Genomic DNA, 230,686 nt, shown 5'->3' with positions numbered 1-230,686 from the left:
ACCACTTTGGGAAAATCCAAAATTGAATGGAGTAGAGAAACATGGAGGATCCTATTGGTTGAAAATTGGAGAAAATTACTCATCAAAATAGTCTTCAAATTCGATATCCCAATCCTTAAAATCGTCAATATCTCGACGATCTTTCTTGGTAGGTCTTCCCAATCCTGAATCTCGAAATTCTCCTTTATGACGAATGACATATTGTTCCTTAAATTTGTCTTTTTCTTCTTGTGGAGTATGGTCTTCATAACAGGTTTGAGCCACGGGAAATCCTACTCTTTGATCAATTATTTTGAGAATTTTTAGTGTGTAATTTATTTTATTTTTTTCAAAGGTCACCATATCTCCCACAACAACATCTGAAGAAGGCTTGGTGCTTCTTTTATTAATTCTCACCTTTCCTCTTTCGCATGCTTTGGTGGCTTGTGTGCGGGATTTAAACATCCTAACACTCCATAACCATTTATCGAGTCTTACTTTTGTTTTCGCCATTCTGTTATCAATTTTGTACGGTGGATTCCAACCAAATTTATTAAATCCTTTTCTTTTGCTTGTATCACCGATTTTACCGAGCCAAAATGTTTGAGTAATTTTTCAATGGTTACTTTTCCCAAACCTTTTATTTCCTCAAGCTCACTTTTGAGAGCGTTATTAATCCGTCTTCCTCTATGATGAGTAATCCCAAAACGATGGGCTTCGTCACGCATTTTTTGAATTAATTTTAACGATTCCGACCTTTTATCCAGATACAAGGGGTAAGAATCTCCTGGGAAAAATATTTCTTCCAATCTTTTGGCAATTCCAATAATGGGTACTTTTCCTTTTAAACCTACATTTTCTAAGGCTTTTACTCCAGCACTCAACTGACCTTTTCCTCCATCAACCACAATGAGATGAGGAAGTGATTCTCCTTCTTTCAGCATCCTAGAATAACGCCTTGTGAGTACTTCGGTCATAGAAGCAAAATCATCGGGTCCTACCACCGTTTTGATTAAAAAATGGCGATAATCCTTTTTGCTTGGTCGTGCATTTTTAAACACCACACAGGCTGCAACTGGCTCGGCTCCTTGAAAATTTGAATTATCAAAACACTCAATATGTGTAGGAAGCTCCGTAAGTCTTAGATCTTTTTGAACTTGAGTAAGAATTCTTTTACTGTGTTTCTCTGGATCTGTCTGTTGGATATGTTTCCATTTTTCTAAGCGGTAATATTTCACATTTTTTTCGGATAAATCAATCAGTTTTTTCTTGTCTCCAATCTTTGGAGTAGAAAATCTGGCATCAAATCCTTCAATTTCAAATTCAGGAATATTAATCAGTACTTGTTTTGCCTTGGAGCTAAATTTATTTCTAATCTCCACCACCACACGCTTGAGTAATTCCTCATCAGAAATATCCACTTTCTTTTTGTATTCACTAGTAAAAGACTGTATAATAGAACCGTTCATTATCTTAAAATAATTCACATAAGCTTCTTGATCATCAGATAGAATTGTGAATACATCCACATTGTGAATACTCGCACTTACCACAGTAGATTTTGAGGAATAATCTTGAAGGGCATCCCATTTTTCTTTCCAAAATTGAGCTGTTTCAAATTCTAAATTTGAGGCAGCATTTTTCATTTGAATTTTAAGATAATCTAAAACATAAGCCGAGTTTCCTTTAAGAATTTGCCTTATTTGTTTAATATCTTCTTGGTAAGCCTCTTCTGATTGTAAGCCTTCGCAAGGTCCTAAGCATTTTTTTATATGGTAGTCCAAGCAAATTTTATATTTTCCCGCTTGAATTTTTTCTTCTGATAAATCAAATTTACAAGTCCTAAGTGGAAATAATTGACGGATCAAATCCAGCAGGACATAAACAAATTTCACATTGGTGTAGGGGCCAAAATATTCTGATCCATCTTTGATCACATTGCGGGTCATAAAGACCCTTGGGAATCGTTCTTTTTTAATACAAATCCATGGATAACTTTTCCCATCTTTAAGAAGAATATTATACCGTGGTTGGTATTTTTTTATCAGGGTGTTTTCTAATAAAAGTGCATCTGCCTCAGTTTCTACTTTTATAGTTTCGAAATCTTGAATTCTACTTACTAAAACCTTGGTTTTCCCCTCCTGATTATCTCTAAAATAGGACAGAAGCCTGTTTCTGAGTTTGATTGCCTTTCCCACATAAATCACTTTCTCGTTTTTATCCTTAAAAAGATAAACACCAGGCTCTTGTGGTACTACTTTTATTTTATTTTTAAGACGTTCTATTCTGTTCAAGGGAATGACTTATGATTATACCGATCCTTTGCTAAATTACTCACGTATTTTACCACACCCATGGTTTATTTTCAGCAATGAGTCAGCTTATTTACCTACGGGAAATTAACCCAGAATGTAGTATTACTTCTTTCTCTTTTTCTTAAACTTAGTTACTTTTCTACCTTTGTTCACCCCTGCAAGTCTTTTTCCTCTCTCTGCTTGCTGGGTATTTCCTTTAGAAAAAAGTTGTGCTTTTGCTTCTCTTTCGTCCTCAATGATAGACATTTTCTTTTCATCTACCAAAACACCTTCTGGAAGTTCTATTTGTTGAATAGAAAGTTCTACCTGAGAGAGCATTTCAGCCCATGCTTGGTTTTCTTCTTCTGTTCCATAGTAAGAGCTTTTACTTTCTGGATGACGGTCTTGAATATTATTAAAAGCTGTGAAGTGAGACCATTTCAAGAAAGACTCAAAACAAACTAACTGGTCTATTTTATTCATTGGAAGCTCAGAAAGCATCGACAAAGGAACAATTAATAAATTGAGTAAATTATGTTCAAATTGCTCAAGATCATGTTCATTTTTATTCACCTTATCATTGGGATGCAAGAATCCAAATGCCCCTACGGTGTTTCTTTCCAAATACTGATTCACCAATAGAACCGAAGAGTTAGATCGGCAAACAACCACCATTTTTTCTGAAGGATCTAGTTGCTCAATTTGGTTTTTGAGCATTCTCACTTTTGTTTGATTGTTTGGAGTTGTATAGAAATATTGACTTTCTATAATTGGGTGATTCAACTCTAAAGTTTCCTCAAAATGATAATAGTCTAAATAATAATAATTGTTTTCTAGCCATTCTTTTGTTTTATCAAAATAGAGCTCAGAAAAATATACCGAATGGCATTTTGAAGGCAATTCGTTCACCAAATGCTGTAGTTCTCCTTGTAAATTCAAGTCGAAAAGATAGTCTAAATCATCAACTACAAAAAGCTTTATATCATTGAATTTAAATAAATTTGATTGAAACAATGCAAATAATTTCCCCGGTGTTGCAATTGCAAAATCAAAACCTTCCTCCACTTTTTCTATCCATTCTATCTGGTCCATTTTTGGAGCAAAAAGCATGGTTCTAATATCGGTGTGGGCTGAGATTTCTTGAAACATTTGTCCGAGCTCAATTACGACCTCTCTATCTGGCACAACTAATAATGCACGAGGAACGTTTCCTTGAGCATGGCTCAATTGACGACAGATGGAAGTGAGATAAGCAATTTTTTTGTCCAAGTTTAGCTGTGTACGAACGGCAGAATTCTGACCGCTATTCACTCTTTTGTGAATCTTTGCTTGGCTTTTGCTAAATTCTTCAATTCCCATGTCTATCAAGGAAGTTTGAAGTCGTGAAGGTATTTTGAGTTTGTCGAATTGCATGATGACTATTTTGTGCAAAAGTACAGAAATAGAATTAGAAGTTTGTGCGTATCACTTTTTTACAATTTCTTTTCTCTTACTGATTTTCCTTTTAAATTTAGCTCAACTTACAAATCCCTCTAAACACATCAAAAACAAATATATAGACCCCTAAAAAAAGTATCTCTCTGTTTACAGTCAAGTAAATTTGAAATATTAATTATTTTTCATTTGTTGAGAATGCTGCCTAGATAATATTCACTTTACTATTATTTATTCCCCTTCAAAAGATTATTCCAAGCCAATCTATGGACATTTGAACCGTCTTTTCCGCTATTTTTTAGTTTGTACTTCTTTTAGAAGCTTCCTAGGATCTTCTTCAATAATACGGCCGTTTCTAGAGATTACGACTGGACTATTTTTATAAATTTTATACTTTAACATTTTTATATAAGACATGTCAAATCCTTTAACAATTTTTTTACTAAAATCTGATAATTCCTTTTCTTTATTCATCATACTCTTTTTTAAGTTTACACCATACTTCATGATCAACAACGCTCACTGAATCATCATTTTTTTCGGCAATTACGTCCATGCTCCCATGAGTGTTGTTGACTAGAACCCATTTATTAACAACATTATTAAACAATTGGAAAAAATTCTTTAATCCACTCTGATACCTACGGATAATAACATTCTCGGGTATCGAATGTCCTCCTTCTTTCACTCTTATCTCAACACGTTTTATAGCTAACTCACTTGAATCTAAATGTAAAAAGAGTAACGTGACAAGATATCCTTTACTTTGAGCTAATTTAATAAACTTAATATAACTCCTTGTGGACAATGTAGTTTCTAATGCAAAATTAATACCTTTTTCCAATAATTCGTGAATTCGGCGTAGCATTAGCCTTCCTGATTGTAGTTGAACACTTACTCCATTTTGATTTAAAGGAGATAAACCTTGAGCTATTTCATCTGCGTTAACGAACTCTTGGCAATTCAATATTTCTGGCAGTACTGTAAAAGATGCTGTTGTTTTTCCAGCACCATTTGGACCTGCTATTATGTATAAATTTTTCATTTATATTTGTTTTAACTATTTCCCCTTCAAAAGATTATTCCAAGCCAGTCTATGGACATTTGAACCGTCTTTTCCGCTATTTTTTAGTTTTGTTTTTATGATATTTTCGGGCATTTTTTCATAAAATGGATGGTTATACACCTCCTTAATAGTTTCTTTATGAAGTTTTTGTATTTGACGGAATTTTTGCAATTCTTCTACACAAATACAACTAATGGCGATACCTTTTCTCCCTAATCTTCCTGTTCTTCCTATGCGGTGTTCATAGTTTTCTTTATTATCCGGTACTTCGGCATTGATCACTAAAGTGGTATCAGGAATATCAATTCCTCTTCCGAGAACATCTGTGGTAATTAATATATTGAATTCATTATTCCTAAATCGATTAATGGAGTTCAAACGGGTATTATTTCCTTTTTTTCCATGAAGAAATTCCACTTGAAAATCTGCTTTTTTGAGTGCTTGATAAAAGTCTCTGGCAAAGAATCGGTCATTAAAAAATAGAATAGTTTTATGATGAAGATATTCATATAAGAGATGAAACAGAAGCTCTTCTTTATCATCTTTTTTTGAATAATAAACTTTTTCCTCAATATTCAGTTTGTTGGAAATATGTTTTTGAATTTCAATCCATTCAGTATCTTTTGCCTGTTCTTCAATAATCGCTTTCAGGTTTTTAGGGACTGTTGCCGAGAAAAAAGCTTTCTGACATTTGCTAGGTACTGATACAAGAATTTTTTCCACCGCACCTTTCATGCTTTTTTCCATCATTTGATCTACTTCATCCATTACCATAGTATAAATTCCAGCAAGGTTAAATCTACTTTTGGAGAGTAAAGTGGCAAGCATTCCGGGATTGGCAATAATTACCGATGGATTCTTTTTTCTCAAATTTTGAATAGAACGTTCTTTCATTCCTCCAGATACAATGGCATAACTCATGAGTTCATCTGGTCGCCATTTCTCCAATTCATCCCTTAGCTGGTAAGCAAGTTCTTTACTGGGACAAAGCAATAAAAACTGACGTGATTTGTCTTCCAACCATTGATCTATTATAGGTAAAAGAAAAGAAAGTGTTTTTCCTGTTCCTGTTCTGGCAACACCTATCATGTTTTTTCTTTCCAGCATGGCGGGAATAGCTCTTTTTTGGATGGCTGTAGCATCGGTAAAACCATGATCTCTAATGGTGGAAAGTACTTTTGCACGTAAACCTAAATGACTAAAGGCGTTTTTATTTTCTTCTTGCATCATCATATTTGAGGAAATAATTGGATACAAAGATAGGAAGACTGTTTCAATAAGAATCTAAATCCTTGCAAATGCTAATTATAGGATCCTTTCTATTTTTATGGTATAGGAAAGAATTTCTACAAAAAACTCATTACAATTATTCTTGATTTAAAATGGTTTTAATTCTATAACCAAAAAGGGGTAATAAGTGACCTGTAATAAACCTGAATAAAAAAATATCTTTAATATTGCTATGAATCGACTTTTAATTGGTTCAAATGATAGACGACTAAAAGTATATTTTCCTCTTCCATTTTTTATGACTTCATTTACACTCCAGCCTGAAAGTCCGCTCATTATTGTCAATTCCGAAAGTTGTTCGAATGTCAGGTTCTCTGAAGTAGCCGTTAGATATACTTGATTTCCGTTTTCAGTTCCAACATTTGTTATTTCATTATTTTCTTTAGAGAAATGAATACGCAAAAAAAATGGTTCATCTTTAATAGGTAAATAGACAACGTTTGTTTTATAGAATGACTCAAAATCAACTCGTTATATTTTAGGTATTCCATTTTCTAATTCAACATTATGAACTTCCATAAATTGTTCAGTAGTTACAAAAGTTGGATTATTGATTTCTGAAATAGCTTTTCTTATTAACTCTTTTTCCAATGTTTGTTCGGTTTTTTTTGGTTACAGGATTGAGCAATGACAGTTACAAATGAACAAGCATAATTTTCCCCAGAAATTCAGTGTAAACCTGTAAATTAAAATCGCTTACAGCGTGAAATTACCAAATTATTTTAAAATAAAAGCTTCCCTAATAAGAAATGAATTCTTTTGTGTTATACCAGCTATATTTATTCTTGATTCCAAAAAACTATGGCTTAGAAAAAACAAAAAACCCGATGAAAATTCATCGGGTTTTTGCTTCTGTGCGGCTGAAGGGAGTCGAACCCCCACGCCTTGCGGCACTAGATCCTAAGTCTAGCGTGTCTACCAATTCCACCACAGCCGCAGAATGTGGATGCAAATATATGGTATTTTTTTCCTTTGTTGTAATCTTTTTTTTCAAAAAAATTAAGAAAACTACCTTTTTGCATCAGCAGTTGGCCTACTAGGGCTCGAACCTAGACTCTTCTGAACCAAAATCAGATGTGTTGCCAGTTACACCATAGGCCATTGCAATTAGTTGGCCTACTAGGGCTCGAACCTAGACTCTTCTGAACCAAAATCAGATGTGTTGCCAGTTACACCATAGGCCAATTGCGAGTGCAAATCTAATAACAAATCCATAAATCAACAACATTTTTTAAGATAAATATTACCATTTTTTTGGATTTTATATACTCATTATTCATTCTTAGTGCTTACTTTTGAAATAATGAAAGCAATTGTTTCAATCATTTTCAGTTTATTACTGCTATTTATAACACCCGCTAGCTTGGTGTTAGACAATAGTTTGGCTCAGGATTTTTCTCAAAATTCTGAGATGAGCTGTGGAACAAATTGCGAAATGAGTTGCTGTAAAGTAAACAACACTCAAGAAGCTGGTACTCCTTCTTGTTGCACACCCACAACTTGTAACCAAGTGGTCGTAAATTCGTCGATTAACTTTCTACCAGTAGATTTTTTTAGATTAAGTCCTAAACATGAAAATCAAGAAAAGCCTTTGCTTTCTTGCTATATCAATCTTTATTCAAGCATTGCCACAACAGATGTTTGGAATCCTCCTAAAAGCGTTTAATTTTTCTTTTTCTAATCTTCTTTCATAATAAAGAAGACTAGTTTGTTCCATTATAGAAAGGAACGATTCTTAACCAAAGAATGATTTCTTTGGTCTGTACAATATTCATCTTCAAGAATAGGACTACCTATTTTTCTTGAGATGATTCACAAAAAAAAAATTAAACCATGAAAAAAATACTTTCATTCACACTTGTTTTCACCTTAAATATGGTGACATTTTCAACTTTTGCTACAGCACCTTCTACAGCTACTTCTGTTATTTCTGAAATAGAAAATGATCGAGTAATTATTTCCGTAAAAGGAATTAAATGTAAAAATGGTGTAGCCAAAATTATTAAAGCCCTTACAGAATCTGAGGGAGTTACCGAAGCTACAATTGAAGGAAAAATGGGTGCCAAGACAAAATTCCTTGTTGTTTTTAGTGCTGAAAAAACCAGCAAAGAAACGATTAAGAAAACGGTAGAAGCCATTCCTAGTTGTGAATCTGGAGAAGATTTTCCTTATAAAGTAAAATACTAAGACAAAACATTTAAGATCAAATGAAAAGTCTTTATTCACTTTTCCCTAAAGCGAGTCAGTTTGCCGTTTTGGGGAAAGGCTACTTGTTGGGGTTCTTTTTTCTGCTCATACAGTTTTCTTTTGCCCAAGAAAAAATAAGCGGAAATGTAGTTGACCAAAACAAAAATGCCTTATCAGAAGCCAATGTATTCTGGGATAATACCGTTATTGGAACCGTTACTGATAAACAAGGGAATTTCTCCCTAAATCTCCCGTCTAGTACCAACAGAACTTTGGTCATTAGTCATGTGGGATATCAAACTCAAAAACTAAAAATAACGAATCCAAACACTTATCAGCAAATAACTCTTGAAGAAAGCAATGAGTTAGAAGGAGTTGATCTTGTGGAAAAAAGGAAAGGAATAAAAATTTCTAACCTAAAAACTGTAAAAGTTGAGCAAGTATCGGAAACAGAACTAAACAAATTTGCTTGTTGTGATCTTGCAGGAAGTTTTGCTACCCAACAATCTGTAAAAACCAAAACGTCCAACGTGATTACCTACGCTCGTGAGCTTCAATTATTGGGTGTGTCAGGAGTTTATAATCAAGTAATGTTTGATGGTTTTCCGCTCCAGCAAGGACTCAATTATACCTATGGAACCAGTGGAATAGCAGGACCACTTATCAACGCCATCGATGTAGCAAAAGGAGCAAATAGCGTAATGCAAGATTATGATGTAATCTCGGGAGTAATTGATGTAAAACTCAAAAAACCAAATGACTCAGAAAAGCTTACCGCCAATATGTTTATCAATAATTTTGGTGAAAACCATTGGAATGTTCATTATAAATACAAAGGAAAAGGCTGGAGTAATTTACTCTCTTTAAACACCGTATTTCCTGCCCAAAAAACCGATAATAATGATGATGGTTTTATGGATTTACCTCAACTTAATCGATTCCATGTACTGAACACTGTCCAGTTTGGAAATAAAAAAGATTGGGGGTTTTTCTCTACCACAACCTTTAGGTATATTCAAGAGGATAGACTCGGTGGTCAAATGGACTTTGATAAAGAAAAACACTTGGGAGGAACAGAAGTTTATGGACAATCTGTATCATTTAAACAACCCGAATTTTGGTCTAAAAACATCTACAAATGGGATGACGATCGTTTTCTTAGCGTAAACCTCTCCGCATCTTATCATGATCAAAAAAGTTATTATGGAACCACTTTGTATGATGCACAACAGATTTTGGCTTACGCCAAAGCTTTTTATAGCGTGAGACTCAATGAGAAATCAAGTTATAAATTAGGTGCAGGATTTCGATTATTAGATATGGATCAAGACATTAGCTTTACAGAAAATCCTTTAAAAAGAGACTTTGATGGACTTTATACAGAAAATCACCAAGTGGCAAGTATTTTTGGAGAGTTTAAATCGGAAATAATCCCTAGTAGAATGACCATGATTTTAGGATTAAGACTAGATCATCACCAAGAGCATGGAGCATTTTTTGTTCCAAGATTACTCACTAAGTGGGATTTAAATGAAAACTCAAGCCTTAGAGCAAGTATAGGATCTGGGTGGCGAAATCCACTTTTGTTTCCTGAAAACATTAAAGTTTTATCCACAGGTAGAAACCTCGTTATTGATGAGTTAATGCCCGAAAAAGCCCTAAATTATGGTTTGAATTTTACGCAAAATTTCAGTACCGAAAATTGGGAAGGTTATCTTAGTGCAGATGTTTACCAGACACATTTTGACAACCAAGTTTTCTATGATTATAGCAAAAATAATGAGGAAATTATCATCAAAAATCTTCAAAAAAGTAGATCTCGTGGAGGACAAATAGAGATTTCATCTACGTATAAAGAAAAATTGGATCTGAAACTGTCTTATACTTTTACCCAAAACCAAATGGAAAAAAATGAGCAATATAATGAAACACCATTTTATGTTCCTCATCAGTTCGGAATAGCTACTTCATATAGACTTATGGAGGAAAAACTTCACCTAGATCTCAATGCGCATTTTAATAGTGCTGTTCCTGTTCCTACAGAAAATCCTTTAGTACAAGGCGAGAACTATTGGTTAATAAACGGACAAGTTTCTTATTATTACAAGAAGTTTAAATTCTACACAGGATTAGAAAATATCTTTAACTACAAGCAGAAAAAACCTATTTTGGATACAAAAAACCCTTTTTCTAGGGATTTTGAAACAGCTTATGCTTGGGGACCGATCCGCGGGAGAGAATGGTATTTAGGAATCACTTACCGTATTGATTAAAACCATGAAATGCTTATGCCACTTTATGGTATAACATACTAGCATTACAAAAAAGAGCTCAATATTTTGTTCAAATATTGAGCTCTTTTACTTTTATTATCTTTCAGAAAATCATCAATCACGTTGGTATATTCGCATGATCCGTTCACTAAGACCACAAAGGATTTCATAGCTGATACTGTCTGCTTTTTTAGCAAATTCTTCTAAAATCGGAAATCGTTCATCCCATAGAACTACCTCATCATTTTCTGAAATTTCTTTCAGATGACTGATATCTATCATAGACATATCCATGCAAATATCTCCCACAAAAGGACAGAAAATGCCACGAATAAATACCCCCCAAACACCATTTCCGAGCTTTCTTGGAATCCCATCGGCATATCCCATTCCTATAGTGGCTATTTTGGTTTGTTTTTGGGCAATAAATTTTCTATTGTATCCTACTGCTTCACCTTTTTCAAGGCATTTTATTTGACTAATAAAAGTGGTGAGGGAAAGAACAGTAAGTAGATTTTTCTGATGTTTTTCCGCTACTGAAAGTCCAAAAAGTCCAATACCCAAACGCACCATGTCAAAGCTGGCTTGAGGGTAATTAAGAATACCATTGGTATTGAGAATATGTTGGGGAATTTGTTGGTTTAATTTTTTTTCGAAAAGCTGTGCTCTTTCTTTAAATTGATTGATTTGTTGACAGGTAAAGCTTTTTCCGTCTTCAGAAAAACTATCTGCAAGATGAGAAAAAATAGAAGCCAATTGAATATTTGGGCATTCTTGAATTGTCTCAATGGCAAAGAGGTCGTCACCTAGTTTAAAACCCAAGCGATTCATTCCTGTATCCAACTTAATGTGAACAGGGTAGGAGTCTATTTTTTTTGAAGAAAGTGTATTTTGCCAAGAAACGAGCATAGAACTTTGAAAGATTTCGGGTTCCAGGTGATGTTTAATCATGAGATCAATAGAGGAATCTTGATGATTTAACACCATAATTTTCGCTTTTACCCCTGCATTTCTCAGTTCTATACCTTCATTTACATAAGCTACAGCAAAGCCCCAAATTGCCTGTTTTTCGAGCTCCAAAGCGAGCTCTACAGCCCCTACTCCATAGGAGAATGCCTTGAGCATCAAAATGATTTCTGTATCCTGCGGAATTTGGGTTTGAAAGTATTGAAAATTGTGCTTTAAATAATCCAAATTGACATTCAAAATGGTACTATGAGGCCGTTGTGAAAAATGCTCGACAATTTTTTCAAAAGCAAAACGTCGAGCTCCTTTTATGAGAATTCTTTTATTGTTTAAACGGGTTTTATCAAAAGATTTTAGAAAGTTTTGAGCATTTTCATGAGTCTCTATCAAATTCTGAAACAAATATCCAAAAGATTGCCAATCGTTTCCAATTCCGATAATTCGGTAATTTGGGTATTGTAATAAGTCTTTTGAAAGCTGTGTGAAGAATGTCTTTTTATCCTTAAAAACATCCACAAAATCTGAAAGAATCAACCACTTTTCTCCACCGCCTTCTTTCATCGTTTCTAAGGCTCTATAAAGAGATTGTGTATCGTTTGAATAAGCGTCGTTTATCAAAATTGACTGATAAAGTCCCTTTGTTTTTTCTAGTCTCATGGACATAGAGGGCAAGGTTTCAAAACGTTTTAAAACTTCGGGATGGAGCATTTTTATACACCAAAGAAAGGCAAAAGTATGCAAGGCGTTTTCCTCCCATATTTTTCCATGAAAGGGAATTTTGAAAGTGTATTTTTCCGCTTTTATTTGTACCGTTATTTCTGTGAAATTATTTTTTCTGATTATTTCTAAAATTCTTATTTCAGAAGTCGAAGTTTCCCCCCATTTTAGCAGTTTTATATTAGGTAAAGCGTTTTTAATTTCTTGATAAAATTGATTTGCTAAATCCTCATGGATAATCAGTGTTTTTGAGTCTCTAAAAAGTTGTAATTTTTCAGAAAATTTATGTGAAAATGATTCAAAATTCTTTTGGTGAGCATCGCCCAAATTTGTAAATATCCCCACCTCAGGCAAGATTATTTCTTGCAATTTGCGCATCTCATTTATTTCGGATATTCCTGCTTCAAACACTCCATAATCACTTCCTTCTTCTGCTTCTAGAACAGATAAAGGAACGCCTATCTGGGAATTGAAACTTTTAGGAGAACGGCTAATATGATATTCTTTACAAAGTAGATGATAGATAAATTCTTTCACTACTGTTTTCCCATTACTACCTGTGATCCCGAGAATGGGGAATCGCAATTTTTTGCGATATTTTTTTGCGATATCCTGTAAAGTACTTAAAGAATCTTCGCAAACAAAAAAATTAACTGATTCATCTTCTAAATCAGTAGGGATATATTCTACCAAAAAATTATAAAAGCCTTTTTTAATAAGTGCTTTTACGAAATCATGACCATCAAATTGAGTTCCTTTTAAGGCTACAAAAAGAACTTCTTGAGGATTAGAAACCGTTATTCTACTATCAATAATTACTTGATGAATTGATTGATTATAATCAAAAATTTTACTTTCTGAATCCTGAGAGATCGCTAATAGTTCTTTGGCGTTTAATTGCATTATTTTTGTGTATAACACACTCTACAAAGTGGTTCATATTCATTTTTTTCGCCCAACAAAACTTGTTGCTTATCTTTATGTATTCTATGGGAATATTGAGCGACATCTCCACAAGATACACATATTGCATGGACTTTTGTGACAAATTCGGCAGTTGCCATTAAGAGAGGCATGGGACCAAAGGGTTTTCCCTCGAAATCCATATCCAAACCAGCAACCAAAACCCTTATTCCTTGATTTGCAAGTGCATTACAAACCTCTACAATGTCTTCATCAAAAAACTGAACTTCATCTACACCGATCACATCAAAATTTTGAGCGAGTGTCAAAATTTCTTTAGAGCTTGCTACAGCCACAGAGGAAATACTGTTTGAATCATGAGAAACAACTTTATTTTCATGATAACGAGTATCTATTTGTGGCTTAAAAATTTGAACTTCCAATTTGGCTATTTTAGCTCGTTTGAGCCTGCGAATCAATTCTTCTGTTTTCCCCGAAAACATGGATCCACAAATAACTTCTAGCCATCCTTTTACTTTGGATTTACTTCTTCTATGCTCAATAAACATTGTATTTTTCCTCTCTTTTTTATCACAAACTAATTGATATAAAACAACTTATACAAACTAGTGAATTAACATAATAAATGGTATGGTTTTTCTTCTCAAAGAAATAGAAAAACTCTACGAAATCTTTTGAAGTGTAAAATTACAATTTACCCCTTGTTTCTAAAAAGATTGACTTAAAAATCTTTCCATAAAAATTTTCATATTTTTTCAGAAAATTAGTTATATTTGCCATCCTCAAAGGGTCGGTTGGCGGAGAGGCTACGCAGCGGTCTGCAAAACCGTGTACACCGGTTCGAATCCGGTATCGACCTCAAAACAAAAAGGATAGCAACATTGCTATCCTTTTTTTGTTTTTTTAGTTTTTATCCTTCGTATTTCTTAACGAACAGGTTCTTTCCAGTCACCATTTTCTCTTATAAGATTAATGAGTTCTTCTACTGCTACTTCAGAGGGAAGATTTCGTTTCATAACTTCTTGCCCTTTATACAAAGATATTTTTCCTACTCCTGTTCCTACATAGCCATAATCTGCATCAGCCATTTCTCCTGGTCCGTTCACAATACAGCCCATAACTCCTATTTTTAGACCTTTTAGATGTTCTGTTGCCTCTCTTACTTTTGCCGTGGTTTCTTGCAAGTCAAAAAGAGTTCTACCACAAGATGGGCAAGAAATATATTCTGTTTTAGAAGAACGCATTCGTGAAGATTGGAGCATTCCGAAAGCCAATTGATTATAGGTTTTGATCAGATTTTTTTGCGGAGGTTTCATCCATAAACCATCAACCATTCCATCCAACAATAAAGCTCCAAAACCACCTGCGGCTTGCATTTGTATGGTGAGTTTTTCTGTGTTTTCTGTATTGAAATAAAGAAGAATAGGATGTTTTAATTTGTTTTTCTTATTTGTTTCAAGGATCCATCTTCTCATTTCCCAAAGCGTGTTTTTATTCTCAGAATACAACACCCAAACAACAGTAGGATCGTCTTGAAACAAGGCTCCATCTTCAAGATTTTGAGCATTTACAAGAACGAAATTATGCAAGGAAGAGCGTTTTTCTGCTGCCGTATCTTGGTATTCTGAAACACTAAATAAGTTTAAATCCGAAAGTCCCTCTTTGGCTTTTTTTATCACCCCAGTTGCTTCGGGCATATTGATTTTATTTCCTTGATCAAAACACACAAAATCAGGGGCTTGATCACCTAAAGTCCATTTATCTGTTTCTAGAAAATATTGGAAAGTAATTTCTTCTAAATCATTCAAAGTAATTTCCTTAAAATCACTCAAATCTGAAACTACAACAGGGACTTTTCCACTTCCAATTTTTCCGAAACCAATACTTTTTCGCCTTTCAAAGTGGTAAGGATTATAATCGTTTTCTCCTTCAAAATTTTTGATATTAGGAGCGGGGGTTTTCTCTCCCAGTTGTTTCACCATTTCTTGGGCAACTGGAATTTCAAAAACTGGTGCTTCTGTTAAGGAAACACGTACCGTATCTCCTATTCCATCCATAAGTAAAGCGCCCATTCCAACAGCTGATTTTATTCTTCCATCGTCGCCATCTCCAGCCTCTGTTACTCCCAAGTGAAGCGGAAAGTTCATTCCTTCTTTTTCCATAGCTACAATGAGTAAACGATAAGCCTGCATCATGATAATGGTATTGGAAGCTTTCATTGAAAGAACGACATCTAGATAATCCATTTCTTTACAGATTCTTAAGAATTCCATTGCCGATTCCACCATTCCTTCAGGTGTATCTCCATATCTGCTTAATATTCTGTCTGAAAGTGAACCATGATTTGTTCCTATTCTCATGGCTGTGCCATGTTTTTTACAAATTTCTACTAATGGAGCAAAGCGTTTTCTTATCTTAGAAACATCTTTTTGATAAGTAATATCATCATATTCAATGATTTTGAATTTCTTTTTATCTACATAATTTCCAGGATTTACCCTCACCTTTTCTATAATGGTAGCGGCGACTTCTGCGGCCTTTGGCGTAAAATGTATATCTGCCACCAAAGGAGTATGATGCCCTAGTTTTGCCAATTCTTCTTTGATCTTCCTTAAATTCTCGGCTTCTTTTACTCCCGGAGCCGTAATTCTAACAATTTCACAACCTGCCTCTATTAATTCTACACACTCTTTTACCGTTGCCTCGGTATCCATCGTATCTGTGGTGGTCATTGATTGGATTCTAATTGGGTTATTCCCACCTATTCCAATATTTCCTACCATAACTTCTCTACTTTTATAGCGTTGGAATTCTGATAAAGATTTTAAATAGAATGCTTTCTGTTCCATTGGGTTTTTGAGATTGAATTGGTATTACAAAAAAACTAAAATTTGAGGGATTAATATCAAATATATTTCAAAACAAATGATAAAAGTCGATTTCTAATGCTTTAAACTCCTCTGAAATGCCATTAATGTTCAAGAGTTTTCAAAATTAAACGACCACTCCTTATCTTTGCCTAACCAAAAAGTCTAAAAATGCAAATTCAAATATTTACTTTTAATCCTTTTCAGGAAAACACCTATCTTTTGTTTGATGAAACCAAAGAGGCTGTATTAATTGACCCAGGATGCCACACAGAACACGAATATGAAGAACTGGTGGAATTCATTGAAAAAAACGACCTAAAACTTGTAAAAATCATCAATACCCACTGCCATATTGATCATATTATGGGCTGGTATTTTACAACCGAAAAATGGGGTTTAAAACCTTATTACCACAGTAAAGAAGAGGTTTGGGTACAAGGAATGCAAGAACATGCCAAAATGTTTGGGTTCGAAATGGAAGATTTTGGAGCTGATTATGGAATTCACCTAGATGAAATGAAAAGTATCGGTTTTGGGAATACCGAACTTGAAATCCACCTTTGCCCAGGACATGCGCCAGGACATGTGGTTTTTCATCACCCAGAGAGTAAGCAATGTATTGTGGGAGATGTGATCTTTAAAAACAGCATTGGTAGAACAGATTTACCACATTGTAACCAACAAGATCTTGTAGATGCTATTCGAAATACGATTTACTCTTTCCCCGATGATACTGTGCTTTTCCCAGGTCATGGACCAAGAACTACAGTAGGTGAAGAGAAAGTAGGAAATATGTTTGTGAGAGTGTAACCAACCTGCTTATAAAAACCCCCTCTGTTTCTTGTTCGTGAAACAGAGGGGGTATTTTTTTTATTATACTATGAGAAAATTGACACCATAAGTGGTGTTATAAGAAATATATTCTTATTGATTTAAGAATTTCAAATTCTTTGGTATTCAATGAAATATTTAGAATGCGAACCCGAAATTAAACCCAAATCTGATTCCCATTCCAGCTGCATCATCAACTTCGAAATCAATATATTTTTTGGCGAACAATTCGTCTCCAAGCGAGTCATAGCTTGTGGAATTAGATGCTGGTTCGTTTAATTCAGCTACATCATATTCTGTTGTCGATGTTCTAGATTTGTATTGCGGTCCAGCGAAAATTTCGAAGCTAAAACCTCCTTTACCAATCCATTGATAACCAAGAACAGCTCCACCACCTATAGATGTATTCGTTCGTTCTCTTGAAAGATCCTTATCTTGTCCTTCCTTTATTTCACTGACATCTGTAAGATCATTTGTAACGTTTCTATAACGACCAAATACAGCAAGATACATTCCTCTTGGTGCTTCATCTGAAAAGGGATAAAATCTACATTCAGGGATTACAATAAAGCCATTTCGAGCATTGTCGTATTTACTTTCTACCCCGTTAATTGTTGAGCTTCCTGAAGAACTTGAGTTAATGAAACCAGCAGAAAATTGGACAGAAAATTTATTATTTAATGCTTTTTCATAAGCGAATTGATATTGACCAACAAAAAGACCCACCACATTCATTTTAATGACATTTTCTTGTTGCTCTCTTTGAGAAAAATTTTGTGCATAGCTAGAAGTAGAAGAAGCTAAAAGAGCTCCACAAAGCAAAGTAATTTTAAGTGTTTTTTTGAGTAACATTTCTTGTAGTTTTTTGAATTAAACAAATCAGATTTGGAAGGAGAACTTTTTTCTTATCCAAATCTTTGGCAAGCTTATCCAAATCTTAAACCAAAAACAGAAAAATGGGGGTTACAGAAGGTTTACAAACGAGATATTTTCTCTTAAATGAGTTAACAACATAAAAATCAAAACAAAGAATATCAATACATTAACGAAAATAAATAGGTTTACAAAATGAGAATAGTTCAAAGTCTATATTTTCTTGAAAAAATCCGTCAGATTTACTTTAGAATCCATGTTTAATTTTTTTCTTAGTCGATGTCTTGACATTTTTACGGCTTGTTCACTCACATGATTTAGCACAGAAATCTCTTTGGTACTTAGGTCTAATCTCAACAAGGCTGCAAGGCGTTTTTCATTTTTGGTCATAGTTGGAAACTTCTTTTCTAGTAATTCAAAAAATTGATTATTTACAAGATCCAAGCGTGCCTGAAAATCCACAAGGTCTTTTCCTATTAGTTTATTGTGGTGAAGCTCTAAGGAAATATCTTTAAGTGCTTTTTTTGTTTCTTGACTCTTAGCAGAAACCTGTTTTATGATCTTCTCAATATGTGTCAAAAAATCATTTTTTTGAACCAAATGCAAAGCAAAAGTAGAAAGTTCTTTATCTCGAAATTCTAGTTCTTGCTGAATTTTTTCTCTTTCCAATGCAAGCTGTTTGTTTTGAGCGTCAAGAATCTGTTTTTTCTGTTGGGCTATTTTTCTTTCTTTGAGAAGTTTCGTTCGTTGCCAAAAAAACAAAAATATTCCTGAAAGAATAGAAACTGCTAGAATAATGATCAAATTCCATCTCTTTTTATTCTGAAGGCTTTGTTCTTTTTGTAGCTCAATGATTTTTTTTTCTTTTTGTTCATTTTCAAATCGAGCTTGCAATTCTTCAATCGTATTTTGCTGGGCAATGTCATAAAGACTATCATTGTGCATTATGAGCTCTTTTTGGTACTCGTAAGCCTCCTGAAAATTTCCTTGTTCAGTTGCGTATAAAATCCACCCTTCCAATAAGTTTTCTCTCCAGTTTTTAAACTTTAATGAATCGCAAATTTCTTGAGCTTCAAAAAGATATCGTTTCGCTTTGTCAAACTCTTTTTGTTTAACATAATTGAATCCTAAATTGGTACTGGCAATCATAATATCTTTTAAGTCCTGAATTTCATGAGATATTTTATAAGATTCGATAAAAAGGTTTTCTGCTTTCTTAAAATCTCCATTTTCCTCATACTGAATACCCAAGTTTACCTTTATAGCTGCCATTTGAAACAAATCTCCTTCTGCTTCATACAGTGCTAAAGACTTTTGATAATACTCCATGGTCTTTTCCGCTTCATTCAGATCTGCATAAATATTCCCTATATTATTATAATTACCAGCAAGTTCTATATTTCTCTGATAAATTGAATCTAAATGCACGGCCTTCAAATAGTATTCTATTGCCTGATCATAGTTTTTCCTTTTTCTAAAAAATATTCCTACTGTTGTGTAAACCGACGATGAACTTCTATAGTCATTAAGTTTATCAAATATGGTTAAGCTTTTTATATAATATTCTAAAGCTTTCTCATATTCTCCAAAATGATCATAAGCCAAGCCTAATCCAAAATATCCTTGAGCTTCTCCTTCTTCATATCCTATACTTTTGGATAGATCTAAGGTTTTTTCTGCAAAATCCTGACTCTTTACATAATCTATTTCTGTATAATAATAGAAAAGATCAATCATCAAATTCACTTTTTGGGTATCTACTTTTGCAAGCGATAATTGAGATAATAATTTATCTTCAATATTCTGCGCATAAACACTTTTTATACTGATTACTAATGCGATTGTAATAATTAATACCTTCTTCATATCACAGGATTATTTTTATCACTTGTCTTAAATTCATTTGTTGTTATTCTAATAGGTCTTTTTTATCTACCCATTCTATATTTTTCACACGGGCATCCAACATATTGAAATCAATAGCTGTTTTATCTCCCAATATGAGTGTGGAATAATCGAGATTGGCAATATTATTTTCATAAAATGCAACAAAATCATTAAAGGAATAGTTTTCCAATTTTTTTAGTGCTTTTTCGTATAAGTCACGTTCAAAACCTTTCTTTTGAAGCACATACCAACGCTCAAAAATATAGCGATCTTTGAGTCTTTGAGATTGAATCTGTTTGATTAAACTCGTTTTTGATTCCTCAAAAAGTTTTACATCATCAGGACTTCTTTTTATCAAAGTTTTTAATCCATTTAATGCCAAGGGTAATTTATCCGCTTGAGCACCTATATATCCCATTACATAATCATGCTTATTTTTTCTTGTGGCTTCTCTTATTGTTATATAAGTAGAATATGCTAAACCTCTTGATTCTCTTAATTCTCTATAAGCCAGATTTCCAAAATAACCTTTATAAACTAAATGGTCTACCCAGTTATTTTCGTGTACCACACCACTTTTAGCTACCATGAGTACTTCGGCTTGTACCATTTGATGATGCATAAAATAGGTTTTTTGTTCAATATTTTTTTCCAGAATATTTTTTTCTTCACGCTGATTATCAAAAGCTACAAATTCTAGATTTTTTTTAACTTTATTAAAAGGTTTTGGTCCAAAATAATGAACATAATCAAGCTCATGAAAGAAGTTATTTACTGCCAATAATAAATCCTTTTCATTTACGGAAGTAAGAAATTTCTTTGAATAAGTATCCATCATAGGATTCTCTTTTCCATGTTTAATATGACCCAAAAATACCTTCCAAAGCAAGTCTTCTTGCTTATAAAAGAGATCGGACCTTTGTTTAATTTTAGAAGCAATAAAGGATTTGAAAATTGTAGAATTTGGTTTTGGTTTTTGAATCAAGTTTTCAATTAAAGACAGTGTTTTGGGTAAGCTTTCTGCCAAGCCTTCCATTTGAATTCTTATTGTTTTTGATGCTATTTTAAGATCCCAGTTCACCCCATTTTTATAAAACTCATTGGTTAATTCTTCTTGACTCATTTCGGCACTTCCCAGCTGTTTTATATACTCTAAACCTAGAGCAAGTAGCGGATTATCATAAGAGCCTTTCTCCATAATAAACTCAAGCTGAAAAAGGTCATTTGCTTTGTTTTCAACAAAAAAGTAGTTTCCTTTTTTGTTCTTTTTCAAGATTGCATCAATATCTTTAAACTCCTGTTTTTCTACTTCTTCAGGCAGGTTTGATACCTCTTTATAAAAATCAGATTTACTATTTTTCCTTCTTTTTATAGGAGTTATTTTTGGAGCGGCAATTTTTGGAGCTTTAAAATTTCCTTGTTCCATAGAAATGGTACAATAGTTATTCTTAAAAAAATCATTTGCTTTCTTTACAATATCCTGTTTACTAATATTTTTATACTTCTCTAATCTTTGTATAAAATCCTCTGTAGAGTAATCATATAGCCCAGCAGAAAGCATTTCATTGGCTCTATGCTCGTTATTATCAATGCGTTTTAAGTACTCGTTTTTAAGATCATTATAAGCTGCTTTTGGTAGCCAATCTGGGAATGCTCCAAGCTTTAGTAACTCTATTTGCTCAAAAAGTAAAATCTGTGTTTCCACTAATTCTTGATTATCATGCCCGTTACCACCAAGAATAAAAGTAGAATAATCCTCATTTGACCACAAATAAGCATAGGCATCTTGTACTCTATTGGATTTAATCAAATTTTTGTCCATTAAACCTCCAAAACCATTAAAAAGCATTCTTTCTATAATAGAAAATACAAAATTATCATCGGCTCTATATCCTGGAAGACGATAACCAATGGCTACTTTCGCACTTTCATTTCCGATAGTTTTTATGTTCTCAACACCTTTTAGCTCTGTGGCAATTTGCTTTTCTTTTATTAATTCTTTTGAATTCCAAGATCCAAATTCTTTGGCTATTTTTTTGATGGTATTTTCATAATTTAAATCACCAGACAAAACCATAACCATATTATTAGGAATATAATATTTATTATAAAAATCTTTTATTCTTTTTATAGAAGGATTCTTTAAATGTTCAGGTTTTCCAATGGTAGTTTTTGTTCCATAACCATGCTGGGGATAGAGTTTTTTCATTAGTAAATCTGCTATTCTATCATCATCAGATTCACAACTAATATTATATTCTTCATAGACAGCTTCCAGTTCGGTATGAAATAACCTTATCACCATATTTTGAAATCTGTCGGCTTCTATTTTAACCCATTTTTCTAGACTTTTTGAAGGGATATTGGTAAGATAAACAGTTTGATCAAAAGAAGTATAAGCATTGGTTCCATTACTCCCCATTTCTGCCATTATTTTGTCGTACTCATTGGCAATAGAATATTGCGAAGCGATATAAGATAAACTGTCTATTTCTTGATAAATTTTCTCCCTTTTTTTTCCATCAGATGAAGATTGATATTGCTCATATTTCTCTTCAATTTTATCTAGAATTGGTCGTTCTTTTTCCCATTGATCAGTCCCTAATTTTTGAGTTCCTTTAAACAATAAATGTTCTAAATAATGTGCCAAACCCGTGTGGGTATTTGGGTCGTTTTTACTTCCCACTTTTACTCCTATATAGGTTTGAATTCTCGGTGCTACTTCGTTCTTACTTAAATATACTTTTAGACCGTTATCTAACTGATATACTTTATATTCAAATGGATTTTTCCCACTTTCTATTTCCTTAAAACCCTCTTTTTTATCACAAGAATGCAATAAACTCAACAGTGTTCCTAGAAAAACAAGTACAAAAAATTTTAATAAATTCCTTTTAATCATCACTTTAAGATTATAATTATTCAAATTTACTATGCAGAAATGGTTTTCGGGAATTCTTTTGGTAAAAATAGCCATCCTATATTTTTTATTATAATACATTTAAAAAACACGCTTAAATCGTTCTTCAATTAGCTATTTATCACCATGATTGATTTACAAACACTTAATCTTAGGGTAATGTTTTATTTAATTGTAAATTAGATTTTTACATTGTATAAAAAATATCTAATTCTACATTTATACTTATCAACAAGTCTGTTGATATCTGTTCTTAATAAACTGAAAATCATTAACGACTTTTCAACATTTTTTGTTAATTAAATTTAGTAGCACGTTTACAAGTTTTTAAAATTAGCTCTTGATATTTTCATTTAGATTTCTTAATGAAAAAAAATCCTCAAAAAACCTTCATCAACCTTTCAAAAATAATCCACAGGATTACCCACAGAAAATAGGGGTTATCCTCAGGTTTATACACTAGAAATTTATCCACAAAAGACTGTTGATAGTACTTATCCACAGTTGTGAATAAAAGCATTAAATTGATTATTATTAGCTAAATAATACGTTGATAAGTCTGTTAATTTTGTTCATAACAAATGATAAACTAAATAACAAAGAATTTAAATAATGACTTATCAACGGATATATTATATATAATAGTTTTTAGTATTTATAAAAAAGAAAAAGGTCTATAACTAATATATATTGATTCAATTGTTCAAGTTGAAAAACTGGGGCTTTTGTCTATCTTTGGAAAACAATTTTTTGAATATGGCATCCATTACTCAATATCAGTATATCGTGGCGGTAGATACTTATCGTCATTTTGCTACGGCGGCAGACAAATGTTTCGTGAGTCAGCCCACTTTAAGTATGCAAATAAAAAAGCTAGAGCAGGAGTTAGAAGTGGTCATTTTTGATAGAACAAAACAGCCTGTTTTACCCACTGATGTCGGTAAAAAAATTATTGAGCAAGCCCGCAAAATTTTGAGTGAGGACAAGAAGATAAAAGAGCTCATAAATTTTCATAATAATGAAATTTCTGGGAGCCTAAAAATAGGAATTATACCTACTTTGGCAAATACGGTTATCCCTCGTTTTTTAGGAACATTTAAGAGGAAGTATCCGCAAGTTTGCCTAGAGATTGAGGAATTGAAAACAGAACAAATTTTAGAGCGTTTAAATAAGGATTTGATCGATGTAGGGATTCTCGTAACTCCATTGCCAAACGAAGAGGCAATAACAACTATTCCCGTGTTCTATGAGGATATCAAAATCTACGTAAATAAAACACATGATCTATTCTCAAAAGAACAAATTAAGACTACTGATCTTGATACAGAAGATTTATGGTTACTGAATACTGGGAACTGTTTTCAATCTCAAGTAATCAATCTTTGTGCGCATAGAGGAACCGATAATAGCCATACAGGTTGTGAATACAAATATCAAAGTAGTTCTTTTGAAACGCTCATAAAAATGATTGATAGGGAAGGAGGGTTTACATTGTTACCAGAATTAACCGTTTTAGATTTGGAGGATTCTAAACTGAAACATATAAAAGAATTTTCTGATTTTACTCCTTTGCGGGAAGTGAGTATTGCGGTATCAAGAAATTTTTCGAAGGAAAGATTGGTATCTTTATTGGAAGAATGTTTAAAATCGGTTGTCTCACCCGTGATGCATTATCGAGAAAGAGGTCAAATTGTAGAATGGAAATAAAAGATATGAAAAAGTTTTTGCTGGTGGTCCTTAGTTTAGGATTTTTTACAAATTCGCTCAAGGCACAAAAAATAGAAGGAAAATTTCAAGCCAATTACCCAGGAGGTGATAAAATTGAACTTCACATTTACGAAGGAAACAAAACAAAAAAAGTTTCTGAAGTAAATATTACGAATGGACGGCAATTTATCTTTAAAAATGAAAAACGCCCTGTTGGGTTGTATAAAATAAAAGATCCAAAAACCAAACAAGGATTTGACATAATATTAAATAACCAAAAGGAAATAATGTTCTTTTTTAATTCTAATTCACTTAGAGAATCGAGTGTTTCTGAGTTAGAGAATTCACTATATACAACGTATCAAAATTCACTTAGAAGAAAAAATATCGTTCTTCAAGGCATCAAGAAAAATTTGTCGATTCCTAATCTTAGTCAAGAAAAGAGAAAAGCCTATATGGAAAGTATTCAGAAAACCGAAATGCAACATTTCAAGAAAGTTTCTGAATTGGTAGATAAGGGACCAAAAACATTTTTCACCGCCATGATTTTGGCACTCGACCCCGATAATAAAAAGGAGATGAGTAAATTTTGGGATGATTATGATTTTAAAGATACACGCTTGCTAAACACTCCAGTTTTATCAAAAAGATTGTCTCAATTCATCGTGAGATACGGGCAAGGACAGAAGTATAAAATGATGGACTGTGTAGATGAGTTTATGGGAAGAGCAAAAGTAACACAGGAGGTTTATGAGTTTGCTGCTTATCAAATGCTCGAAGGATTTCATAATAGCGGATTTAAAGATATTTCGAAATATATAATGGACGAATATATTTATGGAGAAGACTGTGGAGGAGATTTTAAGGTGAGTGACTTGCTAAAAAAGAAAGGAGAATCTTTCAAGAAACTCTCGGTAGGAGCGGTAACTTTTGATTTTAAAGCTCCTGATGACAAAGGAAAGAATATCAGATTCTCAGATATTGTATCAAAAAATAATTATACCATGCTTTTCTTTTGGTCTAGCTGGTGTAAGCACTGTGAAGAACAAATGCCAGAAATAGAAAGACTGTATGACGTTTTAAAAAAGCACAAAGTAGAATTTGTAGCATTCTCTATGGATAATTATAAGGCCGCTTGGCAAGATGCTTTGAAGAAGCAGAAAAAAGATTGGGTGAATGTTTCAGATCTTAAAAAATGGGATTCACCAATTGCAGATGATTTTAGAGTAATAAAAACCCCTTCATTTTTTATTGTCAATAATAAAAGACAACTCGTAGCTGCACCAAGACATATAGGTGAGGCAAAGAAAGTATTTGCCAAGATTGCTGAAATTGGCGGTTTATAGTGAATCTATATCAATTAGTTTTTAACCCTCTTTGAAACGTTTACAGACTTTTCGGGAGGGTTTTGTTTTGGAGAAAATGTCCATTAGGAGAGCTTTAATAATAGAAACTATTGGCTTCATAAAACTCTGTTTTTGATTATAATATAAGTTATAGCCTTTATGGTGTTAATTTGCTGAATATCATAATCCCCCTTTGAAGGGGGTAAGGGGGATGTTACACAAAGTAAACACCTATAGAAAGAAACTATTGGCTATATAAAACTCTGTTTTTGATTATAATATAAGTTATAGCTTTCGTGGTGTTAATTTACTGAATATCATAATCCCCCTTTGAAGGGGGGAAGGGGGATGTTACACAAAGTAAATACCACCTATAAAAAGAAACTAAAAAATGCTATTCGATAATGAAACAAGATGCAACATCCCCCTTACCCCCTTCAAATAGCTTGTCCCGACTATTCGGGAGGGATTTGAATTACAGAGCTTGTCCTAACTTTTCGGGAGGGTTTTGTTTTGGAGAGAATATCCAGTAGGAGAGTTTTAATAATAGAAACTATTGGCAATATAAAACTCTGTTTTTAATTATAACGAGAGTTATAACGTTAAGTAAATTCCAATTAACATCTTATAATTTAGTACCTTTGCAGGTCAAAATTATTATAAAGTGCTGATATTTAACTACGAAACGGACTTTCAATTAGAGCAAGAAGAAAATATCCAATTATGGATTTCTAAACTCATTGAAGAAGAATCTCTAACAGAAGGTGATATCTCTTATATTCTTTGTGATGATGAGTATCTTCTTAAAATAAATAGAGAATATTTGAATCATGACTATTACACGGATATTATCACATTTGATTATGTGGAAGATTCGGTAATTAGTGGTGATTTATTTATCAGCATAGAACGCATAAAGGATAACGCAGAATATTATCAAGTCAATTTCGGAGATGAATTACTTCGAGTACTTTGTCATGGAGTACTGCATCTTTGTGGTTACAAAGATAAATCTGACGAAGATGAAAAACTCATGCGTACAAAAGAAGATTTTTATATAACCCTTTATAAAAAAATGTTCCACGTGGAACAATAGGTGAAATTATGTTTGGAGAAAAACCATATAAGGTAATCGTTGTAGGAGGTGGACATGCGGGTTGTGAAGCAGCTCATGCTGCCGCAAAGATGGGTGAGCAAACACTTTTGATTACCATGAATATGCAAACTATCGGGCAGATGTCTTGTAATCCTGCCATGGGAGGTGTTGCAAAAGGTCAAATAGTTAGAGAAATAGACGCTCTTGGAGGAATGTCAGGAATTATCACTGACGAAACCATGATCCAGTTTAAAATACTCAATAGATCCAAGGGACCTGCTATGTGGAGTCCACGAGCTCAATCAGACCGAATGCGTTTTGCAGATCGATGGAGAATAGAGCTTGAAAAACAAGAAATGTTGGATTTCTGGCAAGATATGGTTACTGATCTTATTGTGGAAGATGGAATAATAAAAGGTGTGAAAACACAGTTAGGAATGACCATTTTTGCAGAAACAGTTATACTAACAAACGGTACTTTTCTGAATGGAAAAATCCATATAGGAAATAAACAATTTGGTGGAGGACGTTCTGGCGAACATGCTGCAAAAGGACTTACAGAAGCTTTACAAGAACTCGGTTTCGAATCGGGTAGAATGAAGACAGGAACCCCACCAAGAGTGGACGGAAGAAGTCTGGATTATTCTAAAATGGAAGAACAACCAGGAGATGAAAATCCCTTAAAATTTTCTTATACGCAAACCAAAGTATTGGAAAAGCAAAGAAGTTGTTATATCACTTATACCAATCCTGAAGTACATAAAATTTTGGAACAAGGATTTAGTGAATCACCCATGTTTCAGGGCAGAATAAAAGGACTTGGACCAAGATACTGCCCATCTATTGAAGATAAAATCACTCGTTTTTCTGAGCGAAATAGACATCAAATATTTGTAGAACCCGAAGGAGCGGAAACCTGTGAAATCTATGTTAATGGATTTTCTACTTCCTTGCCAGAAGAAATACAATATCAAGCACTGAAATTGATTCCAGGTTTTGAAAATGTGAAAATGTTTAAACCAGGTTATGCGATAGAATATGATTATTTTCCGCCAACACAATTGAGAAGAACACTTGAAACAAAAAAAGTAAACGGACTTTATTTCGCAGGGCAAATTAATGGAACTACAGGCTATGAAGAGGCAGGATGTCAAGGATTGATAGCTGCTATAAATGCCGTAAGAAAAATAAGAAAGGAAGAGGAATTTGTTTTATTGAGAAATGAAGCTTATATCGGCGTTCTGATAGATGATTTGGTAAACAAAGGAACAAATGAACCTTATAGAATGTTTACCTCAAGGGCAGAATATCGCTTATTATTAAGACAAGATAATGCAGATATTAGACTTACCGAAAAAGGTTATCATTTAGGTTTAGCTGATGAAAATCGTCTTGTTAGATTGAAGGAAAAACTTGAATATGCAGATCAATTAGATGCATTTATTCAGAAAGAATCAGCAGATCCAGTTCTTGTAAATCCTATTTTAGAAAGAATCGGTTCGCAAATTTTGAAACAAAAAAACAAAATAAAGAACGTACTTTCTAGACCCAATGTAAGCTTCAAAGACCTAGAAGTTTTGCCAACAATCAAGGAATATTATGAGCAAAACGGAAGAGATGAAGAAGCCATTGAGCAAGTAGAAATTCTTACAAAATATAGTGGATATATAAAGAGAGAAGAAGATAATGCCAAGAAACTAGAGAAGCTAGAACAAACAAAAATACCCGCTTGGGTAAACTTTGAAGAAATCCCTTCTTTAAGTTCTGAGGGAAAGAATAAACTCAAAGAAATTAAACCAGGAACTATCGGTCAGGCATCAAGAATTTCTGGAGTTTCTCCCTCAGATGTAAGTGTGCTTTTAGTCTATATGGGAAGATAAATAAAAGTTCCACGTGGAACAATTCATGTTTTTTAGCCAGAAAATTTTAAATAATTGTAAAAAATAAGCCTGTGAAAACTCAATTTCACAGGCTTATTTTATCGTAAAGCAGATGATTATTATTCATCAATTTCTATATCTTGGATAGGAATCATATCTACACGAGTAGCATGTCTTCCTCCTTCAAATTCTGCAGCTAAAAATGCTTCAACGATTTCCAAAGCTTCTTTTTCTGAAACAAAACGAGCAGGTAAAGAAAGAATATTAGCATCATTATGTTGGCGAGCCAAACTCGCTATTTCTGCATTCCAACAAAGTGCAGAACGAACAGCTTGATGCTTATTTACAGTCATATTAATTCCATTTCCACTTCCACAAAGAACAATCCCAAGTGATTCTTCATCCGTATGTAATAACTCAAAAGCTACGGCATGCGCATATTCAGGATAGTGAACACTATTTTCTGTAAAAGGTCCGATATCTTGAACGTTAATTCCTTTTGATTCTAATAAAGCAACAATCGCTTTTTTATAACTCACACCAGCGTGATCTGATCCAATGATAATTTTCATGACTTTTTTTTACAAAAGTAAACTATTATCTGAATTGAAATAAATAGAAGCGTTTAATAAAATGAATATCCATGATGCTTATTGAAAATATAAAGCAAATGAAATATTTAAAGTGAAAACAAAAATATTTGTTTAATATAGAAACTTAAAATTTCGAATAATGAACAATCAAATTTTGTCAAAATCTGATATTATGGCTTCCTTTTTAGGACATGCGATAGGTGATGCTTTGGGTGTACCTGTAGAATTTTCGACAAGAAAGTCTCTTATCAAAAATCCGGTTACTAATTATAGAGGATATGGGACTTGGAATCAACCACCAGGTACGTTTTCTGATGATTCTTCTATGATGTTTTGTACAGCAGAAAGTTTATGTAAAAGTTTTTGTTTAGATGATATGGCTCAGAATTTTGTTAAGTGGTATCGCGATGGATTTTGGGGAGCCCATAATAAGGTTTTTGATATTGGAAATACCACAAAAGAAAGTATAGAGAGAGTAATGAAGGGCGAAAATCCTTTATTTAGCGGGGCTTTTTTTGAAGAAAATAACGGTAATGGATCATTGATGAGAATTCTTCCAATGATATTTTTCTTAAAAAATGAAAATGATATCAATAAAAGATATTCTATGATTAAAAAAGTATCCTCGATAACACACGCTCATTTTAGATCAATTTTTTCATGTTTTTTGTTTGTAGAATTTGGTTTAGAATTATTAAAATTTGATACTGAAAAAGCTTATAAAATAGCCATTGACAATGTGAAGAATTATGCAGAAATTCAAGAATTTAATAGTAACGAGTTAATTTTGTTTGATAGAATATTATCAGGTAATCTAATGTCTATTGTTGAAAACGAAATACAATCTGGAGGATATGTTCTTAACACTTTGGAGAGTGTTATATGGTGTTTGTTGAACTCGAACTGACAAGAGTGATAAAATTTTTGACTCCACTGTATTCCATCAAAAACCACTCGAACTGACAAGAGTGATACTATTTTACTTCTCTGTCAGTTCGAGTGATTTCTTTGAAGAGAAACGGAAAAGAAATTGTATCGAGAACTTTTTTGACGATCGTATGTTGTTCTCGATACAATTTTTGACTCCATTGCATTCCATCAAAAACCACTCGAACTGACAAGAGTGATGCAATTTTGATTCCACTGTATTCCATCAAAAACCACTCGAACTGACAAGAGTGATGCAATTTTTGACTCCATTGCATTCCATCAAAAACCACTCGAATTGACATAGAGATGCAATTCAATACCATAAATGACATTAAATGTGAAAATTGGTTTAAAATTGAACATTTCATTAAAAAATGTGCTTTTTGAGAGAAAATCTATCAATTTTTGGGCAATTTTGTCTAAAGATTGTCACTTGTATTAAAAATGTAAAGATATGCGTATTGCAGTTGTAGGAGCCACAGGTTTAGTGGGTTCCAAAATCATAAAATTGTTAGAAGAACGTAATTTTCCTGTAAAAGAGCTTATTCCTATTGCTTCTTCATCTTCTGTGGGTAAGAAAATTAATTTTCAGAATAGAGAATTTAACATAATAACAGCGGATGAAGCATTAAAACTCGAAATGGATATCGCACTTTTTTCTGCGGGTTCTGAGACTTCAATAAAATATGCTCCATTGTTTGCTGAGAAAGGAACATTTGTAATTGATAATTCTTCGGCATGGAGAATGCACAAAAAGATTCCTTTGGTAGTTCCAGAAATAAACCCTGAAACAATTTCTGAAGAAACTAAAATAATAGCCAATCCAAATTGTAGTACCATTCAAATGGTTTTGGCTCTTTTTCCACTTCATAAAAACTATGGACTAGACAGAATTGTTGTTTCCACTTATCAATCGGTTAGTGGAACAGGAAAAGCGGCTTTAGATCAAATGAATCATGAAAGGCAAGGAGAAGACTCAGCAAAAGTTTACCCATACCCTATTGATCAAAACTGTATTCCTCACTGTGATGTTTTCCTAGAGAATGGTTACACAAAAGAAGAAATGAAACTGGTTCATGAAACACAAAAAATATTAGGTGATTCCTCTATTAGAGTTTCTTCTACAGCCGTAAGAGTACCCGTAACGGGAGGACACAGCGAAAGTGTTAATGCAAGATTCAAAAAGGATTATGAGCTTTCAGATGTACGCAAAATGCTTCATGAGCAAGAAGGAATAGTTCTAAAAGACAATATTGATACATTAACCTACCCTATGCCGCTTTATGCAAAGGAAAAAGACGAAGTTTTTGTGGGAAGATTAAGAAGAGATGAATCTGATGACAATACTTTAAACATGTGGATTGTGGCAGATAACCTTAGAAAAGGTGCTGCAACCAATGCCGTTCAAATTGCCGAATATTGTTTAAAATTCTTTTAGGAATCTCTAGTATAACAAAAGAGCTAAATTCATAGTGATTGAATTTAGCTCTTTTTTTCCTTAATACCTTATTGAACCTTCAAGTAAATTATAAGGCATAATTCACCTTAAAAATGAGCATTCTTGGTTGAACATAATAGTTCGTTGTAGAGCTTATTTGATCAGAAAAAGAGTTCGCATTTATTTGTTGAGTATTCAATAAATTGGTCATCCCCAAAGACCACTCCCATTGGCTATCCTCATTCTTTTCATAAGAAATTCTACTATTAAGGAAATCATAAGTATTCAATGCCTCACCTTCTTGTGCATATCTATAAAAGCTGTAGTCTGCTTGAAATGTCCAAGAATCTTTTATTCTCCATTCCACTTCCAAAAAAGGTCTGTTTGTGGTGTAGTTTTGTGTATTTCTATGGTTGTCAAATTGATCATAATTATGCTGATATCCAATTTCAAAATTAGGTCCTTTATCAAAATTGGTTCTTAGGCTTGCTTTATAAAGTTGTGTAAAAGAATTTGATTCTACTATTTTGTTTTCCAAAGTATTAAAGTTGTTTTTTAATCCAATTCTGGTATTAAAGTTTAGCTTTATTTTCCCAATAGATTGATCCACTTTACCTCTAAGTGTCCAAGACTCGTCCTCTACCGAAGAGTTTATTATTGAAGAAATGGCATTGATTCCCTCATACACAAAGTTATTTTTAATAGCATCTTGATTTCTGTTATAACTCAATTGTGCATTAACTGATGTTCCATTGTAAAAACTAAAACTGCTATATGCCAAGCTATAAGTATCATAAATACCATTTTGAATCCCGTTATTTCCTTGATAAATACTTCTGTAGTTATTTAAAACATAGGAATTTATATAGGAGTAAACATCTGCAAAATGTGCCGTACGGTTGTAGTTGAATCTAATATTTTCATTTTCTTTGAAGCGATATTCTAACATGAGTTTTGGAGATAAAAAACCTTTATTTTTGGAGTTTAATTGTCCTTTTTGTTCATCTTTAATATGATATTGATGGTAGGTGAAGCTAGGATTGATTAACCACTTCCCTATCAAGTGTCGATAATTAACTCCTGCAAACAAATCATTGAATGAAAACAGTATATCATTATTAAATTTATCATCCGAAAAACCAATTTTTGTTTGTTCTTGGAATTGAAAAATACCTGAGTTAAAGTTTTGATTACTATAAGTGTTACCTAAAGTGAAACTGATATTTTGTTTTTTATTAAACACCCAATAATAATCTATTAAACCATCTAGTTTATTTGTGTTTATTTTTTTATTTTGCCCGATACCAATAGGCATATTAATATCAAAATTTTGATAAGGAAACAGCGTTGAAAACGGTAGAGATGCATTGCTTTCTAAATTGTTAAATTCTGCTTCATAAAAGGGATTTTCTTTAGACCAAAGATGTTTAATATCTATACTGATAATATCTTGGTTATCGAGTGTTTTGTAGATATTTAAAGATTGGTTGACAGATGCGGGATCGGCATTCCTATATTCCTGGATATTATTTTCTATTTTAGAGGATTGCGAATGAATATCAACCGTTTCTTGTTCATCTGAAATTTTTCCAAAAAGGGTATAATTTATCTGTAGGTTTTCATCTTTTTTATACACTAAACTTACTTTTCCTAGTGCTAATGTATTTTCTTGATGAGTGATTCTATTAGAGCGTTCAAGCTCTTGATCTTTAAGAAAAAGACTGGTTTTAGCTTCTCTCATATCTGTTTGATTTCCACTATAAACAAAGAAAGTGTTTAAACGCAATTTTTCATTGAACTCATAATCCAAATTTAGCGCACCAAACTGCGTTCCTATTTCTTCGGCTCTGTTGTTTTTCATACTCGAAAAACCCAAATTATCTGAGCTTAGTGCTAATGAAGTTCCCTGATTACGACCTTGTATTCCTCCTGTGAATCTAAAAAAATCTCGTCTGGTGAATGGAATATCTCCATTATTATTAAAGTTTGTGAGTACGTTTACGCTCAATTTCGGGCTATAATAGAATAATTTTGGGTTCACAATATACCTATTTTCGTAACCTATTCCTGCCGAAATATCTCCAAACCAAAAGTTCTTTTTACCTTCTTTTAGTTTGATGTTTAATGCGATATTATCTTGGTTATTTCTTACATTTTGGAGTTGTTTAATATCAGAAAAATTCTTGAGAACCTCTATTTTAGAAACCGCATCTGAAGGAATATTTTCTACGGCAATTTTAGAATCACCGTCAAAGAATTTTTTTCCCTCAACAAGCACCGTTTGTACTGTTTTTCCTTCTACTTCCACTTCTCCATCCTCATTTACTTCTACTCCTGGTAAGTTTTCCAAAATATCTCCTAGTTTTTTTTCTGTTCCGTTTGTGAAGTCATCAGCATGATAAACTATGGAATCTCCTTTTACCATTATGGGAATATTTTCCACAAGTTCCACCTCACCCAGAGTGGCATTTTGTTCTTTCAGAATAAGATCTTTTTGAATGGGCTGTGTAGTAGTGTTTATTATTAAACTATCTGATATATAACCGATAAAACTCGTTTTGACAAGATAAGTTTCATGAGCGTTTAGGCGTAGTTTAAAACGGCCATTTAGATCAGTAATTCCAAAACTTTCCATTTTGCTTTCCCCTTTTTTAAAGCTCATTAAATTAGCTGAAGGAAGCGGTTTTCCATTTTCATCCAATACATGCCCTGTAAATGTAATGTGGTTTTGAGCGTAAGAATTGGCAAAAAATAGAAACATTACTATATAGACGAATTGATATTTCATATCGTTGTATTTTAGTGTAAATCTTCCTCTAAATTATTTTCTTCTTTGGTGTGATCTGCGTCTATTTTTCATCTGTTGTTCAATCTCTTTTGTTTTCTTTACAAAAAGTGCATCGTATTCTGATTTACTGATCTTTTTGCCTCCTTTGGGTTTTTCTATTTCTTTGGCTTCTTGACTATTTAATTGAACTTTAGAACAAAGAAAAGTAAGACTGTTCGTTTTTAATTCCAATATTAAACCTGGTAGTCCATTGAATTTGTCAGGTCCATAAGGAACAGGAATATCTAAGGTAAACCAAGCAATGATTTCACTCTCTATTTGCTCAATTTTTTGTTTTTCTGACCGTTTTTTGCCAAATTTTGGCTCAAATGGAGGATATTCTTTCGTTTTTGCCAATGCTTTGACACAAGTATATTTTCCTATTTTTTTTGTTTCACCCGTAATCTCCCATTCAAAATTGCCTAGTGCATTCTGTATAGAAAATGTTTTACCATACATCTCGCGTTTATCAATTGTTTGTTGAGCTTTCGTATCTACAAAGTATTGAGAACTTCCTTGGTTGAGTAAAGTGCTCATCATTGCCATTCTTTTTGCTCTATGGCTAGATGAGGCACTTTCAGCACTTTCATTATTGGGTTTTGTATAAAGTGATCTTCCTTTTGAATCAAATTGTAAAACATATTGTTTCATAGACGCTTCATTGAGCATCCCTTTTATGCGTTTTTGTCTTTCAGGTGGAGCCTTCATATTTGAAAAATCGATAATAACTTTTGATTTAACGGTGTAATAAGCAGTACCTTCAAGTGTACTTTGAGCATTGCTAGATAGTGTCCATCCAAAAATCAAACAGAGGGGTAATAAAAGTGTTTTCATGGCTTTGTTTTTTTAATTATGTTACCAAGGGTTGAAAACACGATATAATACCGTTTACGTTGTTAATTTGCCCATATATTTTGTTCCTTTTTCGGAGTTTTTCGTTGTAGAACATCTCTTAATCCTCCTCCTGAAAAGTAAGAACAACTCTGGAATTCAAATCCCCCTTTGAAGGGGGTAAGGGGGATGTTGCATCTTGTTTCATAATCGAAATAGCATTTCTTTAGTTTCTTTTTATAGGTGTTTACTTTGTGTAACATCCCCCTTCCCTTCAAATAGCTTGTCCCGACTTTTCGGGAGGGCTTATAACTGTGAGTAAATTAACACCATAAAATGATATAATTTCGAAATTTGTGATTATCAACCTTGGTGCATATTGCTAATTTCATTCTTTATTTGAATCATTTACAATACAATATATTTAGACTCGTTTTTCATAGACCAAATTCCAAAAACACTCGACAAGTCTTTTTATTACAATTTGTAATAGGGATTTTATGAATATTAACAAGATGTTTTTAAGCTTTTCCTCTAGCTTTGTTATATTTGGGGAAAACTTACAATATGAAAAGGTGGTATTTAGCTTTAGCATGGTTGCTATTAGCGCAATTTTCTTTTGCTCATGATTATTATTTTTCTATTACAGAAATAGATTATAATGAACAAAAAGGGACATTGGAGATGAGTATAAAAGTTCATACTCACGATTTAGAGGTGGCATTTAAGAAAATGGGAACCACTTGTGAGAAAAGTATTCAACAAAGTCGTTTTGTAGGTCAAGCAGATATATGTCTGTCAGATTATTTTGGATCTCATTTAAAAGTTTTTCAAAACGGAGTGAAACTCTCTCCTATTTTTGTTGGGAAAGAAGAACATTTAGATGGAAATTCTTTTATTTATTTTGAATTCAAAGGAGTCAAAAAAGCTGAAGCAATAGAAGTAGTAAATACTATTTTAATAGCTCATTATAGTGATCAAAGAAATATTGTTCATTTCAAAAAATCTCCTCAAAGTAAAAACAATACCTTTTATTTTAATGGGATCAATACCCATCATACTTTCGAACTTAAATAAGCTCACTTATGAAGAATCTTTTCTTTTTATCTCTTTTTGCAGTAAGTATTGCATTTGGTCAAAACCAGTTTTATAACAATAATAAGTTTAAACAGCTTAAACAAGAACTTGCAACACCCAATGTGTATAGAGCGGCAAGTGGAGCACCAGGACACCAGTATTACCAAAACAATGCTCACTACTGGATGAGTATTGAACTGGATGACGAAAACCAATCTATAAAAGGAGACGAAACCATAGAATATGTCAATAATTCACCTGACAATCTAGAATATCTTTGGCTACAGCTAGATCAAAATATCCGTAAAAAAGATTCGGATAGTAAAATGGCTGCTCGAATGAATTTTAGTTCCAAAACACATTCTTATTACCTTAAAAGGATGCATACGGAGTTTGATGGAGGTTTTAAAATAGAGCAAGTTACTAGTGCATCGGGTAAAAAATTGGATTATACCATCAACAAAACGATGATGCGTATAGACTTAGTAAAACCATTGAAGCCAGGACAAAAATATAAGTTCAAAATAAAGTGGAACTATAATATAAATGACAGAGATAAACTAGGTGGTCGGTCTGGTTTGGAATACTTCAAAAAAGAAGATAATTACCTTTATACCATTGCACAGTTTTTTCCAAGAATGTGTGTGTATTCTGATATTGAAGGATGGCAAAACAAACAATTTTTAGGTAATGGTGAATTTGCACTTCCTTTTGGAAATTATGATGTAAAAATAAAGGTTCCTTCTGATCATATTGTATCGGCTACGGGTGTGTTGCAAAACGCAAAATCTGTACTTACAAAAAAGCAACTCAACCGTTTTAATAAAGCCAAGAAAACCTATGACAAGCCTGTTTTTATTGTAACCGAAGAAGAAGCAATAGAAAACGAAAAGGAAAAAGCAACAAGAAATAAAACATGGCATTTTAAAGCGAAAAATGTAAGAGATTTTGCATTTGCTTCGTCCAGAAAATTTATTTGGGATGCCATGGCAGTAAAACAGCAAACAAAAGATGTATTAGCCATGTCTTTTTACCCAAAAGAGGGAAATCCGCTTTGGGAAAAATACTCTACTCATGCTGTAGCCCAAACCTTGGAAACCTACTCACGTCATACCTTTGACTACCCTTATCCTGTAGCCATTTCTGTTCACACAAAAAGTATCGGGATGGAATACCCAATGATCTGTTTTAATGGAGGAAGACCCGAAGCCGATGGAACGTATTCGGCGAGAACAAAATACGGAATGATCTCCGTAATTATCCATGAAGTAGGTCATAATTATTTCCCAATGATTATCAACTCCGATGAAAGACAATGGACTTGGATGGATGAAGGTTTAAACACTTTTTTACAGTTTCTTACAGAACAAGATTGGGATTTAGATTATCCTTCACGTCGTGGACCTGCACACAAAATTGTGGGCTATATGAAAGGAGAAAAAAGTAATATTATGCCTATTATGACCAATTCTGAGTCATTACTACAGTTTGGGAATAATGCTTATGGAAAACCTGCCACTGCACTCAATATCCTTAGAGAAACGATTATGGGAAGAGAACTGTTTGATCATGCTTTTAAGACCTATGCACAGCGTTGGATGTTTAAACACCCTTCACCTGCCGATTTTTTCAGAACCATGGAAGATGCTTCGGGAGTGGATTTAGACTGGTTCTGGAGAGGATGGTTTTTTACCAATGAACATGTGGATATTGCACTAAATGATGTAAGAGAGACCTCAGTAAAGAAGGAATCACCTAAAGAGGCTTATCAACACATAAAGGAAGACAAGGAAACATTAAGAAACAAAGAAATTACCTATTCTAGAAACAAAAAAAGAACCGAAAAAACACGTTTAGAACGCTATCCAGAACTTAGAGACTTCTATAATGATTATGATGCGGATAAACCATCTAAAAGCGATTTAGAAGCTCATGAGACGAATATGAACCACTTAGAAGCGTATCAAAAAACGATGCTAGAAAATGAGTTCTATTACTATGCAATGGACTTTGAAAATATTGGAGGTTTGGTCATGCCCATAATTTTGGAATTTACTTTTGAAGACGGAAGCAAAGAAACCAAATATGTTCCCGCAGAGTTTTGGGTAAAGGACAACGTAAAAGGAACAAAAACCTTTTGGTTTACCAAAAAAGTTACTCAAATAGAGCTAGATCCTTTCTTAGAAACAGCCGATGTAGATAGAAATAACAACCACTGGCCAAGTAAAAAGGAGGCTTCAAGATTCGAAATTTTCAAGAAGAAAAGAAAAAGCTATAATCCTATGCGTGATGCTCAATAATGCATGAATAAACTTTTAAAAAAACCACTAATTAGGAAACTAGACTCTCATTGGTGGTTTTTTTGTTTTTGGAAAAATCGTTAATTTAGTATCATTATCAAAGTGGTTATATTTTGATTACTATGAGTTTATATCATCTATGGTGTTGCTTTACTGGTAAAATGTTGCATTATAAAACTTATTATGAGTGAAATGAAGTAAGTGAGGGATTAACAAATAATAGGTATTGAATATGGATAAGGGATTTTTAAAGAAAAGTATAAATATTTTGATTATATCAATGTCCTTTTGCGTTTCTTGTGATAAGAAGGAAAGAATGATGGAATTTGTTTCAAGACAGCAATATGAAGGTGTTGTGGTAGATAAATTCATAGACAAGAGAAATCATGCTACACAGACTTTATTGGTGGGTTCAAGAAAGTATGATTTACCAACTCCTCTTTTCGACCAAATAGAGATAGGCGATTCTATTGTTAAAAAAAAAGGATTTTATACAATCGAACGTTATAGGATGTCAAAACTAAAACTTATTGCTTATAACAGTTTTAGTAGTTATTATCCAATTGATACGAACTACTCCCCCGCTAACGAAAACACTCAGTAAATCCCCAGCTCCCCCCAATAAAAACACGGAGCATTAAATTTTTCAATTTCAGAAAGTAGAACATGGATATGGAAATTCGATTAATCACATTATTACTAGGAATTAGCTTTATTTCCTGTAATAACCCGATAGGTACACAGATTAAAGATCACGGAGAAAAGTCATTTAATGGAGTTGTAAAACGTTTGTATTATGACAAAATGGATCATGGAGCGTTTAAAGCTATTCTTCAGGATGGTAATGAAGTAGTTTATGTAACTAAAGATATTTATGATGCCCTGAAAGTTTCAGACTCAATTGAAAAGCATAGTGGAGACTATCATGTATATCAATTTAGGAATGATAGCTTAATTAATGTCTTTTTTTACAATGAGATGAACTCATATATGCCATTGGACACCAATGCAAGAAATGCACATTTTTGGTTAGAAAGGTATAAGCAATCTAAACGGTAGTTTTTAATTGGAAGTCGGTACGTAAAATGATATAACTATATGTTTGTAATCATTACTATTTTTATCATTTTCCTTTTCAGCCAATCTTAATTTTGATAAAGTTAGGGGCTTCATTTTAAACTGCTAAAAATTTATATCCAAAAGTGGATTTATATTCTTGCTTTCGTAATTTTAGGACTTATTTTGATACAGGTTTTATTTTCGATTTATACTCCAATTAATTATAACTAATCATGTTTAAAAACTTTATAAAGCACTTTTTATTTATTGTTACTCTTACCTTGGTTTCCTGTAAAAATAACTTAGAAACAGAGAGTGGAAACATTTTAAAGATAATAAAAGAAAAAAATGATCGTTCTTTAGTTATTGAGGATTTCAGTATAATACGTAAAGAGAATTTTCCGAATAATATCAGTGAATTTAGTTATTTCAATAAAGATTATACTCAATATATCTTGTATATTGATAATGAAGCGGGATCTCAATATGAACGTATTTTTGAGAATAGAGTCGGTAACGAATTTTCTTATAGGGGTTTCAATGGGAAAGACACTGTTTTTCACTTTATCAGTCCACGAAAACTACCTTTGTTTTACTATCTTTTAACAAGAAAATATGAAGATGAAATAGTTGTCATATCTGGTAAATACTATTTAAATGCTAATTCTTGTTTTGATTGCGAAATAGCTCCTAGGTATAATATGAATACCTACCAAAAAAATTTTTACTATAAAAATGAAGATTCATTAATGAAAGTAAAGGGAGACATGGAATTGTCTATTCTCCCTGAGGATACAGTTTTAGATTCAAAAATGTTATTTACATCAGATTTTGAGATATAGCAACACCTCCGCTGTCTCAAAAAACAGTTTCTCATTCTTGAGTAAATTCTCTTTTTGGGAAACGTACAGATAGCATAAAAAATATACCATTTATGGTGTTAAGGTGCAGTTTGTCAGTGTTATTCATCAATTTTTAAATTATTATGGACTCAACTAAAGTTAAACTAACAATAGTTTTTTTATCGATATTTTCGATAGCGATTGCTCAACGTTCGAGATTAGATTCTTTTTTAGTGGCGAATAATGTCAGTCAGGCAGAGTTTATAGTGGATCACTCAAGTGAGTCAAATTATATCTATCTGCAAAACAAGCCAAAAGAACATATTTGCAAATATTTACCGTTCTATTTGAAAGAGAATAAAAGAATTGTCTCCAAGTATCAGATTCCTTCAAAAGAAACACAAATACTGTTGATTACATTTGAAGATCCTTTTTTTGATAAACTTAGAGAATTAAAGGAAAATGACTGTTTAGAAGAAATGATAAACGCTCAATATTTTGATTACGGATCAATAGGGGCAAATTTGGTAGGGCTTTATTATAACTATAATGACGCTGCAATTTATCATTACAGAAACGGTGATATTACTTGGGAAGAGTTTCTAGACTTCGTTTATTATAGGTCAATTACCCAAGTGGGTTTTCATGTGGAAGATTTTCAATGTCAATAAAGACTTTGTTTTTGCAAGTTCCAAATGGATTTAAATAAGAGATAAATTATGTGGAAAATTATTCGAAAAGTATATCAAATAATGTTTATAATATCCTCTTTAGTGTCTGTTTTTATTTTGATTAGTTCAGAAGCTAACTCTAAATATGAATTCAATAAATTTATATACTCGGAAATTGTATATTATTTGTATTCTATATGTTTTATAACAGTTTTATTCAATATTATGTATGAGTTTATGAGGCTTTTTGTAACAAAATTTAAGAATCAGAGCATTGTTCTGACTCAGCTATATTGGTTTAGTCTTTTGTTTTATCTACTAAGTAACACAGTGTATGAAGGGCTTTATTGGGTACTAGATTAAGCTTGGTTTCCTCCAAAAAACACCCATAAATAACTGTTGAGAATTAGAATGATTTAAAAAAACTCAACACCTTATCAAACATGAATAAAGAAATTACAAGTCGTTTATTTTTTATTGAATTTATCCCTTGGTATTTTACTGATATTATACTAGAAAATTCCATCTGGAGTTTTATAATCCCTTTATTTTGTTCGATTATGATAAGCTATATAGGCTGGTCGAGAAAAAATACCGTTTTTGATCGTATAATCATTATTTTTAATATTTCATTAATTATTCAGTTACTTCAAACGATAAAATATAGATTCGAAATGCCTGAATTAGTGTTGTGGTTAGTATTGCTTTCATTTTTAGCTTTAAGGATCGTGTCAACCTATGAAGCTCGTTTAAATATCATGCGACTTATAAAAAAGATTAAATAGAAAGAATAGAGTATCACAATATATAAAAACAAAGAAGGTTCGAAATTATATTTTAGTACGATTCTTCTCATTTTCTCATGCATTTTTGCATCGTTATTCTGTTGTAAATAAAACCTATTAATACCATTTACGGCTTTCGTAGAATCAGAAGAATAGGGATCACAACAGTATTGTTTGACACAAAGTTAAAATCCAAAAAATGAGAACAAGATATTACCTTCAGAATTCGAGAAAACAATTACTATTATTGTTCTTTCTATTTGCTTCACTTGGAGCACAAGCCCAAAAAGACCATCCATCAGATATTGAAAAAGGAGCAAAACTTAAAAATAGAGTGAGCCTACCCTTCATTATTGTACCACAGTTTTTTTCAAAATCATGGGAAGACAGAACAAATACCCAGCATATAGAGCTGCACTATAAGCGAGAAATTAGCAAAAAAGCTACTTTGGGAGTTAAGTTTGCAACTTGGCAATTATTTCAGCCTATGGGAATCACATGGTGGGATGGACTTTTAGACAAGATAGAAACAAAAAGTGAGTTTTACCCCGGTCATCTAAGAGAAAGAGGACTAGGAATAACTTATCAACGTACTATTTGGAAAGATTTATTTGTAACCGTTGAGGTACTACCTTTGTTTAAGACCTATTTAGACATGGATAGAAAGAAAATAGGAAACGGATTTAAACTTTATAATTCCTTCCATCTTGGATATCACTTTAGTTTCGGAAAAAACAAACAGTTCTTTATTGAGCCACAAGTGCATTCTCAGTTTTGGGTATTTGATACCAAAACCCCAGAAAGCTTTAAAGTTTTAGATGATAAATGGAGGAACTATTTCTTATTTGAGCCTAATATCTACATAGGGGTTAAGATTTAGATTAGAATGAGCATTTACAAACCACTTCCTGTTTCTTTGGGAAGTGGTTTTTGATGGAATGTAGTGGGTTCTCGATACAATTTCTTTTCCGTTTCTCTCCAAAGAAATCACTCGAACTGACAGAGATGTAAAATTGTATCGAGTATGTCAGTTCGAGTGATTTTTGATGAAATGCAGTGGGTTCTCGATAAAAATTTTCTTACGTTTCTCTCCAGAAAATTCACTCGAACTGACAGGAAAAAAATTATATTGAGTATGTCAGTTCGAGTGATTTTTGATGAAATGCAATGGAGTCAAAAATTTTATCGAGAACAAATCCTTTCCAGCAAAAAAAGGAATATCCAAAAAGCCTTCGTAATTTTACCCCACCAAACCAACCTAAATGAAAACCAAAACATTAAAGAAGAACAAAATCAATGTGGTAACACTTGGTTGTGCCAAAAACCTTTTTGATTCTGAGGTGATGATGAGCCAGTTAAAAGCAAATAACTACGAAGTAGAGCATGAATCTCAGGCTGAAGACTCGTCCATTGTAATTGTAAACACTTGTGGTTTTATAGAAAGTGCCAAGGAAGAATCTGTAAATACTATCCTACAATTTGTGGAAGCAAAGGAAGCAGGATTAATAGAGAGACTCTATGTTACAGGTTGTCTTTCTGAGCGGTATAAAGATGATTTGGAAAAAGAAATACCAGATGTAGATAAGTATTTCGGAACAAAAGACCTACCCAAACTCTTAAAAACACTGAGAGCAGATTATAAAAAAGAATTGATTGGAGAACGCTTATTAACCACTCCAGCACACTACGCCTATCTAAAAATAGCCGAAGGATGTGATAGACCTTGTTCCTTTTGTGCCATTCCTTTGATGCGTGGAAAACACCAATCTACCCCAATAGAAGAACTCTTAGATCAAGTAAGAAATTTAGTAAAAAACGGAACTAAAGAAGTCTTACTTATCGCCCAAGATCTTACATTTTATGGTTTGGATCTATACAAAGAACGAAAATTGGCAGATCTTTTAGATCAAATGGCTAAAATTGAAGGATTAGACTGGATTAGGTTACATTATGCTTATCCCGCAGGCTTCCCTATGGAAGTTATAGAGGTGATGAAAAAGCATAAAAATATATGTAATTACCTCGATATGCCTCTTCAACATGGCTCTACAAGTGTTTTAAAAGCTATGAGACGAGGAATTACTAGAGAAAAAACCACGAAACTTATTCATGACATTCGTGCAATAATACCAGATATAGCCATCCGTACCACACTTATTGTAGGATATCCAGGGGAAACCGAAGAAGATTTCCAAGAAATGATGGATTGGGTAGAAGAAATGCAATTTGAAAGATTGGGAGCATTTACTTATTCTCATGAAGAAAACACCCATGCTTTTAACTTTGAAGATGATGTTCCACAAGAAATAAAACAAAAACGAGCAAATGCCGTTATGGAACTGCAAGCTGGGATTTCTCATTCAAATAATATCAAAAAAGTAGGCAAAGTTTTTGAAGTATTGTTTGATCGTGTAGAAGATGGTTTCTTTATCGGAAGAACAGAATATGACTCACCAGAGGTGGATAATGAAGTTTTGGTTCCAGTAAGTGAAGAAAACCATATCCGAATTGGTGATTTTGCTCGTGTAGAAATCACCTCGGCAGAACCTTATGATTTATATGGAAAAATTGTTGATTAAATATCTGTTTTTATATTCTTTATTGTTCATTCCTTTTGGAATAAAGGCTCAAATTCCCGAATTTTTGGAAGGAATAAAAGCTGAGAATAAAGTCTATGATGAAGCTATAAAAACCGCTAGAATTACCGCAGAATATTCTGGACTACAAGCCCAGACGATAAAGAGTATTACCACCATTGCAGATCCAAATTTGAATTTGCTTCCTGTGGTTTCTTTAGGTTCAAAAAACAGAATTCGCTTAACTTTTGATGAGTTTGGCGAAGATCAACAATACCATTACCAAATCCTACATTGTACATATGATTGGAAATTGAGTGAAATAGATCCATTAGATTATATAGAAGGTTTTAGTCAAGCTGAAATAAGAGACTACGATTTCTCTCAAGGAGTTGCCCAAAACTATGTGCGGTATGAGCTCTTTTTTCCCAATGAAATGATGAAACCCAAAGTTTCTGGAAATTATCTGCTTGTAGTATTTGAAGAAGATGAAGAAAGAGTGCTTTTGACCAAGCGGTTTGCTGTGCAAGATGAACTGAGTATTGGAGCAAATGCGCAGGCAAATATTGCAAGAAGTCCTCAGTATAGAACCACCCACCACGAAGTAGTAGCAGAGATTTCTACAGAAGATATCCCACACTATATAATGCCCGAAGAAATACGAGTAGTGATTCAACAAAATGGACGATGGGATAATGCTATTTTTAATCCAAGAATAGGGCATATACGCAATGAAAGCTTGATTTTTGATGCATTAAACACCAATATTTTTGAAGCAGGAGCAGAATATAGAACTTTTGAAATGACTTCTCTCCTATCTTTTGGATTAGGGGTGGAGTCTATACGTAGAACTGGTACAGAAGACCAAGCACAGGTAAAAGTCAGACTTGGAGAGAACAATAACAAAGGTTATTTTAGAAATGCCGTAGATATTAATGGTGGTTATCTCATAAACCGTTTTAATAGTACGAACTCTGAACTGGAAGCAGAATATGCAAATGTCCATTTTACCTATGAATCTAAATATGGTAAACTAGAAGGAGATCTCTATGTTTTAGGAGCTTTAAATGATTGGAATTTAGACGAAAAATCGAAAATGATTTATCATCCCGACGAAAATGCCTATCGCTTGAAAATGCAATTAAAACAAGGGTATTATAACTATGCTTATATCTTTGTACCGCATATTGCCAATGCAAAAGCAACTTTTGACCTCGTGGAAGGGAATTTCTCTGAGGCAAGTAACCAGTATAGAATCTATTTTTATCATCGATCAAATAGTCAAGTACTCTCTTACGATCGTTTATTAAAAGTTCTGACTGTAAGAGCAAATTAGAATTGTATTGAGCATGTCAGTTCAAGTAGTTTTTGATGAAGTGCAGAGAGTTCTCGATACAATTTCTTTTCCGTTTCTCTCCAAAGAAATCACTCGAACTGACAGGAATATTAAATTGTATTGACTATGTCAGTTTGAGAGGTTTTTGATGAAATGCAGAGAGTTCTCGATACAATTTCTTTTCCGTTTCTCTCCAAAGAAATCACTCGAACTGACAGGAATATAAAATTGTATTGACTATATCGGTTCAAGTAGTTTTTGATGAAGTGCAGAGAGTTCTCGATACAATTTCTTTTCCGTTTCTCTCCAAAGAAATCACTCGAACTGACAGGAATATAAAATTGAATTGAGTATGTCGGTTCAAGTGGTTTTTTATGGAATGCAAAGAGTTCTCGATACAATTTCTTTTCCGTTTCTCTCCAAAGAAATCACTCGAACTGACAGGAATATAAAATTGTATTGAGTATGTCGGTTCAAGTGGTTTTTGATGGAATGCAGTGAGTTCTCGATACAATTTCTTTTCCGCTTCTCTCCAAAGAAATCACTCGAACTGACAGGAATATAAAACTGTATCGAGTATGTCAGTTCGAGTGGTTTTTGATGGAATGCAATGGAGTCAAAAATTGTATCGAGAACCCAATAAAACCTTAAAAATGAAAAGCTAAACCAACACCATTTCCAGTGATATGGAGTTTTAATTCACGCTGATTTTGAGGCGGAATATAAGCCGTTTGATTACTGTTGTAAAGATCAATGGCTTTTCGAGCCTTTCTATTTGCACCTCCTGCCAAAACTAAAGCTCCACCAATAAACCAAGCTCCAACTGCCGAAGCCTGCCAAGTAATTTGATGACCCTTAATAAGTTGTGCAATATTGATTCCAAAACAAGCACCACCCAGTCCAGATGAAAAAATTGCCGTAACAGCCTTGGTTCTAGATCTCCTGTAATTTTTTAATGCCTCAGGATAAACGGCTAATTTCTGTTTTATTTCTTTGTGAGACAGTTTTTGACCCGTTTCTGTATAAACTCCTCCATTTTTAATTTCTAGTTTTTGAGAGAATCCCATTTGAATAAATGTGAAAAAAGCACAGAAAATAATAATATTTTTCATAATAATTATTGATTGTAATGATATAGGTAAATATACAAAAAAATGAAAAAGGAAAGTGCTTTCTGTCTTGATTAGGAAGTGGTTATTTAAAATATCCTTAAAAGAACAAGCCCTTTTGGTACAAAAATTGTTTTAAATTACCTGAAACCATAATTTACCTTAATATGAAAAAATTTATCTCCCTACTGACATTTATTAGTTTTTTCAGCCTAAATGGATTCGCTATAGAAAAGGATTCTATTCCTTTTTCCAATGGTGAAACGATGCGTTTTAAGGTAAAATATGGTTTTATTAAAGCGGGTTATGGACAATTAGTAACCTACGAAAAAGAAAATAGCTACCATTTTAGAGCAAAGGGCTGGAGCACCAGTTTTTTTGATAATTTTTTTAAAGTAAGAGATTATTATGATTCTTATACTTCAAAGGATATCACCCCGCAAATATTTAAGCGGGATGTAAAAGAAGGAAGCTACGAAAGAGTGCAACAAACCACATTTGGAGGAGGAAAAGCAACTTCTAAAACAGATACTATTGACTGCCCAACGAATACCCAAGATTTAGTTTCGTTTTTCTACTATTTGCGAAAGCAAAACCTACAGAATTTAGAAATGGGAGCCAGTATAGAGGTTCCTATCTATTTAAATAACGAAGTTTTTGTAACCGAGTTTATTTATCGTGAGGACGAAGAAATGGATTCCATTCTTGGCGACGATACAAAATGCATGGTTTTCGATGTAAAAGTAGCCTCAGGACGTGTTTTTGGTGACGGAGAACCCCTAAAGGTTTGGATAACCAAAGACCATCAAAAAGTTCCTGTGAAACTCAAAACCGAATTAGCCGTGGGTTCTATCAAAATGGTTTTGGATACCTATAAATCAGGAGTTTAGAAATAACAAATATCTCATCATTTTTATTGGATAAATCATGTGGCGGGTGTTCTCGATACAACTTTTGATTCCATTGCATTTCATCAAAAACCACTCGAATTGACAAGAAATTGTATCGAGTATGTCAGTTCGAGTGATTTATTTGGAGAGAAACGGAAAAGAAATTGTATCGAGAACTCGGTAATATTCAATAATTTAAAAGTAATCATCATTTTTGTTAAAAAGAAAATTAAAAAACTAGACCGACAGGTTTTATTTGTGATTTAAGAAAAAAATAAACCAGTTTGATATTTTTTCTTATCATTGTTGAATAATTAATAATCAGCATGATAAGAAAAATTTTCTTTTACACATTTTTTTTAGGCATTCTTGTAGGGAGTGCTCAAACCACTGTAGGTCTTTCTTTTAGAGATGTCAATAGTTTTTCAGGTGAGTATTTATACAAAAATTCCAAAACAGGCATTAAAACGACAACTTCTAGTAGGAGTACTAATCTTGAATTAGGTGTGTTTGTTAATAAAATTCATAACAAAAAGCATTTAATACAAATAGAAATACAGGGGAATATAGGACATTGGAAGGAGAAGAGGTATATAGTTGCAGAAATTTTAAATTCCACAATAAATGGGGCTTCAAACTATACTCCTGCGGGATTTATAAGTGTTCAACTGTCTTATGGAAGAAGATATACTTTAGGAAAAGGTGTATCAATAGATTTTTTGGGAGGTTTACATAGTTATTTTGAGATGAATCGGGCAAGAAATTACACGACTTTAGTATCCCCTTTAGAAAATAGTGCAAATGAGTATTTGATACCTAAAGAAAGACGTGTAGGTTTCGTTCTTCAACCAAGGTTGATGAAAAAATGGGGAAAACTTCTACTCGGTCTGTCTTTCGATAATCTTCTTTATTATCAATGGCATGGTGAAAAACAGATGCAAATAAATACCTATCAGCTTGAGAAATTTCCAGATCAGTTTGAAACAAACTATATAGAAGTAAATACCCAAGAAATCAATTTAGATTTGTTGAATCCTGCTTTATTCTTTGCTTATGTTTTCTAAGAATAGATTATTAGCAGTATTAGCTTTTTCTTTTGTGTCTTTTGGCTGGGCTCAAAAGCGTGTGGAATTCTATTTTGATGGATATAAGTTTTCAGGAAATAAAGACTATAAGAATATCGTAGAAGAATCCAAAAATCCGCTCGAATTACATAAAGCACCAAATGCTTTTTCGTCTAAATGGGGAATAGAAACCAGATATTTTTACAGAGAAAAAAGCTTCATTCTTCTAGAGTATTTAAAACATCAGTATAGAAATGAATATGAAGTAATAGGTAATTATCCAGAGTTTTTGGTTCAGAAAATGAATGAAGGAGCATTCTTTGACGAAAACACTATTTCTCTTGGATTTGGAAAAGATGTGTTACCCAATAGATACTTAGATATTTCTGTTTCTGCCGCTTTATATTACCGTTGGTGGGGAAAACAAGGTGTGGCACATGAATCCTTGGAATACTTTAAATACAAAGAAAAATTTTACTATTATTTTGATAAACCAAATACATTTGCTTCTGGAATTAGAACAAAAATAAAGGTGACAAAAAGCTTTTATAAACTTCTGATTGCATTGAATTTCAATGTCAATTTGGAATATCAGAGATCATCAGGAAATATGTATTTTATAAGAACCTATTACCACCACGGTAATCATGCAAGCCATGGAATTTATTCGGGTAAGAATAACTATTTTGAGAGCACTATTTCTAGCTTTGGTATAAAATGGTTTATTCCATCTATTTCCCTTGGATATCGGTTGTGATAAAAAAAAGCATTTTATTCAGTGTAACAGAATATTATAGATATTTTTGGTAGTATAATAAAGAATTAAAATTCATGATTGAAATTTCGAAAAAATATAGTGGTAAATACTTATTTACCCTTCTATTTTTATTGAGTTATATTGCTCTAGCTCAAGAAAGCAAACCTTACTACACCAGTGCTTTATATCTTGCTGCCAAAGCAAAAACGCCCGCACAAATAACACACTCAGAGGGTTTCTATAAACCCAATATGTCTTGGGCACCAGAATTTGCTTTTGGTTATCATAGGGAAGTTTTTAAGTATAAAAAGTGGTCTCTGCATGCTAAGGTTTATATGGAGCTTTATAGCCCAATAGCCTACCGCTTTACATTAAAAGAAGAAGATATTGAGGATTATAGCTCTGTTACTTCAAAATATTTAAATGTTTTATGGTTTTATCCACTAAATGGAGAATATGAAATCCAATATCAATTACTGAAAAACAAAGCTGGAAATCATCTTTCTCTTTTGATAGGGCATAGAATGTTTAATCTGTTCCGCACCAAACAAAATTATTCTTCAAACCTAGGTACTATATATGATAAGGATATGAATCTAATTTATTCAGTTATATTCATTCCCGTAGAAGTAGAATCACCAAAAGAACAAATTCATCATTCTTTGATGATAGGTGGGGCTTATGATGTTTATACTAAATGGTCTAGGCTTCAGTTACAACTCAAATACAACCATGGAATAAATAAACTCTATAACGGAACTTATAAATATACCAATCTCAAGTATGATAAAGGTTCTAAAGGAAGGTTTGAAGACTATGGTCATGAAGTTACCCTTTCTCTAAGCATATTTCCTGCTTGGGGAAAAAGACGAAAAAAAATAGAACGCTACAAAAAATAATTTCTATTTTCTTTAGAAAAATTAGTTTTTTTTGACATTTCAGTTCCTTGCTAAGGTTTATTTTTGAAACCAATAACATAATCATTCAAATACAATGAAAAAAATATTATTAAGTAGCCTCATTCTTTTAGGTATTGGAATAACAAAAGCCCAAAATTATGAACCTTACAGAAAAGGAGGTTTGTTGCTCCATGGTAAATATTCTTTAGCCAATACTGTACAAGATGCCACAGGATACTATACCCCAAGCACCAGCGGAACACTCACTATGGGTATAGGGTATCATAGAGAAATAGTTTCTTATAAGAAATGGACGCTACATGGAGCTTTGATATACGAGAGTTGGGTGGAAAACAATAACAAAATCCAGATAGAAGGATCAGATTTAAAACTAGACAGCGACCGAGAACTTCATTTTAATTCTGAACAATCTACTTTGTGGAATCTTCAGTTTCAGTTAGCTTACGAATTGTACAACAAAAACCGATGGAGTGCAGATGTTTTTATTGGGTATCGCTGGTCTGACTTTTTTACAGATTATAAGAATACTTATCGAATCATACAATTTGAATTAAACAATCAAAACGAATTTGAAGCAGATCTTGCTATCGATAATCCAATTATAGAGTATAAGGTAAAGCATGAAGGAAACCACGGTTTTCACTTTCTGCAGATAGGAGGAGGCGTAAGTCTAAAAACCAAATGGGCAAAACTCCGATGGATGATGCAGTATAATTATAGACTGGGCAGTGATATAAAATATGATTATAAGATTCTCAATCTTGAAAACCCTTCTCATCATTCTTCAGGAAGCATTATAAGCAAAGGACATGAGCTGAGTCTTTCTCTTACTATTTTCCCTTCTTGGGGCGAAAAGAAAAGAGCGAAAGCAAGAATGAAAAGAGGTCATTATTAGTGAGCCTCTTTTCATCTTTTTAAATCTATAAAATCAATACCGATTATTTCTCAAAAGAAACTAAATAATAGTTCTTTTTTCCTTTTTGGACAATGAGGTAACGGTCTTGGATTAAATCTTCTTTAGAGACTTCAAAACTGTCGTTTATTTTTACTTTGTTTACCGAAATAGCATTTCCTTTTAGGCTTCTTCGGGCATCCCCTTTTGAGGAAGCAATTTGGGTATATGTTGCTAAAAGTTCGGTAATTTCTACTGGATTTTCTAGTTCCCCGTAGGCTACATCAAACTGTGGTACTCCTTCAAAAACATCTCTAATAGATTGTTCGTCCAAAGTTTTTAGCTGATCTTGGGTGTTTTTCCCGAACAAAATAGCCGCAGATTCTATAGCTTTTTCATAAGCTTCTTTACCATGAACACGGATAGTAATATTCTCTCCAATAGTTTTTTGGAGTAAGCGATTATGTGGGGCTTCATCGTGCTGAGCAATGAGTTTTTCTATTTCCTCCTGCCCTTTTAGGGTAAATATTTTGATATAACGCTTGGCATCATCATCATCGGCATTAAGCCAAAACTGGTAGAATTTATAAGGTGAAGTTCTTTTGGGGTCTAACCATACATTTCCACCTTCAGATTTTCCAAATTTTGTTCCATCAGACTTGGTAAGAAGTGGCGAAGTAATAGCAAAAGAAGGCGTACCACCCATTCTACGGATAAACTCTGTTCCTGTTACAATATTTCCCCATTGGTCAGATCCTCCTAGTTGAAAACGACAACCGTATTCTTTGTTGAGGTGAAAAAAATCATAACCTTGTATCAGTTGGTAAGAAAATTCTGTAAAAGAAAGCCCTGTTTCCACACGCTTTTTTACTGATTCTTTTGCCATCATATAATTGATTGTGAGGTGTTTTCCAACATCTCTTAGGAAATCCAAAATATTAAAGTCCTTAAACCAATCATAGTTATTGACCATCAAAGCAGGGTTTTCTACTCCTTCAAATTTTAGGAAAGATTCTAATTGATTTTTAATTCCTTCCACATTCTTCTGGATATCCGCTTCTGAGAGTAAATTTCGCTCTGCCGATTTACCACTTGGATCTCCAATCATTCCTGTAGCGCCCCCAACCAAAGCAATAGGTTGATGTCCTGCCTCTTGAAGATGCACCAATATCATGATCGGAACAAGAGATCCCACATGAAGAGAATCAGCAGTAGGATCAAAACCAATATAGGCTTTTTGTGCTTCTTTAAGCATTTCTTCCTCAGCTCCTGGAATCATATCGTGGATCAGTCCACGCCAGCGAAGTTCTTCTACAAAGTTTTTCATAAGTCAAATGATAAATAAAACCCAAAATTAATGGTTTGATGTCAATTTCTGATATCTTATATCGAATACTTGCTAAATTCCTCATTTATTTTACGTTTCGATCTTGATTCAATTTAGAGCAATCGTTTTATCTTTTCCCAATAGCTAATAGATCAGAGTAAACTCCTCGAGCGGTTACTTCGGCTCCTGCTCCTGCTCCTTGAACAATGATAGGGTTTTCTTCATAACTTTCGGTATAGATTTCAATCAAAACATTAGATTGTTCTAATTTTCCAAGAGGAGATTGCTTCTTCACTTTTTCAAGTTTTACTTCGTATTTTCCGATTTCTACATCTATTTCTCCAATAAAACGAAGCACTTCGTCTTCAGCTACCTCCTTTTGAACTTTCTCATAGTATTCATCTAGAGCTTTATATTTTGCTTTGAAATCTTCTTGGTTTTCGATATTTCTTAGGTTTTCGGGTATCAGATTTTGTGTTTTGATATCCGAAGCTTCTATTTGGAGTCCAATTTCTCTTGCCAAAATCAATAATTTCCTTTCCACATCTTTCCCACCAAGGTCATCCCTAGGATCGGGTTCTGTAAATCCCTTTTCACCTGCTTTTTCTACGATATCGGAGAATTTGGTTTCAGTACTGAATTCATTAAAAATATAAGATAAAGATCCGCTAAAAACTCCTCGAATTTTGCGAATATTATCGGAAGAATGATAGAGACTTTTTAGGGTTCCAATAATGGGTAACCCAGCGCCTACATTGGTTTCATAATAGTAGTTTTTCTCTTTTTTTCTAATAACTCGATGCAATGCTTTATAATAAGCTAAAGAACGAGTATTTGCTTGTTTGTTAGATGAAACAATATCGAAACCTGATTGAATAAATGAGGGATAATAATTAGTTAGTTCAAGTGAAGCGGTATTGTCTACCACTACCAAATTGATTATTCCAGAGTGATTTACTATTTCATGGATTATATCAGGATAAAATACCTTTTCCGACATCGTTAAATCTTTTCTCCAACTGCTTGAGACACCTTCAGGGTTAAAGATATATTTTTTGGAATCGGCAACACCAATAATCTTAATATCTAGATTTCTTTCTTGGGCAATTTTTTCAGAAGTCTGTAATACTTGATTCACGAAAGAGCCTCCAACATTCCCTTTTCCGATAGCAAAAACATGTAATCTTTTTCTTGCTCCAAAAACAATTTGATGCACTACCGCAACGGCTTTTTTAATAGATTTTGAGTCAATTACCAATGAGATGTGCTCCCCTTGAATACTATTGTTGATTAGGTGAATCCAAATTTGATTTCTTCTCAAAACACCAATGGCTTTTTCTAGAGCATAATTGTGCCTTCCAATGATGGATAGTATGCTTACATTATTTTGAATTTTTATGGCAGATATACTCTCCATATTTAGCTCCTGCTCAAATTCCTTTTTTAAAATAGACAAGGCATTTTTTCCTTGTTTTTGGTCAATGATAAAACCGATTCCTCTTTCTGAACTTGCTTGTGAAATAAGACGGATAGAAATATTTGCTTGGCTCAACGCTGAAAAAATTCGAGCATCGATACCTATTTCCCCCAAAAGTCCATTTCCTTCAATAGAAACCAAACAAACATTCTCAATAATTGTTAAGGCCTTGCAGGCTCTTCCTCCACCTGATTTAGTAATCAAAGTACCAGGAGCTGAAGGATTCATGGTGTTCTTTATTCTCAATGGGATATGGCTATCCATAAGTGGGTGTAGGGTTTTAGAATGGAGTATATTGAGTCCAAAGTTTGCCATTTCATTCGCTTGCTTATAACTCAAATTTTCTATCAAAACTGCTTTGTCATAGTAGGCAGGATGCGTAGAGTATATACCATCTACATCGGTATAATTCACAATTTCTTTTGCTTGAATAAATGAAGCAATCAAAGAAGCTGTGTAATTGCTTCCATTTCTTTGTAAAATTGACGTTTTTCCTTGATTATCAGAAGCAATAAATCCAGTTATAATCGGTAAATCATCCGTCTCTAGGTTCTCAAATTCTTCAATTGTCTGAATTTTACTTTTGGCAAAATCTACCCTTTCATCATCCTTGTTTCCGAAAAGGTGAATACATTTTCTGGCATCTACAAAACGAGCACTAACGCCTTTTTGTTGCAAGATCTGACTAAGGGTTTTGGCACTTAGAATTTCACCAAAAGCTAATATATCTGCATAAAGTACTTCATTTTGAATACGAAGTTTTGAAATGGCTAATAATTTTTCTCGCAAATCATCAATAGTCGATTCCAGATTGATAGAATATCCAATATCATATTGGTATTTGATAAATTTTTCAAACTTATCGAAGTAGATTTTCCCATTGGATGCCAAAGTATATAATTCCTCTAGCATATCGGTAGATTTTCCTCTAGCCGACACGACTAAAGCCATTTTCTTGAGATCATAGGTATAGATAATGTCTAAGACCTTTTCCAAATTTTCATTGGAAAGAGAAGAACCTCCAAATTTTATTAGGGTCTTCCCTCCAAGGTGAGAATCTCTCTTTTGTTTTGCTCGGAAATCAACTATAGCTTGACTTATTTTTTTTCCTTCTGTTAAAAACCCATCATGACCATAATCTGATTCAATTTCTTTATACGTTCCTTGCGGAAGGTGTTTTGCCAAGAATTTTTGATGTTTGGGTGGATTGAGTTGATCTGAGCTAATCCCAATGATTAAAGTGGGAATATTTATTTCTGTCAAGGCTTGTTCGTCTGAGCCTCTATTTCTACCGATAGCATGTGTATCCAGGCATTTAGTTAAATAATAATATGAAATTGCAGGAAAAATTCTGACAAATTTATCTGCTTGATGATGAAGGTAAGAAATCGCTTTATAATTGCTTAATTTATCCGTTTGATCTGTTTGCAGGTGATCTATTTTCTGACTATTTCTATAATTCAATAAAGCCATTGATCTTGCAGCTTTTAAACCAGTAGAACCTCCATTCTTTTGTCCGAAAGTTTGATCAGATAACAGTGCGAGTCGCTGAGATTCATGTAAGGCAATTCCCCAAGCACTTTCTCTTGCACTAGAAGCCAAAAGAATCATTTCTTTAATACTTCCAGAAAAGGAATAAGCAAACTCTAATGCTTGATTTCCACCAAATGAACCTCCAATTAATGTTTGAATTTTTTGAATATTTAACTCTTTGGCTAAGGATAAAAATGCTCTGGAAATGTCTCGAACTGAAAAATTGGGAAATTCAAAATTCTCTGGAGCTGAACTTCCAAAAGGCGATCCCAGTGTGTTTGCACATATGATATAATACTCTTTCGGATTGAATATCTTGGAGTCTCCAAACAATTCTTTCCACCAGGAAAGTACATTGGTGTCACCAGATATGGCGTGGAATACCCATAGAACGTTGTCTTTGTCTTTATTAAGTTTACCAAAAGTTTGGTAAGCAATTTCTAGTTTGTCTATTTCTTTTCCAGATTCTAGTGTAAAAGTAGCGGGTAGTTGATATATTTTTTTGTCCATTGTTTGCTTTTTTTAGTTCTTAGAAAGCGCTTGCTTCAAATCATTAATAAGGTCGTCAATGCCTTCTATTCCAACGGATAGTCGAATATAGTTAGGGTTGATTCCTTGTTTCAATTGTTCTTCCTTGCTCAATTTAGCATGTGTTGTAGAAGAAGGATGCGTTGCGATGCTTTTTATATCACCCAAATTAGCCGTTAGTGAGAAGCAATTCAATGAGTTCAATACTTTTGTGGCATCTGATAAATCGCCATGAATAGTAAAACCTATAAGTCCCCCACCCATTTTCATTTGCTTCTTAGCTAAATCATACTGTTTAGAGTCGGGGTCAAAAGGATAGAAAATATCTTTTACCCTCGGGTGTTTCTTTAGAAAATAGAATATTTTTTCGGTATTATAGCAGTGTTCTTTTATTCTCAACTCCAAAGTATCTATACTGTGTGAAAGAATCCAAGCATTGAACGGAGATATACAGACTCCTGTTCTTCTTTGATAGTCAAAACATAATTGAATCCATTTCTTTTCTCCAAGAATGGCACCACCAAGTACCCTGCCTTGTCCATCAAGATATTTCGTTCCAGAATGAAGTACAATATCTGCTCCTAGTTTTATTGGATTTTGTAAAATAGGCGTGGCAAAAGTGTTATCCACCACTAAGAGAATTTCTCTTGGTTTTGATAACTGAGATAATTGTTCTAAATCAGCTAAGCTCAATGTGGGATTCGAAGGAGTCTCTACAAAGAAAAGTTTGGTATTTGGCTGAATGGCCTTTTCCCATTGGCTGTATTGATCAATATCTACCCAAGTACAATGGATTCCAAATTTGGATAAAATATGTTCTAAAACGTATTTATTATTTCCGAAAACAGCTTTTGAAGCTACAATATGGTCTCCTTGTTCTAAAAGTGCAAATACGATAGTTTGTAAGGCTGCCATTCCAGATGGAGTGGCTAACCCAGTCTCTGCTTCTTCTAGAATACACAGTTTGTCAATCCATTCGGTCATATTAGGATTAGAAAAACGGGAATAAATATATGCATCTTTTTCTCCGCCAAAAACCTGAGCTGACTCTTCTGCACTATTAAAAGTAAAGCTCGAATTAAGAAACAAAGGAGAGCGATGTTCTTGATAAGAAGTTTGTTTAAAAACACCTCTGATGAGTTGGGTTTTCTTTTGCATTATTTGTCGATATTGATGCTTGTTGAAATAGCAATTTGTGGATGAAGAGAATGGATCACCGAGCAGTATTTTTCTTTACTTAATTTCAAAGCTTTTTCAGCTACTGATTGATTAATAGTGCCTTTAATGTTAAATGCTATTTGAATTTCAGTAAAAGCTTTGGGAAGTTCTTCTTCACGAACTCCTTTTACGACTACTTCCCACTGTTCTATTTGAAGTCTTTTTTTGTATAGAATATTAAGAAAGTCGATAGAAAGACAAGAAGCTATTCCTCCCAAAAGTAGTTGCATAGGACGAAAGCCTTTATTTCCTTCTTCTAGAAAATCTGAAGCTTTGATATTCAGATGATTTTCTCTATCGGTAAGAAGAAAGCCAAATTTTGAGTTTTTTTTGTTGAGAATGATTTCCATTTTTTCTTGTTCTTTTAGGTTGTATTATCAAGAAAAAAATGGAGGAGGCTAGATGATATCTGTAAAAAAATAGAATCTAAACAACACATCTTTATCTTTCTCATCTCTGAGTAGGATTTAGCACCTTCTTAAACTCTTTATTGAATTTAATGGGTTGCTAAGGTCTCATCGGGCCGGTCCCTCCACCTTTCTTGATAAATCTGTTAAGCTTTAAAAGCTATAAACGTAGTTTACTAATGTGATGATGCAAAGCTATTAATCTCATTGAATCAATGCACCTTGATTTGGCTTCTTTTCAAATATTTGACAACATTATAACATAAATTAACAAATTTAGTTAACAAATGTTACCCCCCCACATAAACCACTTTTTTGTTCACAAATTCTAGCAAGGCTTCTTCCCCAAGTTCTCTGCCGTAACCACTCTTTTTTATCCCTCCGAAGGGTAAATAAGCATTGGACTGAACAATGGTGTTTATGGCGATAGAACCTGCCTCTATTTTTTCGCTAAAAGAAATGGCGGCGGCTTCATTTGAAGACCAAATAGCACAACCTAGCCCAAAACTAGAATCATTTACAAGCTCAATAGCTTCTTTTTTGTCTTCGTAGGTACAAAAGAGTAATACAGGACCGAAAAGCTCTTCATCAAATTGTTGGTTGATTTTTGCGTCAATTTTCACTAATGTGGGCGGAAAATAATTTCCTTCGGTTTTTCCTTGCTGAAAAACAATATCCGCACCTAAACCTACTAGTCTATTTAATTGGTTTAGTAAATTTTCTTGAAGGTCTTTTCTTGCCAAAACTCCCATAGAGCAGCTTTTTTCTAAAGGATTTTGATAAGATATTTTGGATAAAAGTTCTTTTAGATACTCCAAAACAAGGGTTTCTTGAGTTGTAGGAATCAAGAGTCTTTTGGTAGAAATACAGGTTTGACCTGCAGTAAGTAGTCTCGAAAAAACCGCTTTTTCTATAGCTTCTTTCCAGTTTTTTGTATTTGGAAGTAAAACAAAAGCATCATTTCCGCCTAGCTCTAATAAAGTTTTCTTGATATGTTTTCCTGCTAAAGATGCCACAGCCGAGCCTGCTTTTTCAGAACCTGTTAAAGAAACACCACCGATAATGGAATCCTGAATAATAAGTTCAATATCTTCTACCTCAGCAAAGCAAGCAGTATAAATTGTGTGGGGAATTTCAGAAAATAAAGACTCGATAAGACGGTTGCATTTACTCACATTGGGAGCGTGTTTTAAGAGAATGGTATTTCCTGCGAGTAAGGCGGGAATAGCAAATCGGAATACTTGCCACAAAGGGAAATTCCAAGGCATAATTCCCAAAATACAACCCAAAGCCTCATGGCGTACCCAAGCTTTTTTAAAGTTCTTTTGGGGGAGTTCTTTAGTCATTAATACCGTTTCTGCAATTTCAAAATAATAATCAAAAAGACCAATGCATTTTTGAATTTCGGCTTGAGATTCGGTAATGGTTTTACCCATTTCTAAGGTAATCCACTGGGCAATTTCCTCTTGATTTGCTTGAAGTTTAAATTGCACGCTTTTGAGAAATTCAATTCTTTGCTGAATAGCAATATTTTTCCAATTTTTAAAAGCGGCGGGCGCTTGTTTTAAAAATTGTTGAATCTGTTCTTTTTCCCAGCTTTTTTCTGTGTAAATAAGCGCTTGGTTAAAAGGATTGATACTGCTAAAAGTATTCATAATAAAGAAAATTGAAATCTGATTTTGCAAGTTCAGAATTCCTTATTAAAATCAGAAATTTTGAAGAAATTCTTTCAAAAAATCCATAAAACACTTAAAAATATCACACTTCCGATAAGAAAAAGAAATAAAGTATATGGTAAAATATCTGATGCTTTCAGTTTACAAATTCCCAGTAGTGGCAATGCCCAAAAAGGTTGAAGCATATTAGTGATTTGGTCGCCATAAGCCAGTGCCATAATGGATTTTGCATAAGAAATATCTAAACTTTGTGCGGCTTGAATAATGATAGGCCCTTGTACGCCCCATTGGCCACCACCCGATGGCACAAAGATATTGACTAAACCGGCACTTATAAATGTGAAAATAGGAAAGGATTCGGTGCTAGAGATACTCACAAAAAAATCGGACATTAAATGAACTAAGCCCGAGTCTTTCATCATACCCATGATCCCGAAATAGAGTGGAAACTGAATAAGAATTCCCGTTCCTCCTTGAATAGCTGTTTGAGTGGTACGGATAAACTGATTAATGCTTTTATGCGAGAAAATAGCCAAACCAAACAAAAGTAGATTAATAGAATCGGGATGAATACTTGCCAAAAATTCTTCATTTTGCCAAAAACTATGATAGATCCAAGGGAGAATAAAGAGGAATCCTATGATTTTTGGAATCCAATAAAAATGATCCAATTTTTCGGCACCGTAGTGTTTTTGGCTTGATTCTATATCCGAAATATCCGCCCTAAGCTGAGGGATTTTTTTTGGGATTTTTTTGTGAAGTAGATAAACCGAAAGTGGAATTATAAGCAGTAGTAAAGCCATGGTGAGCAAATTCATTCCCGAAAAAATGGTTTGACCATAAGAAACTGTTTGTGGCAATTCCTGTAATTGGTCAGAACTCAAAATTCCAGTCATCAAACTTGATAGATGGCCGTTTTCTGCGGCTTTTGCAGGTGCAGATCCCGAGATTCCTCCGTGCCAAACCATCAAACTTACATAAGCCGTAGCGACCAATAAAGGGTAGTGTAGGGCAATTTTCTTTTGAGAGGCATATTCTCCCATTTTTCTCGCCAAAATAGCTGAAACAATAAGTCCTAATCCCCAATTAAATAAGCCTACTAAAATGGAAACAATAGCCATCCACACAATAGCTTGACCTCCTGTTTTTATCATGTTAAGTCCTTTGTCTATAAATTTAGAAACAGGAGGACTTAAAGCAATTACATGCCCAAGGACGAGCATGAGCATCATTTGTACCAAAAAACGCATAAAACCAGCTTGAAATAAACCATTCTTCCATGCTTTTACCACGAATATTGTAGCGGACTCATCGCTTGGAGTATTCCCAAAAAACACCGCCAATACAAACACCAAGAAAGTTAATATGACAGCGATAGAAAAGGGAGACGGTAAGAAGGTTCTAAAAGCTTTTTCTATTTTTTGGCTAAAAGGCATTATTGTTTAGGTTTAAAATATTTTTTGATACTTGCCTTGAGGTAATTAGGGTGGAAAACTCCATGCTTTTTTGCCTTCTTGCCATAGTATTTTGCCAAATCTTGATACGCCTTTAAACCACTCAAAAATAAATAAGCTTGACGATAAAAATCTCCAATAATTTCGGAATAAATAGGTAAGTCTTTGTATTTGTTGAGTACCTGTTCCTTTTGTGAAAAGCTATTATGATAATTTCCATGTGCATTCCCAGAATGAATTCTATAATAAGCAAAGAGTTCTTTTTGATAACCCAAAGGATAATGCTGAGCCATACGCAACCACATATCAAAATCTTCTACACGGAGACTTTCATCATAAGCACCTACATGATCTAGTGCCGTTTTTCTAATCATCACTGTGGGAGCTAATATATAGAGTTGAGAACGAAGTAGTTTTTCAAAAACCTTCCCAGATTCAAAATGCTGCTCCACCAATTTTCCTTCATTGCCTTTTTCGTCTATTTCTTTCATATACCCACAGGTGATGGCATAATCAGGGTTTTGTTCTAAGAAATGAACTTGTTTACTTATGCGTTTTGGAGTCAAGATATCATCAGGGGCAATTATGACAATATATTTCCCATGGGCTTTGGTTCTTAAATAGTTTAAGGCATTTGGAAAACCACCATTTTCTCTACATTCTGCAAAAAATCCATGCTTTTGAGAAAGTTCTATCAGTTTTTTTGGAGAATCATCAGTAGAGCCATCATCTAGCATGATGAGTTCTATATTGGGGTAGTCTTGACTGTAAACGCTTGTTATAAAATCTTCTAAAAAGGGCTTGTGATTGTATGACGAAGCTAAAATACTTACCAGTGGTTGTTCCATGAGTGTTAAATCTATGATTGGTATTACGGTGAGGTAAAAATAAAAAAAAACGACTCGATTGAGTCGTTTTTCTTCCTTTTTTAGTGTTGATTTTTTTGAAATGTTCTAAAAACACTTCAAAATATCAGCGTGATACAAATAATCTAAACAAATGATTCTTTTAGTAGTGGGCCATAAATATGACCAAATTTTTCATAACACCAAATTTGTAATTTTTTGGTATCTGACTCATTGAGCCAATTGAGAAATTTTCGCAATTCCTTTGCGAATAATTCTTTGTCAATACTGAGTTGAGACAGTACTGCTTTACTTAATTCTAACATATCAATTAACATTTTGATGCAATAAAAATACGATTTATTATTTCAAATATTGTTTCTAAAATGTTAAAATTTATAAAAATAGCATTCTCGTTGGGTTTATTTTGTATTTATATGTTGTTGTTTTATGGGTGTGATGAGTAAAATAAAAAAGCCTAACCAATTATAAAACGGTTAGGCATTTTGCTTTAATACTTATGCTATAATCAAAACTCGCAATTGATTATATGATGGTGTTAAAGCTTGATTTGTAGAGAATTTAAAAGTAACGCACATTCTTTTAATACCGATAACATGTTAAGTCCTCACTTGTTCTCTCCATTTACAATTAAGTTGAAACAACGTATCGGTATAATACCAATCAGTAATTTATACTTGAAACGGTATTAATTCATACAGGGCAAATATAAGCGAGCTTAATTGTGTAGAGTAGGATTATATTTTGAAATGCGTGTTTTGTTGTGTTTTTTGAGCTTTATAAGACTTTGTGGATGTTTAGTGATAATACTGTCTTGCATTTTTTTTGATTAGGTGGGGGTGTAGAATCTCCTTTAGAAGTATCATGTTCTTCATATATTAATTTATCGCCTATGAAAAATACACAGTAGTTCGCTCCTGTCAAGTTGTATTGGGTAGTCAATAAGTAAATCAAAGAACACGCAAAACATCTAATGAGAAGCTATTGAGTGTTTTGCTGTTCTTGTAGAAATGGTTAATTTGGTATAATAATCAGTGTTTCGTGCTTTTTTTAGATTAGTGTAAAATAGGCGAATGCAAGAAATTATATAAAATATCACCATGAAAATTCTGATTCTTTTATTTTTAATACTTTCCAGTTTTAGTAAAGCGTTAGCTCAAGATTACTTGGATACAAATGTTCTAGTTTTTAATGCAAAAATTAAACTACTTGAATTCGTTTCAGGTGGCGAAGTTTTTAATGAAGATTATTTTTTTTCATATCTAAAAACATTCAATCCAGAACTAAATTTAGATATTAATAATGGGGGATTTGAATACTCAAATCTGGTGTTTTTTAGCTTAAATACAAAACACATAACTGCTCCAACTGGAAAAACTACAGATAGCGGTAATATTCGTCACTCTTTTTTTCTGCTTTTTGAAAAAAAAGTATACTTTGCTTTTGAACGTAAAACTCAGGAGCTTTTCATTTTGGATCAGAACTATTTAAGAGATTTTTATTTGTTAAATCAAATAAAACCTACTTTGTGTGATAAAGAATCAAAAATAGAAGGTTTAGATTTAAAATGTATGTGTAAAGCCATTAGAAAGATAAAACTCCCCTATCGCAAACAAAACACACATGGTAAATCACTTCCTGTAAACTATACTTGGTAGTCAATATGCCGAGCTTTACGAAAAACTCTGGAAAACCAAGAAGGATTGAACAGAGCGGTTGAAAAACAAATCCAAGAGGAGTAAGATGTGACAGGTATCTTAACTCCATCAATGTCAAATAAACTATCTTTGTTCTATAATTAGAGACAAAAAAAAGATGAGACTAGTAGATATCCGCCCTAGGAGACTGAGAGCTAATAAAGCCATAAGAAGTATGGTTCAAGAAAATCACTTGAGAGTTACAGACTTCATTATGCCTGTTTTTGTAGTTGAAGGAACAGGAATTCAAGAAGAAATATCATCTATGCCAGGATATTTTCGTTATTCGTTGGATTTACTATTGCCACATATAGAAGAAGCCTTTGGTTATGGAATCCGTTCTGTTTTGGTTTTTGTAAAAGTATCCGATGCATTGAAAGACAACGAGGGGAAGGAAGCGCTAAATCCGGAAGGATTGATGCCTAGAACTATTTCTGCAATAAAAAAGGCTTGTCCAGAGATGTTCGTTATGTCTGATGTGGCATTAGATCCTTATTCTAGTTTTGGTCATGATGGAATTGTATCTGAAGGAGAAATTTTGAATGAAGAAACGGTAGAAGTTTTGGCAGAAATGTCTGTAGTTCATGCCGAAGCAGGAGTAGATATGGTGGCTCCATCAGATATGATGGATGGAAGAATAGAGGAAATTCGAGATGCTTTGGATGATGCCGAGTTTGACAATGTAGGAATTATGTCCTATACGGTAAAGTATGCCTCTTGTTTTTATGGTCCTTTTAGAGATGCTTTAGATTCTGCTCCAGGTTTTGGAGATAAAAAAACTTACCAAATGAACCCTGCTAATGCAGAAGTAGGGTTAAGAGAATTGAAACTAGACCTAGAAGAAGGAGCTGATATTGTGATGGTAAAGCCAGGTATGCCTTATTTAGATATGGTGTATAGAATAAAAGAACAATCCAATGTTCCTGTTTCTGTGTATCAAGTTTCAGGTGAATACTCTATGATAAAAGCAGCTTCAGAAAAAGGATGGTTGAATTATGAAGATACTGTTTTAGAAAGCTTAATAGCCTTTAAAAGAGCTGGAGCTGATTTAATTGCTACTTATTTTGCTTTTGAAATGGCTAAGAAAATGAGTGAGAAATAGACGTATTTCCTGATCAGTATAAAATACGAATAGACACAAAAAAAATCACCTCCTCAGGAGGTGATTTTCATGTAAAGATTAAAAAATAATCAGTACATACCCACAAAATTTTAATGTGTTATGAAAGCTCAGGAATTCTAAGAACTTGACCTGGGTAAATCAAATCTGGTGATTTTAACATAGGTTTGTTAGCTTCAAAAATTGCAGGATATTTCATAGCATTTCCATAATATGTTTTTGCAATTTTAGAGAGCGTATCTCCTCTTTCCACAGTGTGAAATTGAGCTTCAGGTTCTTGTATCTCTACTTCCATTTGGTCATCCACGGTAGCAATTCCTTCATTGTTTCCAGCCACAAGAATCACTTTTTCTTTTGTTTCTTGGTTTTTTGCCATTCCCGTTAGTGTTACTACGTCACCATCAATACAAGCATCAAATGCTTCTACTTCTAGTCCAAGAGCAACAACTGTTTCTTTTAGTTTATTTGCAGCGTCTTCGTTACAAGTATCTACAACCTCTACTGCTTTTTCTTCTTTTTTGTTTGATCCAAAAAGCTTGGCTCCAGCTTCCTTAATAAATGAAAATAATCCCATTGTTATGATTTGTTTTTGTTAATAATTTGATGTTAAAATTAGTTCAAATACGATTAGTTATCCGTTCAATTTCGTTGATTAAACAGAAATTTTAGATAAAAATACAAGATTATAACAAAAGATGCAAATAATTAGATTTTATCTTTCTACTTTGTTTTGTTTAAAGTGAATAAAAAACTAGTTCCTTTATCCACCTCGCTTTCTACTTTTATGCTTTGTTGGTGGGCATCTATTATATGTTTTACAATGGCTAAACCAAGTCCAGAACCTCCTCTAGTTCTTGTTCTAGCTTTATCTACTCTATAAAATCTTTCAAAAATTCTTTTAAGGTGTTCCTCGGGAATTCCGATTCCGTTATCCGATATTTTTATAAGAGCCTTATCGCCTTTTTCTGTGATATCAATAATAATTTCTCCGTCATCTTTTCCATATTTTATGGCGTTTACAACGAGATTTGTCAATACCTGTGCAATTCTTTCTTTGTCACAAGAAACCATTATTTTTTGTGGATAAGCATTCTTAAAATGGATTTTAATATTCTTTTTCTCTGCTTTTTGTTCTAATATTTCCACCACATCTTTTGCGATAGTGATAACATTATAACTTCCCATAGACATCTCGAGCTCTCCCGCTTCAAGGTTGGTTATTTGTTCAAGATCTCTAATGATATGGATCATTCGTTCCACACTTTTGTTGGCACGTTTTAGGTATTTTTGAGATAATTTTGGATCATCGTCAAGTGCACCATCTAGGATCGTTAGAATAAATCCTTGAATATTAAAAATAGGTGTTTTTAGTTCATGAGAAATATTTCCGATAAATTCTCTTCTATAATTTTCTCTTTCTTTAAGTTTATTAATCTCTATTTCTTGCTTTTTGTTGTATTCATCCACTTCAACTTCAATTGCATTGATTGATTTTGTGGCAATATTAGATTCATTTGCTTTTATTTTTCTATAAATCTGCTTGATTCTATTATAAATAGATCGATTGATTCCATAGATAAATAACAAATAATGGATAATGGTAATATAAAAAATACCACCCACTACTACCCAAGGATACCTAGAGATAACAGGGAAGGCAAAAATTAATAAAAATAGAAGACTAGCTGCAGCAATAGTTAAGCTACTGGTTATGGCTAGTCTTTGTGTGGTATCGCTACTCAATAGTTTTATGTTTAGATATCAAATTTATAACCAATTCCTTTAATAGTTTTGATGTATCCATCACCAATTTTTTCTCTTAGTTTTCTGATATGAACATCAATGGTTCTTCCTCCCACAACCACGTCATGTCCCCAGATATTTGAGAAAATTTCTTCTCTATTAAATACTTTTCCTGGTTTTGAAGCCATTAACAAAAGTAACTCAAATTCTTTTCTTGGTAATTCAATTTGTTTACTTCCTTTAAAAACAAGATATTGTTCTCTATCTATTTTGAGATCTTTGATATCAATAATAAGGCTATTATCTTCTTGTTGGATACTTCCTTTTCTCCTAAGTAGTGCTTTTATTCTTGATATAAGTACTTTAGGTTTAATGGGTTTTGTGATATAGTCATCTGCGCCCGCATCAAAACCAGCAATTTGTGAATAATCTTCACCACGTGCCGTCAAAAAAGCAATGATAATATTGTCATTTTTGGAGCTCGATCTTAGAGTTTCACAAGTCTCTACCCCGTCCATTCCTGGCATCATCACATCGAGGATGATTAAATGAGGCTTATCTTTTTTTACCATATCAATGGCACCTTTTCCATTATTTGCAGTGGCAACCTGAAAGCCCTCTTTCTCTAGGTTGTAGCTAATGATTTCAATGATATCTGGATCATCATCTACTACAAGAATCTTGTATTTTGAATTACTCATGTGACTATTTTTTTGGCTAATTTATTATCCTTTTTATTACGCATTGGATACTTAACAAAAGTATAACATTTCAATAACAAAGATAACATCGAATTAACATCCGAAATAGATGCTAAAAGTAAATTTGCCTCCGAATATCAAAACGTTTTCACGAAACTAAAACAAAGATTATGAACACGCTAAATATCCGTTTACTAGGATTGATTGCTATGATTTTGGGGCTTCAAGTAGCTTATGCTCAGGGAACTCTAAAAGGAAGAGTAACAGAGGCATCAGATGCAAGCACTGGTGTTGCTTTTGCCAATGTTATTCTACAAGGAACCACTGTGGGTGCTACTACAGATATTGATGGTTACTACGAGTTTACAGCTCCTGCAGGTACTTATACCGTAGTGGGTTCTTTTGTTGGATATGATAATTTTTCTAAGCCGAATATCATAATCAAAGATGGTGAAACAACTAGCCTAAACTTCAAAATGAAGGAAAGCTCAGGTCAACTGGCAACGGTAGATGTTGTAGAAAAAGTGGAAAGAGAAACAGAGACTGCCATCCAGATGGAACAAAAACAAGCTACAGAAATTGTTCAAGCAATTGGAGCTCAAGAACTCGAAAGAAAAGGTGTTTCTGATGTAGCAGCAGCCGTAACGAAAGTAACAGGGATCTCAAAACAAGAAGGATCTAGCGGTGTATTTGTAAGAGGATTGGGAGATCGTTATAATTCTTCTACTTTTAACGGATTGCCACTTCCATCAAATAACCCTTCGAGAAAGAATATTTCTTTGGATTTGTTTAACACAGATATTGTAAGTAAAATAGGGATTAATAAAATATTCTCTTCACATATTTTTGGAGATCTTGGTGGAGCAAACATCAATATTGAGTCTAAGCAGCATAACGGTGAGCCATTTTTGAATGTTTCACTCTCAGGAAAAGCGAATATGAATTCATTTACTCCTGATAACTTTTATAGAATGGATGGTCCTGGAGCTTTAGGTTTTTATAATCCAGAAGTTTCTAGAGATTTTATGACAAAAGCAGCATTTCCATCAAGTTGGGATGTTAACAAATCTGGACTTCCTGTTGGAGTGAGCTTTGGTATAAATGGAGGTAGATCATTTGAAATTGATGAGGAAAAGGCACTGAATGTTTTCTTTACAGCTTCTTATAACAATGAATTTAATTATCAGGAAGGAATTGAAAGAGGTTCTGTAAATGCAGCGACACCACCAATTATTATTAGTAATTATAATTTTCAAAAATATAATTATGCTACGAATCTAACGGGAATGCTCAATCTTTCTTTAGATCTAAATGATAATTCAACAATATATTTAGACAATTTATTCATTAACTCAACCAATGAAGAAGTAAAAGAATATCGAGGTCTTATCGATTTCTTTGATATTACAGAAGATGGTTTTATTAGAAGACAAAACTATGACCAAACGACACTTCTTGTGACACAGTTGAGAGGAAAGCATGGCTTAAATGACGATATTGCGATAAACTGGGGAATTGCCAACAATGTTTTGAATAATGTAGTGCCAGATAGAAAGATGAATATCTTTAAAAATATAGGAGAAACGGTAAATGAAAATGGAGTAGAAGTTAAAAAAGATCGTTGGATTTTTGAAACACTAAAGAAAAACCACCGTTATTACCAAACACTTTCAGAGAATGAATTAGCCTTTCATCTAGATGGTACTTATACCTTCTGGGAAGAAGCAGAAACTCCAGACGAAGATCCAATAGAAAAGGGAACTCTGACACTAGGAGGAGATTTTAGAACGAAAAAAGTAGATTTTGAAGCCACTCAGTTTGATATCAGACTTCAAGTGTCTGATAAAGATATGCCAAGCACAGATCTATACAATATTGATGCGGTAATTAATTCAGAAAACTTAGCAAAGAATTTATTTGATATTCCAACATTTAGAGGAACAGCAGACTATGATTCAGCATTGGATCCACAATTTTACTTGGGTCGTCAAAATATATTTGCAGGTTATGCAAAAGGAAAATGGAATGTGAACTCTTTGTTGACGGTTTCTGCTGGAGGTCGTTTTGAAAGAATTTATCAAGGAATTGAATGGAATACTGCCACAGACGGAAGTAATGATGGATTTGTAAGCCAAACGAGTTATAAGTTTTTACCAAATCTTTCTGCTAAATACGTACTGAATGAAACAGATAACTTGAAATTCGGATTTAGTAAATCTTACACATTACCACAATACAAGGAAAGAGCTTATTTCTTATTTGAAGACGTAACCTCTGTTTATATAGGAAACCCAGACTTGTACGAATCTGATAACTATAATGTGGATTTACATTATGAATCTTTCATGGAAAGTGGAGCGATGTATTCTGCAACAGTTTTCGGAAAAATGATTTTCAATCCAATAAATGAATTGATGATTCCTGCGGCGGCTAACACAAATAGTTTTGTAAACTCTGGAGAAAAAGCAGTAATTGCAGGGGTGGAAGCAGAATTTAAAGCACCCGTATTACAAGAGAAAGATGAAGAGGAAAATGTAACAAAAGAAGTATCGATAAATCTTAATGCTTCCTATATTTTCCATGCGGAGCAAGATTTGGATGATGAAAAAGTAGCAAAAGAGAATAGAAGTGTTATTTCAAACTTTACATTTGAAAAATCAGGGTTGACAGGTTTATCGAACCTATTAGCAAATGCAGATGTTTCTTATTTCCAAGAATTAGAGGGAGAAAAAAATATACAAGCAACTTTATCAGTCGGATATTTTTCGGATAGAATTGCCACTTTGGGAACACAGTTTAGAGGAAACCAGGTAGATAAAAGTTTTATTACAGTAAACTTTATTGCAAAAGCTCAGCTTACAGAAAAGCTAAAAGTAAGTTTTGGAGCAAGAAACCTCTTGAATCCAGAAATTATTAGAATACAAGAATCTCCTACAAATTCACAATATGATGTGGAGTTAATGAAATACCAAAAAGGTAGAACAATTACTTTAGGAGTAAGCTATAAGTTATAAAATACTAAGACCTATTTAAAAGCGTTTGGAATCCGTTCCAAACGCTTTTTTTTTGTGTAAAGTTTTTGTTTTCTAAAAACTCACCTTCTTAACGATTAATTAAATTGCCCCCAATGATAGATTAATCTAACGGGGTGATATTGCACTCAAATTGAAAAAGAAACTAACAAACGAAACAAATTATGAAAAAGACTGTATTTGCTCTTGCAGCACTAGCTACACTTTCTATTGTAAGCTGTGAAGAAGACAAAAAAGATGACGACAAGAAAGATGAAGTAACGGTTGATGCCAATAACTTCAAAGGTACTTTTACAAAAAAAGTAACACTTGACGCTTCTAAAACATATAAATTAACAGGAGCTGTAGTTGTTGAAAAAGGTGGAGAATTAGTAATTCCTGCTGGAACAGTAATTGAAGCTACTGGTGGAACAGCCTCTTATATTGCAGTTGCTGCAGGTGGTAAGATGGATGCTCAAGGAACAGCTTCTAACCCAATCGTAATGACTTCAGGAAAAGCCGTAGCTGATAGAAAAGCTGGTGACTGGGGAGGATTAGTAATCTGTGGTGAAGCACCAACAAATAAAGGAGCAACAGCATTATCAGAAGTAGGAAACCTAAAATATGGTGGAACAAAATCTAACGATAATTCAGGAACATATAAGTATATCCGTGTAGAATACACAGGTGCTACTTTTGGATCAGATAAAGAATTTAACGGAGTTTCTCTATTCGGTGTAGGTTCAGGAACTACTTTTGAATATATCCAATCTTACAACGGTGGTGATGACGGAATTGAATTCTTCGGAGGAACAGTTGATGGAAAGTACCTCGTATCTACAAACTCAGGTGACGATGCTATCGATTTCGCTGATGGATGGTCAGGAAAAGGAATGAACTGGTATATTATCGGTGGAAAAAAAGCAGGTATCGAAGGATCTAACAACGGAGACAACGGAGACGCTAATAACCCAATGACGAACGCTACTTTGGAGAATATCTCAATCGTAAAAGGAAACGGAGACGCTTCAGAAGGTGGAATCTACTTAAAAGAAGGTGCTGGAAAATGGTCTGCAAAGAATATCTATATCAAAGGTTACGAATTAGGAATCAAGAGCAAGAGCTCTGATGCTAATGCTATCGCAAGAATCGAAGGTGGAGATATCAACCTTAACCCAATCCAATTTGATGGTGTAGCTAAGAAGCAATCTTACACAGGAACTGCTACTTACTTCACAGAAGGAAACAACTCAGGTGCTGGAAACGGTGCTGACCTTCCATCTTGGGCTCAAGGGTGGACTAAGTAATCCAAAGGATTTCAGACAAAATATTTAGCATATTTTAATCAAAAAGCTACTCAGAAATGAGTAGCTTTTTTTGTGGGTGGGTGTTAGCATTCTAAATATTAATCAGTATAATTTCCATTTCATTTCAAATAACTCAAAAGGGTTTTTTACCTTTGTAAAAGTGTGATAATTTTGGAACAAATAAAAAATTCCCTTTGTTAGAACACATTAGAAAACAAAAACACCTCAATATTTATCTGTGAGCTTACCTTATCATATTCCCGTATTACTAGAAGAATCCGTTGATGCTTTAAATATCAAGCCCGATGGAGTGTATATAGACGTTACCTTTGGTGGTGGAGGTCATTCACGCCATATTCTCTCAAAACTTGGTGAAAAGGGCAAGCTCATCGCCTTTGATCAAGACCGAGATGTATTGGAAAACACACCCGAAGATGAACGCTTTAAGCTGATTCTTCAAAATTTCCGATATATCAAAAATGCGTTGTTACTTTATGGAATAAAAGAAGTGGATGGAATTTTGGCAGATTTAGGAGTTTCTTCTCATCAGTTTGATACTCCCGAAAGAGGATTTTCCTATCGTTTTGATGCCGATTTAGACATGAGAATGAATACGAACCTTCATTTGACTGCAAAAGAAGTAATAAATACTTATGAAGCAAAAGAGCTGATTAGAGTTTTTTCGGACTATGGAGAGGTAAGAAATACCAAATCATTAGTGCATAAATTGATTCAGTATAGAGAAGACAAAGAGATAGAAACTACCAATGAACTCTGTCAAATTCTTGAAAAAATGTGCAAACCCAATATGACCAATAAGTATTTTGCACAAATTTTTCAGGCCCTTAGAATTGAGGTTAATCAAGAGATGGAAGTTTTAAAAGATTTCTTAAAAAATACCACCGCACTTTTAAAACCCGAAGGAAGATTATCCGTTATAACCTATCATTCACTAGAAGATCGATTGGTAAAAAGATTTATGAATAGTGGGAATTTTGAAGGAAAAATAGAAAAGGATTTCTATGGAAATCCACTAACACCTTTTAAAAAAATAACAAAAAAACCCATTTTGGCACCTTCAAACGAAATTCAGGATAATTCCAGAGCCAGAAGTGCTAAATTGCGAGTTGCCGAAAAGAAAATTAATTAATGAAAAAAGTACTCAAACTCGTTCGTTCCTACTTTACAGGAACCATTTTTCAGCAAGCTGAGGTCAAAAAACAAGGACCTTTGATGCTGTTAATCTTTGTTTGGGTAATTGTGATTATTTATGTGGCAGGTTCGGCAGATTATAAAATTTACCGACTCAGAAAATTAGATGACGAAAGAAGAGCCCTAAAAAGTGAGCACGTAAAATACAGAACACAGCTCATGGAGCAAACAAAGCCTTCTACCGTTATTGAAGAAGTAGAAAAACTAGGTTTAGAACCCACTTTTGAAGCCCCACAAAAAATACAAGTTGACTAAATAAAAGCATGGAGCAAACAGGACGCGTTGTCAAAGAAACAAAAATATTTTTCGTTTTTATAGCGGTAGGAATTCTATTGCTCAGCATTCCTATTCGTATCATGCATCTAGAAATTACCGAAGGAACGGAGCTTAGAAAAAAATCTAGTAATTATGGTGCAGACCGTAAAGAAGTACGTCCCATCCGTGGGAGTATCTATGATCTGAATCAAAACCTCTTGGTGACTTCCTTACCCATTTACGATATCGGTTGTGATCCTAAAAACATCAAGGATGAACTTGTAGAAGACCATATAGACAGTCTTTCTATAAAAATATTTGAGAAATTTCCCAAAAGATTCCCTAGTCCAAAAGCATTTAAGAAAAAATACCTTAAAATCAGGCAAAGAAATGGACAGTATATGATGATCTCCAAAGGCGTAAGCTATACGGATGTTGTGGAAATAAAGAATTTTCCGATCTTTAATAAAGGAAGATTTAAAGGTGGTTTTGTAAGCACCAAAAAAGAAACCCGCGTAAAACCCTTTAATGCACTTGCGCAGCGATCATTAGGATATTTGGTAGAAGGAGAAAAACCTAATGTTGGACTTGAGGGATCTTATAATAGACAACTCACAGGTGAAACAGGTTTTATGATGATGCAACGCATCTCTGGGTCGATGTACAAACCCATTCCCTCAAGAAACAATCAAGAACCGATAGATGGAGCAGATATTGTGACCTATCTTGATATCAGAATGCAGGATCTTTGTCATAATGCCTTGCTCAAGCAAGTAGAAAAATACAAAGCACTCAATGGTTCTATGATTCTTATGGAAGTAAAAACAGGTGCGATAAAAGCCATGGTAAACTTGCGTAGAGGATCTGATGGAGTCTATCGTGAAACCAGAAATTACGCCGTGGGTGCAGCAAAAGAGCCTGGTTCTACTTTTAAACTATTTTCTTATATGGTTGCCATGGAAGATGGACATATAGATACCAATGACATGATAGAAACAGGAAATGGTGAACATGTATTCTACGGTCAAAAGATGCGAGATTCTCATAGAGGAGGGTTCGGAACTATTTCTGTTAAAGAAGCTTTTGAGAAATCCTCCAATATTGCAATTGCTAAAATTGTTGAAAAACACTATCGTTCAAACCCTCAGGACTTTGTAGATAAACTTGCAAGATTGGGCGTAAACCAAAAAATTGGCGTTGATATTCCAGGAGAACCCATTCCAACAATAAAAAACGAAGGAGACAAAGGTTGGTCGCTCGTTTCATTGCCTTGGATGGCTTATGGGTATGAAGTAGCTTTGAGTCCTATTCAAATCCTTTCATATTATAATGCTATTGCAAACCATGGAGAACTGGTAAAACCACAGCTCGTAAAAGAAGTGGTACGTGCAGGAAGAATTATTGAAACTTTTCCTAAAAAAGTCCTTAATAGCAGTATTTGTACAGAAGAAACCTTAGGAAAGCTAAAATCCATGATGAAAGGCGTAGTTGCCAAAGGAGGAACGGCTTCCAATATTGCCTCAGAGCAGTTTACTTCTGGAGGGAAAACAGGAACTTGTCAAACAGATTATTGGAATGGTCAAAGAGCTTATATCTCTTCTTTTGCAGGCTTTTTTCCTTATGATAATCCTAAATATTCTTGTATCGTAGTTGTAGAAAAACCTGATACCAAAATTGGATTTTATGGAAATGTAGTTGCTGCTCCTGCTTTTGCAGAAGTACGAAATTCTCTTTTCTCAGAAAAAAGTATAGACCTTGAACCTCAGGATGATATTGATTATCAAAAAATGCCTGAGCAAAATATCGTTTTTGCAGAAGATTTAGAACCAATTTTAGATGAATTGGATATCGATAATAACATCGTTGAACAACACCAAGGATGGCTGAATATGAAAGGATCTGAAGATCGATTAATGGTCGAAAATCATTTTATAGAAGAAAGTGCCGTGCCAAATGTGATAGGAATGAACCTCATGGATGCCTTATTTCTGTTAGAAAATATAGGTTTAAAAGTTTCTTATTCTGGAATAGGAAAAATAAAATCTCAATCCTTAGCAGAAGGGAAAATTCCTAAAAAGGGTGATTTGATAAAATTAGAACTGGAGTGAAAACACTAAAAGATATTCTCGCTTTTTCAAAAGTAGAGCAAACAATAGGAAACTTAGAACAATTTATTTCCAAAATAGAACTGGATTCCAGAAGTTGTGAACCAGATAGTTTATTTGTAGCAATAAAAGGGCATCAAGTAGATGGACACCTTTTTATTGAGAAAGCTATAGAAAATGGTGCTCAAGCAATCATTTGTGAAGAACTTCCAAAGAATTACCAAGAATCGGTGACTTATGTTCAGGTGGCAGATAGCCAAAAAGTATTGGCAGAAGCTGCTGCTGCTTTTTATGATTTTCCATCGAGAAAAATTAAAATGATTGGAATCACAGGAACTAATGGAAAAACCACGACTTCTACCCTGCTTTTTGATCTTTTTAATGGTTTAGGACTAAAATCTGGATTAATTTCTACTATTGAATATAAAATAGGAGAAAACAGCTACACTTCTACACACACCACGCCCAATGCCATTAGAGTACAAGAGCTTTTAGCAGAAATGGTAGCGGCAAATTGTTTGTATTGTTTTATGGAAGTCTCTAGTCATGCTTTAGACCAAAAAAGAGTGTGGAGGGTAGATTATGATCTAGCAATTTTTTCAAATATTAGCAGAGATCACTTAGATTATCACCCAGATTATAACCATTATATTGCTAGTAAAAAACTCCTTTTTGATCATCTTAAAGAAGATGCTTATGCCTTAGTCAATAAAGACGACAAACATGGGGAAACCATGCTTTTGCACACAAAAGCAAAGGCCTATACCTATAGTTTGAAAGGAATGGCTGATTTCAAAACAAAAATTATTGAAACAGACCTTCAAGGAAGTTTGATAAACCTCAATGATATAGAAGCTTATGTTCAGCTGATTGGACGACACAATATCTATAATACTACGGTGTGTTTTGCAGTTGCAAGTCTTATGGGCTTGGATATTATTGACACAGTTAGATTATTGACAACTTTAGCACCTGCTAAAGGACGTTTTCAGCAAATTTATGGACCAGAAAATAGAATCGGAATTGTGGACTATGCCCACACACCTGATGCTTTAGAAAATATCCTAAAATCGATCTCAGAAATAAAATATGAATCTTCACAAATTATTACCGTTGTAGGTTGTGGAGGTGATCGAGATAAAGGGAAAAGACCGCAGATGGCAAAAATTGCTTGTCAATATTCTCACCAAGTTATTCTCACATCAGATAATCCAAGAAGTGAAGATCCAGATACGATTATTACTGATATGGAAAAAGGAATTCCACCTCAAGATGTAGGGAAAGTACTTTCAATAACTCAAAGAGATCAAGCTATTAAAACTGCTCTGCGTTTATCGAAACCTAAAGATGTAATTCTTGTTGCAGGAAAAGGACATGAAACCTATCAAGAAATAAATGGAAAAAAACATCACTTTGATGATGCTGAAGAAATTCAAAAAAACTTTATCTTAATCCCACAAAACTAATTTGATCCCAAAAAATGCTTTATTATCTTTTTGATTACCTCCATGAGAGTTTAGATTTTCCAGGAGCAGGAGTGTTCCAATATATTAGTTTCCGAGCAGGAATGGCTTTTATTTTCTCTCTTTTAGTGACTATTTTTATTGGAAAAAAAATTATTAATATTCTTCAAAAGAAACAATTAGGAGAAGAAATAAGAAAGCTCGGACTAGAAGGGCAAGAGGAAAAAGCTGGGGTTCCTACCATGGGAGGAATTATCATAATTTTAGGAATTCTTATTCCAGTATTACTATTTAGTCAGCTAGATAATGTTTATATCATTCTCTTGATGATTACCACAGTTTGGTTAGGTTTTATTGGAGGACTAGATGATTATCTGAAGAAAAAACACAAGAATAAAGATGGACTTGCTGGGAAATATAAAATAGTGGGACAAGTAGTTTTAGGTCTCATTGTAGGTTTTACTCTGTATTTTCATCCCAATGTAACTGTAAAGGAAAAAAGATACCTTGCTGATTCTGAGTTGCAAGCGAAAGTTCAAGCAGAGCAGGTTTATTCTGAGGCGGACGTGAAAAATTATGAACTAGTAGAAACAAAAGATCTCAAAACTACCATACCTTTCTTTAAAAATAACGAGCTAGATTATGGTAAAATATTTGGAGATATTGGTTCAGATTATGGTTGGTTGATTTTCGTTCCTATTGTCATTTTTATTATCGTAGCGATGTCAAATGCGGCAAATTTAACCGATGGAATAGATGGTTTAGCCACAGGAACTTCGGCAATTATCGGTTTGGCATTAGGGATATTTGCCTACTTATCTGGGAATGTGGTGTTCTCAGATTATTTGAATATTCTCTATATTCCAAATTCTGGAGAAATGGTAATTTTTATTGCCGCATTTGTGGGTTCTACCCTAGGTTTCTTATGGTACAACACTTTTCCTGCCCAAGTATTTATGGGAGATACAGGAAGTTTGATGCTTGGAGGTGTGATTGCCGTATTTGCTATTGCAATCAGAAAAGAATTACTTCTTCCTATCTTAGCAGGAATTTTTGTTGCCGAAAATCTGTCGGTGGTTTTGCAAGTTTCTTATTTTAAATATACCAAAAAGAAATTTGGAGAAGGGAAAAGGATCTTTTTAATGTCTCCGCTTCATCATCATTTTCAAAAAGTGGGAATTAAAGAACCTAAAATTGTGATGCGCTTTTTCTTAGTTGGTTTGCTCCTTGCAGTACTTTCTATTGTGACCTTAAAGCTAAGATAATGAGTCAAAAAATAGTTGTTTTAGGTGCTGGAATTAGCGGTGTGGGAGCCTGTGTTTTAGCAAAAAAAAATAGAGCGGATATTTTCCTTTCAGATTACGCTAAAATATCAGAAGAAGATAAAAAAAAGCTTATTGAATTGGGAGTAGACTTTGAAGAAGACGGACATACCGAAAGTAAAATTCTCGAAGCCGATTTGATCATAAAAAGCCCTGGAATCCCTGAAAAAGCATCCATTATTCAGACAATTAGGAAAAAAAATATTCCCCTAATTTCTGAAATAGAATATGCTTTTAGGTATAAAGGAGACGCTAAGATAATTTCTATCACAGGAAGCAACGGAAAAACCACGACTGCCACCTTGATGTATGAAACCTTAAAGAACGCTCATAAAAATGTAGCTTTAGCTGGAAATATCGGTTTTAGTTTTGCAGAGAAAGTAGCCGAAGGAAAAACCGATTGGTTTGTTTTAGAAGTAAGTAGTTTTCAGTTAGATGATTGCAAGGATTTTAAACCCGAGTTTTCACTCATTCTAAATATCACACCAGATCATTTGGATCGGTACCCAAGCTTTGAGGACTATGCAGAATCCAAATGGAAATCTGCCGAAAATCAAGATGAAAGGGACTATTGTATCGCATGGGCAGAAGATGAATTTACCCATCAATTGAGCCCTAAAACACAAGCTCAAAGAATGTTTTTTTCCACAGAGAACAATCAATCTGAAGCTTATATAACCCCTAATGGTTTTAGAATAGAAAATTGGGATTTTCAAAAAGAACTGTGCAGTCTAAAAGGTTTGCATAATCTTAAAAATATGATGGCTGTAGGCTTAGTTGCCCATATTTTAGGACTCAATGAAGCACAAGTAAAAGAAAGCTTTGCTAATTTTGAATCCGTAGAGCACAGACTGGAAAAAGTAGCCGAAATAAACGAAGTTAGCTATATAAATGACTCAAAAGCTACCAATGTGGATGCCACACAATATGCACTGGGAGCAATAGATTCTGGAATTATTTGGCTGGCTGGCGGTGTAGATAAAGGAAACGATTATTCTTTATTGGAAAAATATTTACAAAGAATCAAGGCACTGATTGCTATTGGGCCTTATGCAGATAAATTAGAAAAAGCTTTTAAAAACAAAATAACCATTTTCCATACAGTAGAAGATATGGAACAGGCAGTTAGACTGGCTGGTCAATTGGCGGAAGAAAAAGATACCGTTTTATTGTCTCCTGCTTGTGCAAGTTTTGATTTGTTTAAAAATTATGAGCACCGTGGAAAAGTGTTTAAAGAAGAAGTATTAAAACAGAAAATCTCAAATGAATAAAAGGATATTTGCCTTAATTGTTGTTGCCGGAGGAAAAGGCTTGAGAATGGGAACCGAACTTCCAAAGCAATTTTTGGAAATAAACGGAAAACCTGTTTTGCATTATACTCTTGAGGCATTTTTGGGTTTTTCTCAAGAAAAATTTGATCTAATAACTTATTTGGTACTTCCTAAAGAACACGAAGACTACTGGAATAAAATCTCCACAAATTGGAAATACAAAAAACAAGTTCAAATTATCTTTGGAGGAAAGGAACGTTTTTTTTCTGTCCAAAATGCTATAAAACAAATAGAAAAAGCAGATATTGTAGCTGTTCATGATGGTGTAAGACCTGTACTGGAAGCAGATTTTTTGGAGCGAATTTTTAAGGTAAATTGCCAAAAAATAGGAAAAGTTCCCGTAGTTCCTTTAGTCGATTCTATTCGGGAATACCAAGAAGATGGGAGCACTATTTCGGTGGAGCGAAAAAACTATTGTGCCGTGCAAACACCACAGATTTTTCCTTTCAAAATTTTAAGAGAAGCCTATACACAAGAGTTCAGTAATCAGTTTACGGATGATGCCTCGGTTGTAGAAGCTATGGGACATCAGGTAGATACTTTTGAAGGATCTATTAATAACAAGAAAGTAACACATCCAAAAGATCTCAAAATTATTAAAGAATTATTGTAGTGGAGCTGATAGAAAAACAAATACCATCTTTTGATTGGATTTTTATTTATATCCTACTGATCCTTGTGGGTGCAGTATTTCTTAATAGAAATAGTGTACTACAAGTGGTACAAGGAAGAATATCAACGCTTTTTTTTCTTGAACCTATTGATAAGAAAAAACATTTCTCTATATCTACTTTTACACAAGTGCTTTTATATATCAATGTAATTTTTACATGGGTATTATTGTCAAATTATTTTTTAAAATTTAATTTTAACCAACTTCTTTGGCTTACTCTCGGAATGATAATATTAGTTTTTGGGAAACTGTTACTTATTCAGTTTGTTGGCTATATTTTTGAAGAAGAAAAGCAAAGTAAAAGAGCCATCTTTTATCACAAATATTTTGATATAGCTTCTTATTTTATTACATTTATATGTTTGTTATTCTTATGGGTGATGCCTTTGGAAATACAAAGCTCCAAAGTATTCTTATTTATCTTATTGTTTTTCTACATTTTTGTTAAAATTCGGTCCATAATTGAATTTTATATAAAAACCAAACTACAAGTAACTTACATTTTTTTGTATCTTTGTGCACTTGAAATTTTTCCACTCCTTTGGGTATGGTATATTTCAAGAGAATTAACCTAGGATGAACATTAAAAAAAGTAGCTAAAAGTGAGTAATAAGTTACCTGTAAAATCGATATTGGTTTCTCAACCACAACCAAAACAAGAGAATTCCCCTTTTTATGATTTAGCTTCAAAACAAGATGTTAAAATAGACTTTAGGTCATTTATTCATGTGGAGGGTGTAGATGCATCAGAAGTTCGCAAGAGTAAAATAAACTTAGAAAGTTTCTCTGCTATTATTTTGACTTCAAAAAACGCTGTTGATCATTTCTTTAGAATCTGTAAAGAAATGCGTTATGAAGTGCCAAGCTCTACAAAATACTTTTGTATTTCTGAAGCTGTTGCTTTATACCTTCAGAAATATGTTGTTTATAGAAAAAGAAAAATCTATTTCGGAAAGCATACCTTCAGAGATTTAATTGATGTTTTGGCAAAAAATAAAGAGGAGAAATACCTATTGCCATCATCAGATCTATTGAAGCCAGTTATCCCTCAATTGTTAGACAAGAATGGGATAGACTATACACGAGGAATTTTCTATCGTACTGTATGTAGTGACCTTTCAGATCTTGAAAATGTGTACTATGATATTTTAGTATTCTATTCACCATCAGGAATTAAATCACTTTTCCAAAATTTCCCAGATTTTAAGCAAAACAAAACAAGAATTGCCACCTTTGGGAAAACTACTGCAAACGCTGCAAAAGATTTTGATTTAGACATCAATATAGAAGTGCCTTCTCCAGAAACACCATCTATGACAATGGCATTGGAAAAGTATATTAAAGAAGCAAATAAATAAGATTTTTTTCTTATTTGATTTTAACATGTTTCAAAAAAGCATGTAACAGAACCATAAAAAAAACTACCTTTTTTAAATTTAAAAAAGGTAGTTTTTTGCTATTACACATTAAGAGATGATTTTTATATATCTACCTTTTTTTGCCTTTGTGGCATATTTGATTTATTATTTCTATCAAAATCGTTGGAAAACACCAAAGCATCCAATGAATCTTGATGATATTGCTATTTTGGAAGATAAAGTTCCTTTTTATCAAGAACTTAAAGAGGAGGATCAAATACATTTTGAATTTAAAGTATTGGAGTTTTTACTCAATACCCGAATAGAAGGAGTGAAAACTAAGGTAGAAAGAACTGATGAATTATTGATTGCAGCTTCGGCAATTATTCCCATATTTAATTTTAAAAAATGGCGTTATGACAACCTTACGGAAGTCTTGCTGTATCCTTCTGGTTTTGATGGTGATTTTAAGTTCAAAAACCAAGGAACACGCATTTTAGGAATGGTGGGTAGCGGTTTTATGGAAGGAAAAATGATTTTATCTAAAAAAGCCTTATACCACGGTTTTCAAAATGAAACAGACAAACACAATACTGCCATTCATGAGTTTGTTCACTTGCTTGACAAAGCAGACGGAAATATCGATGGAATTCCTGCTGTTTTTCTCGAAAAACAATATATTTTACCATGGATGACCATGGTTTTGACCAAGATATCTGAGATTCGTAAAAAGGAACATAAGGACATTAACCCTTATGGAGCGACGAACCAAGCAGAGTTTTTTGCAGTGATTTCTACTTATTTTTTTGAACAACCACAACTTTTGAAAAGAAAACACCCAGAATTATATAAAATTCTTTGTGAAATATTTGATCATTAAACATGCTCAAGAGCGTATTTAACAAGTAATCGGTATAAATAAGCTTTATTCAACTATTTTGCATGATATTTGTCTTGGTTAACCAATGAAGCCTCAAAATTTAGGAGAAGTATATTACCTTAATGTTTATATGTAATATTTGTTTTTCCAAAAAATCCCAATTTTTGAAAGTATCCTAATTGGTTTAACAAAAACGGATTTTATTGATTTCCGTTCAATTATTTATTCCTAATTTATTTTTAATATTAAAACCTTAGGAATTAGCAAAAAAAATTATGTCAAAAAAGAGAAATAATATACGAGGTAAACGCCTTGTTCAGAAGAAGAAAGTTCCACATTTGGATCGTAAAATAATTGCCTTTCTTCACGATAATCCAGAGCCACATACTCCCAAAGAAATTTTTAACGCCTTAAAACTTAAAACCAAAGACTTGAAACACCAAGTGGTTCAAATTTTGAGAAACTTTTTGGCGGAAGAAATCATTCAAGAAGTAGGGCACGGAAGCTATGCACTAAAAAATAGTAAGCAGACTCTTATTGGAAATATCCAGATAAATCCATCGGGTTCGGGGTATTTTTTAATGGAAGAAAACGATGATATTTTTGTTTCTAGAAAAAATACTGCTCATGCACTCAATAATGATTTGGTAGAGCTTCTTTTAATTCCTAATAAAAGAGGAAAAAAGCAAGAAGGTCAGGTTCTCAGAATTATTGAAAGAAATAAAACAAGCTATATTGGAGTTGTTCAAAAACAAGGAAAAAATGCTTTTATCCAGACAAAAAATGTAGGGAAAGATTTCTTTGTTCCTCAAAAAAATCTCCAAGATGCTAAAGAAGGTGACCGAGTGGAAGTAATAATGACCTCTTGGCCTTTGGATGCCAAAAACCCTTTTGGGAAAGTAGTTAAAAATTTCGGAAAAGTAGGTAGTATAGAATCAGAAGTACAAGGAACATTAGCAGAGTTTGGTTTGCCTTATGAGTTTCCTCCTGAAGTAGAAAAAGAAGCCAAAAGATTTAGTGATCAACTTACCAAAGAAGACCTAGCAGAGCGAAGGGATTTTAGAGGAACACCCACATTTACCATAGACCCTGTGGATGCCAAAGATTTTGATGATGCCCTTTCTGTAAAGAAAATTGCGGAAGATCTTTGGGAAATAGGTGTGCATATTGCCGATGTAAGTTACTACCTTGATCAATCTGAAATATTGGATAAAGAAGCGCAATCTAGAGCCACTTCTATCTATTTGGTAGATCGAGTAGTTCCTATGCTTCCAGAGGTGCTTTCAAACGGTTTGTGCTCTCTGAGACCCCATGAGGTAAAAAGAACTTATTCTGTGGTTTTTCACATTAATGAAAGAGCCACTATAAAAGATGTTTGGATAGGAAGAACGATCATAGAATCAAACCATCGTTTTACTTATGAAGAAGCTCAAGAAATAATAGAAACCCAGCAAGGACCTTACGGAGAAGAAATTTTATTGTTAGATAATTTGGCGAAAAAATTCCGAAAGAAAAGAACCAGTTCTGGAGCTATTGCTTTTGATAAAGAAGAAATTCGCTTTAAACTGGATGATGAGAAAAACCCCATCGGAGTCTATTTCAAGATTTCAAAAGATGCCAATAAATTGATTGAAGAATTCATGCTTTTGGCAAACAAAAAGGTGGGAGAAAGTATCGGAAAAGTGAGCTCCAAAAGACAAGCTCGAACTTTTGTTTACAGAATTCACGATCGACCAGACATCGAAAAACTAGAAAAATTTAAAAGTTTTGTTACCCAAATGGGATTTGAGTTTAATCTCGATAATCCAAATCTCAACGAAGAAATAAACAGAGTATTGGCAGAAGCTTACGAAACTCCTTTTGGAGAAATGGTAGAACTTTTGGCAATGCGAAGCATGAGTAAAGCCAAATACAGTACCAATAATATTGGACATTATGGACTCGGTTTTAAGCATTATAGTCATTTCACTTCACCCATTAGACGATACCCCGATGTAATGGCACATCGTTTATTAACACATTATGCAAAAGGAGGCGATAACGCAAATCCTGTAATGTATGAAGGACTTTGTAAACATAGTTCGGATATGGAAAAACTTGCCACAGATGCTGAGCGTAGCTCCATCAAGTTTATGCAGGTAAAACTGATGTCTGAACACGTAGGAGAAAGTTTTGAAGCAACAGTAAGTGGTGTAACAGAAAGAGGGATTTATGCAGAAATTATCGACAATCATTGTGAAGGAATGATTAGAATCTCTAGTATTGAATCAGACTTCTATATGGCATTTCCTAAACAGTATATGATTAAAGGAGTAAACTCGGGGCGTGTGATCAAATTTGGAGACAAAATAAAAGTAAAAATCACCCATACAGATCTTGTTAAAAAGCATATTGATATGGTGCTAGTGGAGTAGGAAATCGCAGACAGAAAAGCAAAGAATCATTTTGTAACGATCTCGATACACGCTTGTAGAAAACGTTGATAACTCAAAAATTAGAAATAGATTGATGGGATTTGATTATGATATTTTAAAAACTAGACAGTATTGGAAGCAAGAAGAATTGCTTTACGATATTTGGAAAGAGCACCCCGATATTCTTGCCGAAAGCATTGATTTTGCTATTAAGAATGAAGCGGAAAGTTTTATTCCTTTTTGGTATCTCGACCACTTTTTCTACAAGCACGAAGCCTTTTATAAACAATGGGAGGATGTATGGATATGGAGTTTGGAAAAACTCTCAAATTCTTCTTGCAAAAGAAGTGTTTTAAGGGTTTTAACTAAAAAGAAAAGAAATTTTAATGAGGAACAAGCAGGTTTTCTATTAGATTTTTGCATTCGTCATTTTTCCAATCCCTTTGAGGAAATAGCGGTGGTAGCCCACTGTATGAAAATCACTGAGTATTTACTTCCAAGATATCCAGAATTGGCAAGGGAAGTGCAGCTTATTTTAGAGGATTTACCGCCCAAGGATAGTGCAGGAGTTCGTTTGAGAACAAAGCAGTTATTGCAAGTGGTAAATAGATTATAACACCGTAAATGGTATAAAACTTGCGGCATTATATGAATCTCTTTAACACAAAAAAAGGCTATACAATTTCTTGTATAGCCTTTTGTATTTGTAAAACAGTGTCCTACTAAAGTCCTAACTGCTTCTTTACACTTGGTGTAACATCTTTCTTTTTGGCTGCAAATACAATGAATCCGTTAGAAACTGCCATGTCAATAATATAAGTATAACCTTCTCCTTTGGCTACTGCATTTATTGCCTTTTGAACCTTCTCAATAAGTGGTTTTAGAGCATCTGTTTCTGCTTTCATCAGTGTTTTTTGTGACTCTTCGTAGAACGCTTTAATTTTCTTCTCTAAAGTTAATATTTCAGATTTACGAGATGTTGCAACAGATTCAGTCATGGTTGCAGCTTCTGCGTTAAAAGCATCATATTTAGATTTCAATTCGTTCTCAAGCGATTTTAGCTGAGTTTGCTTTTTCTTAGTAACTGCTTCTACTTTTTTACGTGCAGATGCTGTTTCTGGAAGCATTTCCAAAATTTCTGATGAATTGATATATCCGATTTTTTCTTGTGCTTGAGCAACTAAAACTGTTGCGCAAACCATAAGTACTGTCAAAAGTCTTTTCATGTTGTTTTTTTTACTTTCTTTTTTTAATGTTTACAAAAATAACCAAATGCTATTAATAACCTAATTTATTCAAAATTTCATCGCTTACATCAAATTTAGGGTCTGAATAAAGCATCACTAATTCACCTGCTTTGTCAAATACTATTGCGTAGCGTTTCTTTTGAGCATATTCATTAATTGCAGCTTGAACTTTTTCTTGAATTGGTTGTAAGTAGCTCTTTTGTTTTTCAAAAAGCTTACCATTAGGACCAAAATATTTTCTTTTAAGGTCTTTTAACTTTCTTTCTTTTTTAATGATCTCATCTTCACGAGATAATTTTAAGTCTGGAGTAAGCAATGCTTGTTCTGCTTGATACATTTCAAACATTTTATCAATTGCGATTTGTTCTTCTTCTATTTCCTTTTGCCATTTGGCAGAGAGTTCATCTATTTTCTCTAAGGCAATATTATACTCAGGAATTTCACTAAGAATGTATTTAGAATCTACGTAGCAAAACTTTTGAGCATTTGCCATATTGAATCCTAAAAAAAGTGTCAGAATAAAAATAAGTTTTTTCATAGAATAATTTTTTTAAAAACGTTGTCCTAAAATAAAGTGTGTTTGCCATCCGCTAGGTGTTTTCTTCCCGTAAATTGGGTCGAATCCATAAGCAAAATCAACTCCTAGAATTCCCAGCATTGGCATAATTACACGGAATCCTACACCGGCAGATCTTTTGGTAACAAAAGAGTCAAACTGAGAGAAATCTGCGAATCCATTACCTGCTTCTGCAAATACTTGACCATAAATGGTGGTTTGAGCACTTTTCATAAATGGGTATCGTGCTTCTATAAAGTACTTCACATAAGCTCCAGAGGCTTCTTGTGAGGTAGCTTTAGGGTTTGCTTCAGAGTTTCCGTATCCTCTTAATGCAATTACTTCAGACCCATCAAAACGCCCTCCTGCTTGTAGTCCGTCTCCTCCAATATGGAAACGTTCAAAAGGTGTTAATCCTGTTTCAGAATTATAAGGTGCAAGAGATCCTGTTTCAAAGTGGGTTCTAAGAACAAGTTTTCCAACGATATTTGTGTACCAGTCTGCAGAGAATCTTAGTTTATAGTATTCTAACCACTTAAAACGCTCTTTTGGTTCTAGGTTTTTATAATCTTTACCATTTATAAGTGAATATGGAGGGGTAAATTCTCCAGAAATACTAAAAGTAGAACCCGATGTTGGGAAGAAAGGATCAAAGACCGAACTACGTGAAAGTCCAATTCTGTAATTGAAGTTATGAGAAACTCCATCTCTAAATCCATCTACAATTTCGTAAGACCAGTTATTGAGGCTATATCTTTGTAAAGTAAGGCTGTGGGTAAGTGTAAAAAAGTCATCTGGCCAACGCAATCTTTTTCCTAGGGATACAAAACCTCTATTGGTAATTAATTTACCATTCTCGCCTTGGGTAAATACAGTATGATTGAGCCCTACAGTAAGTGAGTTTGGTTTTTTACCTCCCAGCCATGGTTCTGTAAAAGAAATTCCATAACTCTGGTAGAAAGAACCGTTTGAAGTAGCATTCAAATTAAGTTTTTGTCCATCTCCACTAGGTGTAGGTTTCCATGCATCTTTATCAAAGAATTTTCTCAGCGAGAAATTATTTAAACTCAATGCCAAAGTTCCTAAGAATTGGTTTGAACCTCCCCAAGCTCCTTGAAGTTGTATTTGATCTGCCGACATTTCTTGAAGATCATATTCTATATCTACCATTCCTGTGGCAGGATCTGGGATAGGCTGAATTCCCATTTTCTGCGGATTAAAATACCTCAATCTAGAAAGTTCTTCTTGGGTTCTAATGATATCAGAGCGACGGAAAAGCTGTCCTGGCTTGGTTCTCAGTTCTCGGTAAACAACGGCATCTCTTGTTTTTGTATTTCCTTTTACAATGACGTTTCTAATAAAGGCTTGTTGACCTTCTACAATACGCATTTCAAGATCTATAGAGTCATTTTCTACCAATACTTCTACGGGTTGAATATTAAAGAAAAGGTATCCATCATTCATATAGAGTGACTTGATATCTGTTGAAGAAAAACTAAACTCTAATCGTTCATTGAGGAGTTTTTCGTCATAAATATCTCCTGCCTTGATCCCCAATACTTGTGTTAATTTTTCGGAAGTGTATTTTGTATTTCCAATCCATTTGATATTTCTAAAGTAGTATTTCTTCCCTTCATTAATATCCATATTGATTACAATTCTCCCTTTGTCGTTTCTGGTAATACTTTCTTTGGTTATTTTGGCATCTCGAAACCCTTTTGCATTGTATGCATCTATTATGGCTTTTTTATCTTCTTCGTAGTTTTTCTCAATAAATTTTGAAGCCTTAAACAGTCGGTAAAATTTCTTGGTTTTTGTTTCTTTCATTTTCCTACGGAGTTTACCATCAGAAAATGCTTCATTACCCTCAAAACTAATCGAGGCAACTTTTATTCTTTTGTTTTTATTGATATTAAAATCTAGGATTTTTCCGTTTCGCATATCTTCGTCATCACTTACTTCGATATTCGTTTCAACATCATAAAAACCTTTGGCAATATAGTATTTATTAATACTTATTTTGGCAGTTCTTAGCATATCCTTGGTAATGGTTTTACCTCGGTAAAGCTGTAGTTTTTCTTTCAGTTTCTTCACCTCATTATCGGTTCTACCAGGAAAAGAGAATTTCGAAACTTTTGGAAGTTCATCTAACGACAACTCCAAAAAGATAAAGTTTTCTTCAATTTTTGTAGCCAGTAGTCTGACATCGGAAAAGAGTCCTTGTTCCCAAAATTTTCTTACCAAATTTTTGGTTTCATCTCCAGGAACCTTAATTTTATCACCCACTTCTAGTCCTGCAAGTAGTAAAACCGAGTTTTTATCAAGGTTGTTTTCTCCTGTTACTTCAATGCTTCCTATGGTATATTCTTTTGGGGCTTCAAAATTGATATTGATTTGGTTATTTCCAAGGTCAATTTGTGCCCACATAGTGAATGGGTTTGCCAATAGGCAAACGAAAAGAATGCTTAGTATATTTTTAATCATGAAATTGATTTAATTTATCTGTTCACTGGTTTTTCCAAATCTTCTTTCTCTGTTTTGATACCTTTCGATACAGGCAATGAGGTCTTCGCCACGAAATTCTGGCCAGAGTTTTTCTACAAAAATAAATTCACTGTAAGCAAGTTGCCAAAGCAAGAAATTGCTCAGTCTTTGTTCTCCACTTGTGCGAATAAGTAACTCGGGATCTGGATAATTTTTGGTGTTTGAATACTTTCTAAAAGTTTCTTCGTTTATTTCATCTGGATGGATATTTTCTTCTTTGATATCCAAAGCCAGTTTTTTAAGTACTTGAGCGGTTTCCCATCGGGCACTATAACTTAGTGCTAGCACTACGGTAAGTTGCTCGTTGTCTTTTGTTTTTTCGATAACATCTTGTAGATTTTTTCTACAGTTTGTGGGTAAATCTTCTGTATTACCAATAGTTTCTAAACGAATATTGTTCTTTTGAAGCGTCGGTAATTCTTTTTGAAGTGTATTGACTAATAAATCCATTAATGCGTTTACCTCAAGCTTTGGACGATTCCAATTCTCTGTAGAAAAAGCGTACATAGTCAAATATCGGATTCCTAACTTGGCAGCCGTTTCAATGGTTTCTCTCACTGCTTTAACGCCGTTTTTGTGTCCAAAAATCCTTTTCATTCCTTGTTTTTTGGCCCATCGACCATTTCCGTCCATTATAACGGCAACGTGTTTAGGAACGTTCTTTTTATCTATATTGTTATCTAATTCTGTCATGCTTATTGTAATTCATCAGGACAATGAATTCTTTTTTGTTTGATATTATATGAGAACATAAAGCCTGTAAAAAAGTACCAATCATTATTGGTAGAAATTGCTCTTTGATGACCCGTTTTTCCCATTCCTGTAGGATCTGAAAAATAAGCAGCGTCTGTACCTTTTGAGGCGAGTATTTTAGTTTTATCTGCATAGTTTCCGCTTGCATCATCAAGATAATCGGTAAACAAAGCTCTCCAACCAAATTCAACCGAAAACTTCCATCTTTCGGTAAAGTTAAATTTATATCCTACTCCAAACGGGATGGCTAATTGTGTTAAACTATATGAGCTTGCTCCTTCGTTTAATAGTTGACCTTCGGTCCCTAGTTTTTGTAAATCGTATGTTTTACCATTGAGTTCTGCTTGAGGATTAAAAATATAACCCGCAACTCCTGCAAATATAAATGGGGTAGAAAAAAATCTATTTCTATGCTTGTAAGCAGAATACCTAAAGAAGTGATATTCTCCAATAACAGAAAACTCGGTGATTTTTGAAGAGAAATGTAAGCCTCTCTGCTTCTTAAAGAGATCTGATGAAAGACGATCATCGGCCTCAATGTCCCCTTGAGCAATCATTGTTCTTATAGCAATATAATAATCTGGATTATATCGATAAAAGATCCCTTTCACTGTCCCAAGCGTTTTTAAACTCTTTAGCCCGTCAGTTTCTCCGATATCTCCGATATATCCAGAAGCTCCTCCAAAAATTCCAAACTCATGTTTTTGTGCAAGCATATCTTGACTCAAAAACATTAGAATACAGAGGCTTCCTATTATTTTAGCAATCTTCTTTGTAATCTGCATAAGATCTATTTTCTACCACAGGATTGTTCCTTTCTAGAATACAACGACAAATCTATGGTTTAGTTGTGCAAATATAACTTATAAACTTGTAAATTAAGGTTAATACTTCTTTCTTAATTTGAGAGAAATTTCTGAGATAAGTACATATATTGGAACGCTATTTTGTTTCTAAATACTCCTATTGGAAGTAAATATTCGATAAAAAAATACATTTTTTGTTTGTCAAAATATATTTTTAGTCTAGTCTAAATATTATATTTGCATTATCAAAAAAAATATTTGGATGAAAAAAATTCTCCTATTGCTACTCATCATTCCTTTTTGGAGTTTCGGACAAGGAAAAATTTCAGGAAACGTCATAGAGCAAAATATTCCTCTAGAAGGTGTACATATTCAGTTAATTAATACGGACTATAAAGCGATTTCAGATCCTCAAGGGAAATTTATATTTAATGATCTGACATTTGGTAAATACCAATTAAAGGCGAGTTTTATAGGGTATAAAACAGTTATTAAAGAAGTCATTATAAACAAAAAACATCCATCAAAATACCTTAAAATTTCTTTGGAAGAAGAGAATAATTATCTGAACCAAATAGTGGTTACAGGAACACGTACTGCAAGACGAAAAACAGAATCTCCAGTAATTGTTCATGTAATGGATAAAAGCAAACTTGAACAAATTCAGGCTTGTTCTGTAGCCGATGGACTCAGTTTTCAGCCTGGTTTAAGAATGGAAACGGACTGTCAAACTTGTAGCTATTCTCAGCTTAGAATGAATGGTCTTTCGGGATCCTATTCGCAAATTTTGATTAATGGTAGAAATATTTTCTCTCCATTAACAGGACTTTATGGCTTAGAACAAATGCCCAGCAATATGCTTGACAGAATTGAGGTGGTAAGAGGAGCTGGTTCTGCCTTATATGGTTCATCTGCAATAGGTGGAACAGTAAATATCTTCACTAAAACTCCAGAGAAAAACTCCTATGAAATCAATTTTCTCCAACAATTTATTAATGGAGAAACGAGTGATATGCAATTATCTGGAAATGCCAGTGTGGTAAATGAGAAAAAAAATGCAGGTTTGTCTGCCTTTGTAAATAAAAGAAAAAGAGAAACTTGGGATGCCAATGATGATCGGTTTTCAGAATTGCCTTCCTTGAATATTAACTCTTTTGGTTTAAATGGTTTTTTTATTCCCAAAGTAAACCAGAAAATAGAATGGAGCTATAGTAATCTACAAGAGAAAAGATATGGAGGAGAAATGGTGGATAAAGCACCACATTTGGCTCTTCAAAGTGAAGATAGAACACATGATGTAGATTTATTAAGTGTGGATTATGAAATAGAGTGGAATGAAAAAAACGCTAGTTTAGTTAGCTACCTTGCTTATCAAAATACGGATAGAGATCACTATACAGGAATTTTTCCTGATGATTCTGTGAAAATTAAAAATCACCTCGAAAAACCGCCTTATGGAATTTCAAACAGTAGAACGTTTCAAGGGGGAATACAGTTTAATAAAAGACCCGAAAAGTTTTTTAAGCATCGAAATCAATTGACTTTAGGTCTTGAATTTCAAAACGATCAGGTGTTTGATGAAATTAGAACATACAATTACTTAATTGATCAAAATGTAGAAAATTTTGGTCTTTTTGCCCAGTCAGATTGGGATCTCACAGAAGATTTGAATCTTTTGACAGGAGTAAGACTGGATCATCATAACTTCTTAGACCAAGTGGTCTTAAGTCCAAGAATCTCCGCATTGTATAAAGTATTTGAAGGTGCTCAGTTTAGACTTAGCTGGGGACAAGGATTTAGAGCACCACAAGCATTTGATACCGATCTGCATTTGGCTTTTGCAGGTGGTGGTGTATCTAGAATTTCCTTGGCAAAAGGATTAAAAGAAGAACGATCTAATAGCTGGAGTACCTCTTTTAATTATGATTATGCCAGCGAACATTTTATCACAGGTTTTACCCTAGAAGGATTTTATACAAATTTAAAGAATGCCTTTTATCAGCATCATATTGGGGAAGATGCTTTCGGAGAGTTGTTTGAAAAAAGAAATGGAGCTGGAGCAGTTGTTCGTGGACTTTCTTTGGAATATCGATATAATTATGACGAAAAATTTCAGATAGAAAGTGGCTTTACTTTTCAAAAAAGCGAATATGATGAAGCAGTAACGGTTTTAGAAGGTTTGGAGGCAAAAAAAGCTTTTTTAAGAACGCCAAACACCTATGGATTTGCCACTCTGAGTTATTTTCCCACAAAAAAATGGGCGGTTTACTTAAACTATCTTTATACTGGAACAATGGATTTGGTCCACTTTGCAGGTGCCGAAGGCGTAACAAAAGACCAGTTTTTACAGTCTGATGCTTTTTCTGATTTTGGGTTAAAGTTTGCCTATAAAACAACTTGGAAAAAACTTCAAAATAATATCGAGTTTTATGGAGGTGTAAAAAATGTCTTTAATGCCTATCAAAAAGATTTCGACAAAGGAAAAAATAGAGATAGTAATTATATCTATGGTCCAAGCTTGCCCAGAACTTTTTATTTTGGCTTAAAGATAGGGGTGTAGTGCCGATTTTTTGAATGATTGTGTTTATGATTGATTTTTCACTAATATACCTATGGTGAATTTACCATTGAAATGGTGTTGTCATTTGAGAGAGAGTTTTTTGTTTGATTTTACAAGTTGGCTATTCAGTAGGATTTAGTAGAAGTAATTTATTAAGTGTTTTATTGATGAAATTTTTACAAAAAAGTCGAAATTTATATGCATTTATCGAAAAATCAACGGATTGATTTGTTGTATTTACTATATTTGATAAATTAAATATAGTATCCAGATGTCCAAATGCTATCTGGAGAATTAATTTGGTCTCCTATTGATACAAAAGACTGTTGTTATCCAAAGATGAAATTGCAGCAGAATATATTTAGGGTGAATACCAAATAAAAAGAGATAATAAACAAACTCGAAACCGCATTAAAATAATATCAGAACTTAATTCTAGGTAGTACATCATAATCATTTGATGGAATACGATCGTTCATCGTTGTAGGTAGTTGATAAAAATGATATAGAATGACAGAGCAAGAAATAGTAAAAAAAGTTGAGTGGAGAGATTTAAAAAGCTTGTCGATTAAAGAGCTTTTGATTGAAAATAATTTAACAATTCCATGGTTTGTGATATCAATAACTTTAGCATATAAAGGGATGTATTTGATAGCTTTACCATTTTCTGGATTTTTCTTTTTAGCTGGTCTAAGACAAGTGCATAATGGATTTCATAATTCGCTAGGAACAAATAGATTTTTAACTTGGTTTACACTGTTTAGCAATAGTATTTTAATGATGACTTCTATTCATGCAGTAAAGTTTAATCATCTAAGACACCATAAGTATTGCTTGTCAGAAGAAGATCAAGAAGGAAAAGCAGCACACATGAGTTGGTATGGTGCAATATTATACGGACCAATTCATATGTTTAAAATTCATAAAGTTACTTGGGAATTGGGTAATAAAAAATATAAACAAAATATGGTTTTAGAGCTTGCGTTAATTGCAGTAGCAATCGCGATAGCTTTCTATTTTGAAATAGAGTGGCTTCAGTATCATATTTTAGTAATGATAATTGGGGAGTTTTTAATGGCTTTTTTTGCTGTGTGGACTGTTCATAATGATACAGCTGATAATCCTGAATTGGCAAGGACACAAAGAGGGTGGCTGAAGAATAAAATAACATTCAGTATGTTTTATCATTTAGAACATCATTTATTTCCAGCTGTGCCTACAATTAAATTACCTGAATTAGCTAAAAGGATAGATGATCATGCTCCAGAAATAGAAAAAAAGAATACATTTTAAATTTAAAGAATGCGCTAGCTTGCTTCCAATTTTTTATCCGCGGGTAGAGAATATTTATGTTTTTATTCAATATCCATACGATCTAAACTATTCTGTTTTTCCTCGAAATTCTCTTTCCACGATGGAATATCGTTGAATATTATGGGTTTCTGTAATGTTAAATGATTCATTAATGGATAGCATTCATACTCTAACCATTTTAATTTTTCGAAATCGTAAATCATAATTGATTCATTTTCTTTAATTAAAAAAAACAATAGGAAACTTGGTTTATACTCTTCAAAGAATATCAATTTATCTGTAGAGCTAAGTTTTCTTACTACTGCTTGATTTGGTAAGACATACTTCATTATCTTAAAAATGTTCTCTTTAGAAACTTTTGTGAGTAGTTCTTTAACATTCTTTTTATTTATACAAAACTCCAACATTGATCCACTTCCTATTTTCTTAGCTTTCAGACTGGATCTATTAATCAAAACAGAAACAGAATATCCGTTGGGCGAAAGTTTATAATTAACAACTAAATTACTGTCGTTAAGCTTTTCGTAGCTGTCTAAACTGTATGACCTTTTGAACATTAGTTTATTAGCCATAACATTCGCTAAAGAGTCATTAGGGAAATAAAGGCAGTCACCATAATAAGACAAATCATCCCAATTAGTTAGTGTTTCATAAAAATCAATTTTACACACTTCAAATATCATTGTTGAATCCTTTTTTGATAAATGATGTTCAGATTGTCCAACTGCAACAGGTATGTTAAACATTAGACCAATTAGTAATAAAAAAATGTAGCGCATGAAAATCTATTTGAAATTTTGTAAAACTTCTTATCTGTCTGATTTTTTTTGGAACGAGTGTAGGTGTTTTAATCCAATGACAATTGATGCGTAACCCAGCTCCTATATTTTTCACTGATATAAAACCCAAAACAGTCATTATATTTTGGTTGAATAATAACATCGCAAAATGTTGTTTCGAATACCCATTTTTTTTGACCGAATATAGGATTTGGAAAAAGAAATAATAATAGAATCGGAAGAATATTTATTCTATCCATTTTATAAATTATCATTTTCTTTACCAGAAAAGCCCAGATCAGGCTGGTGTACTTTTTCATAGTCAATTTTTTTTTCATAGTCAATTTTAAACTTTCCTAGTGGCTTCTTTTTTTTTGTCATGTATATTGGCAACCAAATAAAACCTGTTTGGTACCACATTTACTTTAATTATTTGGTGATAGCTTAGGGTCTGTAAAAATCTTGTTCTTTTCAAAATAAATATTTAAGCTTCGATCAACATAAATTCGAATATTCTTTTCATTTGTCAGTTTTAGATTTCCATGAACATATATGCCACCATTTTGTGTACCCATTTGAGAGTCATCTTTTTTGAAAACAATTTCATAAGACCATAGATTCTTTTTAATAGAATACTTCCCCTTACCAAATTTAATACTCGTACATACACCATTAGCTTCTAGAATCAATGTGTCGACCATTGAATTAAATGTTGCTGGATGTCCATTTTTTATAAATTCCTGATTTCGTGCAGAGAAAATATAAGTCCCTTCCACATCCTTATCATTTATTGTGTTTTTACACGAAAAAAATAAAGGTAAACTTAGTAGGAAAATGGCGATATTTCTCATCGTGTTTATCATCAAAAAACATTAGAACCTCCTTATTCCTTTAAAGTTTTAAAACGCAAAACAACTTGTTTTTCATGTTGTTTTTCAAGGTTGAGTACGTTCGGTTCTTGTAATAAGGTTAGTTTAGTATCAGGGTCTTCTAAGGATATGTTCAGTGTATATGGACTCTGGATGGTGGCTTGAGAAAAATCATAGAGTTCTGAGAACACCTTAAATACTTGGGCAGTCTCTAGTAGTGAGAATTGACTGTTTTCGTTTTGTTCAATCTTTAGGGTGTCGATAATTCCAGATTTGAGCATCATTTCGGCTTGAGTATTGAGGTTTACTTCCATTTTTTTTACGGCAAAATTTACCTCAATTTGAGAACCACCATAAGCCTTAATTTTAAGAGAATCGAATGCACAAAGAAGTTTGTTTTGTAATTCTACTTGGCCCATCAGTTCTATTAAATCAATTTGTTTATATCTTAAAAAAACTTCCACAGGTGCTTGTTCAGCGGTGTTTTTATTGGAAATAATCATTTGTTTTCCATCAATATCCACCTGCATATTTTTGAGGGCTTCTTCTGTAGATGCCATTTCTAAACGAGACATGGAATCTTGACGTAAATAGACCGTAAAATCACCAACACAACGAAGATTTGTAAATTCAGAAATTTCAAATTCACGAGCAATTTTATGATTGTTTTCATAGCTATTTTGAGCCTGTAAAAGGCTGGAAATACACACAAAAGCAAAGAGTAGTAATTTATTAATCATATAAAACGAATTTCTAAAATAGGGAGGTCTTCCAAGTGTTTGTTAAGCTCGTTTAGGAGTTCTTTTGCCCGAAAACGCAACGTAAATTTCAAGGATGAATTATTGATGGAGACATAAAGGACATTATTTTCAAGGTGTATTCTTTCTGTGGATGCCAGGAGTTCTTTGTCAGCTATTTTTTCCCAAAGTACTTGAATATTCGCTTGGCGTGTTTGTGCATTCCAGCGATAGCGTTTTGCCATTTCTTCTATGATAGCAGAAATACTATTTGAATATCCAAATCTTCTTTTTTTCATGCATTATGAGCTTGTTGGGTAAATTTAATGAAAATAATATGGTTCTTAGAATTCTTTTAAATATTACAGAATTTCAAATAGTTGATGTTCTATTTTTAAATGCCCCAACAGGTGCTCCATACGATCTTTATGCGTATCTGTAATAAAAATTTGCCCAAAATAATCTTGATTCACCAAGTCTATTAGTGCTTGCACACGGTGATCATCGAGTTTATCAAATACATCGTCTAGTAGTAGAACAGGGTCAACTTTGTGTGTGTGTTTGAGGTAATCGTATTGAGCAAGTTTTAGTGCAATCAGTAGACTCTTCTGTTGACCTTGAGAGCCAAAACGCTTTACGAGTCCTCCATTGATGCTCAAGATGATATCGTCTCTATGAATTCCCATAGAAGTATGCTGGAGTAAACGATCTTTAAGAATGTTTTTTCGAAATTCTTTTTCAAAATCTTCTTTTACTTGGCTTTCATACCTGATATCTACTTGCTCTAAGGGATTCTGTGCCAATTGCTGGTATTTTTCTTGAAAAAAGACCCGAACTTGTTCAATATAGCTTTGTCTTTTCTCAGCAATTTCCATGGCAAAGGCAATCATTTGTGCATCATAAACCTCTAATTGATCGGGGTTGAAGACATGATTGCTGGCAAAATACTTGAGTAAACTATTGCGTTGTTGCAGGAGTTTATTATACTTTACTAAAGCGTTTAGGTAATTCTTATCTACTTGAGAAAGGATCATATCAATATACTTTCTTCGGCTAGAAGCTCCTTCACTTATCAAGTCTCTGTCATAAGGCGATATCAAAACTAAAGGTAAATAACCTATAAATTCCGTGATTTTTGGGAATTCATAATCATTTTTTTTCAGACGCTTTTTCTTACCCGTTTGCACCATTACAGAAAGGGTGTCAAAACTGTCTTCTTTTTGTATTTCAGCTTGTATCATAAAAAAAGACTGCTCAAACTGAATATTGTGTTTATCGAGCGTACCCGAAAAACTTTTGGCTAAAGCCAAATAATGAATTGCCTCTAAAATATTGGTTTTTCCAATACCATTTTTACCCACAAAACAATTGATATTGGGAGAGAAGCTCCAAGAACTCTGCTCGTGATTTTTAAATTGGGTAAGATCTAATTTTCTAATATGCATTACCAGCTATTTTGTGAATTCTAATAGATATTCGGCATAAACATTCTTGCAATCATTGGGGGAAAATGTAAGTGCAAATTCCCTATATTTTTGCTTAATTTTTAGCTCAATAGAATCGGTCATTTTCTCCTCAAGATTTGCTTTTGTATGGATCTCATCTCCCACTGCTACTAGGCGATTATCTAACCAAGAACCTTCTATCATTTTTAGAACAGAATAAGTTCCTTCCTCCTTTTTTTGAAGAATACATCCTAAACCGCCTTTTGCGTAGTCTTGATGATTTTGTATGCCTAGTTTCCACCCAAAATAATGGAAGGCATCTTTTAATCCTTCTGTGTAATCTTCTGTACCAAAAATGTATTTATCGATGATTTTTTGTGCTTTTTCTCCGCCTAATTCTATCATTAAATGAACAATATCTTCCTGAGAATATCCATTTTCTCTTATGGATTTATTCTCATAGAGTGTTCTCATGAAAGTATGCAGACTTTCTTTTCCTTGCGAGTGTTCTCTAATGGCAGCATCTATCATGAGCATACAAAGAGCTCCATCTTGATAAATAGATAATTTCCTGTTTGGAATTCCTAGCTGGTAACCGTCTAGCCAAGTATCCCAACTAGATTCAGCCACAGAATAATTGAGAAAACCATAGTTTTCAAAATGCACTTTTAGCCAATTATCAACACATTTTTTCCATCCAAGATCATCAAAAACACCACTTTCCCAAAGAATAAGATCGCCCATATAAGTGGTGAGTCCTTCGTAAATAAAACCAAGAGGAGAATAGTTTTCTTGGTCATAACGATAGGGTTTCATCACTGCTGGTCTTAGTGCTTTGATATTCCAACAATGATAAAGCTCATGAGAAGAAATATGAAGAAATTCTCGATAGAGTTTATCTTCAAATAACTCTCTATCAGGACCTAAGCATATTACGGTGTTTTCAGTATGTTCTACACCATGATAAGACTTAAAAGGTGTAATGAGAAACAAAAAATCATAACTTTCTACAGGAAGAGAACCAAAATATTGTAGTTGTTTCTCCGTAAATTTTCTAAAATCTGTGAGAATTCTTTCTTTTGGAATCTCTTGCACTCCTTGAAAATAAAGGTTGAACACTTTGTCCTTACAAGTGTAAGAAAAATGAGTAAGTGTTTCCGATGCCATAAAAGGTGTTTCTACCAATGAATGAAAGTTCTCAAAATGGTATTTTCCTTCCTTAAAGTATCTTTTTGGCAAGCTGTTTTTAAAACGCTCAGGATATACCAGTTTCAGACTCAGTTTTTCTCCTATTTTACCTTCTTGATACATGCAACACTGGATCGGATTTACATAGAATAAGTCTTGATCCACAAAACAAGAACCTGCATTGACTTCATTGGCATAGTATTCATATTGAATTTTAAAGGCAGATCCATTGGGGAATATTTTCCAGCGATCTTTACTTATTTTTTGAAAGGACAATGGTTTGTTTTCCGCATCAATAACCCGAAATCCACGAATATTTTTAGCAAAATTTCCTAACTCATATCTTCCCGGTCTCCAGGAAGGTAATTGGAATTCCACAAGGTCTTCATTGTTTTGAAGATGGGTAATTTCTATATGAAGAAAATGCCTATGAGCATCTTGATATCGGATGGTATATTGCATACTTTTCTGCCTAATGATTTACTTAGGCTAAGTTATGCCATTTTTAAAAAATTATCATATAAATATGTTCTAGTTACATTAAAATCCTACCCAAAAAACAAAGCCTTTTTGGTGCAGGTCGTTTTTTTCAATAAATTTGTGACCCAAAGTATTTTCCACAAGAAAATAACTTTTATAAAACTAAGAAAACACGACAAAACTCATCCGATGGATAAACCAGTAAGAGTACGATTTGCCCCAAGTCCTACAGGACCTTTACACATGGGAGGTGTAAGAACCGCTTTATATAACTATTTGTTTGCCAAAAAACATGGTGGAGCATTTATTATACGTATCGAAGATACCGATCAAACCCGTTTTGTACCAGGAGCCGAAGATTATATTCATGAATCTTTAGCTTGGTGTGGAATTCACCCAGATGAAGGTACACAAGTGGGTGGTGAATATGGACCTTACAAACAATCGGAGCGAAAGCACTTGTATAGACAATACGCTGATCAACTTTTGGAAAACGGAAAAGCTTATTTTGCTTTTGATACTCCCGAAGAACTTACAGAGGTAAGACAAAAGGCGAAAGAAAACGGTGTGCCCGCTTGGCAATACAATAATATCACTCGTAATTCCATGAAAAACAGTCTTACACTGAGCAAGGAAGAAACAGAGGAGCGAATTGCCAATGGAGAACCTTATGTGATCCGTATAAAAATGCCTAGAAATGAAGAGGTAAAACTAGAAGATGCCATCCGTGGTTGGGTAAGTGTAAACACCAATAACCTAGATGATAAAGTGCTTTTCAAAGCAGATGGAATGCCTACTTATCATTTGGCAAATATTGTGGATGATCACTTAATGAAAATTTCTCATGTAATCCGTGGAGAAGAATGGTTGCCTTCTGCACCACTACACGTATTTTTATATCGTGCTTTTGGGTGGGATGAGCCTCAGTTTGCTCATTTGCCACTTATCTTAAAGCCAGATGGAAACGGAAAACTCAGTAAAAGAGATGGTGATCGTCTAGGTTTCCCAGTATTCCCAATGAACTGGAAAAACCCAGAAACAGGAGAGCAATCTGAAGGATATAAAGAAAGAGGGTTTTTCCCTGATGCCTTTATCAATATGTTGGCTTTCTTAGGATGGAACCCAGGAACGGATCAAGAAATCTTTTCTATGGAAGAACTCATAGAAGCATTTACTTTACCAAGAGTAGGAAAAGCAGGAGCTAAATTTGATTTCGAAAAGACCAAGTGGTTTAATCAGCAATACCTTAGAATGAAAACAGGAGAAGAACTAGCAGACCTAGTAAAATCTTCTGTAACAACAGAGGTTGAAGATGCTTATTTGGCTCAGATCTGTGAACTGATGAAAGAAAGAGCTACGCTTTCTGAAGATATTTTGAAAGAAGCCAGCTTTTTCTTTGAGAAACCCACAGAGTATGATGCCAAGACCATCAAGAAAAAGTGGAAAGAAGATACCCCAGAACTCCTCAACGAATTGATTCAAAGACTGGAAACAATTGATGATTTCAATGCAGAAAATATCGGAACAACTTTTAAGCAATTCTTAGAAGATAAGGGAATAGGTTTTGGGAAAATAATGCCTAATTTCCGTGTGGCAGTTACTGGAAAAGGTGCTGGACCAAGTATGAATGATATATCGGCTATTCTAGGAAAAGAAGAAGTTATTGCACGTATCAAAACAGCGATAGATACTGTACAGAAATAATACCATTTAAGTTGCTAATATACTCACTGGTATAATGCCGATACATTGTGAAAACTCACTTACGAAATGAAGTGAAATAAGTGAATCATTTTAGCAAGCAATCGGTATAAGATAATATCTAAAATTGTCAAGGGAGTTTTTATAAGAGCTCCCTTTTTTCTTCTTAAAAATAAGTCAGCAGAATGATTCAAAAAATATTCATTAGAGATCTCAAAATAAGAGCCAATCATGGCGTATTACCAGAGGAAACACTTTCTGGAAATGATTTTGTGATTCAGTTAGAACTCCACACCGATTTTTCTCGAGCTTGCAGAACAGATCAACTAGAGTACACGGTTAATTATGCAGATGTATGTGGATATATTCAAGAAGAAATGAAAATAAATGCACAACTTCTTGAGCATATAGCTTATCGTATTTGTACAAGAATTTTTAGAGAAGAATTCACCGTTACGAAACTCATTCTTTCTATAGATAAGCTCAATCCACCTATTCATGCCGATCTTTCTTCTGTAGCAATTAGCATAGAAATGACCAAAAATGAGTTCGAAAACGAATAGAATAAGCAATGGTTACATCTAAAGTTCATTACGAATGTTAACAAGTGTTAATTCGGTAAATATCACTTAACTTTGGCTTAACATTTGAAATTAATCGACCACTAACTCACGAGACACATAATGACCAAATTTTTTCTAATGGCTTTTTCGGCCATTACCTTTTCCGTTTTTTCGCAACATCAGTGTGCCAGTGCCATTGAAACCAATAAACAATTGGACAAAAACCCAGAACTTAAAGCAGCGTATCTTGAATACGAAAATGCTTTACAAGTGTTAAATGCAAACACGAATTCTGAGGAACGAGCAAGCATGAATAATCAAAAAAAGATTATTCCTGTGGTAATTCACATTATGCACGATTATGATGCAAACAATATTACAGATGCACAAGTGCAATCTGCAATGGCTCAATTAAACGAAGATTTCCTATTTACTGCGAGTGATACAACACAAATAGTGTCTGCATTTAAGACAATAGCAGGAAATATGAATGTAGAATTCAAACTAGCAAGAAAAGACCCTAATGGAAACTGTACTACAGGAATCACAAGATGGGCAACTAAAGAAACTTTTACTGCTGGAGAATCTATAAAAGAGATTGTAAAGTGGGATCCTGCGAAGTATTTGAATGTTTGGGTCGTAAAAACGATTGCAAATGGTGCAGCAGGTTATTCATTTATTCCAGGAACAGCCCCAGGTATTTACCCTGATGGAAATGCTGGAATTATTATTAGAAATGACTATTTTGGAACAACAGGAACAGCCAATCCTGGTACTTATACAGCAAGATCATTCAGTCATGAAGTAGGACACTATTTAGGACTTCATCACCCATGGGGGCCTTCGAATCAACCAGGTGTTCAGTCTAACTGTAGCATAGATGATTATGTAAATGATACCCCAAAATGTTTAGGTTTATTATCAAACTGTAATACTTCTTTCCAGAGTTGTGGTTCATTAGATAATGTTCAAAACATCATGAGTTATGCAGGTTGTCCTATTATGTTTACCAAAGGACAAGTACAAAGAGTTCAAAATTATTTAAACACACATAACTATGGAGTGGCAAAAAGAAGTGGTTTATGGAAAACAGGAAACCTTATCGCCACAGGAACAAATGACGGTTATGTAGCAAATGAATGTGAGCCTGTTTCAGATTTCTACAGCAAAAGCAGAATTACCTGTGTAGGAAGTCCTATTGAGTTTAAGACTTATGCACACGGAGCAAGTGTTATAAACCACGAGTGGACCTTTACAGGAGCCAACACTAAAACTTCTACAGACGATAATCCATCAGTTTCCTTTAACCAAGCAGGAACTTATTCTGTTTCGCTAAAAGTAAGTAATGCACAAGGAAACGATGTAGAAACAAAAACAGCCTATTTCAAAGTTCTTGAAAACTCTCAAGCTTCTACTCCAGTAGAAGAAGGATTTGAAAACTTTGTTTACGACAATATTAATAATGCAAACTCGTGGCACAGAGAAGCGCCAAATGCGAGTTCTAGATGGACTATTAACTCTACTTCTTACTCTGGAGCGAAAAGCTTGAAAGCGCGCACCTCAAGCTTTCACTCCTCTCAAGAAACAAGTATCGTGTCACCCGTATTTGATTTTAGCAATGTAAGTAGCACGCCTTACCTTTATTTTAAGTACGCATACAAAGAAATTGATGATGCCTCAGATAAATTAAAAGTCTATGCATCTGATAATTGTGGGGACACTTGGTCTTCAAGAAAAACGCTTTCTGGTTCAAAACTAGAAACTGCAACTGGAAATAATAGTCCAAATTGGATTCCTACATCAGATCAGTGGAAGGAAATTAAAATATCTTTACTCCCGTTAAAAGGAGATCCAAATGCCATGATCAAGATTACGCTTCAAGGAATGGGTGGTGCTTTTGCATATATTGATGATATTTATGTATCTGAATATGCAATAGGTGTTGAAGAACAAGATATTTTAGGGCAAAATATCAGTATTTACCCAAATCCTGTTGGAAAAGGAATCTCTAAAATAGATTTTCATAGTAAAGAAGCTGGAATGTTGAATTTTAGCATAAAAGATGCTTTAGGGAGAACCATTCATCAAGAAATTTCAAAAATAGATGAAGGGGAACAAACTAGAGAAATTCCTCAAGGACTTGATGCAGGAATGTATTGGGTAGAAATGAGTATTGGAGCGCAAAGGTTAACAAAAAAGTTTGTGGTACAATAATAAAGGTCATCTTGATAGATATAACCATATTTACTAAAAATAAGTCCTCGAAAACCGAGGACTTATTTTTTTATTCGATTTTTAAGAGGCAATAAAATAAATGATCAATACAAAAACGTTTTTTATATAAAACACCTTTCGTTTTATATTTTGGATATAACGATTATCTTTACCCAAAATTCAATTGATAGACATGAATGCAAATTCATTAATTAATAATAAAAACATTTGGTTCTATTTTTTGGCAATTCTACTTATTGGAAATGCCCTAATATATTATTTCTTTGAACCATTGAATGTGGATGAAGTATGGCATCATGCACAAATAAAAAGATATTTTACAGGAGATTTTTCACACGAGCCTATGCTCACCAATATTCCTGGACTACATATATCAGTATACGCCATTGCTCAGACACTTGGTTTAGAAAACACTGTGGCTTGGAGGATTATTTCGGGGCTCATTGGCTTTGTTGGATTATTTTTTGGTTTCAAGTTTCTAAAATTTCTAAATACCAAAGAGCCTTTATATAGAATCGGGCAATATTTTTTTCTTCCTTGGTTGTTTAGCTTTATTTTTCTACTATATATTGAATGGTACGGAGTGGCTTTTATGGTTTCTGGGATCCATTTCACCTATAAAAAGCAAGCTTGGTTGGCAGGTTTATTCTTTCTTATTCTTCTGTTGGGAAAACAAAATTTTATCCCATGGGTGTTTATGGCTGCTATTATTTATTGGATAGAGTTTGTAAACAAAAAAGATTATAAAAGTTATTTCCAGCTCCTTCCTTATGCACTTATTGGTATTTTGTTTTTGGTTTTCGTAAAATGGAATGATGGAATTTCTATGGAGGCAAAACGTCTTCATACACTCTCTATTGAGCATGAGAATATCATCATGGCTTTGTTTTTATTAGGAAGTTTGTATGTTCCATTAATTAAGCGTCAAAAAATCAAAAAAATATTTCAAAATAATACCTCTAAATGGATCTATTTTATGGGAATATTTTTAATAATTTTTGGAATTCTTTTCTTTGATTCAAAACACTACTTTAACTCAAAAAAAATTGCTTGTTTGCATAATAATGTGGCAAATTATTTGGAAGATTTTTGGTGGTTTAAAGCTTTTGCCTTTGTAATAATTTCTATAGGTTGGACCGTTATCATGTCCACTTCATTCAAGAAAAAATCGATGTATTTACTGTATCCTATTTCGGCTCTTACCTTGATTCCAGTTACATTGATAGAGTTTAGATATTCAATTCCATTCTTAATTCTCTTCAATATTTTTAGGGAAGAAACGGATAAAAAATCAGAGCAAAGAATTTTTTGGCTTTTTGTTCTACAAGCCCTTGCTATTTTTGCCATTTTCTCTACTGGGAGATTTCCATAATACCGATTACTTGCTAAAATTACCCACTTATACCGATTATTTGTTAAATAATCACTTACTTCACTTCGTTCGTAATTGATTTTCACCAATATATCGGCATTAGACAAAAAGGTGAAGTCCAATTTCACTGCGTTCATAACTGGCTTTTAGCAATGTATCGGCATTATACCTATGAGTAAATTAACACCATAAATGGTATAATATGTCATAAAAAAAATCCTGCATACACAGGATTTTTTTTTTATTTATGGAAACAAGGTTATGGCTATATTATTCCATGATCAATCATTGTTTGAAAAGATTCTTCCATGGTTTCCTTGAATGGTCTAAAAGTGATTCCTAGCTCTTTTTTGATCTTTGAATTATCAGCTTTCCAAGCCACATTTACATTATTTCTGATAAATTTTCTGGTAAATAATTTGTTTGTCATGGGTCCAATAATCATGAGTAACCATTTAGGTAAAGCTTTTTTAGGTAATGCATATTGATCTCCAAATTTGTCTTGAAGACTCATCCCTATTTCTAGCAAATCTGTATTGTATCCCGAGGTAATATAGCGTCCTTTTGCTTGAGCATTAAAACCTGCTTCAAAGTGCGCATCTGCTACATCTCTTACATCTACCAAGCCGATTCCTATTTTGGGTGCGCCCATTTTAAAGTCTCCTTTTCCTATTTGTTTTAAAATAGACATACTTTCTGATGTCGTATAATTAGGGTTTAGTGGAGGTCCCATTACCAAACTTGGATTAATGGTAACCAGCTCCCAAACATTTTGTTTTTTAGCTATTTCCCAAGCTTTCTTTTCAGCCAATGTCTTTGAATAAAAATAAGGTTGGTAATCCAAAGATGCTGTATGATTCCACACTTCTTCGGTAAGGAAACCATTTGGAGTATTTTTTGTGTCTATCGAATCTGTGTACATTGCTGCACAACTACTCGTAAGTACAATTTTTTTAACAGTTCCGAGTTCATTGGCAGATTCCAAAACATTTGCCGTTCCTTTTTCTGCAGGATCAATTAAATCCTTTTTAGGATCTTTTACATCTGTAATAAAAGGGGATGCAGTATGAAAAACTAATTCGCAAGCCTCCATTGCTTTGGTATAAGAGCCTTTTTGTAATAAATCAGCCTTAAACAAATGAAGTGTTCCAGGATTATTTTTTGCCAAATCCTTTAAATGTCCCACTTTATTATCATCTTTTGGGTTTCTTACAGCAGCATGTACGGTTATTCCTTTTTCTAAAAGCTTTTTTACAAGCCAACTTGCTACATATCCATTAGCACCTGTTACCAATACGGGTTTTTGTTTATCAATCATCATTTTTTAGTTTTTTACCAATGAAATTCTTTTGCCTTTACCAAAGCTTCGCTTTAGGTACTGAATATTTCATCGAAGAATTCATTGCAAAGATAAATAATATGAATATCAATGATTTATACAAATCTTAGATTTACAAACACTTATTACAGATTGATCCCAAAATCATTAAAAAAAGAATAGAAGATAGTGCGTAAATCTTTCTTCCTCTCCCGAAATGTTGGGAGGACTTAGATCAGTTCGTAAACTGATGAATGAAATGAAGTAAATGAGCATTGAACAAGTAAACGGTATAAATCAACACAATATGAGGATACTTTCTATTTTTAAGCAGTAGAATATCAACACTTATAAATATTGAATTAAATTTGCCTTTATGACAAAAAAGAAGATCGCCATTTTAGGTTCTACGGGTTCTATAGGAACACAAACGTTGGATGTTGTTAGGGAATGTCCTGAGATGTTTGAGGTAGAACTTTTGACCGCAGGAAATAACGCTGATTTATTACTCAAGCAAGCATTGGAATTTAAACCCAATGCCGTAGTGATTGCCAATGAGCAATATTTTTCTAAACTCAATGATGTTCTTTTTGACGAGGGTATCAAAGTGTATGCAGGTGCACAAGCCATAGAAGATGCAGTGCAAATGGATGGAATAGATCTTGTGGTAACTGCCATGGTGGGAGCAGCAGGACTGAAGCCTACTATTGCAGCCATAAAAGCTAAAAAACATATTGCACTCGCAAACAAGGAAACACTTGTGGTAGCTGGAGAAATAATTTCAAAATTAGCTCTAGAAAACCAAGTAAGCATTAATCCGGTGGACTCTGAACATTCGGCAATTTTTCAATGCCTAACTGGGGAGCACATGAATCCTATAGAAAAAATAGTACTCACAGCAAGTGGAGGACCTTTTAGAGGATTTACAAGAGAACAATTAGAAAAAGTAACTAGAGAACAAGCCTTAAAACATCCTAACTGGTCTATGGGAGCAAAAATTACCATAGATTCTGCAAGCATGATGAACAAAGGACTGGAAGTAATAGAAGCAAAGTGGCTTTTTGGTTTACAAGATGATCAAATAGAAGTTATTGTACATCCTCAATCTATTGTGCATTCATTGGTTCAGTTTAATGATGGCTCTATGAAAGCTCAGCTAGGTCTGCCAGATATGAAGCTTCCCATACTCTATGCCATGTCTTACCCAATGAGACCAAAAACTTCTTGGGAGCGTTTTAATTTCTTGGATTATCCAAACCTTACTTTTGAGCAAGTAGATCTTAAAGTTTTTAAAAACCTTCAATTTGCATTCGATTCTCTCAAAAAAGGTGGAAATATGTCTTGTATTCTCAACGCCGCAAATGAAATTGCAGTAGAGGCATTTCTAAAAGATCAAATTAGCTTCCTCGGAATGTCTGATTTGATTGAGGAAACTATGGCAAAAACCTCTTTTGTAGCTAAACCGAGTTTAGATGATTTACTTCTATCTGATGAAGAAGCTAGAAAAATAGCACAACAATTTATAAAATAACAGTATGGATATTTTAATCAAAGTAGCACAACTCTTAATGAGTCTTTCGCTTTTAGTTGTTTTACACGAGTTAGGGCATTTTATCCCTGCCAAACTATTTAAAACGAAAGTAGAGAAGTTTTATCTCTTTTTCGATGCAAAATTTTCCCTTTTCAAAAAGAAAATAGGAGAAACAGAGTATGGAATCGGGTGGCTTCCACTAGGTGGATACGTAAAAATAGCTGGAATGGTGGATGAATCTATGGACACAGAACAGCTGGAGAAAGAGCCTCAACCATGGGAGTTTAGATCAAAACCTGCTTGGCAAAGATTAATCATCATGGCAGGAGGAATTATTGTAAACATCATTGTTGCCATGGCAATTTTTATCGGGATTTTATTTTTCCATGGTGAGGAGTATATCAAAATGGACTCTCTAAAAGATGGAGTTTGGGTAACCAATACCGACCTTGGTGATAAGCTGGGAATAAAGTCTGGAGATAAAATTAGTAAAATAGATGATAAAGAAATCGTTTCTTTTCAATCCATTTATCAGGAAATACTTGTTGGTGAGTCAATTACGATAGATAGATATGGAGAGGAGATTACACAACAAATTCCTGAAGATTTTATCAACTCTTTAATAGAATCTGAAGAAAGAAAAATGTTTCTTTACGCTCGTGTTCCATATATGATTAGAGCTATTTCAAAAGAATCGGCAAATATTGAAGTGCTAAAACCAAAAGATCGAATTATCAGTATAGGGAATATTCCTATTGATTACTATGACCAAGCACTAGAGATACAAGCGAAGTTTAAAGGACAAACTACAGGAGCAATTGTAGAAAGAGATGGAAAAAGAGAACAGATTCAACTTGCCATTTCAGATGAGGGAAAACTTGGTGTTCAAGCCATTATTCCAGAGCCAGGAGATTTATCAAAATTAGGAATTGTGGAGGTAGATCATGTGAAATACGGGTTCTTTGAGGCCATTCCTGCTGGAATCACCATGACTTACGACCAGTTTATGAAACAGGTAAAATCTTTCAAGAAAATACTGAATCCTTCTACTGGAGCCTACAAAGGTCTTGGTGGAGTAATTTCTATGGGTAAACTATTTCCTGATTCTTGGGATTGGTTGCGTTTTTGGAGAATAACGGGATTACTATCGGTTATGCTGGCGTTCTTAAATTTACTGCCTATTCCGGCCCTAGATGGTGGTCATATCGTGTTTACCACTTATGAAATGATTACGGGGAGAAAACCACATCAAAAAGTGTTGGAAGTGGCACAATATGCAGGAATAATCATCCTTCTTTCATTGATGTTGTTTGCCAATGGTAAAGATATTTTTAATTTGTTCCAGTAAACTATACCGATTACTTGCTAAAATTACCCACTTATTTCACTGCGTTCATAACTGGCTTTTAGCAATGTATCGGCATTATACCTATTAGTAAATTAACACCATAAATGGTATTATTTAGAAGAAAAAACTTACGTTTTATAATAGCCAAGTTCTCAATGGGGATTTGGCTATTTTTTTTGTCAAAAAATTAGCATCCCATTTGAATGTGTTGCTTGCAATTGGTCAACAACTTGTTGACCAATTGCATAAAACTGATAAAAACGACTACAATACTTTAGGTTTTGATAAATCTTGAACAGCAGGAAATTCAATTCTTAAATCAGAAGATAACTGCTCTAATAATTTTGCTCCCCAATTAGAAGCTTTTTGCTGTTGGTAAATTTTCACGTCCCAACTCCCAATAAAACAAAATAAGCTCTCTATTTGCTGCCAAGGCAGTTTTTAGCTGTGTTGTGCGAATTTTAGTCTTAACCTCACTTAGCCAATTTATATAGTCTTTATTCAATTTAATGTTAGTCATATTGTTTAACCCTTAAAAGATTCTGAAATAATAATTTGAGGTTTGGAATTTGTAGCTTTTTTAAAAGCCTTTTCTCTGGATCAAACAATTTCCTCTTAATTTATTCCGATGATTCTGTCTAAATGTACATTTATTATTTCTGTACTGAGTTTTTAAATTATCTCTTTTCAGGATTATTTTTCATTTTTGATTTTAGCCTCTAAATTTTTTAGTTCTTCCAAGTCTTGCTTATCAGCTTGTTCTTCTTCAAATATTTTTCTTTTCTGATCGAAAGATGCGTAGATTTCTTTTACTTTCTTTTCCATCATAGCTTTACTGATTTTACCTTTTCCTTGTAATACTTTTTTATCGTTAAACTCAAGAATTCTATCCACGTTTTTACGCCAGAAATTCATTGTAATATCTATTCTGTTTTTGGCTCTGAGTTCTGCGGTTTCGAGGAATATAACAACGAGTCTGTTTAGTGTATCTATTTCGTCTTCTGTTAAATAGTTTTTAGCAATATAAATGTCTTGTTTACGCACTATGCTTCCTTTCCAATTGGTTAATGCCATATTAGGTTGGTCTGCATCAGCTCTTGATAGTATTATTTCGGCAGCCGTTTTATGAGTAACGGCATAAAGCAATTTATTTTGTGTTTCTGCAAAAAACATTTGTGTGGCTTTATCAGACGAATCGTAGTCACTAGAAATTTTGAATAAGTCTTTTACTTTCTGATAAAATCTTTTTTCGGAAGCACGTATATCACGAATACGGGCAAGTAACTCATCAAAATAATCGGGTCTGCCATCAGGGTTTTTCAGGCGCTCATCATCCATTATAAATCCTTTGACAATATATTGTTTTAGATTTTGATTTGCCCAAATTCTAAATTGTGTACCTCGCTTACTTCTCACCCTAAATCCTATCGCCAAAATCATTTCTAGACTGTAAAAAGTCACTTCATAATTTTTGCCATCTTGGGCAGTTGTTCGGAATTTCCGAACAACTGAATGTGAGTTCAATTCATTATCTTTTAATATGTTAGATATGTGTTCGCTTACATTTGATTTTGAGGTGGCAAAAAGTTCTACTATCTGTTTTTGATTCATCCAAACTTGACCATCTTTAGCGTATAAAGCCACAGATGCTTTTCCATCAGATGTATTATATATGATTAAATTTTGTTCGTTTTTTTGCTCCATAACTATGATATTTATTCTGTAAAGAATTCAGAAATTATTATTTGAGGCTTAGGACTCAAGATGTTTTCGGCGTTTTTTGGGCAGATCATCAAACCATTATTTGTGAATTCCTTATGTGCTCACCAATCGATTTAATTTTTAATTAATTTGTTCGGATGGCTTTTTCCAAATTTATATTTATTTATCTAGATTTTCAAATATTCGAATTCTATGAAGAGATTGCTTTTTGTTCTGTTTTTATCTCCTTTTTATGGTAATAGCCCCGATAGAGGCGGTATCCTTTTTCTTTTTCCTTAGAAAAAGAAAAAGATTTAGCCGAAAGCGGGAAATAGCTCCAAAAAAACATTTTTTAAGAGTAAAGAGTGGGCTTGAGTCCAAAAACTAGTATGATAAACTGTTTGGAATAAAAAATGTTTTATAATAGCCAAATTCTCAATGGGGATTTGGCTATTTTTCTGTCAAAAAATTAGAATCCATAAAAATAACAAATGAATATCACCATTAATTCCAAAATTTCATCCGACCTTTGAGTTATTATCTTTAAAATAAATCAACCATGAATTTAAACATACATACCAATCACGAAAAAAGTTCCACAAAAGTATATTGCTTTTTCAATAATGAGGATCTAGAACTCTGTGGGCTAGAAAAGCATCCAAGATGGGACGAAATTAGTAAAAAGGCGAAAAAATTAGATTTTTTTGCTATAGAGGGAAAAGAGGAAACGCTTTGTTTTCAGAAGGTAAAACAATCTGACAACAAATACCGATTATTAGAGAATTTTAGAGAAATAGGGAGTCAGTTAGCTGCTAAATTGGAATCCCAAAAGGTGGAAGAAGTAGCTCTTTATAATAGTTTTAAGAAGAAAAAATTTGATAGAGCTCTTACAGAAGGTTTGGTATTGAGTCTTTATCAGTTTGATAAATATAAAAGTGAGAAAAAGGAAAATTCGCTTCAAAAAATTGCTTTGAGCAACCTGAATCAAGAAGAGGTTGAAGAACTTTCTGCATTGCTAGAAGGAGTTTGCCATGCCAGAGATTTGGTCAATGAGCCACAGAGTTACCTTACTGCTACACAGTTTGCTAAGGATATTCAGAAACTAGGAGTGGAAGCAGGTTTCCTTGTAGAAACTTGGGAAAAAGAGATGATAGAGCAAATGGAAATGGGTGGACTATTGGCAGTAAACAAAGGATCTGTTGAAGACCCTACATTTTCTATTCTAAAACATCATCCAAAGGAGGCTGTGAACAAAAAGCCGATTGTGTTAGTGGGAAAAGGAATTGTATATGACACGGGAGGTTTGAGTTTGAAACCAACCGCTAAGTCTATGGATTTTATGAAGTCGGATATGGGTGGAGCTGCAGCAGTTGTGGGAGCTATTTACGCTATTGCAAAAGCTAAACTCCCTGTTTATGTGATCGGACTAATTCCTGCAACAGACAATAGGCCTTCGCTAGATGCCTATGCTCCTGGAGATGTAATTACCATGATGAGCAAAAAGACTGTTGAGGTTCTTAATACTGATGCGGAAGGAAGACTGGTACTTGCAGATGCTTTACACTATGCAAAATCATTAAAACCACAGGAAGTATTGGATGCAGCTACTTTAACGGGAGCTGCTGTAGCTTCTTTCGGAACCGAGGCTATTTGTGGAATGGGAAATGATGAGAATATGCTTAAACAGATCTGTAAATCGGGTAGGAAAACCTACGAAAGGGTTGTTCCACAACCTTTTTGGGACGAGTATGCAGAGGGTTTAAAATCGAGCATTGCAGATATTACCAACTTAGGACCAAGAGAAGCTGGACATATTACGGCAGGAAAATTCTTGGAGAATTTTGTTGATTATCCTTGGATTCATTTAGATATTGCGGGTCCAGCATTCAAACACGCTAAGAAGAACTACCAAACGGTAGGTGGAACCGGTGTGGGTGTAAGATTATTTTTTGATTATCTGAAAGATAAAGTTTAAGACTTTGATAATTGTTAGACTAAAAAAAACACCCCTTTCAGTGAGCTGAATGGGGTGTTTTTTTGAAATTATCTGTCAAAAAAGAGTACTAATAGAAAACTAGTTCTGTTCATAAATATACTTCGTAAGTCCCACAAAATCTGCAACACTTAATCGTTCTGCTCTAAGGCGAAAGATTTCCATCTCTTTCCAGTCTGTTTTATCCTTTAAAAGAGGTTTTAAAGCATTTGAAAGCGTTTTTCTTCTTTGAGAAAAGGCTTGTTTTACTACTGTTTTAAACTGTTTTGGATCGCATCCTAAATCTTGATTTTCTTTTCGTTTGAGCCAAATAACGCCGCTGTCCACTTTTGGTGGTGGATCAAAGACATGAGGTAGAACGGTAAAACAATATTCGATATCATAATACGCTTGCATAAGTACAGAAATAACTCCGTAAGCTTTACTTCCAGGTTGCGATGCTACACGCTGAGCTAATTCTTTTTGAAACATTCCTCCTGCTTCGGGAATTTGATCTTTATGATCCAATATTTTGAAGAGAATTTGTGAAGAAATATTGTATGGGAAATTCCCCACTACGGCTACTTGCCCTTGAAACATTTCTGTAAATGGAATTCTTAAGAAATCTGCATGAATTACTCTTTGAGCCAGCTGAGGATAGTGTAGGAGTAAATAATCTACTGATTCGTTATCTACCTCTATCACATAGGTGGGTTCTGGTTTTTGGATCAAATATTTGGTCAAAACACCCATTCCAGGTCCAATTTCTATGATGCTTTCATAGCCCTTACCAGATAATTTGGCAACGAGATCTTCACAAACCGTTTCATCTTTTAGAAAATGTTGTCCAAAAGATTTTTTGGCTCTTACTTTTTTGGTCATAATTAAGTTTCAGTTATTCTTTAATCTCTTGGCAAAGTTCTACTAAAACTCCACCAGCAGATTTAGGATGAAGAAAACAAACCAATTTATTATCGGCTCCTTTTTTAGGTTCTTTGTTGAGCAAGATAAAACCTTCTTCTTCCAATCTTTTCATTTCGGCATAGATATCGGCAACATCATAGGCTATATGATGAATTCCTTCACCTTTTTTGGCAATATATTTTGCAATTGGTGAATCCTCTCGGGTGGCTTCCAATAATTCAATTTTGGTTTCACCTACCTGAAAAAAAGAGGTGTTTACACCTTCTGAAGCCACGGCTTCTTCTTTATAAGGTGTGGTATTTAGTAGCTTAGAATAAAGTTCATTAGAAGCCGAAAGATCTTTAACGGCTATTCCGATATGTTCTACTTTTTTCATAAAAATGTGAGCTAGAAATTTATTTTAAAAAAACTTTTGGAAAGTAGCTAAACTCGATTAAAAGGGAAGTAATCTGCTTTGTTCAACTTTTTAATCTACTTACGAGACCTTTCCAAAAGTTAAGTTGCAATATCTTGCATTTGGTGCAATTTAGTATAATATCCGTTTAATTCCAACAATTCTGCATGCGTTCCTTGTTCCACAATTTTTCCTTCGTGCATCACAACGATTTTATCTGCATGAATAATGGTGGAAAGTCTGTGAGCGATAATGATGGATGTTCTGTTTGTAAGTAGTTTGTTTATAGCTTCTTGAACTAGTTTTTCGCTTTCGGTATCTAAAGCCGAAGTCGCTTCATCCATTATTAAAATATCAGGATTTGCTAAAACAGCCCTTGCAATAGAAATTCTTTGTTTTTGTCCGCCCGATAATTTACTTCCTTGATCTCCGATATTTGTATCATAGCCATGTTCCATTTTTGAGATAAACTCATCTGCATTGGCTATTTTGGCTGCTTCTTCTATAGATTCTTTGGTAATATGCTCTTTTCCAAAGCGGATATTTTCGGCAATACTGTCATTAAACAAGATAGATTCTTGGCTAATAATACTCATTTTTCCACGAACATCTAAAATATTTAAATCATTGAGATCTTTTCCATCAAAAAGGATACTTCCGTCTGTTACGGGGTAAAAGCGAGCGATTAGATCCGCCAAAGTAGATTTACCTGAGCCCGATTGTCCAACCAAAGCAACTGTTTCGCCTTTTTTAATTTCGAGATTAATGTTTTTAAGTACGGGTGTTCCTTCTTTGTAAGAAAAATGGAGATTGTTTAGGCTAATTCCAGAATCAAATTGCTGATAAGGAAGATATTTTTTATCAGGATCAGTTTCTTCTTCTGTATCCAAGATTTCAAAAATTCTGTCGGCAGATACCATTCCCTTTTTCAGGTTCATATAGGCACGAGAAATATTTTTGATAGGTGCTAATAATTGCCAAAAAAACAAAATATAAGAAATAAACATTTCGGGTTTTAAGGCTGTAGGATCATTAGAAAAAATGAGATTTCCTCCGTACCAAAAAACCGTACTAATTACGATGGCTCCCAAAAACTCACTCATGGGAGATGCCATGTCTTGCCTACGCCTAATCTTATTATTTATGAGTGTGAATTTTTCATTTTCTACATCATAAGTTTTTGTGCTATATGATTCTACCCCAAATGCTTTAATAATCTTTAGCCCAGATAAATTTTCTTCTAGCATAGATAAAAGAACCGACACCTGTTTTTGTCCTGCATCAGAATGTTGTTTAAGCTTTTTACCCACAAGGCTAATAATGGAACCTGCAAGTGGCAAGAAGATAAATACAAAAATGGTGAGTTTCCAGCTGATAATCAGCATAACTACAATAGAGGATAGAATGGTAAAAGGATCTCTAATAAGGAGTTCTAGTACACTAATGACCGATGCTTCCACTTCGATGACATCATTGGTAACTCTTGTGAGCATATCTCCTTTTCTTTTTTCAGAGAAGAAAGAAACAGGAAGTTTAAGAATCTTGTCGTGTAAAGATTTTCTAAGATCTCTTAAAAGATTGGATCTTATTGGTGCTAAAAAATATTGAGCAAAATAGATAAAGAAACTTTTAAAGAAAAAAGAGACAACAATCGCAATAGCTACGTAGAGTAGGGCATTGGATTTGTCTATGGCTAAAAAAGTGGTATAAAATTGATGGTTGAGCTCAAATAAAAATTGATCCAACCATGGAAAAAATTTCTCTTCTAAAACGGGTTCTTGCTGATTAGAATCAAACAAAACTCCGACTACTTTTCCCATGATTAAAAAAGTGATCATATTGAATATAACCGCCATGATATTCCCAAAAATATTGAGAAAAGCAAAAGTTTTATAAGGTTTGAGAAAAGCTATTATCCGCCCGATTCCTTTCATAGTGTTGTTTATGGAAAATCAAAATTACGATAATCTCCACATTTCGGAGAAATTCCCAAGAAAACGAATCAAGCTTTCTAAGTCTTGGTACTCATGATGAGCTTGTAATGAAATTCTTAATCGTTCTGAACCCTCAGGTACAGTGGGAGGAAGTATTTTTTTTAGGGCGAAATCTTGTTTTTCTAAGGCTTCTTCAAATTGTGCTATCTTTTGGTTGTTTTGAAACAAAAGGGGAAATATTGGACTTTCTTGTTTCAAATGGATTCCAAGATTCTTTTTAAAAAGATCTTGTAAAAACTGTATCTTTTCTTTTAAAAGATGAATTAATTGAGGATTTTGAGCAATAAACTCAACGCTTTTTTGTGCCTTGAGCACCATAAAATCAGATGGAGCAGTTGTGTAAATAAATGCCCTTGAAAAATTGATTAAATAGGATCGGAAAACCCGAGAACTTAACACCACCGCTCCTGATGCCGAAACGCCTTTCCCAAAAGTCATTATTCGAGCAAATACTTGATGATGAATACCTAGTTCAAAACAAAGTCCTTGACCTTCAAATCCGAAAATTCCTGAGCTATGGGCTTCATCAACTATAAGATATGCTTGATATTGATTACAGAGTTTGAGTATTTTTTCGAGCGGAGCAAGATCTCCATCCATTGAATAAACACTTTCTACGATGACATATTTTTGTCCTTTCCCAATTTTGAGTTTTTTTTCTAAATCTGTTAAATCATTATGCTTAAAGCCATAAGATTTTGCTGGAGAAAGTTGAATTCCTTCACGTATGGAAGCGTGGCTCAGTTGATCGTAGATAAGTGTATCGTTTCTATGTGCCAATGAAGAAATTACACCAATATTTGCAGTATAGCCAGAATTGAAAAACAGGGCAGTGTCAGATCCATAAAAGGAGGAAAAATAGTCTTCTGCATTTTTCTTTATTTCAGATTCGCCACTAATTAACCTACTGGAACAGCTTGATTCCCAGATTAATTTATCGTTTATGTGGGATCTTAAAAACTGTTTCCAATCTTGATTTTTTTGTAAAGAAAGATAATCATTGGACGTGAAATCTAAACGCTTATCTTGAAGTGTTAAGCTGCGAAATCCGCCAAGTTTTTTTCGTTTTTCTAAAGCTTCTTGATGATGAGATTTGTGCATAAAACACTTATTCTATAACGTTATCAGGGCGATTCTTTTTAACAAAAATGGCTACAATAGCTGCCGTAATTGCTCCCATTATCACAGCTCCAATTGCTGCTTGTATCATATAGGATGTCATATTGAAGTTTGCGATCATTTGTTCTGCTTGAGCAGGGTATTTTTCTTGAACAAAGGCAATCACATTATCAAAATATTCTGGTGCTATAAAAGTATGGGTAATATACTGACTAATCGGACTTAAAATTGCCACAAACACCCCAATCATCAATCCTGAAATAAAACCTTGTTTATAGGTCATATATCCACCATAGTAACTCTCCTTTTTATCTTTTAATGCAAAAACATAGACTGCAACTGCTGGAATCATAAATAAATTGGTGTAAACCATGTGATCCTCAATGAATTCACCGTGTAAGCCCGAAATGTTTTCGGCAACCATCCATAATAATGCTATGATTACAAAAACAATGGACCATTTAATTTCTACTGCAAATTTTTTCATTTTCATTTATTTTGAGACTAAGGTAAATTAAAATTTTTGATTCTTTGAATTGGTTTTTATATCCACTACCCAAAATAACCCTAAAAGCCTACCTTTGTATCATGTTTAGCAAAGAAGAAAACAAACAAATAAAGGTCGATTTTTATACAGCCTTAGGGGTTCGTATGAAAAGGCATATTGCCTTATCTGGCGAAAAAATAAAATGGGTGAACTATAAAACGGGGATAAAAGGACTTGCTTTTAAAATGGAAATCGATAAACGAATTGCTCGTTTGTTTGTGGAAATAAAACATCCCGACACGGATATTCAAGATTTAGTTTATCAGCAATTTGAAGAATATAAAGTAGTGCTAGAACAAGCCATGCCTAGCGATACTATTTGGTTTTCTGAAGATTATAATGTTCTTGGTGAAAAAATATCCAAAATAGAATGGCAGCAAGAATCTGTTTCTATCTATAAAAAGGATACTTGGGGAACGGCTTTTGATTTCTATGAAGAACACTGGCTTGCTTTAGATGATTTTTGGGCTGATATAAAACCTATTTTTGAGGATTTAGTGAATTAAAAAATGATTCAAGAACTAGAAATACTTTATCAAGATCAATGGATTATTGCGATAAATAAACCGCATGGTTTATTGGTGCATAGAAGTTCAATTGCAAAAGATGCAACAGAGTTTGCCATGCAAATTCTCAGAAATCAGATAGGAGGAGCACATGTAACTCCCATTCATAGATTAGACAGAAAAACCAGTGGAGTTTTACTTTTTGCTTTAGATAAAGAAATAGTTCCTAGTTTATCCCTTCTTTTTGCAGAACATCAGATCCAAAAACAATATCTAGCATTGGTAAGAGGATGGACGGAGGCTGAGTTTGCATCTAAAAGACCTTTGCATAGTGATCGGGGAGTTTTGCAGGAAGCTTTTACTAAGTTTAAGACATTAAAGCACTATGAAACGCCTTGGAAAAGCACTAAATTTCCTACCAGTAGATATTCCCTTGTTCAAGCCTTTCCAAAAACAGGAAGATATCATCAAATAAGAAAACATTTGAATCACCTGAGCCATCCTATTATTGCGGATAGACCACATGGTTGTAAAGATCAGAACCGTTTTTTTCGGCAAGAATATGATATGATGATTATGCCTTTGCACGCTCAAACACTTTCTTTTATTCATCCCAAAACGAATGAAGAAATCACGATTCAGGCTGAAATTCAAGCTGATTTTCAGAAATATATTGATTTATTAGCGTCTAATAATCTTTCATAAAAAAAGGATAAAACCTCTTTTTTACAAGAACTTTTATCCTTTTTGAAATAGGCGAAAATCTAATTAAGATTCTGCCTCTTCTTTATTTTCTTCTTCCACTACTTTTAGAAGTTCAGCTTTTTGAAGGCAATTATACCAGCTTACCACTTTTTTGATATCCGATACATATACACGATCTTCGTCATAATTTTCCATAACACTTCTAAAGAATGTTTTAAGCTCATCTGCAGAAGATTTATGACTGATTGTTTCTTTTCCTTCTTCTTTTTCAAAAATGGTAAAAAACACTTCTTTTAATGATATTTCTTCTGAGTAAGAGTAGATTGCAATATCTTCTAGGGCAGACATTCTTGCTGTTCCTGGAACAGGAAGCTTCTTCCCGTCTTCTATTCTTTCTACCAAAACACCTGCGCGCATTTGACCTAATACTTTATACAAACCAGGTTTCCCTGTGATGGCCAAAATTCCTGTTAAATCAATCATATTTTCTGAATTTGTTTTGAGGGAAACAAATATATAGAATCTTATGAGATTATCGTAGGATTATTTTTGTGAACAAACTTGGGAAATCCCCATGTATTCTAATAAATACAATACCTTTTAAGTTGTTATTATTCAGTGAAATTGAGGTTTCTTTTATCTCAGTATATTGATGTAATAATCTACCTAAAGAATCATAAATGTCTATTGTTTTGTCTTTGTTTTTAACACTTTCTGGGAAAATAAGAAGCGGATTTTCTTGATAGAGCACCTTTATTTTGGTATTGTTGTCTTCTGTAAGTTCTATCGCCCCTTTTAGATTTAGCAAGATAGCTTGTGGATCTTCATCAAGAGGATTTCTTAATGCCCCTAATATCATTCTCGTTTTAATTTGATGGGCATTTTCCTCTGGAAAAATCTTTCGGAGAAGAATAGCAGATGAACTCGTAAAAGCGGTTGCGGCCGAAGTTCCTGAGCTATAATCTAAGTAGGAATTTGTATCTGCTGCTGAAGTTAATTTATGCCCTGGAGCGTAAATATCAACATATTTTCCATAGTTTGAAGAAGAGAGTTTTTTCCTTTGTTGATTTACCGCTCCCACAGCCAAAACCGAAGGATAAGATGCAGGATACACTTCCTCTTCTTTATCACTATTTCCAGCCGCCGCTATAAGTAAAACATCTTTTTCTTGAGCATAAGCAATTATTTCATTGGAAAGAGAAGAAGCACTCATTTGATACCAAGAGCAATTAATTACTTGAGCGCCCATATCGATGGCATATTTTACTGCCAAATAAGGATCTTGAGGTGTTCCTGAGCTGGATACCATTTTGAGATGTAGATATTTAAAATCTCTTCCGGCACTTGCAAAACCAATTGCATTATTGGACTGTGCTGCCATAATCGCATTCATTTCGAATCCATGTTTTTCAAAGTCCATGCTTGCATTATTATCTTCTTCGGCAAAATCCCAACCTCGCCAATCATCTACAAAGCCATTTCCATCATCGTCTATGCCGTTTAAAGAACTATCGTTGGTGTTTATAAAATAATTTTGAAGCTCAGGACAGGCAAAATTATTTCCTCCATCTACCACGGCGGCTAAAAAATTTGGGGAATCCTCTTGTAAAAAGTCCCAAGCAAACGCTACTTCTGTAGAAGAAAGCTCCCACTGAAAAGGAAACAAAGGATCATTGATATTGGTATCTAATGCCAAATGAGTTTGAGGAAGTTTTTCAAATTCCAAAGTCTCACTTAGATTTTGAATATTTCTTGCAGTGGTTTTCCATAGGAAAGTATGATTTTTATTTACCCATCGTGCATTTTTCGGAAGTGTAAAATGTTTATCCTTTTTCAATTCACAATAGAAAGAAGAGGTTTGTCCATTGGTGAAAAAAGGAAACAAAAGTGAAAAAACAAATAGAGCTTTCTTCATGATGATGCAATATTGGATCGATACCAAAGATAACCATAAGCACAAAATTATAGTGATTTCTTATCTAGAATAAGTTTCCTTATTTTGATAAGATTATATAGATTTAGATTTCAAAATGAATTAAGGTGATTGCAGAAAAATTAGAAACTTATATAAAAGAGAATAGCATTGGTAGCTCAAGGTCACGATCACGTATGATTACGATAAAATCTACCCATGATACACGAGATAAAAATGGGAAAATAGTGGAAGTTTTTTCTTCAAATTTTAGAAAGGTATATACCGTAATGATCAAAGGACTTCATCATGGAGATATTGAAACATCTTGCAGTTGTCCTTATAATTATGAAGGTATTTGCAAGCATATTGTTTCAGTCTCTAATCATCTTATTGAAATTCTACCTAGAGAGCCTATTGAGTTTGATAAATTAAAATGGAATCAGTTTTCTATTGAAAGTATTATCCGATTTGGCTTCAGGCAACTTAAATATGAAAATGACTTTAATAGATATGGTGCTATAGGAAGTTTGAATATAGATAATACAGTTTGTGATGAAGAATGTAAAGATTACTCAATTTTTATCAAGTGTTCTGATAGTGAGGTAACTAATGAGGTTCAGGTTAAAATTACTGATAAAATGATTCGGATGCGTTGTGATTGTAATTTAGAATTCAAAACAAAAAATACGGTACGCACCAATGTTTGTCATCACATGGAATTTAGCATTATTGAGCTTGCCAATAATCATCAAGATATTTTCATGAATCACCCTGCAATACTTGGGGTTTATAATCTAAAAGACGCCCCAGAACAATTAAAAAATAAGGCTCAATTGTTTTTTGAACCAAATACAGGGTTTAATTTAAAAATTGACAATCCTGATATTTTTGTTTTCGATGAACAAAATGATTTTTTTGTGGAAATTGAGGCAAACCGTCATGGAGTATACTCATTACATAAGCATAGCAATAAAGATCTGAATAAAAATAGGTTGTCAATAATGTTTCCTGAGGAAAATGAGCTTTCCATTAAAGGTCAGAAATTAGCAATTTTAATGGTTTTGGATTATGACGATATTATATTTCATTCAATCATTGGAAGGGTGAAAAAAAATGTCGATGAGTTTAGCGGGAAAATATCCGTTGTTTCGTCTTATGATTTAAAGAAAATCACCGATCTTGAGCCTGAGAGAATGAATTTGTATCAGAGTTTAAAAGAAATAAATGATATTCCATCTGATGTCGAATCTCTACCAGAATACTATAATTTTTGGAAATCAAATTGGTCTAAAATTGTTGAGGAAGATTGCTTTATAAAAGAATTAAGTGATAAACTCAACAGGAAAAGTATTGTTAAAATAGCCATCAATCCTCAGCTTATAAAAATTGTACAAAATGTGTATCAAAAAGAATATCTTATTGATATAAACTACAAACTAAAACTAGGAAAAAGCACGATTGCAATACCTCATGCCCGTGACTGTATCTTTCAAAAAGGACTCTTTTTGTATGAGCAGCAACTTTACCTATTTGAATCTCTTGAAGCTTACGAGCTGTTTTTAAATGTTCTAGAACAACCTCATAGAAAGTTTCATATAAAAGATAAAACCAAAGTATATGAACACTTTTTAAAGCCTACCGAAAGTTTCTCAGAGATTAATTACAACCAAAAATTTAAAGAAAAATCAACGTTATTTGATTATCAAAATGCTAAAAAGCAACTTTATATAAGTCAATATAAAGACCAAGTTCTTTTAAAGCCCGTACTTCATTCAGACACCTTGAGTATTGATCTTTTATCTGATGAAAAATTTCTCTTTACAGAGGATCAAACAATCAAAAGAAATAAAACCAAAGAAAAGGTATTTACAAAAGAATATATCACGAAGTTTCCTCAGCTAAAAAACGCTCAAAAATCGGAGTTTTTTCATTTAAACTCCAAAGCATTTATCGAAAATTACTTTTTCCTTGATTTGATAGAGCATTTTACCGAAAAGGGCATTGAAGTTTTTGGTATAGATGAATTGGAGAACTTTAACTTTAAGCCTTCAAGACCTTCAATTAGCTGGAACATTTCTTCCCAAATAGATTGGTTTGATATAGAATTAGGAATTGAGTTTGATGGAGAAGAAATCCCACTAAAAGAAATACAAAAAGCGATAAAAAATGGACAGGAATACGTTCTGCTTAGCGATGGTAAAAAAGGAATTCTCCCACTTGAATGGCTAGAGAAATTTAGAGCCGTTTTTAGAAATGGAACCATTAAAAAAGACAAATTAGAAATTTCTAAACTGCATTTTTCGGTACTCGATCAATTATTTGAGACCTTAGATGTTTCTAAAGAAATCAAAGCATATAAAAGAAAAACCCAAAAATTATTACAAAATTTTGATCATTTAAAACCTGTAACTCCTCCAAAAGAGATTCTAGCAGAACTAAGAGATTATCAACAAGCAGGGCTGAATTGGCTCAATTTTCTTGATGATTTCCAGTTTGGAGGTTGTTTAGCAGATGATATGGGACTTGGGAAAACACTGCAAATGATTACCTTTATCCAAACTCTGAAAACGAAGCGTAAAAACATAAAGCCTCATCTAATCATTGTACCTACTTCATTGGTTTATAACTGGGGAGCAGAAATTGAAAAATTTTGCCCAAGCCTAAAAGTTCTAATGCATTTTGGATTAAAAAGGCAAAAAGACACTCAGGATTTCAGTCAATACGATCTCATTATTTCTACCTATGGAACTGTTATCAATGATGTACCATTCCTAAAGAAATACCTTTTTGAATATATTATAATTGATGAATCTCAAGCCATAAAAAATCCCCTTTCTAAAAGATACAAAGCAGTTAGGTTATTAAAAGCAAAGAACCGCATTGCTCTTACGGGTACACCCATTGAAAATAGTTTAATGGATCTATATGCACAAATGAGTTTTGTAAATCCAGGCTTACTACAGTCCACAAAAGCTTTTAAAGATAACTATCTTAACCCTATTGAAAAAGAACAAAACGCCAATGCACAGAATGATTTAAAAACGATGATTCACCCGTTTTTGTTAAGAAGAACAAAAGAGCAAGTAGCAAAAGATTTACCCGAAAAAACAGAACAAATTCTCTATTGCTCAATGGGTAAAAAGCAAGAGGCAATTTACAAAAGAAACCTTTCAGAAGCAAAAAAAAGTATTTTATCGGAGGTAGAAAAACAAGGAGTTGGGAAATCAAAATTGATGGTTTTGGAAGCACTCACAAAATTGAGACAAATTTGTAATTCCCCCCAACTGGTAAAAGAATCTGAAGCGGAATCTGTAAAAATAGAGGAGCTCATCACGGCAATTCAAGAAAAAACAGGGAAACACAAGATTTTGATTTTTTCACAATTTGTAAAAATGCTTCACCTTATTGAAAATAGATTACAAAACTTAAATATTTCTTACTCTTACCTAGATGGGAAAACAAAAAACAGGCAAGAAATTGTAGATAAATTTCAAGAAGACGATACACAAAGAGTCTTCCTCATTAGTTTAAAAGCTGGGGGAACAGGTCTTAATTTAACAGCTGCAGATTATGTTTATATTGTAGATCCTTGGTGGAATCCTGCGGTAGAAAACCAAGCAATTGATCGAACTTATAGAATAGGACAAGAAAAAAATGTAACGGCTTATCGAATGATATGCAAAAACACCATTGAAGAAAAAATCATAAAATTACAAGAGAGAAAAAAGAGCCTCGCTCAAGATTTTACACAGATAGAGGAAAGCTTTGCTAAGCAATTGAGCAAAGATGATATTGTCGATTTGTTTAGTTAAAACAAGCGATTAAATCCCTACCTTTGTTCTTTCAATCCGAAAGCACACTTTTTAAGGTTTTTGTGCTTTTATCAAAAAAATAAATTCCTTCAAGAGACATGCAAATTCCTTTGTATTTATGGGTAATTCTGGCGATTCTTGTCAATTTGATTTTCATTTTGATAGGTCTTCTTGTAAAAAAGAATAAACAAATAAAACAGCTTTCTGAGTCCAAACAATCAGCAGAGTTAGCGGTTTTGAGTGCTCAAAAAGAACTCCAAGATGTCCAGCAGAATTTAAAAAACTTGGAGTACAGTATGGGGTTGGAAGCAAAACATCTTAACGAAAAATTAGAACAATTTTCTTTTGAAAATAAGAACCTTAGAGAAATAAATGCCCATTTGGAAAAAAATAGGAATGAACTAGATATAGCCTTCCAAACCCTCCAAAACAAACAAAAAGATCTATTGGTTCAAAGAGAAGCACTGCAAAAACAAATGCAGAATCACTTTGAGAATATTGCACAAAAAATCTTTAAAGAAAGAGAAAAAGATTGGAAAGAAGATAATTTTGGATCTTTTCAGAAAATGATACAACCCTTTAATGAGAAGCTTCAGGCTTTTGAAAAAAATGTTACCACACAAAGGGTAGAACAAAATAAACTGAGTGGCGAACTCAAAGGCGAACTCAATAAATTGATGCAACTCAATCAAGATATTTCTAAAGAAGCAAAACAATTAACTTCTGCTTTAAAAGGAGATAATAAACTGCAAGGAAATTGGGGCGAATATCAGCTAGAAACACTACTTCAAGGTGCGGGCTTGCATGAAAATACACATTATACAAAGCAAAATAATTTTCTCCATGATGGGGAGCGTAAAATCCCCGATTTTATTCTCAATCTACCCGAAAATAAATGCATTGTATTAGATGCAAAAGTTTCTCTAAAAGCGTATGAAAAATATGTAAATGCAGATACAGAAATAGCACAAAATATTGCTTTAAAAGAACATTTGTTGAGCATTAGAAATCATATTAAAAATTTGAGTTCTAAAAAATACCATTTGATATCGGAACTGAAAACAGTAGATTATACTTTTCTATTTGTGGCGGTTGAACCTGCATTATTTTTAGCAGCCAATGAAGATACCTATCTTTATGATTTTGCATTAAAACATGATATTGTACTTTTGAGCCATTCAACGCTTTTGGCAACTTTAAGGACTATTGCACATATTTGGAAACAGGAAGATCAGCAAAAAAATGCACAAAAAATTGCCGAATATGCTCGCAAAATTTATAACCAAATAGCGGCTTTTGTAGAAGAAATAGAAAAAGCCGAAAGACAGCTCGATGCCCTAAAAAAGACACACCAAGGCATGAGAACAAAACTGAAAGGAAGACAAGGTGTGATTACTCAAATAAACAAAATGCGTGACCTTGGTGTGTCAAACACCAAACCAATAAGCATGCAATACGAAGAAGAATATGATGAAGAAGAACCACAATAATTCATTTGAAACCTATGGGATACACCCTGTTTTGGAAGCCATTAAGGCAAATAAAAAAATAGACAGAGTTTTGATTCAGCAAGGATTGAAAGGAGACTCGTTTAAAGTACTTTTTGACCTCATTCAAGAAAGGAAAATCCCTTTCCAAATGGTGCCTATTCAGAAACTTAATAAGCTCACAAAAAATAATCATCAAGGAGTATTTGCATATCTATCTTTGATAGAATACATGGAAACCTCAGATTTGATTATGAAAATTGATGAAGAAGAAAAAAATCCGTTGATTCTCATTCTAGATCGAGTTTCTGATGTTAGAAATATTGGAGCCATTGCTCGTTCTGCCGAATGTGCTGGAGCTCAAGGGATCATTATTACCGCAAAAGGAAGTGCTAGAATCAATTCAGAAGCCATAAAGGCTTCTGCTGGAGCTTTACACAGAATTCCTATCTGCAAGGAGACCAACCTAAAAAATGTTATCAAAATGTTGCAAACGAGTGATATACGTGTGGTAGCCTGTACAGAGAAAACGGAATCTAAAATGTATGATGCCGATTTTACGCAGCCTACTGCAATCATTATGGGTAGCGAAGGAGAGGGAATTCACCCAGCAGTGTTAAATGCTTGCGATGATCGTGTAGCAATTCCAATGAAGGGTCATACAGAATCTTTAAACGTATCTGTTGCAGCAGGAATAGTTTTATATGAAGCTGTTAGACAAAGAATTTAACTTCATTTGTAAAAGTTTTTTGTTACATTTGGACTAGGTGTTAATAACGGGTCAGTATTTGGAGTTTCAAAAGAGATTTTGAATGCTGACTTTTTTTGAAGAGAAGAAGTCTTTTTACTTGTTTCTTCAAAAGTAAATGATAGAAAAAATGAAAAAACTTTTTACCCTTAGTTTCGTACTATTCCTTGCATTTCAGGTAAATGCCCAAATCAAAATAGGTGTAAAGGCAGGAGTCCTTACAAGCTCATTTGATTTTTCCAACGTATCTTCAGAAATTACAGAAATTAGAGATGGTAGTACCAAATTAGGTTATCATTTCGGAGCAATTTTAAGAATAGGAGATGAACGATTTCTAGAAATCTCTCCTTCCATCGTAAATTACAAAACAGAATTTAGCTTAAAGACAAGCTCATTAATAGAAGCTGTAGCCACACAACAACAATATGCATTGGATATACCCGTAAATGTAGGATTTAAAGCCCTTGGTTTTATAGATTTATTTGCAGGACCAAGATTTTCGATAAATTTGAGAGATAAACTGAGTATTTCTAGTGTGCTAGAAGAGGTGGAACAAGAGTATAAAACGGCATCAATAGGGCTTCAAGCAGGAGTTGGTATAAGAATTGCTAAGTTTATGGTAGATGTAAGGTATAATGACTCGATTTCTAAAATTGCCGATCAAATTACCATCGGAGATGCTAACTGGAAAGCCGAAGCTCGTGCCACATCTGTTCAAGGATCAATCACTTTATTCTTTTAAATTATGAACAAAAAAATACTCATTATTGCTCTATGTTCTTTTGGAGCTCTTGGATTCTCTAGTTGTACCACAACTGAGGTTTCTGAAACTAAAACAAACACAGTTTCAAAAGCGCAAGAAAGTAGTGTTGACAAAGAAGTTGAAAGTACTCAAAGTCGCTCTATACCAGCTAAGCGAACGTCAGTAGATGCAAATGGAAATCCGCTACCAACAAGATAAGCTTTATTCCAATTTCTCTAAAGTGTACTGATTTAAGACTTTTAGAGATTTTGTATTAGAATCCGAATTTGGGATCTTTTTTCTAATGAGAAAAGATCCTTTTTTTCTGCTAATACTATTAAAATGGTATCTATATAGATAGGTATGTAGCATCCAGTGATTCCATAGATTTGGCTCTATTCTAATGGTTTGATGGCTGCCCACTTGATCATTGATTGCCCGAATATCTTCCAAAAGTTGATGGTCTCTTCCATCTTTACCAAATCTTTGTGTCATGATTCCAACGGATGTCACCATGAGTAGTAAGCCAAAACCCGCTGCCCATTTTTGAAATTTAATATGCTGCCACTTTCCATGTAATCTTAACTGGAATTTCTCTTGAAGAATTATTGCCAAGCCCAAGACTGTAAACCCATACACGGGAATAATATAAAATGAGCTTTGAACTGGACTAAAGCAAATAGGAATAACTCCAGAAATTCCAATTGCGATAAGCGACCACCCTTTTCTAATAGCAATAGAAGGTTTATTTATTTTGAATTTTGCATGAGTTATCCAGATAATGAGAGCTATAATTAATGGAGTAATGAGGTTGTTAAAATATTTTTTAAAAATCGTTAGCGGAAAAATACTTTGTTCCGTACCTACGCCTCTTCTTAATACCTGTTTGTCAAAATAACGGAATAAAGATTCTCCTAATTCATCAATAAAATAAACAAATATTCCAAGGAAGAAAATTGCCGACACCAATATTAATACAGTAGAAAAAAACATTTGTTTAAACTTAAAACCTCTGTTAAACAACCACCAAAAGAAGGGGATTCCTAAACTGAAAAAGGCAAAAACGCCTTTGGATAAAGAAGCAAATAGAAAGAATATCCCAGCAAATACAAGATAGCCTATTTTTTGTTTGTCAATATATTTTAAAAAAGCCCATAAGTATGACAAAATGAATAGAGTAACTGTGTTTTCTAGCATATTGTTGGTGGCAGACCAAAAAATACTTTCGATAGTAATATACATCAATAAGGGTAACCAAGCATTTGTTTTATCTTGGGTAAGCAAAGTCCAGATATTTTTAATAAGAAAACCAGAAAACAGCACCGTAAAAATAGAATAGAGCTTATCTACCCACCAGTGATCACCAAATAATCGATAAGTAAATGATTGTAAAAATATGGCAAATGGCGGATGTTCTACAAAAGGAGTTAAAAAAGTCTCCGTCATATATGGTTTGCCCAAAGTTCCTAAGTCCAATGCAAGGTTTCTAGCAACGACAGCGTAAATGGCTCCATCCATAAACATACCTTGTGTAGTTGCCAGTGGAGCAATGAGAATTAAGAATAACCCTAAAACTAAGAGAAGCATTCTATTGCTAGAATTAGAAATTATAAGCATACAGATCTACGATTATTGAGTGTATTAAATTAATTTACAAATACGAGAGAGGTTGAACCCAATCAATTCTATACCCGAAATTAGACTTAATAATTAAAAAACTAGTGGTCAAAATCATTTTTTTTCGTTACTTTGTACTACTTGCTCAAATAGTAAGAGCATTAAACAAAACAAGATCATGACAAAAAAAATTATTTCTGTAGGTTTAGTTATTTTATTCGTTTTAGCTGTTGAATCATGTACAGCCTCTAAACAAACATGTCCAGGAGTAGCTGATGCTCCGCAAGTTTCCACAGAAAAAGTAGGATAAATCCATTCGTATTATGAAAATTAACAAAAAAATACTTTTTGGAGGTATATTCATTTTAGCAATAAGTCTTCAATCCTGTTGTATCACAGATTCTTGTCCTGGAGTTACTAAGGTTGAGAAAAAAGTAGAACAACAAAAAATGGACTGCTAGTTGTTTTTTAAACGGCAAACTCCAGAGTCCAGTTTTAACTGGAAAACATTAAGTACTTCTTCTTTTGATCAAATGAGAGATCAAGGAAGGAGTTTTGTTGTGTTTAAACACAGCATTAGATGTTATACAAGTTCTTGGGTAAAAAAAGAATTTGAAAAGCTTCATGCTGAATCAGAAAAAGATCTTTTCCTTGTTTCAGTAATTGAGGAAAGACCTCTATCTAACCATATCTCCACCCAAACAGGAGTTCGTCATGAATCTCCTCAAATTCTCATTTTCGAAAATGGTGAGTGCATTGCTCATGATAGCCATAGCCACATTCTTGATATCACTTTTTAGTGATTTTTTTTAAAAAATCGAATTCTGTCACGATTGGCTTATTCACTAATCTATATTTCTGATTTAGCACACTCGCATTAAGAAAATGAATGCCATGTTTTATAATTTCTCCGCACGATTCGTGAATATGTCCAAATGCATGAATTCTTGGTTTTACCCTTTGAACGATGGTGTCTAATAAGTTTTCGCACCCAACATGTCTTTTATCATGCGTCATGTCTAAAATGGAGTATGGAGGACCATGTGTTAAAAGTATATCAACATCATTGGGAATTAAGTCCCAATGATGTTGAATTTTTAAACCTCTTTCTCTATTGAAATACCAATTGAAGAAGGCTGGAGTAATAGGAGAGCCCCATATTTTTATACCTTCTATTTCTGTACCTGAATCATTTAAATAAATCACATTAAATGGAATTTTATTTTTGATAAAATTCTGATCATTTCTTTCAAAATATCCATCATGATTACCTGCTATAAAAATCTTGTATTTAAATGGTTGTTCTGAAAACCAATCGATAAAGTCTAATACTTCCTCTTCTTCTCCAAGAGAAGAAATGTCACCTGTGTGAATCAAGAGATCCCCTTTTGGCAATCGGACTTCGTGATGTTTTCCATGTGTATCAGAAATGAAAACTATTTTCATTGAAAGTAATTACAAGTTTAGTATGTATTCCAGTTGTTCTTTACCTGTTCTACCATTGTATTTTTTCATAGATCTATTCCACCAAGAACAAGTTGGGTGTACAGTTTCATAAATAATACTATCAAATTTTGAAGGTATATTTCCAATTTCACCAGAATGAAATACTTGATGAAAGCCTTGTCTAGCTTTCGAGCTAAGGAAAATAATTTTGTCTGGGTTTAATACTGAATATAAATTGAGCAAATGCTCAAAAGCATACAATTTTTCTTCCCAAGATGGGGAAATACTTCCGCCAGGAGTTTCAGCTGGTCTTAAGAAATAGTTATAAAAAGCAGTGTGTTCTAATGCTTTATTATAATCTCCCAACTCAAATACATTTCCAAACACATTTCCATAGTTGCGATACATAGAGTGTGACTTATAGCTATGACCAGAATTGATTACATCTCGTTCAATTATTTGGCGGGTATTTAAATAATCTTTATCGTCTTGTGTGAAATCATAATCTTTTAGGAAGTTTTTATACCATTCCATTCCAGGAATAAACTCTTTTGGTAAATAATGGCTTTCACCCACAAAAAGCACTTGACTATTTGCTTTTTCGAAATTCTTACCAATAAATGGTTTAAGAATCGGATACTGTTTGTAGATTTTTAGTTTTTCTAATTTTTGTTCCATTTCGGTTATTGTTATAAAGTGAATAAATCGGTTATTCCATTCTTTGAGGAATGAATTGTTTCTTTTCTTAGTCATTTTTGTAATTGATATCTATCAAAAATTTATAACGATCTTTTTGTACTCGGTATTCTATTTGCTGAGTTTTCATATTGGTTCCATGTATTTCAGCTTTACACTGACACTCCCTCAAGTCCTTGTTGATACCAATGGTATAAATAGATTTGATAGAAATGGAGGAGGTGTTTATATCTCTTTTTGCTTGCTGTACATATTTATCATGTTTTGAGTAATACATAGAATTGTATGAAGCTTTCTTTAAATCTTGATATACAATTTTTAAGTCATTTTCTATTAGAGACTCAAATCCATGACCTCTAAACATTGAGTAATTAATACCTTCATACAAGCAATAATAGTAAAATGCTTGGTCGGCGATATAATCTTTTTTTATTTGTTCTTTTAAATAATACTGTAAGTCAATATTGTTACACTTTGGGATGTTTTGGCAAGAAAACAATCCAGTCATGATTGTGAATATTGCAATCAAAGGTAAAGAATAATGTTGCACCATAAATATTTTGTTTTTGTTAATTCTGATGCAAATATGAGATATAGCATGCTCAAAAAGTGAGCATGGTTATTAATGATATAAATTTTCCATTTTTTTTATCTCATTCTTCATTCTCTCTTTTAATTCAGTGGGTGCAATAACATAAATATTCTTGCCATATTTTAAGAGGTATTGCATTAGTTCAAAATTCGTGTGCACTTCAATTTCTATTATGGTTCCGTTATTGATTTCTTCGATGACTTGTTGTGTTCTATGAAAAGGTTGATTATTGAAATAATTCATTTGATATTTATCTACCCACAGTCTAACCTTTTCAATAGGATCAATAGTATTACAACCAATACAATTGTAATAGAAATTGGGAGTAATATTTCCTGAAGGAATAAAAGATTTTGTAGAGAGTTTTATATTTTTCATTCTATCAAGAGCCAAAGAATGACCTCTTTGTGTTTTATTTTCAACAATTAGGTACCATCTAGAGTCAAATTCTCTAAAGAACAATGGTTTGAATTTATCGTCTTTTTGCTCTATACCATCATAATTTATGTAATCTATTACCAATTCTTTTTGCTTTTTAATGGCTTCGAGAATTATTGACATTTTTTCTAATCCATTATCTTCCACTCTATTTCCGTAGTCAAACAGAACATTTGAAGAATTTTTATGTTCTAATAGTTTATTAAAATTTAAAAATTCTAAGGTTTTAAAGAGTTTAATACCATGTTCAGATTGTGAATAGTCTATTTCATAATACCTATTCTTATTAGCAACCATGATTCCAAAGTCTCGTAAACATTCTAGATCCCGGGAAAGAGTGGCATCAGAATAAGACGAAGTAAAAGAATCCATGTAAAATTCATCACGTATTCTCTTCAACACTTCTTTCCTAGAATAGAGTTTATTACTCATTAATAATTGAAATAAACGAATACGTCTTTTAAGTTGCTTCATATTTTTGAAACTTATTTTTCAATATTAAATAAAGTAGTATTATTTCTTCTTCCGCATTCTAAGATTTAGAAACTCCACAAAGAGAGAGAAAGAAATCGCAAAGTAGAGGTATCCTTTAGGTATAACTCCTACATGCGCTCCAAAAAGTTCTAGATTTGCCATGTGGGCAGATTCGGTAATCAGCATAAAACCAATCAAAATCAAAAAGGAAAGACCCAGCATCTGAATAGAAGGGTGTTCGTTTACAAAACGCCCAACTGGACCCGCAAATACCATCATGATAATCATGGAGAGAATGACCGAAATAATCATAACGGGCATCGCTCCTTCCAATCCGTTTGTCATTCCCACAGCAGTAAGAATAGAATCAAAAGAGAATACCACATTTATTAATGCAATTTGCACAATAGCTTGTGTAAGGGTAGATTTAGCCTTTCCATTGGCTTTTTCGGCTTCTTCGCCTTCTAGTTTATGATGAATTTCTTTGGTGCTTTTGTAGATGAGGAATATTCCCCCAGCCAAAAGAATTAAGGCTTGACCTGAAAATCCTCCTTTTGCAAAACTCCAATCTACGGAGAAAAGTGGCTTTTGCATCTGGATAAGAAAAGAGATAAAGAAAAGTAAAATCAAACGGAAAATCATCGCTAAGATCAAACCGATATTTCTGGCTTTGGCTTGTTCTTCTGGCTTTACTTTATTTGCCGCAATGGAAATAAAAATGATATTATCAACTCCCAGTACAATTTCTAAAAAAGTAAGGGTTACAAGGGCACCCCATACTTCGGGGTTGGCTAAAAAGTCTAACATTTTTTAATCTAATTCTTCAATTTTGTCAAATATAGCTACAAGTATTGATTTAGAATAGAGTAAATAGACGAAATTTCTAAATCATTGGGCAATAACAAAATCTCTAAAATTTTCTCTATCGAAATCAAGACCAATAGGAAAATCTACTTTTATGACAATGGAGTTCGAAATGCAATTATAGGAAATTTCAATTAATATGATTGCCTTGCCTTTATTTAGCTTGGAGTCTATTTGTTTCTTTAGATATCTTGAATACATTTTTTAATCTTATTTTCACCAAAAGTTCGTCTTTTTAGTGAATACACTCACTAAAAAGACGTCTTTTTGGTGAATTAAAAGAAGTATCATATTGATTATGAACTTTTTTGCTGATCTCTATAATGAATTTCCAGCGGTTTTATAAAGATTAGTAATCGACATCGAATCAAAATAGGGAATATTCCCTATTTATTTCATTTCGATGAATGGATAGTTTTGCACGATAAATACAATTAAAATTCGCATGAACGCATCTTTAAGGCTGTTTTTAGTATTGTCACTGATTACTAAAATATGCCATGGGCAAGTTGGAATAGGAACCACAAATCCACATCCATCTGCTATTTTAGAAGTAAAAAGTCAGACAAAAGGAATGCTGATTCCTAGGGTGGACAACGAAAACCTTATTCCCAATCCCGCTGAAGGTTTGATGATTTATGATAAGACAGATCAAGCCATTAATTATTATACGGGAAACAAATGGAAGAATACCCAAGGAATTAATTTAGGAAACTGGGATAATGCCGTGCATAAAAATAAGGCAAGCACACCCACTGAGTCTGGGAATTTTGGAATGTTCATGGATTTGAGTTCAGATAATAAAACACTAGTCGTGAGTGCACATGCAGAGAATTCTAGTAAAGGAGCGGTCTATATCTTTGAACTTGAAAACAATTTATGGATTGAAAAACAAAAGATTGTTGCCTCTGATGGTGAAAGTAATGATGGGTTTGGAATTTCGATTAAGATAAGTGCAGATGCTAAAACCTTAATGATTTCTGCTTTTCAAGAAGCATCGGATGAAACGGGTATGGGAAATTCGAGACCAAAATCGGGTGCGGTATATATCTATAAAAAGGAGCAAAATAGTTGGGTTTTCAAACAAAAACTGAAATCAATTACGGCTCGAGAAAATCATTTTTTTGGTTCTAGTTTGGCAATGAATTCCACTGCCAATAAATTGTATATCGGTCGTTCTGGAGAACCTCCTCTCTATGGAGATGTAAATCAAAAAAGGTATAAAGGAATAGTCTATGAATATACCTTAAATGGCTCAAATTATACGCTAACGGATTCTATTATTCCCTCTGTATCTGAGATTGGTGATAAATTTGGAAACGCAATAGTCTTGTCAAGTGATAATCAAACGATGTTTATCAGTTCTTGCGGATTAGATGGATACGAGGATGATATTGGGGCTGTTTATGCTTTTAAGAAAATGGGTAATTCTTGGCAAGAAATCGACAAGATAGTTCCTCAAAATTTGAATAGGAGTGCCTATTTTGGAGTTACTTTAACGACAAATTCGGATGGAAGTCTTTTAGCAGTAGGGAGTCCTTTAAGGCAATTAGGTAATGACTTCTATGCAGGAAGTGTTCATGTCTTTAGAAAGAATCAGAATAATTGGAGTTTAGAAAAAGAAATATACAAGACGAATAATCGCTTTATCGCATTTTTGGGAGTTTCTATAGACTTTAGCAAAGAAGGAAACACCTTAGTACTTAGTGCCCATGGTGTGGCCGATACGGTCTATAATGGCCTAGGGAATTATGAAGAAACTGATGCAATTGGAAATGTTTATGTCTATCAGTATATTGATAACGACTGGAAGAAAACCCGAAAATTTCGTCCTAAACACGCTGAACAATTCACTTATTTTGGATCAAATGTACAAATCACCACGAATAGTGGGATGATTATTATAGGAGCAGGAGGTGATACTTTTAATGAAGATAATTCTCTGTATGGACCTTATCAGTCCTCGGGTTCTATCTATACTTATTACTGACGGAGTTGTAATCAATAAAAATTTTAGTTTTCCCCAAAAAAACAGCACTTAACCAATAATTATATCGGCTTTTGTGCTGTTTTTGTTTGAATTAATACCGTTTACGTTGTTAATTTACCCATATATTTTGTTTCTTTTCGGAGTTTTTCGTTGTAGAACATTCCCGAAAAGCCAGGACAAGCTCAGGAATTCAACGGGGGCTTATTACAGTGAGTAAATTAACACCATAATATAATTGGGAGTTATTGACCAATAAATGATTAATATCGATTTCTTTGAAAATCAGAATGAAAGCATTTTTTAAGACAAAAGGAGTTGTTTATGATTCCTTTTCAGATGATGACTAACTATTTGTTGCTTTTTTCTTTGTAAGGTTCCCTAATATAAAACCAATTTCTACACCGTATAAAAAACGATCTTTATTTATGATTATAGGTGCACCGAAATACATACCTAATACTCTTGTAAATGGGATTTCTAAAGTAGGATTAATAATCATACTCACTGTAGCATATTGCTGTTTTTCATGGGTGTAATTTGTTCCTAGCCAATATAGTCTTCTACGGGAGTGAAATTAATAGCATTGGTAACTTGTGAGTATGCCAAACCACCTTTCAAATTCCAAGCGTAACCTTTTTCTTTATCAAAAAAGTATTTTGTACCTATTGTGGCAAAATAATGGGTATAACGATCATATCCTGAAAAAATCCCAAAGAGCCCAGCGGAGTAATCATCTGGTTTTTCAAGAGCATTTGCACTTGAACCTCTCGTTCCAAAACTAAATGTAAGGTTGTTTGAATTTGTATAGTTTAAACTAAATTTACCACCAAACTGACTACCAAAAGAAAATCCTGTTTGGAAATAAATTTGAGGTTTTTTGTCTTCTTGAGCCTTTGTGCTAAACGTAAACACTAAGGCAATTACTAATATTATATAATTTTTCATAAACGTAAAGTTATATAAAACAAATTGTATAGAGTTTTGATATTGAATATTTTAAAAATTTTAATTTTAATTATAAAAATAGATAATACTATTTAGGATATTATTCGAAGGCATTATGTCGATAAATATTTTTTCTTTTTTCTTCAAAAAAAACAGCACAAAAACCAATAAATATAGCGGCTTTTGTGCTGTTTTTGTTTGTAGAATATTCTGGGTTTATTATAAATTACCCAAAACTGTTTTTACCATATTGGCGATGTCTTTTCCTTCGGCTTTTCCTTTTAGTTGTCCAGATGCCATTCCCATCACTTTTCCCATATCCTGTGGTCCTGCTGCACCCACTTTAGATACGATTTCTTTTACGGCAGTTTCTAATTCTTCTGCGCTCATCTGCTTAGGAAGGTATTCGCTGATGATTGCTGCTTGGTCTAATTCATCTTTAGCAAGATCTTCTCTACCTTGTTCTTGGTAAATAGATGCAGCATCTTTTCTTTGTTTCAGCATTTTAGAAAGTAAAGTGATTTCGGTAGCATCATCCATTTCTTTTCCTTCACCAGAAGTATTAAACTTGAGTATCTCGGCTTTTATAGCTCTAAGAACTGTAAGTTTTACTTGATTTTTTGCTTTCATTGCGGTTTTCATTTCCGCCATCAAATTGTCTTGTAATCCCATATTTATGAATCTTTTGAGTCGTCTTCTAAGTTATATCTTTCCACATTTTCTGCAGATGCATCATGGTTGTCAAGCTTAATGCCTTGCCTTTTGTAGGCAGGAATATTTTCCACTTGTTCCATATTGGCTTGGTCGAGGTTGTTATAATTATACTTTTGTAATCTTTCTCTTCTTTTCCTTGCTCTTTCTATGAGTTCAGCAGAAGTCAAATCACTGGATTCTTGAAAGATTCCGTTTCCTGTATTTTTTTCTTCTATTTTCTCTTCTTTTTCTAGCGTCACAACAGAAGAAGGAGTTTCTTTTGCTTCGATGATTGGTTGAATGGCTTCTTTTGCTTCTTCCACAATTTCTTCTACCAATTTTTCTGCAGCGGCTTTTGTTTCTTGTGTTGTTTCAGTTTGAGGAGTGGGTTTCACAGAAGTATTTTGTTCACCAGCTTCCATAGATTCTTCAAAAGGATCGGTATTTTCGTCGAAATCAAGCTTATGCTTAATCACTTCTCTTTTAATTGTAGGTTGTTTACCGATATCATTTTTTTCTTCAAAACCTGTGGCAATAACTGTTACGGCAATATTGTTTCCAATAGTTTCATCTTCACCTACACCCATGATGATATCGACTTTTCCTTCACCACCTGCTTCTTCTATCAATAGGTCATTGATATATCCTACTTCATCAAATGTAACCTCCTCTTGACCAGACATAATGAGAAGAAGTACATTTTTGGCGCCGAGGATATGGTTATTGTTCAGTAATGGAGAGTGAACGGCTTTTTTCAGGGCTTCTTCTGCACGGTTTTCTCCAGACGCTTCACCTGTTCCCATAATGGCTGTACCACTTTGTTCGAGTACAGTTCTGGCATCATTAAGGTCAATATTCACCTGACATTCTTGGGTAATTACTTCCGAGATTCCCTTAGTGGCATTTGCCAAAATTTCATCTGCTTTGGCGAAAGCCGATTTAAAACCAAGGTTTCCATATATTTCACGGATTTTGTCATTGTTTACCACAATGAGTGTATCCACAAATTCTTTCATTTTGGTAATTCCTTCTTGTGCCTGACGCATCCTTGTAGGACCTTCAAACCTAAAAGGAATTGTTACAATTCCTACTGTAAGAACATTGAGTTCTCTAGCTGTTCTTGCAATAATAGGAGCTGCACCAGTTCCTGTTCCTCCACCCATTCCGGCAGTAATGAAAAGCATTTCGGTTTTCTCTCCCAAAAAGGCTCTAATTTCTTCTAGATTTTCTTTGGCAGATTTTTCTCCAACTTCGGGGTTTGCTCCTGCACCAAGACCCTTGGTAGTGGTTACTCCTAGTTGTATTTTGTTGGGTACGGGGCTATTGTTGAGTGCTTGTTCATCGGTATTACAAACAGCAAAATCAACTCCTTTTGCACCTATGCGGTACATGTGGTTTACGGCATTGGAACCACCTCCTCCTACACCTACTACTTTGATGACTGAGGATTTCCCTTGTGGCAAATCAAATTCTAATATTCCGCTCATATTTTTTGTCTAAACTTTTATTATTCTTCCGAACCTTTGTTGTGAACCAATTAATTGGTTTATTCATCTCCTTCAAGGAAATTAAGAAATTTACTAGACCATCTTTCTAAGAAATTTACTTTTTTCTTACTGGTTTCTAATATTTTTTTCATGTCTTTATCATCTTGAACGGCAGTTTCTCTAGGTTCTTCATGCACTTCTGATGGTGACATTTCTGGAGATGCTTCATAAGATTGATAAAAAGGTTCGTCGGATATCTGTTGTTCTAGTTCTTGTTGCTTTTCTAGTTCTTCTTGTCTAATTAGTGCTTCTTCTATGGCTCTTTCTTTACTTTCCACCGCTTGAATGGCAAGTCCTATAGAAGTTGCATAAATCGGACTGGATAATTTGGAGAGCATTTCTCCTTCTATCCTTTCTTGTGGATAACCAATTCTAGTATCCATCAAGGTTTCAAATTTTGCCATTGTTTTGAGGTGTTTAAGTTTGGCACCACCTCCTGTTATCACAATTCCTGCAATAAGTTTTTTAGTAGGATCATTTCCTTCATATCCTTTTATGATGGCGTCCACTGCATTTAGAATTTCTTCTACACGTGCGTGGATCGCTGTGGCAAGATTTCTAAGACTGACCTCTTTTGGGTCTCTTCCTCTGAGTCCTGGTATAGAAACAATTTCATTTTCTTTATTGGCAAGAGGAGTACAAGATCCGAATTTTATTTTCAATAATTCAGCTTGTTTTTCAATGATTTGGAAACCATTTTTGATGTCTTCAGTGATGGCTTTTCCTCCGAAAGGAATCACGGAAGTATGACGAATAATTCCATCTTTAAAAATGGCGATATCTGTAGTTCCCCCACCAATATCTAGGAGGGCAACTCCTGCATCTTTTTCATCGTCATTAAGACAGGCTGTTGCCGATGCAAGCGGCTCCAGTGTAAGTCCTGATATTTTGTAACCTGCTCCTTTTACGCATCTTCCAATATTTTGGATCGAATTAATTCTTCCTACTACAATATGGAAATTAGCTTCTAAACGTGATCCAGACATCCCAATGGGATCTAAAATTCCAGATTCGCTATCTACTTTATATACTTGAGGAAGAATATGGATGATTTCTTCACCAGGAAGTAAAACGATTCCGTGTACTTTTCCGATAAGGGCATTAATATCTTTATGATCGATAAAATCTTCAGGATTTTCTCTGGTAATAGACTCGGAGTGCTGGATAGAACGAATGTGCTGACCGGCAATCCCCACAATAAGATCATTTACTTGATGATCGCATTGAGATTCTGCCATAGAAACTGCTTGCTTTACAGATTCCATTGTTTGTACTACATTATGAACCACTCCACGCTGTACTCCTGTAGAAGGAGCATGCCCTACACCCAATACTTTTATTCGGTCTCCCGTACCTCTTTGTGCAATAACACACACTACTTTTGTGGTACCAATGTCTAGTCCTACGGCAATATTTTCTGTGTTCATGATTCTTTTATTTTAGTACAAACCACTTGGTTCTTAAAAGCTAAACTTATTTTTGAATATCGATTCCATCCTTTGGTTTTAAGAATCAAATTCATTGTATGTTCAAAATTATCGAGTTTTTCGGGAATATCCTCATTTGGGCCCAATTCTACCAAAAATTTCCCCATTCTTGGAACTAAAGTGATTTCTTCAAAGGAATTGATATACACTTCTGCTATTTGTTTTCTTACTAATGGTTTAGATTCCAAAGTGTGAAATAAATCCAAAATTTGGTCATTTTTAAAGCTATCGATATCCACTCTTATTATCGGAACTCTTGCAGTATAATCACTACTTAAAGGAAAATTTTCTCCCCATTGGTTCAAATAATAAGATTTTTGAGGTCTGTGTACTCTTAAATAAGGAACTTCTTGAATGACTTCAATATTCATTTCTCCATGAAAATCTGTGTATATTTCAGCCTTTTGGATAAATGGATTTTGTTCAATAATTTTTTCTAATGTGTCTTGATCTATTTTTCGAACAGGCGTATTGATATAACTTAAATTCTTTTCTTCAAAAATACCATTAATACTTTGAGCCTGAATGAAACTAACAGATTCTTCGTTAACTACATTGACGGTTGTTTCTTTCCATACCACAGGGTTTTTGGTTTTTTGAATATTGGACCAAAAAAGAATATACCCAAACAACAAGAGAATGAGTAACCAGTAGCTAATTCGCAACCATTTTATGATATTTTTATTTTTTGTCATTTTTTCAAATGAGATTTTATTTCTTCAACATGATTTGAGATATCTCCTGCACCTATCGTTAAAATAATATCTGCTTCAGGTCTTTTTGCTATTTCTTCACAAATTTTATTTCGGTCAATTTTGGTACCATGACTCATTTTTTCCACTAAGTGATCACTACTAACTCCCGCAATTGGGCGTTCTCTGGCAGGATAAATGTCGAGTAAAAGTGTTTCATCTGCTTGAGAAAGTTCGTGAGCAAATTCTTCCATAAAATCTTGAGTTCTGGAGAACAAATGTGGTTGAAAAATTGCCAAGAGTTTTTTCTCTGGAAAAAAATATCGAATAGAATCTATGGTTCTTTTTATTTCTGTAGGATGATGGGCATAATCATCTATAAATATCTTTTCTCCAAAAATACTAAGATTAAATCGTCTTGCAACACCTTCAAAGCTTGATAATGAATTTTTTATTTCTTTTAGGGATACACCCTCTAAATATGCCAAGCTGGCTGCTGCAACTGCATTTTCTACATTATGAAGTCCTGGAAATCCAAGTTCACAATGGTCTATTTTTTCTTCTTGAAGATGCAGAGTGAACTCCATTTTTGTTCCTGTCCAACGAATATTGGAGGCATAAAATTGTGCTGCGTTATTGAGTCCATAATTATGTGTTCCTTCTATTGGAATTTCTTCTTGAATGACACAGTATTCTCTCACATTTTGAAGATAATTCTCAAAGGTTTTTTGCATTTCTTGATGATTGCCATAAATATCAAGATGATCGGCATCAATAGAAGTCAGTGCCGTGCTTTTTACCTCAAGATGCATAAAAGAACGGTCAAATTCATCGGCCTCTACAACCATATAATCAGATTCTGGCTGGAGAATAAGATTAGATTGATAATTATTGAGGATTCCTCCAATGAAAGCCGTGCATCCCAAAGAAGAATTTGCCATAATATGCCCCAAAATTGCAGAAGTACTGGTTTTTCCATGTGTACCCGCTACTGCCAAACACTTTTTTGTTTTAGAGATCATTCCTAAAATTTCGGCTCTTTTAAAGAGGCGAAATGCTTGCTTTTGCAAATGTTGTTTAATCTTTAAATCATCTGGAATGGCTGGGGTGAAAATAACTAATGTGTTTTCTGTGTTTATTCCCAGAGGGATCTGTGAAATATCATCCTGATAACAAATTGTAACTCCTTCATTTTCCAGCTTTTTGCAAAGTGGAGTGGGTGTTTTATCATATCCAGAAACGGTTTGCCCATTTGCCCTAAAGTAACGAGCTAAGGCACTCATCCCAATTCCTCCTATTCCTAAAAAGTATATATGTTGATACTGAGTTAATTTCATTTTTGGAGAATCTGTTTAGCAATTTCTTCTGAAGCTTTTGATTTTGAGAATTGTACAATTTCTGATTTCAATTTTCCTTGTAGTTCTTGATCTTCAAGAGTGGTGAGCAGATATTGTAAGCTATGCTCTTCTTTTAGCTGTTTTTCTTCCCAAAGAAGTGCGGCATTTTTTTCGGCTAAAGCCAAAGCATTTTTGTATTGATGATTGTCTGTAACATTTGGCGAAGGCACAAAAATAGCGGGTTTTTGCATCAAAGCAATCTCAGAAACAGTAAGTGCACCTGCTCGGCAAAGTACTAGATGTGCTTGTGCATAAGCTTCAGCCATATTTTGAATAAATGCTTGTATATGGATGTTTTCTGGTCTTCCTGCTTTTTCCCAAGCATCTTTGCACTGTTTTTCATACAGTTTTCCGCACTGCCATTGAATCTCAATGGATTCTTTTGCCAATGTTTCTATGTGCTGAATAAAAAAATCATTGATGGAACGTGCTCCTAGGCTTCCGCCCAAAATGAGTAATTTGGGTGTAGAGGTCTGATTTTCTGTTTTTACTTGAAGTTTTTCAAGAATGTTTTTTCGGATGGGATTTCCTGAATAAATGATTTTGTTTTCTGGGAAAAATCGATCCATATTGGGATAAGCCACAAAGACTTTTTGGGCATATTTTGCCATTTTTCGGTTCACTAAGCCTGGGAAAGAGTTTTGCTCTTGCAAATACACAGGTATTTTTAACCAAGATGCTACCAAGGCTATAGGAGCACTAGCGTATCCACCTGTTCCTATTACGGCTTTTGGCTGTACTTTTTTGAGGTGAAAATAGCTTTTGGTAAGACTCGTTATAATCCTAAAAGGCAAAGAAAGATTTGCCCATATTTTTCCTCTTTGTAAACCTCGTATGGGTAATCCTAAGATTTTGTAACCAGCTTGTGGAATTTTTTCCATTTCCATTTTACCCAAAGCTCCCACAAAGCTCACGGAAGTATTTGGGTATGCTTCTAGAGCTTCAGCAATTGCTAAGGCTGGGTAAATATGTCCGCCAGTTCCTCCACCACTTAGGATAAAATGATTTTGCTTAGTATTCTTGTTGATTTTTGTACTCACTTTTTAGTCTTTTCACTTCTTCTTTTAGGTATGCTTTTTCGTCAAAAACTCTTCCTTCTGCCATTGCCATAGATCTCGAAATTTCTAAGGTGCTTTTTGCTCTTTCTAAGAGTTCTTCTTCTAGTTCTTTTTTTGCTAAAATACTGGAGTGTGACACCGAAAGAATAACCCCTATCGCAATACAAGTCATCCAAATAGAAGACCCACCCGCACTAATAAGAGGAAGTGTTTGCCCCGTAACTGGAAGTAATCCAACGGCTACTCCCATGTTTATAAAAGCTTGTAGTAAGATACTAAAGCCTAATCCTACCACCAGAAGTCTCCCAAAATCATTAAGGGCATGGTTGGCAATGGTGAGAAATCTAAAGACCAAAAAGAGGTAAACAATTATGGGGAAAATCATTCCTCCATAACCATATTCTTCACCAATGATGGCATAAACAAAATCGGAGTTTGATTGAGGAAGGAAATATTTATGAACACTTTTTCCAGGTCCTACTCCTGTATAATGACCACGTACAATTGCCATTTTTGCATGATCAGATTGGTAATTTCCGTCGGGGTCGTGTTGTTCTTCTCCAATAAATCGTTCTATACGGGCTTCCCAAGTGTCAAATCTATTGGCTACGCTAGGAAAAAACTTAAAAATAGAGATTACTAAGACCATAATTAAGATTCCAGAACCCGCCATTTTGAGTAGGTTTTTGGTAGAATAATTTCCGATATATAGCAGTACAAAGCTAATAAAAAAGATAAATGTTGCTGAGGATAAACTTGATTTAAAAACAAAGGCAAATAATAGTAAAATAGGAGCAAGAACGTAAAGAAATGATTTCTTAAAGCTCTGTAATTTATCTTGATGTTTTACTAGTTGACGCGAAAGAAGCAGAATAATAGACACTTTCGCTAGTTCGGAGGGTTGAAAAGAAAATCCGAATATCCGCACCCATCGTTCTGCACTTGCTCCACCAATGGTGGTTCCACGTGTGAGTGCAATAAAAATGAGTACAATGGCGGCAATATATACTAAGATAGAGGTGTTATAAAAAAAGCGAAAAGGAATATTAGAAACTAAAATAATAAGCGTAAACCCCATGAGAATATGGGCTACGTGTTTTAAACCAATAGGCAAACTACTTCCTCCATGATATTGGTAGGCAAGATTACTACTAGAACTATAAACCAAAAGTGATGAATAGGCAACGAGAAACAAGACAGAAATCCATACGCTTTTGTCGCCCTTAATTAACTTATTCATTGATGTCTAATACCGCTAAGTGATGTTTTTTGATTTTTACAATAAAAACTTATGGTAAAGGTATTGAATTATCTTTTTTTTAAGCTAAATCTTTGTAATATTTCGATAGAAGTTTGATTTAGCTGGGTGGACAGTGTGTTCTTTTGTTGAGGTTTTATTTCTATAAAATCTCCTTCCGTTCAGACGCTAGTCTCAAAAAGATAAAAAGAAGAATCGTAAAGCCCCAAAGTGAAGATCCTCCGTAGCTCACATAGGGCAAGGGAATTCCAATAACGGGAACTACACCGATGGTCATCCCGATATTTACAAAAAAGTGGAAGAAAAGAATACTGGCTACTCCATATCCATATACTCTTGTAAAGGCAGATTTTTGTCTTTCGGAAAGAAGAATGATTCGATAAATGAGTCCAAGAAATATGACCATAAGCACAAGGCTTCCAAGAAGTCCCCATTCTTCTCCTATGGTACAAAAAATAAAATCAGTACTTTGTTCTGGTACAAAATTGTAGCGTGTTTGCGTTCCTTCTAAAAATCCTTGTCCTACAACTCCTCCAGAGCCAATAGCTATTTTTGATTGCAACAGGTTATAACCTTTGTCACTACTATCTTCTATTTTTCCGAGAATAATATCAATTCGGTTTCTATGATGTGATTTAAAGACATTATTGTAGATAAATCCCACACCGATAGAATAAATAATGCTAACAATACCCACTAAAACAAAATGTAAAAGATATTTCCGTCTGATTCTGGGTTTTTGGAGAACATAAGAAATCAGAATAATAAGTACGACCAGTAATAAGGTTAACCAAAGCGGAATGAGTAAGGAAATAAGAAAAAGTAAAATAGCTGAAATGATTCCCCAAAGATAATAACCCGGTAAACCTTCACGATACAGCACAAGAATCAAAGATGAATAAACTAATGCGGAACCTGCATCGGGCTGAAGGAGAATTAAAAACATGGGGATTGCCAAAACGGCAAAGGTGACTAGTTGAGACCTGAAATCTCTTAAATCTGTTTGCGGACTAGAAAGTAAGGTTCCTAGTATGAGTAGGGTAGAGAATTTTGCAAATTCTGCGGGTTGTATACTGTAGGATCCTATTCCAAACCATGATTTTCCTCCTCCTACTTCTTTTCCGATAAAAAGAACGAGCACCAAGAGCAACATGGAGACTAAGTAAAAATAGATTGAATAGTAGGTGTATAATCTTGAAGAAGTAAAAAGAATAAAAAGTCCAATTAGCAAAGATGATCCTATCCAAATGATTTGTTTTCCATGTTCTTGACTGCTGTCAAATATAGAAACAAATTGTTCGTCATAGTTTGCCGAATAGATACTCACCCATCCTATGATACACAGAATAAGATAGAGCATAATTATAAGCCAATCAACTTCTAAAATGGTATTAGCTTTCCTCATCGCTTTCAGTTTCTAGAAGATTAGTATTGATCATCTTTTGTGATAATTCTTGCCTTACGATATGCCCTTTTAGATAGCGTTCCATAATGAGACTGGCAATAGGCACACCATAAGAAGACCCCCATCCTGCATTTTCTACATATACTGCAATGGCAATTTTGGGATTTTCTCTGGGGGCAAAGGCTATAAAAATTGAATGATCTTTATCTTTATTGACATTTTGTGCTGTACCTGTTTTTCCACAAACAGTAATTCCTTGTATTCTAGCACCAGTGGAAGTAGCGACACCTATTTTTCCTTCTACCGCTAGTTGCATTCCGTCAATTACGGTTTCGAAGTGCTTTTTGTCAATATTGATTTTTTTTGGTTTGGTGAAACGTTCAATTTCAATCGATTCTCCATTTTTTTCTTTAATGATATGAGGTGTGTAAAAATATCCTCTATTGGCAATAGCAGCTGCCATATTTGCCATCTGGATAGGCGTTGCCAGCAAGGCATCTTGTCCAATAGATAAAGAAATAACCGTGGGAGCTTTCCAAAGTTTGGGATACCGAGAATCATTATCGGCTACTGATGGAATTTTCCCTGGACTTCCTTTATCAAAATCATTTCCAAGATAATTTCCAAATCCAAAACTTTTCACATATTCCCTCCAGCGTGTGTAGTTTTCTTTTGTTTTTTGATCTTTATCAATCATTTTATGAAAAAGGGCACAGTAATATCCATTACAAGATTGTGCAATAGATTGTCTCAATGCCAATGGAGAATAGTGTGAATGACAACCCACTTTTAATCTCGGACTATAATACCATCCATGGTGACAGGGAAATTTTGAATATTCTGTTACCGTTCCTTCTTGTAAGCCAATTAAAGCGTTTACGAGTTTAAAAGTAGAACCTGGAGGATATTGTCCTTGTAATGCTCTATCATACAAAGGAAGTAGTGTATCCTTTTCTAGTAAATTATAGTTTTTAGTTCGTCTTCTTCCTACTAATAAATTTGGGTCATAAGTAGGACTAGAAACGATACTGAGCACTTCTCCACTTGAGGGTTCAATAGCTACCACAGCTCCTTTTTTTCCGTCCATGAGTTGCTGTGCGTAGTCTTGAAGCTTCCAATCCAAGGTAATTGTTAGATCTTTACCGCTTTTTGCTTTTTTGTTCAATTCTCCGTTTTTATAACTTCCTTTTGATCTTCCAAAGCGATCTTTATAATAAAATTTTTCTCCTTTTTCTCCTCTTAAATCTTTTTCGTAGGTACGCTCTACGCCTGTTCTTCCAATATTATCATTTCTATGATAGTAAGGGTTGTCTCGTTGAAATTGGGGAGGGACTTGAGAAATATATCCCAAAATATTGGCAGCTACTCCGTAAGGGTAAAATCGGGTAGTACGTTCTTGAAGCTCAAAACCAGGAAAGGAATTGATTTTTTCCAATAACATCATTCCCTCTTTTTTTTCAATGTTTTTGATTACTGGAGAGGCGAGGTGTCTGGAATATCTTTGGGCTTTTTTAAGTTTTTTCTTGATGATTTCAACAGAAGAATCGGTTAATTTTGCTAAGAGCGTAGTGTCAAATTCTTTTGTATATCTGGGAGTTACCATGAGGTCAAATGCACGGATATTTCCCACAAGAAGTTCTCCGTTTCTATCGTAGATAGAACCCCGAACAGGATACAGTATTTCTTGTCGAATGACATTTCTCTCCGCCTTTTCCTTATAAACATCATTGATTAATTGAAGATTAATGAGTTTTAAGAAAATCACTAATGCTCCAAGTGTCATCAAAAAGAGAATAATATATTGTCGATTTTTTAAATCGTATTTTTTCACGATTTATCTTTTGTTTTTTTTTGTAAAAATAATATGAATCAAAACCATAATAAGTGATGAAAGTATCGTGTTTAAGAAAATATACTTCCATTGTACAATGGCTCCAATATTTAGGTTGCTTAAAATTATATAATAAATCTGATGCACCAAAGTAAATGTCAAAATGTATAAACTAAATGATAGAATAGGAATCTTTTGAATGGTGATTTCTTCATTGATATCCAGTGTTTTAATCCTGATAGATTTTAATCCAATAGGTCTCAATAAAATCATGAGTAGCATGGCAGAACTGTGTAATCCTAGAGTGTCTAGAAAAATATCTATCAACAAAGCCATGGTAAAAGAACTCAAAAGAATTTTAAATTTATCCTCCCCTGGAGGCATGGTTAGGGGAAATAATAGATAGATAACAGGATGTAGCTCCATTCCTAGATATACTTCGTCTAGGATGAAAACTTGGGCGAAAACCAAAGCGAAAAATCGCAGTATATAGGGAGAAATCAATCTATTTAACATAAATGGAGTCTTCTAAAGATTGTTTTTCTTCACGGTCTATGTCCATTAAAAAATAGACATGATAGGCTTCTTTTATGTTTTGTCCAAGAGCTACTTCTATCTGGAAAAACTGATCGTCAGGATTTATGGAAACTTTAGAAACTTGCCCAATAAAGATATCTTTTGGGAAAATAGAAGAAAGTTGATTAGTGAAAACAGAATCTCCTTCCTGTACTTTTGCGTATTTACTCACCGAACCTATTTGGCAAGTAGTGTTATCGTTTCCATTCCATGAAAGGGAACCTATTACTTTTTCCTTTCCTATTTCTATATTGGTATAAAAATCTTGATGTAAGCAAGTCATCACAATCGAGTATTGGTTTGAGATATAGATGGTTTTACCTATAATCCCTTTTGCTCCAATAACTCCCATATCTTTCTTTATTCCATCATTGGCACCTTTGTTTATGGTGAGAAATACGTTTTTATTGTGTTGAGTAAAATTGACCACTTTTGCTGGGAGATATTGAAATACCGAGGTAAAATCTGTGGTATCTATCGTAATATTTTTCCCGGTTTCAAATAGGAGTTCTTTTAGTTGGTGATTTTGTTCTAATAATTGACTGTTTTGATCTTGCAGATGCACATTTCTAGATTTCAGATTAAAGTAATTATTAATACTACTAGAAACGGCATAAGTAGAACCCACCAAATAATTAGATGAATTTAAAAAAGAAAATTTATGAAACACCTGCGTATTGAATAAAAACACAAAGGAAATGAGCTGCAATATCACAAAAGATAAAGCATACTTATACTTCCTAAGTAGTTCAAACAGGTGTAACATTTATTTATTTTTTCATTAAGAATTGGAATTTCTCCAGATTTTTAAGGCAAATACCTGTTCCACGAACAACGGCTCTTAAAGGATCTTCGGCAATACATACTGGAAGCTCAGTTTTTATAGAAATTCTTCTATCTAAACCTCTCAACATAGATCCTCCACCTGCAAGATAGATTCCTGTATTGTAGATATCGGCAGCCAATTCTGGTGGTGTCATAGAAAGCGTTTGCATAATGGCTTCTTCAATCTGATTAATGGATTTATCCAAAGCTCTAGCAATTTCTGATGAGGAAACGGTAACTTGTTTTGGCTTTCCCGTCATCAGATCTCTACCTTGTACGGCATAATCTTCTGGTGGGCTTTCTAGATCAGGAATGGCAGCTCCCACTTCTATTTTAATTCGTTCTGCGGTTCTCTCTCCTATAAATAGATTATGCTGAGTACGCATATAGTAAGAAATATCATTAGTGAAGATATCTCCTGCAACTTTGATAGATTTATCGCACACGATTCCTCCTAGTGCCAATACGGCAATTTCGGTAGTTCCTCCTCCTATATCGATAATCATATTCCCTTTTGGCTCCTGTACATCAATTCCGATACCGATAGCCGCCGCCATGGGTTCGTGAACGAGATACACGTCTTTTGCTCCTGCGTGTTCGGCAGAATCAATAACGGCTCTTTTTTCTACTTCGGTAATTCCACTTGGAATACAAATTACCATACGTAGAGAAGGGGTTTTTACAAAATTCTTGAGCTGTGGGATTTTTCGAACAAATTCTCTAATAAGATGTTCCGAGGCACTAAAATCGGCAATTACACCGTCTTTTAGTGGGCGAATCGTCTTGATGTTTTCATGGGTTTTACCATGCATTTGTTGTGCTTTGAGACCCACAGCAATCACTTTCCCGCTCAAGCGATCTTTTGCCACTATCGAGGGTTCATCTACTACTACTTTATTGTTGTAGATGATTAAGGTGTTTGCCGTTCCCAAATCAATGGCAACATCATGTGTTTTGAATAAATCGAAAAATCCCATATTGTTATATTTAGCTCAAAGATAAAATTATTTTAGTGTTTAAAATGGCGTGTACCTGTGAATACCATCGTCATCTCGTTTTCATTACAGTAATCTATCGATAATTGGTCTTTTATCGATCCTCCAGGTTGGATAACCGCCTTGATTCCTTGTTCGTCAGCAAGCTCTACGCAGTCTGGGAATGGGAAAAAAGCATCGGAAGCCATTACTGCATCTTTTAGTTCAAATCCAAAAGTCTTAGCTTTGATAGTCGCTTGTTTTAAGGCATCTACACGAGATGTTTGTCCTACACCACTTGCCAAAAGTTGTTTGTTTTTGGCAAAAACAATGGCATTTGACTTGGTATGTTTACAGATTTTTGAGGCAAAAATCATATCCGATTTTTGTTCTTCAGTAGGCTCATTTTCTGTACTTACCGTGAAATTATCTTCGTTATCAGTTATATGGTCAGCATCTTGTTCAAGTACACCATTGAGTACGGTTCTAAAGATTTTTCTTTCTGAAAGTTGTTCTTTTTGAACTAAGATAATTCTGTTTTTCTTCGATTTTAAAATGTCTAAAGCTTCCTCTGTGTATGAAGGAGCAATAATCACTTCAAAGAAAATTTTATTGATTTCTTCAGCTACTTCTTCACCAACTTCTACATTGGTAGCCAAAACCCCTCCAAAAGCAGAAACAGGATCTCCAGCTAAAGCATCTTTCCAAGCCAAAAGAACATTGTCTCTACTGGCAATTCCACATGCATTATTGTGTTTTAGAACGGCAAAGGTTGTTTCGTCAAATTCTCCAATGAGGTTTACGGCTGCATCGATATCCAAAAGGTTGTTGTAAGAAATGGCTTTTCCATTGAGCTGGTCAAACATTTCTGATAGATTTCCATGGAATATTCCTTCTTGGTGAGGGTTTTCTCCATAACGAAGTTCTTCATAACTAGAAAAACTCTCTCTAAATACTTTAAAGTCCCCTTCTTTGTTGAAATATTTATAAATCTCTGTATCGTAGTGAGAAGATACTTGAAAAGCACGTGTGGCAAAGTTTTTTCTTTGTTCCAATGTAGTTTCTCCCTCAGCTTCATTTAAGATCGTGAGAAGTCTGGCATATTCATTTCTAGAAGGAATAATGACTACATCTTTAAAGTTCTTGGCTGCTGCACGGATTAAGGAAATCCCTCCGATATCTACTTTTTCGATAATGTCTGCTTCTTCTGCTCCAGAAGCTACTGTTTCTTCAAAAGGATAAAGATCTACAATAACGATATCAAAAGATGGAATATCATGTTTTTGGGTATCACGAATATCATCTTCTAATCCTCTTCTCCAAAGAATACCTCCAAACACATTTGGGTGAAGGGTTTTTACCCTACCTCCTAAAATGGATGGATACCCTGTGGTGTCTTCCACACGGTTTACAGGAATTTCAAGGTCTTCAATAAACTTTTGAGTTCCTCCAGTGGAGTATATTTCAATTCCCAATTCGTGTAATTTTTGAACAATTGGGGCGAGTCCGTCTTTATAAAATACCGATATTAAGGCTGATTTTGCTTTAATGTTTGTCATGGTAATGCTAATTTTTTTCTTCAAGGTTTAATACCAGTGAAAGCTCTTGAAGTTGTGATTGATCTATGTGGGCTGGTGCGTCTATCATGACATCTCTACCCGAGTTATTTTTTGGGAAGGCGATATAATCTCTAATAGATTCAGCTCCTCCGATGATAGAACAAAGTCTATCCAGTCCGAAAGCAATTCCACCATGTGGTGGTGCTCCATATTCAAAGGCTTCCAAAAGGAATCCGAACTGTGCTAATGCTTCTTCTTGGGTAAACCCAAGGTGATGAAACATTTGGTTTTGTATTTCTCTATCGTGTATTCTGATAGATCCTCCTCCTATTTCAGATCCATTAAGAACCAAGTCATAGGCATTGGCTCTCACGTCTGCAGGATGTGTCGCAATTCTTGCAATATCTTCATCTTTTGGTGAGGTAAATGGGTGATGCATGGCGTGATAACGCTCACTTTCTTCATCCCATTCAAGGAGTGGAAAATCTAATACCCAAAGTGGAGCAAATTTTTCAGGATCTTTTAATCCTAGTTGGCTTCCCATCTCAAGACGCAGCTCAGAAAGTTGTTTTCTCGTTTTGTCTTTTTCTCCAGAAAGTATCAGGATCATATCCCCTTTTTCTCCTCCAGCTTTTTCAAACCAAGAAATGATTTGCTCTGAGCTATAAAATTTATCTACTGATGATTTTGTACTCCCGTCTTCATTCCATTTGGCATACACCATTCCTTTGGCTCCTATCTGTGGTCTTTGCACCCACTTGGTAAGCTTGTCGGTTTTCTTTCGGCTATAGTCTGCACATCCTTTGGCAAGAATTCCGATGATGATTTCGGCTTGGTCAAAAATGGCAAATCCTTTGTTTTGAGTTTCTTCTGTAAAATCTACAAACTCCATCCCAAAACGGGTATCAGGTTTGTCAGACCCATAAAGACGCATAGCGTCATCGTAAGTCATTCTTGGGAAATCTCCAAGTTCTACTCCTTTTGTTTCTTTAATCAAATGACGAGTAAGTCCTTCAAAAGTATTGAGAATATCTTCTTGCTCCACAAAAGACATTTCGCAGTCTATTTGAGTAAACTCAGGCTGACGATCGGCTCTTAAATCCTCGTCTCTAAAGCATTTTACAATCTGAAAATATTTATCGAAACCAGAAACCATAAGCAATTGCTTAAAAGTTTGAGGAGACTGAGGCAAGGCGTAGAATTCTCCTTTGTTCATTCTAGAAGGCACTACAAAATCTCTTGCTCCTTCGGGAGTGGATTTTATTAGAACAGGAGTTTCTACCTCAATAAATTCTCTATCCGAAAGGTATTTTCTTGTCTCGATGGCTACTTTAGATCTCAAAATAAGGTTTTCTCTTACTGGATTTCTCCTAAGATCTAGGTAGCGATATTGCATTCTCAAATCATCTCCACCATCTGTTTTGTCTTCTATGGTAAATGGAGGTGTTTTTGCAGGATTAAGTATTTGAAGATTTGTTACTTCAATTTCTATTTCTCCAGTAGGAATATTATTGTTTTTAGAACTACGTTCTATCACCGTTCCTTGGATTCCCAAAACCGTTTCTCTTCCAATAGATTTGGCTTTTTCAACAAGTTCTGGGTTAATTTCTTGGTCAAATTTCAATTGGGTGATTCCATAACGATCTCTCAAGTCTATAAAGATCATTCCACCCATTTCTCTCACTCTTTGCGTCCAACCGCTTAGTTTTACGCTTTCTCCTTGGTGACTCATTCTGAGTTCTCCACAAGTATGCGATCGATATTTATTCATGCTATTCTTTTCCGCGTTTTTGGGCTAAAGCCACTAGGTATTTTCCGATTATATCAAATTCTAAGTTTACCTGATCTCCTTCCTTGAGCTGATAAAAGTTTGTATGCTCATGTGTATAAGGAATAATCGCTACCGAAAAACTTGTTGGAGTAGAATCTACCACTGTAAGTGAAACACCATTAATACAGATTGATCCTTTTTCTACGGTAAGATACTCTTCTTTAATGGGCTTGTATTCTATGGTGTATTTCCAACTTCCATTTTCGTTTTCTACTTGGGTACAAATTCCTGTGGTATCTACATGTCCTTGTACAATATGACCATCTAGTCTGCCATTCATTTGCGTACAGCGCTCTAGGTTTACAGCAGTTCCTTCTTTCCAGTCTTGTAGGTTAGATCTTTTTAGGGTTTCGTCTATAGCGGTTACCACATATTGGTTTTCGTTTTTTTCCACCACTGTAAGGCAGACACCGTTGTGGGCAACACTTTGGTCTATTTTTAGTTCGGGGGTTATCTCAGTTTCAATAGTAAAGTGGATATTGGTATCCTCTTGTACCATCTTCACCACTTTCCCCGTAGTTTCGATGATTCCCGTAAACATAGATTTTTGATGAAAATATTAATTTACAAAAGTACAAAATCTATCGGGATTTCTATTTGAGTTTTTTGTGATTATACCGATTACTTGTTCAATTCTCACTACTTTATTTTATTCATAAAATAGTTTTCACAATGTATCGGGTCAGAGTTTATCCCGAGATCATCGGGACTGAACTGACAGAGAAGTAAAAATTGTATGCTTTTGTCAATTCGAGTGATATTTGATGAAATGCAATGGAATCAAAAATTGTATGCTTTTGTCAGTTTGAGTGGTTTTTGATGAAATGCAATGAAATCAAAAATTGTATCGAGAACAAAATCTTCTACACACCCCGCTTCCAAATACCTTTTTCCAGTAATAATACCATTTTTGGTGTTAATTTACCCATAGGTATTATGCCGATACATTGCTAAAAGCCAGTTATGAACGCAGTGAAATAAGTGGGTAATTTTAGCAAGTAATCGGTATAAAACACATTTGCATTCAAGTGGTACATAATTCAGAATGGTTCTAGATAAGGAAAATCAAGAAATAAGCAAAGTGACTAAGCGCACATAAATAAAGAAGTTAGGCAATGTTATTTTTTGAGTTGACATCAAAAGTTTTTTATAAGATTAAACAGATTAATAAATTACATTAAAAAAACTTTGCTATTTTTTACAAAAAAATATAGCTTAGTGCTGTTGAATCAATAAAAAAAATACGAACAACTAATGGATTTACAAAATATTAATAGTATCGATATCATTGATTTAAGTCTATGTAATGAGTGTAAGCCATATTAATATTTTTATTTCAAAATGGGAAAAAATTTAAATTATTATGATTGTAAAAGCAATTAATCAAACACCATATTACGCTGCAAGGTCTATTAAGGTATTCTTGGATGGCAAAAGACAAAAACAAAATTTGTTTTTTGGACAGGAGATTGCATTAGATTCTTCTAGTTCTAAGAAAGCAGTGTTCAAACTGGATTACCATTCAGTAACAGTTGATTTGTCCAGTGTGGATAAAAACACTGAAGAATTGTTTATAATTCTGGAAGATCGAGGATATTGGTCACTTTTATTTTCAAATTGTATGTCATTATCATACTCTATTAAACCTTCATTTTATATAAACAATGAATCTTCGGGAGTTTCTACTATAGTTTCCATGATTTTGTCGTTAATAGGCTTAGTGCTATCATTGATATATAAAGCGAATTTTTCTGAAATAGAAATGGCTTTTTTAATAACATTTTTCCTTTCGTTTTTTATTCGTAGCTACTTAGAATTCAAGCATAATAGAATGGTGATGTTTCCATTTATCCATTTTATCGCATTGTTATTAATGTTAGGGTATTTAGGTATGTCAATTTATTAGTTCTGTTAATTTAGAAAAATATATCATGAAATTAACGATCCCACATACAATTATTAATTCAAAATACAGAAACTATGAAAAAAACACAAACAGCCTTTTCTCTAACCTATTATTCAGTTGCAGTAGCAATAGGGGTTTTCTTATTTAATACAGATCATATTTATGATTATAAAAACATGATTAGTGTTTTTCTCGTTTGTGGAGGTGTATATCTAGTACTACTTGAAAAGAAAAAAAATAGTGATAAAAAATCTGATTAAGCTATTTTATTACTAATAATTTTACTGAACACCTCGGTTGTTTTGTTGTGAAAACTGTTTGGAGCACCCTTTTTTGGATGATATTTTATGATAAATAGCGTCAAACTGTTTGATAAATAATTCCATTTTTGGTGTTAATTTACCCATAGGTTTTAGTTTCATTTTTGGAGTATTTTTTTTGTAGAATATCCCCCTTCCTCTCTTTGAAGGGGCTTATGCCATTGAGTAATTAACTTTCAAATCTATCACTCCAGTTTTTTATTTTCCAAATGCCTTGTAGCATCACGTTGGGTTTTCTTTTCGAAGTTTTTTTGGAGGGCTTTTTCTAGGTCTATTCCTGTTTGATTTGCAATGCAGGTAAGCACCCAAAGTACATCCGCAATTTCATCGCCTAAGTCTTTGTTTTTATCGCTCTCTTTTTCGGATTGTTCACCATAGCGTCGGCTCATGATTCTTGCCAGTTCGCCTACTTCTTCTGTGAGGATTGCCATATTGGTTAGCTCACTAAAATAACGTACGCCATAGGTCTTGATCCAATTATCTACTTGTTCTTGTAATTCTTTTAGTTCCATTATTCTTTGTTTTTACTATCAAAAATGAGGGTTACTGGTCCGTCGTTTACGCAAGAAATCTCCATATGATTTCCAAAAGAGCCCATTTTTACGGCACTTTCTTGATATTGTTCTTTGAAGAGATTGACGGTATATTCATAAAGTTCTAAAGCTTTTTGAGCTTTTGCAGCTTTTATGAATGAAGGTCTATTTCCTTTTTTATAAGAAGCATGAAGGGTAAATTGACTGACCACCAGTAATTCACCTTTGGTATCCATGACCGATAAATTCATAAGATCATTTTCATCAGAAAAAATACGGCATTTTAACACTTTTTGAACAAGCCATTTGGCATCTTCTTTGCTATCCTCGTCTCCCACGCCTACTAAGATGAATAGCCCGTTTTGAATTTCAGAAAGGAAGTTTTTTCTTGAAGTGAGTCGTGCCTGTGAAACACGTTGTAAAATCATTCTCATTTTGCAGATTCTTATCTCTCAAAGATAGTCGAAATCATGTTTTTTTAAGGGTTTTACTATAATTGAAGTTAAATAATCCATTGAGATTTGTTTAATTTTATACCAAAATAGTGTTATTTATTTAAAAATTAAACAATATAACATTCAAAAAGCCAGTAATATAGTGCGGTTTTTGAGTTTATACAAATTTTCAATGTTAAATTATTGCAAACTTGGTACTTTTTTTGATGTTTTTCTATGATTTTTAAACTTATATTCATATGAAAAACTCATACTTACTAAGTGTTTTCCTGATATTATTTTCTTTTTCAGGAATGGCACAACCTTTAAACGAAAGTTTTGAAGGAAATCAATTTCCCCCTCAAGGGTGGGAAGTTTTGGACTATGGTTCCTCTGGAAGGGCATGGTCTCAGTACAGTACTAATCCGCATACGGGATCTAATTCTGCTTCCATAGGATATCATTCTTCACAGGCACATAATGATTGGTTAATTACCAGAGAATTAGTGATTTTTCCAACAGATACGCTTCATTTTTATGCGAGGAATAATTCAAGTACTTATCAAGATCAGTTTCATTTAAAACTATCAAACTCTGGAGATGGTACAGATACCGCAGATTTCACAGTTACTTTGGATACAAATATTACTCCTCCAACAACTTGGACGAAATACTCATATCCATTAGGAACTTATGCTGGTCAAACAGTAAGAGTTGCCTTTCAAGCGATTTCAAAAGATGAGCTGCGTTTAAGTATTGATGATGTAAGCGGACCTTTAACAATTCCGTTTACTTGTTTTACTCCTTATGCAATGGATGCTAATATTACGGATACAAGTGCTGTATTAAGTTGGCAAGATAGTTCTGCAAATGCAACAGATTATGCTTATAAATTATTTGAAGTAGGAAATACTACAGCTGTATTTCAAGGAAATACTTCGGATACTTTTTTAAATTTCTCTGGGCTAATGCCAAATACGGATTATAATTTAGAAATATTCACAAATTGTACTGGAGCAGATACTACATCTGATGAAATGAGTTTTAATTTCACGACAAATTGTATAACATACGCAACATTTGCAGATTCTTTTGATAATACTGCTACAGGAGCATTACCAGACTGTTGGTCTTCTATAGAAGTAGGGAATAGCTTTACGGATATCGAAGCTTATACCTCTACAGGTCCAATAGGAACGAAACATTTAAGATTTTATAATTCCTCAATAACAGGTTCAAACTTAAATCTTACGGCTTTGTCTCCAGAATTAACAACTCTGGCAGCAGGTACACATAGAATAAACATGATGGTAAAAGGTTCCTCAAGTACAAGTAAATTCGTAGTAGGAACAATTGCATCAGCAATGGATACAGCAAGTTTCACTCCTGTGGATACAATAGATCTTACTTCAACATACACAGTTTATAGAAAAGAAATTACGCATGCAAATCATAATTATGTAGCGATTAAATACTTATCTAATACGAACTACAGTAGTGGATTTATTGATAATTTTATGTGGGAGCAAACTCCATCTTGTTTGGAGATAAACACAGTAAGCTTGGACTCAACAACAGATAGTTCTGCTGCTGTTTATTGGGATGCCGTAGCTTCTGCTAATTCATATTACTATGAAATAACAGAACTAGATTCAACAACAATAATTGCATCAGGAACAAGTTCTGATACTACTGAAACAATTACTGGATTAAATGGAAATACAGACTATACTATTAATGTATTTGCAGTTTGTTCAGCAACAGATACAAGTGCTTCTACAACAATGAACTTTACTACAGAATGTGGTACTGTTAATTCTTTTAGCGAAAACTTTGATTCTTACGCTTCAGCAATTGTTCCAGATTGTTGGGCAAATGTGATTAATTCAACTTCTACTTCAGCGAGAGCTTATACTTATTCTTCTACAAGTCCAAATAGTGGAAATAGACATATAAGACTGTATAACTCTGCAGATATAGATGCTCAAATTTATTTTATTACACCTGAGCTTAATGATCTCCCTAATGGAACACATAGAGCAAGATTCTTTGCGAAAGAAACAGGGCCAGGAAACACAGGTGTTATTCTAGGAACAATGACGAGTCCTTCAGATACCGCTTCGTTTACAGTGGTTGATACAGTAATGCTTACTGCTACTTATACAGAGTATTCGGTGAACTATGACCAAACAACTACTCATAAATTTTTAGCAATAAAGTATTTAACAGATGATGATTATTGTTCGGTATATATCGATGATTTCAATTGGGAAACAATTCCTGCCTGTGTGAAGCCAGATAGTTTAATGATTTCAGCTATCGGAACAGATAGTATGACATTTAGCTGGACTCCAGAAACAGCCGCAGGAACTTATGAAGTGGAATATGGAGAAACAGGATTTACTCAAGGATCTGGAACTTTCGTAACTTCTACTGATACTTTTAAAACAGTAACAGGACTTAACGATGGAACAACTTACGATTTCTATGTAAGAGCCATTTGTGGTGCAGGGGATACTAGTTTATGGACAAGTGAAGTTTCTGGAACTACACTTTGTAATACTATTTCAGCAATTACAAACGAAAGTTTTGAAGGAGTTGCAAACGGTGAAGGACTTACAAAATGTTGGTCTGAATACGAGGATATTGCTTCTTCGTCTTCGTTCTATGGAGTGCACAAATACGCTACATCTTCAGCTTATGATTCAAGTAATGTAATGCGTCTTCGTACTTCATATTCTACATCTGATACCGCTATTTTGATTTCTCCTGAATTTGATCATAATTTGACAAATAAATCAGTGAAATTCTATTCTAGAGGAAGCTCTGCTTCAAAATTAGAAATAGGAACGATGAGTGATCCAAATGATGCAAGTACTTTCCAAGTGTATACTACTTTGGATGATTTTACTACATCAACAACAGAGGAATATAATGCTTATATTGTTGATGCTGCTAACACAGATCGTTATCTAGCTTTTAGATTAACAGCAACAGCAACTTACTCGTATGTGTATATTGATTATCTAACAGTAGAAGATGCTCCATCATGTGTGGGGCCAGTAAGCTATACTGCTTCAACTGTTTCAGATACTAGTTTTGAAGTTTCTTGGACAAATGTAACTGCAGCCACATCATGGATTGTTGAATATGGAAATGTAGGGTTTACTCCAGGAACAGGAACGACAATAACTACTACATCAAATCCATTAACGATTACTGGATTTATGGATGGTGATACAGTTGACGTATATGTAAGATCATTATGTAGTGCTACAGATACCAGTGCTTTGGATGATCCATTTACTTATACTTTATCTTGTGCGCCAATGAGTGTGTTAGATGAAGATTTTTCAACATTCCTACCAGATTGTTGGGATAAATATAGTGGAGCATTAACTACAAATTCAACTTTAGCTCCAGTAACTTCAAGTTTCACAGGATGGAGAAATGACGGATATTTGAATAGTGGATCTACTGGAGCTGCAAGAGTAAATATTTGGTCAACAGGTACTGATGAATGGTTAGTAAGTCCTTCGGTTAATCTAGAAGCGAATCACGCTAAAGTATTAAAGTTTGATGCAGGTGTTACACAATACAATAGTACTAACGCTCCAACTGGTGGTCAAATGGGACCAGATGATCGCGTTGTGATTCTTATTTCTCCAGATAACGGAGCTACATGGTCATCAGCAAATGCAATTTATACTTTTGATACATTAAATGCACCTACAACAACTGGTTCAAGTTATACTGTTGATCTAACAGCATATACTGGTAATGTAAAAATTGCATTCTATGCAGAATCAACTGTAGCAGGAGGAGATAGAGATTTCTTTATTGATAATGTAGAAATTCGTGAACCAGAAGTAGATGGAGGTCTATTGAACTTTGCAAATACAGATACTTTACTTTGTGAAGGAAACCCAATTTATGTTTCTGCTAACGTAACGAACGTAGGAGATACAGCACTTCATGCTTATGATATTAAACTAAATATCTCTGGAGGTTCTTCAATGACTTATTCATTGAATACAATGGTGCCTAAAGGTGACACAGTATTACTTAATTTAGATACGTTGAATCTTGCTGCAGGTACTTACACTCTAGAAGCTATTATGAGTGCTGCAGATGATAAAGATTTAGGAAATGATACCATTACACATACGGTAACCGTAGAAGCATTGCCAATGGTGAATGCAGGAAACGACACGACTATTTGTCCTGGAGGTTCTGTACAACTATTCGCAACAGGAAATGCAAATAGTTATTCTTGGCAGTCTACAGGGTTTACAGGTGGAAATGGAGTAAGTGTAGGGCCGCTTATTACAACAGAGTATATTGTAGTAGCTACAAGTGCTGCAGGTTGTGAAACCAAAGATACTCTAGTAGTAACAGTAGCAACAGTTCCTAATCTATCTATTGCTTATGCTGGTGGTGTATTAACAGCATCTTCAGGGTTTACTTCTTATGAGTGGAAATTTAACAATGCTGTGGTAAATACTACTTCTAGCTTTAGTCCTACAGTAAATGGAGATTATACCGTTACTGCAACTACAGCTGAAGGTTGTACAGAAACGGCAACTTATAAAGTTTCTGGTATCGGTTTAGATGAACTTGATGAAAACGAGATCGCAATCTATCCAAACCCAGTGAACGATGTATTAAACATTAATAGTGAACTTGAAGTTACCAATCTTAGAATTGTAGATGCTCAAGGAAGAACGATCATGGAAAACATCCTAACTTCAAAAGGAAGTATCGAAGTATCAGAATTGGCATCAGGAAACTATTTCTTGATAGGTGAGTCTGAGAAAGGAAACTTTGTTAGAAGATTTGTAAAGAAATAATCTTGTAGATTATTCTAAAAATAAAAGCTGTTCGGTGAAAATCGAGCAGCTTTTTTTTGCCCAGAATATGGGTAAAACAAAAAAAAAGAGTTTGTCTTTTAAATAAGACAAACTCTTTTTCGCTTTGGTGGGCGATGAGGGATTCGAACCCCCGACCTTCTGGGTGTAAACCAGACGCTCTAAACCAACTGAGCTAATCGCCCGAAAATATTTTCGGTTTGGTGGGTGATGAGGGATTCGAACCCCCGACCTTCTGGGTGTAAACCAGACGCTCTAAACCAACTGAGCTAATCACCCGCTTTCTTTAAGCTGGATGCAAATATAGTAAGCTTTTTGATTTCAGCAAGGCTTTTTGAGAAATTTTTAGAAAAAATTTCAGCAATTAAATAGGCACTTCCTAAAACGAGAACCACATCGTTCTCTTGTGCGTTTTCTAAGGCGTTGATATAAGCTTTTCTAGGGTTTGTGTAGCTAGAAAAGCGTAATTTTTCTGCTAAAGCAAATTTTTCAAGATTTTTTAATGACTCGCTTCTATTAGTACTGATTTCTGTTAAATAGTAATGCGCTTCTTTGGGAAGAAGGCTAAAAATAATTCCCGAATCTTTATCTGATACATTTCCCCAAACAAGATGAAGTTGTTCGTATTTCTCGTTGGAGAGTTTTTTTAAGGCTGCTTTAACGCCATTTTCATTGTGCCCCATATCAAAAATAGAAATGGGTTTTGTTTCCAGTTTTTGCCACCTTCCAGGAAGAAAAAATATATTTTGAGATTCTTGAAGTCCCTTCGTGATACTTTGGTTAGTGAGCATTGTTAAATCCTCTTGAATCCATTTTAAAGCAGCAAAAGCAGTTTGTGTATTGCGTTTCTGGAAATCTTCCTCTCCACTATAAAATTCTGTTTCTTGAGTCACAAAATCCGATGCCCAACGAAGATCTGAATTTTGTTGAGAGGCAATTTCACGTATTTTTTGATCAACCTCACCTAATTGCTTTTCTCCTTTTAAGATTTTGCCATTTTTCTTGATAATTCCCGCTTTTTCGATGGCAATTTTTTCAAGTGTATTTCCTAGAATATCTGTGTGATCTAGTCCAATATTGGTAATAATACTCAACAAAGATTTTGAATGAAAATTAGTAGCATCAAGTCTTCCACCTAAACCCGTTTCTAAAACTAAAACTTCAATCTTTTGCTTGACAAAATAATGCATGGCTAGCCACAAAGTAATTTCAAAAAAGCTGGCTTCATGTTTTTCTAAAAACTCCTTGTTTATGTTTATTAAGTCTGTTATTTCTTTTTCTGGTATATAGTTTCCATTAATTTGGATACGTTCTGTAAAGGATAAGAAATGCGGACTTGTGAAAAGACCTGTTTGATACCCAGAGTACGCTAGTGCACTTGCAATCATGGAAGAAGTTGAGCCTTTTCCATTGGTTCCTGCAAGATGTATAATGGGAATTTTTTCTATTTCTGGAAGAATGGGTGCTAATAAAGATCTAATTTTCTCTAAACCGGGTTTAAAGGCTGTTTTTCCTTCTTGCTGAAAACTAGAAAAACGATTGAACATCCAATCGCAACAAGCTTGATAATTCATGAAAAATTTAGATGGTATTGAAGTGATAGACAATAAAACCTCTTTCGTTTCCTTTTGCTTTAGGATTAGCGGTCCACTGGGTGTTCATGGCAGCATTATAAGCTTCTTTTCTAAAGCAATCTGAATGGTATTTTGAGCCTTCTATTCCCGCTCTTGCAAAAACAGTTTTACCATTCGGACTTACCACTATTTCTACAACAATTACGGCATTTCCTTGACATTTGTAAGGTGGTCTAGAGTTGGAAATAGGCTTTCTGTTTCCTACAAAAAAACCGCTATTATTTCCTTTTCCAGTTTTTGCAAAATTGGCAGATTTTTCTTGATCACCATTATGTCCTACAGCACCAGATAATACATTTACCTTATCTGGAGAAACACTTTTTTGGGTGTCATTGGTAAACTCGATATCGTCAAAGAGTTTGTTGTTCTTCTCTTGTTCTTTTTTCCGCTTTTCTTCTTTCTTCTTTTTCTCAAGTGCAATGGTTTCTTCTGCACTTAATATTTTTTGTTTATCAGGGCTTGTTTCTTGTGGCTGGGTGACTTTTTGAGATTTATTAGAGAGGTCATCTGCAATTTCATCGGGTTTTGCGTGGTGTTTAGATTTCTCGGGTGTTCCCACAAATTCTACAGCAATTCCGCCAAATTGTTCTTCATGAACTTCTTTTTCAAAAGTAAACCACCAAAATGTCATCAAGACCAATGAATGAACAAGAACGGTAAAAATCCAAGCGATATATTTATTTTTCTTGGTTTTCATTCTTATTGCTTTTCTTGATATTCTGTAGCAATCACCATTTTGATCTGGTTTCTATTGGCAATGTCCATTACTTTTACTAAATGATCCACAAGTGCTGTTTTATCAGATCTTATGACTAAATTTCTTTTACTATTATTTGCTTCAAGTGCTTTTAATATTTCGTTTTCAAGGGATTCTTCATCCACTTTTGTATCATTAATAGAAAAACTTCCATCAGGGTGAATGCTCACAGCTGTTATTTGATTTTCTACCTTATTGGATGTTGCTGAAGGTAATTCTATCTCCAATGCATTTATACTTACCAAAGTGGAGGTGAGTATAAAGAATATAAGTAATAAAAAAACCAAGTCCGTCATGGAACTCATTGAAAAACTTGGACTAATTTTTTGGTTAGATCGTACTCCCATAGTTTTTATTTCTTTGGAATATCAGAAAAATCATCACAAGCTGTTTCTAGCGTGTAAGCTACTTTATTCATCTTTGCGGCTAAATTATTATAGGCAATATAGGCGATAATTCCCACAATAAGACCTGCAACAGTAGTGGTCATGGCTGTGTAAATTCCATTAGAAAGCATATCAATTTTTATTTGACCACCAGCAGATGCCATTTTATGGAAAACGACAATCATTCCAATAACAGTTCCCAAAAATCCCAACATAGGCGCTGCTCCCGCAATGGTAGCGAGTGTAGGAAGTTTTGATTCCATTTTTTGCACTTTCTGATTGGCTATTTTTTCTAGTCTGTTTTCTAAAACTTCTCGGTCTTTGTCTAGGTGTTTGATACCTTCTGAAAATACTTCTGAAACTAAAGATTCATTTCTATTACAGAGCTCTTTTGCTGCATCTATTTTTTGATCTTCTACAAAATCTTTAAAAGTGAGAATAAAGTTTTCATCTCTTTTTTGTTCTTTTCTAATTGCCAGAAAACGCTCAATATAAATATAAACTGTAATTACAGAAAGAATAAATAGAATGAGCATGATGATTTGTCCGCCAATTCCGCCATTTTGAATTAATTCTATAATTGAAATTTCCTGTTCTACAGGAGTAGGAACTTCTGTTAGGGCTACTTGAGCTTGTTGAATGCTATCTTGAGGCATAATTTTAAACGTTCGATTTGTAAATTTTGAATACTCAAAGATAAGGGATTAATAGTAATAATGAAGATTTTACTAAAACATCAAAGACTTAGGGTTCTTTTCTGAAGAATTTTAAGGAGAAATTAGGGAAATCAAGGCTTGAAATTTTTACTATATTATTTTTTTTAAGAGGCTTATGCTAGGTGGCTCAAGACTTCCTTTTCATTTGTGTTAGTTTTTAAAAAAATATATTGGTATTTTTTGTGAGATATCATGAAAATATTATTTTTGTGAAATACAAATAGATTTTAAAGTATTGTATTTGTATAAATTAATATGGTGTTGAATAGGAATTAATCTCTGAAAAAAAATATAGCTTTTGTTATGTTTTCAAGGGTTGAGGAACGATTTTACATGAATACTTAGTATAAACCATTGTGCCAATATAATCAATAGAATGACAAGAGAGACGACTAATGTTATGAGGTATTTTATCGATAATTTACTTCCAATAGCTTTGAGGGATAATAAATACTTTATGTATCCCATGTTTTACCTATGGTTTAAGGGGAAAAATGTAAACCGACTAATGGAGTTTAAGAATAATCTAGAAAATATCACTGATGAAGAATATACGGATTATTATAAGATTTATGAATCCTTGGGTACAGGAAAGAGACCAAGTGATTTAAACAATAAATCTATTGATTTTCTTTTTGATCATCTAGAAAATGATAAAGACAAAAAGATTTTGGACGTTGGTTGTGGTAATGGATATATTCTTTCTTTATTAAAAAAAGAAGGTTACCGAAATCTAACAGGTTGTGATATTATTAAGGAAATGGAAGATGAAGAAATTAATTTTGTTCAGGGTGAAATTACCAGACTTCCATTTGAAGATAATGAATTTGATATCGTGATGTGCAATCATGTTATAGAACACATTATTGATAGTTCTAAGGCTATTGAAGAACTCAAAAGAATTTGCAAGGGAAAATTGATTTTAACCACACCGAAGCAAAGATATTTTAAATACACTTTTGATCTTCATGTGAATTTCTACCCAGAAAAAATGAATCTTCTTGCCTTAATGAATTATGATAATTATGTGTGTGAAGAACTTGGTGGAGATTGGTCTTTTGTGGGGTATCATTAGAACGAAACGTAAACTTAGTTTTTCAGTTTTTCTACAAAATTGGAAGTAGAACTCCCAGCTACAAAATCTAAAGTAAGTACTTGCCCTCCGTGTTGGGTAACGGTTTTGTAACCAACGATTTTTTCTATTTCGTAGTCGCCTCCTTTTACTAAAATGTCTGGAATGAGCGCGTCAATTAATTTTGTAGGAGTTTCTTCTTCAAAAAGAACAACGGCATCTACAAAAGAAAATGCCGCCATAGTGAGTAATCGATCTATTTCGGGTTTAATCGGTCTGTTTTCTCCTTTAAGGATTTTTACAGAAATATCAGAATTTATGGCTACAATAAGTTTGTCTCCCAGTTCTTTGGCTTGAGCCAAATATTGTAAATGTCCACGATGAATGAGATCAAAGCAACCATTGGTGAAAACCACTTTTTTATTTTGTTTTTTCCAAGATTGCCTTCTGATAATCAGTTCTTCTAGTGTGTAGATTTTATCCTTCATGTTCTTCATCAAGGATTTTTTCTCTGTTCATTACTGTAATCAGGAAAAAGGAAAGTCCTCCTAGAACCAAAAACATAAGTGTTTGTGCACCCCACATTGCCCATCCTAAAGCCGTTCCCGCCGTTTCTGGAACGCCATAGTTTAGTAATACCGTTGCAATAGCTATTGGGTATGCTCCCAAGCCTCCTGTGGAAACTACCATGGCAATTCCTCCAGCTGCAAATGCAGTAATAATGGCACCAAACCCGATATTTGAAGTCTCAGGAATGGCGTAAATAGATACCCAAAACATCGCGATATATAATCCCCAAATGATAAAAGTATGCAATAAGAAATAGCCTTTATTTTCCATTTTCCAAATAGAAAGTAAGCCTTCCCAAATACCCAATAAAAACTCTTTTATTTTGAGTAAAATACCCTCTTTTGCTTTAGAAATAATTCTCCAACCAACAATAGCGACAATAAGCCCTACAACAGCAATTACGCCAAGAAGAACGGGTGAACTCTCAGAACTTTCTTCTTTGGGTTGAATGGTTTGGATAATAATATCAAATTGTACCAAAAAGACAATTCCAAGGGTTACTAAAAGTAGAACCATATCTACTACACGTTCGGCAACTACTGTCCCTAAGGTTTTATCAAAAGGATTGTTTTCTGCTTTAGAAAATACGGCAACTCTAGAAACTTCTCCCGCTCTTGGTATTGCTAGGTTTACGAGATAGGAGATAAAGACTGAAAATGTGGCATTTTTCAAGGTGAAATTTGCCCCAATTGCCTCTAAAGAATATTTCCATCTCCAGGCTCTCGAAATATGACTAAGGATCCCTATAAAAACAGAGAGTCCTAGCCAAAAATAATCAGCATTCTTAATGGAGCTAATAACCGATTCTTTATCAGCCTTCGACATATCTTTTACAGACCACCAGATCAGAAAAACTCCAAGGAGTAGAGGAAGGATTATTTTAAGCGCTTTTTTCACGATTTTCTATTTTTGTTTGATTTAAATAAAATTCAATTCCCAAATATAGTTCAAACTTTCCATAAATTAAGTGTTATAGAAACAAAGAAACTGTATAGAGAATGTAAACTAAAGTGAGTAAACCACCCGAAACTCTTCCTATTTTATTTTGTTTATTCAACACAATAGTAAGAAGAAGTAGAATGGCAATACCCATCATCCAAGCCCAATCAAAAAGTTGCGATTGAGAAGTAATAGCGATAGGAGTTACTAAAGAAGTGAGTCCTATAACAGAACCAATATTAAAAATATTAGAACCAATAAGATTTCCCACCGATAGGTCTTTTCTTCCTTGATATGCAGCTACTAAGGAGGCCGTTAATTCTGGAATGGATGTTCCAAATGCCACGACGGTTAAAGAAATCACTCTTTTTGAAATCCCGACATCAGCAGCAAATAGTTTTACTTGGTCAATTAGAAGTTCTGAACCGTATTTTAAACCCACAATTCCTATAATTAAATAACTTACACTTCTCCACATAGGATAGATAGTTCCTTCGTCATCTTCTTCCATTGGGTTTTTCTTTACCGACACAACCATAGAAATGACATAGGCAAGGAGTCCCGCGAAGAGTATTCCTCCTTCTATGCGAGATATATTGTTATCGGTGTACATAAAAACCCCAAAAACAACAGAAAAAAGTGCCATTATTAACCAATCAAAACGGTAAACTCTTTGTTTTACAATGATGGGAAATATTAAAGCTGTAGGCCCTAAGACAATAGAAATATTGGCAATATTAGACCCAATAACGTTTCCGATAGAAATATCGCTATCGCCTGCCCAAGCGGCTTGTAGGCTTACAAATAATTCGGGGGCTGAAGTGGCAAAAGAAATAACCGTTAAACCCACAATCATCATTGGGATTTTAAGTTTCAATGAAATTGAAACAGCTCCTTTTACAAGAATATCACCCGCAAAAATGAGCATGGCGAGGGATAAAATAATGAGTAATAATTGTATCAAAATAGATTATTTTCTTGGAATGGTGTTTTTTACTTCTTGCTCAATCTTCTTTTTGATGTCTTGCATATCGTTTTTTACCTCATTAATATCCTTAACAATTCCGTCACCTTCGCCTTGCACTTCATTCATTCCTTTTTTGATTTCATCAGTAATGCTATTTTTTGCATCATTAATTTTTCTCAATCCTTTTCCAAGAGAGCGAGCGAGTTCAGGAATTTTCTTAGGTCCAAACATAAATAGAATCACCAAGATCACTAAAATAAGTTCTTGTGTTCCTAAAAAGTTTAGCAAAAGTGGAAATCGTACCATAATTTTTTTGGTGGTTTTTGCAAGGCAAAGTTAGCAAATGAATCTCAGACCTTATACTTTTGCCACAACTGATTGAATTCTTCTTGGAAATCATCAATCATTTTGGGGTGTTTTACAATAATGATATTTTCGTTATTGTACAATTTTGCCGATCGAGTCCAGTTATAGCTTCCTGTGAGAAGTTCTTTATGATCAAAAATGGCAAATTTATGATGCATGTGGTTGTCAGTTCTATCAAAACGAACAGTAATTCCTGCTTTTTCCAGATCATAAATATCAGAACCTTTGTCAAATTGTTTGTCATTATCCGTTAAGATTCTTATGTGAACGCCTCTTTTTTTGGCTCGGATAATCTCTTTACTAATATCGTTGTCGGATATGGTAAATACGCAAATATCAATCTGTTGTTTTGCTTTTTTTATTGATTGGAGTATGAGTTCTTGACATTCATCACTAGGGCTAAAAGCTACTCGGTATTGGTATCCTGAAAAAAGGACATCAAGTGTATCAAGAATGCGTAGTTTTTGAATTTCAGTGTAGTTTTCTTTTTCAAAAATGCTTACCAAAATTTCATTTTTCTTGAGATGGGCAACTTCCTCTACTTTTTTCTCCCAAGACTGAAAAAACCACTTTTCTTTAAGTTCTCCTACGGCAAGTTTGTGTAAATCTTCAATGAGTTGATCAAACATATTATATAAAATTATTGATAGAGTCTTGAACAAAAAGTATTCTCCATACTTTGGCTTCTTCCGTGCTGATAGATACTCCTTTTAGTACACTAAATTCATTGTTTTTTTCGATAACTAATAAGCCTTTTGCCTCTTTATTTAAGGGTATTTTTTGGAGCCAAAGATAACTACCATCTCGAATACTGAAATCTTCAGGTCGTTCCATATTGGGTTGAAGCTTACAGCAGGCATCTACCATTTCTAAAAAGGAAAAAGGACGCACTTCAATTTCAGTAAAATTCATGCCGTTTTCAGAGAATAGAATAGACTTCAACAAAGGATCAGAAGTCGGTTCTATTTCTTTTCTTTCAAAAGAAATAATCGGTGTTTTTTCAGAAATTTCTTCTGTTTTTGGTGGGCTTTGCAGTTGGGTATTATTCTGTTGGCTATTGCTTTCCTTTACTTCAAAAATATGATCAATAGTCATTTGAGAAAGCTGTTGTTGGTCAGGATTTTTGAAGGCTAAATCTATGGAAATTAAATCATCTAGGCTTACATTGAAGTAGGAAGCAATTTTTTGTAAAAGCTCAATTTTTGGTTCCGATCTTTCTTCTTCATAAGAGCCTACACTTGCTCGTGTGATCGCAAAGATATTAGCAAACTCTGTTTGACTAATTTGTTTTTGCTTTCTAAACCATTTGATATTTTTTCCTATATAGCTCATTTTATCTAAGTCTAATTCTCATACCAGGAGTTACGCCTTCACCAGGTTCAATGTCGTTCATTTTTCGGATTCTTTTAATCCACACTCCAAATTTTTGAGCGATATTATAAATTGTATCGTTTTCTTTTACATAATAATATTTAGTATGTGCTTTCCGTTTTTTAGGTCTTACATACACAAACTCATTTTGTCCATAAACTGGCGAAATCGTAACTTCATTATATCTTTTTAGTTCAGAAACCCATATATCATGCCTTTTGCTAATGGTTTCAAAATTGTCACCTTCAACTGTAAGGATAAATGTTGCTCCATTTTTATGGATGAAACGCTGGTAATATTTATTCTCGAGTTTTTTCTCTTGAATAGTTGGTTTAGTTTCAACTTTAATTTCTTTTTTGGCTTCTTTTTCCTTTTTCACAGTCTCTACTGCAATGAGAATATCATCTTTTGGTTGAGGAGTTTCTTCTTTAGGCTCTTGTATTTGTTTCTCTTTTTTTGTGTTTGACACAATGGGATCTTGCCATCCTTTTGGTTTTGTAGAAACAGTTCCTATATAAGCCAAAAAATCTTCTCCACTACTGTATAGATTAAGTTCGTCTAGCTTATTTTTCTCGATGATATCAATGAGTCTATATGCGTATTTTTTATCGGTAGCATATCCTGCTTTTTTTAAGCCTTTTGCCCAAGCTTTATAGTTGGATTTTTTATAGTCGAACAAAAAAGCATAGCGTTTATTTTTTCTCAAGAAATTAGAATGATCTTTATAAGAGTCTAAAACGCTTTCATATACTCTAAAACAATCGTTTTTTTTATCATCGTCATGAAAAATCACCTTACCTTCGTAAGTTTTTTTACATTTAATGCCAAAGTGGTTATAGGCTTCTTTTGCTAAAAAGCTTTCTCCAGAATTGGATTCTAATATTCCTTGAGCTAAGGTAATACTAGCTGGTACACCAGAGCTCCTCTCTTCCTCTAAAGCAAAATCAATAAATTGTTTTATGTATCGCTTATGTTTTATTTCTGTTGTTTGGGCAGCAGATAAAAAACTCACTCCAATAGTCAAAATTATTACACATACAAGTCGCTTCATTACCCAGAAATTCTATTTTTTTTGCAAGTTAATTATACCAATTAAAATTCAAAGGATTTTTTTTGAAATTTGATTGATTTTTAAGCTATTTATCTTATCGCATTTGCATAAAATAAAGGGTGTTTAATCCTTTTTTGAGTGTTTTTTTGATGAGAAAATCTTTTTGATATACAGAGGGGATAAGATCTAATGGACAATACATGGTATTCAGAATAAGGTTTCCTTGTTTATTTAAACACTTATGTAAATAGTGTACAAATTTATTACTGAATATCATGGGATGAACTAAGTGGTCTACAAATAAGTCAATGATGATATGATCAAATTTTTTGGAACTGTTTTTAAGAAATTCTTTTGCATCAGACTGAATGATTGTGCTTTGTGTATCTTGAATGATTTTGGGTTGGTATTCATTAATCCAATCAATGATAATATTCTCATTTTCAACACCTGTAACTGAATTATTGAGGAGTTTTTCCTCTCTAATAATTTCCCAAATAGATCCCATTCCAAAACCCAATATTAAAATTTCATCTTCGGGTTTAAAAGTATAATCTTGTAATGCTTTTTGAAAGGTTTTCTTTAATTTCCCACCAGAATAATTGGTATTTGCGGTGTAGAGTTTTACCTTTCCAGCAGATAAATAAAGCGATAATTCGAATTCATTTTGATCTATTTGTTGTTCCAATAGAACAGGGAAAAGATAAGACTGAATTTTCTTAAAAAGTGCCAAGTGCGATGCGTTTACAGTTTCCTAAACTTAATTTACCCTTTCCGTCATTGAAGATTAAAGAAGTGGACTCTAATCTTGAGGTGTGGGATATAGTGCGACAAAAGTATATCATTTTGACACCCGAGGAATGGGTTCGACAACATTGGATTCATTTATTATACCATTCTTATGGTTATCCTATTGGCTTAATGCGTGTAGAAAAATTAGCAAAAAGTTTGTCAACTAGAGGCTTGCGTTTCGATATGATTTGCTGTAATAGGCAGGGAGAAAATTTGATTTTATTAGAGCTAAAAGCGCCTCATATTCCGTTGAATGATCAGGTATTGATGCAGGCGATGGAATATGATTCTGCTCCATTAATTATTTTGTCAAATGGTATGGAGCATCTTCTTTATCAGTGGGATATGAAAAGAGGAGCTTATGAAAAGGCTGAAAAACTCCCTCATTTTGAATTATTAAGATAAAAAAAAACAGCCTCTTTCGAGGCTGTTTCAATCTATCGTTTCAAGTTCTTAATAATTTTATCTATTGATTTGTTTATGTTCGTACACTCAAAATAACTCGCACAATTAATATGTATTTTTTTTATTATTTATTTTGATAGATTAGATTGATTATTTGAATTATTATCTCATAGCCTTTCCACTTGGCTTATTGTCAGCGATTTTATTTTCCATATTGTAAACCGTTAGTGGCATTCCATCAGCTGGAGCTGTTCCTATTAAAGGTTTCATAGAGAAAGGAGCTGGACTATTGTCTGGTACTGGTTCTATAGAGATTACAATGTTTTTACCAAGAAGACTAACTGGGAAGTTTACTCCATTTGGAGCATTTTTTACAAAATCTTCACCAGGGAAATTTGGAGCAACTCCATTTCCTGAGAAATCTGCACTCATATCAGCTGAATCTACCTTTGTGAATGTTCCTGTAGATAGTGGTTTACCGTCTACAACTGCCCAACCTTCGTATGCCCAACCTTGTGGTAAACTAGGTAGATCTAGAGAACTTGCCATCATATTTCCACTTGGTTGTAGAAACCATACTCCGCTTAGTTCATTGGTGCTGTCAGTGTCTGTAGGTGTTGCAAATAAATATTTCCCTTGAGAAGTAGAAAAATTATTTGCCAATGCAGCTGAGTGATCAATGGCTAGGTTTGCAATATCATTAGAGAAATCACCTGCTAATATTCTAGTTGCCGTAGGGCTCGGGTCGTTATCTGGTTTAGGTTCTATGGTTAGAACGTAGGTAGAAGCCTTTTCTATTTGCTCTGCATCGAGTGTAAACTCTGATTTAGACATGTTTCCATTGTCATCTACAGTAAATACCCCTGCTGAAACAGGTTTTCCATCTACCATAATCCATCCTTCATACTGGGCATCATTTCCTAAATTAGGTAGATTGGTAAAATTCAATTTTAGATTACCTTCTTGTTCTTTTGTTTCAATTTCATCTTTTGTACAAGAACTTACAACTACTCCTGCTAGTATTAGGCTAGCTACTAGTGATTTTATTAATTTCATATTTTTTTGTTAATCTATCTCCTTAATGAAAAGGAGAGGGTTTATAAGTGCTTCAAAATTAAAAAGATATAATAAGATAGCGTTGTTATATTCGTTTATTGGAGTTTATATGAAGTCCATCGTTAATTATTGAGCTTTTATTTGTTGTTTTTTATATCAAGATGCATGTTGTGATTTTTTGAGGAGGCTAATGTTTGTTTTATTAAGACAAAAAAAAGACTGATTAGTGGTTAGTTAATCAGTCTTTTATAAATAAGTATTAATCTTTTTTTCTTAGAAATCTCCAAAGCTAAGTCCTATTTGAAAAGGGTATTGATTTCTTAGTCCAGATTCACTTTTACTAAAGACTTCGTTTAGTCGGAATTTTGTTTCTAGATAAACGCCTTTTACTCCTGCTTTAAATATCAAGCCACCATAAAAAGAGTTTGTTGACCAGTTAGATTTCCATTTATCCTTATTTCCGTCATTATACCTAACAACTTGTTTAGACCTAAGAACCAAACCTCCATAAACCCCAGCTGATACGATAAACTTATGCTTATCATTAAATTTATGAGAAATGGTAAGAGGAATATCTAAGGTACTTTGGTTAAAACGAGATAATGTGGCTTTTTGATCACTTTTTATTTTTGTAAATCGAACTCCATATATCGGATCGTGAGCCATTCTATAATTATCGTTATCTATACGGTAATTTGTGGTGTTATACACAAGTCCAAGATCGATACTCGTTTTTTCATTTTTAAAATACATCGGGTAGGCTAAACCTATCTTAAAATACATGGATTTACCTGCATCAAATATATTTGAATGATTCCCATTTGTGATCCAATTATTCCATCCAAAACCAATAGGTACTTTTAGGTTTGATGCCCAATGATTTTCATGAATAAGCACTCCATTATTTGCTATTGTGTCATGTTCTATATTCCATTCTGCTGTTTTACCAGGAGTTGCCATTGCTTCGAGCATCAGACTTACTTTATTTGCAGATTTATTGATCGCTTTATTTTTTCGCTTTTCACTTTCTACTTTTGTAATTGTTCCAGCTTCAAATTGTTTTTGAATTTTTAGGATTTTTCTTTCTAATAATTTAGATTCCTTATCCATTACGGCTTTCACAAGTCGTGGCGATTTGATAAGATACTTTTGAACTCGATGAATGATCTTTTTTTCTAAATCCTTTTTAATTTCATTAGTAGATTGTGCAAAGGTGGTTTGAGAGGCTACTAATAAAGTAAGAAATAATAAAAGTTTTTTCATGTTTTTTAAATCAATTAATTGTTTCTCAAATATAATATGATTTTTTGTGAAGCACCTTTATTTTTAATGATATATTCTTGAATATCATGTGATATTTCTTCAAAATTTTTATTTTCAAAATAAGAAACGGCCTTGTTTAGTTCATTTTTGTTGATTGTTTTTCCAATATTATTTTCAATGAGATCTTTTGCTTCCTGAAATTTTTCAAAACGGGGCCCAAATATTACAGGTGTTTCATACACTATAGCTTCTAGTGTATTGTGAATCCCATTTCCAAAACCACCACCGATATAGGCAATGTTTCCCCAACGGTAGAGGTATTTGAGCATTCCGATAGTGTCGATAATCAATACTTGAGCTGTGGCTAATTGTTCCTTTGTTGGATGATGAGAATAAAACAACGGTTGATGTTCAGAGAAAATTTGACGAATTTTATCTAAATGTCCAATATGAATTTCGTGTGGGGCAAGAACTATTTTCCATTTCGGATTTGTTTTTAGAAATACCTGAAGTTCTTTTTCGTCTTCCTCCCAAGTGGAACCCGCTATGAGAATGTTAGCTTTTCTGTTTTGTGTAAAATCGTCTAGTATTGTGTTAGAAAATGGAGTTTTAGCTATTTTAAGAACACGATCTAAGCGTGTGTCTCCCACAATTTTTGCTTCGGATATTCCTATTTGTTTGAGTAATTCCAAAGACTGTTGGTTTTGTACAAAAAAATAGGAAACATACTTTAGAATTTTACGATACCAAGCTCCATAAGATTTAAAAAAGAGCTGATTTTCTCTAAAAATTGCAGAAACCAGATAAATAGGAACCTGTTTTTTATACAAGCTTTGAAAGAGATTTGGCCAAAATTCATATTTGACAAAAAAAGCCATTTCTGGAGCTAATGAATTCACAAACCAATTGGTTTGTGATCTAGAATCTAAGGGAAGATAAGTGACCCAATCTGCAAGTGGATGATTTTTGCATTTTTCATAACCTGATGGAGAAAAAAAGCTTAAAATAATCTTTTTATCAGGATAATTTTCTTTTAATGCTTCAAGAACAGGAAGTCCTTGTTCAAATTCTCCCAAACTAGAACAGTGGAATAGAATTCCTCCTTGTAGATTCTTGAAAAAGATTTCATCTTTTTGATAGAGTTCTTTTCTTCCTGTTGTCCATAGCTTCGCTTTAGGATGCCAAATGGCTAAGATTTTCATTAGAAAACCATATAAGAAAATCCCTATCTGATAAAGGAATTTCATAGACTAATAGTAATAATATTTGTCTTTTCTTTTTCCATAGATAGGAAGAATCCATCCAAAACGGAGTCCAACAGAGAAATCAAATTGAGAACCCTCTATTTTTGTCTGATTTTTATAATCGTAGCCTCTTAGATTAGTCGTGAAGCCTTCTGTAAATTCCAATGAAATATGAAAGTTAACTTTTTTGTTATTACTCAAGTTTACATAACCAATCGATTGGTAAAGGCTTAATCCACCCGAAAGTTTGTCGTATCCTTTGGTGATTTCCTCATTGAGAATAACGACTCTTTCATCAAGATCTTCTATCTTGATTTTATCCCAAACATATCCTGCCCCAAACTGTACCCATAAACCAGAATTGATATTTGGAGAAAAGGAGAGCGGAAGAATTTTTCCTACCTGAGCCATGATATTCATTCCTCTTTTTTGGTAATCCACAATTCCTAGCCCACCCTGATTATCAATGGGTCCACCTTCAGTGGTGTTTAGGTCGCCAAGAAGATTTTCTACATCATTAATTTCAGATCCTACATAGTTTTGAACCTGTAATCCATAAGTGAAATTATTTGCTGTTTTACGATAGAATGCGACATTGATAGAAAAACTATTCCCATAACGATCAGCCAAATCACCCACTGGGATTTGAAAACTTCCAGAACCTTCTATCATGGAAACAGAAATGGAAGTATCTGGAGCCATTTGGGCATAGGAAAACAAAGAGCTGAGTAGGGTAAATAATAATAGAATTTTTCTAAATAGCATAATCTTACGTTTTGGAAGAAACGAATTTATGGAATGTTTTTGAGAAAGAAGTTTTGGGAGGAAGTATGGATAGACGTTTTTTAATAAACATTAATGATTTTTGGCTTAACTGGGAAGTGATTTCTTTGGAGAGAAACGGAAAAGAAGTTGTATCGAGAACTTTTTTGATTATCGTATGCTATTCTCGATAAAATTTTTGACTCCATTGCATTTCATCAAAAACCACTCGAACTGACAAAAGCGATACAATTTTTATATCTCTGTCAGTTCGAGTGATTTCTTTGGAGAGAAACGGAAAAGAAGTTGTATCGAGAACTTACACTAATCCCTGTTTTTCCATTTTTCTGAAGGCCGCAAAGCTGATCATTCTTTGTTCTTTTTCATCCCATAGATGGTTAAAAACACAAGAAAGACTTTCTGAGAAAGTAAGTGTATTTACATACTTATTCAAAATAGGGTTTTCTTCAGAACATTTGATAAGGTTATAGTTCGGAATTCGAGAATTTAGGTGATGAATATGGTGATACCCGATATTTCCTGTAAGCCAATTAAAGATCTTCGGTAATTTATAAAAAGAGCTTCCTCTTATTGCCGAGATTACATAGTTCCAGTTCTTTTTCCATTGTTTGTAAGTGAATTCATGTTGATGTTGTACATAGAAGAACCACAAAGCAATAACGGCATAGATGGCAAAAATAGGCAGTTGAACTTTAAGAAAATCCCAACCTATGAGATAGGTAAGACTTGCATAAAGTGCCACAAGAATAATATTGTTGATGAGTTGCTGTCTTTTTGTTTTTTCCCAACCTTTTTTCTTGACCATTGGAAAACGCAATGGAACCATAAGGTAGTAGCTCAAGCCAAGAATAAAAAGAATAAAAGGATTACGATACAAGCGATAGAAAAACCTTTGTGATGGATTCTTTTCCTTGTATTCTTCTACAGTAAGTGTATTAATATCTCCTATTTCTCTGTCTTCTAATTGCCCATTGTGTGCATGATGGAAGCTATGAGATCTTGCCCAATATTTATAGGGAAAAGTAGTAAATAAACTGGCAATAAAACCAAGAGTATCGTTATTGTCTTTTTTTGCAAAGAAAGACATGTGTCCGCAATCATGCTGGATAATAAATATTCTTACCAAGAAAAAAGCGGCTAAAAATGCCAAGAAAAAAGTAAGAATCAAAGATACATTCAGGGTATAATACATCAAGACATTGATTGCCAAATAAGGTAAGAATGAATTGAGAATTTGTATCGTTTGTTTCTTTTTGTTAGTTTGTTGGTAAGGCTTCGTTAGTTTTGCCCAGTCTTTTAGTTCCGTAATAATCTGTTGGTCTGTAATTCCATCAAGATTCGGGGCGGCTATCTGGTTTTTCTTTTGTCGGACTGGCTTCTTTTGAGCAGTCTCTGCCACACTTTGACTCATAGATATCGATTTTAAGAGTACAAATTTATTCTTTTATCAGACGAAATACATGATATATAACAGGTTTTTCTTTTGAAAACCTTTTCTATTTTGGTTTTCACCAATATATTTGTTCAATAATGTGCTTTTTGATACAGTCAAAAAAAAACGCAATAAATACATTTTTAGTGTTAATTAATCGATTTGTATCGGTATAAAGTTCTTCAGAGGAAAATGAAAACAGTTTTGATTATTGGGATGGTTTTCCCAGAACCAAATACCACGGCCGCAGGGAGTAGAATGATCCAGCTGATTTCTGAGTTTCAGAAGAGAAATTATCGCTTAATTTTTGCCACCACTGCAAGTCTTTCTGAGTTTAGTTTCGATCTTGAATCTATAGGGGTTTCCTGTTATTCTATTCTTTTAAACGATTCTTCTTTTGATACTTTTTTAGAAAAAAACAATCCAGATATTGTACTATATGATCGTTTTGTGATGGAGGAACAATTTGGATGGCGAGTGCGCAAAAAATTGCCTCTGGCATTAGAAATATTGGATACCGAAGATTTTCATGCTTTGAGAAAAACAAGGCAGTTGGCTTATAATAAAGATATTGATTTCAAACTCAAAATGATGGAGAATGAGCCCATTTGTTATAGAGAAATTGCTTCTATTTTAAGGGTAGATTTTTCTTTGATAATCTCTCGTTTTGAAATGGATTTATTGAGGAATCATTTTCAAATTTCTGAAGAAAAATGCTGTTATCTTCCTTTTTTTGAAACGCAAGAAATTCCGCAATCAGTTATTCCATGGGAAGCTAGAAAAGATTTTTTTACGATCGGAAATTTGCAACATGCGCCCAATGTCGCTTCAGTTGAATATGTTTATCACAAAATATGGAAAGGAATAAAAACAGGACTTCCTGAGGTACGCTTTTTAGCTTACGGAGCTTATAGTCCGCCCAGAATTCAACAACTTCATCAAGCCAAAAAAGGATTTGAAATAGTGGGGCAAGCTCCAGATTTGACTTCTGTTTTTCAACAAGGAAAAGTACTTCTAGCACCTTTGCCTTTTGGTGCAGGGATTAAAGGGAAAATTAAAGAGGCAATGCGTTTTGGAGTTCCTATAGTCACCAATACTGTTGGGGCAGAATCGATGGGTGATGAACTCGAAAATTGGGCAGGTTTTATTACCGATTCTCCACAAGAGATGATACATCAGGCTATTGAGCTGTATAAAAATCAAAATCTTTGGGAAGAAAAAAGTAAAATTGGAAAAGAACTGTTTCAAAAACTCTATCAAAATCCTCAGTATTTTGAGTGTTTCTTTGAGCGTATTGCCCTTGGAAAACGTACTTCAAAAACGAGCTTCTATCAAAAATTAACTGCCTATCATTCTAACAGGAGTTTGGAGTTTATGTCGAGGTGGATTGAATCAAAAAGCTAGAAAATATGCCTGAGTAATTCCTTTTTGGAGGGATTTATATGGATTTTTCATTTCTAGTTCAGATATCAAATACGATAAAGTAATACCGTTTATGGTGTTGGTTTACTCACTGTCATAATCCCTCCCGAAATATTGGGACAAGCTATTCGAAGGAGTAAGGGGATGTTACACAAATAAATATCGCCCATAAAAAGAAACTAAGGAAATGCTATTCGATTATGAAACAAGATGCAACATCCCCCTTACCCCCTTCAAAGGGGGATTTTAATTCCAGAGCTTGTCCTGACTTTTCAGGAGGATTAAGAGATGTTCTACAACGAAAAACTCCGAAAAGAAACAAAATATATGGGTAAATTACATAACTTCTTTAGAAATAATTATTTTATATACAATAGTTGTGTTTTTATCATTAACCTTGTCTGTTTGATTTTTTTTTAATAATGAGTTTAAGGCATTGATTTAAAAAATGTTTTAAAAAAAATGAAAATCAAATAGAGTTAAATATTAATTTAAACTATTACTAATTATGAAGAACTTTAGAAACGTAACGGTTGTACTGTTTTGTACAATTTTTTTCTCATTTTTATCATCTTGTGATAAAGATACGGTAAATGAGGATGGAGGAACTACCGATCCTATTCACTATTCAACAACCATCAGGCATATTGTGTTGTTTAAATATAAAGACAGCGTAACAGATGGGGAAAAGAACCAAGTTATTGAGAAGTTTTTGGCATTAAAAGAAAGTAAAAAAGATGGTAAAAAGTATATCCGAGACATAGAATACGGCTATCAGAACAGTAAAGAAGGCGTGTCAAAAGGGTATGAAATAGCATTTTTTGTTACATTCAATTCATTGTCAGATAGAGATTACTATGTGGGAAAACCCTTTATTACAGAAATGGGTAAATACGATCAAGCTCATGATGATTTTAAGGCTTTTGTAGGACCTTTATTAGCAGAAGAAAATGGGGTGTTAGTTTATGATTATACAGCAGTTAAATAACTAAATGGTATTCCCCAATGTTTAATCCCTTTTATCACATAGATTTACGATGTGATAAAAGGGATTTTGTTTTGTATAAAAATGTCAGATTTTCTTAGCCCAATTTTATAAAATTATCGAACTAAAATCCTCCACCGCTTCCGCTATCTCTAAGGTTTCTTTGGCGTACTCCACCACGTCTTTTCTTTTGATTAATACGGTAGGTGAAATTGAGTCTAAATGTTCTTGAATTCCATTGGAAGTCATAATCCATTCTAAAATCAGGACCTTCACTAAAGGCTATTCTTCTTCGGGTATTAAAAATGTCTCTTACAGAAAATGCAATGGTAGCTTTGTCTCCAAAAAGATCTTTTGAAACCCCGAAATCTAATGCCATTGCAGGATCTACATCTCCTTGGGTATCTTGTCTTTTTGATCGATAACCAAAAGTAGTTTGAGTAATCCATTTTCTTGGTAAAACATAAGTCATATTCAACCTTCCTTGCCAAGCAAAATTATTGGTAGATAAATCAAGGGTTCTGTGTTCATCAGTATAAGAACCATCTATAGAGCTGTGATATAAATTTGCAGAAGCTCTAAATTTTAATTTCTTAGAAGGATTATAAGATCCTGTGAGCTCTAAACCATAGTTATTTTCTGTTCCGATATTGAAAGGTTTGATAAGTGTTTCAACGTTGTTCCCTGCATTGGGATCTGCCGCTAGTACAATACGGTCTCTTACATCCATAATATGACGATAGTACGCACTTGCCATAAAACTACCTTTTTCCCAGTAATTTAAAAAAGTAAGTTCTCCCACATGACTATAACTTGGGTCTAACTCAGGATTTCCTACAAAAAGATTTCTTTCACTGGCAAAAGAGAAAAAGGGCATCAAACTCCAGGCTCTGGGTCTATCAATTCTTTTACTATAACTCAGTTGCCAAGAAGTTTGTTCGCTCGCTTTGTAAGAAAGGTGAGCAGATGGGAATAAGTTTGTGTAAGTTCTTGGAGTGCTTTTATTGCTTAGTTTAAAAATACTTTCAATATCCGAATGCTCCATTCTAAGTCCTACTTGATAACCCAGTTTTTCATTTTCTGGTAACAATTGTCCTGAGACGATTCCATAGGCAGCATAAACTTTTTGGCGGTAAGCCAGTTTATCATAAAAACCATTAATAATTTTCCAATCACCATTTTTTTGTTGCTCACTCACTTTGTAGTTAACATCAATACTCAGGTCTGTAGCTTTTGCTCCAGTTTCCATTTTGAGTCTTTCAGAAAAAGGACGAATATAGTCTATCTGGAAAAGCCAATTATCTTGGTTTTCATCATTGATAGACTGTTGTAGTTGAGAACGATTTTTATTGGTCGTAAGAAAGTTTACATCTTGAGTGATTGTTCCATTTTCATCTTCAAAATCTTTTGAAAACTGGAGTTGCGCGGTGAGTCTTTCGCCTTTGATTTTTCCTTTATGATGAAAGTTTGCATTAAAATCCATCCCCAAAAGATCCTCCAGGTCGTGGAGTTTTCTGTGTGTTTGACTGATCTGCGTATTGTTATTGTTAAAATCTCTGATATTTCTTTCATTGGTATCATCTCCTTTTCCGCCAGAAACCATACCTGAAAAAGTAAGGTTTGTTCTGTCTGAAATGGCATAATCAAAACCAGCTCTTGCCATAAATCTCATAGATTTATTGTCGTCCTCAGAGCGTGTTTTTGTAGTAAAGGTAGTATCTGTTCCAAATTTTGAGTATTTGAATTCTCCCGTTCCTTGTCTAGCTCTCTGGTTATAGCTTAATCCTGCAAAATAGTTTATTTTTTTCCTTTTGAAATTCAGATTAATCCCTAATCCATAAGCTGTAGGATAACCAATATTGGTATTGATCACTCCGTTAAAACCTTTTCTTTTTTCTTTTTTGAGTACAATATTAATAATACCCACCTCTCCACTGGCATCATACCTTGCGGAAGGATTGGTGATTATTTCTACTTTTTCTATCGTTTCTGATGGAATCATTTTTAAAGCATCCGTTCCGTTGATTCCCAAAAGAGAAGAGGGTCTTCCGTTTATCAAAATTCTTACATTTTCACTTCCTCTAAGGCTTACAGCTCCTTCCACGTCTACATTTACAGAAGGAATATTTCCTAAAACCTCTGAAGCCGAAGCACCTTTATTTGTTACATCTTTTCCTACGGTGAATTCTCTACGATCTACCTTGAGGCTCATTTGATCTTTTTCGGCAGTGAGTTCTACTTCAGATAAGGTCTCTTTAGATTCTTGAAGTGTTATTTTTCCCAAATTTAGATGCCCATTTAGTTCAATTTTCTTCACATAATTATCAAAGCTTAAAAACTGAATTTCTAAGATATAATTCCCCTTTTTTGCCATTAGTGCAAATTTCCCCATTTCATCACTGGTGGTTCCTTTGATAATTTTATGGGTATTAGGTTCCTTGATAACAACTGAGGCATAAGGAAGTGATTCTTGAGAAGAAGCCTCCAATACCTGACCAGAAATACGAAACTGTTGAGCAAATAAAGCGCTGCAACTTAAAAGAGTAAATACAAAGAGAAATAATGCTTTTCTCATAAAATAAAATTTTGATGGTTGGGTTTTGAATAATTCACAAAAGTATTGTATTCCCTTTTTCTATGAATTTTTCTGAGAGTGAATAATAGTTAATAATTCTACGAATAGAAATCAATTAAAAAATATCAACCCTTGAGATCCATGCTTAAATTATCCAAGATAGTACCTTTGTCATCCATTAACACCATAAATGGTATAAAAAACCCTATCATAAAATGAGTAAAAGAACCATTTGGATCACCGGAGCGAGTTCTGGAATAGGACAAGCTCTTGTAAAAACTTTAGACCCTAATAAATTTCGATTTGTCGTTTCTGCCAGAAGAAAAGCCCGTTTAGAAGATCTTAAAAACAGTTTGCCAAAACATGATTTAGAAATTATTGAGCTAGATATTAGAGATAAAAAAGCGGTATTTGAAGCCGTAGAGAATTATGGTAAAAAAGTAGATGTTTTAGTGAATAATGCAGGTTTAGCAGCAGGATATGATGATTTCCAAGACGCCGATTTAGCAGACTGGGAGCAAATGATTGATACCAATGTAACAGGTTTGTTATATATGAGTAAAGCGATTTTACCGTGGATGCCTAAAAAAGAAAATGCTCATATTATCAATATAGATTCTACAGCAGGAAAAGAGGTTTACCCAAAAGGAAATGTATATTGTGCTACAAAACATGCGGTAGATGCCATTAGTAAAGGAATGCGGTTAGACTTAGTGAAGGAAGGAATAAAAGTAACCAATATCTGCCCGGGGATGGTAAATACTGAGTTTTCAAAAGTACGCTTCCATGGTGATCAAGAAAAAGCGGATCAAGTCTATCAAGGATTTAAAGAACTGCAAGCAGAAGATATTGCTCAATGCATTGATTTTGCCTTAAATTTACCGGCTCATATTTGTATAAATGACTTAGTGGTAACTGCCACAGCTCAGGCAAACTCTTATATTACCCACAGAGAGTAATATTTTGAGGAAGCATTGTTCATTTCATGAGGAAAGCATCTCTAAGAATGGATTCCTGAAAGATATCTTAAATTTGTTTTGCAATACAATCTCAAATGCAGAGTAGAGAACACCTTTTTCACACTTCCGTAGAATTCCTAAAGGGAATAGGAGCCAAAAGAGCCCAACTTTTGGCAGCAGCTTTCGGTGTTCGAAAGTATAAGGATCTATTACAGTTTTTTCCAAGTAAATATATAGACAAAACTCAGTTTTTCCATATCAATGAGTTGGTCAATTCGGGTGCTGAAGTACAGATAAAGGGAAAAATAACAGCCATTTTCGAAGAAGGTAGTGGTAGAAAAAAACGCCTTAAAGCAGAATTTGAAGACGACACAGGAAGCATGAGTCTTACTTGGTTTCAAGGAATCAATTTTGTAAAAAGTAAAATTAAAATAGGGAAACACTATCTCATTTTTGGTAAACCCAAGCTATTTAACCACGAATGGCAAATGATGCATCCTCAAATAGAGGAGCTCACAGAAGGAAATGATAAATTTCGGGCAGGATTACAAGCCATTTATCCCAGTTCCGAAAAACTAAAAAAATCGGGGTTTAGCAGTCTTGTTATTAGCAAAAGTATCTACGGACTTTTGGAACAAATTCATCCTTACCTCTATGAAAATCTTCCTTCTTATATCGTGAGAGAACAAAAGTTCTTGAGTAGAAAAGCGGCTCTTTTTCATATTCATCATCCCAAAAGTCAAAGACATTTAGCAGAAGCAAAAAGAAGACTCATTTTTGAAGAATTTTATTTTCAACAATTAGTTCTTTTGCTCAAAAAAATCAGTAACAAAAAGAAAAATACTTCATTCGTTTTTGAAAAAGTGGGTGCCCATTTCAATCATTTTTTTAAAAATATTCTTCCTTTCCAGCTTACAGGAGCGCAACAAAGAGTTTTGAAGGAAATTCATCAAGACATGAAATCGGGGCAGCAAATGAACCGCATGGTTCAAGGAGATGTAGGAAGCGGAAAAACCATTGTGGCACTCATGAGTATGCTTTTGGCTTTGGATAATGATTTCCAAGCAACACTTATGGCTCCCACAGAGATTTTGGCTCAACAGCATTATCAGTCTATAAAGGAAATGCTGGAAACTACCGATATTCATGTGAGAATCCTTACAGGATCTACCAAAACTAAGGAAAGGCGAGAAATAGATGAAGGCCTGAGAGATGGAAGTATTCATATTTTGGTAGGAACTCATGCCATTTTGGAAGATAAAGTAGTTTTTAAGAACTTAGGAATTTCCGTTATCGATGAGCAACATCGTTTTGGTGTAGCTCAAAGAGCCAAAATGTGGAAAAAAAACACCAAACCTCCCCATATTCTCATCATGACCGCCACGCCTATTCCACGTACTTTGGCAATGAGTCATTATGGAGATTTGGATCTCTCGGTTATTGATGAGCTTCCGCCAGGAAGAAAAGAAATTGTGACCAGACATTTTAAAGAAAATAGACGTTTGGAAGTCATTCAGTTTATCCGAAAAGAAATAGCCAAAGGAAGACAGGTTTATATTGTATATCCCTTAATTGAGGAAAACGAAAAAATGGATTTTGCCAATCTTCAAAAAGGTTTTGAAGCCATTATTAGAGATTTTCCAGCACCAGATTATAGCGTAAGTATTGTTCATGGGAAAATGAAAGCCAGTGACAAAGAGCGTGAAATGAATGAATTTGCCGAGGGAAAAACCGATATTATGGTGGCAACTACGGTGATAGAAGTAGGGGTAAACGTTCCCAATGCTTCCGTAATGATTATTGAAAGTGCCGAACGCTTCGGACTTTCTCAACTCCATCAACTTAGGGGAAGAGTGGGGCGAGGAAGTGAGCAAAGTTATTGTTTACTCATGACGGGTTATAAATTGAGCAAAGACACGCAGTTCCGTATGAAAACAATGGTAGAAACCAACGACGGTTTTAAAATATCGGAAGCCGATCTCACTCTTCGAGGGCCAGGAGATTTGATGGGTACGCGCCAAAGTGGAATGATGGATTTTAAAATTGCCAGCTTAATAAAGAATAGAGAAGAATTGCAAATGGCACGTCAATACGCCATTAAAAGCCTTGAAAAAGATCATAACCTCAGCTTAGCCATTCACGAAATGACCCGAAAATATTTAATTGAATCTTATAAAAAGATCATAGGCTGGAGCCAGATTTCTTAGATGACACAAATTGACACAGCTCCATTTTACCTTTGTCTCAACAAAAGGCAAAGACTATGGAAACAATTTGGCAAAACATCACACTTTCAAGATTAGAAAAGCTAGAGCTTTATGGAGGTATCCGTGTAAAAACTCAAGAAGAAAATGGGAAAATAAGAATCAAAGCAGAACAGATGAATCTCCGAATTGGTTTTCGTACTGAGACAAGCATTTTAGATTTATTACAGAAGGCTTTCCGATATGAAAACCTACCCAACAGTATCCGTTTCGAAATAAAGACCTACCAACCCCGCACTCAATTCATTGATAAAAAATGGCTTTTTGATCAACTGGATAAGTTTCAACTTAGTCTTCAAGATCTCCTTCAATCTCTCAAAATAACTTGGGAACAGGTTCAGGATTTCTTTAGAAACCCTAAGGGATTTCCAAAGCTTAGAACCATTTTATTCAAATATTTCTATTTCTTGGAGAAAAGCACGGATTAAACATATTGATTATTTTTCCTACCTAAATTATATAGAAAGCTTAAAATTATCACAACCTATAATACAGCTTAATTGAGTTTTAATTTATTGTAATTCCTTTTTTTACAAAAGATTAGAAAAAACATGAATCTACAAATGTCTTTTCGTATCCATAGATTGGTGTAGAATACGAAGAACTAAATAATATTCACTTTCCTCTTTCAAAATAACTCGGTGTTTTTTAACGAGGTAAAAATAATATTTAAAATTCTGTTTTTTGATGATATGTTCAGTTCTTTAACAAAGAAATCATTAATACCTATTTGTTCAAATGAGGACTCAATAAAAAGGGTATATTTTTTAGCTTGTTCTGCTCCCCAGTTTTCTAAGGTGTATTTAAACACATTTTGTAAATCATTGATAGCTTTTACAGATAAACGAAATAGCTTAGGCATTTTGTTCATTGTTTTTAGCTTCTTGATACATGTTATTTATGAATCCCTTAATGTCTGTTATTTCCGAGATACCACTTTCTTCACCCTCTTTTATGGCTTCTAACAGTAGCTTTTCTTCTTTTTCTTCTTCTTCTCGTAATTCAGAAATTTTATTGAAAATAATCCGTTGGCTTTCTTGAGATAGAGAGGACAAACGCTCAAAAAAATCATTTTTATCAATATCTAATGCATACATACTTACAGTATTTAGAGTTTTCATAGTGCATTGTTGAGTATCACTATGATACTATCAAAATTACGGAAAATTTATTTGTATCACTTACGGTGTTAATTTACACACTGAAAAGTCTTCCCGGTATTTCGGGATGGAAAGGGAGATGTTCTACAACTAAATACCTCGAAAAAGAAACGAAAACTCATGGGTAAATGAACACTGTAATCGGTATTATTTGCTTTTATAAACTATTTAATAATAATCCCCAAAACTTTCCTAATTTTGCCAAAAAATAGGAACAGATGTTTGAAAATAAAGATACCAACCTGACAACGATAGGATCTTTGGGTGAATTTAAACTCATAGATCATCTTACCAAAAACTTTCAAAATCAAAACAAAAGCACACTCAAGGGAATAGGAGATGATGCAGCTGTGATTAATTGTGGTACCGAAAAAATGGTTGTTTCCACGGATCTTTTGGTAGAAGGCGTACATTTTGATTTAAGTTATGCTCCACTCAAACACTTAGGATATAAAGCAGTTGCAGTAAATGTTTCTGACATCTGTGCAATGAATGCCAAGCCCACGCAAATTACCGTTTCTATTGCCGTTTCTAGTCGCTTCTCTGTAGAAGCTTTAGAGGCTTTATATGAAGGAATTCGATTAGCATGTAAGCATTTTCAGGTAGATTTAGTGGGTGGAGACACCTCTTCTTCTCTATCAGGGATGATGATTTCTGTTACCGCCATAGGAAAAGTATCCGACACACAAATAACTTACCGTTCTGGAGCTCAGGAAAATGATTTAATCGTTGTTTCGGGAGATCTTGGAGGTGCTTATATGGGTTTACAACTTCTTGAAAGAGAGAAAGAAGTGTTTAAGGTAAATCCTAATATGCAACCACAGTTAAATGAAGAAGATTCCTATCTACTGGAAAGACAATTGAAACCCGAGGCTCGTTTAGACATCATTGATTTACTTGCAAAAATGGAAATCAAGCCACACGCCATGATCGATGTTTCTGATGGACTTTCGTCTGATTTACTTCATATTTGTACACAATCTAAGGTAGGATGTAGAATTTATGAAAATAAAATCCCAATGGACCCTACTTTAATACACAAGTCTGAGGAATTTCAAATTCACCCGCTTACACCCGCACTCAATGGGGGAGAAGACTACGAACTTCTTTTTACTATTTCTATGGATGACTTTGAAAAAATAAAAGGAAACCCGCATCTTTCTGTCATCGGACATATTACCGATGAAGCTTCGGGGCATCATATCATTACGAATTCTGAAGAAATTTTACCACTTGTGGCACAAGGATGGAATCATGGAGAGAGTGATTCTGAGTAGAAAAAACTCAAGAAGTTGAGTGGTTTTTGAAAGATTTCTTATCTTGGCATTCAATATCAATACTAGAAACAAAAATGCAGTCTAAAAATCTATTTTCTTTCTTTGTAGGAATTGCACTTGTGGGAACACTGGCTTCTTGCGGTTCTGAGGAATGTGCTACTTGTGAGGTTTATTACACGATGTATAAAACAGATGAACCTAAAAATGTACTCAAAAGAGATACGGTCAAGAATGCAGAATACTGCGGAAAAGAACTTAATGCATTGAACATAAGTCTTACACAAAATACTTATGAAGAGATTAATGGAGTAGTAAGACTGGTGCAAGCCAAGTTTAAATGCGACCCAGAGGTTATCCCTTTATATAAGGATTAAGTCCATTTTTCTTTTAGATGATTTCCTAAAGTCATAAATGCAATAACCAAAAGTAAAATTGCTACGCCGGGTAAGAGAGCCAGATATGCTTTGTCTAGCACAATATATGCATAATGATCCTTGATCATTTTCCCCCAAGAAGGAATGGGACTTTCTACTCCTATACCTAAAAAACTTAAACCAGCTTCCAATAATATAGCGGTAGAGAAATTGGCTGCAGCCAAAATAATAATCGGTTGAAAAACATTGGGCAGAATATGTGAAAACAATATTTTTTGATCACTAACTCCCAGTGTTTGCAGTGCTAGAACATAATCTTTTTCTCTTTCGGATATAATTTTCCCTCTTAAAACACGAGCAATTTCTACCCACATCGTTAATCCAATTGCTAAAAAAACCTGCCACATTCCTTTTCCCAAAGACAAAGTAATGGCTATTGCCAAAAGTAAGGTAGGAATCGACCAAAAAATATTCATAAAACTCACCAAAATTTTATCAATCCAACCCCCATAATATCCAGAAATTAAACCAATAATAATTCCCAAAACGAGAGAAATAAAAACCGCAATAAACCCAGCCATAAGCGAAACTCTACTTCCTAGCACTAAACGACTTAAGTAGTCTCTTCCATAACGGTCTGAGCCAAGGCTATAAGATAAATCCACGATATTTTTTGATAATTCATCATGATATAGATCTTTCTGGAAGAATTTTTTATCGTCAGCTAAGATAAAATTATCGGAAACAGAATAAGATTTGACCTCCAAAAAATCACCCGAAGCCAATTGAATTTTTCTAATACTCGTTCCTGGACTTTGCCCCGCAAAAGCAATATGCATAGTATTGGCATTAGGCGAATTATCAGGAATCCAATAATAAGCCGTAATACTCATCAAGAGTATCGGAATGAGAATTATAAGAGAAAAATACAGCTTAAAATTACTTTTCATAAGACCATTTGAGGGTATAAAGATAAACATTACAATTGGAATCAAAATCACAAAAACAGAGCAACTATGAGTCTATCATAACCAGATTCTTAACAACTATTTCATAATGACATAAAACTCCCTTTCAATAAAATGGTTAAAAAGCAATATTACCCTATCTAAGAATTAAAAAAAAAACTTACTTTTGACTATCATTTTAATTTATAAAAAAGCGATATGCAAGCAAAAATAGATGCATTTATCGAATCCGTAAAAGTTCGAAATGCGCATGAGCCAGAATTTATTCAGGCTGTAACAGAAGTTGCCGAAGCAATTATCCCATTCATAGAAGAAAACCCACAGTACCAAGGAAAACAATTACTGGAGCGTATGGTAGAGCCAGAGCGTGTGATTATGTTTCGTGTACCATGGTTAGATGATGCAGGAAATACGCAAGTAAATCGTGGGTTCCGTATCGAGATGAACTCGGCAATAGGACCATACAAAGGGGGACTTCGTTTTCACCCATCAGTAAACCTTTCTATTTTGAAATTCTTGGCGTTTGAGCAAGTATTCAAAAACTCTTTGACTACTCTTCCTATGGGTGGAGGAAAAGGTGGTTCTGACTTTAACCCAAAAGGAAAATCTGACAATGAAGTAATGAAATTCTGTCAATCATTTATGACAGAGCTTTCACGTCATATTGGAGCAAATACTGATGTTCCTGCTGGAGACATCGGAGTTGGTGGTCGTGAGATCGGTTATCTTTTCGGACAATACAAAAGAATCCGTAATGAATTCACAGGAGTACTTACAGGTAAAGGACTTAACTGGGGTGGATCATTAATTCGTCCTGAAGCTACAGGATACGGAAACGTATATTTTGCGGATGAAATGCTTCAAGCAAATGGAGATTCTTTCAATGGGAAAATAGTAGCTATTTCAGGTTCTGGAAATGTAGCACAATATGCTTGTGAAAAAGCTACAGAACTAGGAGCAAAAGTAGTAACACTTTCAGATTCATCTGGATATATCTATGATGCCAACGGAATCGATGCAGAAAAATTGGCTTTCGTAATGGAGCTTAAAAACGTAAGACGTGGGCGTATTAAAGAATATGCAGACAAATACGGTTGCGAATTCCATGCAGGACAACGTCCTTGGGGTGTAAAATGTGATATTGCATTACCATGTGCTACACAAAACGAACTAGATGGTGAAGAAGCAAAAACATTGGTTGCAAACGGATGTAAAGTAGTTTCTGAAGGTGCGAATATGCCTTCTACACCAGAAGCTGTGGAGGTATTCTTGGAAAACAAAATTCTTTTTGCTCCAGGAAAAGCTTCAAATGCTGGTGGAGTTGCCACATCTGGTCTAGAAATGAGCCAAAACTCATTGAGATACAACTGGACACGTGAGGAAGTAGATACAAAACTTCATAATATCATGAAAGATATTCACGAAGCATGTGTGACTTACGGAAAAAGAAATGATGGATCTATCGACTATGTAAAAGGAGCTAATATTGCAGGTTTCGTTAAAGTAGCAGATTCTATGATTGATCAAGGATTGGTATAATCTATAGACCATTCTTTTATAATACAAAAACCTTTTCCAAATCTTTGGAAAAGGTTTTTTTTATGTGTGTTTTTTATGAATTCTCTAAAGAGAAGCGAAAGAAAATTTTATCGAAACCCCGACACTAAATCAAGATCTTTTTTACTTTTTGGATATTCGCAGGCTCTTTAAAATACTTAAGAATTACTTCCTCAATCATCGGTTTGGGATCCATTTCGCTGTATTCATAGAGGATTAGATTACTCATAAAATCTAAGTATTCTGGGATGTCTATAAACTGTGTGTTTTCCACTGCTAGGGCATCCATAAACTCATAATAATGATCACTTAGTTTTATGGTTCCAGAACTGATGTCCTTATTAATCTTTGGATACAAGTAGAGCAGTTTTCCCATCATATAATCAATGGCATTTCTTTCTTTCATCCTAAAACCTTTTTGTTGGATATTGGCCTCATTAATTGCAAAAAGAAACTGCTTTTTTATATATTTAATCTCTTTATGAAAATCCTTTTCATTCATTTGAAAAATGGAATCTACAAAGTGTTTCTGAATAAAAAAAGCTTTGCTATTGAGGTAATTATTTTCATGCTTTCCTCTTTTTCCTTTATTTCTGATGGTCTTAAAAGGGGTTTTTTCATCAAAAGTCATATACAGACTATCTTTTGGACTCAGGAACAAATTCCACTCAACTTTTCCACAAGAGAGTTTATAATATTGAGCCAAAGTATCTTCAAAATGTAAATGGAAATTTCCTTGTTTATCTAATGGTATTTCGGCGTGTAAACGCCATTCTACTGGGGAAATTTGTTTGAAAAAACGCATTTTTTCTACACTGGCATTCTCTACTTTTCCAGCAAAGGCAATTTGTCTATTGTGTTCTTGAACTGCAGTTTCTGAAACACAGTTTTGTAATAAAAAAACGACAGATAGTGTAATTAAAAAACTAAATAGTCTCATGATTGTGATTTTCTTTTTCTAATATTCCTGATTTATATACTTCTTCTGCTACCAATTCTTGAGCGTTTTTCTTAGAACTGGCTTTGGCTCTAGCCAAAACTTCACCCTCAAGAAGACAGCCTATTTCAAATATTTTTTGATGTTCTAATCCTGTTTCGGAAAGCAAAGCAAATTTGATTTTTTTCTTTTGCTGAGCTGCCATCTCAATAACCTTACTTTTATAGCTAATGATTTCTTCAGGAAGCGTATCTAGATCTACTTCGGTAAGGATAAAATCTTGGATAAATTTTTCGGCCTTTTCATAACCTTTATCAAGATAAATAGCACCGATGAGTGCTTCCATAATATCGCCCATAATTGAGTTCGCTTCTTTTCCTTGAGCCGAAGCTATTGCGAGGTTTTTAAAACCCATTTTGAGCCCTATTTGATTTAGGAATTTCCGATTAACTAATTTGGATCTATAAGAAGTTAAATCTCCTTCTTTTACATGAGGAAAATGATGATAGAGCTGTACGGCTATTACTTGCCCAAGAACGGCATCACCCAAAAACTCTAATCTATCAAGGTTTTCTATGGGGTTCTTGCTTTTTGAAGAATGTGTAAAGGCTTTTTGGTAAAGCATCAAATCATTTGGAGATTCTTCTAGTATGTAAATTAAAAAACTCTCCAAAGAATGATAATTCCTGGGAGAGTTTGTCTCACGGTTTGATTTTTTTCTTCCAAATATTTTTTTCAGAAAGTCAAACACGATTTATATTTTTTTGAAAATTACAGATGCATTGTGTCCTCCAAATCCAAAGGTGTTTGAAAGCGCTGCTCTTACTTCTCTTTTCTCTGCTTTATTAAAAGTGAAATTGAGTTTTGGATTAAAAGCTTCATCTGCGGTTTGATGATTAATCGTTGGCGGAACAATGCCTTCTCTTACGGCCATAATAGAAGCAATAGCTTCAATTACTCCAGCTGCTCCAAGAAGATGTCCGGTCATGGATTTTGTTGAGCTGATGTTTAATGCGTAAGCATGCGCTCCAAAAACAGATTCTATTGCTTTAGATTCTGCAATATCTCCTAGTGGAGTAGAGGTTCCATGAACATTGATATAATCTACATCTGAGGCATCCATTCCTGCATCACGAAGTGCTTCATTCATTACCAGTTTAGCTCCTTCTCCTTCTGGGTGAGGTGCTGTAAGGTGATGAGCATCTGCTGAAAGCCCTGCTCCCACTAGTTCTGCATAAATGGTTGCACCACGTTTTTTAGCGTGTTCATATTCTTCAAGAATAATAGATCCTGCTCCTTCTCCTAGTACAAAACCATCTCTTTCTTTATCAAATGGTCTTGAGGCTGTTTCTGGCGAATCATTTCTTGTAGAAAGTGCTTTTAATGCATTAAAACCACCAATTCCAGCTTGGTTTACAGAGGCTTCAGAACCTCCTGTAACAATCACATCAGATTTTCCTAAACGAATATAGTTATAGGCATCAATAATGGCGTTTGTAGAAGATGCACAAGCGGAAACAGTGGTGAAATTTGGTCCACGGAATCCGTATTTTATAGAAATCATTCCTCCTGCAATATCCGCAATCATTTTTGGGATAAAGAAAGGATTGAATCTTGGTGTTCCATTTCCTGTCGCATATTCAGATACTTCATTGTAGAAAGTTTCAATTCCCCCAATTCCAGAACCCCAAATAACCCCTACGCGGTCTTTGTTGATTCCCTCATCTGAATCCAATTTTGCATCTTGAATGGCCTCTTGAGCTGCCACCATTGCAAATTGGGTAAAAGGATCCATTTTTCTTGCGTCTCTACGTTCTATATGATCTAGAGGGTTAAAGTCCTTTACCTCACAGGCAAATTTTGTTTTAAACTCTGATGCATCAAATCTTGTAATTGGTGCAGCACCGCTTACTCCTTTGATCAATGAATCCCAATATGTTTGAAGATCATTTCCAATAGGTGTAAGGGCTCCAATTCCGGTAACAACAACTCTCTTTAGTTCCATAAATGCGAAAGGTTTCATTAAAAATAACAACACCCAATTACCTCTTTGTTGTCAAAGAAGTAGGATTGGGTGTTAATAAAACTGGTAATTTCTTACTTTGCGTTCTCGTTGATATACTCGATAGCCGATCCTACAGTTAGAATATTTTCAGCTTGGTCATCTGGAATTTGAATATCAAATTCTTTTTCGAATTCCATGATCAATTCTACTGTATCCAAAGAATCAGCACCTAAGTCGTTTGTGAAGCTAGCTTCAGCTGTTACTTCTGCTTCATCAACTCCCAATTTGTCGACAATAATCGATTTTACTTTTGCTTCGATTTCAGACATAATACTTATTTTAGTTTTTAATGAACTGCAAAGAAACAGAATTCTGTAGAATGAACAAAAAAAATCTACAGTTTCGTAACTTGCACTTGTTTATTTCTGAAGCCAAATATACAAAAAATATAGAATGAAAAACACCATTAGACTAGCCTTGTTTGCCTCGGGTTCTGGAAGCAATGTAGAGAATATAACAAATTACTTCTCTGATAAAGAAAATATTGAAATAGACGTTGTTTTTGCAAACAGACGTAATGCTTTTGTTTTCGAAAGAGCGAAAAAACTTGGAATTCCTGCATTTTATTGTCCAAAAAATGAATTTCAAACGGCTTTTATGCTCCATCAAGTACTTAAAGAGCGAAAAATAGACTTTATTATCTTAGCGGGTTTTCTTTTAAAAGTTCCAGAAATTCTCATTAAAAACTTTCCCAATAAAATTATTAATATTCATCCTGCACTTCTTCCAAAATATGGTGGAAAAGGAATGTATGGTATGAATGTGCATCATGCCGTTGTAGCGAATCAAGAAAAAGAAACGGGGATTAGTATTCATTTGGTTAATGAAAATTATGATGAAGGAAAATTGTTATTTCAAGCCAAAACAGCACTTTCTCCAGAGGATGACGCTTCAGTGGTCGCTAAAAAAGTACATGAACTCGAATATGAACACTTCCCTAAGGTAATAGAATCATACATTTGTAAAAACCAATAATCTTTTTTCTAAATCTTGGGCATGAAAAATTATTTAATCCTATTGAGTTTAGCTGGAATTTGCTCTTTTCATTCTTGTAAGAGTAGTAAAGAAGCTCAAAAGACTACAGATATAGACCATGAGAACATGGCTGTTTCAGACTCTGTCGTGAATTTTGATGAGCTGACTCTGGAAGAAAATGTAATTTCCGAAGTAAAAAAACATCAGGAAAGTGCAAAAAAAGTCATCGATATTTTACATACCCAACTGCATATTGATTTAGATTGGGAACAAAAAATTATTCATGGAATAGCTCATCTTTCCCTGAAACCTTTTCGTGGAGAGCTCAACGCTTTTAACCTTCATGCCAAAGGTTTGAAGGTAAAAAAAGTGTATTTTACGGCTAATAAAGAGAAACTCAAGTTTGAAACCAATGGTGATTTACTCCATATTCAGCTTCCTCGATACGTCTCTAGCCAAACAAAAATTTCAATAGAATATCAAGCGCAGCCTTCAGAGTCAGCTAGGCTCCAAGCCAATAAATTAGGATTATATTTCAAAACGAATCATAGAGAATATCCTAACCATATCTGGACACAGGGAGAAGTACAACAATCCTCTTGCTGGTATCCCACAGTAGATGAACCAAATGAGAAGATGACGCAAGAAATTTTCTTAACAATCCCTAACCAATATACTTCTTTGTCAAATGGAGCATATCTTGGAACAGAATACCTGAGTAATGGTAAAAAGATAGAACATTGGAAGCTTTCACAACCGCATTCGCCTTACCTTTCTATGCTTTTTGCGGGTGATTTTAGCTTGATAAAAGGAAAACCTTGGAACGGAAAAGATATTTCTTACTATGTAGAACCTCAATATCAACATAGAACCGAAGAGTTTTTTGGTAGAACACAGGAAATGCTTACTCATTTTTCAAATTTGCTAGGAACACCTTATCCTTGGGATAAATTAGGACAAGTAATTACCAGAGACTTTACGGCTGGAGGAATGGAAAATACTGGAGCAATCGTGTATTATGATGCCATGTATTCTGATGAAAAACATCGTTTAGGAAGTGATTTTGATGATCTTGTAGCTCATGAGATATTTCATCAATGGTTCGGAAATTTAGTGACTTGCGAAGCATGGTCTCAGCTTTCGCTTAATGAGTCTTTTGCCACTTACGGTGAATTTCTGTGGCTAGAACACAAAAAAGGAGAGCAGGAAGCAGATTATCATCTTCATCAAGATTTAGAACATTATCTTCAAGAAGCTTTGAGTAAAAGAGAAGCCATCATTAATGCGGAATACGAAAAACCCGAAGATCTATTTGATAGACACCGATATGCAAAAGGAGGAAGAGTGCTTCACATGCTAAGAACCTATCTAGGTGATGATATTTTCTTTGAGGCTCTACAGCTTTATTTAGAAAGATATGCTTATAAAAATACAGAAATAGCGCATTTAAGATTGTGTTTTGAAGAGATAAGTGGTGAAGATCTTAAATGGTTTTTCCACCAATGGTTTCATCAAAAAGGACATCCTGAAATAGAGGTAGAACACGAGTTTGTAAACAGAACGCTTACAGTAAAAGTGAAGCAAACTCAATCACTAGATACCTATCCTCTTTATCGTTTACCATTAAAAATAGATCTCTACCATGCCAATGGAATTACAAGAAAAGATATTGTAATGACCAAGGATTACCAAGAGTTTGTATTTATGATGGATGAAAAACCCCTCTTAGTAGATTTTGATGGAGAAAAAGCACTTTTGGCAGAAATTGATCAAACAAAAACTGCTGAAGAATATAGTTTTCAATATAGAAAAACGTTCAATTTTTTGGCTAAAGCCGAAGCTCTGGAAGGGGTTTTTAGAGTAAAGCCAAAAGATATTAATCAGCTGACAAATAAAGCACTTTCGGAGTTTTTCTGGTATTTTAGAAAATATGCTTTAGAAAATATGGATGTGATCAATCCAGAAGATAGAGAGCAGTTTTATATCAAAATTATTGATATGGCAAGGCAAGATAAACACCCCAAAGTGAAAATAGCAGCTTTGAAGTGTTTAGAAAAGAATTTCTCTACTCGTTATACAACCGAAATTTTTCAAAATGCCTTAAAAGATCCTAATTATCAAGTAAGAAAAGTGGCTCTAAAATATTATTACAAACAACAGCCAAAGGAAGCACATGCGCTTGCTATGCAGTGGGATAAAATGCTAGATCCTGTGCTAAACAAGGCGGTGGCCTATGTGTATGCTCAGCAGATAAATCCAAGTTATATGGATTATTTTCAAGAGAAAATAAAGAAATACCCTTTGGATTATGAATATTATTCTGCCTATCAAGCGTATCTTTTAAAGATGAAAAAAGGCTATATAGCCGAAGGAGTCCGTTTTTTAGGAAATTGCAAAGCAGATGGTATTCAAAATCAAGAATACTTTATTGCGTACACTTTAAAGGGAATAAAGGAAAGCCTAAAATCTAAAGATGAAATACATTACCAAGATATTATCAAGGAAATAGATTTTATTTTGGAATAAAAAGGTTTAAAGTAGGATTAATAAAAGGATGGCGGCACCTGCAAATCCGCCACCTTTTCCAAGGCTTTTTAGGCGTTCTTCCATCGTTTTTCCTTCCACTTTATAATCGTATTTATGGCGGTCAAAATGTCCTTTTTGGGCGGAAATAGCCATGGAGTAGTGATCCAAAATAGTATCATTTCCTAAGAGAAAAGTAAAGCCAAAAATTTCCCCTTTTTCCATTAGTTTTTTAAATACATTTTTGTTATTTGTAATTTCACCTCTTATGGTTCTGAGTATAGGTTTACTTTGTGGGGAAATCATCACATAGGACACATCATCACTAAAAAAAGTAAGATCTTCTTTACTGTGACTGGGTTCTAGGTGAAGAATAAAATCTGAGATATAGGTTATTTCTCCCATGATTTTTGTGCTGTCTTTTAGGAGAACAGCATCATAGAGTTTTTCTTTTTTTGAAAAAAGTTGTGCATTTGCCAAACCCATTGGAAGGATTAAAAAAAAGATCAGCCATTGTTTCATCAAGTAAATTTACAGAAAAAGAGTTGTTTATACTTTGTTTTTGAGTTTCATGGCGTAAGATACACTAGTTTCGGGGAGCGTTTTTCATATTCTCTTTCACAATACAAGTCATTGCAACTCGGATGGCAGAATAATCATAAGCTTCTTCAAAAAAATCAAAAAGTGGTTTGAGCTTTCCATCAAAATCAGGATTTTGGACTAAATATTCTTTGCATTTTTTTATAAGAGTCTTGTTGGCATATTTTTCTAAATCATCTATAGCATCTTCTAGATACAACTGGCAGAGATGCGAAAAAATCGTCAGGTCTTTTAGTCCTCTCAGCTTAGCAATTTCATCTATAGCGAGTCCTTTTTGATACAGTTCCAATGTTTTTTCTTTGGTAGATTTTTTTAGTCCACAAAAATCTTTTATTGCATCGATAAAGTCAAAACCATACCGATCTAATTTTGTTTGTCCTACACCAGAGATTGCCAAGAAATCATTATCTGTGATAGGTTTTAAGTTAGCCATTTCTCTAAGACTCACATCAGAGAAGATGACAAATGCCGGGACATCTTCTTTTTTTGCAAGTTTGAGCCTTACCTTTCTGAGTTTTTCAAAGAGTTTCTCGTAATCATTCTGTGCATCAGATTTTACTTTTTGATCTCGTTTTACTTTTGCAACTTGTTCAAAAACAGGTGTCATTACTTTTTTACCCTCAAACAAAATTTCTTTTCCTAAAGTGGTCACTTCTAGTGCATGTCCATCTTTGTATCTTATAGAAACAATACCCAGCTGAATAAATTGAAGAATCAAACGTTGCCATTTTTGATACGATAAATCATTTCCTTTCCCAAAGGTTTTAATTTGATCATATTTGTGATCCATCACATGATTTGTGTATGTTCCTTTGAGGACATCAATCACGACACCCGTAGCTTCTTTTTCTTTAAGTCTTTTGAGGGCAGAAAGAACCTTTTGAGCTTCAAGGGTGGTATCGGTAAGTTTAGGAGGGCTTTGGCAAACATCACAGTTGCCACAATTTTTCTCAACAATTTCACCAAAGTAGTTCAATAGAATTCTTCTTCTACAAATAGTAGCTTCTCCATAGTCTAGCATTCTTTGGAGTTTTGCCAAAAGGATTTCTTCATTATTTGTATTCTCTGCAAACTTTCTTAGCTGAAGTACATCGGCATAAGAATAAAATAATAGTGTATCCGATGGTGCTCCATCTCTTCCTGCACGTCCTATTTCTTGATAATAATTCTCCATTGATTTCGGAAGATTATAATGGATAACCCAACGAACATTGGGTTTGTCTATTCCCATTCCGAAAGCGATGGTTGCGCAAACGATGGGAATTTCATCTCGCAAAAACTTTTGTTGGATATCCGATCGTAATTCCGTGCTCAAACCAGCATGATAAGGCATAGCTTTAAGCCCAGCATCGCGAAGTTTTTGGGCCATTTTTTCAGTAGAATTTCTTGAGGTACAATAGATGATTCCACAAGAATTGGGTCTTTCTTCAAGAAATTGAAGAATTTGTTTGACTCTGTTTCTACCACTTTTTACAGAAAGATAAATATTGGGTCTGTCAAAAGAGGATTCAAAAACACGCGCTTTTTCTAGTTTTAAAAACTCCAGTATGTCCGATTTTGTGGTGGGATCTGCTGTAGCTGTTAAAGCTATAACGGGTGCCGATGGAAAATGTTTTTTTAATAATGCTAGATCCTTGTACTCGGGTCTGAAATCATGCCCCCAAGCAGATACACAGTGAGCTTCATCAATGGCAAAAAGACTTATGGGTAGCGATTTAGCATACATGAAAAACTCTTGGGAAAGGAGTTTTTCTGGAGAAACATAGAGAATTTTTATTTTACCCTGATCAATCTCTTGATAAATTTCGTTTTGTTCTTTTTCTGTTAAGGATGAATTCAAATATCGAGCTTCAATACCGTTTCTTACCAAAGCATCAACTTGATCTTTCATTAGGGCAATTAGGGGAGAAACTACGATACTCATCCCTTCCATAATGACCGATGGAAGTTGATAACAAATAGACTTTCCACCTCCAGTAGGCATCAAAACTAAGGCGTCATTTTTTGATAAAACAGTTTGAATAATTTCTTCCTGAAGTAGTCGGAAATCATTGAAGCCAAAGTTTTTTTTGAGCGATGCTTTTAGTGTAGGCAATTGCATTGTAGAGGTGTTTCTATGTTTAATGAGGGAAATTACGAATATTCTCTTGATCCTAAATTGTACAAAACGTAAGTAATGGTAAAATAGTTAGACAAAAACGTGTATTATGTTACAAACCAAAGTGAAGGTAGCCTTTACCTTTGCCAAAAATTAATTAGAACCATGACAGAGTTATTAACAAAAGAAACGTTCCAAAGTAAGGTATTTAACTTTGAAAAAAATAAAGATTGGAAATTTGAAGGTGATAAGCCTTGTATTATTGATTTTTATGCAGACTGGTGCGGTCCGTGTAAAACGCTTGCTCCCATTCTAGAGGAATTAAGCAATGAGTATGGAGGTAAAATCAATATTTATAAAGTAGATACAGAAAAAGAACAAGAACTTTCTGGAATGTTTGGAATTCGTTCCATTCCTTCAATTCTTTTTGTTCCTATGGATGATCAGCCACAAATGGCAGCAGGAGCATTGCCAAAGGCTCAGCTTGAAAAAGTAATTGCAGACGTACTAAAAATAGAAAAATAGGTTTTAACTCGCACATAAATCCTTAACTAATTTTTTTAGTGTTTTAAAGCCGTATTTTCATTGAGAGAATACGGTTTTTTTTGAAAAAGATTATTTTAAGTAGAAAAAAAAGACCTGACTTTGAAATATTTGATTATATTTGTTGTAACAAACATAGTGATAACATAAAAACAAACACAAATGATCAAAGTAATTTTTAAAGCGATTTTTATAATGTCGTTATTTTTTAATCAAATTACCTTAGCTCACGAAGTTAAAAAGAATATCAACACAGAAAAAAGCACTATAGAATGGCATGGGAAATCGCTTTCAGGAGCCCATGAAGGTCTAGTAAGCTTAACAAGTGGATTTTTAAAAATGGACCATGGACGTATTTCAGGAGGAAGTTTTGTAGTTGATATGCCAAGTCTTCATGCAACAGATTTAAAAGGAGAATGGCTTGATAAATTAAATGGACACCTAAAAAATGATGACTTTTTTGGAGTTGATAAATACCCGACGTCAAAATTAGTTTTCAAGACCGTGAAAAAAATAGATGATCACTCTTATGATATCATAGCGGATCTTACGATAAAAGGGCACACAGAAGAAGTTTCATTTGTGCTAAGAACTGTAGAAGGTGGCGCAAACGCCAACTTGAGAATCAACCGTACTAAGTATGGAATTAAATACGGATCGGGAACATTTTTTGACAACCTAGGAGATAAAACGATAGATGATTACTTTACACTTAAAGTACATTTAGCTTACTAAAAATACAACTCAAAAGTAACCTGTACACAACCAACCCCAACCAGGGAAAAAACGCTATCGAGCCTCGATAGCGTTTTTTATTTATTGCATTTTAAAACAAGCAAAAACATAATTCTGTACTCCTCCCGAAGGAGTTATATGGTCATAGCCAAAGTGCTCTATAAGCTTCATTTCTGGTTCAAAAAGACTTTGGAGTTTTTCTATAGAATATTGTTTTATGGGTAAACCACTACATTTTGTGGGCCCTTGCTCAGAAAATGTTCCTAAAAAGAAATAGCCCTCTTTTTTAAGATGATTCTTTACTGTGTTTACATAGTTTGTAATGTCTTTTTCTTCTGTAAGAAAATGAAAAGAAGCTCGATCATGCCACGCATCATAAGGATTAGATGGATGAAACGAAGCACTGTTTTCTACAATCCAATTTACTTGATTGCTCTTGTTGTCTAGTCGTTTTTGAGCTCGAGCAATAGCATCTGAGCTGATATCCAAAACACTGATATTCTTAAACTGTTTTTCCAGTAAAAAGTCCACTAAAAAACTATCTCCACCACCGATATCAATAATGTGAGCATCGTGTTTGATTTGATATTTTTCAAAAAAATCTAAAGAGATTTTAGGTTTTTTTTGATACCATCCTACTTGTTCAAAAGCTTTTGTTTGGTAAATATGATCCCAATATTCTTTTTTGTTCATAGACTGTTTTTTTACTTTAACCTTTGATTTATAAGAATCGCAAAAAGATATTTTTTTAATGAGCTTCTAACCAGTTCTGCCCTTCATTTACATCAACAATTAAAGGAATGCTGAGTTTTAAAACGCCTTCCATGACCTCTTGTATCTTCTTGGCAAAATCTTCTGCAATTTCTTCAGACACATCAAAAACCAATTCATCATGTACCTGAAGAATCATTAAAGCATCATATTGCTCTTTTTCGATCACTTTCTGTATTTCAATCATGGCAATTTTAATCAAATCGGCAGCAGAACCTTGAACGGGAGCATTTACGGCATTTCTTTCGGCATGAGCTCTTACAACAGCATTTCGAGAATGAATATCTCTTAAGATTCTTCGTCTATTAAAAATTGTTTCAACAAATCCTGTATCTCTGGCAGTATTCACCATTTCCCCAATATATTCCTTGAGTCTTGGGAAGGTGTTGTAATAATTTTGAATCAGTTCTTTACTTTCTTTTCGGCTCAAATCTGTTTGTTCGCTCAAGCCAAATGCAGAAACACCATATATGATTCCAAAATTTACCGTTTTTGCATAAGATCGGTAGGTTCTAGTAACTTCATCTAGGGGAACATTAAATAACCTTGAAGCTGTGGAAGCATGAAAATCTGAACCTTCATTAAAGGCTTTAATCATTTCAGGGTCTTGGCTCATGTGGGCAATTAGTCTGAGTTCAATTTGAGAATAATCGGCAGCCAATAATACTCTGTTTTTAGTTCTTGGAACAAAAGCTTCTCTCACTTTTCTTCCATCTTCTGTACGGACAGGGATATTTTGAAGGTTTGGGTTTGTAGAACTCAATCTTCCCGTAGCCGCCACAGTTTGACGATAATTGGTGTGTATTTTCTGTGTTTCTGGATGTATCAGTTTTGGAAGTGCATCCACATATGTAGAAAGTAATTTTTGAACGCCACGGAATTCAAGAATCTTTTCAATAATTGGGTGTTTTGCCTTTAATTTTAATAGAACAGGTTCTGCAGTAGAATATTGCCCCGATTTTGTTTTTTTAGCTTTTGCATCAAGTTGAAGCTTATCAAAAAGAATAACCCCTAGTTGCTTTGGTGAGGCGATATTAAAATCTTCCCCTGCCATTTCGATAATTTCTTTACTCAGTTCTGTAGATTTTGCACTGAGTTTTTTAGATTGTAGCGTGAGATTATCGGTATCTAGATGAACGCCATTCCATTCTATAGTTGCCAGTACTTTTACCAGTGGCATTTCTATTTCTTCAAAAAGTTTTTGGAGCTTTTGATCTTTTATTTTTTCTTCAAGGATATTTCCTATTTGGCAAACGGCATCCACAGTGCTCAATCCATAATTTTGTCTGGCTTCTTGGTCAATATCTCTAAAATTAACATCCTTAAAAGATTTTTTACCTACTAATTCTTCTAATGTAGTTAAATCTTGATTGAGATATAAACCAGCCAACCTTTCTAGATCATGTTTCATATCTGGTTCCAAGAGGTAATGTGCAATTTCTGTATCAAAAATATTATCACCCAATAAAATATCATATTTCCTAAATACCTGAATATCATACTTCATTTTAAAAGAAAAACGCTTGATCCAGTTATAACTTAATATTGGTTTGATTCTTCTTAAAAGGACTTTACATTCCTCTTGATTTTCAGGAAAAGGAAGGTAGAATGCGTTTCCTGCTTGTGCAGAAAAACTGATTCCTACAATTTCTGCATCTATTGGGTTGAGACTTGAGGTATCTAATTGAAAAGCATATTTTTTATACTTAAAAAGATATTCTATCATCTCATTGAGCATCTCATCATTCTCAATAATTTTATAAGAAGCCGTATTTAAGTTTGGTGTTTCAGTGATGTCTTGATTATCTTCGGTTTCTGTTTCAAACTGAGAAAATAAATCGGGTTGAGCAACAATTTTTGTCTTTTGGGTTTGAATCCCTTTGCTTCCTATTGTTCCGTTTTTTACATCAGAAAGACTGATTTGGAGTCTTTTTGCGCTCGAGTAAAATTCTAATTCTTTAAAAAGACTACTTAAAGCAGTTTTGTCATATTCTTCTCTCAGGAAATCTTCCAGTTTAAACTCATGAGGAACATCGGTTTTTATGGTTGCCAACTCTTTCGAAAGATAAGCCAACTCTTTATTTGCGATGACTTTTTCTTTTTGTTTTCCTTTGAGTTCTTCAACATTTTCATACAATCCGTCGAGGTTGTTATAGAGTGCCAAAAGTTTTTTGGCGGTTTTTTCTCCCACACCAGGTATCCCAGGGATATTATCTGAGGAATCGCCCATCATGGCAAGAAAATCAATTACTTCAATACAGTTTTTTACCCCAAATTTTTCTCGAACTTCATCTTCTCCCCATATTTCTACACCTTTCCCCATTCTTGCGGGTTTGTACATAAATACATTTGGGCGAATAAGCTGTGCATAATCTTTATCGGGTGTCATCATAAAGATATCAAGATCTTCTCTAGCGTATTCCCATGCCAAGGTTCCTACAATGTCATCTGCTTCAAAACCTGGTTTTTTGATCACAGGAATTTTCATGGCATCTAATAAAGAGAAAATTCTAGGTATCGCCACTTGAATTCCTTCAGGCATGGCTTCTCTATTGGCTTTGTAGGCTTCATATTGTTCATGCCTAAAAGTAGGACCCGAAGTATCAAAAGCCACTCCGATATATTTAGGATTTTCTTTTTCTAAAACATCTAAAAGCGTGTTCATAAATCCAAAAACTGCCGAAGTATTCTCACCTTTAGAGCTTATTCTAGGATTTTTTGCAAAAGCAAAATAAGAACGATAAATTAATGCAAAGGCATCAAGAATAAAGAATTTCTCTTTTTGATTTTCCATTGGGAAAAGTATTTTTTCTATTGAAGAAGCAAGTTAAGAGATATTTTTTTAAAGCAAATAAAAAGCTTGAATTCTGGTAGGGGTATATTTACTTATGTCGTTTTTATAAAGTTTGTGGAGTCGATATATAGGTATTTAATCATATCAATTGTAATTGATATTTACTCATGGTGAGGCGTAGCGTAGTATTGAATTACCAGAAAATTTGAGTGTAGTGTCTGAATATGTGTATGTAATTGTAATGGTTAACTTTGTGAAAGTTGTCAATGTACAAATAAGCTGAAAATTATTTGTAATTTATCTCATCGATGAGAAACGAGAAGTTTTGTTGAATAAAATTATTGATTTCTTTAGTGTATTCATTTGAAGAGTCAGTAAGGTAGATGATTTCATAGAGATTTTTATACTCTTTATGTTCTGGAGTACCATATTTTGGTTTATGATCAACTTGTTGCAGGAATGTTTGAAGATTGCGATTATGTTCGTTCATTAATCCATTAAATTTAATACAAGTATCATGAAGCTCGCGACCGTAATACGCTTCAGCAGTAGCTAGTAACTCCAAGAATTCATTTTGATATAAGATATAATGTTCATAGCGTTGAGAAAATTTTTCTTTTAATCTATCGCTTTCTTTTATGTTTTCAGGAGGGCTACTTAGGTCGTATCGTGATCGTATCCTTTCCATTTCATTTCTTAATTTATAAATCGAAGAAAGTAATTTGGCGGCGAATTCACTTTTTCTTTTAAGTAATGATTCTTTTTTCCACTTGTGAAATCCTTTAATGATGAAAATTGTGGAAATTATTGCGCTAATTATAAGTATTATGTCTTTTATAATTGACACTGCAGTACTTGCGTCATTGAAGAGCTAAAATGTATTTCTATCATGAAAAAAAGCGTTTGTTAAAGATATTAAAATTACTTTAATCTTCATATTTTCTATGAGCCAGCAATGAATTTTTTCTGAAAGCTCCATCAAAAAATATCAAGCATAAAAAAAGCACTTGAAAAATCAAGTGCTTTTAAATCAGAGCGGGAAACGGGACTCGAACCCGCAACCCTCAGCTTGGAAGGCTGACGCTCTACCAATTGAGCTATTCCCGCCTGTGTTTTTGTCGCCAAAAAGATGTGAAAATTGTGGTGGGAGCAGGATTCGAACCTGCGAAGGCGTAGCCAACGGATTTACAGTCCGTCCTCGTTGACCGCTTGAGTATCCCACCTCAAGTATTATTCACTATTTCAAAAAGAGCCGATGAAGGGACTCGAACCCCCGACCTGCTGATTACAAATCAGCTGCTCTAGCCAGCTGAGCTACATCGGCATTGCTCTTTAGCGGTGGCAAATATAAGCCAAGAATTCAATAAAACAAGGAGGTGAATGCTTTTTTTTTGATAAAAATATTTGTTTTTTACCTAATTAAAAGAAAACCAAATATTTATTGATTACTATTTTTTTTAGGGATTAATTTATTTTTTTGAAACAAGTCTTTTTAAGACTAAAAAAACCGTTTGCAAGAAAAAATAAATCACTAAATTTGTTCAATTATTTACCCTATAAAAATAAACAATATGAATTTCGAATTAACGGAAGAACATAAAATGATTCAGGAAGCTGCAAGAGATTTTGCACAAGCTGAATTATTACCAGGAGTTATTGAAAGAGATGAGAATGCAACTTTCCCACATGAGCAAATCAAAAAAATGGGAGAGCTAGGTTTTCTTGGTATGATGGTAGATCCACAATATGGTGGTGGAGGAATGGATACCATTTCTTATGTATTGGCAATGGAAGAAATTGCTAAAGTAGATGCTTCTGCGGCTGTTGTAATGTCTGTTAACAATTCATTGGTTTGTTGGGGACTCGAAACTTTTGGATCTGAAGAGCAAAAGCAAAAATATCTTAAGCCATTGGCTTCGGGAGAAATTATTGGTGCTTTTTGTTTGAGCGAACCAGAGGCAGGATCAGATGCTACTTCACAAAGAACTACGGCTATTGATAAAGGAGATCATTACTTGGTAAACGGAACAAAAAACTGGATTACTAATGGATCTACTGCTTCTGTTTATTTAGTCATTGCACAAACAGATACAGATAAAGGACACCGAGGAATCAATGCTTTGATTATTGAAAAAGATACTCCAGGATTTACTGTGGGTGTAAAAGAAAATAAAATGGGAATTCGTGCATCAGATACTTGTTCTTTGATGTTTAACGATGTAAAGGTGCCTAAAGAAAATAGAATTGGAGAAGATGGATTCGGATTCAAATTCGCAATGAAAACGTTAGCAGGTGGGCGAGTAGGAATCGCTTCTCAAGCTTTAGGAATTGCTTCTGGAGCACTAGATCTTTCTGTAGCTTACGCAAAGGAAAGAGAAGCTTTTGGAAAACCAATTGCACAGCATCAAGCAATTGCTTTTAAACTTGCAGATATGGCTACAGAGGTAGATGCTGCACGTTTGCTGTGTTTAAAAGCGGCTTATGACAAAGACCATAATCTAGATTATGGAAAGTCTTCGGCAATGGCTAAACTATATGCTGCTGAAAAAGCAATGGCGATTACTACAGAGGCTGTACAAATCCATGGTGGATATGGATACGTAAGAGAATATCACGTAGAAAGAATGATGAGAGATGCAAAAATCACTCAAATCTATGAAGGAACTTCTGAAATTCAGAAAATTGTAATTTCTAGATCTGTTTTATCAGAATAGTCTAGATTCTAGTTTAGAAAAATAAGCATCGGAATTGTATTTCGGTGCTTTTTTTTTGCCCATAATTGTCATTCAGAGAAAATATCTTGAACAGGGTGAAACTACATTTTTTACAAAAAAAAAAAAATCAGACTTAAGTCTGATTTTGAGATATTAGGGGATTAATCAAAGTTCAATCCTCACTTTGCTTTCAATAATCGTTTTTACGAAATTAATAAAGAAAGTAACCTTTTTGTCTTTTTGGGAAACTGGATTATCAGCAACAAAATCTTCTTCAATAATGGCATCTACCACTTCTTCTGTTTTTTGGTCAAAAGCGGAGTTGATATTCCACATCAAGAAAGCCATAATTGCTAAAATGAATGGATAAAATAACCGTTTATTTTTTTGATTCTTGTTCATTATCTGATACTAATAAGGCAAATTTAACAAAAATTTACTCAATAGCAATGAATTACGACCAAAATGGTTTTTTGAAAGTCCAGTGGTATTTTTTGATAGTAGAAAATTATTTTTTCTCAATGAGTCTAAAAGCTTGACTCATTTTTTTATTATAGATTAATAAAATAAAAAATGCAACGGTAATTGCGGAGTCAGCAATATTGAAAATATAGCGAAAAAACTCGTAATAAGAACCTCCCACAAAGGGAATCCAATTAGGAAGTGTTCCTTCCCAAAGCGGAAACGAAAGCATATCGACTACTTTTCCATACAGAAAGCTAGAATAACCTTCGGAGCTTGTAAAATTTGCTAAACTAAAGGGGGTACTTTCGGTAAAGAGAACACCATAGAACATTCCGTCTAAGATATTTCCGATGGCACCAGCCAATACCATGCTAAATGCAGTGGTGATAATCCCAGGAGCATTCTTTTGATACATTTTCCTAAGTAGCCAGATAAGTCCTCCTATCATTACAATTCTGAAGAGACTTAACACGATTTTAGGAAGAAACTCTGTTCCGAAAGCCATTCCGTTGTTTTCCACAAAGTGAATGTGAAACCAATCTAGAATAACGATTTTTTCATGGAGCAACATCTGGGTTTTCACCCAAATTTTGCTCAACTGATCTACCAATAAAATGGCTATAACTATCCACCAAGTTTTTTTCAAAATAATTTATCCTCTCATGTTTTTAGCTTCAATACTCATGGTAGCGTGAGGTACAAGTTTCAAGCGTTCCTTTTGTATGAGCTTTTTGGTTACTTTACAAATCCCGTAGGTTTTGTTTTCTATTCTGATAAGGGCAAGTTCAAGGTCTCTGACAAATTTTTCCTGTCTTGCAATAAGAATTGAGTTGTTTTCTTTGGCAAGTGTTCCTGCACCATCTTCATAAGAATTGGCTGATGAATAAGTATCATTTGTTCCGTTTTCTTGAACGAAGGCACCTTTTAATATTCTAATATCATTTTTTGCTGAATCAATCTTACTGTTAATTAATTCTTTAAACTCTTGTAGTTCTGCATCTGAATAACGTAATCTCTCTCCCATAATTCATAAATTTTAACTGTTTTACACTTTCGATACATTCAGATAAATTTTGTATCCGTCTATATCGAGTTCTATTCCGTTTTCTAATGTATTTTCAAAAATAATATCATTAGCAAGAACTTCATCCGCAATATATTTGCCAAAATTGTCCACAGACTTCTTTAACTGTTCTTCTTTTTGAAATTTAACTATTATTTTATCAGTAAGTTCTAGGTCCATATCCTTACGGATATTTTGAATTCTATTGATAATATCTCTTGCCAATCCTTCTTCTTTCAAGGCATCTGTGAGGGTAATGTCTAGTGCTACGGTAAGTCCTTCTACTGTAGCTACACTCCACCCTGGGATATCTTTGGTTTGGATTTCTACGTCCTCTAGGCTAAGTTCAATGTTTTCTCCTCCGACTTCTAATGTAATTGCTCCGTTTTGTTCAATGGTTTGGATATCTTCTTGATTCATCCCATTTACTTTTTGAGCAATGTTTTTCATTTGTTTTCCAAATTTTGGACCCAGTGCCTTAAAGTTCGGTTTGATATTTTTTACCAATACATTGTTGTTATCTTCCAACAGTTCAATATCCTTAATATTCACTTCCGAAAGAATGATATTTCTCATTTCGAGAAGGATTTCTTTAGCTCTAGGATTATCTATTGGAATCATCACCTTTTGAAGCGGTTGTCTTACTTTTAGTTTCTCTTTTTGACGAAGAGATAGGATGAGTGAGCAGGTCTTTTGAGCAAATTGCATTTTTTCTTCCAGACTTTTATCAATCCACGATTCGTTAGGTACAGGAAAATCTGCTAAATGCACAGAATCTTGGGCATTTTTGTTTCCTACGTTGCTCAAGTCTTGATACAGTCTATCGAAATAGAAAGGAGCGATAGGCGAAGAGATAATTGCCAAATTTTCTAAGCAAGAGTAAAGTGTTTGGTAGGCAGATATTTTATCTTGATTATATTCTCCTTTCCAAAATCTTCTTCTGTTAAGTCGTACATACCAGTTGCTGAGCTTGTCATTCACAAAGTCATTGATTGCTCTGGCTGCAAGAGTAGGTTCAAACTGCTTGAAGTAGTTATCTACTGTTTGGATCAAGGTTTGAAGTTCTGATAAAATCCAACGATCCATTTCTGGTCTTTCTTCATGTTTTACCATTTCTTCGTCCATGGCAAATCCATCAAGATTTGCATAAAGTGCAAAGAAAGAATAGGTATTATGAATCGTTCCGAAAAGTTTTCTTTGTACTTCTGTGATACCTTTTTTATCAAATTTTAGATTATCCCAAGGTTGTGCATTAGAAATCATATACCAACGTGCAGCATCGGGTCCAAATTCTTCAAATACTTCAAAAGGATCGACCACATTTCCTTTAGATTTAGACATTTTATTACCTTTTTCATCTAAAACTAAACCATTAGAAACTACGTTTTTATATGCAACGCTTCCTTTTACGATGGTAGAAATGGTGTGCAAAGTATAGAACCAACCTCTAGTTTGATCCACTCCTTCGGCAATAAAATCTGCAGGATAATTTTCATTGTTATCAATGAGTTCTTTGTTCTCAAAAGGGTAGTGCCATTGAGCAAATGGCATAGAACCTGAGTCAAACCAAACGTCAATTAAGTCTGGGTCTCTTCTAAGTTCTGTTCCTTTATTTGAAACCAAAACAATTTTATCTACAATATGTTTATGTAAATCTACTTTTGCGTAGTTATCTTTAGACATATCACCTACCACAAAATTTGCAAATGGATCTTCTGTCATCAATCCTGCCGAAATAGATTTTTGAATTTCCTCTTTAAGGTTTTCTATAGAATCTATAATGATTTCTTCACCAGTTTCGGCATTTCTCCAGATAGGGAGAGGTATTCCCCAGTAGCGAGATCTTGAAAGATTCCAGTCGTTTGCTTCTTTGAGCCAATTTCCAAAACGACCTTCTCCTGTAGCTTTTGGCTTCCAGTTGATCGTTTCGTTAAGAGAAACCAATTCTTCTCTCACCTCTGGTACTTTAATAAACCAAGAATCTAATGGATAATAGAGAATGGGTTTATTGGTTCTCCAACAATGTGGATAGTTGTGATTATATTTTTCTACTTTAAAAGCCCTATTTCTTTCTTTAAGCTCTATAGCAAGTTGAACATCAATTGATTTTTCTGGAGCTTCTCCTTCAGGATAATATTCATTTTTCACAAACATATTGGAATAGTTACCCATTCCATCCACAAATTTTCCTTGAAGGTTGACCAAAGGAATTAACTCATCTTTTTCATCCTTAATCAACATAGCAGGAACTCCTGCCTCTTTGGCAACTTGCGCATCATCTGCTCCAAAAGTGGGAGCAATATGTACGATCCCTGTACCGTCTTTAGTTGTAACAAAATCACCTGAAATGACTCTAAAAGCCTCCTCAGGGTTTTCTGCAGGTTGTTGGAAATCGAAGAGTTGATGATATTTAATTCCAACTAAGTCAGCTCCTTTGCAAGAAGTGTGAATATAATAAGGAATCTTTTTATCTCCAGATTGGTAAGCGTTTAATTCTTCGGCACTTTCAACGGCTTTATACTTTTTAGAGAATTGATAATTAATCAACTCTGTAGCCAAAACCAAAAATACTTTTTCGTGAGTATATTGGTTAAAAGTTTCGATAAGTGTATAATCTATTTTTTTCCCAACTGCCAAGGCTGTGTTTGAAGGAAGTGTCCAAGGTGTGGTTGTCCAGGCTAAGAAAAAGATATTTTCTGAAATATTTCTAAGCTGTTCTGGAAGCGTTTCTGGAAGTGTTTCAAACTGAGCGACCACCGTAGTATCCGAAACGTCTTTGTAACAACCTGGTTGATTGAGTTCATGGGTACTCAAACCCGTTCCCGCAGCAGGAGAATAAGGTTGTATTGTATAACCTTTATACATCAACCCTTTTTTATACACTTGTCCCAATAACCACCACACAGACTCCATGTATTTAGAATCATAAGTGATGTATGGATCAGACATATCTACCCAATACCCCAGTTGGCGTGTAAGATTGTTCCATACGTCGGTATAACGCATGACACTTTCTTTACACTTTTGATTGTATTCAATCTCCGATATTTTGGTTCCAATATCTACCTTTTTGATTCCAAGTTCTTTCTCAACACCCAGTTCTACAGGAAGACCATGAGTGTCCCATCCTGCTTTTCTTCTTACTTGATATCCTTTGAGTGTCTTGTATCTACAGAAAATATCTTTGATACTTCTTCCCATGGCATGGTGAATTCCCGGTAAACCATTTGCAGATGGAGGACCTTCAAAAAACACATAAGGCTTGTTGGAATCCTTCTCAGAAACCGAACGTTTGAAGATCTCATTTGCATCCCAATATTTCAGGATCTCTTGTGAAAGATTAGGAAGGTTAATAGACTTGTAGGTAGTATATTGTTTTTTCATCATCGTCAATTTGATACAATTGTGCGAATTTAACCCAATTTCTGCATTAAGACAACTTGTTTTCTTTTTGAAAATATCTGTGTTTTAGAAAAGGTTTTTTTGTATCGTTCTAGTTTTGAACAAAAAGAGCATTCATTATTCCATAATCCGGATTAAAAAAACATTGCATTTGTATAAAAAATGGTATCTTTACGGGTAAAATTTTTTTTTCTTATGAACAATTTTCGGTTTGTCAGTTTATTGATTTTTAGTTTAGTATTTCAATTTTCGGATGCTCAATTAGCAAATAACCCTTGGAGTGATATTGGACCTCACGAGGTTTTTCGAAAGAGTAATAATGGTGCTACACTAAAATCTGTTTCGAGTTTAGGGAATATTTCCACCTTTAGCCAGTCTATTTCCAACCCCAATGTACTTTATGCAGGAAGTGAAGTAGGAGCCGTATTCAAAACCATTGATAAAGGTTTGAATTGGAGCTCTATTGAGGATCACGTGTTTGATTTTGGGGCAGTAAAATCTATAAAAATAGCACCTAGTACAAGTGCAGTAGTTTATATTGGTTTTTTAAATAAAGTTTATAAAACTGCCAATGGAGGAATTAACTGGACAATGGTTTTGGATGTACCAAATGATACCATCAACGCCATAGAAATTCATCCTTCAAATCCCAATAAAGTATTTATTGCAGGAACTTTTGGAATTAAAAAAACAAGTGATGGTGGAAACCTTTGGGATGATCTTGCAACTGTAGAATGTTGGGACATAAAAATAGGTACAGGGAGTTCTTCTACTCTTTTTGCCGCCATTACAGATACAAATAGAAACACCACCTATATCCATAGATCTTATGATGAAGGGAACACTTGGAGTAAAAGATGGTTTGGTTGGTTTTTTCCAAAAACGGGAACGGCAAAAAATAATTTCGGAGCAAGAATTGCGGTAACCAAAGCGGATACTAATAGAATCTATGCCATTTTATTAGGTGACGAAAATGATTTCACGAACGATAATGGTTTTATAGGAATCTATCGTTCTACAAATGGCGGAAACTCATGGGCAACTCCTTTTGATGGAAACTTAAATGGAAATCCTGATAATCAGCCAGGAGGTCCATATTTTGGAGGACATTGGTGTTTTACAGGGTCAGATACAAACGGAATGAGGGCAAGTGATGGTTTTCGTAGTTTGGATATCGAAGCATCTGATGTGAACGAAGATCATTTAATGATCGGAGCAACTAATTTGTTTAAAAGTACCGATGGAGGTGTAACATACTCACTTAACGGAGGAACTTTATGTAATGGTTGTACAGAAAATAATCAATCCATTAATATCCATCAAATTGAAATGAATGATCAAGATGTTTGGGTAAGCTCAGATGGAGGTATAGATTTGTATGACACGAGCTTTGTTCATCAAAGTGCGAGAAGTAAAGGATTAAATGTAAGTGAATTCATTAGCTTTGATCAAGGATGGAATCATCCAACACTTGCAGGAGGAAGAAAAAACGGACATTTAGTAGTTCACAACTCTGGATTTGGAGATAATGTATATGCTCAAATAGAAGGAAGAGAGACCGATTTTGTACATATAGATAAAGTTACAGGAAATAAAGTTTATCATAATATTGATGGAACACCAGGATTAGCCCTTTCAAATTCTATTCAAAATGCGACTTCAAATATTGAGAATTTTGATAAAACATCGAATACTTATCCAGACCTTTTAGCAGATGGAACAGCTGAAGTTCACCCATTATTTGGACATATTGTTTATATCACCGATAATCAAGATCTATACAAAAGTATAGATGGAGGAGAATCTTTCTTGAGGGTTCACCAATTTGGTAGTTTGCCCAATAGACCCATTTCTTCTTTTAAAATGTCTAATGTGAATCCTGATACCATGTTTGTGACACAGCAAGATAGCGGAAAAACAATTTTGTGGCGTTCTGAAAACGGTGGAGATGATTGGATAACTATTGCGTTTCAACTTGATGATGAACCTCATGTGTATCTTGATATTGATGAAGACGACAATATCTTTGCCCTAGCTTCTACTAATGGACTTAGTTCTGCAAAAGTGCTCGTGAGTAGTGATTACGGAATTACATGGTCGAATATTACACATTCAGGTTTGGGGAACGATACCCTAATTGATATTGAAGTCCAAAAAGGAACAAACCAAGGGGTTTATATAGCTTCCAAGAAGGATATATTCTATATCAATAATAATATGACCGTTTGGCAAAAACTGACAGACGGACTACCTAAGAATTTTAGAGTGAATAAGATACTACCTTTTTATTCGGGGAATAAACTCCGTGTGGCAGGAAACCGTGGGATATGGGAAAGAAACCTTTTTGAACCTTCGCAACCCGTATCTTTACCAATCACCACATTGATCAATGATAATTGCGATTCTTTAGAATATCGTTTCGATGATATGTCAACACTCAATCATACCAATGCTACTTGGACTTGGAATTTCCCAGGAGCTTCAAAAACATTTGGAACTAATCAAAAGTCTGCTAGAGCCGTTTACTATAACGGAGGTGTTTACACAGCTTCTCTCACAGTCTCAAATAATTTTGGGACGAGTTCAAATTCTATGGTTGACTTGATAAAATATGATGACTCATATTGTGAGCCACTCGAAGAGCCATTAAACGCATTAAAAACAAATTATGCAAATGAAGTAAGATGTTTGGATCATAATTATGACGAAATTATTAGTGATTTTACCTTTACAGGTTGGTTTAAACCCACCTCAAACGCGTTTAGTGGAACAACGATTTTTTCTTTTAGAACTCAGGCTGACACAAATCTTGAATATCGTTTAAGAATAGGACAAGGAAACAATATTCAATTGACATGGGAAGATCAGGTTTTCTTAACGAATATGCCTTATGTGAAAAACCGTTGGAACTTTATCGCATTTAGCGTAGGAGACACCGCACTTACTATTTATCATAACGAAAGAAAACAGAGCTTTAATCACGTCAACGGATCCTTTAAAATTAAAGATATTGCTTTAGGACGAAATTTTGAATTTTATTCTTTTAGAGGACTATTAGATGAATTTAAATTCTGGAGAAAAACACTTACAGAAGCCGATATCAAACTCAATAGACACTTGATTCAAACCAATATTTTGACGAATGACTTGATTATGTATCATCAGTTTAATGGAATAGGTAAAGGAACTTTCTATGATTTAAAAAGGAACTTTAATTTTGAAATTTCCAAAAATGCTGAAATGGTAGAGTCTGATGCACCCGTTGGACCAGGAGTTAGTTTTAAAATGAATATAACAGGACCCGGAGATTTTAACTTTTTGGGAACAGGATGTGAACTCAAATTTCCTACGTCAAGCCCTTATCCTGATGGAGAAATTGTGGTTTCTAAAATCAATATTCCACCTTCGAAAATACCAACAGGAATGTATAAAATATCTGATAGTTATTGGATTATCAATAATTATGGAGACAACGAATCCTTTAACAAGATTGCAAAAATAACATTGAGAGCTGTCCCAAATCTTTCTCATATTCCTGATAATACGAATTTGAAATTATACCAAAGAGATCGAAATGCTGATAAAGCAGCTGCTTGGACTAAAAAGAAAGATAATGCAACTAGTTATGATGTAAGTCTTAACACCGTTGTTTTTGAGGATTCTGAGATAAACACAGGTGGGCAAATCTTTTTAGCAACGCTTATTCCTGGTTTAGATATCAAGGAAATATTGTCTCAAGATAAGCAAGGCAAAATCAATATATATCCGAATCCTATTAGCCAAGGAGAACTATTGAATTTTGATTTGAATGATCAAGAAGTAGAATCTATACAAGTTTTTGATGTACAAGGTAGAGTAGTGGATTATCAAAAAATGAATCTGGAGTCCCCTTTTTATAACACCTCTAAGTTGGAAAAAGGAATATACTTTATTCAGCTTTCTACAAATTCTAAGACCCTATTCTCTAAAGTTGTTGTCCAGTAAAATAAATGGATAACTCTTATAAAATCTGCGATGTTTCAAAAAAAATACTATTTTTGAAACATCGCTTTTTGTTTTGTTATAATAAGTATTTTGTTCAGTACATTTTATTCTTTTTCAGAATAAGTGCTATATTTAAAAAATTATCATAGAATTCAATGAATACAAATTTTTTCTTAATCTTTTTCCTATTATTTCTGAATATTGATATTCAGAGTTTTGCCTGTGATTCTTTAAAGGTTAAATTGAATTTAGGGAAATTTGAAAACTTGTTAAACAAAGATCAAGGGCTTGTTTCCAAGGAAGATAGTGTGATTTTAAATCAGCTTTATGAGGATATAGTACCCTGTATAAACGCCGTAGATTTTAGCCTTGCGAATAGAATTAAAAAATCTCAGTTTGGTTTTTCTGAAAAGTTTCAGGATTATGATCAGATTAAATCATTGTGTGAGTCCTTGGTGAATGACACTGTTTTTGTAGCTTACTTGGTAGAAAATGATGCTCTTGGTTCTATTGGTTTTTGGGCTGAGAAGCAATCAGATCAAGCTTTAGTGAACCAATTAATAGGAACTGTAGAATCTCTTTTTGAGGGAGAAAGGAGTAAAAACCTTGAGCTGATGTTTGCAAATCATTATTATATTTCTCATTTGCAGGTAAGTATTGGAGATTATCAGTCAGCAATAAACACTTGTTTGAAAACTGTTGATATCGTCAAATTATTAAAAATGAAGCCCGAAGAGGAGGCCTATATTTATCAAAACATCGCTTATATTTATTACAAAAGAGATATTTTAGATTCTGCACTTTATTATATGCAAAGAACTTCTAAAATTATCAATAAAGCACTTCAAACTGTTGAACCAACGGACACAGTAAGACAACGTATTTTATCTGCCGATATTGATGATAGTAAGGGTAAAATGGCTAGAATTAGCCTAAAGCTAAAAGAGTATGAAGGACTTGCTCCCATCTTCAAAAAAGAACTCAAGACGCATATTTTATTAAAGAGTGTGCATCCTGAAAAAATTGCATTATTAAATATATCCGAGACCTATGTAGGGATGCAAGAATTCGATTCTGCATTTTTGTATTTGGATAAATTTATGAGTAAAAAGGATCATTGTGCAAACTGTAAAAAGCGCTATTATGAAATCCAATCGAATGCTTATGTGGAGCTTGGACAAATGGATTCTGCAAAAATTGCTTTTAGAAAACAGATGCAAATATCAGACTCTATTCAGCGGGAAGCTAAGGGGAATATGGGTTATAAAGTTTTGATGGATAGAAGGTTAGATTTTGTAGATCATCTTACAAAGCTTTATGAGACAGAAAAAAAGAGCCATTTATTAGCAAGAGGAGTTGTGGTACTGCTTTTAATGATTCTATTTATTCTTGTGTATTTTATTTATCGTTTACGAAAAAAGAATGCCAATATTTTCAGACAAAAAAACTATATAAATAAAGCGTTAAGAGAAAAAACATTTTTATTACAAGAAGTTCATCATAGAGTGAATAATAATCTACAATTGATGAGTAGTATTTTCTATCTTGATAGTTTAAAATATGAAAATTCAGTGATTTCAGAGTTTTTAAATACCAACCAAAGTAAAATATTTGTTCTTTCTTTGGCTCATTCGATGCTGGGCGAAAACAACGAGATTAGTCGTGTGTCTGTAAATACTTATATAGAAAAACTGATAAAATATTTTGAAAGAAGTGTGGATGTTGAAATAGATTTTACAATAGATGCCGAGGAAAACTTCTTAATTGATGACATTACAACACTAGGGTTGTATATCAATGAATTGTTATATATGTCTTTGAGTCATATCTACAATACAGAACATGTAAAGATTAAGATTGAAATTGAGAAAGAAGAAAATGGGCAGTTTTACTTTTTAGAATATACAGATGATTATACCTTCCAAAGATTTGATGTTGAGGGCGGTTTGATCAAGTTGCTCAATGAGGCTATTCGTGGAGAGCTTGTTGAAAATGAGGTGTTTGATACAGGTAGGATTTGTAAGCTAAAACTTAAATACGGGGATAATCTTCATGCCTCATAATTAGATCTTTTAGAAGATTTTGATATGAACTTCTTCTATTACATTGGTGCTTACTTTTATGGCGGTGATTTCAATATCGTTTACGAATAAGGTTTCCCCCTCTTCAGGTATTTTCTCTAATAAGATTGACATAAGTCCCCCGAGTGTTTCGTATTCATCGGATTCTGGTAAATTCCACTCATATTCTTGATTAAGGTAGTCAATTTCATGCCTTGCAGAGAGCAGATATTCATTTTCATTTACTTGTTTTTCAAGAATCATTTCTTGGTCGTGTTCATCTTCAATTTCTCCTATCAATTCTTCCACCACATCTTCAAGAGTAATGAGTCCTGCGGTACCTCCAAATTCATCAATAACTAAAGCAATACTTTTTCGTTCTTTAGTAAACAAATTTAAAATATCATTGGCAGGCATAGATTCGGGTATTAAAGCAATATCATTGGTGATTTCTTTAATACTTGAAGGTTTTTTGAATAAATCATAAATATGCGCATATCCCCGAATATGATCCACATTGTCTTTATACACCAATATTTTAGAAAAACCATTTTCTACAAAAAGAGCGTTGAGTGTTTCTATGGGTTCTTCCTCAGATACTGCGATAATATCTGTTCGAGGAGTCATACATTCTCTTGCTTTAATGGTGTTAAATTCAAGCGCATTTTGAAGAATTTGAATTTCGCTATCTACTTCCTCATCTTCAGAGATATTAGAGGTGTGTTCTTGCAGATAGGATTCTAGGTCTTTTCTACTAAAATTAATTTCTTCTGTTTCTATTTTTTGCCCCAAAATCATTAATATTAGTCTAGATATTAGAGAGAATATTAAGACTAAAGGTCGTAGCAAATAATAAATTATTATAGCGGGAACACTAAAGAATTTCAACAGAAAATTTGCATTTTTATTAAAGGCTACCTTCGGTAAAAATTCGGCTGTTAATAATACAATTCCTGTAGAAAGGATTGTATTGAGTAATAAAGCCAAAAAAGGTGATGATTCATGAATGCTTTGAAATAATGTTTCATTGAGAATTTTCGCCATTAGAAGACCATAGATCACTAAGGCAATATTATTTCCCACAAGCATTGTAGAGATAAATTCACTAGGTTTTTCTAAGAATTTTGAAATAATTTTTGCCTGAAAATTCCCCTTTGATTTCTCGAGTTCAATATAGAGTTTATTAGAACTAACAAAAGCAATCTCCATTCCCGAAAAGAATGCGGAAAACAATAAAGTAATGACGATATATAAAAACTCTAAAATCACTTATAAGTTATTCTTCAGAATCTTTGTTCTCGTAGTGTTTTCGAGATTTTCTTCTCAAGAAAAACATAATGATTCCCATGATAAGTCCCACAAGGAACATCCAACCTTTTTGTGTGTTTCCATTGGAAAATCTGATAATGGCTTCCACCAAACAAAAAGCAGCGAATAAGAGCCATACAATTTCTATAAACTTGAGGTATTTAGCGATTTTCATTGAGTTCTATTTTTCCTGTTATGTCAAATAATTTATAGGTAGAGAAGTCGTCTTTTGCTTCCATACCTATCGTTTGAATTTTTTTACCATTTCTGATAATGTAGGCTGTGTCCGTGGTATGAAACATTTTCTTTTTCTCGTCCCAAGTTAAAAAATTTGTTTGGAGTTCACGGTTATTTTTCCCAATTATTCTTACATTTTGGTAGGCAAGAAGTTTATTGTTTTTAAAATAAACGGCAGAATCAGCTTGTGATTCTGTAACTATTTCTCCCATTTTGTTGTAGGTGATTAGCTGTACACCTTTAGGAAAAAGTAGTTTATTTTCTTTCCCTTCGTAAGAAAGTGCTTGGTGTGCACTTATTTTGTATTTTATCAAGTTTTTTTCTGTAAAGAATAATTCGAAATCATAAAGTTCCATCTGGGGAAGTTCTTCTTTACTGTTCATTAGCTGTATCTCTTTTACATCATTTTCACAAGATGTAAAAACAAGTATTGCCACTCCAAATAGAGTGGCAATAAATGATTGGTATATTTTAATACTAATGTTACTTGGTTTCATTCAAGCGTTTTATTTTACACGTATGGTGATTGTTTCGCTGTACCAACAGTTGATTTTGTACTTATCACCAGGGTTTTTCCCTTTTTCAAAAGCTTGTGTTCTTGATGGAATATGAGGGCTAAAACTGTTGATAATTCTTTGAGCTTTACTTGTAACACTTGGGTCTATTCTTTTTGCATAAGAAGCTTTGTCAATTGCAGCAATATAACCTACACGTTTTTCAAACTCACTTTTTAGCTCACCACATTTTCTTGAAGTAGCACCATAAGCATTTGCAATAATTAGGTAAGGTTCTCCCCATCCTTTTCTCAAAGCAGCAGCTTTTCTAGCAGTTGCAGCAGCACCTTGGTAGCTTCCTCTTGTCAATTGGATTTTAGATTTTAGAAGAAGGTAATCTGCTTTAGTGATTTCGTTTTCTTCTTGCTCAATTGCCATATTGATATACTTACTTGCTTTTGCATAATCTTTTTGCTTTAAAGAAAGGTAAGCTAAGTTTGCAGCTGGTCCTGCAGCTGGGTGAAGCTTATAAAGTTGATCTGCAATTTTGAAGAAAATATCAGAATCTGTACATTCTTTTTTCTTTAAAAGTTTTGCTGCTCTAGTAAGCCATTTTTCATTCTCTTTGTTTTCCTCAAACTGTGCTGTATAGATTTGGTCTAGTTTTTCACAAGTTGCATGAGGAGCAAGAGTTTTTTCCATATTGGCTTCTACTTTCCCAAGTTTTTTTAAGGCAGAAACTGTTCTTTTAAGACTTTTAGCTTCTTTTTTACTAAGCTCTGTTCCTTGTTCTTTCTTTTCTTCAAGGTTGAATTTTACTTGGTTGTATTTAGCCTTCTGGTATTCAATTACATTTCCAAGGTTTGCATACATTTCAAGTAATTGATCTTTCGTATTCAATTCTTTTATTACCAATTTAGCACTAGTGATAAAGTACGCATTGATTACTGCTCCAGAAATTTCATTTCCGCTAAAGTCGTAGGCTTCTTTAAGAAGTTTATTTACTTTTATAAGTTGGTCATCTGTTATTTCTTTTCCGTAGAAAACAAATAAATCAACCCCTTTTTTACCTATATTGGCACCTTTTTTCTCAGGATAGTATTCACTATATTGATCATATACCATGAATAAGCTATCTACCCATGCAGTGGCATTAGTCGGATCATTCTTCATGAAAGACTTGATCATTTTTGGCCCATGAATATAAAGGTTCTTAGTTCTTTTTGGTGCATGATGAAATACATAAGACCAAAAAGGGAAAGCGTCCTTATAATTTTTTCTTTTATACGGTTCCATGTACAATGACATGTTTTCTTCGGTTTTGGTTTTGTCTGGCCCAAATTTCAAGTCAACAGTAGTACTGTCTTGAGCAAAGCTTGTAAAAACCGTCGCTAAGGCTAATGCGAATGTTTTGATTGCAGTTTTCATCATGTTTTTCTCTTGTTATTTGTTTGTTGTTTTTCTTAATCAATTTTTCTTTGTACAAACCATTTATCTCTAATGGTAAGTGATAAGAAAGCTTTAAATATTTGTTCTTTAACGCCTCCGTTATCCAGTGAACCTATTTGAGAGTATCCTAAACCTAAGTTTAGCGTTCCTCTAGCTTTTCTTATTGGTAATCCAATTCCAAAATTGATGCCAAATTCAGTTAGATTAGTATTACCGTTTGGAAATGAGGTGTTTAAATATCCTGTTTTGTAATTTATTCCAAAACGATAAGTGGATCTTTTCCAAAGATTTCGCACATCATTTTTATTAGGAATATAGGATCCTCCTAAAGCAATAGAGGTTTGATCTACAAAACGATCCTCTTTCTCACCAAAAATGGCAAATTTAGACCAATTTGTTTGTTTGAAGTCTATTCCTAATGTTAGTTTATCTTTAATTTCATAAGATAATCCAAACCCAAAAGTGCTGGGTAAGGTTATTGTTCCTTCCTCAAGATCTCTAAAAAATACAGTATCAATTGTGTTTTCTAATTCAGAGGTGTGTACATAGGTATAATGAAGTTCACTACGTTCAATGTTTTTATCTCCCCCAATATCATAAGTGGCACCTGCAATTAAGGCTCTTTTTTCATCAAGTTTATGACGATATTGTGCTCCTAGTTTATATGAAAAATGATTTATATTATAAGTAGAAAGTTTTCTATTACTTAAATAATTGTTTTTTTCAAATTCTTTCTCTGTAGTTTTATCAATATTTCCATATTGAAATTGAATATTTACTCCTACAGATAGATTAGGCATTGGTTTGTAAGCAAATCCTCCGAGGAAAGATCCTACTCCACCAGATCCTAAAAAGGAATTTCGATAACCGATAGTATCTGTAGTATTACTAGGGAAGTATTCAAAGGCTTTCACATCTTGAATGTCATATCCTACATGCGACACGGGAAGTATTCCAAAAGTAAGTGCTGCTTTATCATTTAGCGGCATTCCTAGTCCAAGTTGTGAAAAATTTGCCGAGTTAAATGTTTTCACATTCTCCCCTTGTTTGTAGGTAGCCATAGTTCCTTCTCCTCCAAACTCAAAAGTTGTGAGTTCTAAGTCTGTATAACTTGCAGGGTTTAAGAAATTGATGAATTGTCCGTTTGAAATTCCAATACCAACACCACTCATAGATTTGAAATGTGTACTATTTGCATCTACGGGTCGTCCAAATCCTAAGGTAGAATAGGGAGAATTCGTATTGCTTTGAGCTTGTGTTTTCTGGAATGAAAAAAGGCTTACAAAAATAAGTAAGCTAAGTAGGTTATTTATCCTCATTATAAGATAGAATGTATTTAAGTCCTTTTACCAAAAAATGGTTGGAGGCAAAGATGCTACTTTTTAATCTTTTATCAAAAGCGTGAGCACCACCGCCAGTTAAAATAACGTTAATGAAATCATAATGTTGCTTAAAATGATGTATGGTTCCCTCTATTTCATGTAAAATTCCGTAAAAAGCACCCGATTGTAAAGACTCTTCTGTAGATTTTCCTATAATATCGATATCCAGATTTCTTTCCACCAAAGGTAATTTCCCTGTAAAATGATTCATAGCGGAAAGTCGCATTTGAAGACCCGGACTTATCCTACCTCCATGAAAAACACCTTTTGCATCTAAAAAATCAATAGTAATACAAGTGCCAATATCTATGATGATACAATTAGAATTAGGAAAATCATAATAGGCAGCCACAGCCGTTGCAATTCGATCTTTTCCTAATGTTTTAGGAGTTTTATAATCTAATTTTATCGGAAGAGGGGTTTCTGAATCCAAGAAAAATACTTTTAACGGAAGATTTTCAAAAAGTCTTTTTAGGTGCTCTTTTGAGAATCTTACATTCGAAATGATCGCCAAAGAAAAGTTTTTCACCTCTTTTTCGATTTTTTTTTCATCCCAGTTTTTTAGCTCTAATAGAAGATCAAAATTTTGATTATCAATATAGAATCTAATCCAAGTGTTGCCAATATCTATCAAAAGTTTATTCATGATACAAAGGAAATCAAAAAAAATAAACAAGAAACGTTTTCTAAAATGAAATTCTTGTATATATTTGCCAACGCAAACAGAAAATGGTGCTATAGCTCAGTTGGTAGAGCAACGGACTGAAAATCCGTGTGTCCCTAGTTCGAATCTTGGTAGCACCACATTTTTTAGCCTCTGATTTTTCAGAGGCTTTTTTTATGTCCTTTTATTCCAAAAGGCGTAAATTTGCCACCTAAAAGTATCCCAAGTGAGCAGACTAAAAATTTATTCAGAATTAGCCAAAATAAGATTAACCACTACGGTTTTATTTTCGTCTATTGTAGGCTATATTTTGGGAACCAATACAACCCACGGTGATTCGTTTGATTGGGTAACGTTCATGCTTCTTTCTATCGGAGGATTTTTGGTGATCGCTTCGGCAAATGGTTTTAATCAGGTGTACGAAAGAGAAACCGATAAACTCATGAAACGTACAGAGGGTCGTCCCTTGCCTCAAGGGAAAATTTCGCCCACTGAAGGAATCATATTTTCAACTATCGCAGGAATTATCGGAATCTTAGCCTTGGTAGCCATCAATCTTACTTGTGCAATTTACGGAGGGATTTCTTTGGTGTTGTATGCTGCCATTTACACTCCATTGAAACGGGTAAGTCCTATTGCTGTTTTAGTAGGAGCTTTTCCAGGAGCTATTCCAGCTATGATCGGGTGGCTTGCTGCCACAAATACTTTTGGGATAGAACCAGGTGTTTTATTTGCCATACAATTCCTTTGGCAATTTCCTCATTTTTGGGCAATTGCTTGGCTACAAGATGATGAATACAAAAAAGCGGGGATTCGCTTATTGCCTTCAGGGATGAGGGATGAACGCTCTGCCTACCAAATGATGACCTATTCTTTGTGGTTGATTCCCGTATCCATACTACCTGCCATTCTTCCAGTAATGGGAGTTGAGCACGATTTAAATCTTTCGTGGGTAGGAGCAGGCTTAATTGCCTTATTAGGAGTTTGGGTATTTATGGATGCTTATAAACTCATGAAAGAATGCACCATGGAAGCCGCAAAAAAACTCATGTTTACTTGTTTAAAATATCTCCCTTTGGTTCAAATTATCTACGTAGTAGATAAATACATATAAAATTATGACACAGGATTATTCTATTGAAAAAGAAAAAGGTAACCTAACAGAAGCTCAGGTAACCAAAAAGAAATCGAGAAAGCCGTTACTTGTTTTAGGAATGGCAAGTATGGCGATGATGTTCGTAGGACTTTCTAGTGCTTATATTGTTAGTAAAAACAGTATGGCAGATCATTGGACAGAGGTAAATCTTACTCCTGCTTTTCTTATTTCTACAATCTTAGTTGTGATCAGTAGTGTATTGGTTGCTTTGGGTTCTATGGCAGCCAAAAATGGACAATTTTCTAAAACAAAACTATACTTTTTAGGAGCTTTGATTCTAGGAATTACTTTTGCTATTTTACAGTTTGTTGGTTTTGATGAATTAGTTGCTCTTGGGCACTATCCAGTAGGTTCTGGTTCTGCAGTTGCAAGCTCATATATCTACGCAATGGTTTTATTTCACCTTGCACACATGGTGGGCGCATTGATTTCTGTATTGGTTGTGGTACTCAGGTTGCAAATGAATAAATATACAAAAGAGTATTACCTGGGAATAGAATTGGCAGCGATGTTTTGGCATTTCTTAGGTTTTATTTGGATCTACCTTTATATCTTCCTAAACACTATGAATACAGTGGGCTAGGCTTTAAGCATGAAACGGGTAAAAAATATTGAAAATAGGATTTTTGGAATCCAAAATGATACAGATTTTGAGGAATTGGCTTTAGAGGTGTTTGATTTCCAAAGTGAAAACTGTGAAGTATATAAGCGGTTTTTAAGTTATCTGGGGAAACCCAAGCCCAAAAGTATTGAAGCAATCCCATTTTTACCCATCTCTTTTTTTAAATCACATTCTATCAATAGTTTTCCTGATTACGAAATGGTTTTCTCTAGTTCAGGAACCACAGGAATGACACCAAGTAAACATTTTGTTGCTCATTTGGATATTTACCATCAGTCAATGATAAAATCCTTTGAGAAATTCTATGGAAATCCAGATGAATACGTACTCTTGGCCCTTCTGCCCAATTATCTAGAGCGAGAAGGGTCCTCTCTTATCTATATGATGGAGAAAATGATAGAAAGAAATCCTCATGAAGAATCTGGTTTTTTTCTATACAACCATGAGGAATTGTTCCAAAGACTTCAAGAAGTGGAGCTAAAAGGAAAAAAAACAATTCTTATTGGAGTTAGTTTTGCATTATTAGATTTTTTCGAAAAGTATTCTATTTCCTTAAAAAATACCATTATTATGGAGACTGGTGGGATGAAGGGGAGAAGAAAAGAAATTACTCGAGAAGAATTACATCACTTTTTAATAGAAAAAACCGGTGTTCAATACATCCACTCAGAATATGGGATGACCGAACTATTATCTCAGGCATATTCCAAAGGCGAAGGAATCTTCCAAACGCCGACTTGGATGAAACTGTATCCAGGAGACCCAGATGACCCATTCTCGTTTTCATCTAAAACGTATGGAACAATCAAAATCATTGATTTAGCAAACTTATATTCTTGTTCTTTTCTGCAAACAGATGATTTGGGTCGTTTCCATGATACAAATAAAAAATTTGAAGTAATTGGTAGAATCGACTTCAGTGATGTAAGAGGATGTAATTTGTTAATTTTTTAGAGCGTTTCTAAGTTTTTAGTTTATTATTAAACTGAAAATGTGATGATTCTAAAATAGATCTCTATTTAAATCATTTGATTTTATTAGTAAATGTCAGTAGTAATGTTAAGTTTTTGTTAATAATTGAAAAGGTTAAACAATCATTCATCCAAGACCCATTTATTGATAATTATTTATTAGTAATTATACTTATTTGTAAATCAGTATTTTAAAATCATTATTAATAGTTTGCTGGTTAAATGTAATTGAAAGAGAGTCTACTACCTTAATAAAATAACATATATAATCTTTTGATTTTTTTTGAAACATAAAATATTCAACTATATTTGCCCCGATTTTAGTAACTCGCAAACTCGCACAAATTATGTTAAGATCTACTCTTGCCCTATTTCTAGGGGCTATGATGTCTCTTTTTACAGGTATATTCACTGTAGAAGGACAAGTGGGAATAGGAACTGATTCCCCAAATACAAGCGCAATTTTAGATATTGAATCATCTAATCGAGGATTTTTACCTCCGAGAATGACAGAGGCTCAGATGAATGCCATAAATCTTCCTGCGGAGGGATTGGTTGTTTATTGTACTGATTGCTGTACAGGACAGGGACGATTGGTTTTCTACAATGGAACAATATGGAAAACAATCCCAGGTTGTGGAAATAATACTACTAATCTCTTACCAGCTGCGGATTTTGATGGAGATGGAATTGCCAATGTTGATGATATTGATGATGATAATGATGGTATTTTAGATATTCATGAGTTTGGGAACAATTCTCAGTCTTTTAATACAGCTGTAGGAGCTGTAGATCCTGATAATAATCCTACAACTGTTACTCTTAACGCTACCAGTCCTCAAGAAATTCATTTAGATTTCACATTGCTTGATCAATCCCTTGAACTGACAGTCAACGGACAAAATATTAGTGCGAGCCATACTGTTTTGGAGTTGCAAAATAATTGGACTTCCTCTTTAGTTTTTGACGATGGTAATGTAATGTCTCAGCCATTTAATGCAAGTACGGCAACAGGAAATCCACCAAGGGTTAAGATAAAAATCACCAGTGCTGGTGAGGTTATTATTCACGGAACTAAAACAGTGAGTGATGCAGTATATCATAAGATGAAAATCCAAGATGGTAGCTCGTTTAATACAATTAATTTTATCCCAGGACAAAACGAGGTAAAATTTAGAAACCCTAACGGACAAGGAGGAGATAAAGTTATCGGAGAAATGAGAGTTTACTACTCAGAAGATGCTGATAATGATGGAATCCCCAATAACTATGATCCCGATGCTGATAATGATGGATGTTCTGATGCACGTGAAGCAGGTTTGACAAATGATAATACTGCCGGATTTGTATTTCCAAACAATAATGTTGGAACAAATGGTTATGCTGATAATTTAGAAACTTCTGCAGATAATGGAGTACCCAATTATGGATCTATAAACATGGGGACTGCTGTTTTAAATAATTCGGTAAATATTTGTAATAACCAAGCCCCAACGGCAACAAATCCAAATATCACAGGAACAGCTCAGGTAGGTCAAACACTTACGGCTAATTTTACTTATGCCGATAATGAAAATAATCCTGCTGGAACACATACTTACCAGTGGTATAGAGCAGATAATAATACAGGATTAAATAGAGCGGCA

202 protein-coding genes, 10 tRNA genes and 1 riboswitch (1 of these 213 cut by a window edge) are annotated in these 230,686 nt (G+C 34.0%); of the genes, 87 read left to right on the top strand and 125 right to left on the bottom strand.

The window, feature by feature from the left end; translation table 11 throughout:
- Positions 1 to 91: the end of a class I SAM-dependent methyltransferase gene (locus N4A45_04925; protein MCT4664559.1), read on the top strand. Its footprint begins 656 nt before the window's first position; 91 of the gene's 747 nt are visible here — the last part of the coding sequence; its start codon lies off the left edge, out of view; its stop codon occupies positions 89 to 91.
- Here the strand turns inward: N4A45_04925 and N4A45_04920 are convergent.
- The 10 genes from N4A45_04920 to N4A45_04875 form a co-directional block, all read right to left on the bottom strand.
- A complete protein-coding gene (locus N4A45_04920) occupies positions 76 to 492 on the bottom strand; it encodes an RNA-binding S4 domain-containing protein (GenBank protein ID MCT4664558.1) in 417 nt (138 codons plus the stop codon). The two genes, N4A45_04925 and N4A45_04920, sit on opposite strands and share 16 nt — an antisense overlap.
- Complete coding sequence (gene uvrC, locus N4A45_04915; protein ID MCT4664557.1) at positions 474 to 2,273, bottom strand: excinuclease ABC subunit UvrC; 1,800 nt, start codon at positions 2,271 to 2,273, stop codon at positions 474 to 476. Before uvrC ends, N4A45_04920 begins: the two co-directional genes overlap by 19 nt.
- A 123-nt stretch (positions 2,274 to 2,396) precedes the next feature.
- The gene (locus N4A45_04910) at positions 2,397 to 3,686 is read right to left on the bottom strand and encodes a DEAD/DEAH box helicase (GenBank protein MCT4664556.1); all 1,290 of its coding nucleotides are present in this window, start codon (positions 3,684 to 3,686) and stop codon (positions 2,397 to 2,399) included.
- Between the two features lie 312 nt (positions 3,687 to 3,998).
- On the bottom strand, positions 3,999 to 4,184 hold the full coding sequence (locus tag N4A45_04905; protein ID MCT4664555.1) for a hypothetical protein: 186 nt from the start codon (positions 4,182 to 4,184) through the stop codon (positions 3,999 to 4,001).
- On the bottom strand, positions 4,174 to 4,752 hold the full coding sequence (locus tag N4A45_04900) for a zeta toxin family protein (protein ID MCT4664554.1): 579 nt from the start codon (positions 4,750 to 4,752) through the stop codon (positions 4,174 to 4,176). The genes N4A45_04905 and N4A45_04900 overlap by 11 nt, the downstream gene beginning before the upstream one ends.
- A 15-nt stretch (positions 4,753 to 4,767) precedes the next feature.
- Entirely contained in the window at positions 4,768 to 6,006 is a 1,239-nt protein-coding gene (locus tag N4A45_04895) for a DEAD/DEAH box helicase (GenBank protein MCT4664553.1), read from the bottom strand.
- A 144-nt stretch (positions 6,007 to 6,150) separates the two neighbouring features.
- Positions 6,151 to 6,465 (bottom strand): hypothetical protein, encoded by a 315-nt coding sequence (locus tag N4A45_04890; protein MCT4664552.1) that lies wholly within the window; start codon positions 6,463 to 6,465, stop codon positions 6,151 to 6,153.
- 453 nt (positions 6,466 to 6,918) lie between these two features.
- A tRNA-Leu gene (locus N4A45_04885) sits at positions 6,919 to 7,000 on the bottom strand.
- A 91-nt stretch (positions 7,001 to 7,091) separates the two neighbouring features.
- Positions 7,092 to 7,164: transfer RNA gene (locus N4A45_04880), tRNA-Gln, on the bottom strand.
- A gap of 10 nt (positions 7,165 to 7,174) precedes the next feature.
- Positions 7,175 to 7,247 (bottom strand) — tRNA-Gln (locus N4A45_04875).
- 119 nt (positions 7,248 to 7,366) lie between these two features.
- Here N4A45_04875 and N4A45_04870 point away from each other — a divergent pair.
- The 3 genes from N4A45_04870 (at position 7,367) to N4A45_04860 (ending at position 10,523) form a co-directional block, all read left to right on the top strand.
- Positions 7,367 to 7,729, top strand: coding sequence for a hypothetical protein (locus N4A45_04870; GenBank protein ID MCT4664551.1), 363 nt, complete (start codon positions 7,367 to 7,369; stop codon positions 7,727 to 7,729).
- A 167-nt stretch (positions 7,730 to 7,896) separates the two neighbouring features.
- On the top strand, positions 7,897 to 8,250 hold the full coding sequence (locus N4A45_04865; protein MCT4664550.1) for a heavy-metal-associated domain-containing protein: 354 nt from the start codon (positions 7,897 to 7,899) through the stop codon (positions 8,248 to 8,250).
- A 20-nt stretch (positions 8,251 to 8,270) separates the two neighbouring features.
- On the top strand, positions 8,271 to 10,523 hold the full coding sequence (locus N4A45_04860) for a TonB-dependent receptor (protein MCT4664549.1): 2,253 nt from the start codon (positions 8,271 to 8,273) through the stop codon (positions 10,521 to 10,523).
- 114 nt (positions 10,524 to 10,637) lie between these two features.
- On the opposite strand, the gene N4A45_04855 is transcribed toward N4A45_04860, so the two are convergent.
- Positions 10,638 to 13,109, bottom strand: coding sequence for a bifunctional UDP-N-acetylmuramoyl-tripeptide:D-alanyl-D-alanine ligase/alanine racemase (locus N4A45_04855; protein ID MCT4664548.1), 2,472 nt, complete (start codon positions 13,107 to 13,109; stop codon positions 10,638 to 10,640).
- Positions 13,109 to 13,678, bottom strand: a complete 570-nt coding sequence (locus N4A45_04850; protein ID MCT4664547.1) for a thymidine kinase — start codon at positions 13,676 to 13,678, stop codon at positions 13,109 to 13,111. The genes N4A45_04855 and N4A45_04850 overlap by 1 nt, the downstream gene beginning before the upstream one ends.
- Before the next feature lie 240 nt (positions 13,679 to 13,918).
- Between N4A45_04850 and N4A45_04845 the strand changes: the two genes are divergently transcribed.
- A tRNA-Cys gene (locus N4A45_04845) sits at positions 13,919 to 13,989 on the top strand.
- 67 nt (positions 13,990 to 14,056) lie between these two features.
- Here N4A45_04845 and ispG read toward each other — a convergent pair.
- Positions 14,057 to 15,979 (bottom strand): (E)-4-hydroxy-3-methylbut-2-enyl-diphosphate synthase, encoded by a 1,923-nt coding sequence (gene ispG / locus N4A45_04840; protein MCT4664546.1) that lies wholly within the window; start codon positions 15,977 to 15,979, stop codon positions 14,057 to 14,059.
- A gap of 189 nt (positions 15,980 to 16,168) precedes the next feature.
- On the opposite strand from ispG, the gene N4A45_04835 reads away from it, so the two are divergent.
- On the top strand, positions 16,169 to 16,810 hold the full coding sequence (locus N4A45_04835; protein MCT4664545.1) for an MBL fold metallo-hydrolase: 642 nt from the start codon (positions 16,169 to 16,171) through the stop codon (positions 16,808 to 16,810).
- Between the two features lie 159 nt (positions 16,811 to 16,969).
- On the opposite strand, the gene N4A45_04830 is transcribed toward N4A45_04835, so the two are convergent.
- From N4A45_04830 to N4A45_04820, 3 genes are all read right to left on the bottom strand, one after another.
- Positions 16,970 to 17,683, bottom strand: coding sequence for a DUF3575 domain-containing protein (locus tag N4A45_04830; protein ID MCT4664544.1), 714 nt, complete (start codon positions 17,681 to 17,683; stop codon positions 16,970 to 16,972).
- A gap of 234 nt (positions 17,684 to 17,917) precedes the next feature.
- On the bottom strand, positions 17,918 to 19,570 hold the full coding sequence (locus N4A45_04825) for a tetratricopeptide repeat protein (GenBank protein MCT4664543.1): 1,653 nt from the start codon (positions 19,568 to 19,570) through the stop codon (positions 17,918 to 17,920).
- A 43-nt stretch (positions 19,571 to 19,613) separates the two neighbouring features.
- Positions 19,614 to 22,568 carry an insulinase family protein gene (locus tag N4A45_04820; protein MCT4664542.1) on the bottom strand — a complete coding sequence of 985 codons (2,955 nt, stop codon included), beginning with the start codon at positions 22,566 to 22,568 and terminating at the stop codon, positions 19,614 to 19,616.
- A gap of 699 nt (positions 22,569 to 23,267) precedes the next feature.
- On the opposite strand from N4A45_04820, the gene N4A45_04815 reads away from it, so the two are divergent.
- From N4A45_04815 to mnmG, 4 genes are all read left to right on the top strand, one after another.
- Entirely contained in the window at positions 23,268 to 24,218 is a 951-nt protein-coding gene (locus tag N4A45_04815; protein ID MCT4664541.1) for a LysR substrate-binding domain-containing protein, read from the top strand.
- Positions 24,219 to 24,223: 5 nt separating this feature from the next.
- Positions 24,224 to 25,564: a thioredoxin-like domain-containing protein gene (locus N4A45_04810; GenBank protein ID MCT4664540.1), complete on the top strand. Its 1,341-nt coding sequence runs from the start codon at positions 24,224 to 24,226 to the stop codon at positions 25,562 to 25,564.
- 664 nt (positions 25,565 to 26,228) lie between these two features.
- A complete protein-coding gene (gene ybeY / locus N4A45_04805; GenBank protein ID MCT4664539.1) occupies positions 26,229 to 26,660 on the top strand; it encodes an rRNA maturation RNase YbeY in 432 nt (143 codons plus the stop codon).
- Between the two features lie 8 nt (positions 26,661 to 26,668).
- Positions 26,669 to 28,540 carry a tRNA uridine-5-carboxymethylaminomethyl(34) synthesis enzyme MnmG gene (mnmG, locus tag N4A45_04800; protein MCT4664538.1) on the top strand — a complete coding sequence of 624 codons (1,872 nt, stop codon included), beginning with the start codon at positions 26,669 to 26,671 and terminating at the stop codon, positions 28,538 to 28,540.
- A 119-nt stretch (positions 28,541 to 28,659) separates the two neighbouring features.
- On the opposite strand, the gene rpiB is transcribed toward mnmG, so the two are convergent.
- The gene (gene rpiB / locus N4A45_04795; protein MCT4664537.1) at positions 28,660 to 29,112 is read right to left on the bottom strand and encodes a ribose 5-phosphate isomerase B; all 453 of its coding nucleotides are present in this window, start codon (positions 29,110 to 29,112) and stop codon (positions 28,660 to 28,662) included.
- A gap of 160 nt (positions 29,113 to 29,272) precedes the next feature.
- Here rpiB and N4A45_04790 point away from each other — a divergent pair, with 160 nt between their 5' ends.
- The gene (locus N4A45_04790) at positions 29,273 to 30,040 is read left to right on the top strand and encodes an ADP-ribosylglycohydrolase family protein (protein ID MCT4664536.1); all 768 of its coding nucleotides are present in this window, start codon (positions 29,273 to 29,275) and stop codon (positions 30,038 to 30,040) included.
- A gap of 67 nt (positions 30,041 to 30,107) precedes the next feature.
- On the opposite strand, the gene N4A45_04785 is transcribed toward N4A45_04790, so the two are convergent.
- Positions 30,108 to 30,365: a hypothetical protein gene (locus tag N4A45_04785; GenBank protein ID MCT4664535.1), complete on the bottom strand. Its 258-nt coding sequence runs from the start codon at positions 30,363 to 30,365 to the stop codon at positions 30,108 to 30,110.
- 152 nt (positions 30,366 to 30,517) lie between these two features.
- Between N4A45_04785 and N4A45_04780 the strand changes: the two genes are divergently transcribed.
- Positions 30,518 to 31,501: an aspartate-semialdehyde dehydrogenase gene (locus tag N4A45_04780; protein MCT4664534.1), complete on the top strand. Its 984-nt coding sequence runs from the start codon at positions 30,518 to 30,520 to the stop codon at positions 31,499 to 31,501.
- 88 nt (positions 31,502 to 31,589) lie between these two features.
- On the opposite strand, the gene N4A45_04775 is transcribed toward N4A45_04780, so the two are convergent.
- Positions 31,590 to 34,289: a TonB-dependent receptor gene (locus tag N4A45_04775; GenBank protein MCT4664533.1), complete on the bottom strand. Its 2,700-nt coding sequence runs from the start codon at positions 34,287 to 34,289 to the stop codon at positions 31,590 to 31,592.
- A gap of 33 nt (positions 34,290 to 34,322) precedes the next feature.
- Positions 34,323 to 35,162, bottom strand: a complete 840-nt coding sequence (locus N4A45_04770; protein ID MCT4664532.1) for a GLPGLI family protein — start codon at positions 35,160 to 35,162, stop codon at positions 34,323 to 34,325.
- A gap of 564 nt (positions 35,163 to 35,726) precedes the next feature.
- Here N4A45_04770 and N4A45_04765 point away from each other — a divergent pair.
- From N4A45_04765 to N4A45_04725, 9 genes are all read left to right on the top strand, one after another.
- Positions 35,727 to 36,236: a hypothetical protein gene (locus N4A45_04765; GenBank protein ID MCT4664531.1), complete on the top strand. Its 510-nt coding sequence runs from the start codon at positions 35,727 to 35,729 to the stop codon at positions 36,234 to 36,236.
- Positions 36,237 to 36,244: 8 nt separating this feature from the next.
- The gene (locus tag N4A45_04760; GenBank protein MCT4664530.1) at positions 36,245 to 38,536 is read left to right on the top strand and encodes a M1 family metallopeptidase; all 2,292 of its coding nucleotides are present in this window, start codon (positions 36,245 to 36,247) and stop codon (positions 38,534 to 38,536) included.
- A gap of 316 nt (positions 38,537 to 38,852) precedes the next feature.
- Entirely contained in the window at positions 38,853 to 39,140 is a 288-nt protein-coding gene (locus tag N4A45_04755; protein MCT4664529.1) for a hypothetical protein, read from the top strand.
- Positions 39,141 to 39,208: 68 nt separating this feature from the next.
- Positions 39,209 to 39,595 carry a hypothetical protein gene (locus tag N4A45_04750; protein ID MCT4664528.1) on the top strand — a complete coding sequence of 129 codons (387 nt, stop codon included), beginning with the start codon at positions 39,209 to 39,211 and terminating at the stop codon, positions 39,593 to 39,595.
- 233 nt (positions 39,596 to 39,828) lie between these two features.
- On the top strand, positions 39,829 to 40,437 hold the full coding sequence (locus N4A45_04745) for a hypothetical protein (GenBank protein MCT4664527.1): 609 nt from the start codon (positions 39,829 to 39,831) through the stop codon (positions 40,435 to 40,437).
- Between the two features lie 143 nt (positions 40,438 to 40,580).
- The gene (locus N4A45_04740; protein MCT4664526.1) at positions 40,581 to 41,108 is read left to right on the top strand and encodes a hypothetical protein; all 528 of its coding nucleotides are present in this window, start codon (positions 40,581 to 40,583) and stop codon (positions 41,106 to 41,108) included.
- A 984-nt stretch (positions 41,109 to 42,092) separates the two neighbouring features.
- On the top strand, positions 42,093 to 42,773 hold the full coding sequence (locus N4A45_04735) for a hypothetical protein (protein MCT4664525.1): 681 nt from the start codon (positions 42,093 to 42,095) through the stop codon (positions 42,771 to 42,773).
- Positions 42,774 to 43,155: 382 nt separating this feature from the next.
- The gene (gene rimO, locus N4A45_04730; protein ID MCT4664524.1) at positions 43,156 to 44,472 is read left to right on the top strand and encodes a 30S ribosomal protein S12 methylthiotransferase RimO; all 1,317 of its coding nucleotides are present in this window, start codon (positions 43,156 to 43,158) and stop codon (positions 44,470 to 44,472) included.
- Complete coding sequence (locus N4A45_04725; protein MCT4664523.1) at positions 44,453 to 45,805, top strand: DUF5103 domain-containing protein; 1,353 nt, start codon at positions 44,453 to 44,455, stop codon at positions 45,803 to 45,805. Before rimO ends, N4A45_04725 begins: the two co-directional genes overlap by 20 nt.
- Positions 45,806 to 46,452: 647 nt before the next feature.
- Here N4A45_04725 and N4A45_04720 read toward each other — a convergent pair.
- Positions 46,453 to 46,917, bottom strand: a complete 465-nt coding sequence (locus N4A45_04720; GenBank protein ID MCT4664522.1) for a hypothetical protein — start codon at positions 46,915 to 46,917, stop codon at positions 46,453 to 46,455.
- A gap of 164 nt (positions 46,918 to 47,081) precedes the next feature.
- Here N4A45_04720 and N4A45_04715 point away from each other — a divergent pair, with 164 nt between their 5' ends.
- The 5 genes from N4A45_04715 (at position 47,082) to N4A45_04695 (ending at position 51,440) form a co-directional block, all read left to right on the top strand.
- A complete protein-coding gene (locus N4A45_04715; protein MCT4664521.1) occupies positions 47,082 to 47,804 on the top strand; it encodes a DUF3108 domain-containing protein in 723 nt (240 codons plus the stop codon).
- A gap of 326 nt (positions 47,805 to 48,130) precedes the next feature.
- Entirely contained in the window at positions 48,131 to 48,868 is a 738-nt protein-coding gene (locus N4A45_04710) for a hypothetical protein (GenBank protein MCT4664520.1), read from the top strand.
- Positions 48,858 to 49,625 (top strand): hypothetical protein, encoded by a 768-nt coding sequence (locus N4A45_04705; GenBank protein MCT4664519.1) that lies wholly within the window; start codon positions 48,858 to 48,860, stop codon positions 49,623 to 49,625. The genes N4A45_04710 and N4A45_04705 overlap by 11 nt, the downstream gene beginning before the upstream one ends.
- A 74-nt stretch (positions 49,626 to 49,699) precedes the next feature.
- Positions 49,700 to 50,524, top strand: coding sequence for a hypothetical protein (locus N4A45_04700; protein ID MCT4664518.1), 825 nt, complete (start codon positions 49,700 to 49,702; stop codon positions 50,522 to 50,524).
- Positions 50,525 to 50,618: 94 nt separating this feature from the next.
- The gene (locus N4A45_04695) at positions 50,619 to 51,440 is read left to right on the top strand and encodes a hypothetical protein (GenBank protein ID MCT4664517.1); all 822 of its coding nucleotides are present in this window, start codon (positions 50,619 to 50,621) and stop codon (positions 51,438 to 51,440) included.
- 43 nt (positions 51,441 to 51,483) lie between these two features.
- Here the strand turns inward: N4A45_04695 and tyrS are convergent, their stop codons facing one another.
- From tyrS to N4A45_04655, 8 genes are all read right to left on the bottom strand, one after another.
- Positions 51,484 to 52,764 carry a tyrosine--tRNA ligase gene (gene tyrS / locus N4A45_04690; protein MCT4664516.1) on the bottom strand — a complete coding sequence of 427 codons (1,281 nt, stop codon included), beginning with the start codon at positions 52,762 to 52,764 and terminating at the stop codon, positions 51,484 to 51,486.
- 127 nt (positions 52,765 to 52,891) lie between these two features.
- Positions 52,892 to 56,284 carry a bifunctional aspartate kinase/homoserine dehydrogenase I gene (gene thrA / locus N4A45_04685; GenBank protein ID MCT4664515.1) on the bottom strand — a complete coding sequence of 1,131 codons (3,393 nt, stop codon included), beginning with the start codon at positions 56,282 to 56,284 and terminating at the stop codon, positions 52,892 to 52,894.
- Between the two features lie 12 nt (positions 56,285 to 56,296).
- A complete protein-coding gene (locus tag N4A45_04680) occupies positions 56,297 to 57,460 on the bottom strand; it encodes an aminotransferase class I/II-fold pyridoxal phosphate-dependent enzyme (protein ID MCT4664514.1) in 1,164 nt (387 codons plus the stop codon).
- Positions 57,460 to 57,870 (bottom strand): OsmC family protein, encoded by a 411-nt coding sequence (locus N4A45_04675; protein MCT4664513.1) that lies wholly within the window; start codon positions 57,868 to 57,870, stop codon positions 57,460 to 57,462. Before N4A45_04675 ends, N4A45_04680 begins: the two co-directional genes overlap by 1 nt.
- A gap of 88 nt (positions 57,871 to 57,958) precedes the next feature.
- Positions 57,959 to 58,071: riboswitch (SAM riboswitch) on the bottom strand.
- 146 nt (positions 58,072 to 58,217) lie between these two features.
- On the bottom strand, positions 58,218 to 59,582 hold the full coding sequence (locus N4A45_04670; GenBank protein MCT4664512.1) for an aldehyde dehydrogenase family protein: 1,365 nt from the start codon (positions 59,580 to 59,582) through the stop codon (positions 58,218 to 58,220).
- A gap of 74 nt (positions 59,583 to 59,656) precedes the next feature.
- Positions 59,657 to 61,039: a TIGR00366 family protein gene (locus N4A45_04665; protein ID MCT4664511.1), complete on the bottom strand. Its 1,383-nt coding sequence runs from the start codon at positions 61,037 to 61,039 to the stop codon at positions 59,657 to 59,659.
- Positions 61,039 to 61,905, bottom strand: coding sequence for a glycosyltransferase family 2 protein (locus N4A45_04660; GenBank protein ID MCT4664510.1), 867 nt, complete (start codon positions 61,903 to 61,905; stop codon positions 61,039 to 61,041). Before N4A45_04660 ends, N4A45_04665 begins: the two co-directional genes overlap by 1 nt.
- Before the next feature lie 143 nt (positions 61,906 to 62,048).
- On the bottom strand, positions 62,049 to 62,228 hold the full coding sequence (locus N4A45_04655; GenBank protein MCT4664509.1) for a hypothetical protein: 180 nt from the start codon (positions 62,226 to 62,228) through the stop codon (positions 62,049 to 62,051).
- Positions 62,229 to 63,023: 795 nt separating this feature from the next.
- Here N4A45_04655 and N4A45_04650 point away from each other — a divergent pair.
- On the top strand, positions 63,024 to 63,581 hold the full coding sequence (locus tag N4A45_04650; GenBank protein ID MCT4664508.1) for a hypothetical protein: 558 nt from the start codon (positions 63,024 to 63,026) through the stop codon (positions 63,579 to 63,581).
- A 157-nt stretch (positions 63,582 to 63,738) separates the two neighbouring features.
- Positions 63,739 to 64,722 (top strand): porphobilinogen synthase, encoded by a 984-nt coding sequence (gene hemB, locus N4A45_04645; protein MCT4664507.1) that lies wholly within the window; start codon positions 63,739 to 63,741, stop codon positions 64,720 to 64,722.
- Positions 64,723 to 64,840: 118 nt separating this feature from the next.
- Here hemB and lysM read toward each other — a convergent pair whose 3' ends face one another.
- From lysM to N4A45_04630, 3 genes are all read right to left on the bottom strand, one after another.
- A complete protein-coding gene (gene lysM / locus N4A45_04640; protein MCT4664506.1) occupies positions 64,841 to 65,314 on the bottom strand; it encodes a peptidoglycan-binding protein LysM in 474 nt (157 codons plus the stop codon).
- A gap of 146 nt (positions 65,315 to 65,460) precedes the next feature.
- Entirely contained in the window at positions 65,461 to 66,483 is a 1,023-nt protein-coding gene (locus tag N4A45_04635) for an ATP-binding protein (protein MCT4664505.1), read from the bottom strand.
- 11 nt (positions 66,484 to 66,494) lie between these two features.
- On the bottom strand, positions 66,495 to 67,184 hold the full coding sequence (locus N4A45_04630) for a response regulator transcription factor (GenBank protein MCT4664504.1): 690 nt from the start codon (positions 67,182 to 67,184) through the stop codon (positions 66,495 to 66,497).
- A gap of 170 nt (positions 67,185 to 67,354) precedes the next feature.
- On the opposite strand from N4A45_04630, the gene N4A45_04625 reads away from it, so the two are divergent.
- The 13 genes from N4A45_04625 to N4A45_04565 all read left to right on the top strand — a co-directional run bounded on the left by N4A45_04625 (position 67,355) and on the right by N4A45_04565 (position 85,131).
- Complete coding sequence (locus tag N4A45_04625) at positions 67,355 to 70,198, top strand: TonB-dependent receptor (GenBank protein ID MCT4664503.1); 2,844 nt, start codon at positions 67,355 to 67,357, stop codon at positions 70,196 to 70,198.
- Positions 70,199 to 70,380: 182 nt separating this feature from the next.
- The gene (locus tag N4A45_04620; protein ID MCT4664502.1) at positions 70,381 to 71,502 is read left to right on the top strand and encodes a hypothetical protein; all 1,122 of its coding nucleotides are present in this window, start codon (positions 70,381 to 70,383) and stop codon (positions 71,500 to 71,502) included.
- 238 nt (positions 71,503 to 71,740) lie between these two features.
- Positions 71,741 to 72,652, top strand: a complete 912-nt coding sequence (rsmH, locus tag N4A45_04615) for a 16S rRNA (cytosine(1402)-N(4))-methyltransferase RsmH (protein MCT4664501.1) — start codon at positions 71,741 to 71,743, stop codon at positions 72,650 to 72,652.
- Positions 72,652 to 72,969 carry an FtsL-like putative cell division protein gene (locus N4A45_04610; GenBank protein ID MCT4664500.1) on the top strand — a complete coding sequence of 106 codons (318 nt, stop codon included), beginning with the start codon at positions 72,652 to 72,654 and terminating at the stop codon, positions 72,967 to 72,969. Before rsmH ends, N4A45_04610 begins: the two co-directional genes overlap by 1 nt.
- A gap of 8 nt (positions 72,970 to 72,977) precedes the next feature.
- Positions 72,978 to 75,077 carry a transpeptidase family protein gene (locus N4A45_04605; GenBank protein MCT4664499.1) on the top strand — a complete coding sequence of 700 codons (2,100 nt, stop codon included), beginning with the start codon at positions 72,978 to 72,980 and terminating at the stop codon, positions 75,075 to 75,077.
- Complete coding sequence (locus N4A45_04600) at positions 75,074 to 76,540, top strand: UDP-N-acetylmuramoyl-L-alanyl-D-glutamate--2,6-diaminopimelate ligase (protein MCT4664498.1); 1,467 nt, start codon at positions 75,074 to 75,076, stop codon at positions 76,538 to 76,540. The genes N4A45_04605 and N4A45_04600 overlap by 4 nt, the downstream gene beginning before the upstream one ends.
- Before the next feature lie 14 nt (positions 76,541 to 76,554).
- A complete protein-coding gene (gene mraY, locus N4A45_04595) occupies positions 76,555 to 77,802 on the top strand; it encodes a phospho-N-acetylmuramoyl-pentapeptide-transferase (protein ID MCT4664497.1) in 1,248 nt (415 codons plus the stop codon).
- Complete coding sequence (gene murD, locus N4A45_04590; protein MCT4664496.1) at positions 77,802 to 79,130, top strand: UDP-N-acetylmuramoyl-L-alanine--D-glutamate ligase; 1,329 nt, start codon at positions 77,802 to 77,804, stop codon at positions 79,128 to 79,130. Before mraY ends, murD begins: the two co-directional genes overlap by 1 nt.
- On the top strand, positions 79,123 to 79,803 hold the full coding sequence (locus tag N4A45_04585) for a 2-C-methyl-D-erythritol 4-phosphate cytidylyltransferase (protein MCT4664495.1): 681 nt from the start codon (positions 79,123 to 79,125) through the stop codon (positions 79,801 to 79,803). Before murD ends, N4A45_04585 begins: the two co-directional genes overlap by 8 nt.
- A 662-nt stretch (positions 79,804 to 80,465) precedes the next feature.
- Positions 80,466 to 81,221, top strand: a complete 756-nt coding sequence (locus tag N4A45_04580; protein MCT4664494.1) for a uroporphyrinogen-III synthase — start codon at positions 80,466 to 80,468, stop codon at positions 81,219 to 81,221.
- A gap of 115 nt (positions 81,222 to 81,336) precedes the next feature.
- Complete coding sequence (locus N4A45_04575; protein ID MCT4664493.1) at positions 81,337 to 82,101, top strand: zinc-dependent peptidase; 765 nt, start codon at positions 81,337 to 81,339, stop codon at positions 82,099 to 82,101.
- Positions 82,102 to 82,376: 275 nt separating this feature from the next.
- Positions 82,377 to 84,515: a ribonuclease R gene (gene rnr, locus N4A45_04570; protein ID MCT4664492.1), complete on the top strand. Its 2,139-nt coding sequence runs from the start codon at positions 82,377 to 82,379 to the stop codon at positions 84,513 to 84,515.
- Positions 84,516 to 84,609: 94 nt separating this feature from the next.
- Positions 84,610 to 85,131 (top strand): hypothetical protein, encoded by a 522-nt coding sequence (locus N4A45_04565; protein ID MCT4664491.1) that lies wholly within the window; start codon positions 84,610 to 84,612, stop codon positions 85,129 to 85,131.
- A gap of 106 nt (positions 85,132 to 85,237) precedes the next feature.
- Here N4A45_04565 and N4A45_04560 read toward each other — a convergent pair whose 3' ends face one another.
- From N4A45_04560 to N4A45_04540, 5 genes are all read right to left on the bottom strand, one after another.
- Positions 85,238 to 85,741 carry an OmpH family outer membrane protein gene (locus N4A45_04560; protein MCT4664490.1) on the bottom strand — a complete coding sequence of 168 codons (504 nt, stop codon included), beginning with the start codon at positions 85,739 to 85,741 and terminating at the stop codon, positions 85,238 to 85,240.
- Positions 85,742 to 85,793: 52 nt separating this feature from the next.
- A complete protein-coding gene (locus N4A45_04555; GenBank protein ID MCT4664489.1) occupies positions 85,794 to 86,300 on the bottom strand; it encodes an OmpH family outer membrane protein in 507 nt (168 codons plus the stop codon).
- A 12-nt stretch (positions 86,301 to 86,312) separates the two neighbouring features.
- Positions 86,313 to 88,745, bottom strand: a complete 2,433-nt coding sequence (gene bamA / locus N4A45_04550; protein MCT4664488.1) for an outer membrane protein assembly factor BamA — start codon at positions 88,743 to 88,745, stop codon at positions 86,313 to 86,315.
- A gap of 66 nt (positions 88,746 to 88,811) precedes the next feature.
- A complete protein-coding gene (locus tag N4A45_04545; protein MCT4664487.1) occupies positions 88,812 to 89,555 on the bottom strand; it encodes an isoprenyl transferase in 744 nt (247 codons plus the stop codon).
- Between the two features lie 2 nt (positions 89,556 to 89,557).
- A complete protein-coding gene (locus tag N4A45_04540; GenBank protein ID MCT4664486.1) occupies positions 89,558 to 90,400 on the bottom strand; it encodes a DUF6089 family protein in 843 nt (280 codons plus the stop codon).
- A 283-nt stretch (positions 90,401 to 90,683) separates the two neighbouring features.
- Here N4A45_04540 and N4A45_04535 point away from each other — a divergent pair, with 283 nt between their 5' ends.
- Entirely contained in the window at positions 90,684 to 92,981 is a 2,298-nt protein-coding gene (locus N4A45_04535; GenBank protein ID MCT4664485.1) for a TonB-dependent receptor, read from the top strand.
- A 510-nt stretch (positions 92,982 to 93,491) separates the two neighbouring features.
- A complete protein-coding gene (locus tag N4A45_04530) occupies positions 93,492 to 94,274 on the top strand; it encodes a fatty acid desaturase (protein MCT4664484.1) in 783 nt (260 codons plus the stop codon).
- A gap of 62 nt (positions 94,275 to 94,336) precedes the next feature.
- Here the strand turns inward: N4A45_04530 and N4A45_04525 are convergent, their stop codons facing one another.
- The 7 genes from N4A45_04525 to N4A45_04495 form a co-directional block, all read right to left on the bottom strand.
- A complete protein-coding gene (locus N4A45_04525) occupies positions 94,337 to 95,074 on the bottom strand; it encodes a hypothetical protein (protein MCT4664483.1) in 738 nt (245 codons plus the stop codon).
- A gap of 68 nt (positions 95,075 to 95,142) precedes the next feature.
- Positions 95,143 to 95,394 (bottom strand): hypothetical protein, encoded by a 252-nt coding sequence (locus tag N4A45_04520; protein ID MCT4664482.1) that lies wholly within the window; start codon positions 95,392 to 95,394, stop codon positions 95,143 to 95,145.
- Positions 95,395 to 95,499: 105 nt separating this feature from the next.
- Positions 95,500 to 95,925 (bottom strand): hypothetical protein, encoded by a 426-nt coding sequence (locus N4A45_04515; protein MCT4664481.1) that lies wholly within the window; start codon positions 95,923 to 95,925, stop codon positions 95,500 to 95,502.
- Positions 95,926 to 95,957: 32 nt separating this feature from the next.
- Positions 95,958 to 96,683 (bottom strand): DUF2807 domain-containing protein, encoded by a 726-nt coding sequence (locus N4A45_04510; protein MCT4664480.1) that lies wholly within the window; start codon positions 96,681 to 96,683, stop codon positions 95,958 to 95,960.
- Positions 96,680 to 96,979, bottom strand: a complete 300-nt coding sequence (locus tag N4A45_04505; protein ID MCT4664479.1) for a DUF721 domain-containing protein — start codon at positions 96,977 to 96,979, stop codon at positions 96,680 to 96,682. The genes N4A45_04510 and N4A45_04505 overlap by 4 nt, the downstream gene beginning before the upstream one ends.
- A gap of 63 nt (positions 96,980 to 97,042) precedes the next feature.
- On the bottom strand, positions 97,043 to 98,125 hold the full coding sequence (locus N4A45_04500; protein MCT4664478.1) for a DNA replication/repair protein RecF: 1,083 nt from the start codon (positions 98,123 to 98,125) through the stop codon (positions 97,043 to 97,045).
- Between the two features lie 6 nt (positions 98,126 to 98,131).
- Positions 98,132 to 99,775 (bottom strand): hypothetical protein, encoded by a 1,644-nt coding sequence (locus tag N4A45_04495; protein MCT4664477.1) that lies wholly within the window; start codon positions 99,773 to 99,775, stop codon positions 98,132 to 98,134.
- 207 nt (positions 99,776 to 99,982) lie between these two features.
- Between N4A45_04495 and gltX the strand changes: the two genes are divergently transcribed.
- The 4 genes from gltX (at position 99,983) to N4A45_04475 (ending at position 105,664) form a co-directional block, all read left to right on the top strand.
- On the top strand, positions 99,983 to 101,497 hold the full coding sequence (gltX, locus tag N4A45_04490; GenBank protein MCT4664476.1) for a glutamate--tRNA ligase: 1,515 nt from the start codon (positions 99,983 to 99,985) through the stop codon (positions 101,495 to 101,497).
- A gap of 182 nt (positions 101,498 to 101,679) precedes the next feature.
- Positions 101,680 to 102,057 (top strand): dihydroneopterin aldolase, encoded by a 378-nt coding sequence (folB, locus tag N4A45_04485; protein ID MCT4664475.1) that lies wholly within the window; start codon positions 101,680 to 101,682, stop codon positions 102,055 to 102,057.
- 120 nt (positions 102,058 to 102,177) lie between these two features.
- The gene (locus N4A45_04480) at positions 102,178 to 104,271 is read left to right on the top strand and encodes a M43 family zinc metalloprotease (protein MCT4664474.1); all 2,094 of its coding nucleotides are present in this window, start codon (positions 102,178 to 102,180) and stop codon (positions 104,269 to 104,271) included.
- 193 nt (positions 104,272 to 104,464) lie between these two features.
- Positions 104,465 to 105,664, top strand: coding sequence for a Dol-P-Glc:Glc(2)Man(9)GlcNAc(2)-PP-Dol alpha-1,2-glucosyltransferase (locus N4A45_04475; protein ID MCT4664473.1), 1,200 nt, complete (start codon positions 104,465 to 104,467; stop codon positions 105,662 to 105,664).
- Positions 105,665 to 105,929: 265 nt separating this feature from the next.
- Here the strand turns inward: N4A45_04475 and N4A45_04470 are convergent, their stop codons facing one another.
- A complete protein-coding gene (locus tag N4A45_04470; protein MCT4664472.1) occupies positions 105,930 to 106,985 on the bottom strand; it encodes an NAD-dependent epimerase/dehydratase family protein in 1,056 nt (351 codons plus the stop codon).
- 373 nt (positions 106,986 to 107,358) lie between these two features.
- Between N4A45_04470 and N4A45_04465 the strand changes: the two genes are divergently transcribed.
- Both N4A45_04465 and rseP read left to right on the top strand, forming a co-directional pair.
- On the top strand, positions 107,359 to 108,513 hold the full coding sequence (locus N4A45_04465; GenBank protein MCT4664471.1) for a 1-deoxy-D-xylulose-5-phosphate reductoisomerase: 1,155 nt from the start codon (positions 107,359 to 107,361) through the stop codon (positions 108,511 to 108,513).
- 4 nt (positions 108,514 to 108,517) lie between these two features.
- Entirely contained in the window at positions 108,518 to 109,861 is a 1,344-nt protein-coding gene (rseP, locus tag N4A45_04460) for an RIP metalloprotease RseP (GenBank protein ID MCT4664470.1), read from the top strand.
- Between the two features lie 355 nt (positions 109,862 to 110,216).
- Here the strand turns inward: rseP and N4A45_04455 are convergent, their stop codons facing one another.
- From N4A45_04455 to N4A45_04445, 3 genes are all read right to left on the bottom strand, one after another.
- The gene (locus N4A45_04455) at positions 110,217 to 110,381 is read right to left on the bottom strand and encodes a hypothetical protein (protein ID MCT4664469.1); all 165 of its coding nucleotides are present in this window, start codon (positions 110,379 to 110,381) and stop codon (positions 110,217 to 110,219) included.
- A gap of 173 nt (positions 110,382 to 110,554) precedes the next feature.
- On the bottom strand, positions 110,555 to 111,565 hold the full coding sequence (locus N4A45_04450; GenBank protein MCT4664468.1) for a virulence RhuM family protein: 1,011 nt from the start codon (positions 111,563 to 111,565) through the stop codon (positions 110,555 to 110,557).
- Between the two features lie 208 nt (positions 111,566 to 111,773).
- Positions 111,774 to 111,911 carry a hypothetical protein gene (locus N4A45_04445; protein MCT4664467.1) on the bottom strand — a complete coding sequence of 46 codons (138 nt, stop codon included), beginning with the start codon at positions 111,909 to 111,911 and terminating at the stop codon, positions 111,774 to 111,776.
- Between the two features lie 210 nt (positions 111,912 to 112,121).
- Here N4A45_04445 and N4A45_04440 point away from each other — a divergent pair, with 210 nt between their 5' ends.
- Positions 112,122 to 113,537, top strand: a complete 1,416-nt coding sequence (locus tag N4A45_04440) for a leucyl aminopeptidase (protein ID MCT4664466.1) — start codon at positions 112,122 to 112,124, stop codon at positions 113,535 to 113,537.
- Positions 113,538 to 113,636: 99 nt separating this feature from the next.
- Here the strand turns inward: N4A45_04440 and rsmA are convergent, their stop codons facing one another.
- From rsmA to N4A45_04415, 5 genes are all read right to left on the bottom strand, one after another.
- Positions 113,637 to 114,416, bottom strand: coding sequence for a 16S rRNA (adenine(1518)-N(6)/adenine(1519)-N(6))-dimethyltransferase RsmA (gene rsmA, locus N4A45_04435; GenBank protein ID MCT4664465.1), 780 nt, complete (start codon positions 114,414 to 114,416; stop codon positions 113,637 to 113,639).
- Between the two features lie 13 nt (positions 114,417 to 114,429).
- Entirely contained in the window at positions 114,430 to 114,834 is a 405-nt protein-coding gene (gene mce, locus N4A45_04430) for a methylmalonyl-CoA epimerase (GenBank protein ID MCT4664464.1), read from the bottom strand.
- 119 nt (positions 114,835 to 114,953) lie between these two features.
- Positions 114,954 to 116,786 (bottom strand): ABC transporter ATP-binding protein/permease, encoded by a 1,833-nt coding sequence (locus tag N4A45_04425; protein ID MCT4664463.1) that lies wholly within the window; start codon positions 116,784 to 116,786, stop codon positions 114,954 to 114,956.
- A gap of 24 nt (positions 116,787 to 116,810) precedes the next feature.
- On the bottom strand, positions 116,811 to 117,947 hold the full coding sequence (locus N4A45_04420) for an aminotransferase class I/II-fold pyridoxal phosphate-dependent enzyme (GenBank protein ID MCT4664462.1): 1,137 nt from the start codon (positions 117,945 to 117,947) through the stop codon (positions 116,811 to 116,813).
- A gap of 7 nt (positions 117,948 to 117,954) precedes the next feature.
- On the bottom strand, positions 117,955 to 118,452 hold the full coding sequence (locus N4A45_04415; protein ID MCT4664461.1) for a DUF4199 domain-containing protein: 498 nt from the start codon (positions 118,450 to 118,452) through the stop codon (positions 117,955 to 117,957).
- 44 nt (positions 118,453 to 118,496) lie between these two features.
- Between N4A45_04415 and N4A45_04410 the strand changes: the two genes are divergently transcribed.
- Both N4A45_04410 and N4A45_04405 read left to right on the top strand, forming a co-directional pair.
- On the top strand, positions 118,497 to 119,018 hold the full coding sequence (locus tag N4A45_04410; protein MCT4664460.1) for a DUF4268 domain-containing protein: 522 nt from the start codon (positions 118,497 to 118,499) through the stop codon (positions 119,016 to 119,018).
- A gap of 3 nt (positions 119,019 to 119,021) precedes the next feature.
- Positions 119,022 to 119,723, top strand: a complete 702-nt coding sequence (locus N4A45_04405; protein MCT4664459.1) for a pseudouridine synthase — start codon at positions 119,022 to 119,024, stop codon at positions 119,721 to 119,723.
- A 63-nt stretch (positions 119,724 to 119,786) separates the two neighbouring features.
- On the opposite strand, the gene N4A45_04400 is transcribed toward N4A45_04405, so the two are convergent.
- Both N4A45_04400 and N4A45_04395 read right to left on the bottom strand, forming a co-directional pair.
- Positions 119,787 to 120,206: a DUF5606 domain-containing protein gene (locus N4A45_04400; protein MCT4664458.1), complete on the bottom strand. Its 420-nt coding sequence runs from the start codon at positions 120,204 to 120,206 to the stop codon at positions 119,787 to 119,789.
- Positions 120,207 to 120,255: 49 nt separating this feature from the next.
- Positions 120,256 to 121,638 (bottom strand): S8 family peptidase, encoded by a 1,383-nt coding sequence (locus tag N4A45_04395; GenBank protein ID MCT4664457.1) that lies wholly within the window; start codon positions 121,636 to 121,638, stop codon positions 120,256 to 120,258.
- A gap of 125 nt (positions 121,639 to 121,763) precedes the next feature.
- Between N4A45_04395 and N4A45_04390 the strand changes: the two genes are divergently transcribed.
- From N4A45_04390 to N4A45_04370, 5 genes are all read left to right on the top strand, one after another.
- Positions 121,764 to 125,450 carry a DEAD/DEAH box helicase gene (locus N4A45_04390; GenBank protein MCT4664456.1) on the top strand — a complete coding sequence of 1,229 codons (3,687 nt, stop codon included), beginning with the start codon at positions 121,764 to 121,766 and terminating at the stop codon, positions 125,448 to 125,450.
- Between the two features lie 98 nt (positions 125,451 to 125,548).
- Complete coding sequence (gene rmuC, locus N4A45_04385; GenBank protein ID MCT4664455.1) at positions 125,549 to 126,940, top strand: DNA recombination protein RmuC; 1,392 nt, start codon at positions 125,549 to 125,551, stop codon at positions 126,938 to 126,940.
- Entirely contained in the window at positions 126,921 to 127,667 is a 747-nt protein-coding gene (rlmB, locus tag N4A45_04380; GenBank protein ID MCT4664454.1) for a 23S rRNA (guanosine(2251)-2'-O)-methyltransferase RlmB, read from the top strand. The genes rmuC and rlmB overlap by 20 nt, the downstream gene beginning before the upstream one ends.
- Before the next feature lie 148 nt (positions 127,668 to 127,815).
- Positions 127,816 to 128,427, top strand: coding sequence for a PorT family protein (locus N4A45_04375; GenBank protein MCT4664453.1), 612 nt, complete (start codon positions 127,816 to 127,818; stop codon positions 128,425 to 128,427).
- A 3-nt stretch (positions 128,428 to 128,430) separates the two neighbouring features.
- The gene (locus tag N4A45_04370) at positions 128,431 to 128,646 is read left to right on the top strand and encodes a hypothetical protein (GenBank protein ID MCT4664452.1); all 216 of its coding nucleotides are present in this window, start codon (positions 128,431 to 128,433) and stop codon (positions 128,644 to 128,646) included.
- Positions 128,647 to 128,649: 3 nt separating this feature from the next.
- Here N4A45_04370 and N4A45_04365 read toward each other — a convergent pair whose 3' ends face one another.
- Positions 128,650 to 130,044 (bottom strand): glycosyltransferase family 39 protein, encoded by a 1,395-nt coding sequence (locus N4A45_04365; protein ID MCT4664451.1) that lies wholly within the window; start codon positions 130,042 to 130,044, stop codon positions 128,650 to 128,652.
- A gap of 178 nt (positions 130,045 to 130,222) precedes the next feature.
- Between N4A45_04365 and N4A45_04360 the strand changes: the two genes are divergently transcribed.
- From N4A45_04360 to ytxJ, 3 genes are read left to right on the top strand one after another with little or no spacing between them, the layout of a single operon-like run.
- Entirely contained in the window at positions 130,223 to 130,354 is a 132-nt protein-coding gene (locus tag N4A45_04360) for a hypothetical protein (GenBank protein MCT4664450.1), read from the top strand.
- 13 nt (positions 130,355 to 130,367) lie between these two features.
- Positions 130,368 to 130,505, top strand: a complete 138-nt coding sequence (locus tag N4A45_04355) for a hypothetical protein (GenBank protein ID MCT4664449.1) — start codon at positions 130,368 to 130,370, stop codon at positions 130,503 to 130,505.
- A complete protein-coding gene (gene ytxJ, locus N4A45_04350) occupies positions 130,506 to 130,844 on the top strand; it encodes a bacillithiol system redox-active protein YtxJ (GenBank protein ID MCT4664448.1) in 339 nt (112 codons plus the stop codon).
- On the opposite strand, the gene N4A45_04345 is transcribed toward ytxJ, so the two are convergent.
- The 6 genes from N4A45_04345 to N4A45_04320 form a co-directional block, all read right to left on the bottom strand.
- Positions 130,834 to 131,490: a metallophosphatase domain-containing protein gene (locus N4A45_04345; protein MCT4664447.1), complete on the bottom strand. Its 657-nt coding sequence runs from the start codon at positions 131,488 to 131,490 to the stop codon at positions 130,834 to 130,836. The genes ytxJ and N4A45_04345 overlap by 11 nt on opposite strands.
- 9 nt (positions 131,491 to 131,499) lie before the next feature.
- Positions 131,500 to 132,243 (bottom strand): hypothetical protein, encoded by a 744-nt coding sequence (locus tag N4A45_04340; GenBank protein ID MCT4664446.1) that lies wholly within the window; start codon positions 132,241 to 132,243, stop codon positions 131,500 to 131,502.
- Entirely contained in the window at positions 132,236 to 132,739 is a 504-nt protein-coding gene (locus tag N4A45_04335) for a hypothetical protein (GenBank protein ID MCT4664445.1), read from the bottom strand. Before N4A45_04335 ends, N4A45_04340 begins: the two co-directional genes overlap by 8 nt.
- A gap of 69 nt (positions 132,740 to 132,808) precedes the next feature.
- Positions 132,809 to 133,690 (bottom strand): WYL domain-containing protein, encoded by an 882-nt coding sequence (locus N4A45_04330; GenBank protein MCT4664444.1) that lies wholly within the window; start codon positions 133,688 to 133,690, stop codon positions 132,809 to 132,811.
- A gap of 39 nt (positions 133,691 to 133,729) precedes the next feature.
- Positions 133,730 to 134,497 carry a TerC family protein gene (locus N4A45_04325; protein ID MCT4664443.1) on the bottom strand — a complete coding sequence of 256 codons (768 nt, stop codon included), beginning with the start codon at positions 134,495 to 134,497 and terminating at the stop codon, positions 133,730 to 133,732.
- Between the two features lie 81 nt (positions 134,498 to 134,578).
- Complete coding sequence (locus N4A45_04320) at positions 134,579 to 134,755, bottom strand: hypothetical protein (GenBank protein ID MCT4664442.1); 177 nt, start codon at positions 134,753 to 134,755, stop codon at positions 134,579 to 134,581.
- A 244-nt stretch (positions 134,756 to 134,999) separates the two neighbouring features.
- On the opposite strand from N4A45_04320, the gene N4A45_04315 reads away from it, so the two are divergent.
- Positions 135,000 to 136,544: an FG-GAP repeat protein gene (locus N4A45_04315; GenBank protein ID MCT4664441.1), complete on the top strand. Its 1,545-nt coding sequence runs from the start codon at positions 135,000 to 135,002 to the stop codon at positions 136,542 to 136,544.
- Positions 136,545 to 137,087: 543 nt separating this feature from the next.
- On the opposite strand, the gene N4A45_04310 is transcribed toward N4A45_04315, so the two are convergent.
- The 16 genes from N4A45_04310 to N4A45_04235 all read right to left on the bottom strand — a co-directional run bounded on the left by N4A45_04310 (position 137,088) and on the right by N4A45_04235 (position 155,163).
- A complete protein-coding gene (locus tag N4A45_04310; GenBank protein MCT4664440.1) occupies positions 137,088 to 137,489 on the bottom strand; it encodes a hypothetical protein in 402 nt (133 codons plus the stop codon).
- A gap of 219 nt (positions 137,490 to 137,708) precedes the next feature.
- Positions 137,709 to 138,161 carry a GatB/YqeY domain-containing protein gene (locus N4A45_04305; protein ID MCT4664439.1) on the bottom strand — a complete coding sequence of 151 codons (453 nt, stop codon included), beginning with the start codon at positions 138,159 to 138,161 and terminating at the stop codon, positions 137,709 to 137,711.
- 2 nt (positions 138,162 to 138,163) lie between these two features.
- Positions 138,164 to 139,669 carry a cell division protein FtsZ gene (ftsZ, locus tag N4A45_04300; GenBank protein MCT4664438.1) on the bottom strand — a complete coding sequence of 502 codons (1,506 nt, stop codon included), beginning with the start codon at positions 139,667 to 139,669 and terminating at the stop codon, positions 138,164 to 138,166.
- A gap of 59 nt (positions 139,670 to 139,728) precedes the next feature.
- On the bottom strand, positions 139,729 to 141,156 hold the full coding sequence (ftsA, locus tag N4A45_04295) for a cell division protein FtsA (GenBank protein ID MCT4664437.1): 1,428 nt from the start codon (positions 141,154 to 141,156) through the stop codon (positions 139,729 to 139,731).
- A complete protein-coding gene (locus tag N4A45_04290; GenBank protein MCT4664436.1) occupies positions 141,153 to 141,911 on the bottom strand; it encodes a cell division protein FtsQ/DivIB in 759 nt (252 codons plus the stop codon). Before N4A45_04290 ends, ftsA begins: the two co-directional genes overlap by 4 nt.
- Entirely contained in the window at positions 141,908 to 143,245 is a 1,338-nt protein-coding gene (murC, locus tag N4A45_04285) for a UDP-N-acetylmuramate--L-alanine ligase (protein ID MCT4664435.1), read from the bottom strand. The genes N4A45_04290 and murC overlap by 4 nt, the downstream gene beginning before the upstream one ends.
- Positions 143,242 to 144,345, bottom strand: a complete 1,104-nt coding sequence (gene murG, locus N4A45_04280) for an undecaprenyldiphospho-muramoylpentapeptide beta-N-acetylglucosaminyltransferase (GenBank protein MCT4664434.1) — start codon at positions 144,343 to 144,345, stop codon at positions 143,242 to 143,244. The genes murC and murG overlap by 4 nt, the downstream gene beginning before the upstream one ends.
- A complete protein-coding gene (locus N4A45_04275) occupies positions 144,317 to 145,603 on the bottom strand; it encodes an FtsW/RodA/SpoVE family cell cycle protein (GenBank protein ID MCT4664433.1) in 1,287 nt (428 codons plus the stop codon). Before N4A45_04275 ends, murG begins: the two co-directional genes overlap by 29 nt.
- A gap of 160 nt (positions 145,604 to 145,763) precedes the next feature.
- Positions 145,764 to 147,026 (bottom strand): rod shape-determining protein RodA, encoded by a 1,263-nt coding sequence (gene rodA, locus N4A45_04270; GenBank protein MCT4664432.1) that lies wholly within the window; start codon positions 147,024 to 147,026, stop codon positions 145,764 to 145,766.
- On the bottom strand, positions 147,013 to 148,857 hold the full coding sequence (gene mrdA, locus N4A45_04265) for a penicillin-binding protein 2 (protein ID MCT4664431.1): 1,845 nt from the start codon (positions 148,855 to 148,857) through the stop codon (positions 147,013 to 147,015). Before mrdA ends, rodA begins: the two co-directional genes overlap by 14 nt.
- A 3-nt stretch (positions 148,858 to 148,860) precedes the next feature.
- Positions 148,861 to 149,373: a hypothetical protein gene (locus N4A45_04260; GenBank protein MCT4664430.1), complete on the bottom strand. Its 513-nt coding sequence runs from the start codon at positions 149,371 to 149,373 to the stop codon at positions 148,861 to 148,863.
- On the bottom strand, positions 149,363 to 150,199 hold the full coding sequence (locus tag N4A45_04255) for a rod shape-determining protein MreC (GenBank protein MCT4664429.1): 837 nt from the start codon (positions 150,197 to 150,199) through the stop codon (positions 149,363 to 149,365). The genes N4A45_04260 and N4A45_04255 overlap by 11 nt, the downstream gene beginning before the upstream one ends.
- A 4-nt stretch (positions 150,200 to 150,203) precedes the next feature.
- Positions 150,204 to 151,235, bottom strand: coding sequence for a rod shape-determining protein (locus N4A45_04250; protein MCT4664428.1), 1,032 nt, complete (start codon positions 151,233 to 151,235; stop codon positions 150,204 to 150,206).
- Between the two features lie 32 nt (positions 151,236 to 151,267).
- A complete protein-coding gene (purH, locus tag N4A45_04245; GenBank protein MCT4664427.1) occupies positions 151,268 to 152,791 on the bottom strand; it encodes a bifunctional phosphoribosylaminoimidazolecarboxamide formyltransferase/IMP cyclohydrolase in 1,524 nt (507 codons plus the stop codon).
- Positions 152,792 to 152,798: 7 nt separating this feature from the next.
- A complete protein-coding gene (gene aspS, locus N4A45_04240; protein MCT4664426.1) occupies positions 152,799 to 154,562 on the bottom strand; it encodes an aspartate--tRNA ligase in 1,764 nt (587 codons plus the stop codon).
- Between the two features lies 1 nt (position 154,563).
- Entirely contained in the window at positions 154,564 to 155,163 is a 600-nt protein-coding gene (locus N4A45_04235) for a riboflavin synthase (GenBank protein MCT4664425.1), read from the bottom strand.
- Positions 155,164 to 155,985: 822 nt separating this feature from the next.
- On the opposite strand from N4A45_04235, the gene N4A45_04230 reads away from it, so the two are divergent.
- Together N4A45_04230 and N4A45_04225 are read left to right on the top strand one after the other, a co-directional pair.
- On the top strand, positions 155,986 to 156,528 hold the full coding sequence (locus N4A45_04230; GenBank protein MCT4664424.1) for a hypothetical protein: 543 nt from the start codon (positions 155,986 to 155,988) through the stop codon (positions 156,526 to 156,528).
- Between the two features lie 74 nt (positions 156,529 to 156,602).
- Entirely contained in the window at positions 156,603 to 156,788 is a 186-nt protein-coding gene (locus N4A45_04225; protein ID MCT4664423.1) for a hypothetical protein, read from the top strand.
- Between the two features lie 245 nt (positions 156,789 to 157,033).
- Here the strand turns inward: N4A45_04225 and N4A45_04220 are convergent, their stop codons facing one another.
- Together N4A45_04220 and dtd are read right to left on the bottom strand one after the other, a co-directional pair.
- The gene (locus N4A45_04220) at positions 157,034 to 157,360 is read right to left on the bottom strand and encodes a nucleotide pyrophosphohydrolase (GenBank protein ID MCT4664422.1); all 327 of its coding nucleotides are present in this window, start codon (positions 157,358 to 157,360) and stop codon (positions 157,034 to 157,036) included.
- Positions 157,360 to 157,815 carry a D-aminoacyl-tRNA deacylase gene (gene dtd / locus N4A45_04215; GenBank protein ID MCT4664421.1) on the bottom strand — a complete coding sequence of 152 codons (456 nt, stop codon included), beginning with the start codon at positions 157,813 to 157,815 and terminating at the stop codon, positions 157,360 to 157,362. The genes N4A45_04220 and dtd overlap by 1 nt, the downstream gene beginning before the upstream one ends.
- Positions 157,816 to 158,075: 260 nt before the next feature.
- Here dtd and N4A45_04210 point away from each other — a divergent pair, with 260 nt between their 5' ends.
- Entirely contained in the window at positions 158,076 to 162,665 is a 4,590-nt protein-coding gene (locus N4A45_04210; protein MCT4664420.1) for a choice-of-anchor J domain-containing protein, read from the top strand.
- A 125-nt stretch (positions 162,666 to 162,790) separates the two neighbouring features.
- Here N4A45_04210 and N4A45_04205 read toward each other — a convergent pair.
- The 6 genes from N4A45_04205 to N4A45_04180 form a co-directional block, all read right to left on the bottom strand.
- Positions 162,791 to 162,868, bottom strand: a tRNA-Val gene (locus tag N4A45_04205).
- A 16-nt stretch (positions 162,869 to 162,884) separates the two neighbouring features.
- Positions 162,885 to 162,962, bottom strand: a tRNA-Val gene (locus N4A45_04200).
- Positions 162,953 to 164,257 carry a Mur ligase family protein gene (locus tag N4A45_04195; GenBank protein MCT4664419.1) on the bottom strand — a complete coding sequence of 435 codons (1,305 nt, stop codon included), beginning with the start codon at positions 164,255 to 164,257 and terminating at the stop codon, positions 162,953 to 162,955. The genes N4A45_04200 and N4A45_04195 overlap by 10 nt, the downstream gene beginning before the upstream one ends.
- A 7-nt stretch (positions 164,258 to 164,264) precedes the next feature.
- Positions 164,265 to 165,014 (bottom strand): hypothetical protein, encoded by a 750-nt coding sequence (locus N4A45_04190; protein ID MCT4664418.1) that lies wholly within the window; start codon positions 165,012 to 165,014, stop codon positions 164,265 to 164,267.
- Positions 165,015 to 165,016: 2 nt separating this feature from the next.
- Positions 165,017 to 165,421, bottom strand: a complete 405-nt coding sequence (locus tag N4A45_04185; protein MCT4664417.1) for a biopolymer transporter ExbD — start codon at positions 165,419 to 165,421, stop codon at positions 165,017 to 165,019.
- 5 nt (positions 165,422 to 165,426) lie between these two features.
- The gene (locus N4A45_04180) at positions 165,427 to 166,116 is read right to left on the bottom strand and encodes a MotA/TolQ/ExbB proton channel family protein (GenBank protein MCT4664416.1); all 690 of its coding nucleotides are present in this window, start codon (positions 166,114 to 166,116) and stop codon (positions 165,427 to 165,429) included.
- Between the two features lie 460 nt (positions 166,117 to 166,576).
- Between N4A45_04180 and N4A45_04175 the strand changes: the two genes are divergently transcribed.
- The gene (locus tag N4A45_04175; protein ID MCT4664415.1) at positions 166,577 to 167,251 is read left to right on the top strand and encodes a class I SAM-dependent methyltransferase; all 675 of its coding nucleotides are present in this window, start codon (positions 166,577 to 166,579) and stop codon (positions 167,249 to 167,251) included.
- 14 nt (positions 167,252 to 167,265) lie between these two features.
- On the opposite strand, the gene rfaE2 is transcribed toward N4A45_04175, so the two are convergent.
- The 8 genes from rfaE2 to N4A45_04135 form a co-directional block, all read right to left on the bottom strand.
- Complete coding sequence (gene rfaE2 / locus N4A45_04170) at positions 167,266 to 167,745, bottom strand: D-glycero-beta-D-manno-heptose 1-phosphate adenylyltransferase (protein MCT4664414.1); 480 nt, start codon at positions 167,743 to 167,745, stop codon at positions 167,266 to 167,268.
- A complete protein-coding gene (locus N4A45_04165) occupies positions 167,726 to 168,715 on the bottom strand; it encodes a flippase-like domain-containing protein (GenBank protein MCT4664413.1) in 990 nt (329 codons plus the stop codon). Before N4A45_04165 ends, rfaE2 begins: the two co-directional genes overlap by 20 nt.
- Before the next feature lie 73 nt (positions 168,716 to 168,788).
- The gene (locus tag N4A45_04160) at positions 168,789 to 169,721 is read right to left on the bottom strand and encodes a calcium/sodium antiporter (GenBank protein ID MCT4664412.1); all 933 of its coding nucleotides are present in this window, start codon (positions 169,719 to 169,721) and stop codon (positions 168,789 to 168,791) included.
- A gap of 6 nt (positions 169,722 to 169,727) precedes the next feature.
- A complete protein-coding gene (locus N4A45_04155; protein MCT4664411.1) occupies positions 169,728 to 170,030 on the bottom strand; it encodes a twin-arginine translocase TatA/TatE family subunit in 303 nt (100 codons plus the stop codon).
- Positions 170,031 to 170,074: 44 nt separating this feature from the next.
- A complete protein-coding gene (locus tag N4A45_04150; GenBank protein ID MCT4664410.1) occupies positions 170,075 to 170,719 on the bottom strand; it encodes a phospholipase D-like domain-containing protein in 645 nt (214 codons plus the stop codon).
- Position 170,720: 1 nt separating this feature from the next.
- Complete coding sequence (locus tag N4A45_04145; GenBank protein MCT4664409.1) at positions 170,721 to 171,422, bottom strand: helix-turn-helix domain-containing protein; 702 nt, start codon at positions 171,420 to 171,422, stop codon at positions 170,721 to 170,723.
- A 1-nt stretch (position 171,423) separates the two neighbouring features.
- Positions 171,424 to 172,512, bottom strand: coding sequence for a glucosaminidase domain-containing protein (locus tag N4A45_04140; protein ID MCT4664408.1), 1,089 nt, complete (start codon positions 172,510 to 172,512; stop codon positions 171,424 to 171,426).
- Positions 172,513 to 172,606: 94 nt separating this feature from the next.
- Positions 172,607 to 173,245 (bottom strand): hypothetical protein, encoded by a 639-nt coding sequence (locus tag N4A45_04135; protein ID MCT4664407.1) that lies wholly within the window; start codon positions 173,243 to 173,245, stop codon positions 172,607 to 172,609.
- 5 nt (positions 173,246 to 173,250) lie between these two features.
- Between N4A45_04135 and N4A45_04130 the strand changes: the two genes are divergently transcribed.
- Entirely contained in the window at positions 173,251 to 173,709 is a 459-nt protein-coding gene (locus tag N4A45_04130; protein MCT4664406.1) for a type I restriction enzyme HsdR N-terminal domain-containing protein, read from the top strand.
- Positions 173,710 to 173,871: 162 nt separating this feature from the next.
- Here the strand turns inward: N4A45_04130 and N4A45_04125 are convergent, their stop codons facing one another.
- The 4 genes from N4A45_04125 to N4A45_04110 all read right to left on the bottom strand — a co-directional run bounded on the left by N4A45_04125 (position 173,872) and on the right by N4A45_04110 (position 178,037).
- Positions 173,872 to 174,765, bottom strand: a complete 894-nt coding sequence (locus N4A45_04125) for an anti-sigma factor (protein MCT4664405.1) — start codon at positions 174,763 to 174,765, stop codon at positions 173,872 to 173,874.
- Between the two features lie 273 nt (positions 174,766 to 175,038).
- A complete protein-coding gene (locus N4A45_04120) occupies positions 175,039 to 176,028 on the bottom strand; it encodes a PorT family protein (protein ID MCT4664404.1) in 990 nt (329 codons plus the stop codon).
- Positions 176,029 to 176,042: 14 nt separating this feature from the next.
- Entirely contained in the window at positions 176,043 to 177,275 is a 1,233-nt protein-coding gene (locus N4A45_04115) for a 3-deoxy-D-manno-octulosonic acid transferase (protein MCT4664403.1), read from the bottom strand.
- Between the two features lie 3 nt (positions 177,276 to 177,278).
- The gene (locus tag N4A45_04110; protein ID MCT4664402.1) at positions 177,279 to 178,037 is read right to left on the bottom strand and encodes a hypothetical protein; all 759 of its coding nucleotides are present in this window, start codon (positions 178,035 to 178,037) and stop codon (positions 177,279 to 177,281) included.
- A gap of 11 nt (positions 178,038 to 178,048) precedes the next feature.
- Here N4A45_04110 and N4A45_04105 point away from each other — a divergent pair, with 11 nt between their 5' ends.
- Positions 178,049 to 178,228: a hypothetical protein gene (locus N4A45_04105; protein ID MCT4664401.1), complete on the top strand. Its 180-nt coding sequence runs from the start codon at positions 178,049 to 178,051 to the stop codon at positions 178,226 to 178,228.
- Positions 178,229 to 178,353: 125 nt separating this feature from the next.
- On the opposite strand, the gene N4A45_04100 is transcribed toward N4A45_04105, so the two are convergent.
- Positions 178,354 to 179,466 carry a fatty acid desaturase gene (locus tag N4A45_04100; GenBank protein ID MCT4664400.1) on the bottom strand — a complete coding sequence of 371 codons (1,113 nt, stop codon included), beginning with the start codon at positions 179,464 to 179,466 and terminating at the stop codon, positions 178,354 to 178,356.
- Between the two features lie 213 nt (positions 179,467 to 179,679).
- Here N4A45_04100 and N4A45_04095 point away from each other — a divergent pair, with 213 nt between their 5' ends.
- Entirely contained in the window at positions 179,680 to 180,891 is a 1,212-nt protein-coding gene (locus N4A45_04095) for a glycosyltransferase (GenBank protein ID MCT4664399.1), read from the top strand.
- Positions 180,892 to 181,417: 526 nt separating this feature from the next.
- On the top strand, positions 181,418 to 181,897 hold the full coding sequence (locus N4A45_04090) for a Dabb family protein (protein ID MCT4664398.1): 480 nt from the start codon (positions 181,418 to 181,420) through the stop codon (positions 181,895 to 181,897).
- Between the two features lie 121 nt (positions 181,898 to 182,018).
- On the opposite strand, the gene N4A45_04085 is transcribed toward N4A45_04090, so the two are convergent.
- Entirely contained in the window at positions 182,019 to 184,469 is a 2,451-nt protein-coding gene (locus N4A45_04085; protein MCT4664397.1) for a TonB-dependent receptor family protein, read from the bottom strand.
- A 215-nt stretch (positions 184,470 to 184,684) separates the two neighbouring features.
- Here N4A45_04085 and N4A45_04080 point away from each other — a divergent pair, with 215 nt between their 5' ends.
- The 3 genes from N4A45_04080 (at position 184,685) to N4A45_04070 (ending at position 188,120) form a co-directional block, all read left to right on the top strand.
- On the top strand, positions 184,685 to 185,428 hold the full coding sequence (locus N4A45_04080; GenBank protein MCT4664396.1) for an SDR family NAD(P)-dependent oxidoreductase: 744 nt from the start codon (positions 184,685 to 184,687) through the stop codon (positions 185,426 to 185,428).
- 95 nt (positions 185,429 to 185,523) lie between these two features.
- Positions 185,524 to 187,635: an ATP-dependent DNA helicase RecG gene (gene recG, locus N4A45_04075; protein MCT4664395.1), complete on the top strand. Its 2,112-nt coding sequence runs from the start codon at positions 185,524 to 185,526 to the stop codon at positions 187,633 to 187,635.
- Between the two features lie 56 nt (positions 187,636 to 187,691).
- Positions 187,692 to 188,120: a hypothetical protein gene (locus N4A45_04070; GenBank protein ID MCT4664394.1), complete on the top strand. Its 429-nt coding sequence runs from the start codon at positions 187,692 to 187,694 to the stop codon at positions 188,118 to 188,120.
- Between the two features lie 200 nt (positions 188,121 to 188,320).
- On the opposite strand, the gene N4A45_04065 is transcribed toward N4A45_04070, so the two are convergent.
- On the bottom strand, positions 188,321 to 188,554 hold the full coding sequence (locus N4A45_04065; protein MCT4664393.1) for a type II toxin-antitoxin system RelE/ParE family toxin: 234 nt from the start codon (positions 188,552 to 188,554) through the stop codon (positions 188,321 to 188,323).
- Positions 188,547 to 188,813 carry a hypothetical protein gene (locus N4A45_04060; protein MCT4664392.1) on the bottom strand — a complete coding sequence of 89 codons (267 nt, stop codon included), beginning with the start codon at positions 188,811 to 188,813 and terminating at the stop codon, positions 188,547 to 188,549. The genes N4A45_04065 and N4A45_04060 overlap by 8 nt, the downstream gene beginning before the upstream one ends.
- Before the next feature lie 257 nt (positions 188,814 to 189,070).
- Between N4A45_04060 and thiL the strand changes: the two genes are divergently transcribed.
- Both thiL and N4A45_04050 read left to right on the top strand, forming a co-directional pair.
- On the top strand, positions 189,071 to 190,129 hold the full coding sequence (thiL, locus tag N4A45_04055; GenBank protein ID MCT4664391.1) for a thiamine-phosphate kinase: 1,059 nt from the start codon (positions 189,071 to 189,073) through the stop codon (positions 190,127 to 190,129).
- A 74-nt stretch (positions 190,130 to 190,203) separates the two neighbouring features.
- Entirely contained in the window at positions 190,204 to 190,503 is a 300-nt protein-coding gene (locus N4A45_04050) for a hypothetical protein (GenBank protein MCT4664390.1), read from the top strand.
- Here N4A45_04050 and N4A45_04045 read toward each other — a convergent pair.
- Positions 190,500 to 191,453 (bottom strand): ABC transporter permease, encoded by a 954-nt coding sequence (locus N4A45_04045; GenBank protein ID MCT4664389.1) that lies wholly within the window; start codon positions 191,451 to 191,453, stop codon positions 190,500 to 190,502. The genes N4A45_04050 and N4A45_04045 overlap by 4 nt on opposite strands.
- Positions 191,454 to 191,669: 216 nt before the next feature.
- On the opposite strand from N4A45_04045, the gene gdhA reads away from it, so the two are divergent.
- A complete protein-coding gene (gdhA, locus tag N4A45_04040; GenBank protein ID MCT4664388.1) occupies positions 191,670 to 193,010 on the top strand; it encodes an NADP-specific glutamate dehydrogenase in 1,341 nt (446 codons plus the stop codon).
- 124 nt (positions 193,011 to 193,134) lie between these two features.
- On the opposite strand, the gene N4A45_04035 is transcribed toward gdhA, so the two are convergent.
- From N4A45_04035 to N4A45_04020, 4 genes are all read right to left on the bottom strand, one after another.
- Positions 193,135 to 193,968 (bottom strand): hypothetical protein, encoded by an 834-nt coding sequence (locus N4A45_04035; protein MCT4664387.1) that lies wholly within the window; start codon positions 193,966 to 193,968, stop codon positions 193,135 to 193,137.
- On the bottom strand, positions 193,955 to 194,638 hold the full coding sequence (gene rnc / locus N4A45_04030; protein ID MCT4664386.1) for a ribonuclease III: 684 nt from the start codon (positions 194,636 to 194,638) through the stop codon (positions 193,955 to 193,957). The genes N4A45_04035 and rnc overlap by 14 nt, the downstream gene beginning before the upstream one ends.
- Before the next feature lie 81 nt (positions 194,639 to 194,719).
- The gene (gene fabF / locus N4A45_04025; GenBank protein ID MCT4664385.1) at positions 194,720 to 195,970 is read right to left on the bottom strand and encodes a beta-ketoacyl-ACP synthase II; all 1,251 of its coding nucleotides are present in this window, start codon (positions 195,968 to 195,970) and stop codon (positions 194,720 to 194,722) included.
- Between the two features lie 92 nt (positions 195,971 to 196,062).
- A complete protein-coding gene (locus tag N4A45_04020; GenBank protein MCT4664384.1) occupies positions 196,063 to 196,299 on the bottom strand; it encodes an acyl carrier protein in 237 nt (78 codons plus the stop codon).
- Between the two features lie 124 nt (positions 196,300 to 196,423).
- Between N4A45_04020 and N4A45_04015 the strand changes: the two genes are divergently transcribed.
- Together N4A45_04015 and N4A45_04010 are read left to right on the top strand one after the other, a co-directional pair.
- Complete coding sequence (locus tag N4A45_04015) at positions 196,424 to 197,005, top strand: phosphoribosylglycinamide formyltransferase (GenBank protein ID MCT4664383.1); 582 nt, start codon at positions 196,424 to 196,426, stop codon at positions 197,003 to 197,005.
- Positions 197,006 to 197,026: 21 nt separating this feature from the next.
- Positions 197,027 to 199,531, top strand: coding sequence for a M1 family metallopeptidase (locus N4A45_04010; GenBank protein MCT4664382.1), 2,505 nt, complete (start codon positions 197,027 to 197,029; stop codon positions 199,529 to 199,531).
- A gap of 6 nt (positions 199,532 to 199,537) precedes the next feature.
- Here N4A45_04010 and N4A45_04005 read toward each other — a convergent pair whose 3' ends face one another.
- Positions 199,538 to 200,050: a hypothetical protein gene (locus N4A45_04005; GenBank protein ID MCT4664381.1), complete on the bottom strand. Its 513-nt coding sequence runs from the start codon at positions 200,048 to 200,050 to the stop codon at positions 199,538 to 199,540.
- 64 nt (positions 200,051 to 200,114) lie between these two features.
- Positions 200,115 to 202,229, bottom strand: a complete 2,115-nt coding sequence (recQ, locus tag N4A45_04000; GenBank protein ID MCT4664380.1) for a DNA helicase RecQ — start codon at positions 202,227 to 202,229, stop codon at positions 200,115 to 200,117.
- A gap of 162 nt (positions 202,230 to 202,391) precedes the next feature.
- Between recQ and trxA the strand changes: the two genes are divergently transcribed.
- Both trxA and N4A45_03990 read left to right on the top strand, forming a co-directional pair.
- Positions 202,392 to 202,751 (top strand): thioredoxin, encoded by a 360-nt coding sequence (gene trxA / locus N4A45_03995; GenBank protein MCT4664379.1) that lies wholly within the window; start codon positions 202,392 to 202,394, stop codon positions 202,749 to 202,751.
- A gap of 180 nt (positions 202,752 to 202,931) precedes the next feature.
- Positions 202,932 to 203,504, top strand: coding sequence for a YceI family protein (locus N4A45_03990; GenBank protein ID MCT4664378.1), 573 nt, complete (start codon positions 202,932 to 202,934; stop codon positions 203,502 to 203,504).
- A gap of 81 nt (positions 203,505 to 203,585) precedes the next feature.
- On the opposite strand, the gene N4A45_03985 is transcribed toward N4A45_03990, so the two are convergent.
- The 6 genes from N4A45_03985 to N4A45_03960 form a co-directional block, all read right to left on the bottom strand.
- Entirely contained in the window at positions 203,586 to 204,197 is a 612-nt protein-coding gene (locus tag N4A45_03985; protein MCT4664377.1) for a class I SAM-dependent methyltransferase, read from the bottom strand.
- A gap of 55 nt (positions 204,198 to 204,252) precedes the next feature.
- A complete protein-coding gene (gene polA / locus N4A45_03980) occupies positions 204,253 to 207,069 on the bottom strand; it encodes a DNA polymerase I (GenBank protein MCT4664376.1) in 2,817 nt (938 codons plus the stop codon).
- Between the two features lie 286 nt (positions 207,070 to 207,355).
- Positions 207,356 to 207,757, bottom strand: a complete 402-nt coding sequence (locus tag N4A45_03975; GenBank protein MCT4664375.1) for a hypothetical protein — start codon at positions 207,755 to 207,757, stop codon at positions 207,356 to 207,358.
- Between the two features lie 346 nt (positions 207,758 to 208,103).
- Positions 208,104 to 208,176: transfer RNA gene (locus N4A45_03970), tRNA-Gly, on the bottom strand.
- Positions 208,177 to 208,210: 34 nt separating this feature from the next.
- A tRNA-Tyr gene (locus N4A45_03965) sits at positions 208,211 to 208,292 on the bottom strand.
- A gap of 27 nt (positions 208,293 to 208,319) precedes the next feature.
- Positions 208,320 to 208,393, bottom strand: a tRNA-Thr gene (locus N4A45_03960).
- A gap of 247 nt (positions 208,394 to 208,640) precedes the next feature.
- Here N4A45_03960 and N4A45_03955 point away from each other — a divergent pair.
- Complete coding sequence (locus tag N4A45_03955) at positions 208,641 to 209,783, top strand: acyl-CoA dehydrogenase (protein MCT4664374.1); 1,143 nt, start codon at positions 208,641 to 208,643, stop codon at positions 209,781 to 209,783.
- A 165-nt stretch (positions 209,784 to 209,948) separates the two neighbouring features.
- Here the strand turns inward: N4A45_03955 and N4A45_03950 are convergent, their stop codons facing one another.
- The 4 genes from N4A45_03950 to ileS all read right to left on the bottom strand — a co-directional run bounded on the left by N4A45_03950 (position 209,949) and on the right by ileS (position 214,695).
- Entirely contained in the window at positions 209,949 to 210,185 is a 237-nt protein-coding gene (locus N4A45_03950) for a hypothetical protein (protein ID MCT4664373.1), read from the bottom strand.
- A gap of 106 nt (positions 210,186 to 210,291) precedes the next feature.
- Positions 210,292 to 210,894: a lipoprotein signal peptidase gene (locus N4A45_03945; GenBank protein ID MCT4664372.1), complete on the bottom strand. Its 603-nt coding sequence runs from the start codon at positions 210,892 to 210,894 to the stop codon at positions 210,292 to 210,294.
- Positions 210,895 to 210,900: 6 nt separating this feature from the next.
- Positions 210,901 to 211,275 (bottom strand): TraR/DksA family transcriptional regulator, encoded by a 375-nt coding sequence (locus N4A45_03940; protein MCT4664371.1) that lies wholly within the window; start codon positions 211,273 to 211,275, stop codon positions 210,901 to 210,903.
- 18 nt (positions 211,276 to 211,293) lie between these two features.
- Positions 211,294 to 214,695, bottom strand: a complete 3,402-nt coding sequence (gene ileS / locus N4A45_03935; GenBank protein MCT4664370.1) for an isoleucine--tRNA ligase — start codon at positions 214,693 to 214,695, stop codon at positions 211,294 to 211,296.
- Positions 214,696 to 214,908: 213 nt separating this feature from the next.
- Here ileS and N4A45_03930 point away from each other — a divergent pair, with 213 nt between their 5' ends.
- Positions 214,909 to 218,697, top strand: a complete 3,789-nt coding sequence (locus tag N4A45_03930) for a T9SS type A sorting domain-containing protein (protein MCT4664369.1) — start codon at positions 214,909 to 214,911, stop codon at positions 218,695 to 218,697.
- Between the two features lie 155 nt (positions 218,698 to 218,852).
- The gene (locus tag N4A45_03925) at positions 218,853 to 220,760 is read left to right on the top strand and encodes a sensor histidine kinase (GenBank protein ID MCT4664368.1); all 1,908 of its coding nucleotides are present in this window, start codon (positions 218,853 to 218,855) and stop codon (positions 220,758 to 220,760) included.
- 9 nt (positions 220,761 to 220,769) lie between these two features.
- Here the strand turns inward: N4A45_03925 and N4A45_03920 are convergent, their stop codons facing one another.
- From N4A45_03920 to N4A45_03895, 6 genes are read right to left on the bottom strand one after another with little or no spacing between them, the layout of a single operon-like run.
- Complete coding sequence (locus N4A45_03920) at positions 220,770 to 222,026, bottom strand: hemolysin family protein (GenBank protein MCT4664367.1); 1,257 nt, start codon at positions 222,024 to 222,026, stop codon at positions 220,770 to 220,772.
- A gap of 7 nt (positions 222,027 to 222,033) precedes the next feature.
- On the bottom strand, positions 222,034 to 222,240 hold the full coding sequence (locus N4A45_03915) for a hypothetical protein (GenBank protein ID MCT4664366.1): 207 nt from the start codon (positions 222,238 to 222,240) through the stop codon (positions 222,034 to 222,036).
- The gene (lptC, locus tag N4A45_03910) at positions 222,227 to 222,799 is read right to left on the bottom strand and encodes an LPS export ABC transporter periplasmic protein LptC (protein ID MCT4664365.1); all 573 of its coding nucleotides are present in this window, start codon (positions 222,797 to 222,799) and stop codon (positions 222,227 to 222,229) included. The genes N4A45_03915 and lptC overlap by 14 nt, the downstream gene beginning before the upstream one ends.
- A 9-nt stretch (positions 222,800 to 222,808) precedes the next feature.
- Positions 222,809 to 224,227 carry a hypothetical protein gene (locus N4A45_03905; GenBank protein ID MCT4664364.1) on the bottom strand — a complete coding sequence of 473 codons (1,419 nt, stop codon included), beginning with the start codon at positions 224,225 to 224,227 and terminating at the stop codon, positions 222,809 to 222,811.
- A gap of 32 nt (positions 224,228 to 224,259) precedes the next feature.
- Positions 224,260 to 225,564 carry an outer membrane protein transport protein gene (locus tag N4A45_03900; GenBank protein MCT4664363.1) on the bottom strand — a complete coding sequence of 435 codons (1,305 nt, stop codon included), beginning with the start codon at positions 225,562 to 225,564 and terminating at the stop codon, positions 224,260 to 224,262.
- A complete protein-coding gene (locus N4A45_03895) occupies positions 225,551 to 226,273 on the bottom strand; it encodes a type III pantothenate kinase (protein MCT4664362.1) in 723 nt (240 codons plus the stop codon). The genes N4A45_03900 and N4A45_03895 overlap by 14 nt, the downstream gene beginning before the upstream one ends.
- A gap of 85 nt (positions 226,274 to 226,358) precedes the next feature.
- Between N4A45_03895 and N4A45_03890 the strand changes: the two genes are divergently transcribed.
- From N4A45_03890 to N4A45_03870, 5 genes are all read left to right on the top strand, one after another.
- Positions 226,359 to 226,431 (top strand) — tRNA-Phe (locus tag N4A45_03890).
- Between the two features lie 86 nt (positions 226,432 to 226,517).
- Positions 226,518 to 227,405 (top strand): heme o synthase, encoded by an 888-nt coding sequence (gene cyoE / locus N4A45_03885; protein MCT4664361.1) that lies wholly within the window; start codon positions 226,518 to 226,520, stop codon positions 227,403 to 227,405.
- 4 nt (positions 227,406 to 227,409) lie between these two features.
- Positions 227,410 to 228,030 (top strand): cytochrome c oxidase subunit 3, encoded by a 621-nt coding sequence (locus tag N4A45_03880; protein ID MCT4664360.1) that lies wholly within the window; start codon positions 227,410 to 227,412, stop codon positions 228,028 to 228,030.
- 9 nt (positions 228,031 to 228,039) lie between these two features.
- Positions 228,040 to 229,023, top strand: coding sequence for an acyl transferase (locus tag N4A45_03875; protein MCT4664359.1), 984 nt, complete (start codon positions 228,040 to 228,042; stop codon positions 229,021 to 229,023).
- A 364-nt stretch (positions 229,024 to 229,387) separates the two neighbouring features.
- Positions 229,388 to 230,686 (top strand): hypothetical protein (locus N4A45_03870; GenBank protein MCT4664358.1); only part of this gene is annotated, 1,299 nt, incomplete at its 3' end.

The sequence above is a fragment of the Flavobacteriales bacterium genome (assembly GCA_025210805.1).
In the GTDB taxonomy this organism is placed as follows: Bacteria; Bacteroidota; Bacteroidia; order Flavobacteriales; family CAJXXR01; genus JAOAQX01.
This window is presented reverse-complemented; position numbering and strand designations above follow the sequence as displayed.

Excerpts from the sequence above, each read along its gene's own strand:
- N4A45_04050 (MCT4664390.1), top strand. The coding sequence starts at position 190,204 with ATGCAGTCTAAAAATCTATTTTCTTTCTTTGTAGGAATTGCACTTGTG.
- N4A45_04175 (MCT4664415.1), top strand. The coding sequence starts at position 166,577 with ATGAGGTATTTTATCGATAATTTACTTCCAATAGCTTTGAGGGATAAT.
- N4A45_04400 (MCT4664458.1), bottom strand. The coding sequence starts at position 120,206 with ATGATTGATTTAACAGGAATTTTGGCCATCACAGGGAAACCTGGTTTG.
- N4A45_03900 (MCT4664363.1), bottom strand. The coding sequence starts at position 225,564 with ATGAGGATAAATAACCTACTTAGCTTACTTATTTTTGTAAGCCTTTTT.
- N4A45_04155 (MCT4664411.1), bottom strand. The coding sequence starts at position 170,030 with ATGGTACGATTTCCACTTTTGCTAAACTTTTTAGGAACACAAGAACTT.
- N4A45_04895 (MCT4664553.1), bottom strand. The coding sequence starts at position 6,006 with ATGATGATGCAAGAAGAAAATAAAAACGCCTTTAGTCATTTAGGTTTA.
- N4A45_03915 (MCT4664366.1), bottom strand. The coding sequence starts at position 222,240 with ATGAAAATCGCTAAATACCTCAAGTTTATAGAAATTGTATGGCTCTTA.
- N4A45_04790 (MCT4664536.1), top strand. The coding sequence starts at position 29,273 with ATGAACAATCAAATTTTGTCAAAATCTGATATTATGGCTTCCTTTTTA.
- N4A45_04420 (MCT4664462.1), bottom strand. The coding sequence starts at position 117,947 with ATGCACAAATCTCATCATCAAGAAGCTTTAGAAAAACGAAAAAAACTT.
- N4A45_04860 (MCT4664549.1), top strand. The coding sequence starts at position 8,271 with ATGAAAAGTCTTTATTCACTTTTCCCTAAAGCGAGTCAGTTTGCCGTT.
- N4A45_03930 (MCT4664369.1), top strand. The coding sequence starts at position 214,909 with ATGAACAATTTTCGGTTTGTCAGTTTATTGATTTTTAGTTTAGTATTT.
- fabF (MCT4664385.1), bottom strand. The coding sequence starts at position 195,970 with ATGGAACTAAAGAGAGTTGTTGTTACCGGAATTGGAGCCCTTACACCT.
- lysM (MCT4664506.1), bottom strand. The coding sequence starts at position 65,314 with ATGGGATTATTTTCATTTATTAAGGAAGCTGGAGCCAAGCTTTTTGGA.
- N4A45_04150 (MCT4664410.1), bottom strand. The coding sequence starts at position 170,719 with ATGTTTGATCAACTCATTGAAGATTTACACAAACTTGCCGTAGGAGAA.
- N4A45_04480 (MCT4664474.1), top strand. The coding sequence starts at position 102,178 with ATGACCAAATTTTTTCTAATGGCTTTTTCGGCCATTACCTTTTCCGTT.
- N4A45_03895 (MCT4664362.1), bottom strand. The coding sequence starts at position 226,273 with ATGAATAAACTTTTGATAGATATTGGCAACACTTGGATTAGATTCTAT.
- ftsZ (MCT4664438.1), bottom strand. The coding sequence starts at position 139,669 with ATGAGCGGAATATTAGAATTTGATTTGCCACAAGGGAAATCCTCAGTC.
- N4A45_04720 (MCT4664522.1), bottom strand. The coding sequence starts at position 46,917 with ATGAAAAATATTATTATTTTCTGTGCTTTTTTCACATTTATTCAAATG.
- N4A45_04345 (MCT4664447.1), bottom strand. The coding sequence starts at position 131,490 with ATGAAAATAGTTTTCATTTCTGATACACATGGAAAACATCACGAAGTC.
- dtd (MCT4664421.1), bottom strand. The coding sequence starts at position 157,815 with ATGAGAATGATTTTACAACGTGTTTCACAGGCACGACTCACTTCAAGA.
- N4A45_04815 (MCT4664541.1), top strand. The coding sequence starts at position 23,268 with ATGGCATCCATTACTCAATATCAGTATATCGTGGCGGTAGATACTTAT.
- N4A45_04315 (MCT4664441.1), top strand. The coding sequence starts at position 135,000 with ATGAACGCATCTTTAAGGCTGTTTTTAGTATTGTCACTGATTACTAAA.
- N4A45_04290 (MCT4664436.1), bottom strand. The coding sequence starts at position 141,911 with ATGACAAAAAATAAAAATATCATAAAATGGTTGCGAATTAGCTACTGG.
- N4A45_03985 (MCT4664377.1), bottom strand. The coding sequence starts at position 204,197 with ATGAACAAAAAAGAATATTGGGATCATATTTACCAAACAAAAGCTTTT.
- N4A45_04755 (MCT4664529.1), top strand. The coding sequence starts at position 38,853 with ATGATGGAATTTGTTTCAAGACAGCAATATGAAGGTGTTGTGGTAGAT.
- N4A45_04180 (MCT4664416.1), bottom strand. The coding sequence starts at position 166,116 with ATGCCTCAAGATAGCATTCAACAAGCTCAAGTAGCCCTAACAGAAGTT.
- N4A45_04710 (MCT4664520.1), top strand. The coding sequence starts at position 48,131 with ATGATAAGAAAAATTTTCTTTTACACATTTTTTTTAGGCATTCTTGTA.
- N4A45_03990 (MCT4664378.1), top strand. The coding sequence starts at position 202,932 with ATGATCAAAGTAATTTTTAAAGCGATTTTTATAATGTCGTTATTTTTT.
- N4A45_04745 (MCT4664527.1), top strand. The coding sequence starts at position 39,829 with ATGTTTAAAAACTTTATAAAGCACTTTTTATTTATTGTTACTCTTACC.
- N4A45_04775 (MCT4664533.1), bottom strand. The coding sequence starts at position 34,289 with ATGAAATATCAATTCGTCTATATAGTAATGTTTCTATTTTTTGCCAAT.
- N4A45_04145 (MCT4664409.1), bottom strand. The coding sequence starts at position 171,422 with ATGAGCTATATAGGAAAAAATATCAAATGGTTTAGAAAGCAAAAACAA.
- N4A45_04255 (MCT4664429.1), bottom strand. The coding sequence starts at position 150,199 with ATGTTACACCTGTTTGAACTACTTAGGAAGTATAAGTATGCTTTATCT.
- N4A45_04510 (MCT4664480.1), bottom strand. The coding sequence starts at position 96,683 with ATGATTAATAAATTACTACTCTTTGCTTTTGTGTGTATTTCCAGCCTT.
- N4A45_04305 (MCT4664439.1), bottom strand. The coding sequence starts at position 138,161 with ATGGGATTACAAGACAATTTGATGGCGGAAATGAAAACCGCAATGAAA.
- N4A45_04625 (MCT4664503.1), top strand. The coding sequence starts at position 67,355 with ATGAACACGCTAAATATCCGTTTACTAGGATTGATTGCTATGATTTTG.
- N4A45_04680 (MCT4664514.1), bottom strand. The coding sequence starts at position 57,460 with ATGCAAAAGAAAACCCAACTCATCAGAGGTGTTTTTAAACAAACTTCT.
- N4A45_04525 (MCT4664483.1), bottom strand. The coding sequence starts at position 95,074 with ATGCGCTACATTTTTTTATTACTAATTGGTCTAATGTTTAACATACCT.
- N4A45_04820 (MCT4664542.1), bottom strand. The coding sequence starts at position 22,568 with ATGGCTATTTTTACCAAAAGAATTCCCGAAAACCATTTCTGCATAGTA.
- N4A45_04035 (MCT4664387.1), bottom strand. The coding sequence starts at position 193,968 with ATGAGACTATTTAGTTTTTTAATTACACTATCTGTCGTTTTTTTATTA.
- N4A45_04650 (MCT4664508.1), top strand. The coding sequence starts at position 63,024 with ATGAAAATTCTGATTCTTTTATTTTTAATACTTTCCAGTTTTAGTAAA.
- N4A45_04210 (MCT4664420.1), top strand. The coding sequence starts at position 158,076 with ATGAAAAACTCATACTTACTAAGTGTTTTCCTGATATTATTTTCTTTT.
- N4A45_04140 (MCT4664408.1), bottom strand. The coding sequence starts at position 172,512 with ATGAAGCGACTTGTATGTGTAATAATTTTGACTATTGGAGTGAGTTTT.
- N4A45_04900 (MCT4664554.1), bottom strand. The coding sequence starts at position 4,752 with ATGAAAAATTTATACATAATAGCAGGTCCAAATGGTGCTGGAAAAACA.
- N4A45_04810 (MCT4664540.1), top strand. The coding sequence starts at position 24,224 with ATGAAAAAGTTTTTGCTGGTGGTCCTTAGTTTAGGATTTTTTACAAAT.
- rseP (MCT4664470.1), top strand. The coding sequence starts at position 108,518 with ATGGATATTTTAATCAAAGTAGCACAACTCTTAATGAGTCTTTCGCTT.
- N4A45_04185 (MCT4664417.1), bottom strand. The coding sequence starts at position 165,421 with ATGGGAGTACGATCTAACCAAAAAATTAGTCCAAGTTTTTCAATGAGT.
- N4A45_04225 (MCT4664423.1), top strand. The coding sequence starts at position 156,603 with ATGAAAAAAACACAAACAGCCTTTTCTCTAACCTATTATTCAGTTGCA.
- N4A45_04620 (MCT4664502.1), top strand. The coding sequence starts at position 70,381 with ATGAAAAAGACTGTATTTGCTCTTGCAGCACTAGCTACACTTTCTATT.
- N4A45_04445 (MCT4664467.1), bottom strand. The coding sequence starts at position 111,911 with ATGTTTTTTTGGAGCTATTTCCCGCTTTCGGCTAAATCTTTTTCTTTT.
- N4A45_04475 (MCT4664473.1), top strand. The coding sequence starts at position 104,465 with ATGAATGCAAATTCATTAATTAATAATAAAAACATTTGGTTCTATTTT.
- N4A45_04785 (MCT4664535.1), bottom strand. The coding sequence starts at position 30,365 with ATGTCAATTCGAGTGGTTTTTGATGGAATGCAATGGAGTCAAAAATTG.
- N4A45_04425 (MCT4664463.1), bottom strand. The coding sequence starts at position 116,786 with ATGAAAGGAATCGGGCGGATAATAGCTTTTCTCAAACCTTATAAAACT.
- N4A45_04555 (MCT4664489.1), bottom strand. The coding sequence starts at position 86,300 with ATGAAAAAACTTATTTTTATTCTGACACTTTTTTTAGGATTCAATATG.
- N4A45_04740 (MCT4664526.1), top strand. The coding sequence starts at position 40,581 with ATGGACTCAACTAAAGTTAAACTAACAATAGTTTTTTTATCGATATTT.
- tyrS (MCT4664516.1), bottom strand. The coding sequence starts at position 52,764 with ATGAAAAACTTTGTAGAAGAACTTCGCTGGCGTGGACTGATCCACGAT.
- N4A45_04470 (MCT4664472.1), bottom strand. The coding sequence starts at position 106,985 with ATGATGATTGATAAACAAAAACCCGTATTGGTAACAGGTGCTAATGGA.
- N4A45_04195 (MCT4664419.1), bottom strand. The coding sequence starts at position 164,257 with ATGAATTATCAAGCTTGTTGCGATTGGATGTTCAATCGTTTTTCTAGT.
- N4A45_04515 (MCT4664481.1), bottom strand. The coding sequence starts at position 95,925 with ATGAGAAATATCGCCATTTTCCTACTAAGTTTACCTTTATTTTTTTCG.
- N4A45_04060 (MCT4664392.1), bottom strand. The coding sequence starts at position 188,813 with ATGAAAACTCTAAATACTGTAAGTATGTATGCATTAGATATTGATAAA.
- N4A45_04605 (MCT4664499.1), top strand. The coding sequence starts at position 72,978 with ATGGAGCAAACAGGACGCGTTGTCAAAGAAACAAAAATATTTTTCGTT.
- N4A45_04230 (MCT4664424.1), top strand. The coding sequence starts at position 155,986 with ATGATTGTAAAAGCAATTAATCAAACACCATATTACGCTGCAAGGTCT.
- N4A45_04675 (MCT4664513.1), bottom strand. The coding sequence starts at position 57,870 with ATGGAAATCATTCTCAACAAAAAAAACTCAAAATTTGGCTTTCTTCTT.
- N4A45_04780 (MCT4664534.1), top strand. The coding sequence starts at position 30,518 with ATGCGTATTGCAGTTGTAGGAGCCACAGGTTTAGTGGGTTCCAAAATC.
- ileS (MCT4664370.1), bottom strand. The coding sequence starts at position 214,695 with ATGAAAAAACAATATACTACCTACAAGTCTATTAACCTTCCTAATCTT.
- mnmG (MCT4664538.1), top strand. The coding sequence starts at position 26,669 with ATGTTTGGAGAAAAACCATATAAGGTAATCGTTGTAGGAGGTGGACAT.
- polA (MCT4664376.1), bottom strand. The coding sequence starts at position 207,069 with ATGGAAAATCAAAAAGAGAAATTCTTTATTCTTGATGCCTTTGCATTA.
- N4A45_04670 (MCT4664512.1), bottom strand. The coding sequence starts at position 59,582 with ATGAATACTTTTAGCAGTATCAATCCTTTTAACCAAGCGCTTATTTAC.
- murD (MCT4664496.1), top strand. The coding sequence starts at position 77,802 with ATGAGTCAAAAAATAGTTGTTTTAGGTGCTGGAATTAGCGGTGTGGGA.
- bamA (MCT4664488.1), bottom strand. The coding sequence starts at position 88,745 with ATGTGGGCACAAATTGACCTTGGAAATAACCAAATCAATATCAATTTT.
- N4A45_04610 (MCT4664500.1), top strand. The coding sequence starts at position 72,652 with ATGAAAAAAGTACTCAAACTCGTTCGTTCCTACTTTACAGGAACCATT.
- N4A45_03875 (MCT4664359.1), top strand. The coding sequence starts at position 228,040 with ATGAAACGGGTAAAAAATATTGAAAATAGGATTTTTGGAATCCAAAAT.
- N4A45_04500 (MCT4664478.1), bottom strand. The coding sequence starts at position 98,125 with ATGCATATTAGAAAATTAGATCTTACCCAATTTAAAAATCACGAGCAG.
- N4A45_04725 (MCT4664523.1), top strand. The coding sequence starts at position 44,453 with ATGGAAAAATTGTTGATTAAATATCTGTTTTTATATTCTTTATTGTTC.
- N4A45_04100 (MCT4664400.1), bottom strand. The coding sequence starts at position 179,466 with ATGAGTCAAAGTGTGGCAGAGACTGCTCAAAAGAAGCCAGTCCGACAA.
- N4A45_04325 (MCT4664443.1), bottom strand. The coding sequence starts at position 134,497 with ATGTTAGACTTTTTAGCCAACCCCGAAGTATGGGGTGCCCTTGTAACC.
- N4A45_04760 (MCT4664530.1), top strand. The coding sequence starts at position 36,245 with ATGAAGAATCTTTTCTTTTTATCTCTTTTTGCAGTAAGTATTGCATTT.
- ispG (MCT4664546.1), bottom strand. The coding sequence starts at position 15,979 with ATGGAACAGAAAGCATTCTATTTAAAATCTTTATCAGAATTCCAACGC.
- N4A45_04020 (MCT4664384.1), bottom strand. The coding sequence starts at position 196,299 with ATGTCTGAAATCGAAGCAAAAGTAAAATCGATTATTGTCGACAAATTG.
- N4A45_04450 (MCT4664468.1), bottom strand. The coding sequence starts at position 111,565 with ATGGAGCAAAAAAACGAACAAAATTTAATCATATATAATACATCTGAT.
- N4A45_04545 (MCT4664487.1), bottom strand. The coding sequence starts at position 89,555 with ATGACAGAATTAGATAACAATATAGATAAAAAGAACGTTCCTAAACAC.
- N4A45_04830 (MCT4664544.1), bottom strand. The coding sequence starts at position 17,683 with ATGTTACTCAAAAAAACACTTAAAATTACTTTGCTTTGTGGAGCTCTT.
- N4A45_04920 (MCT4664558.1), bottom strand. The coding sequence starts at position 492 with ATGGCGAAAACAAAAGTAAGACTCGATAAATGGTTATGGAGTGTTAGG.
- N4A45_04045 (MCT4664389.1), bottom strand. The coding sequence starts at position 191,453 with ATGAAAAGTAATTTTAAGCTGTATTTTTCTCTTATAATTCTCATTCCG.
- N4A45_04080 (MCT4664396.1), top strand. The coding sequence starts at position 184,685 with ATGAGTAAAAGAACCATTTGGATCACCGGAGCGAGTTCTGGAATAGGA.
- mraY (MCT4664497.1), top strand. The coding sequence starts at position 76,555 with ATGCTTTATTATCTTTTTGATTACCTCCATGAGAGTTTAGATTTTCCA.
- N4A45_04235 (MCT4664425.1), bottom strand. The coding sequence starts at position 155,163 with ATGTTTACGGGAATCATCGAAACTACGGGGAAAGTGGTGAAGATGGTA.
- N4A45_04575 (MCT4664493.1), top strand. The coding sequence starts at position 81,337 with ATGATTTTTATATATCTACCTTTTTTTGCCTTTGTGGCATATTTGATT.
- N4A45_04585 (MCT4664495.1), top strand. The coding sequence starts at position 79,123 with ATGAATAAAAGGATATTTGCCTTAATTGTTGTTGCCGGAGGAAAAGGC.
- N4A45_04125 (MCT4664405.1), bottom strand. The coding sequence starts at position 174,765 with ATGAAATTAATAAAATCACTAGTAGCTAGCCTAATACTAGCAGGAGTA.
- thiL (MCT4664391.1), top strand. The coding sequence starts at position 189,071 with ATGTTTGAAAATAAAGATACCAACCTGACAACGATAGGATCTTTGGGT.
- N4A45_04095 (MCT4664399.1), top strand. The coding sequence starts at position 179,680 with ATGAAAACAGTTTTGATTATTGGGATGGTTTTCCCAGAACCAAATACC.
- N4A45_03955 (MCT4664374.1), top strand. The coding sequence starts at position 208,641 with ATGAATTTCGAATTAACGGAAGAACATAAAATGATTCAGGAAGCTGCA.
- hemB (MCT4664507.1), top strand. The coding sequence starts at position 63,739 with ATGAGACTAGTAGATATCCGCCCTAGGAGACTGAGAGCTAATAAAGCC.
- N4A45_04335 (MCT4664445.1), bottom strand. The coding sequence starts at position 132,739 with ATGGTGCAACATTATTCTTTACCTTTGATTGCAATATTCACAATCATG.
- N4A45_04115 (MCT4664403.1), bottom strand. The coding sequence starts at position 177,275 with ATGAAATTCCTTTATCAGATAGGGATTTTCTTATATGGTTTTCTAATG.
- N4A45_04220 (MCT4664422.1), bottom strand. The coding sequence starts at position 157,360 with ATGGAACTAAAAGAATTACAAGAACAAGTAGATAATTGGATCAAGACC.
- mce (MCT4664464.1), bottom strand. The coding sequence starts at position 114,834 with ATGAAAAAAGTAGAACATATCGGAATAGCCGTTAAAGATCTTTCGGCT.
- N4A45_04520 (MCT4664482.1), bottom strand. The coding sequence starts at position 95,394 with ATGAAAAAGTACACCAGCCTGATCTGGGCTTTTCTGGTAAAGAAAATG.
- N4A45_03925 (MCT4664368.1), top strand. The coding sequence starts at position 218,853 with ATGAATACAAATTTTTTCTTAATCTTTTTCCTATTATTTCTGAATATT.
- N4A45_04865 (MCT4664550.1), top strand. The coding sequence starts at position 7,897 with ATGAAAAAAATACTTTCATTCACACTTGTTTTCACCTTAAATATGGTG.
- N4A45_04110 (MCT4664402.1), bottom strand. The coding sequence starts at position 178,037 with ATGCTATTTAGAAAAATTCTATTATTATTTACCCTACTCAGCTCTTTG.
- N4A45_04120 (MCT4664404.1), bottom strand. The coding sequence starts at position 176,028 with ATGAAAAAACTTTTATTATTTCTTACTTTATTAGTAGCCTCTCAAACC.
- N4A45_04465 (MCT4664471.1), top strand. The coding sequence starts at position 107,359 with ATGACAAAAAAGAAGATCGCCATTTTAGGTTCTACGGGTTCTATAGGA.
- N4A45_04530 (MCT4664484.1), top strand. The coding sequence starts at position 93,492 with ATGACAGAGCAAGAAATAGTAAAAAAAGTTGAGTGGAGAGATTTAAAA.
- N4A45_04750 (MCT4664528.1), top strand. The coding sequence starts at position 39,209 with ATGGAAATTCGATTAATCACATTATTACTAGGAATTAGCTTTATTTCC.
- N4A45_04415 (MCT4664461.1), bottom strand. The coding sequence starts at position 118,452 with ATGAAAAAATTTGCAGTAGAAATTAAATGGTCCATTGTTTTTGTAATC.
- N4A45_04735 (MCT4664525.1), top strand. The coding sequence starts at position 42,093 with ATGAGAACAAGATATTACCTTCAGAATTCGAGAAAACAATTACTATTA.
- recG (MCT4664395.1), top strand. The coding sequence starts at position 185,524 with ATGCAGAGTAGAGAACACCTTTTTCACACTTCCGTAGAATTCCTAAAG.
- N4A45_04695 (MCT4664517.1), top strand. The coding sequence starts at position 50,619 with ATGAAAAAAATATTATTAAGTAGCCTCATTCTTTTAGGTATTGGAATA.
- N4A45_04910 (MCT4664556.1), bottom strand. The coding sequence starts at position 3,686 with ATGCAATTCGACAAACTCAAAATACCTTCACGACTTCAAACTTCCTTG.
- rlmB (MCT4664454.1), top strand. The coding sequence starts at position 126,921 with ATGAAGAAGAACCACAATAATTCATTTGAAACCTATGGGATACACCCT.
- N4A45_04085 (MCT4664397.1), bottom strand. The coding sequence starts at position 184,469 with ATGAGAAAAGCATTATTTCTCTTTGTATTTACTCTTTTAAGTTGCAGC.
- purH (MCT4664427.1), bottom strand. The coding sequence starts at position 152,791 with ATGACAAACATTAAAGCAAAATCAGCCTTAATATCGGTATTTTATAAA.
- N4A45_04010 (MCT4664382.1), top strand. The coding sequence starts at position 197,027 with ATGAAAAATTATTTAATCCTATTGAGTTTAGCTGGAATTTGCTCTTTT.
- lptC (MCT4664365.1), bottom strand. The coding sequence starts at position 222,799 with ATGAAACCAAGTAACATTAGTATTAAAATATACCAATCATTTATTGCC.
- N4A45_04660 (MCT4664510.1), bottom strand. The coding sequence starts at position 61,905 with ATGGAACAACCACTGGTAAGTATTTTAGCTTCGTCATACAATCACAAG.
- N4A45_04090 (MCT4664398.1), top strand. The coding sequence starts at position 181,418 with ATGAAGAACTTTAGAAACGTAACGGTTGTACTGTTTTGTACAATTTTT.
- recQ (MCT4664380.1), bottom strand. The coding sequence starts at position 202,229 with ATGCAATTGCCTACACTAAAAGCATCGCTCAAAAAAAACTTTGGCTTC.
- trxA (MCT4664379.1), top strand. The coding sequence starts at position 202,392 with ATGACAGAGTTATTAACAAAAGAAACGTTCCAAAGTAAGGTATTTAAC.
- N4A45_03975 (MCT4664375.1), bottom strand. The coding sequence starts at position 207,757 with ATGGAAAGGATACGATCACGATACGACCTAAGTAGCCCTCCTGAAAAC.
- N4A45_04250 (MCT4664428.1), bottom strand. The coding sequence starts at position 151,235 with ATGGGATTTTTCGATTTATTCAAAACACATGATGTTGCCATTGATTTG.
- rpiB (MCT4664537.1), bottom strand. The coding sequence starts at position 29,112 with ATGAAAATTATCATTGGATCAGATCACGCTGGTGTGAGTTATAAAAAA.
- folB (MCT4664475.1), top strand. The coding sequence starts at position 101,680 with ATGATTCAAAAAATATTCATTAGAGATCTCAAAATAAGAGCCAATCAT.
- N4A45_04700 (MCT4664518.1), top strand. The coding sequence starts at position 49,700 with ATGATTGAAATTTCGAAAAAATATAGTGGTAAATACTTATTTACCCTT.
- N4A45_04630 (MCT4664504.1), bottom strand. The coding sequence starts at position 67,184 with ATGAGTAATTCAAAATACAAGATTCTTGTAGTAGATGATGATCCAGAT.
- N4A45_04360 (MCT4664450.1), top strand. The coding sequence starts at position 130,223 with ATGACAAAAAAAATTATTTCTGTAGGTTTAGTTATTTTATTCGTTTTA.
- N4A45_04715 (MCT4664521.1), top strand. The coding sequence starts at position 47,082 with ATGAAAAAATTTATCTCCCTACTGACATTTATTAGTTTTTTCAGCCTA.
- N4A45_04190 (MCT4664418.1), bottom strand. The coding sequence starts at position 165,014 with ATGAAAACCAAGAAAAATAAATATATCGCTTGGATTTTTACCGTTCTT.
- N4A45_04495 (MCT4664477.1), bottom strand. The coding sequence starts at position 99,775 with ATGCAATATACCATCCGATATCAAGATGCTCATAGGCATTTTCTTCAT.
- rsmA (MCT4664465.1), bottom strand. The coding sequence starts at position 114,416 with ATGACCAAAAAAGTAAGAGCCAAAAAATCTTTTGGACAACATTTTCTA.
- N4A45_04365 (MCT4664451.1), bottom strand. The coding sequence starts at position 130,044 with ATGCTTATAATTTCTAATTCTAGCAATAGAATGCTTCTCTTAGTTTTA.
- rnr (MCT4664492.1), top strand. The coding sequence starts at position 82,377 with ATGTCAAAAAAGAGAAATAATATACGAGGTAAACGCCTTGTTCAGAAG.
- rfaE2 (MCT4664414.1), bottom strand. The coding sequence starts at position 167,745 with ATGAAGAACATGAAGGATAAAATCTACACACTAGAAGAACTGATTATC.
- N4A45_04015 (MCT4664383.1), top strand. The coding sequence starts at position 196,424 with ATGAAAAACACCATTAGACTAGCCTTGTTTGCCTCGGGTTCTGGAAGC.
- N4A45_03905 (MCT4664364.1), bottom strand. The coding sequence starts at position 224,227 with ATGATGAAAACTGCAATCAAAACATTCGCATTAGCCTTAGCGACGGTT.
- N4A45_04070 (MCT4664394.1), top strand. The coding sequence starts at position 187,692 with ATGGAAACAATTTGGCAAAACATCACACTTTCAAGATTAGAAAAGCTA.
- rodA (MCT4664432.1), bottom strand. The coding sequence starts at position 147,026 with ATGAGGAAAGCTAATACCATTTTAGAAGTTGATTGGCTTATAATTATG.
- N4A45_04870 (MCT4664551.1), top strand. The coding sequence starts at position 7,367 with ATGAAAGCAATTGTTTCAATCATTTTCAGTTTATTACTGCTATTTATA.
- N4A45_04505 (MCT4664479.1), bottom strand. The coding sequence starts at position 96,979 with ATGAAAAAAAGAAGATTTGGATATTCAAATAGTATTTCTGCTATCATA.
- N4A45_04395 (MCT4664457.1), bottom strand. The coding sequence starts at position 121,638 with ATGAAGAAAGCTCTATTTGTTTTTTCACTTTTGTTTCCTTTTTTCACC.
- N4A45_04705 (MCT4664519.1), top strand. The coding sequence starts at position 48,858 with ATGTTTTCTAAGAATAGATTATTAGCAGTATTAGCTTTTTCTTTTGTG.
- N4A45_04310 (MCT4664440.1), bottom strand. The coding sequence starts at position 137,489 with ATGAAAAATTATATAATATTAGTAATTGCCTTAGTGTTTACGTTTAGC.
- N4A45_04535 (MCT4664485.1), top strand. The coding sequence starts at position 90,684 with ATGAAAAAAATTCTCCTATTGCTACTCATCATTCCTTTTTGGAGTTTC.
- N4A45_04835 (MCT4664545.1), top strand. The coding sequence starts at position 16,169 with ATGCAAATTCAAATATTTACTTTTAATCCTTTTCAGGAAAACACCTAT.
- N4A45_04340 (MCT4664446.1), bottom strand. The coding sequence starts at position 132,243 with ATGACTAAGAAAAGAAACAATTCATTCCTCAAAGAATGGAATAACCGA.
- gltX (MCT4664476.1), top strand. The coding sequence starts at position 99,983 with ATGGATAAACCAGTAAGAGTACGATTTGCCCCAAGTCCTACAGGACCT.
- N4A45_04770 (MCT4664532.1), bottom strand. The coding sequence starts at position 35,162 with ATGAAAACACTTTTATTACCCCTCTGTTTGATTTTTGGATGGACACTA.
- N4A45_04850 (MCT4664547.1), bottom strand. The coding sequence starts at position 13,678 with ATGTTTATTGAGCATAGAAGAAGTAAATCCAAAGTAAAAGGATGGCTA.
- N4A45_04375 (MCT4664453.1), top strand. The coding sequence starts at position 127,816 with ATGAAAAAACTTTTTACCCTTAGTTTCGTACTATTCCTTGCATTTCAG.
- N4A45_04455 (MCT4664469.1), bottom strand. The coding sequence starts at position 110,381 with ATGACTAACATTAAATTGAATAAAGACTATATAAATTGGCTAAGTGAG.
- N4A45_04560 (MCT4664490.1), bottom strand. The coding sequence starts at position 85,741 with ATGAAAAGACTTTTGACAGTACTTATGGTTTGCGCAACAGTTTTAGTT.
- N4A45_04130 (MCT4664406.1), top strand. The coding sequence starts at position 173,251 with ATGCGTTTACAGTTTCCTAAACTTAATTTACCCTTTCCGTCATTGAAG.
- aspS (MCT4664426.1), bottom strand. The coding sequence starts at position 154,562 with ATGAATAAATATCGATCGCATACTTGTGGAGAACTCAGAATGAGTCAC.
- N4A45_04565 (MCT4664491.1), top strand. The coding sequence starts at position 84,610 with ATGGGATTTGATTATGATATTTTAAAAACTAGACAGTATTGGAAGCAA.
- murC (MCT4664435.1), bottom strand. The coding sequence starts at position 143,245 with ATGAAATTAACTCAGTATCAACATATATACTTTTTAGGAATAGGAGGA.
- N4A45_04825 (MCT4664543.1), bottom strand. The coding sequence starts at position 19,570 with ATGAAGAAGGTATTAATTATTACAATCGCATTAGTAATCAGTATAAAA.
- N4A45_04540 (MCT4664486.1), bottom strand. The coding sequence starts at position 90,400 with ATGCAGATTACAAAGAAGATTGCTAAAATAATAGGAAGCCTCTGTATT.
- N4A45_04440 (MCT4664466.1), top strand. The coding sequence starts at position 112,122 with ATGAATTTAAACATACATACCAATCACGAAAAAAGTTCCACAAAAGTA.
- N4A45_04855 (MCT4664548.1), bottom strand. The coding sequence starts at position 13,109 with ATGCAATTAAACGCCAAAGAACTATTAGCGATCTCTCAGGATTCAGAA.
- N4A45_03880 (MCT4664360.1), top strand. The coding sequence starts at position 227,410 with ATGACACAGGATTATTCTATTGAAAAAGAAAAAGGTAACCTAACAGAA.
- N4A45_04275 (MCT4664433.1), bottom strand. The coding sequence starts at position 145,603 with ATGAATAAGTTAATTAAGGGCGACAAAAGCGTATGGATTTCTGTCTTG.
- rmuC (MCT4664455.1), top strand. The coding sequence starts at position 125,549 with ATGCAAATTCCTTTGTATTTATGGGTAATTCTGGCGATTCTTGTCAAT.
- N4A45_04765 (MCT4664531.1), top strand. The coding sequence starts at position 35,727 with ATGAAAAGGTGGTATTTAGCTTTAGCATGGTTGCTATTAGCGCAATTT.
- N4A45_04330 (MCT4664444.1), bottom strand. The coding sequence starts at position 133,690 with ATGAAGCAACTTAAAAGACGTATTCGTTTATTTCAATTATTAATGAGT.
- N4A45_04405 (MCT4664459.1), top strand. The coding sequence starts at position 119,022 with ATGATTCAAGAACTAGAAATACTTTATCAAGATCAATGGATTATTGCG.
- ftsA (MCT4664437.1), bottom strand. The coding sequence starts at position 141,156 with ATGAACACAGAAAATATTGCCGTAGGACTAGACATTGGTACCACAAAA.
- N4A45_04665 (MCT4664511.1), bottom strand. The coding sequence starts at position 61,039 with ATGCCTTTTAGCCAAAAAATAGAAAAAGCTTTTAGAACCTTCTTACCG.
- N4A45_04005 (MCT4664381.1), bottom strand. The coding sequence starts at position 200,050 with ATGAAACAATGGCTGATCTTTTTTTTAATCCTTCCAATGGGTTTGGCA.
- N4A45_04370 (MCT4664452.1), top strand. The coding sequence starts at position 128,431 with ATGAACAAAAAAATACTCATTATTGCTCTATGTTCTTTTGGAGCTCTT.
- gdhA (MCT4664388.1), top strand. The coding sequence starts at position 191,670 with ATGCAAGCAAAAATAGATGCATTTATCGAATCCGTAAAAGTTCGAAAT.
- rimO (MCT4664524.1), top strand. The coding sequence starts at position 43,156 with ATGAAAACCAAAACATTAAAGAAGAACAAAATCAATGTGGTAACACTT.
- N4A45_04905 (MCT4664555.1), bottom strand. The coding sequence starts at position 4,184 with ATGATGAATAAAGAAAAGGAATTATCAGATTTTAGTAAAAAAATTGTT.
- N4A45_03950 (MCT4664373.1), bottom strand. The coding sequence starts at position 210,185 with ATGAACAAGAATCAAAAAAATAAACGGTTATTTTATCCATTCATTTTA.
- thrA (MCT4664515.1), bottom strand. The coding sequence starts at position 56,284 with ATGGACAAAAAAATATATCAACTACCCGCTACTTTTACACTAGAATCT.
- N4A45_04320 (MCT4664442.1), bottom strand. The coding sequence starts at position 134,755 with ATGTATTCAAGATATCTAAAGAAACAAATAGACTCCAAGCTAAATAAA.
- N4A45_04260 (MCT4664430.1), bottom strand. The coding sequence starts at position 149,373 with ATGTTAAATAGATTGATTTCTCCCTATATACTGCGATTTTTCGCTTTG.
- N4A45_04065 (MCT4664393.1), bottom strand. The coding sequence starts at position 188,554 with ATGCCTAAGCTATTTCGTTTATCTGTAAAAGCTATCAATGATTTACAA.
- N4A45_04355 (MCT4664449.1), top strand. The coding sequence starts at position 130,368 with ATGAAAATTAACAAAAAAATACTTTTTGGAGGTATATTCATTTTAGCA.
- N4A45_04655 (MCT4664509.1), bottom strand. The coding sequence starts at position 62,228 with ATGTTAGAATTAAGTAAAGCAGTACTGTCTCAACTCAGTATTGACAAA.